The following is a 230686-nucleotide window of genomic DNA, read 5'->3' as shown; positions in this document are numbered from 1 at the left end:
TATAAGATATGGTATAATGGGGCACTAAAGGCCGTTCATTTTAAAGGGGAAAGTACAAAAAAGAGTTTGGTGGAATATACCGATACCTTCTTTTCTTCTATGAAACTTTTTATTGAAAAATACAGGGGTGAACTCTATGGGAATTTAGAATCGACTTTTTTGTTAGGTGCTGTAAATACCATACTAAGAATTAAACGGTACTGGAATAAAGTGACTGAAAAAAACACAAGCAATTATAAGGTTGTAGAAAAATCACCTCAATTTGGGAAAACCCTGTTACTATCAGATACGGAAGAGCATCTTAATCTATTAAAGAGGCAGTTCTTGTTTCAGGATCTGCAAAGAGTGGATGATTCAAATGAGAAAATCTCCGACATAATTGCCTTGAGATATATTATTCCTTTTCTTTGGAATGAAAAAGGATATACGGTGATCTTGGATACGAATAGCCTGAGTTTTTCTCAAATAATAAAAATTATGAAGAAAACGGGTGAAGACCCCATATTTTGGCTTTCAGACCTAAGAAAAGGCTATATTTTGTCTTCGGTTGAAAGGGACAGCCAGGGGCAATCATATCGGATTCAAGAAAGTATTTCCAAAAGCAAGGATCATGGTCCTTGTTAGGATGATTAAGAAATTGATCGGGAAATACAATGTAGTCACATTTATAATTAAAGTAAACAACGATTGAAAACAATTAATACAAATTAGAATTATGAGTAATATTAGTGCAAATATATCTGCTTTAAATAAAACTATTAAAAACGATTTGATAGCAACTAGAAGATATCTTCACCAACATCCGGAGTTATCTTTTCAGGAAAAAGAAACTTCCAAATTCGTTGCTGGAAAGCTGGATGATTTGGGGATTCCATATAAATCCAATATAGGAGGATACGGAATAGTTGCTCATATTGAAGGCCGCGATTCTGGGAAGACAGTTGCGTTGCGGGCAGATATGGATGCCCTTCCTATTGAAGAAAAAACCAATAAGCCATATGCTTCTAAGGTAAAAGGCGTTATGCATGCTTGTGGCCATGATGTGCATACCACTTCTCTTTTAGGAGTAGCTAAAATATTAATGGAAAACAAAGCAGAAATCAATGGCACGGTAAAATTGATTTTTCAGCCGGCGGAAGAAAGATTACCAGGGGGTGCTTCCTTAATGATTAAAGATGGAGTGCTACAAAATCCTAAGCCGGATATAGTTGTGGGACAGCATGTTCATCCTCCCCTGGAAGTAGGTAAAGTAGGTTTCAAAAGTGGTATGTATATGGCTTCTACGGATGAGTTGTTTTTACATGTAAAAGGAAAGGGTGGGCACGGAGCACTTCCACATGACTGTATTGATACGACCCTTGCAACCTCTCATATTCTTGTTGCGATGCAACAAATTATTAGTCGTAGGGCGAATCCCGCAAAACCTACTGTCCTTACATTCGGAAAAATTGCATCAGATGGGGGTTCCACGAATGTGATACCCGAAAAGGTCTATGTGGAAGGTACTTTCAGGGCCATGGATGAAAAATGGAGGGCCCAGGCCCATAAATTGATCAAGGATACGGCCATGTATACTGCAAGAGCTTTGGGGGCTGAAGTAGAAGTAGAGATTAAAAAAGGGTATCCCTACCTGTTTAATGATCCGGAAACGACGGAACGACTGAAAGCTCTTGCAATAGACTTTTTAGGCGGTGATAATGTAGTTGAACTGCCTATTCAAATGACTGCTGAAGATTTTGCGTACTATACCAGAGAGGCAAAATCCTGCTTCTATCGATTGGGCGTAGGAAATGTATCGAAAGGAATACAATCTCAGTTGCATTCCCCAACATTTGATGTGGACGAAGATTGTTTTGACATTAGTTCTGGTTTGATGGCATATATGGCTATTGAAGAACTTAAGTCCTAATACTTCAAATCTTATAGGGTATCTACTTGCATTTTTTAGCTTCTAGGTAGTGATGTATTCCATTGATTATCAGTTTGTTAATTGTGCTTGGATTAATCCAATACTTTAATTTAACACGATTTGTCCGCCAGCCAAGTCAAAATTATTATAGGATTACTTGGAAATTACAGCCAAAATCGTTTAATTTGACATATTAAATAAATTCATAATATATAGTTGGCTTAAATTTTTACACTTATGGCTAGAGTACTGATAGTTGATGATGAGTCTGCAATTCGCAGGACCCTTAAGGATATTTTGTCCTTTGAAAAGTTTGAGGTTGATGAAGCAAAGGACGGAATGGATTGTTTGGCAAAAATAAAGAAAAAGCAATACGATGTAGTCTTGATGGATATCAAAATGCCAAATGTAGATGGAATGGAAGCGTTGGAAAGACTCCAGGAAATTAAGCCAGATCTTCCGGTAATAATGATTAGCGGTCATGCCAATATAGATAATGCGGTGGAGGCCGTAAAGAAGGGGGCTTTTGATTTTATTTCAAAGCCACCTGACCTCAATCGATTGTTGATTACAGTACGAAATGCCCTCGACAAAGCTTCCCTGGTCCATGAAAAGAAGGATTTGCAACGTAAAGTAACCACCTGGTCAAATCAACCTATGATTGGGAAATCCAAATCATTGGACCATGTTAAACAGATGATTGAAATGGTAGCTCCTACTGATGCCAGAGTGTTGATTACTGGAGACAATGGCACTGGCAAGGAATTAGTTGCTTCCTGGATCCATGAAAAAAGTACTCGGAATAAAAAACCTTTGGTAGCTGTTAACTGTGCGGCAATTCCTGCAGAGTTAATCGAAAGTGAATTATTTGGTCATGAAAAAGGTTCATTTACTTCTGCTTTCAAACAGAGAATCGGTAAATTTGAACAAGCGAATGAAGGAACAATTTTTCTCGATGAAGTAGGGGATATGAGTTTGTCAGCTCAGGCAAAAGTACTTCGGGCATTAGAGGAAAAGATGATTATGCGAGTAGGTGGTGACAAAATGATTGCGGTAGATGTAAGAGTACTGGCTGCTACCAACAAGGACTTGCGAAAGGAGATAAGAAATGGTCAATTCAGAGAAGATCTTTTTCATCGGTTACAGGTAATTAATATAAAAGTTCCATCACTGAATGACAGGAGGGAAGATATTCCCGAACTCGTTCAGTATTTCGCTACAAAAATATGCTCGGATAATGGATACCCGGCTAAAAAATTTACGAAACAAGCTGTGCAACTGCTACAACAGCACAATTGGACGGGGAATATTAGGGAACTAAGGAATGTAGTTGAACGACTAATAATCTTAAGTAGGGAAGATGTAACAGCAGAATTTGTTGAGAAGTATGTCCATCCTGATGTGTATAGCAAGCCGGGAATAAAGGACTTTATTAATAAATTTTCATCTTTAGAAGAAGCCAAGGACTATCTGGATCGTTTGTACCGGAAACAAAATGAAGTGTAAATAAATTGTTTTTGAAGTCCCTGGCAACAAATGTGATCGAATTATTAGATCCTGTACTTTTTTATGCGAATCATTGGGAAATGATAATGAACGTCAATACCGGATTGAGACAAATTCTTATCAATGGTAACATTTACTATGAATTAATTGCTCCTCAATACATAGGCCAGTAAATAATGAAACGCAAAGAAGAAATCAAAAAAAAATAGCCAATTTTGCAGAGTATGATTTTTTCGAAGTTTATGAATTAGTATTCAAACAGGTCGATTTTTTCAACTATACAATTAGTCTTAAAGAAATCTATAAAGAAGTAATGCTTGTAGGTAAATTGATTGATCGAAATGATACCATTTTCGTAACCTTTAAAGAATGAATTGGAGATTGGATGTCGACAGGGGACCTGGACTTAAGGTAACCGACTTAAAGAAAGAGGATATAAGGAAGTTGGTAAAACGGATATTTAGTATCAGTATTTTATCTAAAAAGCCGGGAGATAAGAATCTCTCTATGTTGGTAAATTATGTTGTCAGATGTCTGGGAATAAAATGGATCAAAAGACGTTTAACTAATGGATTTAATTGAAGAAAGCGTAGAGTATGACGGACAGTAATGGACTACCACTGCAGAAATCCCGTAAGCAGTGGCGCACGATAAAAGGTGAGAACTCCTGGACTTTATTTAAAGTTATTGCAGAAATAGTGGATGGCTTTGAAACGCTTAATGCTATAGGGCCTTGTGTTTCCATTTTTGGATCAGCTCGAACCAAGCCTGATAATAAATATTACGAAGCAGCTACGGAAATTGCCCGCAAATTAGTACAGGAAGGATTTGGGGTGATTACGGGAGGTGGTCCCGGCATAATGGAAGCCGGCAATAAAGGTGCTTACATGGGTAAAGGTACCTCTGTGGGATTGAATATAGAACTTCCCTTCGAGGCGGGTCACAACAAGTATATAGATATTGACAAGAATTTGAGCCACCGGTATTTCTTTGTCAGAAAAGTAATGTTTGTCAAGTATGCGCAGGCTTTTGTTGTATTGCCAGGTGGATTCGGTACTATGGATGAACTCTTTGAAGTATTGACACTTACACAGACCGGAAAAATTTCGAAGATTCCTATCGTATTATTCGGTTCGGAATACTGGCAAGGACTTAAAGACTGGTTACGAACTTCCATGTTTGAAATGGAAAACAATATAAATGAAGAGGATTTGGATTTATTGCCAATTACAGATGATACTTCGGAAGTGATTAATATAATTGCGAAGTTTTACGATGAGGAAAAAGGAGGACAATACGAACCGAATTATGAACTCTAGGTAGAAACTGGATGAGCAGTTCCAGAAGTTGGGCTGGAAAGCCAAATGCTTCTATAGTGACTATACCTTGCTGATTGCAGTACTTGTGAAGGAAGTGGTTTTCTAAATTCAATAAATTATCTGTGCACCTCTACGGTTTCCACATCTCTGTGAAATCTCAGCGGTTTTTTCACAAGACCTAAAAAAAGTACTCAAATACTTGCCGAGCAAGGCGAAGGACTTCGGTGTGACCTCAGTTGAACATTTCCAAAGTTCTAATCCTAAGGATTAACGTAGGAATTAAAATAAAAAAGTATTTATTTACATACCTTAAAATAATTAGGTGAACAAATGTTTGGTTTGTTCCTAAATATTTTAAACGTACTCTAAGAGTTCAAAAAATATTAAAATTATAGGATATAATCAGATCTTGATTACTACCTGACCAGAAATGTTTTACATGTATTTTAGTGGTTTACAGCGGAAATATGTTTTGAGTTATTGCTCTTGAAAACAATGGTAAAACTATATCATGCGGGCACACAAAAGATGCTTTTTTTATTCATTCTAAGTTTTCCTCATTGAATTAAAATTAATTTTTTATTAACTTTAGATCTGTAAATCATTTCAGGATATGTCTGATTTAAGGGATTTTTCAGATCGTGAGCTAATTGAACTTCTTGCAAAGGATGACAGATCTGCCTTTGAAGAAATTTATTTTCGATATAGCCCGGTAATTTATAAAACTGCTGTTCGATTTTTTAAAAATAAACGAAGAGGTAGTGATTTAGTGCAAGAAATTTTTACTAAAATTTGGACTGATCGTACTAAATTTCAAAAAGTTGAAAATTTTAAGGCTTATATTACCATCATTAGTAAAAACCTTGCTATTCGGCAATTAAAGAAAATAGCCCAGGAGAGGTTGGCACAGGAAGAATGGTCCTATAGGATTCAAAGGAGTGAAAATAGCACCGAATTATATATTAATAAGATCGGACTCGAAAAATTACTTTCTGAAGCTATTTTATTGCTACCCCCACAACAAAAAAAGGTATATCAACTCGCAAAGATTGAAGGTCTGACGTATAAGGCGATTTCTGACGAACTTAATATTTCTACTGTGACTGTAAAAAAGCATATGATTGCTGCTAACAGATTTGTAAGGGAACGTATATCTGAAAATGTCTGAATATCATACTTCTTATTGTACGTCAAAAAAATAATTTAATATTTTTTGATTTTAGACTGACCCTATAGTTCTTGAAATACACTCTTATAAGTATAAGGCTGTTATTTTGCAGCTATTTTAATTTATGGGATAGGTTAATTGATATAAAGTGTCGTGGGAGAATTAGTTTTTAATACCGGCATTGATATAACAGGAATAAAATTTAATGGATAACCGATTTAAAGAATTATTACATCTCTTTCAAAACGATCTGGCTGATGAAGACGAGACCGGGGAATTGATGCAAATGATAGAGAGTGGCATTTACGATGATCAAATTGGTGAATCATGGGAGTATCTTCTTCGGGATTATTTTGATAATGATAAGACTTCTCATGAAGATGCTAAAGCTGAGTTGGAATTGATACAAAGTCGGATTCCCACCGAAGTTGGGACTGATAATGCAAAAGTAGATACAGAAAAGAGCCACCGCAGTATTTACTGGATAACGGCCGTAGCAGCTGTTGGATTATTGCTAGTATTCATTACATTTTGGGGAACGAAAAAAAGCGTATCGGATGTGACCGGTCGTGATGTTGCTATAGAATCTCTGCAGGAAAAGATTTTTGAAGGTAAGCAATTTGTCCAGTTACCTGATGGTAGTACGGTATTTTTAAATGAAGGAAGTCAATTAAAATACACTGGGGGTTTTGGAATTGAACTTAGGGAAGTTTATTTGTCGGGAGAAGCATATTTTGATGTTTTACATAATCCTGAGGCTCCTTTTATAGTAAAAGCCGGGAATTTAGAGACACGTGTTCTCGGAACAGCTTTTAATGTCAAGGCATGGCCAGAAGAAACTGAAATGCAAGTTACTGTAACACGTGGTAAAGTTTCAGTTGGTGATGACGAAAAAGTATATGAAGAATTAGTTCCTGATGAACAAATAGTTGTTAATACGGAGACGCATGAGTTTCGAAAGCAGAATTTGGATGCAGAAAAATCAATTGATTGGAAAGACGATTTTTTTGTTTTGGATAAAGTGACTATGAAGGAAGCGGCATTACGTATTAGTAGTCGGTTCGGTGTAGCCATTGAAATTCAAAATGACGAGTTGAGAAATTGTTTAGTAAACGGAGCATTTCTTAATAATGAAAATGTCGAACATGTCATTTCAGTTATTAGTCTTGCCATGAATGCTGAGTATGAAATTTTTAATAATAAAATAGTAATTATGGGAGGTATTGGATGTAAATAAAAAAAATGTGAAGCTTTTGATTTGCATAGTCTTCAAAAGTTCATAAACTAATGATCCGACCACATTTTTATCTCGTCGGTTCACCCGCTTAAGTAAAAGGTATAGCGGGTAAAAAAAAACCATCCATGGATTGCGGCCCTGGATGGTTTACTCCCAAATTGCGGTTTGGGAAAATTTTTAAATGCTATTTGGTAAAACAATTAAAAACATTAACAAATGTACGAAATCTTTACAAAGAATTCCGATTTCTATCGGAAAAGGAGGTTTTTGATGAGGGTGAGCTTAATCTATATGATACTCTTGGTTGGAGGGATCCAATTATTGACTGCCGACAATGTTCATAGTCAGGACCTGGAATCCATTACTATAACGGTAGAAATGAAAGATGCATCACTCGAAGACCTATTTCAAAAAATAGAACAACAAACATCTCTAAAGTTCGTCTACGGGCAATACATAGCAAAGGATCAATATCGATTTTCGATTTCCCGTTCTGTGAAAACTGTAAAAGCTGTTTTAGACCAGGCACTATTGGGGACTAATCTGATATATAAACAGATTAATGGGAATATTGTGGTATATTTAAATCCTGTTCAAAGGCAAAGGAGTAATAATGTCAAAGTCGTTTCTTTGTTACAAAGGACGAACAGGTTTGAGCCACAGGAAATCATAAAAGGAAAAATAGTAGATCAGTCGGGCGAACCTTTGATTGGTGTAAATGTATTGGTAAAGGGTACTGATAAAGGAACTGCTACGGATTTCGAAGGTAACTTTATCCTTGAGGACGTTGACGACAATGCTGTAATAGTAGTATCTTATATAGGTTATCAAACGCAAGAAGTTCCTATAACCGGAAAAAGTAATTTAACAATTACATTACTGGAGGATTCACAGACTTTGGATGAAGTGGTCGTCGTAGGATATGGTACGCAGAAGAAAGTAAATTTGACGGGAGCGGTTACTTCCGTTAGTGGTGAACAACTTAGTAAAAGAACTGTATCTCAGACATCTCAGTTGTTACAGGGAGCGGCTAGCGGGCTCACGGTAACTCAGGGATCTGGTGAACCGGGAGGGGACCAGGCATCATTAAAAATTCGTGGTTTAGGAACATTTAGCGGTGCAGGTACGGAGCCCTTGGTCCTGGTGGATGGCGTACCCAGTTCCATTAATTCAGTGAATCCAAATAATATAGAAAGTATTTCTGTTCTTAAAGATGCAGCCTCTGCCGCTATTTATGGCGCTCGTGCGGCCAACGGAGTCATCTTAATCACTACCAAGGAAGGGAAAAAGGGAGAATTACAAATAAGCTATGATTCGTATATAGGTAAACAGGAGGCTACTGAACTTCCCAATTATGTGGATTCATGGTTATATGCAGAGATGATTAATGAATCAAGGGCCAATGAAGGGCAGAGTATCGTCTATACTCAGGAAGAAATTGAAAAATTTAAAAGTGGTGATTCACCGGATGATTATCCGAATAAGAGTCACTTGGAAGATTTGTTTAATTCCGGGAATGGTTTGCAAACTAAGCATAATTTGACTTTTCGGGGTGGTACTGAGGAGGCTGTTTATTTGTTTTCTGCTGGGTATTTGAAGCAAAATGGTTTAGTGCGAAGGAACGAATATGACCGGTATGATTTGCAACTGAATGTAAATAGTCGATTAAAAGATAATTTAAATCTCAATATAAAACTTTTCGGGTACCAGTCTTTAAATGAACGTCCGGCAGGGATTGCGACAGATGGCGCCCGCACTGTGGATATGTCAGGTGTCATCCAGGCTGCTAATCATTATAATGCAAGTGTAGCAGGCAAAAAATCTGATGGTACCTATGGAATTATTCAGGGACATCCAGTAGCAGAAGCTCATTTGGATAGCAAGTCTTTCGGAGAAACCCGCAATACCAATTTTAATACAAATATTTCCCTTGAGTGGGATATTTTAAGTTCCTTGAAATTCAATAACAGGGTAAGCTATCAGTGGGCTAATAGAAAAAACCGTTTATTCGGAGCTGAATTTGTGGCGGCTCCCGGTTGGTCTTTTGGACCGACCCAATCAGAAATTGGCTACTCTAATAGTAATGAATTAATGTACGAATCGGTATTGCATTTTGACCAATCGATCGGTAGTCATTACTTTAATGTATTAGCAGGCTTTTCCGTTATTACTAATAATTATGAAAGTATCGGAGGTTATCGGGACAATTTCCCAAGTACGCAATTGTATGTTTTGGATGCAGGTTCCACTGAAAATGATAATAATTCAGAAAATGCGACTACCTGGAAACTTGTATCGTATTTTGGAAGGGCCACATATAATATACAAGATAAGTATCTATTTGAAGGAAATTTGAGATTTGACGGTTCTTCTAGATTTGAAGAAAATAACCGGTATGGATTTTTTCCTTCTTTCTCAGCCGGATGGCGTTTATCTGAGGAGTCTTTCTTTCAGGTGCCCTGGATAGATGATTTTAAAATCCGGGCTTCTTACGGTATTTTAGGAAACCAGCAAATTGGAATTTACCCATATCAGAAGACGTTGAGTCTTGGGTCTGTATATCCGTTAGGTGTTTCAGAAAGCATTTTTCCGGGGGTTCAACTTACCAACTTGCCATTTGAAGGAATTACCTGGGAAACTACTAAAATTACTAATGGAGGAATCGACATTGATTTCTTCAAAGGTAAATTCAGTTTTAATGCAGATTATTATTATAAAAGGACCGACAATATTCTCTATCAACTCTCTGTATCCCAGGTTTTGGGTATGTCGGTAGGGGAACAAAATGCAGGAGAAGTTGAAAACAAAGGTGTAGAGTTTGAATTGGGATATCGCCATTCAATAGGGGATTTTAACTTTAAGATTCAACCCAATTTTTCAATCAATCAAAATAAAGTATTATCTCTAGCCGGGGTGGAAAGGGATATCGCCAAAGGCTTGTTTGTAGGTGAATCGTTGGCCTCAATATACGGGTATGAGACAGATGGTCTTTTCCTGGATCAAGCAGATATAGAAAGTTATGCGACCCAAAATTATGTAGCTAAACCGGGCTTTCCACGATTTAAGGATATAAGCGGACCTAATGGTGTGCCCGATGGAAATATAAATTCAGAATACGATCGGAAAATTATAGGTAATCAATTCCCTAAATATAATTATGGTATGGGAATATCAGGGGACTTTAGAGGCTTTGATTTTTTTGTTCAGTTACAGGGCCTGGGAGGTTATCAGACATTAATCCAGGGAGATGAACAGGCATTTAATAATTTTGGGAATATACAGCAATGGCACGTTGATAATAGGTGGACTGCAGATAATCCGGATCGCAATGCGGAATATCCCCGGTTGGAAGCTTCGGGGCATTCGGCACCCTGGGAAGTCAATCTTGATTACTGGACACGGGATGGTAGCTTTCTAAGATTGAAAAATGTACAATTTGGATACAATCTTCTGAACCGGTTTTTGGAAAACAGTAATATTGACCACTTCCGGATCTATCTTCACGGTGAAAATCTATTCAGCCTGAATAATTATTATCCTGGTTGGGATCCTGAAATGGAAACCCGAGGTGGACAAGCCGTGAATTATTATCCGATTACAAGAGTGTGGAGTTTGGGAATTAACCTTCAATTTTAAAATAAGCTTACAATGAATAAAGTAAAATATATACGTTTTCAATTTTCTTATTTGGTATTTATTTTTGGAATTTCTCTTATGGGTTGCAGTAATGAGTTTCTCAGTGAAAATCCCAAAGATGAAATAAGCGAAGCCATATTTTGGGAGACGAAAGATGATGCCCACCGGGCATTAATGGGGGTGTATAATACCTATACAGAGCGATGGGGAGAACGAATTAATAACCTGGATAAATCCATGATTTGGATGTCCGCTTATGCTGGCTATGCAAGCTGGAGAACTTTTGCCTGGTCCCGTGATGTAGAAATTGAGCCGACACACGGTTCTTTAACCACTATGTGGCGAAAACTGTTTGTTCATGTTAGCCGGGCCAATTATTTTTTGGAGAATATAGACAATGTGGACATGGATGAATCTGAAAAAAATCAAATGATTGCTGAGGTTCGTTTTTTGCGGGCATATAGTTATTTTTGGTTAAGTCAGACATTTGGAAATGTTCCCCTAGCCGACCATTCGCTGACCTTTGAAGAGGCTAATTCCATAGCCCAGTCTTCTGCGGAGGGAATAAAAACTTTTATCCTGGAAGAATTGAATACCATAATAAATCAATTACCCTGGGAAAGAGAGGATTCGGAAGACGGAAGAATCGAAAAAGGAGCAGCTTTGACTTTAATGGGACGCGTTTTGATGGCGGAAAAACGGTGGTCGGAAGCAGCTGATGCTTTTCAGCAGATTATGGAATCGGGAAGATATGAGATTGATCCTCGGTTCAAACAACTCTTTGAAGATGAAGGGGAAGTAAATAGAGAATTCATCTTTGTCAATAAGTATATGGAGAATGAATTTGGCGAAGCAATGTCCCAACATACCATTAGAAGTTCTTTATATGGTGGATTCAATGCGTGTAATGTTTTTCAACATTTTATTGATGAATTTTTAATGACTGACGGAAAGTCCATCGAAGAGTCGAATTTATATGACCCGACTCACCCGTTTGAAAACCGAGATCCCCGGTTGTATGCCAGCGTTTTATTGACAGGGTATTCTGAAGTGTTTGGTGAAGTATTTCAGGGGGATCCCGCAACTATAGCCCGGATTGGTCAGACCGGGGCCAATATCACGGGATATATACTACAGAAGTTTTGGGACAGGGAATTCGAAGGAAACAGGCAATATTATGGTGCTGATTATCCCCACATGAGATATGCAGAAGTTTTACTTAGTCGGTTGGAGGCAGAATTGGAAGCGGGAAATATGATCGATCAGGATTTATTAGACATGACTATAAATCAGGTGAGACAACGGGATTCTGTAAACATGCCTCCGGTTACTGAGACCAATCCAGCTGAACTAAGAGAAATCGTTCGTAGGGAGCGATTTGTAGAATTGGCTTTTGAAGCTGGAATTCGATATTTTGATTTGAGAAGATGGGAATTACTTGAAGAAGAAGTAGACCGTCAGATTCTCGGGATGAAGGTAACGAACGACCCTGATAATTACGATGGAATTTATAATATCAATGAAGACGGACATATTATAATTGGAGACTTAAGGTTTTATCCCCATAATTATTATTGGCCGATTCCTATTTCTGAATTGGATGTAAATCAAAATTTGAGCCAAAATCCCGGTTACAATTAAGTCGGTAGCTGGCCAATAGTTTTTATGTTGATGTGGGATGCCGCGGTCTTACTAAACATTCATGCTTAAATTAGATGGTAGTATTCATTATTTAAAACTTAATAATTTGAAAATTTTACACGATAAAACGGCTGGGACAAGGAATTTTTTACATCAATTTCCCTTTAAACAATATATGACTGCGGTTTTTTGTTGGCTCCTGTTTTATTCGGGTTCTTTAGTGGCCAATACGATAAGTGCAGGAGTAGGAAAGGCCAATATTACAAATCTAGAGGAGGGAATGGTAGCTAATGATTCTCTTTATGTCAAGGCCTTGTTGCTAGAGGATGCAGATAAAAGAATTGTATTCATTACTATTGATGTGGTGGCTTTAGAAGAAATTGGCCATATACCAGAAGGTTATCTACCTACCGTAAGGAAAATACTGAATGATCGTTTTCAAATCGATCCCGGGAATGTTTTTGTTAATGCCAGCCATTGCCATGGGATTCCCAGTGATGATGTTATTGAAAAGACAATATCTGCCGTAGCCAGGGCCACGGAAAATATTGAGCCGGTAACGTTGGGATTCAATAAAGCCCAGGAAGACCGGATATCGGTCAATCGGAGAATTAAGCTAAAGAATGGACAGGAACGCGATATACGCCATGCATATTCCATGCCTGCTGATGACGCAGTTGAAGATGTAGGCAAGATTGATCCTGAAATCGGAATCATGTGTATACAAACCCTTGATGATGATATATTAGCTGTGGTATACAATTACTCATGTCACCCCATTCAAGGTGTTCCCAGCAGAGGACGAAGGGATAATACTACGGGGTATCCTGGTTATGCCTCTGAACTGGTTGAGCAGACGCTGGATGAGGGTGCCATGGCCTTTTTTTTTCAGGGGTGCGCAGGCGATATTAATCCCGTATTATATAAGAATGTAAGTACACCGCGTAATTCCGAGACTCTGGGAGTTCTTTTGGGATCCAGAGTGTTGGAACAAATTAATGAAGTTGAAGTCTCAGATGTGGCTCTTATTCAGGTGGTTAATGATTTTGTACGCCTACCCTTGGCTGATCTGTCCGGGACGATCGATTCATTGGAAACCAGAAAAGAAGAATTGATTCGGTCCCTGCGAGGAAATAGTTTAAATTTCAAGACTTTCTTAGACTTGTATCTGAGGTACCACTTGCACGAAGAATACCCATCGTACTATGCGCACCTGTATTTACATGAAAAGAAGTTGGGAAAGGAAGAGTTTTCAATTATGGATTCGGAGAACAAGGCTCTGGTCGAGGATTATGAAGATAATATAAGTGCCATGGAAGAGATAACGGTAGTAAATGCCAATCTTTCACTATTGAAGAAGCATCAGAAAAATTATGAATCTGCTCAAGATAAGTGGTACGAAGCCGAAATAAATGTAATAAAACTTGGAAATTTTGTACTGGTTACATTTCCGGGAGAACTTTCTGTTGAAATAGGGTTGAATATCAAAAAGCAATCTCCGTTTGAGCATACCTATGTTGCTGCATATACGAATGGGTATTTATATTATGCGCCTACAGATGAACAATTGAAGAATAGAGGGGGTGCCCAGGAGGATAGTGAATGTATTTTAGGAATGGGTTGGCAAAAAATTTTTGAACAAAGGGTCAATGAAATATTACGTAATCTATAAAAGTGAAATACTAAAAAGATGGCAATAAAAGATCGAATTGTATTGATAGTCATAATACTTTCATTTGTTATGGCTGGATGCAAGGAAGAACGAAAGGCGGATGATTCAAGTACAATCCCGGATATAGCAGAGAATGAAGAAGTGGCTGAGAAACTAGCGGCTTTTGAAGGCAGAGGTGCACTAACGGACGAATCAAAACCGGTTCCATCAGATGAGGCAATAGACGCTTTTGTGATAGCGAATGATATTGATATAAAGAGAGTATTGTCGGAGCCGGAGGTGAATCAACCACTGGAAATCAGTTTTGATTCCAGGGGGCGGATGTGGGTGGTTCAATACAACCAATATCCGTATCCGGAGGGGGTGAAGATTACAGGCCTGGACAATCATTTACGGTTACAATTTGACAAGGTACCCGATGCTCCCCCTAAGGGTGTACGCGGAGCGGATAAGATTACGATTTTTGAAGATTCTGACGGAGATGGCAGTTACGATCGGTCAACGGATGCGATAACGGGTCTGAATATAGCTACGAGTGTATTGCTGGGACGGGGTAAGATCTGGGTATTGAGCCCTCCGTATTTATTGGCGTATCCAGATGAAGACGGAGACGGTTTGCCGAACGGGGATCCGGAGGTTTGTCTTCAGGGATTTGGATTGGAAGATACACATGCGGTGGCAAACAGCCTGCGTTGGGGGCCGGATGGTTGGATATACGGAGCTCAGGGCAGCACGACAACGGCGAATATCAGCTCGGAAGTATCGAAGAATGTGGCATTTCAAGGCCAGGCGATATGGAGATACCATCCTGCGGCGAAAATATTTGAGGTTTTTGCAGAAGGAGGTGGAAATACTTTTAACCTGGAAATGGATTCGAAAGGGCGAATTTATTCGGGGTACAACGGAGTGGGAAGAGGGCCTTATTTCAAACAGGGTGCGTACTACGGTAAAAGTTGGGGCAAACATGGCCCGCTGACAAATCCGTATGCATTTGGTAAATTGGAAGATATGGCGTTTGAAGGGGAGAAGGTCCGGTTTACCCATTCTTTATTGCGATATGAATCGGGGGGATTACCTTCGCGATATCAGGGGAATTTTATTGCATTGAACCCGTTGCAGGGAAATCTAGTTCTGACGAAGGTAATTCCATCTGGTTCATCTTTTCGGACGATAGATGAAGAGATCATTGTCGACACGGAGGACCGGTGGTTTCGTCCTATAGACATACAAGCAGGACCGGAAGGGAAAGTCTATTTTACGGATTGGTATGATAGCAGGTTGTCCCATGTGGACCCGCGGGATACCTGGGACAAAACAAGTGGCCGCATTTATAGTCTGGAGAGTAGGAATATTGAATATGAAAATGAAAAATTTGATCTAAGTAAGTATACAAATGAAGAATTAGTAGAATTGTTATACCATAATAACAGGTGGTATCGACAAAAAGCCCTACAACTAATTGGAGATCGGTCGGATGAGTCCATGTATGAAGACTTAAAAAGGATATTGGAAGATGAAACCGGGCAACCAGCCCTGGAAGCATTGTGGGCAATCCATTTGATTGGGAAGTTTAGTGACGAGATGATACAAAAGGCTCTGTTGCATTCGGACCCATACGTGCGGATGTGGAGCGTTCGATTAGTTGGCGATGAAAGAAAAGCGTCAAAAGCTGTGGGAGAGGCTATTATTGATTTGAGCGAGAATGAACCTAATGTTGAAGTACGAAGCCAGTTGGCAGCATCAGCGAAGCGATTACCGGGGGAAATTGCATTACCAGTATTACGGAATTTGTTGGAAGGGTACGATGATTCTGGGGATCCGGATATTCCGATGCAAATATGGTGGGCTTTGGAATCGAAGGTAGGGGTGTCCGATGGAGAGATAGTAAAGATGTTCCGGGGAAAAGAGATTTGGAACCGCCCGGTTGTGGAGGATGTATTATTGGATCGACTGATGCAGAGGTATATCCTTGTAGGTGGCGTGGACGCGTATAATACTGCCAGAGCTTTGTTTGAACTAGTATCGGAAGAGCGATCCGGAGAATTATTATTAAAGGGATTACAGGAGGGGCTTCGTGGAAAAGACTTTTCGGAATTACCGGAAGACCTGGTTCGCGCTATTTCACCATTCCGGACTTCTGGTGAAGGAGAATGGGCGATGGCCCTGAGAAAAGGAGATAAAGAGGCGCTGGAAGAAGCCTTGAAAATTGTAGAAGATTCGGGGGGTAATCTTGAAGAGCGAATATCATACATTGATATTTTAGGGGCCGGGGAGTATGACTCGGCAGTCCCGGTATTGCTGGGAATTATTGGCAGGCCTGTATTGAAAGAATCCAAGGCCGTAAAAATCAAGGCATTGAGTGCACTGCAGCGATACGACAAGGTAGAGATTGGAGAAAAGGTACTGGGAGCCTATCCTCGGATTTTGAGAGAAGATAAAGAACTGCGTTTGGCAGCATTAAGTTTATTAGTTAGCAGAGTTGAGTGGTCAAAGGCTTTACTGGACGAGATCCAGACAACAATGGTGGTTCACAAAGAAGATGTACCTATCGAATGGGTTCACCGAATGCAGTTGTTGGAAGATAAAGAGGTCAATGCGAGGATATATTCAATCTGGCCGGAGGTGAAAGAAACTACATCAGAGGAGAAAACCAAACGAATGCACGAATTGGCGGATATTATCCGGAATGGCAAAGGAGAAGTATTATCCGGAGCAGAGGTATATCGTGGTTTGTGTGGTACATGCCATAAATTATTTGATGAAGGGGGTGATATCGGACCTGAATTGACAGGGTATGATCGCCAGAACCTTAATTATTTATTAGTACAGGTAGTGGATCCCAGTGCAGATATAAGGGAAGGTTATGTTACCTATAAAGTAAAGACTCGTGATGGAAGAGTGTTGTCGGGGTTTTTGACTTCACGAAGTGAGAATGGAATTACATTGCGTCCTTATGGTGGGGAAGAAATTCCGTTTTCCATGAATGAAATCGAAACGATGGAAGCCCAGGGCCAATCACTGATGCCTGAGGGGTTGTTAGGCAGTCTCAGTGATCAGGAAGTCAGAGATTTATTTGCGTATATTATGAAAAATTAAACTTTCTTTCGATGAGATCTTTTTGCAGCATTTTGTTGGTTCTTATTAATTTCTATTTGTGCCAGGGGCAGGAAAACGCAGAGTTCCCTTTCGAATGCGAGGTGTTGGAAGAAGAAGGGGATTGGTCTGTGAAGATGGTATCGGGAATAAATAGTTTTTTACGTGAAAAGATAAAAAATGACGTTAAAGAAAGGAAGAGAAAATGGGAAAGGGCTCGGGAGGATGTCGGTAATTGGGAGTCTTTTAAAGCGGATCAGCGCGAATTTTTGAAGGAAAGATTAGGGATTACGGTTGATCGCCAGATTCCTGCTATGGAGGGAATGGAAAACTATATGCTTTCACCCTATTCAACGACTTTCGGAGGAGTAATTATACAATCGGTTCGTTGGAATGTGTATGGTGGGATGATTTCAGAAGGTTTGTATTTACGTCCGGAGGGGAAAATTAAGGCACGTGTAGTGTTGATCCCGGATGCAGACATGATTCCGGAGTTATTGGCAGGAATGGAAGAAGGCCCCGGGAATTTCAAAGGGCTAGGCTACCGTATGGCCAAATCGGGTATTGAAGTATTGATCCCCGTGTTAATAGATCGTTCGGACCAATTTTCAGGAAGTGAAATATTAGGGAGGTATACGAATCAACCGCACAGAGAGTGGTTGTACAGGCAGAGTTATGAATTGGGGCGTCACATTATAGGAGAAGAGGTCCAAAAGATATTAAGTGCGGTGGATTGGTATCAAAAGAAGAATTCGGAGAGTGATTCTGAAATTCCGATCGGGATCGCGGGTTATGGAGAGGGAGGACTTTTGGCATTATATGCGGGTGCAATTGACGACCGTGTGAAATCGACTTTGGTAAGCGGATATTTTGAAAACAGGTCTGATACTTATCAGGAACCGATTTATCGGAATACATTCGGAATTTTCAGGGAAATGGGAGATGCTGAAGTTGCGGCCTTGCATATGCCTGATTATTTAACAATAGAACATTGTTTATTTCCGGAGGTTTCAGGTCCTCCTGCGGTCCGTGATGGCCGCAGAGGAGCAGCACCCGGAACTATTCGGACACCGGATTTAACGGAAGTTGAGTCAGAATTCCAAAGAGCTTTACGGTGGTGTGCAGGTAGTGAAGGTCAAGTTGAGTTGGTGAATGCAATGGAAGAGGGCGATGAGAAGGCTTTTTCGAAAAAGGCAATAGATCGGTTTTTATCAGGATTGGATTTAGAAGAACAATTGTGGGACGGTAAAATAGATACATATGTACCCGGGAACTGGGTTTCTGCCAAAGATCGTCAAAGACGAATGGTGCGCAATATGGAATCATATTACCAAGGGGTATTGGATACTTGTGAACGTATCCGGGAAGGGTATTTCTGGGAACGGTTGAATCAAAAGGAAGGGATGGACCTAAGGGGTGCAAAAGCAGCGTTGCGGGAAAATTTGTGGTCGACACTGGGACGCCTACCGGATCCGACAGAACCGCTGGAAATACGCGCCCGCCTGATAGAATCCAATAAAGTCTGGCGACGTTATGAAGTGATATTACCAGTATGGCCGGAGGTGTTTGCATGGGGTTTGTTGACAGTGCCAATGGATATAAAGGAAGGGGAACAGCTTCCTGTCGTAGTTTGTCAGCACGGCCTGGAAGGATTGCCTTCGGATGTGGTAAATACGGATCCAAATTTCGATAAATTTCAGACTTATAAGGGGTTTGCAACGAAATTGGCAGAACGCGGATACGTGACTTTTGCTCCACACAACCCTTATCGGGGTGAAGATGATTTCCGGATATTGCAACGTATGGCCAACCCCCTGGGATATTCTTTATTTTCGATAATTATAGGACAGCATCAATGAATTTTGGAATGGCTCCAGGGACTTGACTTTACAGACCCGGATAAAATAGGTTTTTACGGGTTATCGTATGGGGGAAAAAGTGCTATGCGTATTCCTGCGGTTTTAGAAGAGTATGCTTTGTCCATTTGCAGTGGGGACTTTAATGAATGGGTTCGTAAGAACGTGTCTACTGAATTGAAGTACAGCTATGTTTTTACCAAAGAATATGAGATCTCAGAATGGAATCTTGGACAAACATTCAACTATGCGGAAATGGCGGCATTGATTGCCCCGAGGGGTTTTATGGTGGAGTATGGGTATTTTGATGGGATCGGTAGCGTGGAGTGGATTAATTATGAATTCGGTAAAGTCCGCAAACACTATGCATTAACAGGAAATTTGCAGAAACTGCGAAAAGAATTTTTTGTTGGAAAACATGAGATTAATGAAGACGGCACGTATAAGTTTTTAGATGACTTATTAAAAAGATAGTCCTGAAATGTTTTTGCAAAATATTGGTTTCAAGAATGTTATTTTGTTGATGGGGTAGTGCCTAATCAAACATTTATTATTTTTTCATTTTGGAAAAGTAAACAAGGGAGCTTCAGTATGTTTACTTGACCTGGAATATATAACAGAATATATGATTGGTGATTATAGTTCGCAATAACACTTTAATTAAATGAATAAAATTACTTTGATAATATTGTTTGGTTTTCTAAGCAGCTTTTCTATGGCCCAAACACACTTTTGGGAAAACGGGAATTCCAGCCTGGAAGGTACTCAGCTGATGGTAGACACGGCAAATATGTCGGATAAAATGCTCCGGGGTATCAATGACTATTTTGACCGGAAAATTGAGGCTTCACTTGAGAATCGTAAGGAATTCTGGGATGTTGATTTTTCCGGCAAGCAAGCCTTTGAAAATTCCATCACTGAAAACAGGAAGTCCTTTGCCAGCATTATAGGTATTGCAGACTCGCTAGACCCGGATGTTGATATGGAATATGTGTCTACAACTACTGTATCAGCTAAGGTGGCTGAAAATCATTATTTTATTGCCTATGCTGTCCGATGGCATTTATATGGGGAAGTATATGGAGAAGGGCTTCTATTACAGCCGAAGAATGACCCGAAAGCACGAATTGTGGCCATTCCGGATGCTGATCAAACTCCAGAATCTCTGGTGGGGCTGGTACCCGGCCTTCCTGCTGAATTACAATATGCCCGGCATCTGGCCGAGACAGGATGCCAGGTGGTTATTCCTACGATCGTCGACCGGACTGACAGTCTGTCCGGTAATGAACGATTAGTTCGGCACACAAACCAACCTCACCGTGAATGGATATACCGACAGTCCTATACCTTCGGTCGCCATATTATTGGGTATGAAGTGCAAAAAATAATAGCTGCGATCCATTGGTTTGAAATACAAAACCGTGAACGTGAAATTCCAATAGGAGTAGTGGGCTGGGGCGAAGGCGGGTTGCTGGGTTTATACAGTTCTGCAATCGATACCCGCATCGATGCAGCCTTGATCAGTGGATATTTCGGGAAGCGTGAAGATTTGTGGAAGGAGCCCATTTATCGCAATGTGTTTGGATTGCTACATGAATTTGGTGATGCGGAAATTACCCGGTTAATTGCTCCCCGAAAGTTGATTGTCGAATATGCGGAATCGCCGGTAATTACAGGCCCTCCACCTCCCAGGAAAAGCAAGGGCGGAACGAGGACTACTGAATCTGCAGCCCCGGGCAAAATAATGACCCCATCATTTGAAGACCTGATTCAGGAAGTGACCAGAGCCAGAGAATTATTAGGTAAATACAGCGAATCCATTCGATTTACTCACGATAACGGAAAAACTACCGGTCCCGTGAGCCAAAAAAGTTTGCTCGCATTTCTGAATGCATTGGGAACGGATATCCGGGGTATAACTCCAAATGGCACCATTCCCAAAGTTCATTTGACCGATTTTAATTTCCGGGAAAGGCAACTTCGCCAGGTTCTCCAACTGGAACAGTATACGCAGCAACTCATCCATAAATCCCGGCATGTACGGGATACGTTTTTTTGGGATAAGACGACGGTTACCAATCCTACTCAATGGAAGGAAAATATGGATGGTTTCCGGGATAAATTATGGAACGATGTAATTGGTCGTATTCCTGCGAGTCAGCTTCCTCTCAACCCGCATTCCAGGCAAATATTCAACGAAGACGACTGGGCGGGGTACGAGGTTACATTGGATGTGCTGCCGGGCGTCATGATGTGGGGATACCTGCTCATTCCAAAGAATTTGAAAGAAGGCGAAAAGCGGCCTGTGATCGTGGCTCAACATGGTGGAAGCGGCCTTCCGGAAGTGGTGATGGACCCAAACAGCACTACTTACAAGGCCTTTGCCACCCAATTGGTGGAAGAGGGTTATATTGTATTTGCACCCCATTTCCCGTGGCGTGGCGGACATCCGTACCGGGACATACAACGAAAAGCGAATCCCCTTGGATTATCTGTATTTTCTATTATTTTAAATCAACATGAAACGCTGCTCCGATGGTTGATGATGCAACCCTGGGTGGATGCCGAAAGAATAGGATTCTATGGGCTTTCCTGGGGAGGTAAGGTCGCGGTCAGGGTTCCGGCCCTTGTAGAAGGATATAGTCTGTCCGTTTGCTCCGGGGATTTTAACGAATGGATCTGGAAAAACGCTACGACCGACTGGCCAAACAGCTATATATTTGTTCCGGAATATGAAATGTTTGATTTTAATCTTGGGAGTACCTTTAATTACGGCGAGATGGCAGCGCTTATAGCCCCGCGGCCATTTATGGTGGAACGGGGACATCGTGATGGGGTGGGCATTGATGAATGGGTAGCTTTTGAATATGCAAAAGTCAGGCGGCTTTACGATGAATTGAATATTCCTGTCAATACATCAATCGAATACTTTAATGGCGTACATGAGATAAATGCTAAAGGTACTTTCGAATTTATTAGACAACATTTTGGCCGAATAGACTAAACCTCACCCCCAGTCGGTGGGTCATATTTTTGTCAAAAATCTCGAAAGTCTGAAGCTGAAATTATATTTTTCATTTTTATGTACTGATAAAAATTAAGAAATCAAATCAATAATAAACTAGTCATTATTTTGCAGAGTAATGAAATATTAGAAAATCAAATGGAATAGGAAATTCCGTGGTCGTCAAAATGTGACATCAGTGTTTTAGTGGTAATGAATAAGGGTAATGTGTCACGGAAGAACAAGGTTGATATAATATCCCTTTCCTGAGTAATATGGATAACTAGGATAAATGCAGGATTCCCTATCTAAGGAATGTTGATGGATTTTAAAATTTTTTCTGGATCCTCACAGTGGGAAACGGTATTATTGTTTGATAAATTTTTACGTACTATGTTCAGAATATCAAATTTGTTACATATTAGAGGAATAGTTGTCATAGCTATATGTATAATTTATGGACGCATTGAAGCTACTAGCGTTAAAGATTTTGGTGCGGTAGGCGATGGTGTGACCGATGATACCGAAGCGATTGTTACTGCGATTCATGCAGCAGAAGATGGAGAATTATTCTTTAGTAAAGGAACATATAGGATTTCTAAAAGCATCGAAATTGAATTGGAAAAGTATGGTCCATTAGTGATTAAGGGAGCTGCGGGTGCTTCAACCATTGCAATGGAAGGTTCAGGGGCTGCCTTTATCATCCGTGGTACACACGAAGGTTCGGCATTGCCTGCTTCCGTAGGAGACCGGGTGTGGGCAATGGAAAAGTTTTGCACTATTGAATCACTCGAGATTGTCGGTAAACACGAAGAATCGGACGGAATTCAATTAATTGGCCTTATGCAACCTGTTGTTAGAAATTGTCTTTTGCGGAATGTTCGTTATGGAATTCATTTATCAAATCGAAACCGAAATGTTTTATTATTAGGTAATCATATATATAACTGTCGGAAAATCGGAGTGTTTCTGGATGAAGTTAATATCCATCAAATTAATATTAATGACAATCATATTAGTTACTGTAAATTCGGTGGAATTGTAATACGTAATTCAGAAATACGAAACATTCAGATCGTAGGGAATGATATCGAGTACAATTTTGACGCAGATTCCGAAACTCCTTCAGCTGATCTATATTTTGATATATCAGAGAAAGGAAGTATTCGGGAAGGCACTATATCGGGGAATAATATTCAGGCTATGGAAAGCCCAGGAGGGTCCAATATCAATTTTAAGGGAAATCCGGATAACAGCGTCAAGATCGGTTTATTGAGCATTACAGGGAACCATATTAGTAATCAAGAGACACTGGTTAAACTAAAAAACGTGAAGGGGGTCAGCATTACTGGTAATACCTTTATACGTGGGTATAATCGACATATGTCAATTGAGTCTTCGAAAAATATAGTCATTCAGGGCAATGTGTTTGACCACAACACTGACTATTTTAAGAACAATATTACATGTAAAGGAGGAATCCGTTTGCTGTTGTGCCGGGACATCATATTTAGTGACAATATATTAGAAGGGGTTAACAGAGGGGGGCTTGATAGGGGAGGGGCTTTGGAAATTGAGCAAAGCAATAGGGTCTCTATCAATACATCTCATATTCTTAACTCCAATTTTCGTGGGATAGAAGTAGTTCGATCCGAAAAAGTTTCTATTACTCATTGCCTGTTATCAAATGATTCGGATGAAGTAATGATCGATGGAATATTAGTAAGAGGATTATGCAATAATCTGAATATCGATCAAAATCGAATAGATAAGACTAAAAGAGGACAGGTTTTTCGTATAGATGATTAGGGATATTCTCTGGTTAACATTGTTCTGTAAGAGTCCTTTGCAGTCGTTGGATAATTATAAAGGGAAAATATGTTAAGATTAGTTGATAATACTTTTAAAATATAATTAATCCCTAAATACCCATTCAATACCCAGTCTTACAGTAGGGTCCATTAAGGGATAATTATGGACATCGTAAAGGGGACCGTCATTCCAAATTAGATTCATGTTTTCCCCCCGTACATAAAATTTAAAAGATTTAACCCGGAAGACAAAAAATGGATCAATCCTGTATTCTTTTCCCAGTTCAATATTCGAACCAGCAGGTATAAATGCTTGAGTGTACGGAAGGTAATATGATGCTCTATGGCTGGTTTTCCAAAGAACTTTTACGCCCAAATTCAAATGCATCCGGTTTTTGAACCATTTATCTTCAATGAAAATCGCATGATCTCCCATTAAGTTAGGGAGTCCCAGAATATTTTTTTCTTCATTTATATATTGTAATGACAACCTGTTTTGTATATGCAAAACACTTAATTTTAGATCGATACAGGGTTCTATCAGAATCGCCAATTGATCCAACCTGTTAGGAAGCCCTTCTGAATCGAAATAATGTAAATTGGTTTGGAAAATTTGTTCGACTTTGACGGATGTTTTTATTGATTGTGTAGAATAATTTATTTCCCCGCCTAACACTTGTGAAAATGTTGATTGTGGGTTATTATTCCATAGTGTTTCCCCGGATATGTTCAATCTTCTATAAACCCATGGAGCGGCGGTTCGACTAAAATTAGCAAATCCTTTAACTTCCAGTCCCTTCCATCTTCCCGAAATTTCACCGTCAAGAGTAAAATAGATATTATCGTCGAAAACCCGTAAGTCTAAATGGGAGCCTAGCGAAAAAAACGCCGTATTAAATGCTAAAGACGCTTGCTGTACAATCTCTTGCCATTTCCTATCAAATAGGTTATATTCAATTTTATTAAAATTTATCCCTGTTTTTGATTCAAGTGAAAAGATAGATTTTGTTGAATCAGCTATTTCAATTATGGCATGCGGGAATGTTGAGTTTTTATTGATAAAGGAATTGATTCCTGATTCTGCCACCTGATAAGCCTGGTAATAGTTGGAGTCTATAGGAGATGGGGCATTCATAGTTATCTTCCGTTGTTCAAGATCAAATCCTCCTCCGAGTGATATTCTGTATTTATCAAAAGAAATGGCTTTGAGCTTCAGTCCGGCCCTTCCTTTTTTGATATCATCCCGGGTTTGTCCAGTTGAAAACTGTGTTGGAATTGATATGCGATTGTTGTACCTGGGTTCACCAAAAAGGCTATCTGTTGTAATGCCTCCATTTATAGACTGTTGAAAAACCTCAGAGGCGAATAATATATAGCCATTCCAATTTTTGTGGTCATAGATTAAACCCGTATGGAAAATGGTATTATAACTTTGCTGATTTACATAATTGCTAGTGAAATTATGCCGACTGTGGTCGATAGTAAAGCTCAAATCCTGAAACTTCCGGGCAAAGTATCCGTCAAACATACTTTGATTTACTTGCGGGGTCTGCCGGTAGGTCACTTTGGTGATTGGAAGTCCATTCTTAATAAAAAGCAGATTATCGAAATTCTTTCTGTAAAAGTCAAATGCCCTGAATCCCAGATTCCATCCTGCATTTTGGGGGAGGAAGAAATGTGCCTCAGCGCCTGGAGAGCCACTATAACCTAGTTGGGAGATATACGGCCAGGAATATTCCTTAGGGTCAATTTGATAAAAGTTGCCATTCAAAAGAGTATCAGTAATTTGATCCTCTAATTCTTGATTGAGGTAATTGATATATGTAATGGTATCGTGAATTTCCTGATGTTGGTGACCCGATTGTGCTGATATATTGCCTTGCGAAATACCTTTAAAAGTCAGGATGTTCCCGATGCAAAGTAAAAAAAGAATTCTGATATTTTCGGGACGAATTACCAAATGATATAATTCCTTGGTTTTATAAATCTAATATCGCTGGGTTCATTCCCATTGAGGAAAATCCTCCATCGTGAAATAGGTTTTGCATAGTAACCAACCGGGTATAATCCGAAAATAAAGTTATACAATACTCAGCGCATGCATCTGCAGAAGCATTTCCCAATGGCGACATTTTATCTGCGTATTCAAAGAAATCATTAAATCCTTTAATTCCCTGGCCAGCAGTGGTCATAGTGGGAGATTGGGAAATAGTATTTACACGGACGTTGTTCTTTTGGGCCCAGTGGTAGCCAAAACTTCTGGCAAAAGATTCCAAAAGAGCTTTGGATTCAGCCATCTCGCTATAGTCAGGGAATGTTCTTTGCGCAGCTATATAGGTCAAAGCTAGAATAGATCCCCATTCGTTTACGGCATCTTTTTCCATAGCTACTTGCATTACTTTGTGAAAAGAAATTGCAGATACATCAAAGGTCTTTTGCATCCAGTCATAATTGAGGTTTGTGTACTCTCTTTTTTTTCTGACATTGACGGACATCCCAATTGCATGAAGGATAAAGTCAATTTTCCCCCCCAAGGCTTTCATTGAATCATCGATTAAAGATTCTATGTCTTCAATTTTTGTTGCGTCTGCAGGAATGATTTTGGCATCTAACTTCTCTCCCAATTCCTGTAATTTTCCAAATCTCATAGCTACAGGTGCATTTGTTAATGTGATCTTGGCACCTTCAGCCACGGCTTTTTCAGCAATTTTCCAAGCTATGGATTGTTCATCTAATGCTCCAAAAATTATTCCTTTTTTCCCGGACAATAAGTTATTAGACATAGAATTCAATTTTTTTTAATCAGCTTATCATTGTGGTAATTGCCAGATCTTCATTTCCTCTGAACTGATTACCGATTAAAGATGAATGTTAATAATTAAAGTTTGGCATTGTATGACAATTCCAAAAACGAATTTATAAAATAATTAATTACTTTGCGCTTGTTCCAAAAGATACTTTGCATTTTCAATGGCTGAGGCTCCGGGGGGATTGCTGCTCATCATTATGGCAAGTTCGTTAATCCTTTCATCTAATGTTAGATTTTTTATGAAAGTCCTGGTTTGTTTTTTACTTACTTCCTTGTAAACAAAAAGGTGTTCGTCGGCTTTGGAAGCAACTTGTGGAGAATGTGTAATACAAATAACCTGATGACTACGGGATAAGTTGTGTAATAATTGCCCCATTTTATTGGCTGCTGCTCCCGATACACCCGAATCAATTTCATCAAAGACAATGGTAGGAAGTGGTATAGATTGGGCTACTAACGCTTTTATAGAGAGTGCCAATCGAGAGATTTCCCCGCCCGATGCAACCTTTTCAATAGACTCCATAGGGATCCCGGGATTAGCAGAAAATAAGTAATTTATCTTGTTTTGACCATATTCGTCAAGCTCTTCATTTTGTAACAATTCTATCGTGAATTGGGATTTGTCCAATTGCAACATGGCCAATCTTTTCAGAACTTCCTTTTCGATTTTGGCCTTTACTTTATTTCGGGTAGCGGATATCCCTTTAGCCAATTCCCGTAATTGTTTTTCTTCTCTCGTAATTTCCCTGGACAGCTCTTCTGTTAGGTTATCTGCATCATTTATGTTAGATAATTCTACTTCAAATTTTTCTTGTAAAACTGGAATTTCATCCGCATCCTCCAACTGATGCTTTTTCATTATCCTGAAAATATCAGACATCCGGGACTCAATTTGTTCTGACCTTCCGGGCTCAACCTCAATGTCCTCTGAAATTAATGAGAATTCATTTTTAATATCCTCTAATTCAATCCATGAACTTTCCAATCTTTCGGACAAAGCCTGAAGAGGGGCGAAATCAATTTTTAAGCTATTAATGCTTTGGGATAAACTGCGCATTTGATCCAGGATATTGGTTTCTGAATCTTCGAAAATAAATCGAGCGTTTGATACTATTTCTTCTAAAAATTCAGCATTTTTGACCAAAGCTAACTCTTGTTCCAGCTCTTGAAATTCCTCTATGCGATATTGTAAATTGATAATTTCATTTAGTTGGAATTCCAGAAAATCTTGCTTTTGTCTAAGCTTTGAGGATTCTTCCTTTAGTGTCTTTAGTTCGCGTTCTTTTTCTTTAAGTTCCCGGTATTTTGTTTGATAATCTTTTACTATTGCTTGTTGCCCGGATAAGCTATCTATGATTTGAAATTTAAAGTCTTTTTGCGACAAAAATCGATTATCGAATTGTTCGTGAATGTCTATTATTTTATCTGCAATATTGCGAAGAGTTGAAAGGGTGACAAGATTATCATTAATAAAGGCTCTTGATTTTCCATTTGCTCGTATTTCTCTACGAATTAAACTTTTGGCTTCATAATCAATGCCTTCTTCTCCAAATAAGTTGGTAAGTTGATAGGATGAAATATCAAAACTACCTTCAATAACACAGGCTTTATCTTCATTTTTTACGACAGAAGTATCAGCTCGCTGGCCTAGCAGGAGGTTTAGGGCCCCCAGTAGAATTGATTTACCCGCTCCGGTTTCTCCGGTGATTATCGTCAATTGATTAGAAAAATCAATTTTAATGTCGTCAATTAGAACAAAGTTTTTGATATGTAAATTTAATAGCATTATCCAGTTAAATTTCCTGCGTCAAATATCAATAAAAGTTTAGACTATTCTATGATTAATACATCAATAATATATATATCATCTAAACTCAACGAATAGTTACAGTTTTCGATTGATTAGGGAGCAAGGCCATTTCCTATGATACTTTAAGGAAAAGTAGGTAGAAATTTACCTGAAAGACTCCTTCTCATACAATATAGGATTGGCCTCCTCAGGCATCAAAGACCTTCTTTCTAAGAAATGATTATAATATAATCTACTTTTACAACAATCCTATAATCCGGATTTTTTAATGTAGTATAGTCTAAATTGGGCTTAAAATTCATCGATACTGGGATTCGTATACATTCATTTTTTGTAATTGAAGAAAAGAATCCTTCCGAAATAAGCACTTTGCACTTCTCCACTTGTTAAAATTATTTGATTCAATGATTTTTGAAAATCAAATTACACTGAATGATTTTCTGTCTTCATTTATAATTGTTTTGGTGTGTATCTGAATCATTTAACGTAATTTTTGGATATTTGGCGTTAGTATTATAAAGTGTTATTATTATCATTGTTGAGCAGCTAGGAATTTTATCTTATAATATGCCAGGAGTGGGATGTTCTTGGACTGATATTGTGAAAATTTTGATCAATTCCACCAAATTAACAAAATTTAAATAGCAAGCTTTCGTTTCAAGATAGGATTCGTGTATTGAATTTTTATTATCTTTATTTATCGATTTTAGATGATTTATATGAAATTAAGATATATAGTATTAGGATTTGTTTTTACATTTCTATTGGGAATAGGGAATATTCGTTCTCAGGATATTCATTATTCGCAGTTTTATATGGCCCCTCTGCATTTGAATCCTGCAATGGCAGGTGTTATGAATTGTAACTATCGCGTCATAGCTAATTATCGGAACCAATGGGCTACAGTACTTACGAATCCTTTTAATACATTCTCAGCATCATACGATCAAAAAATACCTGTGGGACGTAGTGATTACTTCGGATGGGGTGCTTCTGCCTGGGGAGATGTAGCCGGTGAGGCTAAATACAAGCAGGTAATGGGGCGATTAACGGGTTCGTTTAGTAAAAAGCTTTTTGGTGACCGAAACACTTCACACTACCTGGTAGCAGGTGCTGATGTAGGCATTAATCAAAGGGGAATTGATGTGAATGCTTTGCGATTTGGTAGTCAGTATGATCCGATTACTGGGGTTTTTGATCCGGGAGCACCTCCGGATCCAAGCATTGACCTCTATTCTCCCGTTACGTTTTTTGATGTTTCCGGAGGTCTGTTATGGTTTTCGGTTTTTGACGAGCGGACAAATTTCTATGCAGGTGTATCAATGGCTCATATGAATAAACCGAATATTTCTTTATTAGGTAATGATGAATACAGGCTTTACCAACGATGGACTTTTCACGGAGGGGGTGAAGTACCAATAAGCAATACGGTGAGTTTAGTACCTGGATTTGTTGTATTTGATCAGGGTCCGTCTTTTGAAGGGAATATTGGAAACTCTTTCCGTTTTGACATGGGATCTACTGAATTTTTCTCGCAGTCTTTTGAGGTTGGAGCATGGTTGAGAATGGTCAAGAATTATGTAAGTGACGAACATACAAAATTAGGACCTGAATCGGTCATATTATCTGCCAGGTTCAATTACAATGAATTTGGAATTGGTTTTTCCTATGATTGGAATATTTCTGAATTAAGGGAAGCATCAAGGGGAAATGGAGCTTTTGAATTTTCATTAAATTATTTAATTTGTGGTGCTGAAAATAGAGGGGTGTATTGTCCCACTTTCTAATAATCTATAACTCTAAGAAACATGTTCGGGAAGAAAAATGACCAGAATAACAAAGAATTTTCGGGTAATAGCAGATCCTACACCGGCGGTGATGGACACAATATTATAGTGGGTAGTACCCAGCTGGAAGGGAAGGTCATATCAGAAAGTGACTTTAGGATTGATGGTACTTTCAAAGGGGATTTAAAATGTGATGCCAAAGTAATAATTGGTACTGAAGGAAGCTTTGCAGGAGATATTACCTGTCAGAATGCTGTGATAGAAGGGGCTTTTGAAGGGAATTTAAACGTGAAAGAAGTTTTATATGTTAGGGAATCTGCCAATATCAAGGGAGATGTGGTAACCGGTAAATTAGTAGTACAATCCGGGTCAATCTTTGAAGTTAATTGTCGAATGACTGAATCTCAGGGGATCTCAGAGTTTGAGATAGAAGAAGAGTCGATTGTAGAAAATGAATAAAGGAATTTCTGACCTTTATTGAAAAAAGCAAATAATTTCAATAATTCCCCTATATTAAGGTTCAGATTTATATGAGCTTTTAAATGATCTTATGGCTGGAACCTTTCAAAAGGTAATTGCGCGTTTTACGGTATTGTTATTTGCCTTATTATTTGGAGTATCTTACTTTTATTGTAATTGTTATCACTGGCCTTTATTTATTTTTTTATTTCTCTTCTTTCTTTTTTATCTGATGCTTAGTTTTTGGGGGAAGACGTTACTTGTCCAATCGAAATTAAACCCCATGTCCTACTTGTTTTTGTCATTCGCTGTAAAAGCGGCTTTGATAATTGGTTTTGCTTTTGTCCTAATGAAATTATTTGAAGCTGATCAGAAGTTAATTCTCTTGCTATATGTATTGAGTTATATATTGGCGAGTGTCTTTGATTTTATTTTACTTAGTTTTAGGAAAACTAAAAATGAGAGTGAATGAAAGCCCATGTCAACCAGCATTTTAAATTTGACCAGATTGATTTTGAGGAAGCCTCATTTGAAAAAGTTTCCGAATACGAATTTATCTGTTATTACAAAGGAGAAAAATATAGAATAGAATTGACGGGATTCGATATAAGAGAAAAGAGTTTTGACGTATTTGTAAACGGTTATTCTTTTGCGGTTAAATTAGAAGATCAATTGGATGAAATAGTATCCCGGATCCGACAGATCGCTAATAAGGAATCAGGGGGAAATGAAATTACTGCCCCTATTCCGGGATTGATCAAGGAAGTCTTTGTAAGCGAAGGTGAGTATTTGGAGAAAGATAAACCCGTATTATTATTGGAAGCAATGAAGATGGAAAATGTTATTAGTGCCCCTGAAAACGGTACAATCCGGGAAATTGGTGTAGAGAAAGGGGAAAATGTAAAAAAAGGAAGTCTTCTTTTCGTAATGGAAGCGACCTAAATGGTAATGATTAAAAGGACCAATAATATAAGCCTAACTACGATTAATTAGAATTTGATATTATAATTTTTTTCAAGAAAACGCTTATATTCATCCAATCGATCACCAGTTATTATATGACGGTAGTTGGTAATAGATAAGGGGTAGGTAAAAATTTCCAATCCTTTTTTAAAGTCTGCTGATTGTTTTTGAACGACGTCATAATATTTGAGGACTTCATCCTGGTTGTTAAACCTTCTGATCAACAAAGCTGCTTCTTTCTTACCGCTATTTGATATTTGGACTCGGGTCGTGGTCAGGTCTTCGTTGCTATAATAAGTAGAATTGAAATTTGATATATTATTCTTGACATCATTTATGACGCTGGCAGATGGAACTGTGACTAGGAGATAATGCGGAATGTTTTTTACTTTTTCACTAAATACTCCTTCTCCTGTAGAATTTTGAGCTGAAGTTATATTCGTATTGACGCCGGCATCCAGAATTTGGAGATAATTTCTTGCTTGTTGTCCTTCTTCTGAATTTGGGTAATTTGCTACCACGTATTTTAACTTCTCTATATAAGAATCGCGCCCCTGAGTTTTTCCAGTAGCCAATGCTCCTAACATTGAAAATTTGGGAAGGTAGAGTTTATCATCTTTGAACATATTCATGGCCTGATCCGTCATTTCAATTACGGATTCATAATCCTCATTATTATAGGATCTCATCATCCTTTGATACGCACTTTCTGCTACAGTTTCTTTTCCGAGATCAGGTCTTGAAGAATTTAAGATGTTTTTGGCAATATCCGTATCTGAAAAGGACTTATCAAACCTTTTCTTATACATTTCAGCTTTCGCACTGTTGCCCATTTCTTTTTCATTCATATATAGAATGTACAAGGCTTCAGCCTCCATTTCTCTCGGAGGTTGGTTTTCAATTAACTTTAGTAGGGTCTCGTTACTTTTATCCAGTTTGTCTAGATCAGACCTAAAACTAAATCCCATTTCAAGCAGAGAGCCATTTATAATATTTTTGGATTTTGATTTTTCTTCTTCTGTCTCAGGGACATCCTTTAGTATTTCATCAATTTCTGTTTCGGAAATCCCAAAGGAAATAGTTCTTCCTTCTCCTGCTTCCCCTTCTATATCTACGGAAAAAGAACCTTGACCACTGGTTCTCCAATTATCTTCAAGAGAGCGGTTACCCCAGGTTTTTTCGAACGATTTTTGTCCTTTTTTAATTTTATTTTCGTCGTACGCAAAGAAAGTGGATGTCGCTTGACCAGAATTACCAAATCGCGATTGTGAAATAGGTTGCGGTGCAGATTTTGATTGCGAGGCGTTTTGTTCGTTTTGATTTTTCAGAGACTCTTTTTTAATTTTCAGTGCTAACGCTTTCTTTTCGGCATCCGAGTAGGCCGAAATTCTCAATAAACTATCTTGTAATTCTATAGCTTGTTGTGCTTTAGCTACAGTAGTTAATTTACTGGCAAGACCCTTTACTCTTTTGAATCTAGAATCTCCTTCGGCTAAAACGGTCAATGTTGAATCAAAATAATTTTTTGATGGTAGATACTGATCGTTTTTATAGTAATAATCAGCTATTGTATAATAAGCGTTTGCCTGTGTTTTTGGTTTTGATTTTATTTCTAAAGATGATATTTTTTTTAGTGTATTGATTCCTTCCTTAAACTGTCCATTGTCCATTTGGAGGGTTCCCATGGTATAGTAAATCTCACCTGCATATTCAGCATTATTTTCATTTTTTAGCATTTTTTCCAGGCCTTTTACCAAATCACCTCCTCCCAATTTCAAAATGCTTAGTTGTGCATAGAAGTCAGTTTCATAGCGGGGCTTAAGGTCTCTTACAATTTCAAAATATTCAATGGCTTCACTATTGTTATTTTGGCTGGATTTAATTTGACCGGCTAAAAAGGCCAGTCGAATTTTTTGACTTTTATCAATATTACGTTTTAATGCCTGGTCAATGGCTGTTACTGCTTCTGAGAATTGTTTTGATTTGATATAGTTATCAATAAGAGCAATAATAGCCTCATTTCTTATGGTCGGGAAAGTTTTTGGATTTTTAATTAAATCCGTTAGGCGTGCTTGGGCAGAAAAATAATTTTCTTGAGCCGTCCAGGTCCTTGCTTGCCAAAGCTGACCTTCCTGATAGGCAGGTTTGTGTTTAAATGCATAACTTTCAGGATCCGGTTCAGCAGGTAATATCCACTCTCCGGTTGGGAAGGGAGGGGTATTGGAGTTCGAGGCTAATAGTTCTTCATTATTGCTTTTTTCCTCCTCATCTTCGGGTGCCATTTGAGGTATTTCTTCTTGTTTTTCCTCTTCTGTAGGTCTTTCTTTGTTGCCTCTTCTGGTATTATTTCTGCGGCTTTTCTTTTTTCGTTTTTTTCTTCGCTCCTTTATTTCTTTTTCCCTTTCCTTTCGGAGATCTTCTCTCTTTTTATACGTCTCCCTTGAAATTTTTTCCCTTCTTTCTTTTTCATTACGGCCTGACCTTTCAATGGTTTCTTCTTCGAGGTCTATGGGGTCAAAATTATTCGTAAGGTATTGGAATGCTGCTGCGGAAGCTTTGTAATCTTTCTTGACAAAATTAGCTTTTCCCATCATGAGATAATTGTCATCCAACCAATGACTTTGTGGGTGAAGAGCAGATACAGTGGTTACTTTCTCAACAACGAGGTCTAAATTTGCGTATTGGTTTTCGACATTGCGATTAGCCATGTATGGGTATACAGGAATAAGGGTATCATAGTCTTCTATATAATCCTGATTTAAAGCAGCAATACTTTCTTGTAATAAAATATCAGCGTTAAAATACCCATTGTATCGAGAGGTTGTATTGTGATATAATTTGCCAAGAAATGATAGGTCTTCTTTCTCTTTTTGAACTGTACAAGCAGTTAAAAGAAATACTAAAGATAATAAAAGAAAGCCTTGCCTAATCATTATATGGTTTTAATCTACAAATATATTAAATAAAGTATTAATGTGATCCATTATGTTTCAAAAACATTAAAATTCACGCTATCTGGTTCGATAAAACAAATTATTGAAATACTCACATAATATCTTGCGTTATCGTATTAATTCAACCAATGATTAAACGGATTTTATTTGTGGATATTCTTCAACTGCTTGAAATACTGAATGTGAAATTTTGAATCAAACAGATTTCAAATTAGCTTTAAAAAAGTTTTGATCTGTTACCATTTTGTAATTTTGAATTGATAGTAATATTTTGGATAGGTACTTTGCCAGGTGAAATATACTATTTATAGAATTAGGCGTTAATTTTTGTAGATAAATAAATGGACTTTTTAGTAAAATAAATGGATGATATAAAAAACAAGGACGAATCCTGGTGGAGGAAAGGATATAGAATGGTATTGATCAACACGGATACGTTAAAAACTGAATCGGTTCATAGTTTTAGTAGAATAAAGCTGTTTTTGCTGACTATCGCTGCTATTATTGTATCTTTTTTATTTTTTTATTTAATAGTTAGTCTTACTCCCATAAAGAAAATTATTCCCGGGTTCTATGCTCAGATGGATGCACCTGAGCTTATAAAATTGCGAAAACATATTAATGAAATGGAAGAGCAATTGGTGGAACAGGATCAATATATTACCTCTCTACGGGGGCTAATTAGCGGAAGACCATTGGACAGTTTGCAGAAAAGAGATCTCTCAAGGGAAATTGCAGAAGAACCACAAGTAGCTTCAGTGGTTAACAGGATCGATGAGGATAAACAATTGCGTGATCAGGTAGAAAGAAAGGACCGTTTGAGTGCCTTGCGCGAAAATATAACGCAGGACCGTCCTTCTGCCTTGAATACCGTAGATGAAAAGAATTTAATTGCCCCGGTTCTGGGCCCTATTGGTAAAGGGTATGACCCTACGGATGATCATTTTGGTATTGATATTCTTGCTTCAAAAAACACTGCTATAAAAGCAATCGCTTCAGGCGTAGTTGTCCAGGCTGATTGGAGTGTGGAAACAGGTAATTCCATTATGATACTTCACGATAATGGTTTGATTTCTGTTTATAAACACAATTCTTCACTGTTGAAGAAAAATTATGCCCGGGTAGAAGCCGGAGAGGCCATTGCCATTATTGGGAACACGGGAACGTTAAGTTCTGGACCGCATTTACATTTTGAATTGTGGAACAATGGAATGCCGGAAGATCCCCAGGAGTATATTAACTTTAATTGATCATTACTTATTTTTTAGTATCTATTTTTGGCATAGCTTAATTAATTTCCACTTTTGATAATCAGATATATTTGTCGCGAAAGTCCTTGCATTAGGGAGACAGACGGTGTCCGGTTTGATTAATTTGAGTGGTGAAATATGTTTCCTTTTTTCATCGCATTTGGTATGGTTTGGGAACTTCCTCACCGTATTACATTTCTATTTTTGATGAGGCAGTGAATACTATCCTGGCTGCTTTGATTCGGTCAAATGTTTTGCATTTTGAGAATAAAGCGATATAGTATGAGTACTAAGACGGAATTTGAAAAGTAATTCTTACAGAATATATCTTAGGAAACCTATTCATTTGGTATTTATTTATGAGTTTGAATAGTCCTCTGTAAAATTTTATGTGTTTTCGTGTTAAATATTTAAATAAAGTAATATTTTTGCGGTTATGGAAAAAGGTAATAATTTAAAATTCAATGAAGTTGTAAACGAAAAGGGTGAACATTTAAGTCCTGTTTTACCTGAAGAAGTAAAGAATTTTTTAATTGATATTGACGGTACTATTTGTGATGATATTCCAAATGAAGAACCTGAAAGGATGGTGACAGCCAGGAAATATCCAGATGCACTGGAGATAATAAATAAATGGTATGAAGAAGGTCATATTATTACATTCTTTACGAGCCGGACAGAAGAGCACAGGGAAGTTACGGAAGAATGGTTGCGAAAACACAATTTTAAATACCATGGATTGTTGATGAATAAGCCCAGGGGAGGTAATTATCATTGGATAGACAACCATATTGTACGGGCCACGCGATTTAAGGGCAAGTTTACCGACCTGGTAATTCGTCAGAAAGAGGTGGAGGTCTTTAATCACGAATAAAATTTTATGATTCTTTGACTCTCTGAAGAGCTTCGGAGATGTTTTCGTATTTAAACTTAAAACCCTCTTCTTCCAAATTTAATGGTAGGACTTGCGAATTTGTAAGGATAGCCTCGTGCATTTTTCCGTAAAGAATTTTGATTACAAATTTAGGGACAGGAAAAAGTAAGGCATTTTTATTAAAAGTCTTTTTTAATTCCTTGCCAAAGTTTTTACTGGTTACCGGAAGTGGTGAAGTTAAATTATAAACATGTTGAAGTTGCTCAGTTTCCATTATATGGTGAACACTTGTAGCTAAATCTTCTTCGTGAATCCAACTTATATACCCGTTGCCTTTCCCAAAATAAGGAGCAACATACATGTTTGCCATAGAGGTGAACCGATCAAGAAAACCACCTTTTTTACTAATTACCACTCCTGATCTGACAACACTATGTCGAATTGATTTCTTGGAATTCTTAAAAAAAGCATTTTCCCACTTTTTTACAAGATCTACCAGAAAAGAGGATTTACCGGGAAGATCGAGTTCATTAACTGGGTCAGGATTGTTCCCGTATATACCTATGGCGGAAAAATTGATAAAACAATCTGTATTTATTTTACCCTGGTGGATGCAATCCCACAGAAAATCGGTAGGGATTATGCGTGATTCCAATAATAATTTCCTTCTTTGTTTTGTCCAGCGTTTTTCAGCCAGATCCGCTCCGCAAGTATTGATTAGAGCGTCAAACTGATAATTTTTACATCTCGGTGAAAGGACTTTTTGGGAAGGATCCCATGACAAATATTTCTCAGAATCATATTTATCTCGGGAAAGAATGAATATTTCATTACCTTTTGATGCCAAATAATTTGACAAAATTGAACCTATAAGTCCAGTGCCTCCGGCAATAAGAATCTTTCCCATTAGTTTTTCGATATAGTAATGTAAAAATAATAACTTCGTAGCATATCCAAAGAATTATGGTCCCAAATCGTTTTTCATTGTTTTGTGTTGTAGTGTTTGTACTTGTTCTTATTAGCGGATGTACTGATTCATATGATTATCAAAGATCAAAGATTATTAGGGTCCAATCTTCCTCAGAACCAGATATAATTAATCCGGCTATTTCGAGAAAAAGTATTGCATCTGCAATTGAATCCCATATGTATTTGCCCCTCATGGAGCCCCAAAGTCCCGATGGAAACTGGTCCCCGGTCTTGCTTAAACAATGGCAATTCAGGAAGAATGAAGGGACGTTTCAATATATCCTTGATTTTAGAGACAATGCTTTTTGGAGCGATGGAGAACTTATCGGGCCGCAAGATTTGGTTTTTACTATTAAAATGGCATTGAATCCCTATCTTAGTAACAGATCCTGGGTTCCCTATATGTCATTAATTAATAAGATAGAAAAAGAGAGTCCGGGTCGGGTGATTATTTCACTAGATGAACCGTATATACTTGCAGATGAGTTTATCGCTAGTATGACGCTTTATCCCCACCATATATTTGACCCGGATGGTATAATTCGTTCCATTCCCCTTGAAACTTTTACAAGTGGTAATTATACCGGTGCTCAGGATACTCTTCTGCGAGAAGTGGCGGAAGAATTTAATGCGTATGGTAATAGCCAGACACAAAACTGTGTGGTTTCCGGTCCATATAATTTGGTGGATTGGACCGTGGGGCAAAGGTTAACTCTTGAAAAAGTAAATGATTGGTGGGGTGAAAGAATGGTCGGTGACTCTTCTTTTAATTATTCCCAGTGGGATACGATTCAATACATTTTTATTGAAGATTTGCAAAATGCGATTAATTCCTTTGTCAATGATCAGGTTGATTTGTTGACGTCTGTACGTCGTGAGGATTCTTCTATAATTGCTGATTCTGATGGTGAAATAATATCCTTTCCTACTTTGCAGTTGTTATACATTGCGGCAAATAATCAGAATGAGTTATTATCTCAGGTAGCAATTAGGAATGCATTGAATCTGGGGATTAACAGGTCTGATTTGATTAGAAGATTATTTGATAAGGATACAGAACCAGCTTTTGGTCCTATCCACCCGGACAAGTCTTATTATAAAGGTTTTCAAGTTGAATATGATCCAAAGATGGCTTCCGGGATTTTGGAAGAAATAGGTTGTAAGGATATTGATGGAGATGGTATTTTGGAATGTGCTACTAATGAGGGAATGCGGGCATTAAAGTTTGAAATTTGGACAACACGCTCAGAAATTTCCAGAAACGTGGCAACCCTTTTAAAATCATATTGGAAACGTATTGGAGTGGAACTTACTATTCAATCCGGAGACTTTAGTTCTTTTTTACCTGAATTACAAAATAAGACTTTTGATTTAGCTACATTAGCTTTACGTCAAAATAATATAAAAGATGATCCTTACCCTTTGTGGCACAGTTCGCAAGCACAAGTGACTGGGAAAAATTATCAGGGACTAAGTGATGCGAAATTGGATTCACTTCTTTTAGCCTTGCGGGAGTGTCTGGATACCAGAGAACAAAACAAAATGTACGCTGAATTTCAAGAACGATTTTCAGAGTTACAGCCTGTTTTTTTCTTTGCTGCACCGGTAAAAGTTTTGGCTATTAAAGATGACATTGAATTATTTCGGATAAAAGAACGGCCGGGGTATGATATCGCTAGAAGTAGGTTGAAAAAATAGGGCGTTACGTGCTGGTTCGAATTTGAATAGAAAGGAATGAAGAGACTTATATTGAGAATATTATATATTATTCCAATTACCTTGTCAATTATCTGGCTTTCTCTTTTTTTATTTTACAAGCTTCCATCGAAACGAACTTTGGATACGGATCAAATTCAATTAGGTTCTTCAGCTGATTATATCAATTTATTGTCTGCAACTATTCAAACACCCGTGGGTAGAGTGGATGAAAGAAAACCTTTATTTTATCTCTCTATATTACCTGTTTCAGTTCCTCCTGTATATTACCGTTTTCCTATCCCCTTTAGAGAAAATTTTAAAGATTTGTGCCTCGATATTAATAATAAACAGGGAATGGAAAATTATGGCGAATGGTTGATTCGTCAATTAGAAAATTTATCCTTATCCGGTAGGGAGCAAATTAGTTCACAGAATGTATTGGAACTCCTAAATTGCAACAATAAAAGTAATTTTTACGATTTCTTATCGGAAAATCCAGTTCCTGTAAATATAAAAAAAAGCGTTGTAGTTGGAGAAGGCAAAAGGGATCCTATGATTCCTTACTATCTGGAGTGGAATGGGATGAAGAATATTTTTCATCAGCAATTAAAACTTTTATTTTCTGATGAAAATTATACAACAAATAGTGGTGCGGGAGTTTATAGGATTATTTTGTCTGCATTAAGCTGGACAATATGTTATTCCTTCCCGGGATTACTTATGGCTTTAGCGGTTCCTTTTTTTTTAGTGCTATTTTTTTATCCGGTTTCCGGGAAGAAAAAGATTTTGCCTTTTCTTAGAAAGTTTGTTTTGGTCTTTTATTCTCTTCCCACTTTTGTATTAGCTACAATGGCTTTGATTTTTTTAACTTCAGGCAGATACGGTACCATATCTGAAATTTTTCCCTTCCCTGATTTTTATCGAACAGGAGCCAATTCGTTTTTTTCAGTTTTGAGATATCATGCATTTGGCCTGATCCTCCCTGCACTGATCTTTGCTCTTAATCCAGGTGTTGCTTTATTTAGAATATTTGACGAAAAAGTCAGCTCCTTGAATAGAAATGGAGGAGATGGAAGATATTTTTTGCACCTGGGTATTTCCAACAATAAAGTTAGGTTTAAATATTTAGCTTCACATTTAGTGGTTACGTTATTGGGTACTTTGTCAAATTTGTTTGTAGGTATGATTGCCGGATCACTTATAATTGAACTCGTGTTTAATATCCCCGGATTGGGGAGACTTTTTTACCATTCGGTGATAGGATTTGATATAAACTTGTCGGTGACATTGATTGTGTTTTTTACAATTCTTCATCAATTGGGACATATATTTTCTGATTGGATGGTTGACAGATTTATGGTCGGAAGTGAGAAAGAAAGCCTATTGATATGAAGAATTGGATTGTGAAAGGTCATCTTTTTAATTCCCCTTCGAAGAAAGTGATTTTTACACTTATTATTATTTGTTATTTACTTAGCCACTTTTTGGCATCGGAGCGGGTGATATTGGGGTATTGTCCATCCGGATGGTCTTTTTTTTCGAATGATCAATTATGCGAAGCATATATTTCGCCGCTGGTGAGCATGGGACCGGAAACTATTCTGGATGAAGTTGATTCTTACCAGGCACCATTGTCCCTTACGCCAGGCATTGGAATACATTTAATGGGTACAGATGGGTTGGGAAGGGATGTTTTTTCCGGTGTTATTCACGGCGGCAGAAAATCAATTAATATTGCTGTCATAGCTGCTTTTTGCTCAATTTTTGTTGGTTGGTTTTTTGGAATGTTCTCTACTTTTTATTCCAAGATTCAAATTGGCTTACCAATAGGAATTGTTGTTTCGGGAATTTTTACTGCGTTTTTACTGGTTTTTCTATTGGTATCAGCAAGTTTTGGGACCGGGTTTTTTATTATTCTTCTCGTAGTTTTTCTGATGAAATGGTTGATAAGGAAAAATGTGAAGTTGAGGCCGGGTAGATTTATTTCCAGGGGAATTGAATGGTATCAGGCATTGCCGGACTTATTAATTTTAATAGTATTGAGTACCGTAGTAAAAGTAGATTCTCAACTTTTGGTAGCACTGATTATAGCATTGGTTTCCTGGCCAAATTTTGCACTGTTAGCTCGCAGGGAGGCATCTGAAATAATGCAGCAACCTTATTTTATACAGGGGGTGAGAAATAGGATTCCCCACTATAGATTGTTGATAAATTATCTATTCAAAAACTCTGCTGGATTATTATTAGCCATAATTCCACTTACCATTGGAAGGTTTGTTTTACTTGAATCTACTCTTTCATTTCTCGGATTGGGGCTCCCTCCTGATATTGTCACAATTGGTTCTATGGTCAATCAGGGAAAAGACCAATTAAATGCATGGTGGCTGATCGTATTTTCGGGAATTTTTATATTTATTTTGATACTCAGTTTGCAAAATTTGGGCTACCAACTCATATTGTCAAATAAAGTAAGGAATAGAAACAACTAAATAGATGAAATATCGTTTTACCTAGAATTTAATGTGATTATAATCAAAATGTATAGTTAATCCATGCAAATATTCGATATTTGCTCACTAAAATTAATAGTAACAAAATGTCCGATTATTCATACATATTCAATGCCCACCCAAATGTGATTGAAAGTTTATATAAAAAATATAAAGACTCACCGGGGGAGGTAGAACAGGGTTGGAGAGTATTTTTTAAAGGTTTTGATTTTCAGGCAAACGGTGAACCAGCATTTCCTGAAAATGGGGAAGCTCCTGTAGGAAAAATGCAAAAGGAGTTTGATGTATTGTCCATTATTCATGGTTACAGGGATCGAGGTCATCTTTTGTCTACCACTAATCCTATTAAACCAAGGAAGGATAGAAAACCGCACCTTGCATTAAAAGACTATAATCTCGATGAGTCTGATTTGGATGAGGTATTTATTTCCGGAGAGGAAATAGGCATGAAGAATGCCACATTGCGCCAGATTCTGGATCGTTTAAACAAACTTTATATTGGGAATATAGGTTTTGAATATGCCCATATTGAAGATAAGGAAAAGAGAATGTGGTTGCGCAATAAAATTGAATCCCGATCCCTGGAAGCAGATCATGGATTACCCTTTGAGAAAAAGAAAAGGATTCTTACAAAACTCAACGGTGCTACAATATTTGAAAAATTTCTTCACACCAAGTATATTGCCCAGAAGCGTTTTTCTCTGGAAGGGGGCGAAAGCCTTATTCCTGCACTGGATGCAATGATTAATAAAGGTGCTGAAAGTATCGTTGAAGAGGTAGTCATTGGTATGGCGCATCGTGGACGACTAAATGTGCTGGCCAATATAATGGGCAAAACCTATGAACATATCTTTAATGAATTTGAAGGAACAGCAGTTCCCGATATGGCTTTTGGCGACGGAGATGTAAAATACCATTTGGGGTATTCCAGTCAGGTAAAAGCATTGAATGGAAAAGATATCCAACTTAAACTTGCTCCAAATCCTTCCCACCTGGAGGCAGTTGATGCTGTTGTTCAAGGATATTCTCGTGCAAAGGCAGATGAACTCTATGGATCGGAATACGATAAGATTTTACCCATCCTCCTGCATGGCGATGCTGCAATTGCTGGGCAGGGAATAGTATATGAGACAGTTCAGATGAGTAAATTGGACGGGTATTATACAGGTGGTACTATCCATTTCGTGATTAATAATCAGATTGGATTTACTACGGACTTTGATGATGCTCGTTCATCTACCTATAGTACCGGGGTGGCAAATATGGTTCAGGCACCTGTTTTTCATGTGAATGGAGATGATGCGGAGGCAGTGATTTTTGCAGCGGAATTGGCTATTGAATACAGACAGAAATTCAATAATGATGTATTTATTGATATGGTTTGTTACCGTAAGCATGGTCACAATGAAGGAGATGATCCCAAGTTTACACAACCTAAGATGTATCAAATTATCAAAAACCACAAAAATCCAAGGGAGATTTATATTGATAAATTGATAAAGAGAGATAAAGTTGAAAAAGACCTGGCTGAAGATTTGGAGAAAAACTTCTGGGCGGATTTACAAAAGAGATTGGATTTGGTTAAGCAAAAGCCTTTGCCATATACCTATCAAAAGCCGGAAGAACAATGGCGAAAACTGAGAATAACAAAAGCCCCGGAAGATTTTGAAAAATCACCGGACACAGGAATTGCTAAAAAGCAACTCGACATTATTCTTGATCACCTGATTACATACCCTGAAGATTTCAATCCTGTCCCCAAAGTTAATCGACTGATAAAGGGAATGAAATCATTTCTGGCTGAAGATTCTCTGGATTGGGGGCTGGGAGAGTTGGCGGCCTATGGTTCTATCTTGATGGAGGGAAGAAATGTAAGGATGAGCGGTCAGGATGTAAAACGCGGAACATTTTCTCACCGCCATGCAGTCATATATGATTCCAAAACATATGATTCAAAAAATAGATTGGATGGTTTGTCAGATGATCAGGGTAAATTTATGATCTATAATTCCCTATTGTCTGAATTTGCAGTTTTGGGATTTGAATATGGGTACTCCCTTGCTTCTCCTGACCATTTAGTGCTTTGGGAAGCTCAGTTTGGGGACTTTTATAATGGAGCGCAAACGATTATTGACCAATTTATCTCTGCTGCAGAAAGTAAATGGAGGAGAATGAGTGGATTGGTTCTATTATTACCACATGGATATGAGGGTCAGGGTCCTGAGCATTCGAGTGCACGGTTGGAACGATTTTTACAATTATGTGCAGAATATAATCTTACTGTAACAAACATTACAACACCCGCCAATTTATTCCACGCCTTGCGTAGACAATTAGCCAGGCCTTTTAGAAAACCTCTTATTAATATGTCTCCCAAGCTATTGTTGAGACATCCCAAGTGTATTAGTAAGCGCGGAGAATTTTTAAAGGGAACTTCTTTTAAGGAAGTTATCGATGATGAAATAAAATCCGGGTCAAAAGTAAAGCGAGTGTTACTGTGTTCTGGTAAGGTTTATTACGATTTGTTAGCCAAAAGAGAAGAAGAGAAAATTAAGGACGTAGCAATTGTGAGAATTGAGCAATTATATCCATTGCCTATTAAACAACTGGAAGAGATTCGCACTAAATATTCCAAGGCTGAATTTTACTGGATTCAGGAGGAGCCGGAAAATATGGGAGCGTGGATGTTTGTTAATTATCATTTGGCTAAGTGGAATCTAAAAAGGATTTCCCGCGAAGCTGGTGCTTCTCCAGCTACCGGATTCAAAAAGATTCACGACGAACAACAGGAAAGACTGGTACAGGATGCTTTTGCAAAATAAATGATTTTTGAATATAATTTATTAACCCGGATTGACAGATGCCAATCCGGGTTTTTTTTTAAGAGGAAAAAAATAGTGAAGAATTCACTAAAAATTAATAGAACAGAAATAGAGTTGATATGTGAAGATTAATATATTTTTATAATATTTATATTCAATATTTTACACCACATTAATTCTCATTTTACTTGTAAAATTCATTGCTTATTTCTTGAGATACTTCTGAATACGTTTGCAATTGATCTACTGAATTAATGAATTTTTTAGAAAATATTAATAACTTTCCACTCGGAACGCACAATTGTTAGATTGGAAATGATGATATTTATTGGGGGAGAATATAAATGGAGGAGCTAAAGATGGTTGATACGCATGCGCATTTATATGTCAATCAATTTGGCAAAGACATTGACGAGGTATTGGACAGGGCTAAGGCTAGTGGAGTAAAGAGAGTGTACTTGCCCAATATAGATAGTAAAACCATTGACGATATGTTTGAGTTGTGTGATCGGTATCCTGATTACCTGTTCCCAATGCTGGGATTGCATCCATGTGATGTCAAAGCGGATTTCCGCGATGAGTTGGAAAAAATTGAACAGAGGTTGGATGATCGGAAGATTTATGCTATTGGTGAAATCGGCACAGATGCATATTGGGATCAGACATATATCGAGCAACAGAAAGAAGCGTTTCATATACAATGCGAATGGGCTTTGAAAATGGAATTACCTATAGTCATCCATGCAAGGGATAGTTTGGATATGCAGATTGAGATGGTTGAGAAATACAATGGAACCCTGAAAGGAGTCTTTCATTGTTTTACTGGAAATATTGATCAGGCAAAGCGTATTTTGGACTGCGGGTTTTATCTTGGAATAGGTGGAGTGGTGACATTCAAGAATAGTGGATTGGATAAAGTTTTGGAACGGATTCCGCTTAGTAAATTAGTACTGGAAACGGATTCGCCCTATTTGGCGCCTGTCCCTTATCGAGGAAAAAGGAACGAGAGTTCGTATTTGGTACACGTACTCGATAAGTTAACCGAAATTTATGATGTGGATAAAAAAAAGATTGAAGATGTTACTTCCGGGAATGCTGATCAATTGTTTAATAAGTGGTCTAATAATTGATGGGGCAATAATGAAATGAAATGTAATTTGAACAATTATTGAATGGGGTGCAAAGAAAAATTTTGATAATAGTTCAAGTTTTATAATTTTTGCGAAGCAAGTCAATGGACTTTTGCTTTTTGAAAGAGGGAGAGTTGGCCGAGTGGTCGAAGGCGCACGCCTGGAAAGTGTGTATACTCCAAAAGGGTATCGAGGGTTCGAATCCCTCACTCTCCGCTGTATTTTGTAATTTAATTTTGAAAAATATTCGTTAAAAAAATGTTTATACCATGCGTAAATTAGTTGCTTTGTTGCTTGTTTTGGGAGTAGCTACCTCGTTCGGAGCTACTGAAATTTTAGCACAAGAGGAAACCGCTACAGGTTTTCAGGTGCTTAAAGAAAAATTCATTCAAGGGGATTGGAAGTTTATGACCCCCGTTTTGATTTGTTTGATTTTGGGATTATCATTCTGTATCGAACGTATCATAACACTTAATTTGGCTACTGCTAACACTGACAAACTTTTATCTAAAATCGACAATCGTTTGGCTGAAGGTGATTTGGACGGTGCTATGGAGGTTTGCAAATCCACTTCAGGTCCTGCAGCCAGTGTTTTATATGAAGGATTAAGAAATGCGAATAAAGGTCCGGAAGCAGTGGAAAGGGCTATTTCTTCCTACGGTTCGGTGCAGATGGGACTTCTCGAAAAAGGATTAGTTTGGATTGCATTGTTTATCGCAATTGCACCGATGCTTGGTTTCATGGGTACGGTAATTGGTATGATTCAGGCATTTGATAATATCCAGGCAGTGGGTGATATTTCTCCTACTATTGTGGCTGGTGGTATTAAAGTAGCACTTTTGACTACAGTATTTGGTCTGATCGTCGCTATTATCCTTCAGATATTTTATAACTATATAGTTTCCAAAATTGACGGAATCGTTAATAAAATGGAAGATGCTTCTGTAGGATTATTAGACGTTTTGGCCAGAAATAATTACTTCAAGTAAAAAAAAAGATTTATGTATAAATTATTATCTAAATATGGATTGGCCCTGGCGTTTGTCATTGGTCTGGTCTTTACACTAATCTTCCTGATCCCGGCAATGAATGGTTTGCCCGCTGGATTTGGAGAGATGGTGATGGAAGAGCAAACCAAAACAAATGCCTTTAATACAGGGTTGAAAGCCACAATAGTGTTATTTATAGCTACTGTAATCATTACGATTCTTGCATCACTATTAAGTGTAATAAAAGATCCGCGAGCTGCAATTAAAGGAATTATTGGTATTGCAATTTTGTTAATATTAGTATTTATATTATATTCTACTTCACTTGCAGAACAGGGAGGTCGAGTAGCAGCGGCTGCTACGGAATTTGGAGTTAATGACAATATGAGTAAGTGGATTAGTGCCTTTATCAAAGGGGCATTTGTACTTTCCGGGGCTGCAATAGTAATAGTAATATTAGGAGAATTGCGAAATTTATTTAAATAAAAGATTATGGCAAGGAAAAGAGAATCACCGGAAGTCAATGCGGGATCCATGGCAGATATAGCATTCTTGCTACTTATCTTCTTTTTGGTGACCACTACCATTGACGCAGATAAAGGGATTATGGTTCAGCTTCCACCCTGGTCAGATGAGCCACCCGATCCGACACAGCTCAATGAGCGAAATGTATTTAGTGTCCTCATTAATGCCAATGATGATTTATTGGTGAGGGGAGAGCCGGCAGATATTGATTTGTTACGAGACAGGGCAAAAGAATTTATCCTTAACCCTCAGGGTAGACCGGATTTATCTGAAAAACCAACAAAGGCAATTATCTCACTGAAGAATGACCGTGGAACACAATATGATTTATATATTGAGGTATATAATGAATTGAAAGCAGCCTACGATGAATTGTGGGAGGAACAGTCCCAGAAAATGTATGGTACTTCCTATGAAGATTTGCCTACTGATAATAAGAAAGCAGTCAGGGCGGTAATTCCATTAGTATTGTCAGAGGCAGAGCCTACAGATTTTGGAGATGAGTAGGTATTCATTTTATTAGTCTAAATTAAAAGTTGAGTTATGTCACATTTTAAAAAGAAGCGGGGGAATTCGACGCCTAAAATTTCTACTTCCTCTCTACCAGATATCATCTTTATGCTTTTGTTCTTTTTTATGGTGGTAACCGTTATGAGAGAGGGGGAAAGAAAGGTACAGGTTACAGTTCCTCAAGCTACCCAATTAATAAAATTGGAGAAAAAATCTTTGGTGAATACTGTTTATATTGGTAAGCCAATTAAAAAATATCAGGAAATTTATGGTACCCAGCCGCGTGTTCAATTGGACGATAAGTTTGCGAAGAACCTCGATGGGGATATTGCTCTTTTTTTAGAGAAGCATAAGTTAAAGGTTAATGAACAACTTCATGGAGCAATAATTACCTCTATTAAGGCCGACGCAGGAGTCACAATGGGAATTGTCACTGATGTTAAAACGGCGTTGAGAAAAGCCAATCAATTAAAAGTAAATTATTCAGCCTCTCCTAATACAGATAGAATGAATACTGGATTATAAGATGTTTTCTGGTTTGTTAAGTTAATAATAAAGAAATTAACGACCACTTGGCCCCATAGGACAAGTGGTTTTTTTTTGTGTCGTTATCAGGTGCAATAAGGCTTATTTAGGCATCTTGTGGACATTCCTTTGGTTTATCCATTTCATTATACATATATAGTTATTCTTTGCCTAATACTAGCTTGGGGTATGAAGGTTGACTATTTCCAATCTAAGACAAATGCTGGCATAATTTTACTCTTTATCCTGGTAGTGCATCCTTATAATAGTGGATAAAGAGGGTGACGGATTTCACTTCTATATACGGACCTGGTGGATGTATAGTGGAATGTTTACCGTTTGACCATAATAAAAATCCATATTTGTAAAGTCCCTTCTATTGTTTTCAAGATGTTGTTAAGCATCCAATCCGATGGTGATGGTGTATTCATCGGGGATCAATGTTAGTTCAATTACCGCAGGTTCTATATAAATCTTCCCGGAGAATATTGGAGACTTTCCATCTTACCCTGGGAATGTTGTCTATACTGGGATTTTATAGGTTCTACTGCTGGAATTTCTATATTCAGGGCCATTAGATTTCTAGTGATTCATTGAATGGAAAATACAATTACCATACTTCAAAATATGCAAGTTAAAGGATTGTATTCAAGCAAGAGACAGGAAAATTACCGTAATCTGTCCATGGATTTTACCAATTTATCATCTTTTCTAATGCCCCTAATCGCAAAAAACAATAGTAAAATTGATGCAAAAGGAAGAAAAGCACCGATTCTGGGGTTAATTGTGTAATTGGACTCAATGGAGCTTAAATCATTAAACGTAAAATAGATGGCAATAGCTATAAAGGCAATAATCAACGCAATTGAAATTTTGCTCAGATTTATTTGCAATTTTCGGTTATTATATAAAAAAATGGTTATTAAAATAATGGCGGCAATGGTGCCAGCAAGGACTATAAAAGTCGTATTGTCATAAATATCGAAAACAGTGTCTCCAAATAATAGGAGTGGGCTTTTGTTTATACCTTCTCCATTGATTGTTAACAGATCGACAGGTTGAAAAAACAAGCATGCAAATAGTATAGAAGCTAATAATAAATATATTGACTGCTTTCGTTGAATCATAATTCGTTATTTTTGACGCAAAAATACACAAATGCATAAAATCAAAGGGGGTATTTTTCCTAAAGTAATTTTATCGTTTGATTAACATGCAGACTTACTGTTGACTTCGTTATATGACAAAAAAATTGTTTAATCAAAACTAATTGCTTTCAAGAATATGATATTGAAAATATGAAAGTATATCTGGTCGGATTTTATTGTGCGGTTACCATATTTTGTTTTGGCACGCAGCTATCGGGGCAGAATACGGTATCTGACAGTACCGCAAATGATAGTGCAACGACTATTATTTTGGATGAACCTGCTGACAGGGCCCGATTATTCACGGAAGATGGCATGCAATATCAACAATTGGTGGGTAATGTCCGATTGCGTCATGACAGCACTTTTATGCGATGTGATTCTGCTATTATTGATGAGAACAACCAGGTAGAAGCATATGGTAATGTGGTTATCCAGGAGTTGGATAGCACCTTTATTTTTTCAGACACATTGCTCTATGATGGGAATTTGCGCATGGCAGAACTTCTGGGGGAAGTTATTTTGGAAAAGAAAGAACAAAGGCTTTTTACTGATCGGTTAATGTATGACCTGGTCAAACGCGAGGCAACTTATTCCAGAAAATCATATATGACTGATAAGGAAACGCAGTTAAGTTCTTTAAATGGGACCTTTTATGTGGCTGAGAACAAAGCTGTTTTTAGAGATAGTGTACTAGTGCTGAATGATTCATTTAATTTAAAATCGGATTCCCTGGCATTTTTTACACAAGAATATAGAGTAAATTTTTTGAGTCCTACTATTCTTTACAACGATACAAGTAGACTATATGCTGAAAGAGGGTTTTATTTAATAAATGAAGAGGAAGCGCTTTTTCATCAGAATGCTGAATTTGAATCTGGTGAAAGTTCGGGAAGTGGCGATAGTATATGGTACTATGGCAAGGAACTCAGGTACGAATTATTGGGAAATGCACAAATTGAAAAGGAAGATAAAATAGCAACGGCAAGGAAAATTGTATACAACGAAAAATTTGGAACCCTGAATTTATTTAGGGATGCCAGGGTAGTGGGAGATGATATTAACGCAGTAGGTGATTCATTGGTTTACTATACAGAGACCAATTCTGTCAAATCGAATACCCGGACAAAAGTCCGACGCCCGGACTTTTCGTTAGAAGCTAATAATCTTGATTACGATAATGAGAGAAAATTTGGGTACGCCAGAGGCAATGTGATATGGGAAGATAGTTCGGGTATGAAAAGGATATTTACAGATAGCCTGGAGTACAAGGATGGAGAGCAATATGCCAAGGCAACCAGTATCAATTTACGCCCCTTATTTGAATGGATCGGGGAAGAAGGGGATACCATGAGACTGGTCTCTGATACATTAATTACCAATCAGGTAGTGGATTCAATAGATATGGAAAGTGATTCTATTGGCAATTTTAAAAAAGATACGTTCCAAAACTTTTTTGCGTACCATAATGTATCCATTTTACGAAATGATGTAGAAGGTAAAGCGGATAGTGTAGTCTATGACGAAGTAGATTCATTGATTTATTTATTTGGTGATCCTGTTCTATGGATGGATACCACACAATTAACGGGCGATACGATTTCAATTGTTATCAAAAATGGAGATATTCAAAGAGTCCTTATAAATGGTAATGCATTTGTCATTACTTCCCCGGATAGTATTTTTTTTAATCAAATAAAAGGTCGGCAGATTATTGCTTTTTTTGAAGATGGGAAGTTGAGTACGACCCATGTGGATGGAAATGCTGAATCTATATATTTTCCTGTCGACAGTGAAAACGCCTATCTGGGGATGAATAAAATTATTTGTAGCCGTATTGAGATGTTTTTTGAGGAGAACAACGTTACAGGGATTTCATTTTTGGAGAAGCCTACCGGCGAAATAATTGAAATGACCCGGGTAGAACCTGATAATTCTGTATTAAAAGGTTTTGTGAATCGGGACTATCTAAGGCCGAGGGGACTGTTCATCGAAAGACAACTGCCGGGAAGCAAAGAAAAAAGCCTACATTACCAAAAGTAATGGAGGCTTAATGTTAATTTTAATTGTCATGGGATCCCTTGTGCTTCAGGATCATTTGGATTGTTTAAATAAGAGCGATATTCTTTTCTTCTACAATTTTTCGCATATTGATTAAAGCATACCGCATTCGGCCCAAAGCTGTGTTGATACTCACTCTGGTTAATTGAGCGATTTCTTTAAAACTCAATTCAGCATAGTGACGAAGAATTACTACTTCTTTTTGCTCGGGCGGGAGCATATCCACCAGGTGTCTAACTTTACTGAAAGTCTCGCCTTTGATTAGCTCCGTCTCGACGTTATCTTCATCGATTTGAAGTACTTCAAAAATATCAAATTCCTCTGTAGGATTGACTTGTGGGCGTCTTTTAGACTTTCTGAAATTGTCGACACACATGTTATATGCTATCCGCATAGCCCATTGTCCGAATTTTCCTTCATGATTATATTTTCCGGCTCTAAGTGTTTTAATAATCTTAATAAACACTTCCTGGAAAATATCTTCCGCCAATTCGGTGTTCTTAACGAACATGTAAATGGATGTGTAAATTTTTTCTTCGTAACGATTCAAAAGCTCTTGAAAAGCTTTTTCATTACCACTGAGATAAGAATTTATCAACTCTTTGTCTGAAAGCATAGTTATTTGCATACCAAATCGTTTTCGGGTAATTAAATTAGATAATAAGTTTCGATTCAGTGTAAATATCTAAGCGTATAAGAGATAAATTTTTGTTCGGTAATAATTGATTAACGTTTTCAAAGGTAAATAAAAATATTTTATCTAAAAAGAATTCTTGAATAAATTAACAAATTGATTTTTTTATATACGTTATTTGTATTCATAAGTTTTCATAAAAAATAAGCCATATTTACTTTTATGTCAAATGATATCATAGAAATAAAAGGAGCAAAGGTACATAACCTGAAATCAGTAGATGTCAATATTCCTAAAAATAATCTTGTGGTTGTTTCGGGTGTATCCGGATCGGGTAAATCATCTTTGGTGATGGATACTTTATATGCAGAAGGACAGAGGAGATACGTGGAAAGTTTGTCATCCTATGCGCGTCAATTTCTGAACAGAATGACAAAGCCGGAAGTGGATTATATCAAGGGGATCTGCCCGGCGATAGCTCTCGAGCAAAAAACAGGTTCCAGTAATGCCAGGAGTACTGTAGGGTCTATGACTGAGGTCTATGATTATTTACGAGTCTTGTTTGCCCGAATTGGCAGGACTTATTCCCCGGTATCGGGCGAATTGGTTAAAAGGCATTCTGTTAGCGACGTTGTTGACTATATTATGTCTTTTGATGAAGGTGATCGAATAATCCTTTTGGTTCCCCTCAACCAAAGCTATGCAAAGAGAAATATTAAAACCCACCTTGAATTGCTGTTGCAGAGAGGGTATAATCGGGTAGATATTGAGGGAAGGGATGAAAAGATAGAAGATTTTCTTGCCTCTGGATCTGATCTGTTGCCAAAAAAACTGGAGCAAATAGATCCCGAATTAATCAAGGTGGTTATTGATCGATTTGTTGTGAAGAAAGATGATGAAGAAAATATAAAAAGAATCGGAGATTCTGTTCAGACTTCTCTGAGTGAGGGCGGGGGAAGCTGCTATGTTAAAAAATATGATGAACGGTCATCTCATTATTTTAACAATCGTTTTGAATTGGACGGTATTGTATTTCCGGATCCCAACCCGCATTTATTTAATTTCAACAATCCCTATGGTGCATGTCCCAAATGTGAAGGGTATGGTAGAATAATGGGAATAGACGAGAATAAGGTGATTCCCAATCATAATCTTTCAGTATATGAAGGGGCAATAGCCTGTTGGAAAGGGGACACCGCAGCCCGCTATTTGGATCCACTCCTGGATCGTGCCCATGAATTTGATTTTCCGGTACACAAAGCTTACAAACAATTGAGTCAGGAACAGAAGGATTTGCTTTGGAATGGAAATAAGTATTTCAAGGGGATAGAATCTTACTTTGAAGAATTAAGGTCGAAAACGTATAAAATTCAAAATCGTATTACCCTTTCCCGATTTCGTGGTAGGACCAGATGTCCGGAGTGTAAGGGTAGCAGACTGCGTAAGGAAGCACTGTATATTACCATTGACGGTAAAAATATAGCTGAATTAGCGAATTTGCCCATTGACGAATTATTTGAGTGGGTAGAAAAATTACAACTAGAAGAACATGATTACCAAATTTCTCGACAACTTTTATACGAAATAAAAATTCGACTCAAAGCGATGAATCAACTGGGGCTTTCTTACCTCCATTTGGATCGATTATCCGGCACTTTGAGTGGAGGTGAAACCCAAAGAATTTATCTTACTAAATGTCTGGGAAGCAACCTTACATCTTCTCTTTATATTTTAGATGAGCCAAGTATAGGCCTTCATCCCAGAGATAGTTCCAAACTAATTAGGGTATTGCGGGATCTCAAGGAATTAGGAAATACTGTAGTTGTAGTAGAACATGAAGAAGATATTTTACGGCAAGCGGATTATTTGATTGATTTGGGCCCTTTGGCTGGAGAGAATGGGGGAGAAGTAGTATTCAGTGGGCAACTCAATGGGAATGCTGACAATGAAAATAGTTTGACTATACGGTATTTGAATGGGGATGAGGTGATTGAGGTGCCTGAAAAAAGAAGAAGTTCTAATAGTGAAATTCGGATTGAAGAGGCTTTTTTACATAATTTGAAAGATATAAATGTAACTTTTAAGTTGAATATTATCAATGCATTATCCGGTGTTTCGGGGTCGGGTAAGTCAACATTGGTCCATCATATATTGTACCCAGCTCTCAATAATTACCTTGAGGATATAGAATCCGGTAAGCGTCAGGGCTTTAAGGATATAACGGGAGACTTGAATATGATTACTGCTGTGGAATTTATCGGACAGAAGTCTATTGGTAGGTCAAGTCGATCTAATCCGGCGACATATGTCAAGGCTTTTGATGATATCCGGAATTTATTTGCCAAACAGAATCTTTCCAAGATCAGGGGGTTTTCGGCCAAACATTTTTCATTTAATGTCGAAGGAGGACGATGCGAAGAATGCAAGGGAGACGGTGAGATTCATATTGAAATGCAGTTTTTGTCAGATATTAGTCTCGAATGTGAGGTATGTAAAGGGAAGCGGTTTAAAAGGGAGGTATTGGATGTCAAGTACAGGGAAAAAAGTATATACGATGTTCTTCATTTGACGATCGAACAAGCCCTTGATTTTTTTGAGGACAGACCTGAAATTGCATTGAAATTACAGCCATTGGAGAAGGTCGGTTTGGGGTATTTGAGATTGGGACAATCATCCAGTACACTCTCTGGTGGAGAGGCACAGCGGTTGAAGCTTGCATACTACCTGGGGCAGGAAAATTCCAGCGATCGAATATTTTTTATTTTTGACGAACCGACGACGGGGTTGCACTTTCACGATATAAAAAAATTGTTAATTGCTTTCAATGATCTGGTTGAAATGGGACATACCGTATTGGTAGTTGAGCACAATATGGATATTATCAAATCGGCCGATTGGGTGGTAGACCTGGGACCTGAGGGAGGTAAAAATGGTGGAAGTGTTGTAGGTATGGGCACTCCTGAAGAATTGTCTGCTGTCGAAAATTCATATACAGGGCAATTCCTGAAAGAAAAACTTGCCGGTAAATGATAGACCAGGAGAATGTTTACGAAGTTACGGATTTGGTAGAACAACCCCAAGCAACTATATTATTGACACACGGTTTGGGTGAGCATTTACATCGATATGACCATTTTGTGAAATTTTTAAATGAAAATAGAATATCAGTATTTAGGTATGACTTGCCCGGTCACGGTAGAACAAGAACTGGCGATTGGCTATTTGATGATGCCAATGTCCTGATTGATACCATTCGTCATAAATATAGGCGGGCACAAGGGTATTCGTCCTCGCAGAATATCCCACTTTTTCTAATGGGGCAAAGTCTCGGAGCATTAATTACTGCGAATTTTGTATCAGTATTCCAACCGTATTGCGAAGGAGTATTACTTTCGGCTCCGGCTTTAAGTGCGGGGCAGTTAGCCTCAAATTTTGTCATTAAAATATTGAAGCAGGTAAAATATTTTTTTCCCAGGTTCCCTTATTTGAAAATTCCTCCGGAACATCTATCTCATGTAGTTGAAGTAGGGGAAAACTACAAAAATGACCCGTTGGTATTTCATGGCAAAATCAATCTACAGACAGGGTATGAAATCCTGACCTTAATGAAAGAAACCAATGCCAATGTCGAGAATTTTCAGCAACCGGTACTTATTTTACATGGCAGTAAAGACAAAATCATTCCGGAATCTTCTTCTCTTTCTTTTTTTAACCGTCTCGTAATAGAAGACAAAACATTACAATTGTACCCAGGGATGTACCATGAAATATTAAATGAAATAAACAGGGAGAAAGTGTACGAAGATATTTTTTCCTGGATAGAAAGTAGAATATAAAAGGACCTGGAAAATACTCCTTCTTGCATTATTCAATCCCACTTTTTGGCGAATGATTCACATAATAAATTTTCTTTTATCATGTCGAAATATTCAGCCTGGGAAATGGAATATCCTCCGAGTCGTTCCATATGGGAGGAATATTGCTGGCAATCAATGGTAGTATATCCCTTTTCCCGAAGGATATTTCCAAGAAATAGAGCAGCATATTTTGAAGCATTGGAAATTTCAGAAAACATGGATTCTCCACTAAAAATCTTTCCAATTCCTACTCCGTAAAGTCCCCCAACCATTTTATTTTCTTGCCAGACTTCAACCGAGTGGGCATATCCCTTTGAATGCAATTTTGTATATGCTTTCTTTATATCTGAGGTGATCCAGGTACCGTCTTGATTACTTCTGGTAATATTTTGACATCGATCTATGACGCTTTCAAAGTGTTGGTCGACGGTAACGGTAAAAATATTATTATTGAAATAAGTTCTCATACTTTTGGGCATATGCATATTTTCGACATCAATAATAAATCTCTTTTTTGGTGACCACCACAAAATAGGTTGATCCTCACTATACCACGGGAATATACCAAATCGATAGGCTAATAATAATCTTTCAATACCTAAATCACCACCTACCGCCAGAAGACCATCTTCATTCGATAGAAAAGGATGCGGGAAATACATTGGGAAATCCGGGTAGTGCAAGCCCATATATGATTATCTTTCGATAACAGCGGACAATCCTTTCTCTAACAGTGCTTCCTTGAACGGTTTCAGAACTTTGTACGGTGCTGTTTTTACAATAGCTTTACCATTAAAGTGAATCATTAATGAAAGCTGTTCAGATTGAACATAACTGTGCTTGAGAATTTGAACAAAACATTTGATAACGTGGTCAAAGGTATTGTAATCATCATTATAAACAACCAATTCAGCATCCGAATTCTGATCAATTTCTTCTTCTACCAGAATTTCCTCTTCGTACTCGGTTTGATTTAGTTGTATAAAATATTTATCGAGTTTCATATGAAATGAATCTGATTAAATTAAAAGGGAGGTACAAAATTACAAAAAAAATATTCATTAAAGGACTTATTTTTATATTACAATTATGGATTTTCCATGAAAAAATGGCCATGGTAAAAGCTGGGCTTATCCATGGATTTAATTTTAAAGTGTGCCGTAACTGATTAATATTCTATAATTTATCATTGTGAAAGCAAAGAGCAAAGCCTATATTTCACTGCACATTGCTATTCTTTTTTTTGGCGCAACCGCTGTGTTGGGGGACTTAATTGTATTGGATGCAATGATTCTAGTTTGGTGGAGGCTGATTTTGTCGTTGGTTGCTTTTATTCCCATTTTTGTTATTTACAATTTATTCCAATTCTGGAAAGAACTTTTATATGTTAAGAAGGAGTTGATATTGGTAGGCATCTTTCTGGCTCTGCATTGGGTTACGTTTTTTGCTTCGGTCAAATTGGCCAATGCTTCTGTTGCTGTTTTGTGCCTTTCTGCTACTTCCCTTATGACATCTTTCATGGAACCTATAATCATAGGTAGGAGATTTAGAAAAATGGAATTCGCTTTCGGTGCTTTGATTATTCCGGGAATGATTTTAGTAGTAGAATCACTTAAGACTGATATGATGCAAGGCGTTATTTGGGGATTAGGATCTGCATTCCTGGCATCACTGTTTACAACGTACAATAAGAAAATTGTTGATCGGGGAAATACAGTACTTTTTACTTTTGCGGAGCTGCTTATCGCATTGGTCGTGGTGACGGTCCTTGTACCCATTTACGCAATAGGAAATGACCAATTGACTTTGGTACCTGTCTCAGGAGCCAACTGGCTTTATCTGCTAATCTTGTCAATAGTATGCACTACAATTTGTTATACTGTAGCATTCAGGGCATTGCGGTATATGAGCGCTTTCACCGCTAATCTTTCCATTAACCTCGAGCCTGTTTACGGAATTATTTTAGCGTGGATCATACTTGGGGATAATGAGGAAGTTACATCGCAGTTTTATTGGGGGGCGGCTTTTATTATAGGGATTGTATTGGGATATCCTTTTATCGCCCGTAAATTTTATCCCGAAATGTCAGAAATGCACTAGGAATAATTATTCATTTTCCTGAATTTTTCTAGTATTTATTTAAATTGACAATATACAATAATGAAAATATATAGACATGTTGGAAGAATTTAATAAAGAAGTATTGGCGTACTGCGAACATCATACGGTTAGGAAAAATTTGATATTGGAACGAATTGAACAGTCTACCATTGAAAATTCGAACGCCAGCGGGATGATGTCAGGAGGGTATCAGGGAAGATTATTGAGCCTGATAAGTAAAATGATAGCTCCGGAGTATGTCCTGGAAATAGGAACCTTTACAGGATATGCAGCACTATGTATGGCGGAGGGTTTGAAACCCGGAGGAAAGGTAATTACCCTGGAACGGGATCGAAAGTTGGAACCACTTATTGAAAAGCATTTGTCGTGGTCGCCTCATGGTAATTCCATCGAAGTCGTATACGGGGATGCATCCGAATTAATCCCCACACTCGATCATACTTTTGATATGGTTTTTATAGATGCAGCGAAAAAACAATATGCCAATTATTACGACCTTGTTTTTGATAAGATCAATCCGGGCGGTATTATTTTATCTGATAATGTATTGTGGAGAGGCAAGGTAGTCGATAAAAATCAGGACGATAAAACAGCGATAATTGACCAGTACAACAAAAAGATCTATAATGATACAAGAGTTGAACCATTTCTATTACCGATCAGGGATGGAATAATGCTGGCGAGAAAACTTTGAGATTGTTTTAATAGTTCACGATCAAACCAAAATTCACCCTACCTTCTGACAGGGAAATCCGCTGTTCTTTATGCCCTCCAAGTGCATAAGAAATTCCAAAAATCCCTGCTTTGGTATCGAGATTTAACCCGATTCCGAAACTATATGGGTAATTTATCTTTGTTCTTGAGTTTTTGTCACCAAAAATGCCAAAATCCGAAAAGAAATAAGCGTTGCTTGAACCACTGAATAAAAAACGGTATTCTGCAGAGGCCATTCCATACCAATCTGCAAAAAATATTTTTTCTGCAAAACCACGGTAATTTTGAAACCCCCCCAACCGGAATTTTTCATTATTAAGTAATCCTCCTGTACTGTAGTTCAAACCGCCAAGCATGCGGAGGCGAATCGTAGAAAAATTCCCAACTGGGATGAAGTTTTCTGCTTTACCGATAAGCTCAAACTTCAATGTGTTTTGGCGAATACTGTCGTACGCTTCGGTAAATGAAAAGTCATTATTCGGATCGGATATTTGAAGGATTGAGCTATTGCGGATTATTTTTTTCAAACCTCCTGTTAATTCCAATAGGAGAATCGACCCTTTTGTAGGATTTTGGATATGATTTAAGGAATTGAACAGAATTGATGTTCCGACGGCAGACCAATTGTAATCTAATTGATCCGGAAGTTTTTGGGATTGTAATAGAAAACCTTGATCAAGAGATACAAGTCTAGATTGTTCTTGTTGTATGAATAAGGCATATCTCAATTCCGGATTCCATTGGTATTGAAGGCCAATTTTTCCACCGACATCCAGAATGGTAGTATCCCTACGATCGAGCATACCTTCGGCTACAATTCCAGATTTAATAAGCGGGATATACGGGAAATTGAGTTGGAGGGCAAAAGATTGACTTTGATTGGCGTATTTATCATATTGGATAAATATCCTTTCCGCTAATTTCAATTGGTTGCTCAGGTCAAGGTAAGCGTTTCCTGTTAGCTCATATTGCTGGCTTGGACGATTGGAGGGCACCAGGGCCAAAAGAATGTCAAATTTTGAAGGGTCTTGTTTGTCAATTACGTATTCCAGGTTTACGCCAAAAGGATTGAAATCATAGTTTAATTCCTGGAAGTCGGCAAAGCTCCAGCTATTTATAATAGTTTCGGACTTTTTAATTTTGCTCCAGCTAAAAGGATCTTGTTCTTGGATACCGATCATTTTTTGAAAAAGTTCGGATTGAATATTGAAATTGCCGCGAACCGAAATTTCTTGTATCAAAATTTCTTGAAGGGAATCTATTTGATAGTCGAGAAATAGGGTGTCGCCCGAAATTTCCTGAAAATTGGTTTTTAAACGGGCGTATGGGAACCCCCGGTCTGCCAAACTCATCAAGATCTCCCCCCTTGTTTGTAGGGCTTTATTCCAACTTTGAAAATCCCATTTTTTCAGTTGAGAAAGGGTATCTGGAGAATAAAATTTGATCCCGATAGTGTTGATTTTTGGTCCACAATGTATATTAAGTTGCTTGTTGTTTGAATCAAGAACAGAAAAGGGAAAACCAAAATCAAAAATAACTTTAGTTAATTTTTTACTAGAAAAATTGGAATCAATCTCTATTTTTTCTTCGATAAGATCCTGAGGACATGTAGAGTCTGGAATAATCTCAATAGGCGATTGGCTGAATAGTAAAAGATCGCTGAGTAGAAATAGTATAAGTATGAGTATTTTTGTCCTGTTGAACATATTGGTTAAGAACGTAATTTAATACATTAAAATACTAATCTTGGGAGGAATTTATATCCATATACCGTATTGCCGTCAAAAATGTAGCTATTGCAATTTTCATTTTTCCACGAATGTAACTGATACGGGAAGAATGTCGGATTCATTAATTAAAGAGGTTTCTTTGAGGTCTGATGAATTACGTTTATTGGATATTGAAACGATTTACTTCGGTGGTGGTACACCATCAATTTTTGCTCCGGAAGAAATGCAGCGCTTAATCAAGGAAATCGGACGGATCATTGCCCTCAATAAAGTAAAAGAGGTAACCATTGAATGCAATCCAGATGATTTGACCCTGGATTATTTACATTCTTTATATAATGATTCATGCATTAATAGGTTGAGTGTAGGCATTCAGTCATTTTTTGATGATGATTTGGAAATGATGAACAGGACACACTCAGGAAGAGATTCAATTGATTGCCTGGAGAATATATTTAAAACGGGATTTGATAATGTTACAGCGGATTTAATTTTTGGATTACCGGATAATGATTCGCAAAAATGGGAAAGGAATCTTAAGAAGTTGATTGAATTTCCAGTAGAACATATCTCCTGTTATGGTCTTACCGTGGAACCCAAAACACAACTTGAATATGACATAAGTCGCGGTAAAGTACCCGTTCCGGATGATGGAATAGCCTTGGACCAGTTTTACTTTACCGAAGAATATTTGACACCCAGGGGATTTGTCCATTACGAAATATCAAATTATGCCAAACCCGGGAAAATAGCTATTCACAATACTAATTATTGGCGCCAGGAAAAGTATGTAGGGATTGGGCCTTCAGCCCATTCTTTTGACGGATTTCGCAGACGATGGAATATCGCGAATAATGCTTCTTATATGAAAAAAATAAATAATGAAGAAAAGTTCTGGGAAGAAGAATATTTATCAGAAGCTGATATGTATAATGAATGGATAATGACTGGGCTTCGTACGATTTGGGGTATAGATCCAAAACAAATTAAAAAATTCACCTCTTCAATACAGGATGAGTTTTTTATAGCAAAAGAAAATGCAGTCAAAAAAGGTAGAATTGCAGAAACAGAAGATAGAATGTTTCTGACCCGGAGGGGTAAAGGAATAGCGGACAGCGTCATTTCTGACTTTTTTTTTGTTAGATAGTATCCTTTGAAGTGTGAAAATGATAAAAAGGGTAATTCTAAAAAAGAATTACCCAATAATTATTGAAAAGAAATTATTAAAAAGCTTATCCTTTCGATTCAACTTTTGTCAATCTCAAGTAAGGTTTTACTTTTTTGTATCCGGGAAACTTTTCATTCGCTTCCTCATCTGATACCGAAGGACTGATAACGACTTCTTCTCCGTGTACCCAGTTCGCGGGTGTTGCTACACTTTGATAAGCAGTTAATTGCAGGCTGTCAATTACTCGTAGTATTTCGTCAAAATTTCGGCCGGTAGATGGAGGGTAAGTGAGGGTCAATTTTATCTTTTTGTCCGGGCCAATTACAAATACGGACCGTACGGTAAAATTACTATCAGCATTAGGGTGCAGCATACCGTATTCGGTAGCTACTTTTTTGTCGGGATCTGCAATGATTGGATAATTTACCGTTGTGTTTTGGGTTTCATTAATGTCTTTTATCCATTCGTTGTGGGAATCAACCGGATCGACGCTAATTGCAATTACTTTTGTATTTCGCTTGTCGAATTCAGGCTTGTATTTTGCAACTGTTCCCAGTTCTGTAGTACATACGGGTGTGAAGTCTGATGGATGGGAGAATAATACTGCCCAGGAATCACCCAGCCATTCGTGAAAATTTATTTTTCCTTCAGTAGTATCTACTGAAAAATCGGGTGCTTCATCGCCTAATTTTAGATTTGCCATAAATTGTAAGGTTGTTTAGTGAAAAAATTGTGCTTTAATATATTCTGAAAACATGTATAATTATCTTTTGTTGATTGAAAAATGTAAAAGATTTTATAAAATATATGGGAAGGTATTTACGGTTAATTTAAATAGGGAGATAGGATTTTTTTTGCTGCATCGACTAAATTCGTACCGGGGCCGAAAATCATAAATACTCCCTTGTCATACAATAGTTTATGGTCTTGTTCCGGTATTACTCCTCCCAGTATGACTTTTATATCAGGTGTCCCCTGTTCTTGTAATGCTTTAATGGTTTCGGGGACCAAAGAATTATGGCCTCCTGCCAGGGAAGATATTCCCAGGAAGTGTACGTCATTTTCTGCAGCTTGCCTGGCTGCCTGGCGCGGTGTTTGAAATAAAGGGCCGAGATCTACGTCGAAACCAATATCAGCAAAACTGGAAGCAATAATTTTTGAACCGCGATCGTGTCCATCCTGACCTAGTTTGGCAATGAGAATTCTGGGTCTTCTTCCATATTTTTTTTCAAATTCATTACACAATTTCTGAGCCTTTTGATAATTGATCTGCTTTTTCATAGCGTTTCCATAAATATTACTGACCATTTGGTTGGTTGCCTTAAATCTTCCGTAAACTTGTTCGAGCACTTGAGATATTTCACCCAATGTAGCCCTGCAACGCGCTGCAATCACAGCTTTTTCTAAAATATTATCATTGTTGGAAATAGCAGCATTTCTCAATTGATCAAGAGCATCTTGCAGTTTGTGTCTATTTCTGTTTTGTTTTAAGGCTTTGAGTTTTACCTTTTGTGATTCCAGCACTACATTATTATCTATGGAACGAACTTCAGTTGAATAACTCTCTCTTTCATTTAATATATTTACTCCAACAATTTTGTATTTATTCTGGTCAATTTCAGCTTGTCGAAGAGCGGCGGCTTCTTCTATTTTCATTTTAGGGAAACCCTGTTCTATTGCTTTTGCCATTCCTCCCAATTCCTCAATTTCCTGAATGTGTTTCCTGGCTTTTTGGTATATTTCCTTGGTTTTTGTTTCTATTATTCGAGATCCGGACCATGGGTCAATGGCCTCAGTAATGTGAGTTTGGTTTTGCAGTATTAATTGGGTATCCCTTGCTAATTTAGCTGCAAAATCTGAAGGAAGCGCTAACGCCTCATCATACGAATTGGTATGCAGGGATTGTGTGCCGCCAAATACAGCCGCAGTGGCCTCAAGAAAAGTACGGGTTAAATTGTTCAATGGGTCCTGAGCTGTTAGACTCCAACCACTGGTTTGAGAATGTGTACGGAGTCTCAGGCTGTGAGGATTTTGTGGATTAAAGCTTTTTACCGTTTCCGACCATAAATATCGAGCGGCCCTCATTTTGGCTATTTCAGTAAAAAAATCCATACCTATTCCCCAGAAGAAGGAAATACGGGGGGCAAACTCATCCACTTTTAGCCCTGCATTGATACCTGTCTGCAAATATTCCAGTCCATCAGCGATGGTATAGGCGATTTCCAGGTCTGCTGGAGCTCCGGCTTCATGCATGTGGTATCCACTTACCGAAATGGTATTAAATTTGGGCATGTTTACTTTGCAATAAGAGAAAATATCAGAAATCAAACGCAATGAAGGTCCCGGTGGATAAATATAAGTGTTACGGACTAAAAATTCTTTTAAAATGTCGTTTTGAATAGTCCCTTTTAATTGATGTTGCCCGACTCCTTGTTCTTCCGCAGCAATAATATAAAAAGCCATTATGGGTATTACAGCCCCATTCATAGTCATAGATACTGACATTTGATCAAGGGGGATTTCATGAAAAAGAATCTTCATGTCTTCCACCGAGTCAATGGCTACACCAGCTTTACCTATATCACCACTTACCAGCGGATTGTCAGAATCATATCCTCTGTGAGTAGGTAGATCAAAAGCCACTGAAAGTCCTTTTTGTCCCTGTTGCAAATTATTTTTATAAAATTGATTGCTTTCTTCAGCTGTCGAAAAACCCGAATATTGTCTAATGGTCCATGGTCTTCCTACATACATACTGGAATATGGTCCCCTTAGGTAAAGGGGGAGCCCTGCCTGTCCACTGTCCTGCGAATAATTTGAATCCTTGTGTAAACTCTTTTTCATATATTCTATCTGCAAATAAGGTATGTATTTTTTACCATATTGAAAAGATCCTAACCCGCTTTATTCATTAGAATACTATTAATAAAGTGGTGTATACCTGACAAAATAATGGAGATTGTTAATTGTAATGTATTGATTTACAATTAATAAATTTTAGGTCTGTTCAGGTAATTTCAAAATATTCTTACGACAATTTTGAATAACGAAAGAATATACTTTACGCATCAGTATATATTGTAAATCATTGGTGTTCAGAATTTTGAATTTTGCATTTCTTTTAGGTGGAAAATTTTGTGGATGTACTGGGCTAAAGATATTTAAATTTCAAAGTTGGAATTTGACTTCTTATAGTATATTCGCTGTTTGAGTATGGTAAAGTATAAAAGATTTGAATTACAGAATGGATTGAAAGTGATTCTTCATCGTGATGAGGATAGTACACTTGCAGCCGTCAATGTATTGTATAATATCGGTTCAAAGAATGAGCATCCGGATAAGACAGGTATCACTCATTTATTCGAACATATGATGTTTACCGGGACTGACATGGTTCCTGATATTGATGTGTTATTGCAGAATGCAGGAGGTGAAAATAATGCTTTTACCAATGCGGACTATACAAATTATTATAGTTATGCCCCTGCCAATAACCTTGAACTGCTATTGGCGATTGAAGCCGACAGAATGTTTCAGTTGCGACTAACAGATGAGAAATTTACGATACAGCGGAATGTAGTAATTGAAGAGTTTTATGAAACTTGTCTCAATCAACCCTATGGGGATGTATGGCATTTAATGTCGGAAATGGTTTACAAAGAACACCATTATCAATGGCCTACGATAGGGAAGACCCCCCAGCATATTGTGGATATTCAATTCGAAGAGATCCGTAAATTCTATGACTATTATTGTCCTAATAATGCAATTCTTGCCATAGGAGGGAATATTGATCCCGAAAAGGTTGAAAAGAAAGTAGTAGAATTGTTTGGTAATATTCCATCCAAAGGGTTTAAAAAAATGGATTCGAGACCTGAGCCGGATCAATTGGTCAGCCGGGAAGAAAAGGTCGTTCGAAATGTCCCTACTTCTGCATTGTATCTGGGTTTCCCTATGCCTGAAAGAATCCATAAGGATTATTACATTTTGGACATGGTGACTGATTATTTTGCTGAGGGAGAAGGGGCGTATTTATGGAAGAATTTGGTGAAAAGGGCGCAGCTTTTTTCCTATATCGATGCCTGGGTTGTGGGTTCGAAGGATCCTGGATTGATGGTAATTGAAGGAAAATTGTCTGATGGTGTTTTATTTGATAGTGCGGTTCAGGAGGTAAAGGATACACTTCAGAGATCTTTAGAAGCTATTTCTGATCGTGAAGTATTTAAACTCAAAAATAAAATCCGTACCAATCTGATTCAATCCAGAACTAACGTTCTCAGTAAAGTAATTAGTCTTGCTTATTTTGAAATGTTAGGGGATATCGACTTAATCAATAGAGAAGGGGAAATTTATGATGGGATAGAAAAATCCGACATGTTCATTTGTGCCGAACATTACATTGATTTTAACAAGTGTAATTCACTCTATTATGAGGCAGATGGTGGAATAAGTGGAGCGAGTAATGTCTGAAATTAAAAAATAGTAAGTCCGTAATCTTCGTTGGCTTTATTTGAATTGTAAGCTTGACTTCTAATTCTCCGATATATTCCATTTTGCGTTTTCCAGAAGTAGTCAATGGGGCGATATTCTAATCTCTATCTATGTTTACAAGCTATCCTTCTGTCCTGAACACCCACCTTTGGTTCGGACGAATATTCGGTATCCTCCATTCCGTCATCAAATTTCTATTGTTGGTTTCCTACTTATTCATCCCCGGGATACCAATCCCTTAGCCGTACCTCCACGTTTTTGTTCCTAGCGTTTACAAGGCTTTTAAATTTATCAACATCACTGAATTTTCCACCTCCGCCACGAAAATGATAAGGATATACAATTCCGGGCCCAAATTCTATAACGGCCGATGCGGCGCTTTCCACATCCATAGTATATGGAAGGTTCATACACACGAAGGCCATATCAATATCTTTAAGGGCTCTCATTTCAGGGATATCTTCTGTATCCCCTGAGATATATACTTTTTTGTCTCCGAAAGTGAGTATATATCCATTGCCCCAGCCTTTTTCATGTCGAATGGTTCCCGATCCGGGGAGATTGTACATAGGGAAGGCCTGTATATTGATGCCGTAAAAATGGGTAGTTTCGTCATTTTTGAGAACCTGAATCGTACTGAATTCTACGTCTCCCAGATTGTCGACGACTGATTGAGGGGCGATCAACTTTGTATTGTCAAGTGTGATGCCCTTCAGGGTCTCGGGATTCAGGTGGTCTCCATGGGGGTGTGTAATGAGGACCAGGTCCGGATCCGGGAAATTCTTGAATAATTCAGCACCTCCATAGGGATCTATATATATGGTCTTTTGGTCTTGTTGCAATACCAGGGTGCCGTGAAGCACAGGGGTGATTGTTACTTCACCCGTAGGAGTAGATAGTTTATCGGATTGGGAAAAGCAGAAAGTATAACTCGTAAAAAATATGAACAGAGCAAACAAAATTCTCATGACTTTTTGCCTTAAAATACGAATATTTACTAGAGTCTAATAAAAATTCTCTTCCCGGGTCGCTTGCACCAAAAGCTTGCGGTTTGAAGTTTTTTCGGCTCTCCGACTAGTATCTCCAGATGACCGGCTTACGAATCTTTTCTGCGTCATACATAGTAATCAGTTCATGTCGCTTACAGCATTAAGTTTAGAGCTTTCCAAAAAACGTTATCAGACCTAGGAGATACTTTTTTTGTTGCGGACCCCTACCTTTTCGCTTCTTTACTGTAAAGCACTTTAAATATACCGGTTAATTAGATTTTCCAGATATTCCTGTCTTCCGCTTATCTGTTGCAAGTGACTTCCGTCACCGGTAATTTCGGCCAGATCTTCCAGGCTGAGTTTACCGTTTTCGAAATCTGCTCCTTTACCCTCATCGAAGGTTGAATAGCGAGATTTCAATAGTGGATAATAGTCTGAGTCGGTAGCAATTTTGTCGGCGATAAGTAAAGCGCGAGCAAAAGCGTCTATCCCTCCAATATGGGCATGGAATAGATCTTCCAGGTCTGTACTGTTTCTGCGTAATTTGGCATCAAAATTAATTCCTCCTCCCTGGAATCCACCAGCGTTGAGGATGATTAACATGGCCTGGGTCAATTCATATAGATCTACGGGGAATTGATCCGTATCCCATCCGTTTTGGTAGTCTCCACGGTTCGCATCTATACTTCCCAGAGCATTGGCATCGGCTGATACCTGGAGTTCGTGTTCAAAGGTGTGCAGTGCCAGTGTCGCATGGTTAACCTCGATATTCAGTTTGAAGTCATCCAAAAGATTAAATTCCCTCAAAAAGCCCAATACCGTTGAAGCGTCATAGTCGTATTGGTGCTTTGTGGGTTCTGCCGGTTTGGGCTCGATAAAGAAAGTACCTTCGAATCCATTGTTACGGGCATAGTCTTTTGCCATGTGAAGAAATCTGGCAAGGTGTTCTTTTTCCCTTTTCATATCGGTATTGAGAAGAGACATATATCCTTCACGTCCTCCCCAGAATACGTAATTTTCACCGGATAATTTTATAGTGGTGTCAAGTGCATTCCGAACCTGTGCACCGGCATGAGCTACTACATTAAAATCTGGATTGGTCGCTGCACCATTCATGTACCGGGGATGGGAAAATAAATTAGCCGTTCCCCATAATACTTTGACTTTATGCTCTGCTTGCTTCTCTAGTGCATAATCGGAGATGAATTCCAATCTTTTCCCAAATTCCAGGATGTTTTCCCCTTCGTCTATAATGTCTACATCGTGAAAGCAGTAATATGTAAGTCCGAGCTTAGAAATAAATTCAAATGCAGCATCCATTTTATTTTTGGCGCGTTCTTCTGCAGTATTTCCTTCATTCCAGGGCATTGGACGCGGCCCCCAACCGAATGGGTCACTGCCGTCGCCACAGAAACTATGCCAGTATGAAACTGCAAATCGCAAGTGGTCCTCCATCGTTTTTCCTCTTACCAACTGCTGACCATTGTAATACCGGTATGCAAACGGATTGTCGGAATCAGGCCCTTCGAATTTAATTTTTCCTACATTTTTGAAATAGGGTTGTGTCTTCTCTAAAGTATTCATATTTGATAATTATAAAAATTTTTTTAATTCTTCTTTCCAGAAATTGTATGACTTTAAAAGTTCGGGGTTTTGATCTTGAGGTTGAAATTTAAATACAATATTTTGATTATCAAAAGCGTCATCGATTGTATCAAAATATGAAACTCCAATGGCTGCACCAATGGCTGCACCCACAGCGCCAGTGGCTTTGACCATTTCAATATTTACTTTTGCAAGATCTGCAATCGTTTGGCTGAAAACTTTTGATTGGAACAGGTTGTCATTACCCACTCTCATCGTCTCAGTAGAAATGCCCAGGGATTGGAGTATCTCAATGCTGTAGACGAAGGCAAAAGCAATTCCTTCCAGTGCAGAGCGTATTATGTGCTTTTTACCGTGGCGGTTAAGATCTATACCTATGAGGTGACCTCCGATTGTTTTATTTTGAAAAATCCGTTCGGCTCCATTGCCAAATGGAAGTGTAATTAATCCCTCGGATCCCTGTTTTATTTCAGCAGCCTCCTTTTCTAGTTGGGGGTATGATTTTCCGGAGTCACTAATGTTTTTTCGAATCCAGCTATACATGATTCCCGTTCCATTAATGCATAGTAGTGTGCCTATTTTGGGCGTTTTTTTAGTATAATTAACATGGGCAAAACTATTGGTCCGTTGCCTATGATCAATTACAGGTTGATCCGAGACACCGTATATAACGCCGGAAGTTCCTCCGGTAGCGGCTAGTATCCCGGGCCTGGATACATTGAGTGAAAACGCATTATTGGGTTGATCCCCGGAGCGATATGAGATAGGTATCCCTGAAGGTAAACCTAATTTTTTGGCTGCGGATTCTGTTAACTTTCCTAAAGGTTCAAAAGATGTACCAATGTCTGGAATAAAAGAACGGGGAACATCTTGCTGGTCAAATAATTCAAAAGCGGGTTCATTTTTTTCAAAATTCCACATTATTCCTTCACTTAATCCTGTAATTGTGGATGTAGGTCGATCCGTCATTTTCAAAGCTATAAAATCCCCGGGAAGTAAAAACTTCCAGATTCTTGAGAAATTTTCGGGTTCATTCTTTTTCACCCATACGAGTTTTGAAAATGTAAAATTTCCAGGCATATTGTAATATGATGCTAAAAACTCTTTTTCCTCAGAGGTTTTAGCTATGGAATCCCCAGTTTCTATTGCTCTGCTATCACACCATATTATCGAAGGTCGTATAATTTTTTTGTTTGAATCAATAATAACCAGGCCATGCATTTGATAAGCAATTCCGATTCCGGAGATCTTAGCCTTGTCAATGGTATGGGTATCGAATAATTGCTGTGTAGACAATAAAACATGTTGCCACCATGTTTCCGGATCCTGTTCAGCATAATTTTCCACGGGTGATAGAATAGGAAGTTCTGATTCAGGGGATTGTACAGTCGCAATTATTTCATTGGTGTTAGCATTATATAATGCGCATTTAATTGATGAACTGCCAATGTCATAACCCAGGAAATACATATTGCTTGATGTTTAATGATTATATAATACGGGCTAAGGATCTCATTTTCAAGTAAATTGATAAAATAATCGTCCTCATTTTGTGGTGAAAAAAGCGGCTTGAATATAATAAAAAAAAGCATTTTTACATCGAACTAAAGCTTAAGCTAGCTTAATTCATCTCAAAATATGAAGGATTTACATATTGTAAAAAAAATCTATCGGGAATTATTTTACAATAAAAGTTTTTACGTTTGAATTTCTATTGAGTGGTAATCTTATAATTTCTCCTGTAATTAAAAGAGAGAAATAACAGTAGTGCCCGGAACAGGAGTCGAACCTGCACGTCCAAAAAAGACACAAGGCCCTCAACCTTGCGCGTCTACCAATTCCGCCACCCGGGCAAAAGTACTAAAACAAAGGAATGCAAAAATAACACTTTTTTTGATTGTGCGTAATCAGAAAATTATTATTATTGCCCGATTCTAATAAAATTAAATTCATCCTTGTTGTACAATATTTTATACATGTTAAATAAATTTAATATATTAGCTGTCGAAAACTCATTTTTGTTTTAATTAGAATATGGCAAAGAAGCGGAAAAAATCAAAGAAATCTAAGCAAAGCTTTAAGCTTGATAGCCGGTGGAGAGCCATTTTCGGCTTGTTTGTTGCTATGCTTTCTCTATTTTTGTTGGTAGCGCTGACAAGCTATATATATACCTGGAAAGAAGATCAGGATAAGGTGTTACGATTTTCCTGGGATCTTCTCCTTACTCGTGATGTAAAGGTAGAAAACTGGTTGGGAAGATTGGGTGCAGTTATGTCCAATTTTGTCTTATATTGGGGTGTAGGCATAACCTCATTTCTTATTCCATTATATGGATTTGGCGTAGCTATAATTATTGCTTTTCAGAAGCATTGGATGCATTTAATAAGAATTTCAACGTACCTCAGTATTTGTTTTTTTATTTTTCCCCTTCTATTCGAATTCTTATTTCCCCAATCCCAATTTGCATGGGGAGGGGCTGTCGGTTTTTCATTAAATAATTACTTAAGCGCTTTTATTGGTACTATAGGGACAGGGATATTTTTATCATTTATGCTGATTAGTTTGATTTATTGGAATAATGAGTATTTACCCCAGATTAAGAGCACTTTTACCTTCAATTGGATGTCATTGAGAAGAAGGCAAAAGAAATTTGTCGACACGTTTCTTTCAGGTGAAATATTTGAGGAAAAGAGAAAGGGGGCCTTTTCAGATAATGAAGACCAGAATGTAGAAACACAGGAAAATGTTTCAGTTGTAAAAACAAATAACCGACCTGATAATTTGGATTTTGATGATTCGGTCGTTGAAAAAGAAGGGGCCAAAACCCTTAATGCTGGAATTGAGATCAACATGGACAGCAGGGAAAAGGAAACTATACCTTCAGACACAAAAAAGGAAGAAGAGGATTCTTCGCTTCAGCTAGAAGTCAATGAATCTATATTCGAAACTAATGAAAATCCTCCAACTCCCGAAACGAGGGAGAGTATTATGGAAGATGACGATAAGTTGGATATAGAGCGTGAGGATAAGACAAATTTGATGGAACCTTATGATCCGACTAAGGAACTAGCAGGATATGAGAATCCTGTCCTGGACCTGTTGGATAATTACATGGTGGATGATATTCACATAAATCGCAAGGAGCTGGAGATGAACAAGGACCAAATTGTTACTACCCTTCAGCACTACAAGATTGAAATTACAAAAATTAGGGCGACAATAGGACCGACGGTTACTTTATACGAGATCGTTCCCGCACCCGGGGTAAGGATATCAAAAATTAAGAACCTGGAGGATGATATAGCACTTTCACTGGCAGCTTTGGGAATACGGATTATTGCACCCATTCCAGGGAAAGGGACCATTGGAATAGAAGTTCCAAATAAGAAAAAACAGATCGTAAGTTTAAAAGATACGATGGCATCCGAAAAGTTTAGTGATGCCAGGATGGAATTACCTATTGCTTTGGGAAAGACCATCAGTAATGAGGTGTTTATTGCTGATTTGGCTAAAATGCCCCATTTGTTAATTGCTGGTGCGACTGGACAGGGAAAATCAGTAGGAATCAATACTATAATAATGTCTCTCCTTTACCGCAAGCATCCGAGCCAGGTGAAATTGGTGCTGATTGATCCTAAAAAAGTGGAGCTATTTCCATATTCCAAACTCGACAGGCACTTTTTAGCATTTTTGCCTGATCAGGAAGAACCTATTATCACCGATACAAAAAAGGTGGTCCAGACATTAAATAGCCTTTGTATCGAAATGGATGAGCGGTATAATTTATTGAAAAAGGCGCACGCCCGAAATATAAAAGAGTACAATAAAAAGTTTACATCCAGGAAACTCAATCCTCTGAACGGGCACAAATACCTCCCCTTTATAGTTCTGGTGATTGATGAATTTGCAGACTTGATAATGACTGCGGGGAAAGAGGTGGAGATGCCGATTGCCCGCCTGGCTCAGTTAGCACGGGCAGTTGGGATTCATTTGATAATTGCTACCCAACGGCCATCTGTCAATATTATTACAGGTGTTATAAAAGCGAATTTCCCTGCCCGAATCGCATTTAAGGTAACTTCAAAAGTAGATTCACGAACGATTCTGGATGCGGGAGGTGCCGATCAATTAATCGGTCGTGGTGATATGTTATTGAATGTAGGCAGTGATCTTATTCGACTCCAATGCGCATTTATTGATACACCTGAAGTGGAAAGGGTGATTGATTATATATCAGACCAATCCGGATTTGGTGAACCCTTCCTGCTACCCGAATATGTAGATCCCAATGACGATAGTGCGGGTGGAATTGGTGAAATTAAAAAATCAGATCTCGATGAATTGTTTTCGGATGCCGCTCACCTGGTCGTAGCGAATCAGCAGGGAAGTACTTCTATGCTTCAGCGTAAGTTGAAACTGGGGTATAATCGTGCAGGTAGAATTATGGATCAATTAGAGGCTTTTGGGGTTGTAGGACCCAATGAAGGAAGCAAGGCACGGGAAGTATACATAATGACGGATAGTGAATTAATGGACCATCTCGATATGGTTTTTAAAACAAATTAGGATTTAGGTTTTCCTATTATTTATCCATTTTCATATTTATATATATAACCTTCCATTCAATAACCATTTAAGTATTTCAAATTTATGAAATTTACTGATAGAATTTCTTTGCCTAATTAAAGTAATAATTATACCTTTGCAGGAACTTTTGAGAGCGGCAATTTTGAAATGCTTATGAACCATACATTCAGGCTTATACAAAGCTATTTAATCGCAGGTTTTTTACTCTTTACGGGAGTGAATTTTGTGACTGCACAAGACCACGATGATCATCATGAAGGAAATCACCATTCGGAACCGGATGAGGGCCATGGCGGAGAATATGATCCTGCTAATACTGCATTCCATCATATCTCAGACCAAAATGTTTATTCATTGGGATTCGCTGATTTACCTCTCCCTTGTTTTTTATATGCGAAAGACGGTGGTTGGGATGTGTTTATGAGTTCGAAATTTGGTATTGGCCACCACGGGAATGGCCATTATGCTTATAATCGGTATGTATTGGTAGAAAGTATCGTACGACGAATCACAGATGAAAGCTTTCCTATGGGGAAAGTTGAATTAAGTGATCACCCCTATCACCACGAGATGGTAATGGTAGATGGTAAGGAAAAAGAGCAAGTTACCGTGAATTATGACGGTAATCATTATAATCTGGAAAACAAGTCTACTTTGGACGGTGGATTAATGGGAGGAGGTCTGACCTCATTCTACGATTTTTCTTTGACAAAGAATGTGGTCTCGTTGCTATTGATTGCCATCTTTCTTTTTATTGTATTTTCAGCCGTTGCTAAAAGATATAAGCAGGACGCATTAAGAGCCCCTAAAGGGGTTCAATCATTTCTGGAACCAATTTTTTTATTTATTCAGGATGAAGTTGCTAAGCCATTTTTGGGCCATAAATGGCAAAAGTATTTACCATTTTTAATGTGTTTGTTTTTCCTGATATTTGCATTGAATTTATTCGGCCAGATTCCATTTTTGGGAAATGCTAATGTGACCGGGAATCTTACTTTTACCATGGTATTGGCTGTGATCGCTTTCTTTGTAGTGAATTTTAGTGGTAAAAAAGCGTATTGGGAACATGTGTTTTGGATGCCGGGTGTTCCGGTTTTTGTCAAACCGATTTTAACGGTCGTGGAGGTAATGGGTGTGTTCATAAAGCCGTTGACTTTGATGTTGCGTTTAGCTGCAAACATTACTGCCGGGCATATGATAATTGTGATTTTTGTAAGTCTTATTTTTATTTTCAATGAGGCTGGGCAAAATATGGTAGGGTCCGTACCCGGTTTAGCACTTTCTGTACCGTTGACCATGTTTATGATGGCGATAGAGTTGTTAGTGGCATTGGTGCAGGCATTTGTGTTTACTATTTTGACAGCTTCTTATATAGGTGCTGCCATAGAAGAACACCATTAAAAAGTATTTAATAATTTTTTAATTATATAAATTTTTTAGACATGACAGGATCAATCGCAGCAATAGGAGCTGGAATCGCCGTTATCGGAGCCGGATTAGGTATCGGATGGATCGGTGGAAAAGCAATGGAGTCAATCGCTCGACAGCCGGAAGCTGTAAATGACATACGATCAAATATGATCTTGATGGCAGCACTTGTAGAAGGTGCGGCTTTGATCGCGATCTTATTGTCGTTCTTTGTGTAAGAGATTCGAAATGAAAAGGTAGCTTATTATTGCGATTGGCAAAATAAGCTACCTTATTTTTAAAAAATTTATACAACGTAGGTAATAATGTTAGTTTTAGCAGAATTTAATGTACTTCGTCCAGATCCGGGTTTGTTGTTTTGGTCAGTTTTAATATTCCTGATATTTTGGTTTTTGATGGCAAAATTTGCTTTCAAGCCCATTACTAATGCATTAATCAAAAGGGAAAATCATATCCAGGATGCCCTCAACGATGCACGTAAAGCAAAAGAGGAACTGAGAAGAATACAAACAGAGAATGAAAAATTATTAGACGAAGCGCGTCAAGAAAGAGCACAGCTGCTGAAAGATGCAAAGGACCAGGGTAGTAAAATCGTGGAAGAAGCAAAGTCTAAAGCAAAGGAAGAAGCTGGTAAAATATTGACGCAGGCAAAAGAAGAGATTGAAAACCAGAAAAAAGCAGCATTGCACGATGTAAAGAATCAGGTTACTACGTTGGCCCTGAATGTTGCTGAACAAGTAGTGCGTAAAAATTTAAGTGACCAGGAAGGACAGGTTCAGCTTGTCAAAGGGCTGGTGGATGATATTAACTTATCCTAGTAAAGTAAGAATACTATGTCTTCAGTTAGAGTAGCGGAACGATATGCTAAATCTTTGTTGGATTTGGCGGTTTCATCAGGGAAAATTGATGAAGTCAATAGCGATATCAAACTTTTTAATAAAAGTCTTGAGTCAAAAGACTTAATGAACCTTTTGAAAAGCCCTATAATAAAGGAATCTGTCAAGGTAGGAGTCCTAAACAAGATCTTTTCTGAAAAAATGCAGCCCCTTACGATGAAGTTCATCCAGGTGGTTACACGTAAAGGAAGGGAGGATGTATTACCTGAAATTGCGTCTGCTTTTTTTAGCCTTTACAATGACTTTAAAGGAATTACAAAAGTAATTCTTACCAGTGCTATCCCGTTGGATAAAACTACAGTTCAGGGAATTGAGGAAAAGTTGATCAATTCCGGTAAGACAAAGAAAAACATTGTGATGGATACTCGTGAAGATCCGTCTTTAATTGGTGGATTTATCCTGGAATTTGACAATATGCAATACGATGCTTCAGTAAAAGGGAAATTCCAACGATTGCGACAAAAACTAACATATTAAATTAATAGAATAATTAAAATCATATAAAGATGGTTGATGTAAAACCCGATGAAATATCCGCAATAATTAAACAAGAATTGTCTGGTTTCAAAACGGAATCTGAACTAGAGGAAGTGGGTACTGTCCTTCAGGTAGGGGATGGTATTGCCCGTATTTATGGGTTGAATAGTGTGCAAGGTGGTGAATTAGTTGAATTTGAAACCGGAACCCAGGCAATTGCCCTTAACCTTGAAGAGGATAACGTAGGGGTTGTATTGTTAGGAGAAAGTGATAATATCAGAGAAGGTTCTAGTGTGAAAAGAACCGGAAAGATTGCATCTATTAATGTAGGCGAATCTTTGTTAGGCAGGGTTGTTAACCCTCTTGGGCAACCTATAGATGGGAAAGGACCTGTAGAAGGTGAAACGTATTTGATGCCATTGGAGCGCAAAGCTCCGGGTGTTATTTATCGACAACCCGTTAAAGAGCCCTTGCAAACGGGTATTAAGTCAATTGATTCCATGATTCCTATCGGACGTGGACAACGAGAATTGATAATCGGTGATAGGCAGACGGGGAAAACAGCCATTGCCATTGATACTATAATCAACCAAAAAGAATTTTATGACAGGGGGGAACCTGTATTTTGTATTTATGTTGCCTCCGGTCAGAAAGCTTCCACTGTTGCACAAGTTGTAAAAACACTAACGGATTATGGAGCAATGGATTATACCGTAGTTGTTAGTGCATCTGCCGCAGATCCTGCACCAATGCAGTTTTACGCTCCTTTTGCAGGGGCTGCTATTGGTGAATATTTCAGAGACACTGGTAGAGCTGCACTTATTATATATGATGATCTTTCCAAACAAGCTGTAGCATACCGTGAGGTATCGCTGTTGCTTCGAAGACCTCCGGGACGTGAGGCTTACCCGGGTGATGTATTCTATTTGCACTCACGCTTGTTGGAACGGGCAGCAAAAGTAATTGATGACGATGCTATAGCGCAAAATATGAACGATTTGCCTGAAGACCTTGTAAAAGCAGGTAAAGTGAAAGGAGGGGGATCTTTGACGGCGTTACCGATCATTGAGACACAAGCAGGTGACGTTTCTGCATATATCCCTACCAATGTGATTTCAATTACGGACGGACAGATATTCCTTGAAACTAATTTGTTTAATTCTGGTATTCGGCCGGCTATCAATGTTGGTATTTCTGTATCCAGAGTGGGAGGTTCTGCTCAGATTAAATCTATGAAGAAGGTTTCCGGTACTTTGAAACTGGATCAGGCCCAATACAGAGAATTAGAAGCATTTTCCAAGTTTGGATCTGATTTGGATGCCGCTACACAATCAGTGTTGGATAAAGGTATGAGAAACGTGGAGATTTTGAAGCAAGATGAATTTTCTCCTGTCCCGGTTGGTGAGCAAGTTGCTATCATATATCTGGGAACTAACAACCTTTTGAGAAGAGTTCCTGTGGATAAAGTGAAAGAATTTGAAGCTGAGTTTTTGGGGCAATTGAGAGCTAAAAATCCTGAAGTTATTGGAAACTTTGCTTCCGGAAAGCTTAACGATGAAGATTTGAAGACAGTCAAAGAATTGGCTGAAGATGTCGAAAAGTTATTTGTATAATATAGAACTAAGAATAAGTAAAAATGGGCGCTAATTTAAAGGAAGTTCGCGAACGGATAAGTTCCGTAGTAAATATCCAGAAGAGTACAAAAGCCATGAAAATGGTTTCGGCTGCCAAATTACGAAAAGCACAGGATGCTATCGTCAAATTGCGCCCTTATTCTGATAAATTGGATCATATCCTCAAAAATATTTTGTCCAATATTGATGGTGATATTAATCTGGATTTTAGTAAAGAGACTGCCGGAGAGAAGGTAGTTATTGTATTAATTACATCCAATAAAGGATTAGCAGGTGCTTTTAATTCTAATTTGATTAAAAGGACAGCTGCCTTAATTAATGATAAATACGCTGAACAAAGAGCAAATAATTCTCTTGAAATTTTGTGTATTGGTAAGAAAGGCCGAGATTTTTTTAAGAGAAATTATAAGGACGTTAAACTTAATTCCGAATATGTAGATTTATTTGATGATTTGACATATCAGAATCTTATGAGTGTGTCCGGCCTTTTAATGGATGACTTTTTGTCTGGTAAGATCGATAAGGTAGATGTTGTGTATAGCCGGTTCAAAAATGCGGGAATGCAATTTTCCACTTCTGTACAATATCTTCCGGTTGAGAAGATGAAGACATATGATGAATCCGGACAGGACAGCTACAAAGCCGATTACTTATTTGAGCCCAATAAAGAAGAATTGCTTCAGGAATTAATTCCAAGTATTCTGCACACAAAATTCCAAAAGTTTATACTTGATACACATGCTTCGGAACATGGTGCAAGGATGACAGCAATGGACAAAGCCACTGAAAATGCCAATGATCTACTGAAAGATTTGAAAATTACTTATAACAAAGCTCGTCAGGAAGCTATTACTAGTGAAATATCAGAGATAGTAGGGGGTGCTGCAGCGCTCAATGGTTAATTCATTCTATTAATTAATTTTGATTTTCCTCTTTAATGTGAGATGTTTTGAAATGTTCACAAGAAACTTGGTGCCATTGACATGATATAGAAAGATTTTTGCCTTGAATAATGACATTTTCTTTGTTATGATTTTTAGGTAGAGATTTGAATTATGGTTATCATTGGAGATAGTTCTTTATGGATAATAATGCAATGTTTAGGGCTTATCCTCCTGTTTGATCATTGTCTAATCGCGACCATGTCTGTGTTTTCCCAAATAGAGAAGAGATACCCAGACTACCTCTTACACTAAGCGTATTCTTATTTTCCAGCCAGATCGAGCAATTGTATGTTTTACCAGAACGGGGATCTAGAATTTCACCATTGTTCCAGGAATCATCGGATGGTTCTAAATCCCATATAATGTCCATATTAATCAGAGATTTTCCTTTTCTATCACCGGTGCAATTCTTGCAATGAGTAGTCTTGGCATTAGGCAATAACTTGATTACTTTGCCATGAAGTTTTCCATCCCGTTCATAGATTTCGACGTGAGCTACTTTTTTCCCGCTTTTATCGTCCGTAGTAACCCAAATTCCTTTCACGTTTTGAGCGTAAGTGAAAGGTACATATGCCATGATCAAAGCAAAAATAATAATTGGTATTTTATATTTCATAGTATGCATTTTAAGCAATAACATTATTCTATCTAAATATGGTATACAATTTAAAACTTTTAATGAATTGTTAACCCATGTTTGGGAAGGTTATTTATGGAATACCGCTACAACAATTTTTGTAATGTATTCGGGAATGTTAAACTAACGTCAGTTCGACGAATATTTGATTCTGTCATTATTTTTACTGAAAATGCAATGCCCAAGGAATCGCTATGCGGAAATCAATGCCAGAATAGACGATTCAACTTGTTTTCCACCCTGGGTTGGCACCCAGTGTTAGTAAATTTTCGTCCCTTCAGGGCTCTTTTTTCTCTGTCGAACTCACGTTAAACTACGAAAGGTATTAATATCAATTTTTGACAAGTGTGGTTTATAAACTATCATAGGACTGATCATAAGGTTAATAATAATGGCGCCCCTGGAAACAATAAATTTATTTCAAAATTTATCATTACTGTTTGCATTGAAGTCTTATTAATGAAGTATTTATTTCTGCTATTTTTTTTATTAAAAAATAATTGGACCCGAATCAATATCGTATTAACTAATTAATACGCTTTGGCAAAAACGACCCTCTGTGTGGATGGTTTCCCAGAGAATATACATTTGCCTTCTTCCAAAGGATTGTCCAGCGGAATACAACGGATGGTTGCTTTCGTTCTTTTTTTAATTTCTTCTTCGGTCTCAGGTGTCCCGTCCCAATGGGCATAGACAAATCCTCCTTTTGTTTTCAATATATTTTTAAATTCTTCAAAAGTGTCTGCATATCTTGTATTCTCAGCCTGGAAAGCTTTTGCTTTTGCGAGTAAATTAGCTTGGATATCTTCAAGTAGTTGAGGAATGAATTCATGGAGATTATCTATAGGAACATAAGTTTTTTCTTTAGTATCACGTCGAGCCACTTCTACTTGATTTTTCTCAAGGTCGCGTGGTCCGATCCCTATTCTAATAGGTATTCCCCGCAATTCGTGTTCGGCAAATTTGAAGCCGGGTCTTTTTTTGTCGTCATCGTCATATTCTACGGAAATACCTCCCTTTAAAAGAGTATTTCTGATATTTTCAACTGCTTTATTTAATGCTTCACTGGGCCGGGGGATGGGAACGATGACTACTTTTACAGGAGCCAGTTTGGGAGGAATTACAAGTCCATCATCATCTGAATGGGTCATAATTAATCCACCGACCAATCGGGTTGAAACGCCCCAGGAGGTAGCCCAAACAAGTTCTTCTTCATTATTTTCGTTGAGATATTTGACATCAAATGCTTTGGCGAAGTTTTGTCCCAGGAAATGGGAGGTTCCGGCTTGCAGGGCTTTCCCATCCTGCATCAGTCCTTCTATCGTGAAGGTTTCCAGTGCTCCTGCAAATTTTTCACTTTCTGTTTTAGTACCCTGGATCACTGGCATAGCCATATATTCTTCAGCAAATTTTGCATAGATTTTTTGCATTCTCTTAGCTTCATTGAGTGCTTCTGCTTCGGTGGCATGGGCAGTATGTCCTTCCTGCCATAAAAACTCAGCGGTACGGAGAAATAACCTTGTACGCATTTCCCATCGGACCACATTCGCCCACTGATTGATGAGCAGGGGAAGGTCTCTGTATGATTTTATCCAATCCCTGTATGTATTCCATATAATTGTTTCAGAAGTAGGTCGCACAATCAATTCTTCCTCCAATCGTGCTTCAGGATCCACTATTATTCCCCTACCATTTTCATCATTTTTTAAGCGGTAGTGAGTAACTACTGCACATTCTTTGGCAAACCCATCTACATGATCGGCTTCTTTACTGAAAAATGATTTGGGAATAAATAAAGGGAAATAGGCATTAACATGACCTGTTTCTTTGAACATCCGGTCCAATTCTTCTTTCATTCTTTCCCAAATGCCAAAACCATACGGTTTGATTACCATGCATCCCCGTACGGCAGAATGTTCTGCCAGACCTGCTTTTTTGACTATGTCTACATACCATTGGGAATAATTTTCACTTCTGGCTGTTACTCCTTTTGCCATAATTACTGGATATTTTGTAAATAATGTATATTTTCTATTAAATTTTTGTTAACCGTGAAACTTATATACCTTCAAATCCGTCTTATAAATGTAAGTGATTGAGTATCTGGAAAACATTTAGAAAATATTGACCATCATTTATGTTATTATTAACTATATTTATGGGTCAAATGTAATAAATTAGGCTTTAGATAATTCCGGATCGCTTAAATAAATTTACAGAATTGAGATCGACATTGTTTTATAATATCGGAATTAGAAGTAAGACAGTTATTGAATAATGTTTGTTCGAAAACTTTACCCTTCGGGGCTGGATCTAATATAGTTAGTTTCAGAAATTTTTTAAAAATCAAAAGATGAAAGCATTAAAATACACATCCGGCTTAATTGGCGTTCTTGTCAGTGTATTTTCCGTAACTGGATTTGCACAGTTTGATGACGTCTATTTCGATCCGTCTGATGACATGTATCAAAGGACATCTTCTGAGCAAGTAGCTTCAGCAGATAGTGATTCGTATAATTATACCCGGGATAGAGGATACGCAGACGAGGATAGCTATGCATATGACGATGAAGAATATGATTATTATCACGAATCTAATAATAACTATTATTTTGACGATTATGCATATGCACGCAGAATAAACAGGTTCCACAGGAATAATTTTTTCTATGGAGGTTTTGTAGATCCGTTCTTGTATGATATGTATGCATATAACAGTTTTTACAGTCCTTTTAATTCCCCATTTAGGAGTAGGGCATTTTTTGGAAGCCGTTATTATGACAGACATTTCTTTAATCCTTATTTTAGACCTGGATTTAGCTTTTCACTAGGTTTTGGAAGTCCATGGGCATACAGGAGTCCCTGGGGAATGGGAGGATTATATGGATATGGTGCGTATGGTTCACCATTCTCCTATTACAATGATCCAATAATGGCATATAATTATTACAATTCAGGATATCCATATGTCTATCGTAATAATGTGAACCACCTGGATCGACCTGTTTACTATAAAGGTGCAAGAAACACAGCAGGAGTAGTGCCAAGTGCAAGGGATGGAAGGGTTCAGATAAGATCATCTCGAAGTGGTGACCATTATGAAGCACCTACAAGAAGGGTTTCTCCACGAGGAGAAGATAGGTCAAATCGTTCAACTGGTATCCGTTCTTCAAGTGGGGCGGATGATACAAGAATGACTACGGATAGAAGAAGTCCGAGGTCCAATGTTTACAAACGTGTGGAACGAGATCAAAATACCAATGTTCGAAGAAGTCCAGCTGCATCGTCTGGCCAGAATAACTCGGTAAGGTCTAATGGAAATAGTGAGAGAAGCACCCGAACGTATACGCCAAGGACTAAAACGAGAAGGTCGTATACTCCAAGTAGCTCGAATCAAAATAATAGGAATTATTCTCCGAGAACAAATAATTCGAATAATCAGAGAAGGTCTTATACTCCTTCCCGTTCGAATAGAAATTCAGGAACCTATAATAATGGTAATACAAGCAGGAGATCATATTCCCCTTCTTCAAGATCCAGTGGTTCTTCTTCGAGGTCTTCGGGAAGTTCTTCTGGCTCCAGTAGCAGAAGATCTTCACCAAGAGGGTAAAATTAATACCTGAGGTTAGTAAGTAACAGGTCTTTTAAAATATTAAGAAATAAAGTGGCTGCCTTCTGTACAAATATTGGGTAGCCATTTTTGTTGGTTGTTTTTTGTGAAATCCAATGGAGAATACTGATTTTTATGATATTTGATTGGAGGAACTTAATATTTGAAAAGAGAGTCTTAATACCTGAATATTTATTAATGCAATAACTATTGAATTATGAACACAATAATAAATAGAATATTTTTTGGGATAGTAATAGTATTTGCTGTTCAGAACGCAAACACCCAAAATCTTTTGGATGCGTACAGATACTCTTTCCAGAACCCATCAGGGACAGCGAGGTACAATGGAGTAAGTGGAGCGATGAACGCTATCGGTGCAGATATTAGTTTGGGGAGTCATAACCCAGCTGGTATAGCAGCATTTTGGAAAAGTGAACTGGCCGTTTCCGGGGATATTTCTTTATTGAATAGCGAATCGTCGTTATTGGAAGCAGGGAATACTAATTCAACTTCTGGCTATGGAAATTCATTGAATAACGCCGGTATTGTATTTACAAGTTATACCCCGAATAAAAACTGGATGTCAAAGAGTTTTGCTATTAGCTTTAATAAAATGGCAGACTACACGGATGAGATTTATTATCAGGGAAAGTCACTGGGAAGTATTAGTGAACGTTGGGCGGCTTTGGGAACTGGACTTTATCCGGATGAATTGGATGATTTTGAAGCAGGGCCTGCCTATGATGCAGGTGTAATATTTGACAACGAAGGTGATGCCATTTACGAGTATGACTATTTTCGAAATGAAGATAAAAGATTAAGTCGCAACCAGGTGATTGATCAAACAGGAAAATGGAATGAACTTGCAATAACTTTTGGTGGAAATTACAATAATAAATTATTGTTGGGAGCGACGATTGGTATAGATTTTATTTCGTTTGAAATTGACAAGGCCTACACCGAATCAGATCTTGAAGATCAGAATGTTCCTCAATTCAATGAATTGAAGTACCGGGAATTATTAACTTCTTCTGGAATAGGGGTGAATGCAAAACTAGGAGCTTTGTTGAAGATTACAGAATCTATTCGATGGAGTGCCTCTCTTAGTAGCCCTACTTCGCTGAGTATGAGGGAGAATTTTAGAAGCCTGATTAATTATGAATGGGTAAATAATGATGGCAGTATTGGCAATGGTGCATGGGATACTGAGGAGAATCAATTTGAATATAGTTTTGTCAACCCCTGGAAAGTATCGACGGGGTTTGGATATATTCTGGGAAAGAATGGATTTATCGATGCTGAAATTGATTATGTGGGTTACAATTTTTCAAAATTCAAATTTTCAGACGGTGTTGCAAGCGATATTGAATATGAAAACTTTCTCAACCAGGAGATAGATTCCAGGTTTGAAAATGCCATCAACTTCAGGATTGGAGGGGAATATGTATTATCTTCTTTTCGTTTAAGGGCTGGTTATCAGATATTGGGATCGCCAATAGCGTCGTACGATGATATGAGCGGATTTAGTCTGGGGCTTGGATATCGGGGAGAGAACTGGTTCCTGGATCTGGCTTACGTCAATCGAGGTCAAATGGTTACCTATCAACCATACGAGTTGTTAGATGCTGTGGTCCCCACTGTTGATATCGATAAACGGATTAGTAATATCGGATTGACAATTGGGTTTAAAATTTAACAAAATAAACAGGTTAGTAGAAAGTAGGGAAATCATTAGTAGTAAACCAGGCACTATGGTTGTTGAAGAGTTAATTATCCTGCAAGCCGAAAATCAAGGAATTGCACAGGGAATCGAGTATTGAATGTAAGCGGGTGCTCTAAAAAATAAAATCCAGATCGTGAAGAGAATGTTGGAGAAAGGAGTGGAAATTCCCTTTATTTGTAAGGTTCTTGAAGCCTCCCACTGAATTCACTCAAAAGGTAAAAGACGAAATGTAAATTGCAACTACTAGATTTTTCAGGTGGTTAGAGATCTTTCGCAAATTCTATATAGAAATCTATACTTTCGGGGTTTTTCATAGTATCTTTTTGAATGGTATTTTCTCCAAATGTGCCGGGCAAGAGTATCTTTTTAATAGGTGCTTCCATTTTTTTGCCGCTTAATGTGTACGGAATATCTGGTACTTCTATTATTTGATCAGGAACATGCCGGGGGGAACATTCAGACCTCAGTTTGGTCTTTATATTCTTCTTAAGTTCCGGAGTCAGATCCTGATCCGGACTTAACTTCACAAAAAGTGGCATAAAATGTTTCCCTTCCGATAACTCCAGGTTGACAATGAGGGAATCTTCTATTTCTCCAATTTCATCTATTACACTGTATATTTCTGCTGTTCCGATTCTTACACCCTGACGATTGAGGGTGGCGTCGGACCTTCCCAATATCCTGAGCATCCCATCTGAGTCAATTTCAATCCAGTCACCATGTCGCCAAACTCCGGGATACATGTCGAAATAACTTTCCTTATACCGAACATTTTCAGGGTCATTCCAAAAATAGAGGGGCATACATGGTAAGGGACGGGTAATTACCATTTCACCCATTTGATTCTTCACCTGGTTACCTTTTTCATCGTATGCAAATAAGGAAACTCCCAGCGCCCGGCATTGGATCCAGCCCTCCTTTACAGGTTTCCAGGGGCTACCACCTACTAATGCCGTGCAAATGTCAGTTCCACCACTCATGGATGACAACCAAACATCAGATTTAATATTATTATATATCCAGTCAAAACCTTCCGATGGAAGGGGGGCTCCGGTGGATCCAATGGTCCTGAGAGAACTCAGGTCAAAGGATTGACCTTGAGTGGCCTCTTTACTTTTGCTTGCCATGATAAAAGGGGCACTGGTTCCGAAATGATTTATTTTTGCTTCGGAGGCATATTGCCACAAAGCATGTATATTGGGATATGCCGCACTTCCGTCATATAAGACGGCTGTGGCCCCAGTCAATAAAGATGCCTGAACAAAATTCCACATCATCCAGCCTGTTGTTGAATACCAAAAAAATCGCTCTCCCTTGTGAACATCATTGTGAAAAGCCAGATATTTTAAATGCTCAAGAAGCATTCCACCGTGACTATGGGTTATTGCTTTAGGAATTCCAGTAGTTCCGGATGAATATAATACCCACATCGGGTGGTCAAAGGGAACGGGTTCAAAATGAATTTGGTTGTGTTTGTCGTTATATATCGTAGACCAATGAACGAAACCATTTTTGTCCGGCATTTCCTGTTCCGGATTTAAATAAGGAATAAATATCACTGTTTCAATGGAGGGTATAGCTTCTTTAATTTCCAATATAACTTCTGAACGGTTATATTTTTTCCTGAAATATTGATACCCGTCTGCAGCAATTAGAACTTTAGGTTGTAGTTGTTTGAATCTTTCCAGTACTCCTTTCTTCCCAAAATCCGGAGAACATGAAGTCCAGATTGCCCCCAGAGCATTGGTAGCTAGAAAACCATATGTAGCTTCAGGAATATTGGGAAGATATGCAGCCACACAATCTCCTTTGGTCACTCCCGATTGCGTAAGAAAGTGCTGCAAATGCTGTACTTCCGATTCCATAGTCTTCCATGAAATTTCTACCATTTCCGAAGATTCGGATTTGAAGATCAAGGCGGGATATTGATCATTTTTATTTCTGAAAATATGTTCAGCGTAATTTATAAGGGAACCTGAAAACCATTTGTAATCAGGCATAGAGTCACCTTCCAGGACGTGGTTATATGATCGGTGACTAATTATATTGAAGTATTTCCAGATTGATTCCCAAAAGACTTCGATATTTTCAATAGACCATTGCCATAGGTCTTCATAGTTGTCAAAACTTTTTCCATAATGATTCCCCAGCCATCGATTGTAAGCGGTTAAGTGGCTTTTTTCTTTTAATTCGAGTAATGGTTCCCACAAAATCCTGGACATACATTAAAGTGTTATTTTAAAAATAGAAGCTTGCCAAAGGTAATTGTTTCGGCTTGAATAATTTGTACGAAACCGAATTTTTTGTGTTGCGGTTTGAGTAGAATTTTAACCCGGAAAGTGCACGTGATTTCCCTCCCAAACATTTCAGATGGTATGATGGATACTAAGCAAAAATTAATTTCAAATCACTGATTTTGAAACGTTTTAATCTATTTTTGGTGGCGATAAGAAATTCAATTATTCACATTACTGAAAGGCGACCTTTGTTTAATACAGCCGATGCACTTGTTTCATGAATGTCTGTACAACGTCTTTTTTTTCAGGAGCACTCCAGTTATATTCTTCTACCAACTCTGTTGAAGCATAAGATTTCGCTTCTTCAAAAGTATAAAAGGATTGAAATTTTTTGAGGGATTCCTGAAATGGTATGGCTTCGCCTTTAAACAATTGATTGATATATAGGATTTTATCATTAATACTCAAAACGGAATTGATGTTTTCAATCTTTGCATTTCCCAATTTCCCTGATAAATCAGTGTCAATTTTTATATCGAAGAGGTAGTCATATTCTTTTGGTTGTGCTTCTGGTTCCTGGACTACGGCTTCTGCCAGTGGTTCTTCGCGCTGTAATGGATGGTTATTTTCCTGGCCGTTTTGATGTTCGGGAGTGGTTCTTATATCGCTTTGTGGGACAGGAGGGCGGACTTCTTCTTTTTGAATCATTTGCTGAGGGGAAGAATAAATTGGATTGGGAGCCTTTTTTTCTTGTTTGATCTCTTCCTGCGGAAATTCTTCTTGGGTTTTATTAGATTCAAAATTAGCACTAACCCCGTGATCTGGCGTTTCTGATGCAGGATTAAAAGTTTTTATTTCCGGTTGAACCTCTTCTTTTTGGGAAGAATGTTCCCGGGATACGACAGAGGGCTTCTCAATGGGGATTAAATTTGAATCTATATCCAACACGGTATTGTATAATCGCCTGATGTCCTCTAGTACCAGGTCTTTATCCATTGAAGTTAATCCGTCAGGGTGTAATTCGAGAATGGTATTAATACGTTGTAAAAAATATTTTGCCCTTTGGTGATCCATATTCCTATCTTATTTTAATTGATTAACGAAGAAATTATTTTAACATTGTTGAAGTAAAGTAAAGATAAGATAATTATCATATAAGTTAAAATATTTATATGTTTTTAGAACCTCATTATAGGCAGCAGCGGAGTGGGTGGATTGAAGTAGTCTGTGGTTGTATGTTTTCTGGGAAAACGGAGGAATTGCTGCGAAGATTGAAAAGAGCCGAAATTGCCCAACAAAATGTGGTGGTGTTCAAACCGTCGTTTGATAAGAGATATAGTATGAGCGAAGTGAAATCGCACGATGATTCCTCCAGGAGAAGTATTATGGTTGAATCATCAGAGGAACTTGTAAATGAATGTAATAAATATGAAGTTTTTGGTGTTGATGAAGCTCAATTTTTTGATGATGGCATTGTCGATGTAGTTCAGGAACTCGCCCTCAGAGGAAAGAGAGTAATTATTGCTGGCTTGGATATGGATTACAGGGGGGAACCATTTGGACCCATGCCACATTTATTGGCCATTGCAGAATATGTAACCAAATTGCATGCAATATGTCAGCGGTGTGGAAGTTTGGCTACCCATTCTTATCGAATTGATCCTTCAGATTCCAAAATTTTATTAGGTGCAAAAGGAGAATACGAACCCAGATGTAGACATTGTTTTGACATGGGGAATATTCTTGATTTTAACCCGGAGAATGCAAAACATTCTCCGCCCGATGGTCTAAGATAGCGGCTGCAACCCCGCTATTAGGTTGCAATCGATAGTTGCGATGACTTCCTGGTTGGTCCCTGAACAAACGTCAGTGGCTGCATGGTTGCAGATTTATAAAATATTAATTATAAGATAGTTATAAGTTAAAACTGATTTGTTAGCTTCGAAGTACATCCCCAATTTGGGGTATAAATATTTGGTGTTTGCCTGGAGTGACCCGGATATATTACATTGAAAATCAACTTGTTTAAAAATGAGATCGGCATGGTTTACCCCGAAAGCATTCTGAGTTGATATGAATAAATCGGGTTAAAACAGCACGTTAAAAAAAAATCTGTAATTGATTGAACATAAAGTAGTAATATCATTTTTTGTTCAATTGAAATATTTACTACTTTTGCGTTTTTATTTCGAGTTAATAGACAATTATTTTAAATACTTCAATTATTATTTTTGCTTTTCGAATAAGGTTATATGGAAAAAAATATTAAAATTAAATCCGCACTAATATCGGTGTTTTCAAAAGATGGTTTGGAACCTATTGTGAGGTTGCTTCAGAAAAATAATGTCAAAATATTCTCAACGGGGGGTACTTATACATTTATTGATAATTTGGGAGTTGATGTAGAAAAGGTAGAAGACCTTACTTCATATCCAAGTATATTGGGTGGAAGGGTGAAAACTCTTCATCCTAAGGTATTTGGTGGTATTTTGGCAAAAAGAGAACAGGATCACATAGATCAATTGAATACGTATGATATACCCGAAATTGACTTGGTTATAGTGGATTTATACCCATTTGAAAAGACAGTGGCAGAAACGGATGATGAAACTGCAATAATAGAGAAAATTGACATTGGAGGTATTTCGTTAATTCGAGCTGCAGCAAAAAATTATAAAGATGTGGCTGTAGTTCCTTCAATTGGGCAGTATCAATATTTAGAGGATTTACTGGCTGTTCAATCAGGAAAAATATCTTTAAAGCAAAGAAAGTATCTGGCAACCAAAGCATTTCAAATTAGTTCAAAATACGATAGTGCTATTGCGGCCTATTTCCAATCAGATAGTGATGAGAGTGAATTTGAGGTAAAATATTCTGACAAAACAAGTTTGCGATATGGAGAAAATCCTCATCAGAATGGTGCTTTTTATGGTCCGTTTCAGGATGTTTTCAATCAATTGGGCGGAAAAGAGCTTTCCTATAATAACTTGGTCGACATAGATGCAGCAGTTCAGATAATGGCTGAATTTAAGGATTACCCTGTAACTTTTGCTGTATTAAAGCATACAAATGCATGTGGCTTGGCCACGGAATCGACGACGTTGAAGGCTTGGGAAAAAGCCCTTGCCGGCGATCCTATATCTGCATTTGGAGGTATATTAATTACCAATGGTACCATTGATATTGACACAGCGAAAGAAATTAATAAACTATTTTATGAAGTACTAATTGCGCCGGATTTTGAGGATGAAGCAAGAAAGTTGCTTCTTTCAAAGAAGAAAAGAATTGTTTTGGAGATTAAAGACTTTTACAGAAGTCCGAAAAGCTTTAAATCTTTGTTAAATGGTGTATTAGTCCAGGATACTGACATGAAGATCGAAAGTAAGGATGATTTTAATGTAGTTACAAAGGTATCTCCTTCGGATAGCGAAAAGAATGATTTGGTATTTGCTAATAAGTGTGTCAAGCACCTTAAATCCAATACTATTGCTCTTGTGAAAAACGGTCAGCTCATCGGCATGGGATGTGGACAAACGAGTCGGGTAGATGCATTGAAGCAGGCAATTACCAAAGCCAAAGCGTTTGATTTTGACCTCAATGGTGCTGTTATGGCATCTGATGCATTTTTCCCATTCAGTGATTGTGTTGAGATTGCCTCAGAAGCGGGGATTACATCCGTAGTGCAGCCTGGCGGTTCGATTCGGGACAAAGATAGCATCAGTTTTTGTGATGAAAAAGGCATGTCAATGGTAATTACGGGTACGAGACATTTTAAACATTAAGAGTTGTAATTAGTGGCGAGAGAAAAACGGGTCCTGGCTATCGATATTGGAAATACGGTTCGTAAACTGGGGTTGTTTCATTCAGACAATTTAGAAACGACTATCATCGTTAATGAGAACGAATGGAGCAAAGAGGTGGTGGATAATATCGTTAACAAATTCAATCCCGATACTATTATTTTTTCTTCGACTTCTGATCTCGAGGAGTCAGATTTTACCTGGATAAGAAGGTATGGAGCATGGGAGGTCAAAAGTACTTTGAACTTTCCCTTCTCTATTCATTATACGACTCCGCAAACTTTGGGTCAAGACCGGTTGGCAGCTGTAAGTGCAGTTTTTGCGTTGTATAATGGAAAGTCGGTTTTGGTCATTGATGCAGGAACTTGTATTACGTATGATTTCATTACTGCAGGTGGTGACTATATCGGTGGAAATATTACACCGGGCCTGTATATGAGATTGAAAGCAATGCATCAATTCACAGATCGATTACCGCTGGTTGAATACACCGATGAACTCAGTCTTTTAGGTAATAGTACTAAAAGTGCCCTACAAAACGGAGGTATCAGAATGGCTATTATGGAAGCGGAGGCATTTATTCGGGAACTGGAAGTAAAATACGGGGAACTTAAGGTAATATTAACCGGCGGAGATCATAAAATATTTGCTAAGTATCTTAAAACTAAGATATTTGCGCATCCGGATCTGATTTTATTCGGATTAAATGAAATATCAAAATATAATGAATATTAAACAAACAGGTTTTATTGCTTTGTTCGTTACGCTTTTAAGTAGTGGGGCATTTGCTCAGTTAAGCGAAAATTCTCCACTATCATCTTTGGGGATCGGAGACCTTGCAGAACCTTCCGTTGTTTCATCAAATACCCTGGGAGGGCTTTTCTCCACCTATTCCAACCCCTATAATGTAAATTTGGTCAATCCGGCTTCCTATGCAGGCTTGATGGCTACTGCCTTTGATATGGGAGTAGATGCTTCGTACACCACCATTAAAGATTCTCAAAAAGAACAAAGTGCATGGGGCGGCAATTTCAAATACCTTTCACTTTCATTCCCCTTAATGAGCCCTGTAAATGTGGTTCTAGATCGCAAAGAGCAATTGTTTAAAATGGGTATGAATATTTCTTTGCTGCCAATAAGCAGGATGGATTACCGAATTAATCAGGAAATTACTACCGATTTTGAGGATGCAGTGTCTCGCCAATATGGAGGTAATGGGGGATTGAATAAACTTCAGATTGGGACGGGGGCAAAATATAAGAACCTATCTATGGGATTTAACATAGGTTTTTTGTTTGGAAGCATTCAGAATGAAAGAGCTTTACTCTTCGATGCGGCAAACAATAATTATCATACTTATACTGAGAATGAACGTTTATACAGTGGCTTTTTGTGGAATGCAGGGTTGCAATATAAGTGGTTTTTGAATAAAGATTCAGGTGATCCTACAAATAATCGTTGGATTGCTTTTGGTTTATACGGGAATTCAAAGCAGGCAGTAAGTGTGGACCAAACTGAAATTGTACTCCGCAAGAGCACTTCCTATTTTGGACTGGATGATGAGAATGCTAACGATGAATTAATCGATACTATATCTATCAACCAAACGGATAATATCCGAAATTATCTGCCTTCCGAAATTGGGTTTGGGATATCTTATGGCCTGGCAAACCGACTTCAGGCGGGAATAAATATTGAATATAACGGGTGGAAAAATTTTAATAATTTCTTAAATATTGGTACTTTGCGTAACTCTTGGAGTTCTGCTGCGTCTATAGAATATACGCCTAATCCAAGTGCATTGTTAAATTATTGGCAAAGAGTGTCTTATAGAGGGTCTTTGTATTTTAATAATGATCCAAGAGTCTTTAATGAAATGGGATTGACAAAAAAAGGTATGCAAGTCGGATTGGGATTTCCTATATTCCAAAAAAGACAGCTTGCGTATTTTAACGTTTCATTTGACGCGGGACAGCTTGGAAATGAAATTTTTAAAGAAAATTATATTCGCTTCAATATCGGAGTGACATTGAATAATAATTTGTGGTTTTATAAAAGAAGATTTGAATAATATAACTTAAAGCAAAAATGAAGAGATTACTAATTGTTTTCCTGGTAGCTGTCTCGTTTCAAGTAGATGGATTTAGCCAGTGTAAAACCTGGAATGATTCACCTCAAAAAGAAGCAGGTGAAAATGCACATAGTATTTACAGACCGTTAGTACGAAATGAAAAGTACGAACAGGCCCTCCCTCACTGGCAAAAGGCCTATAATATTGCGCCAGCAGCCGACGGAAGAAGGGATTATCATTATATGGATGGAATTGCTATATACAAGCACTTTTTCCAAAATGAAACAGACGAAGCAAAGAAAGAAGAGTACAAACAAAAGGTGTTGGAATTGTACCAGGGTGCAATCGATTGTTATGAAGCCCGGGTAATCAAAGTACGCGATTGTGATGACTTGTGTTATGAAGCTCTTATCGGTAGATTATATGGTCGAATGGGGTACGATATGTTCTATACATTGAAGAGTCCCTATTCCGAGACTAAAAAGGTGTTGGAAAAGGCTATTGAACTGGGAGGAACAGGTGTAGAGTACATTGTATTGGAACCATTAGCTTATATAGCCGTGTATGAATTTCAGCAAGGAAATATGACAGCTGATGAAACGAGAGCTGTTCATGATGAACTTATTGAGATTGCTGATTACAATATAGAGCGCGATCCTGAATTCGGAGAGTACTATGATATTACCAAGCAGCGCTTTTTAGCTTCTTTCAAACCGGTGGAAGACGATATCTTCGACTGTGAATATTTTAAGGAAAAGTTGCGTCCTGTATATGATGAAGCTCCGGATGATTTTGACAACCTAAAGTATATTTTCAATACATTGAAACAAAAGGGATGTGACGAATCTGATGCTTTCCTTGCACAGGTGAAAGGGGAGTATGAAACATTGGCAGCCGAATATAATGCTGAGAGAATGGCTGAAAGAGAAGCCAATAATCCCGGATATGCAGCTAAGAAAAGATATGACGAGGGTAAATTTGAAGAAGCTGCCGAAAAATATTTGGAGGCTGCGGAAAAAGCGGAAGATGACGAGAAAAAAGCCGGGTATTATTTCTCTTTAGCGTCTATTCAATACAGGAAACTGAATAAATATGCTGAAGCAAGAGAAAGTGCCTTAAAAGCAGCTGAATTGCGTGGAAATTGGGGACGTCCATATATGTTGATAGGCGATATGTATGCACAAGCAAGTAGAAGCTGTGGAGATGCCTGGAACCAACGATTGGCTGTGGTAGCTGCTATTGATAAATATGCCAGAGCCAAGGCTGTGGATGATAAAGTTGCCCAAGAGGCCAGTTCCAGGATTGCCCGGTACAGTGCAAGCCGACCGGATAAGGAGGATGCCTTTATGCGTGGATTCAAGGATGGTTCTACAGCCAAAGTAGGATGTTGGATCGGAGAAACGGTGACGCTCAACTTCTAGAAAGTATATTCAAATCATAAGTTATAAGAATGCCTGTTTGATAGAAATCAAGCAGGCATTTCTTTTTTAAGGCATTCCGTTTTATAAGAAGTAATTCATAGCTTTGTAGAGAAATTATTACGATTGATATGGAAAAAACCAGGGTGTTAATCACCGGAGCTTCGGGTCAGATCGGGCAAGCTCTTGTCCAGGCTTTGGTGGATGAATTTGGGGAGAGGAATGTGCTTGCAACAGACTTAAAGCCGTCGGAAGCTTTTTCCCACTTCGAAGAACTTGATATTTTAGAGACCAATCACTATCAAAAATTAGTTGGAGGTTTCAAACCGACAATTATTTACCATTTGGCAGGAATCCTTTCAGCAGTAGGGGAGAAGAACCCATCGGTTTTGTGGAAGGTGAATGTACAGGGGTGGATAAATACGCTAAATATTGCGCTGGAAAATAAGGTTTCTAAAGTTTTTTTTCCAAGTTCAATTGCCGTTTTTGGACCTGGGTCATCCCTGGATTATACCAGGCAAAATGTAGCACTCCATCCAACCACCGTTTACGGGATTTCCAAAGTTGCAGGGGAAAACCTTGCACAATACTTTTTTCGAAAGTTTGGATTGGATGTACGTGGCATTAGGTATCCTGGAATTATAAGCTACCAGTCTCCTCCGGGTGGAGGAACAACTGATTATGCAGTTGACATTTTTTACCAGGCATTGGATTCTGGCAGGTACGAATGTTTTTTGTCCGGTGACGTGAGACTCCCAATGATGTATATTGATGATGCGGTGCGGGGTACGCTGGAATTAATGCAGGCGAATGCAGAAAGTCTTTCGGTTAGGACCTCGTATAATTTTGGCGCTGTTAGTTTTACGCCAACGGAATTGGCTACTTCTATCCGAAAGATTATACCGGATTTTGAGATTTCGTATGCTCCGGATTTTCGGGAAGAGATTGCTAATACCTGGCCGAGGAATATTGACGATACCCCGGCGCGGAGGGATTGGAATTGGCAACACCAATTTGAAATTGACGATATTGTGCGGGATATGTTGATGAAGTTAAAGGAAAAGAATACTTTAAGAAGTAAAAAAAATTAAATATATGTTTAGTTTCAAAGATCAGCTTCAAAAGGAAATAGAAGAATTAAAAGAAAACGGGTTGTATAAATCCGAACGAATAATTACTTCACCACAGGGTGCTGAAATTTTAGCAAATGGAGGGCAAGTTCTTAACTTTTGTGCTAATAATTATCTTGGACTTTCCGCTGACCCACAATTACTGGAAGCAGCCAAGGAGACGATTGATTCCCACGGATTCGGTCTTTCTTCCGTTCGCTTTATTTGTGGGACGCAAGATATACATAAAGAATTGGAATCTAGGATTGCCGATTTTGTTGGTGCGGAAGACGCCATATTGTATGCGGCTGCATTCGATGCCAACGGCGGATTGTTCGAACCTATTCTTACGAAAGAAGACGCTATTATATCCGATGAATTAAACCATGCATCTATCATAGACGGGATTCGTTTGTGCAAAGCAGCCCGGTTCCGGTATAAGCACAATAATATGGAGGACCTGGAAAAGCAATTAATTGCTGCGGAGGACTCCCGGAGAAAATTAATTGTCACGGACGGCGTCTTTTCTATGGACGGAACAATTGCACAATTGGATAAGATTTGTGATTTGGCAGAGAAATATGATGCTTTGGTAATGATCGACGAGTGTCATGCAACGGGATTCGTGGGTGAGATCGGTCGGGGGACCCACGAGTACAGGAACGTGATGGATCGGATTGATATAATCACGGGAACGTTTGGAAAAGCCCTGGGAGGTGCTTCCGGTGGATTTACAGCTGCCCGCAAAGAGATTGTAGAGATGCTGAGACAAAAATCGCGACCGTATTTGTTCTCCAATACAGTAGCCCCTGCCATTGTAGGAGCGACAATAGAAGTTTTGGACCGGCTTTCGGGAAGTACAGAACTCCGGGATAAACTGGAGCAAAACACTACAAGTTTTAGAAAGAAAATGACGGATGCCGGTTTTGATATTGTCCCCGGAATTCACCCAATTGTTCCTATTATGCTCTATGAGGCAAACATAGCACAAGAATTTGCCACCCGATTGTTGAATGAAGGTATATATGTGATTGGATTCTTCTATCCGGTAGTTCCCAAAGGAAAAGCTCGCATCAGGGTGCAACTTTCAGCTGCACATGAAGAAGAACACATAGAAAAAGCAGTAGCAGCATTTTACAAGGTAGGGAAAGAATTAGGAGTAATTTAAAATTTCTTTTGGCAAACACCAATTTGGGCTTTGATAAAATAGCAATATCTGGTATTTTAGGGATTTTGTTTGCATTTTTAAATCAGTATAGATGAGCAGGTTCATTAATTTATTATTTCTTTTAACATCTTTAGCAATCTTTTTTTCCTGTACGCCTAAAGTATCAGATTCCCTATCGGATGATGAAAGTGTTTCAAACGATACTATTGAGTATAATACAGGCCCCTGTGCTACATTTGCCAATGCGAGAATGGGGGATGATGCTGTGACCGCTCATGTCCTGTATAGAGATTTGTTCAAAATGGAACGGTATGAAAGGGCTTTCCCATATTGGAAAAAAGCCTATTCGATCGCCCCGGCAGCAGATGGGAAGAGAAATACCCATTTTGCGGATGGTATTACATTTTATCAATATTTTTATAATCAGACAGAAGACGAAGCATTAAAAGAAAAATATGTTGATACTATCTTCCTGCTTTACGACCAGATGGAAGAATGTTATGGAAAAGACGGCTATGTGTCTGGCCGAAAAGGATTTGATTTATATTATACATTTCAGGACCTGGTGAGTCGCGATTCAATCTATTCATTGTTTACAGAGTCTATAAACATGGATGGAGACAGTGCTTATTTTTTTATTTTGAATCCTTTTACAGACGTCCTGGTAAAGGAATATTTTGATGGGAATATAGAAATGGAGGAGGCTCAGGATTATGCGGGGAAAATTATGAGTAGGTTGGAAAAAGGATTATCTAGTGGTAAAAATCAAGCACAATGGGCAATAATAAATAATTATGTTCCTGCGCGTTTGTCTAGGTTTGAAGGAGAAAAGGGATTCTATGATTGTAATTATTACATTGATAAATATATTCCAGAGTTTGAAGAAAATCCTACGGACTGTGATGTGATTAATAAAGTTTATAGAAATCTTATTTGGGGTGGATGTGCTCAGGATGATCCTAATGTAATAAGATTGCGGCAAGTTCGGGATGAAAATTGTGCACAACCCGAGGCAGTAGCCAAATCATCTAAAGCAAGGGAAGGATTTGATGCTTTGGAAAGCGGTGATTTTGAATTAGCCATTCAAAAATTTGAAGAAGCGGCGGAAGAAACCGATGATACAGACCGTAAAGGACAATTGTATTTGGTAATAGCTAAAATATATTATGGGAGTTTAAAAAGATTTCCGGAAGCTCGCACTTTTGCGTTAAAAGCTGCTGAGGTGAAAGATAATTGGGGCCAACCCTATCTATTAATTGGTAAATTATATGCGAGTTCAGGACCTTTGTGTGGTCCAGGGACGGGATGGGATAGTCAAGTTGTAGTTTGGCCGGCAATGGACCAATGGCAGAAAGCAAGAAGCATTGATCCTGAAGCTGCAGAGGAAGCTACTCGGTTAATCAACCAATATCATCAATATTTACCTACGTATGAAGATGTTTTTCAACGCAGATTGGATCGGGGAGACCGATTCAGGGTAGAATGCTGGATTCAAGAGACTACAACTATTCGTACGGTAGATTGATTAAGAATGATTGGAACCGGGAGTCCGAAGTTGGAAGTACCTCTGTCTTCGACTTTCTGACTCCGGACTTCCAACTTTCGTCTTTTATACCGCCAATGCCTTAACCTGTCTCCTTAATTCAGACAGTTGTTGTACACCACTTGCATTCCATTTTAATTCACCCTTTTGATATAGTTGAATCGTAGGGACAGACCGGATTCCCAACTGATTGGCCAGTGCTTCGTTTCTATCAATATCAATTTTTATTATTCGTACAGAACCTTTCATTTCATCTTTAAATTCCTGTAATATAGGAGCAAATGCTTTGCATGGACCACACCATGTAGCATGGAAATCAACAAGTACAGGTGTTTCGCTTTTTATTAAATCGTTGAAACTAATCTTTGACATTTTTGTAATTTGCGTTATGAATAAAATTATAACACTCTTTTTTGTGATTGGTTTAAGCATACTTATTTCTTGTGGTGGTAATGAAGCTGATAGCGGTGGAGTAGTTTCGAAAGATGCGCAAGAAAACAGTCTGAGTGAAGAGGAACTTATGCGGCTGGCTATGTTGATCGAACCCAGTCCAAAGTCTTATCAGGCTGACCAGATGAATAAGTTAGTACAATATGCCATCGATCACAACTGGCCGGTACAGCAATCAGAATCGGGCCTTTTGTATTATATTCAATCAAAAGGAGATGGAGATAAAATTGGTGAAAAAGGGAAAGTAATGGTACAATATAAAGGTTATTTGGTAGATGACAGGGTCTTTGATAGTAGTTTTGACCGTGGGCAACCTTCAATCTTTACCATAAATGAAGTAATTCCTGCGTGGCAGGAAGGACTTCAATATATCCGGGAAGGTGGAACCATTTATGTATTAGCGAACTCAGATTTGGGGTATGGTGCCAGAGGAGCTGGTAAACTAATTAAACCCTATACGCCTTTAATTTTTGAAATAGAACTGGTTTCTATTGTCGGGAACAGTGAATAATATTAGAAAAATTCCTGGTTTGGCTGGTACTTCAATATTAAACAAACGACCAAACTATTTAACCCCACCTCACTTTTTATGATTGATATTATCGAATAATTGATTCAATCTATACATTTCATCTAATGTTTCATCCAGGTAAAAGTCTATTTCCGGAACTCGTTTTATATGTTTTCGAATACTATTCCCAAATAAGGATTTGAGCCGGGATTTTTCTTCCTCCATTTCCAGAATTACATTGGACTTATCCTCTCGATTATAGACGCTTAAATAAATTTTTGCATGTCTTAAGTCGGAACTTACCACTACATTAGTGACAGTCACCAATGCCTGATCGTAAATATAACTTCCTTCCTGGAGTAATACAGTACTAAAGTGTCGTTTAACCAATTCGCTTACTTGTTGTTGTCTTTTGCTGGCCATAATCTCAATTATTAATGAGTTTACAAATGCGTTCAAATCCTGAATTTCCCAATAAACAGATTTATAACTGCAAACCGGTCGTGAATGTTTTCAGAAATATTTCCATCTCCCTAAATTCAATAAAGGTGAAATTAATAAACGTTATTGGCGTTTCGAAATTATTTTGAATCCCAAGAATTAGTATTTTTATCTTTTGAATTAATCAGGAGCGGTTTGTTACTACCCAATGCATATTTATCAAAGAAAATTGAATTCATAAAAGGAATAGGTCCTGCAAGATCTGAGTTGCTGGAAAAGGAGTTGGGTATGAAAAAATTGGAAGATTTGCTTATGGATTTTCCAATACGATACCAGGATCGTACTTCCATTTCTTCCATTGCCCAGGCAAAAAGTGGAAATTTTGATTGGGTCCAATTAAAGGCAGTAATAAGGGATTACAGGATCATTGGAAGAAAGCACCCAAAAAGGCTGGTTGCCCTGGCAACCGACGAATCTGGTTCATTGGAATTGGTCTGGTTTAAGAGCCATGATTGGATAATCAAACAATTGGTTAAAGGAGAAGAATACATTATCAATGGGAAATTGACCAAATTCAGGAATTCTTTTAATATAGCGCACCCCGAACTTGAATTGGCACGAGAAAAAAAGACAAAAGTATCGGGTAATTTAATTCCAATTTACAGAAGTACAGAGAAATTAACTAAAAGGGGATTGGATACCAAAGGGAGGGGTAAAATAATGAAAGGGGTCGTTGCCGGAATGTCGAGGGACGACTTTTGGGAGTATTTACCTGATTACCTTATTGATAAATTCAAGTTTTCGTCGATTTATGATACTATTCGGAATGTTCATTTTCCGGAGAGTCAACGGGATTTAAAGATTGCAGAAAACCGGATTATTTTTGAAGAATTCTTTTTTTTACAATTGCGCTTGATCAAACAATATCTCAATAAGAAAAAGCAAATTAAGGGAATTGTTTTTCCGGAGGTGGGTGATTTATTCCTTGAGTTTTTCAATGACCATCTTCCTTTTTCACTTACCGGAGCCCAGGAACGTGTATTAAAAGAAATTCGGAGAGATCTTGGTTCGGGTGTTCAAATGAACCGTCTTTTACAAGGGGATGTAGGCAGTGGCAAAACAATAGTTGCTTTTATGACCGTTTTGTTGGCCCGGGACAATGGGTATCAATCGTGCCTTATGGCACCTACAGAGATTTTGGCACAACAACATTTTGAGTCCATTTCTGAATTGGCGAAAGATATGCGTTTTCGTGTGGCATTGCTTACGGGTAGTGTGAAAGGAAGTCAGAGAAAGGAATTGCTTCGAATGCTAAGGCTGGGGGCCATCGATCTTGTAATCGGGACGCACGCATTGATCGAGGATAAAGTGATATTTGACAATTTGGGATTGTCCATTATAGATGAGCAACACCGTTTTGGGGTGGCTCAAAGAGCCAAATTATGGCAAAAGGGAAAAGAACTCCCTCCTCATGTCCTGATAATGTCTGCAACTCCGATACCACGTACACTGCACATGACTACCTACGGAGATCTTGATGTAAGTGTAATCGATGAACTTCCGCCAGGCAGGAAACCGGTAAAAACTCTTCATAAGACTGAATATTTTCGTCCGGATGTAATAAAGTTTATGAAAAAGCAAATTGCGGAAGGGAGGCAAATTTATATAGTTTATCCGCTCATTGAAGAGTCTGAAAACATGGATCTTGAGGATCTAAATAATGGGTATGAAAAGTTAATGACTTTTTTGCCAAGACCCGATTACCAGATTGGAGTTGTCCATGGAAGAATGAAACCTGAAGAAAAGGAAAAGGAAATGCAGCGTTTCTCAGCAGGTACGACACATATCCTGGTTTCCACTACAGTCATTGAAGTAGGGGTAAATGTTCCCAATGCTTCCGTTATGATTATTGAAAATGCCAATCGATTTGGCCTCTCTCAGTTGCATCAACTGAGAGGAAGAGTGGGGCGTGGTGCTAATCAGAGTTACTGTATCCTTATGACCGGGAATAAACTGAGTGAAGAGGCAAAAGTACGATTAAATACAATGGTACGTACAACTGATGGTTTTGAAGTAGCAGAAGTTGATTTAGCTTTGAGAGGCCCGGGCAATATTCAGGGATTGGAACAAAGTGGAAAATTGGTCTTTAAGAAAGCGGACTTAATTGAACATAAAAACATTTTAAAGATTTCCAGGGAAGTTGCCAGAGAAATTCTGGATGAGGACCCGGAATTATTAGCCCCGGAGCACAGGGGCATTAGAAAGTATTTGGAAACCCGCCATAAAAAAGCTGCATTGTGGTCAAGGATTAGTTGATACGATAACCCCATTATTATTAGGTCTATCTAGGGTGCTCACACAACTCCATTTCCTGCCAAACATCAATGGTACGTTAAAGTTGTCGCTAAATTGGAAGTAAAATAACCTTTTGCTTATTTTAATGATTGAAACACTTAAAGTATTATGAAATGCATAAAACATATTTTTTTAATTCCAGTATTTCTTTTTACCGGGCTTATATGTGTGTATGGCCAGGACTTGGGAAAGTTGATCCCATTTGACTTTCAAGATACATCTATAGCTTTTGGGGATTCTCTTTTATTTGGTGTTGACACCAGTGAAATGCCTCTTGTAAGTGGTGAATTCCTGGAGCCGGAGAAATTTATATCATTTATGCCTGTCATAAAGCCTGACGAGAAAAATGTTATAGCTATTCCAAATGCTACTGCGGATAAGGAGAAATATTATTTTATGGAAATGAATCCCTTGTTTAAACCTGGGAAAAAGATCAAATAACGATCGGTAAAATGGCTTTAGTACACCTTCTTTTTTCAGATGTAATTTATCATGAAAAGAGCTATCAACATCATTTGTAAAGTACTTCTAATATTTATATTCTCTCCTTGCTTGGTAGCTCAAAAAGAAGGAATAAAAGACCTGAACTTTTTTCTTAATAAATCATACGAGTTGAAATTGGACATCCGATCGTCCAATTTTTCTAATACTATGTATTATAAAGAAATTAAGGGTCAACCCTCTCTCCTTTTATATAATGAGAAGACCAGAACTATTGATTTTATTGATATCAAAGATGGAGGCAAGAGATATACTTCCGTGAAAATCCCGGGATCCGGTGAAGAAGGAGTTATCCATCCAAATGGTTTTTTTCCTGTTTCAGATACATCGTTTATTATACCTGATGTAGACTTTCGTCTAAAAGTATTGGATTATCAGGGCAAACTCGTTGAAGAAATTCCTTACGATACCATTCAGGACTTTACGCCCTACATTCATATTGTGTCCAGTACAGCGATGGGTAACTCAATATTTCAGACAAGTATTGGGATGTATATGTCTCATATAAGCAATATTAATGATTACAATCAGGGTAAAAGTGCCTCAGATTATATTGTTGCTTATTTTATGGATTGGGAAAACCGAAAAATCAGGCTGACGAATTTTCGATTTCCTGATGAATATTGGGATACTATAAGACGGTCCATGGAATTTGCATGGACATATAATAATAAAGAAAGGCGATTTATCATCATGCCTTTTGATGCTCCGCATATATTGGAATTTGAGGAAGAAACAGATTCTTTATCCAGGATGATTCATTTGGATTGTACTACTTGTTTGCCTTTTGGGAATGATGGACCGTTAGAATGGAAGCTTTACAGTACTTCGCAGTTTACTCAACGAAGAAGGGACCATGCCGAAAATTTGAATATTATTTATGATCCATATCGCCAATTGTATTATCGCTTGATTTGGCCGGGAGGAGTATTCCATACTGATAATCCTGTTCAATTTATGAGTGGTAGAATGTATCCCAGATTTGTTTTACAAGTATACGATGAAGACTGGCAACTTAAATCTTCGTTTTTACCTGAATGGAATAAATACGGTATCGGTCAATGTTTTGTAGCTCCGGACGGATTCCATATGTTAGTCAATCACCCCGATAATCCATATAAGAGAGAGGGGCAATTGGAGGTAGATGTGTTTGATTTTTCAATCTTCAAAAAATAGGAGTGTTGTTTTGATTTAGGGCGTAGGATAAATTTTAAAAACAATTGTCTTTCAATTATAAAATATTGTTTGTGAATTGCTCGGTTGACTGCATAAATCCTTCAAAACATTGTTGTTCCACCCTTGAAAATTTTATTTCGTCGAATACCTAAATTCAAATTACAATACGCCGATTAAAGTTTGTATATTTTCCCTCGAAATTACCAAATTTTTATTTTAATGGCTAAGCGATATAAAATGACAGGTTGTGCAAAGCTTTTTATAGTTTTGCTGGTTGTTGCTCCCATAGCTTACTTTGTGGCTTCTTATGTCAATGGAAAAGATCCGATTGGCGAGATATCCGGTTGGTTTGGATCGGAGCGTACAGAGGATGCAGGGGCAAATGGAGTATCGAGTGGAGATACAGCTTCTGAGGCTGATCTATTAGAGCAAATTAGAAAATTGGAAAAAGACGTGGAGTACTACAAAGTTGAGGCAGAGAGTTACAAATCCCAGTTAGAAGAATGCGAGGCCACTAAAAATTAAATTTTGACAGTAGAATCAATAAAACTCTTTTTTGTATAAATTTAAATGGAATCTAAAATGATTAAAATTTTAGCCAATGACGGTATTCATGCCGATGGTAAATTATTGCTCGAGGATGCAGGATATGAATTGCATACCGAGAAGATACCTCAAGATGAACTCCCATCCAAACTCAATGAATACGATGTAATAATCGTAAGAAGTGCCACAAAGGTTCGCAAAGACTTGATTGACCAGGCTCCCAATCTCAAAATTATTGCAAGAGCAGGGGTAGGGCTGGATAATATTGATGTCGAATATGCGCAGGAAAAAGGGATTAAAGTAATAAATACACCTGCTGCCAGTTCTTTGTCTGTGGCAGAATTGGTGTTTGCTCACATTTTTTCTATTGCCCGATTTCTTAACAACTCTCATCGAGAAATGCCCGTGAAAGGGAATACGGATTTTAAAAAATTGAAAAAAGCGTATTCCGGAGGATTTGAATTAAAAGGAAAGACATTGGGAATTGTAGGTCTGGGAAGGATAGGAAGAGAAGCAGCCCGTATTGGATTAGCTATGGGGATGAAAGTGTTAGCGGCTGACCCAATGGTTGATGAAGTAGATATCGAAGTGAAGCTTTTTGATACCTATGGAGTGACAGCTTCTGCAAAAATTGATACTGTCTCAATGAAAGACCTTCTAAAAGGTTCAGATATTATTACTTTGCATGTTCCGGGCGGACAAGGAGCTTTGATTGGAAAGGAAGAATTGGATCAAATGAAGGATGGTATCGTTTTGGTCAATGCAGCCAGGGGAGGTGTGATTGACGAAACAGTCCTTTTGGAAGGATTGGAATCTGGTAAAATTTTAGCTGCCGGCCTTGATGTATTCGAGGGAGAACCTACACCTAAACAAGAATTATTGGAACACCCAAGAATTTCTGTTTCCCCGCACATCGGAGCCTCTACCAATGAAGCCCAGGCAAATATAGGTAGAGAGTTAGCAGATAAAATAATCGAATTCTTTCAATAGGATTTGAGAAATGTAAATAATATGTCAAAAGCTTTTTCAGAGTAAAATCCTGAAAAAGCTTTTTTTATTTCTGCTTGGTCCTTTTCCAATTTTCAAAACATTCCTGTAACAGCCCTTCTTTTAAAGCAAATTTGGAAAATACGATTTTTTCAAACTCTATTTGCTCCAATATCCATTCGATCATAATAAATGCATAAACGGCTAAGTTTACTCTTTTTTGGGGAATACTGCTATTTTGTATCCGTTCAGCCTCTGTAGAACTTATGATAGGACTTATATAATTATTTACTTGTTCCAGGGTGGCTGTTCCACAATCCTGATTCTGAAAGTCCGGCCCAATAGTTGCTTCAGCAATTACGTCAAATGTTCCCGATCCACCAATTAAATTCTTAGGTCTTACTCCATTGAGGTTTTCGATTAATTTACCTGATTTCAATTCAATAAAATTCTTTACAATTTGTATTTCCTCAGAAGTTGCAGGATCTGACAATGGAAGGGAATTGCGAATTACTCCCAAACCAATAGGTAAGCTTTCCTGAAATACAACAGAGTTATTTTTGGTAATGGTGAATTCAGTACTGCCACCTCCAATATCCATCATAAGGGCATCTGAAGAATAATCCGGACAGGCTGCTACGATTCCCTTGTATATAAGCTGGGCTTCCCTGTTTCCATCGATCAATTCTATTTCAATGCCAAAACGGTTTTTTGCCATTTCCAAAAATAGTAATCCGTTACTGGCGCTTCTCAAGGCAGCTGTTCCTACCGCAATGATGTCCAGGGTATTGTGATCCCGACAAGATTGATAGAAAGATTCCAACGTCTGCTGACCCCGGTCAAAAGCTTCCTGGGCAATGGTGTTTATGCCATTTTGAGCCAGGAAAACGTATGAACGCTCTTTGTAAATAATCTCAAATCCTTCAGATGTAATACGCGCAATTAGTAGATGGAAGGTATTAGATCCAAGGTCTATGATTCCAATTGTATTTTTCAAAATCTATAGTGATATTGTAAGCTTAAATAAAATAATTTTAAAGGAATTGCTTCATTAGGTATTTCAAGAAAAGGGGTAAAGGACCGGACATATCTTCCAAAAATTCCGTGATGCTGGTTTAACCACAATCCAAATCCAAGCAATAAACTTAAGTCATTTTTTTGAACTTCGGACAAATGCGGCTCAATTTTATTGTAATCCACGTTTATATCCAAAATTCTACTAATGTTAATTCCGCCATCGAATTGAAACTTGGCCAACCCGTTGTCCCACCAAGTCAAATAAGAAAAATACAATGGGATCTGGGCCAGGTTGAGATCGATAAAACGGTCTTTGGGAAAAAAAATCGAACTTCTGGAGCCAGCGTGACTGTATAATAATTCTAGATGCGTTTCCCATCTATTGACCAAACGGTAGGAAATGCCTATTCCGCCGGAATACCCGATTTTGTGATACCCGGCAAGATCATCACCCCGGACCTGAGAAAAAATAGGACCGGCAATAATAGAAGCAGAAAATACGTTTTCCTGTGCATTTGACGTTATTGCTGATGATAATAAGAATATTGAAAGGAAAAAAATAAAGGGATTGATAAATTTTAATCTGTTTTTTTCGTTAATATAGTAAGTTAAGGAGATCGATTCCATTGAATTGGTTAGCATGAGTTATAAACGAAATTTAAATATCGCATATTTTCTCGTACTTTTTTTTGCGGGCCAGCATATACTTTTTTCGCAAGATACGATTGAATTAGAAAATCCCTCATTTGAGGACTTCCCACAACCGAATCAACCCCCCAAGGGCTGGACGGATTGTGGTTTTCCAGGGGAATCCCCACCTGATGTCCAACCATCGGGTGCCTGGGGCGTTTATTGGCCGGCAATGGATGGTGAGACGTATCTTGGAATGGTTACTAGAGAACACGAAACCTATGAGACAGTAGGCCAGAAAATGTCGGATTTTTTGTGGTCTGGCACCTGTTATCAACTTTCTTTTTTCTTGTGCCAAAGCCCTGTGTATGTAAGTGCGATAGTCAGAGGGGGCGTGGAGAAGAATTTTTCAACCCCTATTAAATTGAGGATTTGGGGTGGAAATGATAGTTGTCGAAAAGAAGAATTGCTCGGGGAGACACCATTGGTCAAAAATCACGACTGGGAGCGTTATTATGTTAAATTAAGTCCAAAACGTGGAAACTACAAGTATATATTTCTCGAAGCGTATTATCAAACCCCGGTTTTGTTTCCTTATAATGGAAATGTGCTGGTGGACGATATGTCGCCAATTGTGGCGATGGAGTCTTGCACTGATGAATTCAAGAAAGAAACTAAAATCGAGCCCCCAGTAGTTGAAATTTTATCTCCGGCAGAAAAAATAGATGAGGATCGTCGAATATACAGGATCCATGGAAAAATCACAAATGTCAATGATCCACAGAAGGTCTACCTGGCCATTAATGATTTTCATATAAAGAATTTTGTTTATGACCGGAAAAAAGGGGATTTTTCGGCGTATGTTAAGTTGGTGGCCGGTAAAAATGCCATAAAACTGATTGGTTCCAATGAGGCTGGAACTGATACCGATTCAACGATTATACGGACTGAGGACCTGGCAGTAAAAGTACCTTCTAATGATAGGAGGAATCTATCCGATCCCCCATCTACTATTGAATCTGAAGTGGAAATTAATAAATACAATTTTGCAAAGGAAGATGGTAAAAAGTCGCTGAAAAAGGGAGATGTCATTAATCTCGAACATCTGCAATTTCAGCCCAATAAGGCGACGCTAAGTGACCAGGATACAGATATTTTGGAAGATCTTTTTGAGTTTTTAGTTGACTATCCGGGAGTAAAGATTGAAATCGGTGGTCATACCAATGGTATACCTGATTGGAATTATTGTATAAAATTGAGTACTGATAGAGCCAAAGCTGTGGCTGATTACCTGATGGAACGCGGAATTTCTTTTAAAAGGTTGAGAGTTGTGGGCTATGGTAAAAAGTATCCGATTGCTACCAATGCTACGGAAGAGGGAAGAAAGAAAAATCAACGGGTAGAGATAAAAATAATAACAATCGGTGGGTAATATAGCTTTATAAGCTTTCTTTTGGGTATTTATTGCAGGGACCTAGCCCGGAAGCGTTTTACCGGATAGCCAAGCGTTAAAAATCGTGTATGTAATAATGTTTTGTCAGAACATTCCCATGTTAGATGGATTTTTCAAACTTTACAGATGCTGAAGAAATTAAGCGGCATAAAAGTTTTTTGCGCCGAGGTAGTTTTTTTTAACCCCCGATAATTCCTTTTTCCCATTTATAATACCTTAGAAATAGAATATATACCTACCCCCAGGATCGCCAGCGAACTGACCCAGAAAAATATATCATACAGTCTACTGGGCTTAAGCGAATAGGGCAACCTGAAATACCGAAATCGATAAGCTGCAAAGACAACAATCAATAATAAGATTGATGTTGAAAACCCTCCAATGAGAACCATTAGAACCGGTAGTTTGATAAAAATGTAAAGGAAACACCATATTAAGGGAAATATCCATGCAAGGTACTGAATGCTTTTTTCCCTTTTAGCAGGATCGTAAAACTGTACCCATCCGATTTTGCTGAAAGCGTCTGAAAATATTCTGGTCCAGCTAGCCAAAGCTGCAAATACTGTAGAGAATAGGGCAATAATTGCCCCCAGAAGATAAATTGATTTAGCCCATGGGCCTAAAGATTCTGTATAAATATAGGACAATGTCTCGATGGTTTCATATCCTTCAGGTACATTTCCCAATTGGTGCAATATTGATGCACCTAATAAGTAAAATGCAGCCGTTACCAAGGTATATACCACCATTGATAAGATAGCGTCAAGGTACATGACTTTTATCCAGCCCCTGGCGCGGTCATTCCATTCAGTGGTGTCCTCATAAGGCCCGGTAAACTGAGCATATCCTTTTTCCAGACACCAATAATTATAGTACATGATTTCATCGCCACCTATTCCCGTAATGCCAAAAGCTGATATAGCAACCCCTACTGCAGCAGGTGGTAGTGTAAAAGATAGTCCGGTTGATATTTGTTGCCAGGAAATTGCGTATTCGGTAAATTGGACGGCAAATAATGAAGAAAAAGTAAGTAGTGTAAAGACACCCAACATCAAGGCTGAAATTTTTTCAATTGATTGGTATTTACCCCTGTATACCAATAGTGAAGATCCGATAGCGGCTATAAAAGCCCATACGAAGACGGGAATGGCAGGAAAGGCTATGTTCAATGCAATTCCTACCCCTCCAATGATACCGCCTACTTGCAGGAGCTTAAACAACTGTATAAACAACCAGGTCCAAATCGACCAATTTGTTTTACGAATTTTAGGACCGGGTAATTTGTTAAATGCCGTCATGACGGTTTCGCCAGAGTATATGGCATGCTTACCAAATTCCATTTGCAAAGTAACTTTTACAAGGCAACTGACGAGAATAACCCAGAAAGTAATAAATCCAGCTCTGGCTCCCAAAGTTGTCGTGGCTATAAGTTCTCCAGAACCTACTACCGCTGCCGATAAAATAAATCCAGGACCTAACTTTTTCAGTTTCCCATTAAAAGTTTGCGGCGGGTTTTGAATTTTTGAAGCTGCCTGTTGATAGCTGGTTGATGGGTTCAATGTTTTTTATTTTGAACCAATATAAGAATTTGATCTAAAATTCTGGAGTAGTTGAAAAATTTAGTTGGTAATAGTTAAATTACTCTTTTGAGAGCTAGAATATACCCCAAATGAAGTCCTTCATGGACATTGTTGAAGTTAATAGCATCTTCTATTGTATTGATAGTGAGTTCGAGGCTGGTCGTATAACTTTTATAATTTTCAAATTTGCCCTTTTGATAGTCTTCTTTGGTCGTTTGTACATTGGACAAAAACAAATTTTTGAAATATTCCCATTCTTCCCTACTCATTGGTTGGGATTCAGACGGCGTGCTTCCCTTTCTGTATTTGTTGACTAAGTCCTTATTGATTTCAAGAGGCAGTCCTGAAAAGTAATAACAAATTAATTGTTGAGTAACTACCAAATGAGCAAAATTCCAGGCAATATTGTTATTAAAACCTTCTGGTATTATATTTAATTGATCCATTGTGAGACCATCCAGAATTCTTAAGATTGTTTTTCTAGTCTTCTCTAGTGCTTCGAATTGATATTCCATATTTGATTTATTTAAATCAAGATTGATTGGCAAATGTATGAATGATTTATGAATTGCATAAGATTTTCATGTTGATAATGGCCTGAACTATACGAATTATTATAGTTTCGGATGGAAAGGGAAGTGAATGTGCACGTCTTGCCCCTTTAGTATAAAATTCCTTTTTGTTCCTGTGGAGGCTTCTAGGATTTAATTTCTGTCTACACTAATGGGCATTCAGCGGCAGCTTTTTGCTACTGGTCGGAGACGCTGAAAATTCGTAGTCCTTTTCCATGCTTGTTAGCTATTTCTCGTTTCAGAAATTCAATGCCTCCTTAAAATTAGCATTCTTATTTCCATCTGAAGCTCTGGATAGTCTCCAATGTTTTTGTCCTTCGCAGTCGAATCTACTTTTTTCGTGAGGTCTGTATACCAAATAATCATGGAATTCCATTAATTAGAAAAGGAGGTGGCTAATATTGACTATATTAGACGTTTCTGTACAACAATCACCTGTTTATGATTATTAGGACGTTACTCCTATCTGGTATTCTATTTCTTTGTTTTAAAAGTAATGCCCAGGATTTGATAGATTCAGTCCAGTGGAAGGTTGGGAAGAAGATTCAATTTACCTTTGAGGGAAGAGGGGCATTTATTATAATTCCGGACCACCCTACATCAGGTAATCCCTGGGTGTGGAGAGCTCGTTTCCCCAATTGGCATACTGAAATGGATAGCATTCTGGTATCTAAAGGATTTCATATAGCTTATGTGGATACGGATGGTTTGTTGGGACACCCGCAAGCGATGCAGGTTTGGGATCGGTTTTATACTTTTTTAACCAAAAAATACGAGTTGGCGGAAAAAGTAGCACTAGAGGGGGTTAGCCGTGGAGGTTTGTTTGTATATGGATGGGCCAAGAGAAATCCATGGAAAGTCAGCTGCATTTACCTTGAAGCACCAGTATGTGATCCCCGAAGTTGGCCAGGCGGGAAAGGAGATGGCATTGGTTCGCAAAAGGACTGGGACCATTGGTTAGACCTTTATAATTACGCCCCTAATGAAGTTCCTGATATTGAAGATATTCCTTTAAATAATCTGGAATCACTGGCATCTTTCAAAGTTCCCATACTTCATGTTATCGGACTCAAGGACAAAGTTGTCCCCCCTTCTGAAAATACATTTCCACTTGTGCAATCGTATATAGAACATGGAGGTCCCGCTTCCATTTATCCTATGACCAGGGGGGAGCAAAATCTTATGGGACATCATTTTGAAATTGAAAAACCTGAATTGTTTGCCAAATTCATTATTGAGCATTCAATGCCTGTCCAGAAACAACTAAATGCAAATAGATATATAGAAGTTAATAAAGGAATTGATAGAGCTTATAGAAAATTTGAAGAGGAGAAGACAGGAACGGTAGCCTTTCTTGGTGGATCCATCACGCACAATCCTGGATGGAGAAATAAAATTTCGCAGTATTTGAAAGAAAAATTTCCAGAAACAACCTTTCAATTTATAGCTGCAGGGATCCCGTCTTTAGGTAGTACCCCGCATGCATTTAGATTTGAAAAAGATGTATTATCCCATGGAATTCCTGACCTTCTGTTTGTAGAAAGCGCAGTGAATGACCGGACTAATGGCTTTAGTAAAGAAGCTCAAATCAGGGCTTTGGAAGGTATTGTGAGACATGCCAAACAGAGAAACAGGAATATGGACATTGTGTTAATGGCTTTTGCAGATCCGGATAAGATGAGCGATTATGACTTAGGAGAGATTCCGGAAGAGGTAGAGGTTCATAGACTAGTTTCCAAACATTATAATCTACCCTTTATCAACCTGGCCAGGGAGGTATATGATCGGGTAAGGTCCAATGAATTTTCATGGAAGTATGACTTCAAGAATCTTCATCCATCACCTTTTGGACAGGAAATTTATTTCAGGACCATGAAAGAATTATTGGAGATGGATAATTTAACTTCTTCTAATTATGATTTTGTGATGCCCGATCCATTGGACCGATATTCTTATGACCACGGGAAATACCTGCCTGTGACTTCTGCAGATAAATTATCAGGATTTCAGGTGAATTCTTCCTGGAAACCGGATTCAAATATTTCTACAAGAGAGGGGTTTGTAAAAGTTCCGATGTTAGTGGGAGAAGATCCGGGAAGTTCCTTTCAGTTTGAATTTTATGGTGAAGCCATAGGGATTGCTATAATATCTGGCCCGGATGCCGGTCGAATATTGTATACTATAGATGGGAAAAAATACCCACCTTTGGAGTTGTACACCCGTTGGAGTAGCCAGTTGCATTTGCCATGGTATTTAATGTTGGATGACGAATTGGAGCAGGGGAAGCACACCTTGGTAGTAGAGATTTCTGATACCAGCCACGATGATAGTTTGGGTACAGCTTGTAGGATAGTCTACTTTTTGCAGGGACTTTAATTGGGGGGTGTTAATTCAATTTTTCATACATATTTCTTTTAAATTTGTATACATGTTATGGTTTAAAACCTTATGTTTATCATGCATTACTCATAAATTTATAGTGAATATTGGCGACAATTGATTGTACATAATTGAATTACATTCAATATTGTCAGGATTAACCCTGGTAATGACAAAATATTAGGTCTCAAAAATTTGGATCATAAACTAATATTTTAAATATTATCTTGTGATTTGATTTATTTGTTGCATATATTTTTCAATTCGCCTGTCCTTTGGGGCACTGACGCAGGTTGAAACACCTGTATGAAATAATGGATAAATTTTTCGGGTGGTACAATTCAATGGTACTCTATTATTAGGAGAATGTAAAAATACATTATACTCAGGCAGGTATGTTTTCATTCCATGAATAATCTTGTTGTGTAATAAGCTGATTCTATTTAAAAATTAATAGTATTAAAATATTGTATGAATTCGGATAAGAAGACACGTAGTAAAAAAGAATCCTTTTTCCAGTCCCATGAATTGTTTTTGAACAGAAGCGATTTGATATCCCGGGAAAATGAAAAAAAAGGATCACTGGATTGGCAGTTGACCAGAGTCCGTGCAGATTCTGACCAGTTTCGTTCTCCATGGATCGAAGGGTATTGTTCGAGACAGAGTATTTCTTCCGGAGATAATTTGGAAATAATGGTATCGACTGATCCGGAGAGACAATTCAATCTTGAAATATTTCGAATGGGGTATTATGATGGTTGCGGTGCCCGGTTAATGGAGAAAATTGGTCCATTAGATGGTCGAAAGCAAACAACCCCTGAGCCAGGAGAAAAAAATATTCACGAGTGTACCTGGGAATCTTCTTACACACTAAACATTAAAGAGGAATGGATCAGTGGTGTTTACTTAGGGAGGCTGACCACTATTCCTAAAGGAAATGAGCCTTATTGGCAAAGCTATATTATTTTTATAGTGAAAGACGATCGTCCGGCTGATGTATTGTACCAATGCTCTGATAATACATGGCAGGCTTATAATCGTTGGCCAAATAATTATTCCATTTATACCCATCCCAGGGGCGTACAGGGACCATGGGCTCAAGTAAGTTTTGACCGGCCTTATGGAAGGCAATCTCAATTCGATGCTATAGTAAATGATCCTTTGTCGATGGGATCGGGGGAATTCCTTTCTTTTGAATTTCCGATGGTTTACTTTCTGGAGAAACATGGTTATGATGTAACTTATTGTTCCAATAGTGATTTAATATCCCCTGAAAGAGGATTAAAGTGTAAGGCTTTTTTGAGTGTGGGACATGATGAATATTGGGATATCAGGCAATTTAGGAGCGTTGAAAAAATGAGGGATCACGGTGTGAGCTTATTGTTTTTTTCCGGAAACTCTATTTGTTGGGTAGCACCTTTTAGTCCCAGTAGTGCAGGGCAGGCGAAAAGAAGAATTTTCCGGGGCGGCCCTTATGGAGCTAACAATGATTACGCTGAAACAAGGGAGCGTGAATACGGCCCCTTTCCGTATCGCGGACCTGATGAAGGGCTATTGATGGGTTGTAGAAATGTAAAACCTGTTAACGGGGGAGGTGATTGGGTTATTTCAAATGCTGATCATTGGATGTTTAAGGGATGTGATGTCCAAAATGGTGATATTATTCCTGGTTTGATAGGGTGGGAGTATCATGGAGATCCTGCTTCCATAAAAGGTCTTGAGGTTGTAGCGAAAGGAACAGCCTGGGTTGGAGGTGATAGAGCACAACAATGGGCATCGGCCATATATCCCGGTCCCAGAAATAATATAGTGTTTAATGCATCGACTATTTTTTGGTCCCAGGGATTGAGCCGTCCTCCGGGGCATACATTACCCTGGTCTCACTGGAGTAGGCCGCATGGGCCAGATGCCCGGGTCCAGAAGATCACGCATAATTTATTGCGGGAAGCACTGGATATTTCTTAGAATTGAATTAACCCTGATAATCTTTTAATGGTAGGATGAAAAATATACTATTCATTGTAATAACTACTCTTTGTTTCCTGAGCTGTAAAAAGAACCATTCTACAAAAGAATTGGAAGGACTTGAAGTTCCCGATGGATTTACGATTGAAAGAATAGTGACGGATGATCTAATCGAATACCCCATGTTTGGAAGTTTTGATGACCGGGGAGACTTGTTTGTATTTGAGTCAACAGGTACAAATGATATGGGCACTGAAAAAATGCTTGAAGAACCTTCTTACCAAATTCGAAAACTTAGTGATGCCGATGGTGACGGAATATTTGATAGTAGCATTGTTTTTGCAGAACAATTACCTTTTCCAATGGGTGGTGAGTTCATAAATGGAAGTTTATATGTAGCTGCCGCTCCGGATTTATTGAAATTGACTGATACTGATGGTGATGGGAAAGCAGATACTAGGGAAGTTATCCTGACCGGGTGGAAACTTCACCATAACGGGGCGATATTAAGCGGTCCATTTATGGGCAAAGACGGTTGGTTGTACCTGGCAGATGCCCGAAGAGGATTTGATATAACAAACAAGGAGGGTAAGCAAATGAAGGGTAAAGGCACGAGGATTTGGCGATGCAAGCCTGATGGTTCTGAATTAGAATGGCTGAGTGGCGGTGGTTTTGACAATTCGATTGAAATTGTCTTTATGCCTACCGGGGAAAGTATAGGAACAATGACTTACTTTACAGATCCAAGGGATGGCCAGAGAGATGCGTTGATGCATTGGATCGAAGGAGGTGTTTATCCCAAAGACCATCCGAGTATCAGGGAAGACAACCTTCCGCGAACAGGACCCCTTATGCCAACAATGACCAAGATGGCCAGGGTTGCTCCTTCGGGTCTTATGCGATATGAAAGTGGGGTATGGGGTAAGGAATTTCAGGGAAATATTTTTTCTGCAGAGTTTAATACCGGCAGAATTATGCGGTATAAGGTTGTTACTGATAGTGCTACATATTCTACCGAAGAATCGGTTTTTATCAGTGCTAATGGAAATGATGTTCACCCAACAGATGTTATGGAAGATGCAGATGGAAGTCTTTTGGTCATGGTGACCGGGGGATGGTTCATTGAAGGTTGCCCGCTCTCCAGAGTTGCTAAGCCTGAAGTACGTGGAGGGATATATCGCATTAAAAAAAATGATTCTGGGAGTTCCAGGAGAAATAAATCCTGGGGAAATGATTTGGATATTGCATCAATGAATCCAAGTGAAATTTTTGATGTATTAAGTAGATCTAAGTTTAAAATTTCGGGAAGGGCATTTGAAGAATTAATTAAAAGAGGTACCGCATCCTTGACTGTGTTGGAAAAGACCCTACAAGATGAAAGAGAAAAGAATCGAATCGATGCCGTTTTTGCATTATATCGGATTGGAGGAGAAGAGGCCATTGGTTTGATTCGTACTGCGCTGGAAGATCCTTCCGATGCGGTGCGAACTGCAGCTGTGCGTTGTCTGGGTTTGCAAAAAGACACAACTAGTGTCAATTTAATCGAAGGGTGTCTTAAGGTGAACTCTATGGCTCTTATGAGACAAGCTGCTACGGCCCTGGGACAAATTGGATCCCCCGGGAGCATTGATATTTTGCTTTCATCTCTCGACCAACCCATAGATCGATTTACAGAACATTCTATCAGATATGCATTGTATAAAATTGGAGAGGTAGAAAGGTTGAAACATGCACTTAAAGAAAATACAGGGGCATCCGGGCGGGGTGCTTTATTGGTATTGGATCAAATTGAAGAGTATACATTAACAAGTAATGATGTACTTCCTTTCCTAAAAAGTAATAATCCCAAGGATCGTAATTTGGCAATTTGGTTAGCAGCCAATCATCCTGAGTGGGAGAATATGATAGGGCGTTTTATTACCGGATTAATGAAGAGCGGAGATTGGAATGATTCGATCCGTGAACATACAAAACCTTTGTTTCTCACTTTTTCAGAAAGTACACTTTTGCAAAAGTTGATTGGACAAATGTTGAGTGGAACAACATCAGGAGATCAGGAATTTGCTTTGCAGGTAATTTATGAATCGAATTTAAATAAATTGCCTAAGGGTTGGAGTGACCAATTACATTTGATTCTTAATTCTCAAAATAGAGAATCCCGGTACATAGTTTTGGATTTAATTGAATCAAGGGGGTGGGGTCAATTTGTTGATGAATTAACATTAATTGTCAATAATGAAAAACTTGGTAATGAGTTGAGGCTGAAAGCAATGCGAGCCCGACTTAGAACGGATGATGTCCTTTCTGAAGGGGAAGGGGAATATCTAATCGGACTACTTGATGCTACTAATGAATCTGTAGATCGCCAGGAAGCTGCTCAATTGTTATCGCAGTCCTTATTATCCAGGAGGCAATTAATTGAAATCGCTGAAAATGAAATTACCAATGCAGATTTATTCTTACTTCCAAAATTAATCCAGGTATTTAAAGGCTATTCAGATAAAAATGTCGGCCGAGCAATGGTAAAGGGACTGGGAGAAGTAAAAGATGGATTGGATAATGTTTCCCTTCATGATATAGAGAGTGTTTTATCTGAGTATCCTGAGGTTGTAAAGGAAATGGCCAAACCATTGATGTCTAAAATCAGGACTTTGCATGCCGAAAGATTATTGAGGCTAGATGAGCTGGACTCCTCATTGAAAAAGGGGGATGTAGGCAGGGGAAGGAAATTGTTTTATGGTAAAGCCATTTGTTCTTCCTGTCATGCCATAGGAGGAGATGGTTCGGATTTTGGTCCTGATCTGTCCAATATAGGAGAAATTCGTTCCCGGCATGATATTCTTGAAGCACTTGTGTATCCAAGTGCAAGTTTTGCGAGGGAATACGATACGTATGAAGTGAAAACATCTGATAATACCTATCAGGGAATTATTAAAGATCAAACAGAGCAATTCTTACTATTGAAAATCGGTCCAAACTCAGAAGTGCGAATTCCCCAAAACGAAATTATTTCTATTGAGACCAAGTCTGTATCTTTAATGCCGCCGGGGTTGGAAAAACAGCTTACTATAGGGGAATTGTCTGACTTAATGGCTTTTTTAGAATCATTGCCTTATAATATTGATCGTTTAATAGAGTTAAATAAAAACAATAACTGATTTTTGGATCGAATAAAAGTACCTTCATTTTAGTCATGCATACTACAAACTATTTCAATACTTTTATATTGGTTGCTGAAGATTGTCCTGTAAAACAGGCTATAGTACCTGAAATGAGAAAGGGAGTTAAAACGATACCTTTACTGCAATTCGAATTGATAATTGGTAATCCGTACGGATTTACTTCTGATGATATAATATTTAGGGTTCATGCCATTCGCAAAGGAATGGATCCTTTGGATCCTGTTACCCGGGACGATTTTTTTTCTAAAGGTCAGCCGTGTCTTCGGTGCTCATCATTGGGTAAGAGATATGGCTGGGGGATACACTGTAATGGAGAAGGTAAAGTGGCTTTAGTTCCCTTGAATACAGATGAATACAATGCCAAAGCTAAGGATGGAGATATAATTCAGGTAAGGGCTATGCGTAATTCTCGTAAAAATTGAATTAAAATATGGAACAATTCGCCGTTTTTTTGAGAGGAATCAATGTAGGTGGAAACAAGAAAGTACCGATGGAAGACCTTAAAAAGATGATGACAGAAAGTGGATTTGAAGATGTGGAAACCCTTTTAAATTCAGGGAATATTCTCTTTTTTTCAGGAGGATTAAATACTGAAGAACTGGAAGGGGTAATAGAAAAGGCCATTGAACAGAAATTTGGTTTTTTTGTGCCTGTAATCGCGAGGAAGATGGAAGACATTTTGGGTATGATTTCCCAGGATCCTTTTTCAGGGATCGAAATTCATAAGAAAATTAGGTTGTATGTATCTTTTGTGAAGGAAGATAGTAATATCGAAAGCCTCGAGCTCCCATGGATTAGTGAAGATAACTCTTATAGAATACTGGAATACAAGGATCGGGTGGTTTACAGTGTACTGGATTTGACAGGCACGAAAACTACAAAAGCCATGGAATACCTTGACAAGCTTTTTGGGAAATTCAATGTGACAACACGAAATTGGAATACAATTTTAAAGATGAAAAAGAAATCAATTCATTAAAATAGCTTCCTTATTATATTTATTCCGATATTGATAAGGAGTCATCCCTGTGATTTTTTTGAACATATCCCTAAAAGCATTTGCATCGTTATAGCCAACAGAAAACATGATTTCGGAAACTGTTTTTTGACTTATTTCCAGTTTTTTTTTGGCGGCTTCTACTTTTACCCTTTGTGTATATTCAAGTACTGTATTTTGCGTCGCTTTTTTAAATCTTCTCTCAAAAGACCTCTTCCCTATATTAAACTTTTTGCTTAATTCCGGGACCGTATATTTTTGATCTATATTTTCTTCTATAAAATTTTGTGCTTCGAGGATGTCGTCATCTTCATGCATTTTTTGCCCTTGAAATATGGAAAAGTGTGATTGGCTTCGGGTATTTATATTAAGAACAAAAAATTTGGAAACAAGTATTGCCATTTTACGGTCTACATATTTTTCTACAAGGTGCAGTAATAGGTTCCAATATGAATTTGCCCCACCACTGGAGTACAGACCGTTGACTTCTGTGACTATTTTGTCATCCACTAAATTTACATGCGGGAACATATCCCGAAATTTATTGGCAAAGAGCCAATGAGTAGAGCAAGGTTTATTGCGCAAAAGTCCTGTAGAAGCGAGTAAGAATGCACCCAAACAAAGACTCGCAATTTCAGCCCCATCTTTATACTGCTCAGTAATCCATGGGATAAAAGCTTCATTAATCTTGACCGCATCTTCAATGTCTCTGCTCAATGCAGGGATAATTACCAAATCCGGTTTTTGCGCGTTTTCTATCGTAGCATCACTTTCCATAGTAAATGCGCCATCAGAAAAAGTTACTTTATTTTTTAAACCGACCATTTGAATGTTGAAATGTTTTTCCGAGCCCTGTTCTTTCAAAAACTGGTTGACTACATTGAACATATACCGTGGATCGGCTACAGCTTCAACAACCGCTAATTCAGGCAATAAAATAGCAACATTCATTTGTTTTAATTATTTTTAACCAAATCCAAAATAATAGTATTTCGTCATTTACTAAAATTATTTCTCATTGATTCTGTTGGATTGGCATCTAATTATAGTTAATTATTGACAACAAATATCAAATATTTATAAAAATATGGATCCTCAACAACTTAAAGCGATTGCAGCGCAACTGCGAAAACCAGAAGGTACTGAAGCGGCAGAAGTGGTTGAAAGAATGAATAAAAATAACCGGAATATTTCTTTAAAAACCATTGAATTGCTTGAATTGGATTCCGGAGACCGAATATTGGAAATCGGACCCGCCAATGGGGCTTATGTAGCGGAAATATTGAATGGTAATGAAGTAAAATATACTGGCATTGATTATTCGGCGGATATGGTAAGAGAGGCCGAAATACTAAATGAAAAATTTGTTTCCAATGAACGGGCCCAATTTGTATGTGGCAGTTCGGAAGATTTGCCTTTTGAAGATGGATACTTTGATAAAGTATTTAGCGTAAATACATTTTATTTTTGGGAGAATCCTTCCCAACATTTACATGAAATAAGGAGGGTACTGAAAATTGGAGGCCAGTTTAATTTAGGGTTTGGAAGCAGGGACTTTATGGAAATGCTTCCATTTACTAAATTTGGTTTTAATCTCTATTTCCCGGAGGAAGTAAAGGAATATTTAGTGGACGCTTCGTTTAGGGTTGATGAGATAAAGGCCCTTGAGCCGGAAATCATTGAGATAGTTGGTCAAAGCATTAAAAAAGAATTTTATATTGCTATTTGTAAAAAAGAATATTAATTCAGTTGATATATTACGAGAGTCGTATTTTTTTTTGATTGCAAAAAGGGGTATTTCTTTTACGTCGTAATCCTATTTGTATTCATACCAGGAGATAGACTGTTAACGTACGTATGTTATTATTAAGGCATTGGGTCCTTAGCTGAGAGTTCAAAGCTTCCCAGACCATATTGTTTTTATTCGGGGCTAGAATTATGGTATCGGATCGCCTAATGGATAAAAAAAATGGCTGCTTCAATGAATGAAACAGCCATATAATAATCGGTTAGGATTTTATATTGTAATTCCGGTCAGATTACATCATTCCTCCCATTCCACCTGGCATTCCACCTGGCATTCCACCACCGGCACCGCCACCGTCTTCTTTCTCAGGTTTGTCATTTACTACACACTCGGTAGTAAGGATCATTCCAGAAATAGAAGAGGCATTTTCCAATGCGATACGAGTCACTTTGGTAGGATCAATGACACCTGCTTTTTTCAGATCAACGTATTCATCTGTACGTGCATTGTAGCCGTTCGAACCATCAGATTCTAATACTTTTTGCAATACAACAGAACCTTCAACGCCAGCATTATTAGCAATTGCTCTTAAGGGCTCTTCCAATGCTCTTTTGACAATGGCAATACCAATAGTCTGGTCCGCATTATCTCCTTTGAGATTTTCCAATGAACGGATCGCTCTTACCAGGGCTACTCCTCCACCAGCTACGATTCCTTCCTCAACGGCAGCTCTGGTAGCGTGCAATGCATCATCTACACGGTCTTTTTTCTCTTTCATTTCTACTTCAGTAGCAGCACCTACGTACAAAACAGCTACACCACCAGCTAATTTAGCCAATCTTTCCTGCAATTTTTCGCGGTCGTAGTCAGATGTAGTTGTTTCTATTTGCTGCTTGATTTGGTTGATGCGTGAATTGATTTGTTCTTCATCACCTTTACCATTGACGATAGTAGTATTGTCTTTATCTACTTCGATTTTTTCAGCTGTTCCAAGGTGTTCCAACTCAGTGTTCTCAAGTTTGTACCCTTTTTCTTCACTGATTACGGTTCCTCCTGTAAGTACAGCAATATCTTCCAACATTGCTTTTCTTCGGTCTCCGAATCCTGGGGCTTTAACAGCTACTACTTTCAATTGAGCGCGTAATCGGTTCACGACCAAGACACCCAAAGCCTGGCTATCAATATCTTCTGCAATAATCAAAAGCGGTTTTCCACTTCCTGCTGCTTTTTCCAATACAGGAAGTATCTCCTGCATATTGGAAATCTTTTTATCGTGAATAAGGATCAATGGGTTGTCATATTCAGCAACCATATCCTCAGTATCTGTCACAAAGTAAGGAGATAAATATCCACGGTCAAACTGCATACCAATCACTTCATCTACATAAGTGTCAGTTCCTTTCGACTCTTCAACAGTGATCACACCGTCTTTAGTCACTCTTTTCATAGCATCTGCAATCAATTCTCCTACTTGATCATCGTTGTTAGCAGAAATAGCAGCTACTTGTTTTACTTTTTCAAAATCGTCATCGATTTTTTCAGATTGGCTCTGCAAGTCTGCGATTACAGCTTGTACTGCTTTGTCAATTCCTCTTTTCAAGTCCATAGGATTAGCTCCGGCAGTGACGTTTTTCATACCTGCCTGGATCATTGATTGAGCAAGGACAGTAGCAGTTGTTGTTCCATCTCCGGCGATGTCAGCCGTTTTAGAAGCTACTTCTTTTACCATTTGGGCGCCCATATTTTCGACGGCATCCTCCAATTCTATTTCCTTAGCTACAGTAACACCATCTTTAGTGATTACAGGAGCTCCAAAAGATTTTTGTAATACTACATTTCTACCTTTGGGTCCTAAAGTGACTTTTACTGCATTTGCTAAAGCATCTACTCCAGCTTTTAATTTATTTCTGGCATTGATATTAAAGCTAATTTCTTTAGCCATTTTATTACAATTTTAAAATTTACAAAATGAATTAAATTCGAATGAAAACTAAGAATAGAATTTAGTCTTCCAAGATTACAAGAACGTCATCTTCTCTCATGATAAGGTAATCTTCCCCTTGCCAGGATATTTCCTGACCGGAATATTTACCGTATAGAACGACATCGCCTGCTTTGACCGTCATTAGATTTCCATCTTTACCAGGTCCAACAGCAACGATTTCGCCTCGTTGCGGTTTTTCTTTAGCAGTATCGGGAATTATTATTCCCCCTTTGGTTTTTTCATCAGCGGGAGCAGGCTTTACAACTACTCTGTCGTTGATTGGCTTCATCATTTGACCTATATTTTTTTAGTTAAAAAAATGATTTTGTTTTCGAATTTTATAGTGCATTTTTGATGCCAATAGATATTTTTATGTCAATCTGACAATCGAACTGAAAATAATGCAGACTCTATGACAAAAAAAAATGTCTTTGCAGATACAAAGACATTTTGACATATAATTTTTGGATGTTCTTTTACTCTGAAAGTAATTGTATTCCTGTTTCACCTGCTGAATTACTAACTATGATCGTCGTAATAATGCAAAGGACAACAAGAGCTATCGCCAAACCCCAGGTTGCCTTCTCTACCAAATTCGTACTTTTTGCCGCACCAAACAACTGGTTTGCCCCCTGGCCACCAAATGTAGAATCAACACCTCCTCCTTTAGGATTTTGAATCAGCACAACCAGCATCAACAATACGCTGATGATTGCAATTAAAACTGTAAGCGCTGTTACCATTTTTTAACTATTTAAATTCTTTAATTCTTTTATTTTCGCTGCAAAGTAAATACTTTTTTCGGGAAATTTCAAACTTAACTTTGTGTACATGTCTTTTGCTTTTTCTGTGAGCCCTTGTTGTACATAAAGATCTGCCAGGGTTTCACTTACTACTTCTTCATTTTCTTGTACGCTTTCTTCTGCCAGCTTTTCGGTCTGGCTCGGTTTTTTCTTCCAGAGTTTTTCTTTTTTAATTTTCTTTTTCTTTCTTTTGAACTCACGGGCTGACCTTGGGTTTTCAGGCAATTGGTATAACCAGGATCGAAAACTAGCATCTTCCGGATCAGAATCATTCCTTATGTCTCCAGTATTGTCTTCACTGTCTTCGTGCGTTCCAAATTTTCTTGCTACTTTTTCAAATCGAGTTTCTTTCTTTTTCTTCTTCCCGGATTTTTTTTCTTTTTCTTCAGACTTGTTGTCAGTTGATTTCGACTGCTCTTCACCTTCCCATGTATTAGTCCCCTCATTGGGCATTATTTGTGGGGTATTTGTTTCGTGATCAGGTTCTGCCGGCATTTCTTCTACCACCGTCATATGATAGTCTTCTTCCGAGGTCGGTGATGCGGGTATTTCTGTTTCTGAGTTTTCTTCTACGACATCATCTGCTTCAGGTATATTATCGGATGGTGGTTCTTGCTTTAAGTATTCAGACTTTGAAGGAAATTGTTCGATAACATCGAGATATTCATTGAGGATTGCTTTGTCACTGGTAGTAGCTATAAGGTTGTGTATCAGTTCTTCATCTATTTGACCAAAAGTAAATTTTTGTTTCATTAGAGCTAATACCTTTACTTCTGCGTGAAAGGGTTTTTCTTCCAAATAGAGTAATAGATCTTCATAATCGATTTCCCTGATCCTTTTGGGTTGTTCCTGGTAATATTTATAAGATTGAACCATAGTGTCTACCAATTCGAAAATGTTTGATTAAAAATATCTTCTCCGATCTGCGTAAATATTTGATTGATCAGTCCGTCCTGGACATCCAGAAAGTTTTGATTGCTTTCGAAATTCCTGAAATCAGAAAAAGATTTTTCCCAGTTTTTTTCTTCGTCAAAATGATCAATGTAGTTTACTTTCACGGAAATGTCCAACCTACTAAATGCAGTTGTTTCATCAGGTTGGGGAGCTACGGAGGATACAGTAAACCGGGTAATTTCTCCTGAAAATTCGATATTGGGATCTATTTCCGTGAATGAAAGACGAGACTCTCTTAATATCTGTTGTTTCAATTGATCGGAAAAGACGACACCTAATTGCCGGGGGGCTTTCAATGCCCTGTTACTAATATCAAATTCCGGTATATAAAAAGTTTTTACTTCCTGGGGAATGCTAACTCCCTGGAAACTATAGCATCCAGTTAAAAATTGACTTGTAAGAAAACAGATCAATAGGAATCCGGCAAAAGAAACGTATTGACTCTTTTGTAGGCATCGGAATTTTTCTCCATATCCAATTACGTATTTCATAAAGGAATGCATCATTCCAATTCGTATTGTTTGATTTTTCGATATAAGGTTCTTTCCGAAATACCGAGTTCTTCCGCTGCATCTTTTCTTTTGCCCTGATGTTTTTTCAAAGCTTTTCGTATTAGTTCTTTTTCCATATTCTCAAGCGAAAGGTTTTCTTCTACTGTTTCGGATGGATCATAGTAGTCGTCGTTTTCTTCTCTATGAATAATAATAGGTCTGTGCGAAGATTCCCCGGTACTAAATGCATTGTCAGACTTAAGTTCTTCTTTTGCGTGTTCCGGACTCACCCAATTTGTTGAATTACCAGCTTTTAGGCCGGGAAGTTGTAATACTTCCTTGTCATCTGGTATATCCAACTTATTTTCTTTTATTAAACCAAAAACAAGGGATTTAAGTTCATTGAGGTCGGACTTCATGTCAAATAGCAATTTGTAGAGTATTTCCCTTTCCTGAAATTGATCCCTCGAGTCTGTATATTGTTCTGATTTGGCGGGGAGGTATCGTTCGTTTAATTGTGGGAGTACTGAGAGTAAATCATCAGCATCTATTGTTCTTCTTTCCGACATAATAGATAACTGTTCAGCGATGTTTTTAAGTTCCCGGATATTCCCAGGCCATTGATATCGCATCAACAATTCCCTGGCATCCGGGGTAAGGGATATCGGGTCGATTCTGTACCTTTCAGCGATATCAAGGCTGAACTTCCGGAACAACATCCAGATATCGTCCTTGCGTTCCCGTAAAGGCGGCAGGTTAATCGGAACCGTATTGAGTCGGTAATATAAATCCCTTCGGAATTTTCCGGATTCAATTTTTTCAAGGAGGTTGACATTCGTAGCAGTTATAATTCGAACATCAGTATTTAATACTTTTGACGAACCTACGCGAATGAATTCACCGGATTCAAGAACTCTAAGTAGAAAAGCCTGGGTATCTAATGGCATTTCACCGATTTCATCGAGAAAAATAGTTCCTCCGTTTACGGTTTCAAAATAGCCTTTGCGGTCAGATGTTGCTCCTGTAAAAGCACCTTTATCATGCCCAAATAACTCAGAATTAATGGTCCCTTCGGGTATCGCTCCGCAATTAATAGCTATAAATGAGTTGTGTTTTCGCGCACTTTGTTGGTGGATTATTTTGGAAATGACCTCTTTGCCGACACCACTTTCACCATTAATTAATACCGTAAGATCGGTATTGGCTACGCGTAAGGCCTTTTCCAGGGCGTCATTCAATCCCTGTGAATTTCCAATGATTCCATACCTGCTTTTGATGCCCTGTAAGGTACTCATGCTTCCACTATATTTCCTATGAGTGTCGCACTGGTTGCTTCAGTAACAGTGACATTTACATAATCCCCTGTTTTGTAATGGCCTTTTTTGGGGAAAACAATCATTTTATTTTGTGTATTGCGCCCTTTGAAGTCAAGGTCGGATTTCTTGGAATCTCCTTCAATCAATACGCTAAAAGTTTTTCCAATATCCTTTTGATTGTGATTTAATGATAATTCGTTTTGCTTGACAATAATTTCACTTAATCTTTTCTTCTTGACCTTCAATGGTATATCATCTTCGTACTTTTTGGCAGCGAGTGTGCCGGGCCGTTCGGAATAATAAAACATATAAGACATACTGTACTGAGCAATATCCATTATAGTAAGCGTATCTTCATGCTCCGCGTCTGTTTCCGAACAAAATCCAGCGATCATATCAGAACTTATGGCACAGTCAGGAACAATTTCATATATTCTATTCACTTTATTGATATACCATTCCCGGTCATATGTTCTATTCATCAATTCAAGAACCCTGCTATTTCCTGACTGGACGGGTAGGTGAATATATTTACAAATATTTTCGTAATCACGAATGGCATATAATACATCGTCCGTGATGTCCTTGGGATGTGAAGTAGAGAACCGTACCCTCAGGTCCGGATGAACTTCAGCTACCATGGTCAGTAGTTTTGCAAAAGATATTTCGTGGTCACCGTCAGGACTGGCCCATTTGTAACTATCGACGTTTTGTCCCAATAGGGTAACCTCTTTATAGCCCCGCTGATACAAGTCAGTAGCTTCCGCTACTATACTAAAAGGATCCCGGCTTCTTTCTCTACCTCGAGTAAATGGTACTACGCAAAACGAACACATGTTATCACATCCTCTCATTATAGAAATAAATGCCGTAACACCATTGGAGTCCAATCGTACCGGAGCAATATCCGCATAGGTTTCTTCCCTCGACAAAAAGACATTAATGCCCTTGTCTCCATCTTCCGCAGAAGATATTAGAGTTGGCAAATCCCTGTAGGCGTCCGGTCCTACTACCAGATCTACCAAACGCTCCTCTTCAAGAAATTTTTCTTTCAGTCGTTCGGCCATACAACCTAAAACACCTACAAGTGTGCCTGGATTCTTTTGCTTCACTTTATCGAAAACACGAAGCCTTTTACGAACTGTGTCTTCTGCTTTTTCACGTATTGAACACGTGTTAATTAAAATGAGGTCAGCATGGTCTATTTCATGCGTTGGGCCGTATCCTTCTTTTTGGAGTATAGAAGCGACAATTTCACTATCACTAAAATTCATCTGACAGCCATAACTCTCAATATAAAATGCTTTATGGAAATCAGTGGTTTGCGTATTGGCATAAACTTCGCCCTGTCTATCTTCTCCGAGCATTGCGGTATCTCTTATAACATTCACTTGTTCAGTCATTCGGAATTTTACTTTAAACACTCAAACGATTCTCGTAATTCGGTCGACAAAGATAATTGTTATTTATGACAATTTGTCATCTTGCATTGGACAATCTTTAATTTTCAATGTTCAATTGGACAATGTACAATCTTTACATGACCCATATATGAGGTACAATTCTACAATTCGTAAATCCTAATCCATAATTTCAAATGGTAGGATTCGTAATACCATTATAATTGGAGTCTTCCGGATTGAATCGAGCAATCCTCTGATTCATAATAGGAAATTTGAGAATTGTTGGTGCGTGAAATCAGTGTTTTGACTTTTGATATAATTTTTTTAAAGTCATAAATTATATCAAATTAAACTGTGATTGATCAAGGAAATGATTATCACCTATTAGTTCTTGCTGATTTAAAAGTTAGAAAGGTTGCGAAATAATTAAAATATATGCACAGGGAGTTTAGGGTGACCAGGAAAACTAAGACTTTTGGATCGATAGATAAAATAAAACCTCTATTGGATAAGTTTCGAGAAACAGATTTTAGAATCACCAACAATGGTATAAAAACATGGTTCATCAAATTGGTGAATAAGTATTATCTTATTTATGTGGCAAGAATTTGTTGTTTAAGAAAAATTAGAGTAATTACATACTGGAAACTTCTTTTAAAGGAAATTCAAAACTGTTTAAATGAAAAAATTAGCCTTGCTCGGCAAGCATCTGGGACATACCTTTTCGCCCCGGTATTTTGCAGCAAAATTCGAAAAGGAAAATATTTCAGGATACATCTACGTAACAATGGAGCTCGATGAAATCACAAAATTCCCTGATGCGGTAAAAAAAGACCCTGAGTTATTCGGTTTGAATGTTACTATCCCTTACAAGGAAGCTGTGATCCCTTATCTGGATATTGTAGATAAAACTGCCAAAGCCATTGGTGCAGTGAATACTATTCGCGTGGAAAAAGACAGGTTAACCGGATATAATACGGATGTTATTGGCTTCAGACGGTCTTTGAAGAATTTTATACCGGAGGGTTTTAGTTCCAGGGCTTTGATTTTGGGGACAGGTGGAGCAGGTAAGGCAGTGAAATATGTCTTGTTGGAAATGGATATTCCTTATAAGATAGTCAGTAGGAGGGAGGTCCCGAACGGATATACTTATGGTGATTTAACCGCAGAAATGATGGAGGATTACCGATTAATTATTAATACTACTCCACTAGGTATGTTCCCGGAAGTAGATCAATGCCCGGACCTGCCATATGATGCGCTGGGGGAAGCACACTATCTATATGATTTGATTTACAATCCCGAGGAAACCCTGTTTATGAAAAAAGGTGTAGAGAAAGGTGCTAAGGTGAAAAATGGGTATGAAATGTTGGAGCAACAGGCAGAAGGTTCATGGGAAATATGGAATAGAAGGAGCTAGCATCAATTGATATATTGCGTATTTGATCTTCATCGTATAAAGAAAAGTAAATTTGGATAGAAAATTTCAGTATCGATTTTCTACCAACATGTTGGAATCGGGAACAATGCAAATTCAGGAGGAAGTACTATTGGGTAATAAGGAAGTTGGTGCTACGATAATTGTGCAGCAAGCATATACATTAATGATGGAGGGGAAAATCATTGAATTTTGTGAATAAGTGGGTTGGGTTTTTGTCAGGACCGGATCAAATGAATCAAAATTTGTATATCTTTTAAAAAAATACAAATGAATAAGGTCTTGTTGGATAGGAATATTATGATTACAAATAACAAATCTGATTTTAAAAATGTTATACAGGGTGTTTGCATACCTGAAGAATTTTTAAATTTAGAAATTTTGAATTAGGTACTATGGATTTACAACATCTCAACTTCCCGGTTCGGGACCATTATTATTTTTTCAATCATTGTGGTATTTCACCATTGTATGATGCTTGTAAAGAGCGCATGATGGAATTAATGGAAGCTCAGACAAAGTCGGGATCCATTATGTTTATGGATCACTATATGCAGGAACTTGACCGGTTTAAGAAGAATTTGTCTCAAATAATCAATACAACACCGGATCGCGTGGCTGCAATCCGAAATACAACTGAAGGGATCTCATTTATAGCGAATGGTTTTAATTTTGAACCGGGTGATGAAATTATCCTTTTTGACCATGAATACCCTGCCAATTATTATCCCTGGGTTAGATTAGAAGAAAAAGGAGTAGTGGTCAGGCGATTGGGGAATTTAAATGATTTTGAAGGAGTACCTGATCTTATGCCAGGACGTTGGTCATTTGAAGAACTTGAGAATCTTACTTCAGGCAAGACACGGTTTATTTCATTGAGCCATGTGCAGTTTGTCAGCGGTTATGCTGCGGATTTGGAAAGACTGGGTGAATTTTGCAGGAAGAAAGGAATATACCTTATTGTTGATGTGGCCCAAAGTTTTGGAGCCTTGCCCATTGATGTGAAAAAATATAATATTTCTGCATTGGCGGGATCAGGGTGGAAGTGGACAATGGGACCAGTCGGAGTAAGTGTGTTTTATATTTCGGAAGAATTGGACCGACAAATTAATAGTACTGTTGTAGGGGCAGAAACAATGGTGCAGGGACCTGATTTTCTCAATCACGAGTGGAATCCGCATTCTTCTGCGAAACGGTTTGAATATTCAACATCATCTGTGTATTTAATTGCAGGGATAAACAAATGTTTTGAGGATATACAGTTGGGACTTGGAATAGATAATATTTATAAACAAATTTTGATGATCCAGGATTTGTTTTTGGAGAAATTGGATAATTTTAGGTTTGTTCCAATCTTGCATGAGAGTATAAACCGATCGGGAATCTTGCCTTTGTATCATCCTGAGCCTGAAACGGTAGTAAAGTATTTAGAGGCAAAGAATATAATATGTACTACTCGAGGAGGATATGTTAGGATAGCACCGCATTTTTACACTAGAAACGAGGATATTGATGTGTTGACAGAAGCTTTAAATTCATACAACCATGAGTAGTAGCACAGATTTTCCCAGATTATTAAATTTTTGGGTGTTGATCATAGTCTTTTTAGTGATATTTTCTGGTTGTACTCCTAAATTATTTACCCCCGAAGAGCACGATATGGATTATTTAGCCTTTGGAAATGGAGGCGGTTTTAGTGGGAAAGTAACTACTTATTATTTGTCACCACGCGGCAAAGTTTATCAAAGGAACTCAATAGCTGGTGAGGCAAAGTTTATTGGAAATTTATCAACGGAAATTTATCAACAGATTATTTCGAATATTGAAATTACAGACCTTGTGGATAAGGAACTGGATCAACCTGGCAATATATACAGGTTTTTGGAATGGAGGAATGAGGGTATCCAATATAGATGGGTATGGAGCGCTGCAGATCAATTACCCGCGGCGGAATTGATTTATAAAAATTTGAACCAATTGCTTAAAAATGATGTGAAATGAGAAAAATTTTACCTGTATTCGCTTTCTTGGTTATTCTCATATCTTCTAATAAGGTGTTGGCCCAATGGAAAGTACCATTGCAAATGGACACATTGGGTTTACAAACAATAGCCAGGCCCTTAGATGTCAATATTGACGAGGTCAATGAATTGATCAATGGTCGGCAACGTAAGTCAGTAAAGAGACGTTCTGAAATTCGGTCAGTACAAATTCAAAAACTTCATTTGAGCCCTGATTATCATGTGCTTGAGTATGGGGCAGATGGAACACCGGAGTGGGTAGAAATTCAGGTAGATCTGGATTTGCGGTCCAAAAATAGGGTTGATGCACTTTGGGATTCATATAAAAAGGCATTTTCCATATCTGGAGAAATTGAATTGGAAACAATCAATGTCCCCAGCCTAGATACCAGGAGTAAACCGGTACATCAACGGTATAATCAGAAGATTGGAGGGCTGAAGATCTATGATTCGGAGGTGGTTTTGCATCATTTTGACAAAAAGACCGTCGTTCAAAGTAAAGTACATACGGTAAGTGATGATCTGGTAGCGGAAGATTATATGCAAACCTTAATCTCAAGGGGTAAATTAGAGTCAATCCTTTATCGGGAATTTGGTGATATAAGGGATTTGAAGGCTGATATTCCCATTCGTACAGGGATTCTACAGGAAGAATTGCAATGGTACTTTGATGCAAAGGATAACGCAAGCTTGGTTTATGTAATAGAATATATGCCGGATCTTACGAATCATTATCACGTGGTAATTGATGCAATAACCGGTGAAGTACATGAGCATTTTAATAAGGTCTGTAATTTTACAGGGGATATTTCTAGTTTTTGCTCTTTACCCCACAAAGCCAGTGCAGAACAAATTTCAGAATTTGATAAAAGAGTAGAGGGTTTCTTATCTCCGGTAGAAGGTATTGGTGAAGATTTGAACGGTACGGAATACCGGTTTCCAATATGGTCAGAAGGAAATGATTTTTACCTGATAGATGCTACTCAACCTATGTTTGACGTGGCGAGCTCTGATATGCCGTCAGATCCCGATGGGGCTATCATTACCTTAGACGGACAAAATAAAAGTGTGGAAGACGAAGATTTTAGCTTGTTTTTAGTGGGTTCTGCGTCGAATCGTTTTAGCGATAAAAGGGCGGTTTCTGCACATGTCAATGCTATTTTGAGTTACCAGTATTTTTTGAACACTTTTAATAGAAACTCCATCGACGGAATTGGAGGAAATATCTTATCAATAGTCGATGTACTGGATGAAAATTCCGAGGAAATGGACAATGCATTTTGGAATGGTGCGGCCATATTTTATGGGAATGGGAATAGTGATTTTCATTCACCGTTGTCCCGCTCACTTGATGTGGGTGCGCATGAATTAACCCATGGGGTGATTCAATCTTCGGGAAATTTGCGTTATCAGGGTGAATCCGGTGCTCTCAATGAGTCCTTTGCTGATATTTTTGCGGTACTAATTGACAGGGATAATTGGACGTTGGGGGAGGATGTAGTCAAAGGATCCGTATTTGCCACCGGCAACCTTCGAGATATGAGTGATCCCAATAATGGTGGCCGACGATTAGGAGATATAGGTTGGCAACCTAAGCATGTAGATGAGCAGTATTTTGGAGAACTGGATGAAGGCGGGGTGCATATAAACAGTGGCATTCCGAACCATGTTTTTTATCTGATTGCCAGCCAGATTGGGAAGGAGAATGCCGAACAATTGTACTACGATGTTTTGACGAACTATATGACCTTTTCTTCAGATTTTAAAGATTTGAGATACAGTGTGCTAACGGCAGCTGAAGGTCGTTTTGGTTCTTCCTCGGAAGAATATGAAATTTGTAAACAGGCTTTTGATAATGTCGGGATTCTGGAAGAATCAGAACCTTTCCAACCCGAGGAAGGAATCCTGGAAGAAAACCCGGGTGATCATTTTATGTTGGCCATAAGTGATGAAAAAAATTCCATGCAATTAATCAACTTAACAACCGGTAATACTCAAGAGATTATCAGCGGTGAAGATATTTATTCCAAGCCATCAATTACAGATGATGGCAGTTTTGGTGTGTTTGTGGACGGGGATTTTCGTATTCAGTATGTAGCGATTAATTGGAATACAATGGAATTGACCAGAGAATATCTGGAAGACAATCCTCAATCAATTTGGCGTAAAATTGTAGTCTCCAGGGATGGGCGCTTAATTGCAGCGGTCACAGAGGATCCTATCGATGAAAATATGTATTTATTCAATTTGGAAACAGGAGAGAACAGAACCATAAAGCTATATAATCCGACAACATCATCAGATTTTTTTACTACCAATGACGTACAATATATTGATGCCATGGAGTTTGATCATGCCGGAGAATATATTTTGTATGATGCATATAATGAGATAGGGGATGTGCTTGGATTTGAAAGTGCTAATTATTGGGATATTGGCTTGGTGCGGGTCTTCGACCTGGAGAATAGCAGCTTTACTGAACCGAGGGTGGATAAGATTTTTTCTAATCTGGACGATGAAATTAGTGTAGGCAACCCTTCTTTTTCGAAGAATGATATTAATGTTTTTGCATTTGATTATTACGATGAGGGGGAGGATCGGAATTATATTGGTACGGTAAATTTACTAACCGGGGATGCACAATTGATTTATGAAGGTAATACCATCCACTATCCTTCTTATACCAAGGATGATGGTTACATTCTTTTTGATTCGGAGGCAGGTATATTGGATGAAGCCTTTCAAATTCGTGCAATGGAGATGTCAGCTGACAGACTTGAAAGAGTAAGCGAAGATTTTTCTTTATTAGAAGATCATCGTTGGGCTACCCCGTTTGCCAATGGGAATAGAGAATTGATCATTACTTCTGCTGAACCCGGTATTGAATCGGCAAACTCTACGTTTGAAATAGGACCCAATCCGGCATCGGATTATGTCAAGATACGGTCACTGGATAATGCTATTACCATCTCAGAGATTACATTATTTGATGTCAAAGGGAAGCGATTGAAATGGGTAGATTTTGTAAATATATCCGGTTCTTTCCAGTTGAGTGTGCAGGGTTTGCAACCGGGGTTGTACCTACTACATATCTCCGATAAGAATGGTAAAAAGTATATTCAAAAATTGGTTATTATTTAAACACCCTTATTTTGTAAATTTGACCAATACGAATACCATGAAAATAGCTTCCAGGGTATTCCTATCCCCTTAATAAGCTTATTTTTTGGAATTTTGTTTATATCAAAAGATGTATTTGCCTCTGTGTAGTCAAATTGATATTTATATTCATTGAGTGTTACCAAGGACCGGGAAGTAATTACATTAATTCTAGTGAAAAAGCTAAAATTTTTCCTGCTTCGGTGACCTTGCCAGGACTCCCATTTTAGATTTACCTGATTTATTTGATCTTTAAAAACTTTTTCAATCTTTGTAATAGGCCAACCGAGATGCATCAACGTTTTAGTTCCTGACAGGTAATCCTTATAAGCATCGTTGATATCGTTAGTCATCTGCAGTAAACCACCTAGCGTATAATAGAAATTATATTCGTCGGTACTACATGGATGTGAAATTGATGATCGGTAAAATAACATAGCGTAACCTCCTTTTTCCTTGGTAATCTTTATCACGTCATCTTCGCATATATTTGGATTAAACTGTTCTTTACTTTTTTCTTGTGCCATTATCAATGCCGGAACTACTTCATAGAAAAGCTTTTGATTGACCCCGTATTTGATAATGTCAAAATATTGTCGACATAATAACTCCAATACATTGTTTGATTCGAATTTATCAGAAAAAAGTATGGTCTTAATCCTTTCAGGAGAACTATCCCATTCGTCGATAAGGTCGTCATAAATGCCAGTAATAATTGCTTGAGCCGTAGATGTTCTGCGGAGTTCTTGAGAGTATGCCACATTATGTAGTGAGGCCATCTTAGTATGTAAATTAATAGGGACCAATGTCCCGTAAAAGATTTCGTATTTAATTGTAGGATAATTTTCCCATTCACTGGATGTTTGTTTCCTGATGTTATTTAGTGATTCTTTGCTTAACTTTTGGGCGTAAAGGTATTGGCGAATAATTTCCCTCCCTAAGCGGGCAAAGGGAAAAACTAGATTTTTTAGTGAACTCAAAACGTCTTTCCTTCGGATTTTTTGTCAAATGGTCGATCAATAGGTTCCCACAGTTCTAATTTATTATTTTCTTGATCCAGGATGTGTATAAATTTTCCATAGCTATATTCTTCAATTTCATCGAGGATCGTAACCCCGTCCTTCTTGTGTTGAGGGACAAGTGCATCCAGGTTTTCTACTCTGTATTTAATCATAAAGTCTTTATCAGAATGGGTAAAGTACGTTGTTTTTTCATCAAACGGACTCTATTGTAAATATTGTTTTCTTCCCGTATCGATACTTTTGGAGACATACACAGTGCCATATTGATCTGAATTGAGACCCAGGTGCTTTTCTACCATGATTTTGTTTTCAGGGGGGGAATTCCACCGATACCCGTTACTTTATCCATATTGGAAAAAATATTATTGAAGATAAGTTACCAAATTTGATTTACATTTAGTCACAGCCTGACTACATCCGCAAATTTAACTATTTTTCCTCATGGGATTTTTATCCTTCCTCATCGTTACAAACGTCTCAGTCTGTATTTTGAAGATTATCGAAGCCAGTAGTTTAATCTTAAGAGCTGATTACCGGGGATCCACGAAAGTATTAATCTCAAGTATCATCTTTGTAAAGTCATAGGAGTTTTAATGTAACTCCCTTAACGGTCGAGAAAATAATTCGGGTTGGATAATGTTGGAAGTTATTTACGTTTTGTCAGGTACCAAAAGCCAAATATGCACCCTTCCCTTCCTGGCTGATTACATCTTATTAAGAATCATTTTATATTAATTGGAGATGTTCCAATATTTATTAGTACATATTGGAAAATACATATTTTTATGTAATATTGGCAAGCGCTTGCATAAAATGAAATATGTAGTTTGCGGATATATGTTTTTATAAAATTGGATTGAAGATTAAAAAATATTTTTTATGAGTTTGAACAGAAGATCTTTTTTAGAAGCGGTAAGTATGCTTGCTGCGGGAACTATGATTACCGTTCCTGCGAGTGCTTTTGGCCTGGGTAGCAGGAAATTAAAAGTTGTTTTGGTTGGAACGGGGGTTCGAGGGACAAGTTTTTGGGGTAAACGACTTGTAGAGCAGTATCCGGATATCCTTGAATTTGTAGGATTGTCTGATATTAATCCGGGGCGTCTAGAGTATGCCAAGGAATATATGGGGGTAAACTGTGATGTATACACAGATTTTGATAAGATGCTTCAGGAGAAAAATCCCGATTTGATAATCGTTACTACAAAGGATTCTACACATCATGAATTTATTATAAAGGGATTGGATTATGGTTGTGATGTTCTAACGGAAAAACCATTGACGACTGATGAAGTTAAATGCCAGGATATTTTGGATGCTGAGCGCAGATCAAATAAAAAATTGATCGTTGGGTTTAATTATCGTTGGAGCCCATATACTACAAAGATTAAAGAACTATTAAATGATGGGGTAATTGGAGATATTACCTCTGTAGACTTTCACTGGTATTTAAATAATTATCACGGTGCGAGTTATTTCAGACGGTGGCATGGATTGCGTCAGTCTGGAGGTACTTTGTGGGTTCACAAAGCGACACATCATTTTGATTTGTTGAATTGGTGGTTAGATTCTGACCCGGAAGAAGTATTTGCATTTGGTGATCTGGAACACTATGGGACGAATGGACCGTTTCGAGGCGATAAATGCCGTACCTGTAATCATAAAAATGAATGCGATTACTTTTATGATATTACAGAGAGCGAAAGATATATGAAATTGTATGTAGAAAATGAAAAATACGACGGATATATCAGGGATAATTGTTTGTTCAGACCGGAGATTAATATTTATGATAAAATGTCCGCTCAGATTAAATACGCAAATAATGCGGTTGTCAATTATTCTTTGACGACTTATTCTCCTTATGAAGGCTGGAGAATAGCCTTTAATGGAAGGAAGGGAAGGATTGAGGCATGGCAAGACATTCCATATTTTGACAACGATTCATTGGATCAATCAGCTCTCCATGCTGCCGAAATGAATCAGGGAAATTCTGATGTTGATTTTGCACCTGTAATTGTTCATAAAAACTTTGAGGATCATTCTGTAGAACAGGTGAAATTTGAAAGAGGTGGTCACGGGGGTGGAGATAAAAGGTTGCACGATAAAATTTTTGTAAACCCCGAAAGTCCGGACCCATTAAAACATACTGCCGGCGTAAGAGACGGGGCCATGTCCATTTTGATTGGTATAGCTGCCAGAAATAGTATTGAATCGGGAAAACCCGTACGGATCGGGGAGTTGACAGACCTTGTACCAAGGGCGAAAAGAATTTAGATATACCATTAATTTCCTACATATATTCAAAGTTATAGTCACTTGCTTTGGCATTTGGCTATAACTTTTTTTTAAACTTGCAGTATGAAAGAATCGAATGGCAAAGACAATAGAGTAATTCAATTTGGTGGAGGGAATTTTTTAAGAGCTTTTTGCGACTGGATGTTTCAAAGGGTGAATCTTCATGCTGAAAAGAAAATCAGTGTTACTTTGATCAAGCCTACCCCAGGCGGTGATTATTCCAATCTGAAAGATCAAAAGGGAAAATTCCATGTGGTTGTTGAGGGATTGGTCAACGGCCACGCAAAATCGATAATTGAAAGAATAGATGTAATTGATGAGATCATTCATCCGTACGTTGATTTTAATGCTTTTTTGAATTCAGCAGAAGATGAAAATGTAACGATGATTGTATCGAATACAACAGAGAGTGGAATTGTGTATTCCGATGAACCGTATTCTCCTGATCATCCTTCTCAAGAATTCCCTGGAAAGTTATGTCAATGGTTGTACCATCGCTTTCAGAAATTGGGGAATACCACAGAAAGTATAGTCATTATGCCTACTGAACTAATTGAGCAGAATGGAGACACTTTGAAAAAATGTGTGGTCTCTTATATGAGGCACTGGAATCTTGAAGAGTCTTTTCATCAATGGCTGGATAAAAAATGCCTTTTTGTAAATACCCTGGTAGATCGTATTGTTCCGGGATATTCGGACCAGGCATTTCACAAAGTAAAAACAAAGAAAGGGATATCTGATAAAGCTGTGGTTGTGTGCGAACCATATCACAGTTTGGTCATTGCTTCAGAAAAAAATGTTTCAAAATTTTTGCCATTTGGGGAAGCCGATTTGAATGTTGAACTTGTATCCGACCTATCTGAATATAGACAAAAGAAAGTTAGGATTTTAAATGGTGCCCATACATCGATGGTCCCTGTCGGTTTATTAAATGGGATTTCTACGGTCATTGAGATAATGAATACAGATTGGTCTTTTAATTTTGTAAAAGAATGCCTGTTGGAAGAAGTAGTTCCCACGTTGGATGGTGATGAAGAAGAGGCCAGGAAATATGTAGAAATTACTTTAGAGCGGTTTGGCAACCCATATCTTCAGCACAAGTTATCTGATATAGCATTGAACTCTATTGCGAAAATAAGGTTTAGGTTATTACCTTCCTTGTTATCTTTTTATAATAGAAATGGACAGTTGCCTTCTCGCATTGTATTTTCGATAGCTAATTGGCTATGTATTTATTTATTTGACGGATTTGGGACATTTAATCCCAAAGATACATCTGAGGTTTTGACTTTTTTCGAAAGACAAAAAGAAATTCTGGACTCAAATACTGATACCTTAGAAACAGTGGTCGAAAATGTTTTACGTGAATCCGAATTTTGGGGAACAGATTTATCAAAAATGGAAGGTTTGAAAGGGCGGTTGCTGGAACACATTGAGGAAATTCAATCACCGGAGTTTCACATTGAGAAGTATGTCAGTGAATTGGTCTAAATAGGGTTTCGACTTGTAGATTCCCGGATATTCATTTCGGTATCCAACTCTATGTTTTTATATGTATATAATCCTTTTTCCGGACTAAAATTGATTTCTGATAACAATAATTCAACAGCTTGTTTACCCATTTGAATCCCGGGCTGTTTTAGTGAGGTTACAGACGGACGCATTAAATAGGAGGTAGGTTCTTCGCTGAACCCGATTACGCCCAATTGTTCAGGCACATTTATTCCCATATCAAGCGCAACGGATATAGCACTAATGGCCATTAAATTATTGGCACAGAATATAGCATCCGGTGGATCTTTGAGGTTCAATAAGTATTTTGCAGATTTTGTCCCTTCTTTATGGGTCATAAAATGATTGGTTTGGGAATAAGCCTCGATAACTGGTAAATTATAGTCGTTCAAAGCTTTTAAATATCCTTCCAGTCTTTTTTTGAAAATTGATAATTGAACGGGGCCAGCTACGTGGGCGATTTTCCTGTACCCTTGATTGATTAAGTGCTCTGTAGCCCTGTAAGCACTTTTTTCATCATTTATAAAAATATTGGATGTATTCAATTTTTGGTCGGGGACCCGATCAAAAAAGACCACGGGAATTCCCCTGTTTTTGGCTTTGAGGAAATGACTGTATTCATCGGTTTCTACGGCCAATGAAGCAATGATCCCATCTACATTCATAGACAATAGTGATTCAACATTACTAAATTCTCTCTCTTTGGAATCCTGGGATTGACAAATTATAATTGAATAACCGTATTTGTATGCGGTTTCTTCCATGCTATAGATTGTGGATGAAAAAAATGCACGGTTGATTTGTGGAATTATTACACCGATGGTATTAGTTTTATTGGTCATTAAGCCAGAGGCTAGCTGGTTTTTGGTAAACCCCATTTCCTTGGCTATATTTCGTATTTTTTCTTTCGTTTTAGAACTTATGCGACGGTCATTATTAAGTGCCCTGCTTACTGTGGATAGAGCCACTCCTGCCCGGATGGCAATGTCTTCCATTTTTACCGATGGTTTCTTTTTCATAAAACGATTGGATAATTATCGTGTTGTATAAATGTTAAATATAAGGAGTTTTTATGGAAGTTTTGAAAGGCCCTGTAGCAAGAAATCGGAAGCTTATGGTTAATGACAAGTTGTTTATCTTTACCTGGAATCGGTAAATTTCTAAACTTTCGTATATTTTCCTTAAACAATTTTAGGTTTGGGTAGTATTATCAATGAATTCGCATAATTTTGGGGTTTATATTTTAAATCATCTATACAATTGAGTTATAAGGTAAAAGAAATATACTATACATTGCAAGGCGAAGGCAATCATTCGGGGCGGCCCGCTGTCTTTCTCCGGTTTTCAGGCTGCAATCTTTGGTCAGGCAGAGAAGAAGACCGGCACAAAGCTATTTGTCAATTTTGTGATACTGATTTTTGGGGTGTTGATGGCGAAAACGGAGGTAAATATACTTCAGCTAAAAGCCTAGTGGAGACGGTGAATGCATTAATGCCTGAGGGTGCGTATCCAAAATATGTAGTCTGTACTGGTGGCGAACCAATGCTGCAATTGGACCATGCATTGGTAAATGCTTTTCACGATGCCGGAATTGAAGTAGGGATGGAGACCAATGGTACTATAGAGGTCAATTTGCCGGTCGATTGGATTTGTATGAGTCCAAAGGAGAATACAGAAATTTTACAGCGTAGTGGTCATGAGCTCAAAATTGTATATCCACAAGGGGGAATGGATCCCAGAGAGTGGGAAGAGTTGGATTATCAATATCTTTATATTTCACCAATGGATAATGATAAACAGGATGAAAATATTCAAAAATGCATAGATTTTTGTAAGGAAAATCCCAAATGGAGGTTGAGTCTACAATCCCATAAATTCCTTGATATAAAATAGAATTACACATTATAATAAATCTATTGGATATTGAATGCTAGGTACGTTGGTGTCAATACTTTTAGCACTGGTATCTCTGAATACTATATGTACCTTACGTTCCACTTTATATGGTCCGGAAGGCTTTACCTTATAATTTTCGAATAATCGGATTAAAGGCTTTCGACGCAACCAATACCTTATCTCCCGGTTGCCATTGATCTACTTCGCATTGGTCAGCAACAATTTTGACTACATCATTACCGATTAGAATCGTAACGATATATAGGACATCTTCCTGTGAAATATGTAATATTTCTCCAGTAAAGCTGAATTTGGCACTGGTTTGTCCCATTCCGAATATCTCAGAAGGCTTTCCCTGTCTGATGATTTTCCCTTCTTTCAATTCGTATATATGGTCAGAAAGTTTGATTATTTCCCCGGGGTCATGACTGACAAGTACTGTGGTAAGTTGGTAATTTTTATGAACTTTCAATAAATATTCCTGGAGTTTGAGCCGCATGGAGTAATCCAGGGCGGAAAGGGGTTCGTCAAGGAGCAAGATGTCCGGACTTTCGACAAGGGCTCTGGCTAGAGCCACTCTTTGCTTTTGTCCGCCAGAAAGAATTCCTGGCTTTTTGTCTTTTAGTCCGCCCAATTCCATTAGGTCTATTAATTCGTCAATTTTGGATTTGCTCCTTTTTTTATTAAAGCTTGCGTATTCCAAATTTTGAAATACGGTCATATTAGGAAATAGCGCGTAATCCTGAAAGACAAAACCTACTTTGCGTTTTTGCGGGGGAAGCGAAAATTTTCTCTGTGAATCGTACCACTTTGAATCATTAACAGATATTTGACCTTTATCCGGTTGAACAATTCCAGCAAGGATCTTAAGAAGTGTTGTTTTACCTGCACCGGAAGCACCAAACAAGGTTACGAACGAATGTCTGTCTATCACAAGTTTTACATCTAATTCCATTGTGCCGTCAGGTGCGAATAATTTTTTAAATACATGTACATCAATCATACCCGAAATATTTGAAATTTGAGCCATTGACTATGTATACCAATAGTAGAATTGCAAAAGTGAGGACGAAAAGGATTAAAGAATATTGATTAGCCGTATCGTAATTCAGAGCCTCTACTTCATCGTAGATTGCAATTGAAGCTACTTTAGTCTTATTTGGAATATTCCCCCCGATCATCAATACGACACCAAATTCCCCGATAGTATGGGCAAAGGTAAGGACCATACCCGTAAGAAGTGATGTTTTGATATTAGGTAATTCGATTTTGAGCAATGTTGTCCATTTTGATTTTCCCATTATATAAGATGCTTCTATCATAGAAGGGGACAGACCTGATAACCCGGAGCGAATAGGCTGGACCATAAATGGAAGGCTATAGATTACAGAGGCTATTACCAGACCAGGAAAGGTAAATACTAATCGAATTCCCAACCACTCATCTAGCCATTGTCCAAAAGCATTACCGGGACTAAAAGCCAATAAAAAATAAAACCCAAGAACCGTAGGGGGTAGTACAAGGGGCATGGATATTGAGGCTTCAATAGCCGGTTTTATCCTGAAGCGGGAATGTGTGAGCCAATAGGCCAGAGGAATTGAAATGAAGAATAAGATCACGGTTGTTATAAAGGCAAGTTGAAAGGTTAATATTAAAGGAGACCAATCCATCATTTGGAAAGAATAATTTCGTTCAATTTGATCATAGCCATTATATCACAACCTACCGTAAGGTCGAGTTCGTAAACGGCCAGTGTGCTTATCACTGAGATGACAGGACCTATATCCGTGCAAAGAACCACTCTGCTAAGTAATTCACCTGCCTCTATTTCACTGATCGTACCTGGAATTCTATTTAACAAACTGATGGCCGGAAGTTTATCCGTTGAAAGGATTACTTCGGTTTCTTTAAAAACTACATTGACAATCCTATCACTAGAAATATAGGTAGCTGACTCCGGGGTGTCAATTACAATGGATTTGAGCTTGATTTTGTTGTTAACAGTTACTGTGATTACAGAAAAATTGCCACGTGTATTTATTTCACTAATATGTCCCTGAAATTTATTCATCTACATTGTATCCAAATCCTTTGAGTATTTCTTTTGCACTATCGGAAAATATGAAATTATAAAACTTTTTGGCATTTTCACCATTTGTGGAATTGCGTTTTATCAAGATAACCCCCTGGTTAATGGGTGAGTAAGTCTTAGAGGGAATTTCTATCCACTTTCCTTTGTTTTTCATCTGGGGAGAAAGTACTACAGACATCGCGGTAAATCCCAATTCAGCAGAACCGGAAGTGATAAATTGATTGGTTTGCGAAATGCTTTCTCCATACACCAGCTTTGTAGATATCTCATCCAGTAAATCGTAATACTGCAAAGCTTCAGATGCGGCTTGTCCATAGGGTGCGGTCATGGGGTTAGCCAGGGCTATATGTTTTATATCCCTCGAGGAGAGGGAAGGTATCTTTGGTGAAATTTTGTCGGACATGGTCCAAAGAACCAGACGGCCCCGGGCATAGATTTCTGGAAAATTATTGGCCAGTCCTGCTTCATAAATAGCTTGCGGGTATTTCATGTTTGCGGATACAAATAGATCGAAGGGTGCACCTTCTTTTATTTGAGCTGTTAATTTACCTGACGAACCGATAATCAAGTCGCATTCTATACCGGTTTTATTGGTGAAATCTTCCGTTAGAGCCTTCATGGCAAATTGCATATTGGCAGCTGTGGCGATGGTGAGAGGAGCAGAACCCGTTTCCCGGCAGGAGGAAAAAATTAAAATGAAAAGGGAGAACATAGATATGGGATACAATCTTGCATTCATATGATAAATTTAGCGCGATTTATTCGGAGTACTCAAAAATATTAAGGTGGTTTTGAATTACACATATTTGATTTCATAGAAAAAATAGTGAAGGGTCTGTTATTACTCATCCGAATGACTTGTTACCTCCAAATGGATTTAGCATCAGGATTTATTATTGAATATATGAGATTATGAGGTCGAATGCTAGTAATTATATATATATTATCATGAAGGTTTTATTGCTAAAACTTTATTTTTTAGAAATAATATTTGTATGTTTATTACTATCCCTGAAATTTTATTGAAAACGATTAAATATTTATAACATGAGAAGCCCATTTCCCATTTAGCTTTTCTTTTGACCAAAATTATGATTGTAATTCTGTTTTGTAGTACACATTCCCCAGGGCAATTGGTGTGTGGGACAGTGGACTCTTCACCTGGTATTCAGTTACAGTCTTCTCCTTGAGTGGATATAGACGAAGTTCCCATAAAAACCGTAAGAATATCTTTTCATATATTTCAAAAGGATGATGGGAGCGAAAATATACCAGATAATCCTGCAGGTCATGATTATTTAGATATGGTATTAGACAATATGAATGACGATATGGCTTCACTTGATAATTTTGATTATACGACGACCTCACCCTATTTTCAGGATTCTAAAATTAGGTATGAGGTGGTGGCGATTCACTTCTGGGAGAATACAGAAATGTGGAGTAAAGGGGATGCCGCAAGTCCAAGTGTGTGGTTGAGTAATGGAAATGATTTGTACGATTTTGTAATGAATAAGCCTATTTCCTATAAAAATTATTCGATCCATTTGTTAATGCCAGGAAATTATTCGGGAGACGGATCTACTGTGGGTGGGGTAGCTTGTGATGCAGGATGTAACGATTGGTCTATGGCTGTGGGAAGTTATTTATGGTATCAAAATACTGGAGGATTACCGAATAACCCCAATCATTGGGATCCAGCTATAAATTGGAGACATGAATTGGGGCATAATCTTGGCTTACGCCATATCTTTTCTGCTTCAGAATCTTGTAGTGATACACCTAATTGTCAAGATTGTAACAATAATTTAATGGATTGGATAAAGCCCCAGTCCTCTCTTACACAGTGCCAACTATCTATAATGCACCATTGGCTCGAAAATAATTCTGCCGTAGGAAAGTCCGGATTGCCGAATTACAATATCGAAGGCCAGGTATATTGGCCTGGGTATAGTTCTACTTTGAATCCTGTCAATTATGTAAGCAACTCTCTTGTTCATGTCACTCTCAATGAACCGGATGCTGATCTTTTTAACTGGACATTGTCATATGGAAGTGCCTATTGGCAATCGGATAATGACGGAAAAGATCTTGAAATCGATTATTCGGGTAGCAGCGGTACTTCCATGAATTTTGAAGTTGAAACGGAGTACAATTGTAATACGATTTCCCGAAAGGTGGGATTTGAATACTCTGGAAATCTATACAGCATTCATCCCAATCCAATGGTTAATGAACTTACTATCTCAATGAATGATGAAACATATAATAAAATAGTGGATAATAGTAATTTTACGAATAAGAATGGCCATTATTTGAAAGTATACGACCAATACAAATCGTTGGTAATTGAAAAAGTACTGGTAGCGAATTTTGGTTCCCGGACTATAGAGGTGCCAGGTCTCAAACCGGGATTATACACTGTCGAACTTCAAAATCCATATTTCAAAAAGACTTTTAAAGTTCAAAAATTATAGTCTCATGATACTTTTGTTTATCATAATTTTGAGTTCATTATTTATTTTCCGTCCTGCAATTTATTCGCAAGATACCAGTAGCCTGGAATGGGCACCAGAAGGAGCTACCTGGCATTATAATTTTTTTAGCGTATTGAGTCAGACTGTTAGTAGTCTAAAGATGACAGCGACAAAAGACACTGTGGTGAACGGGAAGGATGCGCGTATCATTGAAGGGGAGATTTATTTGTATAATGGGGATACTGCTGTAGCTACTGATTATTACGAACAGGGAAGGATCGTGATCCATCAGCAGGGGGATTCTATTTTTTATTTGAGGGAGAATAAATTTGAAATTCTATATGATTTCAGTATGGAAGAAGGGGATACTATGAGGATTGTCACACCTGCGCCTTATGACCCGGATGCCAGTAGTGTTCAGGATACTTTTATTTATGTCACACTGGAATCTACCGGCACTATTGAGATAAATGGTGAAATTTTGCGCACACAGAAACTGAAAAACTTTTTCCCGGTGATCACTCAACAAGATATGAAATTGGTGAGGTAGTCATAGAGAAAATAGGTAGTTCTAGATTCTTCCTTCCTTATGATGATTTACTGTGCGATGGCGCATGCCCCATTCCCCTGCGCTGCTACCAGGACGATAAATTATTCTACAAGCAGGTGGATATCGCTTGTGATTCTACCTATGTGATTAGTGCGACAGATCCGGGGTCGGGGAATAAAGAAATTAAATTATATCCTAATCCTGTTCTCAAGGGAGAAACCTTGCAGATAGAAGGAATGGATGTGAAAGAATGGATACTCAGGAATATACAAGGAAAATTGATATCAAAGGGGACTAGCTTCATTGGGAGTGCGACTATAAACTTATCCGATAATGCAGTTGCCGGTATGTATTTTATGGAATTGCGGTCAGGAAAATACAGCTATGTAAAGAACCTAATTATCCAATAATATTAATCTTTCTCTTCAATCATGCCTGGCTCCCCTAAAAATTTTAAATACATGGAGTAGGTGAGGGAAAATCGCATCCATGGATTCAGAAGCGCCTTTGGTAGACCCGGGAAGGGCCAAAACCAAACAATTACCCAGGGTGCCTGCCACGCTGCGCGATAACATGGAATAAGGCATTCGGTCCTGGCCATAACTACGGATTGCTTCTTCAATTCCCGGAATTCTCCGGTCTAGAAGTGGCGTCAAAGCTTCCGGGGTTGAATCCCTTACGGATAAACCAGTTCCACCTGTATAAATTATTAATTGTGAATCTCTTGAAAAGGCCTTTGCCTTCTCTCTGATATCTTCCATTTCGTCAGCAATTACTTCATAGTGTTCTATTCCTACACCGCATTCCTCCAATTTAGCTATAATTGCTTTCCCTGCTTTATCTTTTTTGGTTCCTGCATGAATAGAATCAGAACATACAATTACAGATGCTTTAATGGGATGAAGAAATTTCTCTCCGTACGAAGCCTGATCACCATGTTGGTGGGTGACTTTTATTTTCTGTATTTCAATTTCTTCAAAGGAGTCTTTATAGGTATCGTAAATGACTAGTCCGGCAATTGATAAACCATGCATTGCCTGCGTGGTGATGGGTGCTTTCGAGACTGTTTTGGCAATAACTGTTATTTCGATAGAATTATCCATAATGGAAAAATTAACTTCAATAGCATCAATTGCCGTATTATGACATCCGGGTATTGTTTGGTGAGTGTTTTTTAGAGCCAGAAGTGTGGCAGACTTTACGGTTCCTTCTATTTTTTCATTCCACAGGGATTGTATATTTTTGTGGCCGTTAAAAGTGACATTTGATTGGGCTACAACTTTTTTCAGCGTGGATATATGACCAGTTATGTCTTCCATTTATTGAAACTTAAAGTTTGAATTCCTTATATGAGTACGGTATGAAATCTAATTATTTTCTTTCCAGATATAGGATTTATTTTTTAAAAGTTCTTTCCCGAAAATAGGCACTCTGTTTTTAATTTCATTGACCAGAAATTCTGTAGCTTCATATACTTCCGGTCTATGGGGAGCAGAAACCATTACAAAAAAACAGATTTCCCCAACATTGATTTTACCCAGGCTGTGATAAATATGCAAACAGGACAAATGGTATTTTTCAAAAGCTTCTTCCCGAATTGTTTTGATAGTGGCAACAGCCATTTCTTCATATGCAGAAAACTCTATACTAGATACCTCTGAACCTTCTTTTTTGTCAGCTCGGACCTGACCGAGGAAAAAATTATGGGCTCCTATATGATGCTTTAATTGATGATTGGTTAATACCTCGGCTACAAATCCTGGGGGAATAGCGCCTTCGATAAAATTTCCCTTCTTTTTCATATTCTCATTTCCTTTTGACTTTAATATTACAAATTTTCATTTAGAATTTTCATAAAGAGGGGGTAGGAAGTTACGTCGATCAAAGTTTTGTATTAAAAGTGTGCTCAGGTAAATGATTCGATAGAAATTAATTGAATTGTAGGTTTAATTCCGGTAACGGTATTTCATCGGCAAAGTGACGACCTTTTCTTACTACTTCACCAATCACTATTACTGCTGGGTTGGTAATGCTTTGTTTTTCTACTTTTGAAAGGATATTAGCAATAGTTCCATAACATTGTTTTTGATCATTTCGCGTTCCATTTTGTATAATAGCTATCGGTAAATTTTCCCTCCCACAACTTTTATAGATATTGGTTATTTCCAATAATTTTTTCATACCCATTAGAATGATAATAGTGGCTGAACTTCTTGCAGCATATTGGATATCGTGAGAAAGTTTATTTTGTGATGTAACTCCAGTAATGACCCAAAAACTCCGTGATATGTTTCGGACAGTAGCGGGAATTTGCATAGTCCCCGGAACCCCGGTTGCTGAACTAATCCCAGGTATTACTTCTGTCTCTATGTTGAAATTCCTTACAAATTCTATTTCTTCAAAACCCCTGCCAAACACAAACGGATCTCCCCCTTTGAGTCGGACTACATGTCCTTGGGATAAGGCATATTTGACGATCATTTGGTTGATTTCTATCTGGGTAAAAGAATGTTTACCCCTGCGTTTTCCGACGTATATTTTTATAGCTCCCGAGGCGTATCCCATAAGAGCCGGATTAGCCAATGCATCGTAAAGAATGACCGCGGCTGATTCCAATGCTTTGACTCCTTTGACAGTAATTAAATCGGGATCACCTGGCCCGGCACCAACAAGTGTTAATTTGGGCGTATTATTTATGTGAAAGGGAGGTAAAGTGGTGTGTACAGATATCATAGGCAATATAAAGTAATTAATAAATTTATTACGTAATAATAACTAAAATATAATCTATTTAATAAGTATATGTACTTAATTTTTATGAATTGTGATTTTAAAAGTAGAAATCCCTATTGGAGTAATAATTCTTTGAGGCCTGAAATTCCTTCTAAGACGATGTCGGGATTCGGAAAGTAGGAATTATTCTCTGTCAAAGTATATTAATAGTAACCAAGTATTGATTTTGTAGATAATATGATGCTATTGTATTTTGTTATTTTCAAGGAGTTTTTTGATTAAAATAATCTAGAGTAAGAGAGCAGTGAAAGAATTTCTGGGTTTCAAATCACCTATTTTTTTACTTTAAAATTTCTACCACGGAAAAAATTTATCCCTTTTATGGGAGATTTGAAAATGTATAAGATAAAACCTTGACAGGATGTGAATCCTTTTGTTACGGATGAAAAGAACGGATGTTAACCAGAGGGCAGAGAGTAGTAATCACAAGAGGATTCCGGAAAAACAGGTTTGTGAGAAATAAATGAGGCTACGTTATCAGAAGTATAATTAAGGAATAAGCAAGAAAAGTGAAAAACGAGCTTATTATTCCTGCTCCAATAAATAGGAGAAATTTGATGCCTGTTTTAATATAGCCTTGTTTGTAAAATTGTTTCATTGAGAGGTAAAAGTACAGGGCAGGAAATAAGAAAAATGCGAAAATCTGTACGGTATCAGAAACAATAAATAAACTGAGGGCATAGATAAATAATACTATGAATAAAATAGTTGATACCGAATAGAGGATAAAAACCAGGTGCTCGACAAAAAATCTTTTTTTCCTCCAATATAGTGCGGTCATAAAAAGAGCAAACAAAGGTATATTGGCTATTAGGAACCAGGTAAAGTATTGCATGAAAACCTGGGGGATAGAAGAATATTCCCACAAAAGTTTTGACATACGGGCAATGATAATTTTACCAACAAATGATTCGATACGATACTTTTTAAGTATGGATTGCGGGCTTCGATAAAATAAATCCCTATATGCAATAGCAGTGGCAGTGGAATCTTTATGGAGGGAGATTGAAGGGGCTTCTACCTTATCGAGATTAAAGAACATGGAATTATTGTCCCAGGATATTGAATCCATTTCTACGTTCAATGGGGTATCTACCTCTAATAAGTCAGGATGGTTTTCCAGTGAATCATTTATCACTCTTATTTTATGGTTATTAAAATATTCATATAAAAAGACTGATATGGGTTTTTGATATTCCGGATGAGTATGTAAAAAACGTATTCTCAAGCTGTCCAATAATTGTACATCTTCAGATTGTTGAAAATTGAGAACCGGTTTATATTTTTGAAAATGTCCTGATCTTCCTGCTTTGGCCTGCGTGTATTCTTTTTCTACATAGTGAGAAATAATTCCTTGAACTGAAAAAAAAAGTATTGTCGTTATAAAAAAGAATTTAAAAGGGCTAGAATATTTTATGTTGCTTCGGAAAAAGGTTCCGGATATTTTTCCAGGAACCCACTGGTCTACAAATGTGGGAATAAATCCATTATCCAAACTGAAAGTGGTGCTCAGGAAATCGCTGAAAATACTTTTGAAATCCAATTTGGGAGATTTCATTCGTGCACCACAATTCTGACAAAATCTACTCTTACTACTAAGAATGGGAGCATTGCAATTCTTGCAAAATTGTTGATTGGAAGAATCCGTCATTTGTCTATCCCTAACATTGAACCAAATAATAAATATACATACAATTCTTTATGATAATTACATCATTGCATAGGCAGCCAGAAGAAGAAAGTATTCGGGTTTTATCCGGGTTTTTATTTTTTGAGTAGCCTGGGCCAGGTGATTTTTTACCGTATAAGGGGAAATATCTAATTTTTTACTTATTTCATCAAGTGACAGCCCATCAATTCGATTCATCCGATATACTTTTTGCTGCCGGGGAGGTAAGTCTTTTAAGACGGACTCAAGTTCGGAAATTAAATCATTTTGCAGTACTTCTTTGAGGACCGTGTTCTCTGACTTCTGGGTGGCCTCCCATACTTTCTCTTTATACTCTTTTTGCCGGTGCATTCTCTTGAAATGATCCATTACTACATGATGAGCAATTGTCAAAATATAAGAATCTAAGTCTTTTACTTCCTCAAACTTATCCCTGTTACTCCACACTTTGACCATTACATCTTGCGTGAGATCTTCAGCTTCAGATTTTAGCTTTATATAATTGATTAAAAATCCGAATACCCGTTTTCTATATTCCTTTATAATTTCATCCATATAATATATTATAAAAAGGGATGATTGAGAAAAAAATAATCTAAAAAAATTATTTATTAGTAGTAAGAGTTTTGTAAAGGTAGTAAAAGAAAAATAATTTTAAAAAAAATAAATATAGACTAGTCTTTTTTTTGATGAATACGGTCTTACTGATCAAATAGGAACAATGAAATAATTAAATTAAGCTAAAAAAGAGTGAAGGAGAATCAACAACGAATCAAGAAACTAATGAGCAAGTACAGGAACAATACTTGTACAAAGGAAGAGTTTGAAGAGTTAATTGTTATTTCCCAGGAGGAGGGCAATCAAGATTTATTTCGTGATTTTATGAAAGAGGAGTGGGTGGAATTTATGGATTTGAAGGAACAAGAATCAGTAAAAAGGGGTAGTCTATTTAAGTTACCCATTCTGGTTAAAGTGGCTGCTTCGTTATTAATTTTGATATCACTTGGTTTCGTGGGGTATCAGTTCTTTTTCAATCAGGAAGAAATATATATTACTGGAAACGGCGAAGTCAAGAATATTCAATTACCGGATGGATCAGAGGTTAAACTCAATGCCAATTCAGAGCTAATATGGAAGGGGAATGTTAACAGACCTGGAGGACGAATTGTAGAGCTTGAGGGAGAAGCTTTTTTTGAAGTAGCCAAAATATTGGTTGGAGGAGAGGAAACAAAGGAAGAAAGATATGCACCATTTCGGGTCATAACCAAGGATTTGAGTATTGATGTTTTGGGGACTTCTTTCAATGTATCCTCACGGAATAAGAATAGCGAAGTTTTTTTGAATGAAGGCTCCGTGGAATTGCTGATACGTGATCGCGAGAAACAGTTGATGAAGCCGGGTGAAAAAATTACTTACGATGTCGAGTCCAAAGTGGTCACTGAAGAAATCTCGGAAACGATGTCGACTTCAGCATCCTGGGTCAATGGGGTACTCAATTTTCACGATGAGACATTGGGTCAGGTATTAGAAAATCTGACAGATATATACGGACATCGGTTGACTTGTAAGGATACTACATTGGTTCAGAAGAGAATAAATCTGGGAGTACCATATATGGACTGGGATAATACGAGAAAAGCGTTAGAAATGGCCATGGAAATCGAAATCGAGGCCCGAGGAGTCATTTATGAAGTGACCCGGAAACTCGATAAAGAGTAGTTTTTCGGGTAAGATCGATCGAAGACAGAAGTAATATTAGGTTTAATTTGGTTTGTATTAGCTAAGATACAAAGAAGGCTGTTTATGGTCCCAAATTAATTTTCAAACAATGGATTAAAAAAATAAATTATTAGGATATGAATCGACTACTAACAATTGTTCTGATTTTATGCGCTTTTTTGTCGTCGTTTGCAAAAGGTGGCGGGGAAAGTTATCAGAATGAAAAAATAAAATTGACAGAGGCACTTGATATGATCAGTGTAAGATATGGTGTTTATTTTACTTTTGACCGGGATATGGCATCGGAATATTTGGTCGAGTACAAGGAACAGGAAAATAAGACGGCGGAGGAGGCGATCAACAGTGTATTAACAGGAACAAATCTGGCATATCAAATATTTGATAATCAATTCGTAATTATATACCGCGATGATCCGGGTGGAGTGGAATCGATGAAAAAGATGATATTGCATTTGCAAGGTTTGGTAGATCAAAAAGAAAAGGCGTTTCCTGATAAAAGGAGAAAAGGCAATGCGGTACAACGGTTGGATTTAAAAGCGTTGGATGTCTTAAAATTAAAGCCGTTGGTATTGAATATTGCCGGAAAGGTAGTTAGCGCAGTAGGTGAACCGCTGATCGGTGTGAACATCCTTGTTAAGGGAACGGATCAAGGGACTGCAACAGATTTCGAGGGACGGTTTTCATTCGATGATATTGACGAACAAGCAGTATTAGTCATTTCGTATATCGGGTACCAGACACAGGAAATTTCGGTGGCGGGAAAGACTAATATAACAATTACATTACTAGAGGATTCGCAGACATTGGATGAAGTAGTGGTAGTGGGGTATGGGACGCAAAAGAAGACTTCATTAACTTCTGCTGTTTCTTCAATGGAAGGAGATGAGATTAATTCAATACCCGTTACAGACCTTAGTAATTCTATAGGAGGAAGATTATCAGGAGTTATTGTTAAACAAGCATCTGGTGAACCAGGAGTTGATGGCTCAGATATTTTTGTTCGCGGTGTTTCTACTATTGGTTCCACGCAGCCTTTATTAATTGTTGATGGTATTCCTAGAAGTTTTCAAAATCTGGATCCAAACTCTATTGAAACATTCACTGTCTTAAAAGATGCCGCCGCAGTGGCTCCCTATGGAGTGGCGGGTGCAAATGGAGTTATTTTGGTGACAACTAAAGAAGGTGAAGCCGGTGATGCTGTAATTAATTATAACGGATATGTTGGTTTTCAAAACCCTACCAAGGTTCCTGATTTAGTCAATGGGTATGAATATGCTAGGTTGAAAAATCTTGCTGCTGAGAATGTTGGCCTCCCAAAACCATGGTCTGACGAAGCACTGCAAAAATTCAAGGATGGTAGTGATCCAGATCGATATCCACCATATTACGATGTCTGGGGTGACTTGATAAATAAAAATGCACTATTAACTTCTCACAGTATAGATGTTTCTGGTGGTTCTGAGAATTTTAAGTATTATGCAAATTTTGGGTATCAAAACCAGAAAGGTATGTGGGAATCAACATCGGCCAATAGGTATAATTTATCTTTGAATGTCGATGGCGATATTACTCCGACTACAAAATTATCTGTAAAAATAAATGGATTCAATAAGTTTGCAACTCAACCACCAACAGACAATGATAACTCTATTGGTTCTTCTACTGTCAGAATATTTGAATTAATTAAATATGCTCATCCTGATTTTGGCCCTTTGTTTTATAGTAATGGTATGTTTGGTGCACATGCATCTTCGGCGATATACAATTCTGGTTATCGGGATAGAAATTCTTACAGTGTGTATTCACAAGTGGGCATAACTCAAGATGTCCCATTTTTAGAAGGCCTCAATTTAGTAGGAAAAGTAGCTTTTGATCCCAGTTTTAGTACGCACAAAAAGTGGTCAACACCATTACATGTAGCGAACATTGATGTTTCACAGACTCCATACGTGATAACAGATGCTATCTTTGGAAAAACTAATCCTACACTCTTTCATGACGAAGACAAATCTTTCCAGTTAACGTATCAGGCTGGATTTAATTACAATAATAGATTTGAACAGCATGGTATTGCTTTAACAGGAATATTTGAAGCCATAAATGGAAAAGGGTATTCCTTGGGAGCTTCCAGAAGAAATTATAGCCTTTACATCGATGAGATTAGTATGGGAAGTTCCAGTAATGACGATATGACCACAAGTGGCGGTTCATATGAAACAGGGCAAGTTGGATTGGTTTATCGATTGTCTTATGATTATGACAATAAATATTTATTAGAAGCTAGTGGTCGTTACGATGGACACTATTATTTCGCACCTGAGAAACGATTTGGATTTTTTCCAGCTTTTTCGGTAGGGTGGAGATTGTCGGAAGAAAAGTTTATCAAGGATAATTTTAATTGGCTTGATAATCTTAAAGTAAGAGCTTCTTATGGGGAAGTAGGTGCTTTAGCCGGGGGACCTTTTCAGTATTTGAGTACTTTTGGAGTCCGAGGTCCCGGTTATGTAATTGGTGGGAGTGGGGTTCAAGAAGTTTTTGAAAGATCGGAACCTAACCCTAATATAACCTGGGAACGCGCTAACAAAACGGATATTGGTCTGGAAATCTCTTTGTGGAATGGTTCAGTTAATTTTGAAGCGGATTATTTTTATGAAAAAAGATCTAATATGCTCATTACACCAAATGTAATTACACCTCTAGAATATGGTGTAGGGTTGAGTCAAGTAAATGAGGCCGTTATGGAAAATAAAGGAGTTGAATTTTTAGGTGGTTTAAATCATGATTTTGATAATAATTTCTCCGTTGGAATCAATGGAACATTAACCTTTGCAAAAAATAAGGTTTTAGAAATCTATGAAACTTCAACGACTTATGACAATCCAAATCGGCGTAGAACTGGTAAACCACTCGGGACACAGTTTGGATACCAGGCAATTGGATATTTTCAAGAAACAGATTTTGACCAGGAGGGAAATTTAAATCCAGGAATTGCCAGTCAACCATGGGGCCAAGTTGTGCCAGGCGATATTCGATATAAAGATGCGAATGGAGATGGGCAGATAAATCCTGATGACCGGTTTGCTATTGGAGATCCGAGTACACCAGGTATAATATATGGATTTGCGCCGAATGTCAAATTTAAAGGGGTTACTCTAGAAGTTTTATTTCAGGGTGTAAGTAATACTAGTCATTATTTCGATGGATCGGCCATGTGGCCTTTTTTCAATGGAAGGTCAGCATATACTCAAAATTTTGATTATTGGAGGCCTGATAACAAAGATGCAAGTTTCCCAAGACTTACTCCCGTACCGAATAATAACAATACACAAACGTCTTCAAAGTGGATGTATGATGTATCTTATTTGAGATTAAAGAATGCAAAACTGTCTTATAATTTACCAATGAGTATGACCCAAAGAATTGGTATGGACAGAATGCAAGTTTATGTGAGTGGCCAAAATATACTTACTTGGTCAGGATCGTTCGTAGGTGAATTTTATGATCCGGAAAGTGTAAGTACAGGAGGTTATAATTACCCACATCAGAAAGTTGTTTCAATAGGATTGCAGGTTACTTTATAATCAAAAAAATATTAAACTATGATTCATCAAGATATAATTAAAATTGGAATTGGTTTTTCAATATTTGTGTTGTTTTTTTCTTGTAATGACTTATTAACCATCGAACCTACGACTCAGGTTGGGAATGAAACTTTATGGAGTAATGAGGCCAATGCCGATTTATTTCTTAATAATATCTATTCGGGATTACCCGGAAGTTTTACTACTCATGATCCACCTGAAAACTGGTCTGATAATTCTATGAGTGCACATTCATGGGGATATTCTACTACAACCATAAAAAGTGGAATTTATACTCCTGAAGATGCTCCAAGCCAATGGGGGCAATACAGTAATATTCGAAAAGCTAATTTGTTTATTGAAAATGTAAGTTCAGGGGAGCTTAGTGAAGAATATAAAATTAAGCGATTAGGAGAGGCGAGATTTTTACGTGCTTATTATTATATGTTGTTGTGGACGCATCACGGTGGTGTTCCTATAATCACTGATGTTTTAAATCTATCTGAACAAGGAGATGAAGTGTTTCGAGCTCGAAATACGGCACAAGAAACTTATGAATTTATAGTATCTGAATTAACAGCCATTGAAGCTGATTTGCCATTAGATGTAGAATCTGGTAGAGCAAGTCAAGGAGCGGCAATTGCCTTAAGGGCATGGTGTGAGCTTTATTGGGCTAGCCCATATTATAATTTAGAAAATGATATTTCTAGATGGCAAAATGCTGCTAGTAGCTATAAATCCGTAATAGATTTAGGGGTTTATGATTTATTTTCTGAATACGGAGGACAATTTATGGAAGGAAATAATTGGAATGAAGAAACTATTTTTGCAAAGGCTTATTTAGGAGGTACTGCTTTAGGATCAAGTAGGGAAGGTCTTCAGGGAACATGGATTGTAGGTGGTCAACAAAAATCATGGAGTGGGGTAGATCCTTCACAAGAATTGGTTGACGAATATTTCATGGCTAACGGATTACCGATAGATCATCCTGAATCTGGATATGATCCTCAAAATCCTTATGCAGCTAGAGAAAAAAGGTTCTACGAATCGATTGTGTATGATGGTTCAGAATGGGCTGGTGCAGAAATTGTCATGAAACAGGGAGTTGGTAGCAGGAATGAAACAGATTTGGCTTCAAAAAATGAATCAACTAATACTGGATACTATATTCGGAAGGGGTTAAATCCGCAGTATGCCATTAATGGGAATAACCAACAGAATAGTGGTAATTATATTATTTTTCGATATGCAGAGGTGCTTTTAGGGTATGCGGAAGCACAGAATGAAGCAGTAGGCCCTGATCAGTCAGTTTATGATGCAATTAACAAAGTCCGTTCAAGAGTTGATTTGCCACCATTGGAAGAAGGTTTGACTCAAAATGAAATGCGAGAAGCAATTTATCAGGAACGTCGGGTAGAATTAGCTTTTGAAGATAAACGATATTTTGATTTACTGAGATTGAGATTGGCAGAGGAAAAACTAAATGGAAGTATGCATGCTATGCTGATTGAGGATATTGGAGGAACGTGGACCTATAAAGTAATACCAGCTACTCAAGGCGAAATGGTTTTTAATCCAGAAAAAAATTACTTATTCCCTATTCCACAAAGTGCAATTGACCGAAATAATAATTTAGAACAGAATCCCGGGTATTAAAAACCATGAAAAGTAATTTTTTTGATGCAATAGTGGTAGGTACTGGTATAAGTGGAGGATGGGCTGCAAAGGAGCTATGTGAAAAAGGGTTAAATACGTTGGTTTTAGAAAGGGGGCGTGACGTAGAGCATATTGTCGATTATGATGATATGATTCCACCATGGGATACAAAATATAGAGGGAGAGTCACTAATGAAGATCGTAGAAAAAGTCCCATACAAAGTGGGGTTTATAATTATAATGAAAGATCAAAAAAATATTTTGTAAATGATCTGGATAATCCTTACGTTCAGGACAAACCTTTTGAATGGGCAAGAGGATATCAGGTTGGTGGGCGAAGTTTAATCTGGGGACGGCAATGCTACAGAAGAAGCGAATTGGATTTTGAGGCTAATGCAAAGGATGGTTTTGGTGTTGACTGGCCAATTCGATATAAAGATATTGCACCATGGTATGATTATGTAGAACCTGTTGTTGGCGTATCTGGTTCGATTGAGGGTCTGGCCCATTTACCAGATGGTTTATTTCAGCCTCCAATGCCAATGAATTGTGTGGAGTCCGAAGTGGCTCGAAGAATAAAAGGAAAGTTTGAAGATGGTCGGATGATTATTCATGGGAGAACAGCTAATCATACACGTAAAATTGGAAATAGAGGACCGTGTCAATATAAAGGAAGCTGTGGGGCAGGACATGCCTGTTCCTTTGGAGGCTATTTTTCTAGCAATTCAGCAACATTACCCCTGGCCGCAAAAACTGGTAAAATGACTCTCCGCCCTTTCTCGATGGTACAGGAAATTATCTATGATAAAGAAACGCGTAAAGCCACAGGAGTTAGGGTCGTTGATACCGAAACTTTAGAATCTAGGATATTTCATTCAAAAATTATTTTTCTTAATGCATCGACCCTAAATACTACAGCTATATTATTGAATTCTATATCCGAAGTCTTCCCTACTGGATTAGGCAATAGTAGTGGTCAACTTGGCCATAATTTAATGGATATGCCTTATGGAATGGGAGCTAGAGGGACATTTAAGGGATTTGAAGATAAGTTTACATTCGGAAGAAGACCAACGGGGATTTTTGTTCCGCGTTTTAGGAATATTAATAAGGCTACGGAGCAACAAGATTATGTAAGAGGGTTTACGTATCAAGGTGGAGCAGGAAGAGGAAGGAAAGCCGGTGAAGGATTTGGAAGGGGGTATAAAGAAGAATTGACTAAACCCTCTGAACATTGGAGTATGGCTATCACGGCCTGGGGGGAGCACTTGCCATATTATGAGAATAAAATGTATTTGCATAAGGATAAAAAGGACAAATTCGGCATGCCCGTAATATGTGTGGATTGCGAATTCAAGGAGAATGAAGCAGCCATGGTAAATGATATGATGAACAGTGCAGCTGAAATTTTGGAAATGGGAGGATTGAAAGATATAGAAACTTATAATTGGAATAAGATACCAGGCTCTTGTATACATGAAACCGGTACTGCCCGTATGGGAAATGATCCTGGAACATCTGTATTGAATAGATGGAATCAAATGCATGATGTAAAAAATATTTTTATTACAGATGGATCCGCTATGTGTTCATCAGGTACAACACCTGGTCCATCTATTACTTATATGGCCTTGACTGCAAGGGCCGTGGATTACGCAGTTAAAGAACTTAACAGGAGAAATATATAAATACCTCAATTCTATGGAGCGTAGAAGATTTGTAACGATTAATAGCCTTTTATTGGGTGGTGTAGTCATCGTATCGAATGGTTTGATAACAATTAGCTGTGAAACTAATGTAGAGTCAGAGAAATCATCCATTGACATAAAGTTACTTAATGAATTAGGTGAGATCATAATCCCGAGTTCTAGTACCCCAGGTGCCAAAGAAGCCAATGTGGGTGAATACATTTCTCAAATTGTTCAAGATTGTTTTTCTGAAAAGGAGCAGGAAGGTTTTAATTTGAATATTTCAACTATCAATAATACGAGCCATCGTTTGTTCGGACAATCTTTTTTGGAATGTACCTATAAACAGCGTCATCAATTGGTTCAAAAATTAGATGATTCCGATCCGGGTTTCAAATCATTAAAAGAATTGATTACATCTGCTTTTCTAAGTTCAGAAGTTGGAATGAATCAATTTCTTACATATCATCAAGTGCCCGGGAAATATGTTGGATGCACAGAAACAAGACCTTGGTAAGAAAATTTAAAAGAAAATAAATTTGGAAAAATGACTGAAATGACGAAGCGGAGAGATTTTATTCGGCAATCAGGATGGGTGGGACTTGGGGTATCTACATTAGGTATGGCTGCTACATCACCAAATGGTATTGGAGGGCAAAATAATGATATATTATCTCCAAAATATTCTTCTCAAAATGCTTCCGGCCATTGGAATGTATTTGATGCCAATTGTGTATTAGGTCGACACTTAAAGTTGGGGGAGGAAGGTCTTCATACTTCAGAAGACTTACTTTCTGAAATGGATCATTATGGAATAGCGGAATCACTGGTTTTGGATAGTTTGAGTAAAGAGAATTTCCCTTTGGATGGTAATCAAAGAATAATAGTCGAAACTAGAAATCACAAGAGACTTCATCGCGCCTGGTCTATTGTCCCAACCTGGAAAGAAGAAACCAATCAATCTTCGACACAGTTTGTCAATTCCATGGTGGATAATAATATCAAAGCCGTATTTTTATTTCCGAATCAGTACTTTTTTAAATTATCAGACTGGTGCATTGATGAAATAATTGAACCCTTAGCCCAATACAAAGTTCCGGTGTTTATTAATCCTACGGAAGCTAATGGAAAAGGGGCCGCAGATGCCACAAATTGGGACGAAGTAATTGCTCTTTGTAAGCGTTGGCCACAATTGCCCGTCATTGTAAGTGAAAATAGAATTAGGCGATCTCAACGACTACTATACAAAGCTTTTGATTCTTGCCCTAATCTTCATATAGAACTTAGTGCACTTTGGTTGCATAGGGGAATAGAGTATATATCTGAAAAATGGGGTGCTCATAGGATTCTTTTTGGATCAGGATGGCCGGGTTTTGGACATCATATGACACTTACTAATTTGACTACAGCTCAAATTAGCAATGACAATAAAAAATTAATTGCCGGTGATAATTTACGCAAATTATTAAGCTGGAATCATCCTATTGAAACTGTCAAAGTAGAATTTCCTCCACCGGCGGATGAATATGTTGCTTATGGGCGTTCTGGTATCCGACCCAAGAAGATGACTTTTTTTGATATTCATGGTCATTTAGGAGAATACAATGCTCATTATCATGTACCGAATTCCCAGATCGAAAGGGTGGTTGAAGATATCCAATATTATGGTTTAGAAAAGGTGTGTGTGTTTAGTTTTGCTGGTGTATACAGTGACGAAAAATTTGGTAACGATATAGTGATTGAGGCTTCGAATGAGTATTCTAGTCACCTAATTGGATTTACATTATTGAATCCATTAAGAGGTGAAAAGGAAATGATTAAAGAATTGGAACGAGGGCACAAAAATGGAATGAAAGGTATTAAATTAATTCCATCCTATCAGGGATATCCTGTTGAAGGTAGATTAATTGAAGTCGCTTGTAAATGGGCCCATGCTCACAGACAGATTATTATTAATCATTATTGGGGCTCATCTCAACAGATGGAAAAATTAGTATCTAAATATACTAATGCTTGTTTTGTGACAGCACATACTACGATAGCATATGCGGAGGTAATGAGAAAGTATTCCAATTTATTTGTATGCTCAGTTCCATTACTAACACCTCGAGCTTGTGAAGAGGTAGTAGAAGCTATAGGAGCTGATCGGTTTTTATTTGGAACTGATTTGTTGGATTTGCCAATTGGCTGGGGTCTTGGCCCTATACTCTTTGCCAGACTAAATACTGCCCAGAAGAAAATGATCCTTGGCGAAAATTTGAAGAAAATTTTGAAAAATTATAGCGTATAATTATAAATTAAATGAAAATAGAAAAATCATATATTGTATTTGCTTTTATTGTTCTAAGTGTTTTTCTTTCTTGCGAGAATAAATCTAGGATTGTACCAAATTCCGAATCATTATTATCCTCCTTTGGGCTTGCAGATGGATTTCAAATCGAATTAATTGCTTCAGAGCCACTGATTTCTGATCCTGTTGATATGGAGATCGATGAAAATGGGAAAATGTATGTAGTGGAGATGCACGGGTATCCGTTGGACAAGAGCGGATCCGGGAATGTGAAAGTTTTAAGTGATAGTGACGGGGATGGCAAAATGGATCATTCGGAAGTGTTTGCAGATAATTTAAAGTTTCCAACAGGTGTATTACGATGGAAACAGGGAATTTTAGTTACCGATCCTCCAAATGTCTTGTATTTTGAGGATACTGATGAGGATGGCAAAGCAGACATCCGCGATACCCTAATATCAGGTTTTGCCTTATCGAACCCCCAACATAATTTCAATAACCCGATATTGGGGATAGATAATTGGATTTATATCTCCAATGAACCGGCCATAAAAGCAAAAGTTTATACAGAAGAATTTAGTGATCCGGGTTCAGAAATACGGTTTCACGACGCAAAAAATAATACCGTATTGCCAGTTAATGCAAGTGGGAGGAGAATGAGAATGCGTCCTGATCAACAACAATTAGAAGTGACATCCAGTCGAAGCCAATTTGGTCATACTACGGATCAATGGGGGCATCATTTCTTGACAAGTAATGCAAATCACATATTCCAGGAGGTTATACAGTCTGCCTACCTGGACCGCAATCCCCAATTATTATTATCAAATGCCACGGAGGTGATTTCGAATCACGGTGCAGCAGCTGAAGTTTTCCCAATAACAGAAGATCCGGAGTTTCAATTGCTTACTGATTTAGGAGTTTTTACCTCTGCGTGTGGAATTACTGCCTATTCAGGAGGTGTTTTCCCGAAAGAATTTGAGAATGCAGTTTTTGTAGCAGAACCGGTGGGAAATATTGTACATGTGGATATTGTTGATGAATCGGGTATTTCATTTAATGCATCCAGGAAATATGAGAATAAAGAGTTTTTAGCCTCTAAAGATGCCTGGTTTCGTCCCGTTAATCACTATGTTGGACCTGACGGTGCAGTGTATGTAGTAGATTATTATCGAAGGATTATTGAACACCCTGAATGGATGGCAGAAGAAGTTATCAATTCAGGAAAACTTTATGATGGAATTGATAAAGGTAGAATTTACCGGATTACACCCAAAGGCACTAAATCAGCTAAATGGCCTTCAGAAATGAAACTTGGAAGCTTAAGTAATGATGAGCTTATCACTTTTTTAAACCATGACAATAGTTGGTACAGACAAAACGCCCAACGATTATTGATAGATAGAGGTAGCCCTTCTATTGTGCCGGATTTGGAGCAAATAATTGAATCAGGAAAGTCTTCATTTGGCCGTTTACATGCAGCCTGGACATTAGAGGGGTTGGGGACGTTAAGGCCTGAAAGTATAATTGAATTAATGAAAGATCCTGAAGCCGGAGTTCGTGAAAATGCAATAATCCTTTCTGAAGATTATCTATCTAATAAAGAGATATTGGATGCTCTTACAGCCCTAGAAAATGATCCTAATATACGAGTACGTTTTCAATTATTGTGTTCATTGGGAGAAGTTGATTTGCCAGAAGTAAATGCTGTCCGTCAAAGAATGGTAATTGAAAATATTTCGGAAAAATGGATGCAGATTGCTGCTTTGACGGCTGAAAACCCTCAGCTAAGTGCCTTATTGGATGTTTCAATTGCTAATTTCGTGGAGGATGAAAATGCTTATAACCAATTTATAAAAAACATAGTTTCTGTAATTAGTGCTAACAAAGAGATCAAGGAAATCCAGAAATTGATCAGCCAAAGCCTTACTCCATCTGGAAAAGAAGATGATAATTGGAGAGCTGCCATTCTTCAAGGAATAAACTCGGGTAGTAAGAATATCGATTTTAGTTCTAAAGGGTTGGACAAAGAAAGAAATTTATTAATTAATGGAGTATTTACAGATCCATCCGAAGAAGTTAGGTCTGCGAGTTTGCTATTACTTGAAAACATTGGATTACCAAAGAATAAAATATCCGCAGATGCAGTTTTGAGGTCTTTTGAAGCAATTCGAAAGAAGAACTCACCTCAGAATGATAGAGAAAGAGCAATCGGCTATCTGGCTCTTGCTAACCATAAGAGCTCTTATCAATTATTGGAAGGTTTGTTAGTTCCTGAAGAAAATACGCGAATTCAACAGGCAGCATTAAAATCGATGTATAAGTTAAAGGGAACAGAATTTATTAGATATTTGATTAAAAAATGGCCATCAATGACTCCGGGACTAAGAGATGAGGCTGTGAAAATTATGTTATCTGCAGAAGAAGGTCGGCGAATATTGATAAATGCCCTGGAAAACCAGCTTGTGGATCCCTCTGCTATTAAATGGCCACAAAGAGTGGGGATGATGGCTCAAGCAAATGATGAATTGAGAAAAAGGGCAAGAATGATTTTTTCTGATGGAACTACAGACGATGAAAAACAGGCACTTTTGGATGAGTATCAGGAGGTAAAAGATATGGAAGGTAATGCAAAAAGGGGCCTAAAAGTATTTGAGCTTAATTGCGCCCTATGCCACCAGATTGGTGGGGAATTTGGAACCGCATTTGGTCCTGATCTTGCTAGTATCCGGAATAGGAAATCAGAAGCCATTGTCAAAGATATATTGGATCCAGGTCTTTCTATAGCAGATGGATATGAATTGTGGGAAGTTACCTTGAAGAATGGGGAGGTGAAGCAGGGAATAATTTCTTCTGAAACTGGAAATTCTATTACTTTGAGAGTGCTCGGGAATGAAGATGAAGTCATTGGCAGAGAAAATATTGAGCGTCTTGAGTCCAGGAACATATCAGTTATGCCCACTGGATTAGAAAATCAAATCGATGTTCAAGCAATGTCGGACCTCTTAACATTTATTAAACAATTAAACTGAAAGTATCATGAGATGGAATTTAGGAATATTGAGTTTGTTAATTATTTTTAGTTTAGGAATAAATCCAACTCCAGGTAGTAGCCAAATTTTTCAATCGGCTGTAGTTAAAAGAAATATTACACCTGATAATTCACAGAATTTATTGGGCTACGGGGCTCGAACGTCTACAGGTGTTAATGATTCGATTTACCATAGAATTTTGGTTATGGATGATGGAAAAAGTGAATTTTTTCTGGTGTCGAGTGATATTTGTCTGGTTTCACCATCCGAATATGAACGAGTAAAGGCCATGGTGATGAAAGAATTTGGGATTAATGGAAACCAATTTTGGTGGAGTGTGACCCATACGCATTCTGCCCCTGAGGTTGGACCTCCCGGGTTGCCCGAAGTATTCCTTGGAAATAGATATGAGCATAACTTTGATACAGCTTATACTAATTTTACGGTAAGGGAATTGTTGTCGGGATTAAGAGAGGCCAGGAGGTTGGTGCAACCCTCGGAATTTGGAGTAGGTTGGGGATTTTCCCAAGCCAATATTAATAGAAGAGCTCGAGACATAAATGGTCATACCAGGTTGGGAATGAATCCCGATGGTCCGGTAGATAGGAAGATCGGTATTTTGAAAATTGTGGAGAAGGGAAGTGGTGATCCTATTGCTCTTCTTTCCAATTATGCGATTCACGGAACGGTAATGAGCGGTCAAAATCTGTTAATCAGTGGGGATGCCCCAGGCGTCGTTTCTCAATATGTGGAAGAAAAAACAGGTGCTCCTTTACTGTTTATTAATGGGGCAGCAGGAAATATAGCTCCTATTTATAGTGTATATCCAAGTCCTGGTGCTGGTCATTTGGAGGAATTCAAAGTTTTATTGGGAGACAAAATTTTGCAAGCCCAGGAAGCGATTGTTGCTAACCGAAATGATGTTCATTTTGAGTTTGGAGAGTTAATTATGAAGACACCACGGAAAGAAGGGTTGGGCTGGCCTTCAGATTTAGATAAGTTTAATGAACAAACAGCAAATGGACAAAATACAATATTACTCCCGATACAATTTTTGAAGATCAATAAGGATATTGGGATATGGGCAGCGCCCCTGGAATTATTTTGTGAATTATCAAATGAAATTCGTGACCGTTCACCCTTTCCTTATACCTTTTATTTTGGATATACAAATGGTTGGCTCGGATATATGTTAACCGAAGAAGAAGTGGGTTATGGAGGATATGAGCCAACGGTTTCACCCTACAGACCTGAAGCAGGGAGACAATTAGTCGAAACAGTCTCTGCTTACCTGGAAGGTGAATTGTTAAGTAAATAATACATTTTAAAACTCTATAATTATGCGGACTCTAATCAATATTCATCTTCGAAGAATTTCACTGGTATTAGTATTAATTGTTTACCAGCAATCAGGGTTTGCTCAAAAACCTGATTTTCCATGGCCTGACGGGAAGCGGATGGCTTTGAGCATAAGTTTTGATGATGCACGTGCCAGTAATCCAACAGGAGCTGCTTTGCTTAATGAATACGACGTTCAAGCTACATTCTATGTCCTCCCCGATCGTGTCAAGGCCAATGTGCCCGGATGGGAAGCCACTGTAAAGTGGGGACATGAAATTGCTAACCATTCTGTTCATCATCCTTGTAGTGGCAATTTTGGTTGGACCCAGCCTTTGGAAGATTATACTATGGACAGAATGAAAAAGGAATTGGAACAAGCAAATCATGAAATTCAAGAGATACTGGGAGTAGAGATGGTTTCCTATGCATACCCCTGTGGACAAACAACAATTGGAAAGGGGGCTAAGTCACAAAGTTTTATTCCACTCATATCAGAACTGTTTTTGACAGGAAGAGAATGGCTGAGTGAAGCACCGGTTGATCCGTGGTATTGCGATATGGCAGCATTGACAGGAATGAAAATGGATAATAAGGATTTCAAAGAAATTCTCGATTTAATTGAAACGGCTTCTAAAAAAGGGCAATGGCTGATTCTTGCAGGACATGAAACCTCGGATCAGGGCAATCAGACTACTTATTTATCGATGTTACGCCAATTATGCGAATACGCCAAGGATTCAGCCAATGGTATTTGGATTGCACCCGTAGGGACAGTCGGACAATATGTCAAAGAAAAGAGAGATGAAATGTTGGGAAGCATTAATATTCCACAAATAACATATTCTTCCAGTAATGAACCTATTGAGTTGCGGGCAATAAATGGAAGAGGGATTGGACCTGAAATAGAATATATGCCTGAGTGGGAGGCTTTTGGGTGGTTTACAGGAAAGGACTATGTTGAATGGGAAATGGATGTGTCCATGCCAGGAAAATACGCAGTAGAGATGGAATGGTCAGTGTCGGATGAAGAGTCAGGAAAAAATTTTATATTGGAGACTGAAACTGACGAAGTAGAAGGAGCTGTCAAAAAGACTGGATCCTGGGAAACATTCCGCAAGATGGAGATTGGAGAGTTAGAATTGGAAAAAGGCTATCAAAAAGTGGTATTCAGGCCAGCTAAGGAATTTAAAGGAGGTGCATTACTGGATCTTCGAAAAATAACATTTAGGCCAAAAAAATAACTCATACGACTTAAATAGACTTTATTGCATTTTAATCCTTTGTAAATTATTAGTAATAATAGATGGATGTAGTTTTAATACTGGTACCTCTTATTTTTCTTATGATCATAGCGTATCGCGGGGCCAGTGTTATCGTATTTGCTCCTATTGCTGCCATGTTAGGGGTATTGTTTTATAATCCAGAGTGGATACCGGCCTTTTTCTCAGGAATCTTTATGGAGCGACTTGCCGGGTTTGTCCGACTTTATTTACCGGTTTTTTTGTTGGGAGCTATTTTTGGCAAACTCATTGAATTGTCGGGGTATGCTCAGTCAATTACTCAGACGATTATTCGCTGGTTGGGACCAGATCACTCGATATTGTCAATTGTCTTGGTGGGAGCTATTTTGACATATGGAGGTGTATCGTTATTTGTTGTTGTATTTGCGCTATACCCGTTTGCCTCGGATCTTTTTAAAAGTGCTAATATCCCTAAGCGGTTGATTCCAGGAGCGATTGCTTTAGGTGCCTTTACATTTACAATGGACTCTTTCCCGGGTACGCCCCAGATTCAAAATATCATTCCTACTGCGTTTTTTAATACAGATGCATGGGCTGCTCCTGTGTTGGGGTTGATGGGCGGGATATTGACATTCCTGATTGGTATGTATTATTTAAATCGTCAAAAAACCAAGGCATTTCAGAGAAGTGAAGGGTATGGGACCAATCATAAAAATGAGCCTGAGCAAAGGTCAATACATTCCATTCCGCCTTTGTATATAGCAGTGTTACCTTTGATTTGTGTTGGCTCATTTAATAAATTACTGGGCTTATTATTCGACAGCTATTATCCTGATACCATCGATTTTTCACGTATTGGAATTGACAATGTCCACTCCATTGAGGTCTCATCAATATCGGCTATATGGGCTGTTTCCGGAGGGTTAATTATTGGGATATTGGTAGTGATAATATTTTCATTCAATAAAGTGAAAACCCACTTCAATTCGGGCTTGAGTGCCTCAGTCGGAGGTGCTTTATTAGCTACCCTCAATACGGCTTCGGAATATGGTTTTGGCGCAGTGATTGCTTCCCTTCCTGCATTTAAATCGGTTAGTTCTGGTTTGGGACAACTTTTTAAGGATCCATTAATAAATGAAGCGGTGACTACTACGACTTTGGCTGGTATTACTGGGTCTGCATCTGGTGGGCTGAGCATAGCGTTGGCTTCAATGAGTGACCATTATATTAGACTGGCGGATCAGGCTAATATTCCACTTGAAGTATTTCACAGGGTGGCTTCAATGGCCAGTGGAGGGATGGATACCTTGCCACATAACGGAGCTGTAATTACTCTATTAGCAGTTACGGGTTTAACTCACAGAGAGTCCTATAAGGATATTTTCTTTCTCACTATTCTAAAGGTTTTGATCGTGTTTGTAGTGATTGGATTATATTATAGTACCGGGTTGGTATAAAAAAATGGATTGAACGAATTAAATTTGATTAATATGATTAAGTATTTAGGAATATATAGTGTTATCACCATAGGATTTATATTTTTATCGTGCAGCAATTCCACCAAATCTAATTCTACCCAAATTGAATCCGGGATGCAAAAAGAATTCGACATTTCTGTGGGGGTAGCCTTATACTCCTTCAACCGTTTTGCGTTTCCAGAGGCCTTAGAAAAGTCAAAGCAATCTGGTTCTAGTATAGTGGAGGGGTTCTTTTTTCACAGGTTAGGGGGAGAATTTGGAGATAAAAGGATACCGGATTTGACGGAACCTGAAATATTGGAATTAAAGAAGAAGGTGCAAGATGCAGGTATGGAAATGAAGTCTATGTATGCCGGAGGAGAGACCCTGGAAGATTGGGAGCAACAATTTAAAAAGGGCCAACAATTAGGACTACATTTTCTGGTTGGGGAACCAAGGCCTGAATTATGGGACGGTATTGATGAGTTGGCCGGGCAATATGGGATGAAATTGGCTATTCACGAACATGCCCGGGGGAAGAGCATTTTTTGGCATCCTGATTCTGTATTGGCAGCCATTGATGGACATCCCAACTTTGGTGCATGTGGAGATTTGGGACATTGGGTGCGGAGTGGATTGGATCTTGTACACTGTCTGAATAAGTTGGAAGGATATCTAATTAGTATTCATGCAAAGGATCTTGATGAATTTGGAAACATTGATGCCAATGATGTGAAATTGAGCACTGGAGTGATTGACTACGAAGCAGTGATGGAAGAATTGCATCGGCAGGGATTTTCTGGTCCGATATATATAGAATGTGAACACGATTGGGAGAATAACTTAGAGGATGTGAAGTATGCCGTGGATTATATCCGTCGACGGATTAAAGAACGGTAAGGGTGTGGAAGTTTAAACAGAGAACCCAGATATGACGCCAGGATAATAAGGCAGGGAGATTTATTCTACGGTGATACATTGGAATATTTTCATTGTAAATATTCCAATGTATCATGAACTGGAAAGGGCCAGTAGTTCAGGCTATTGGTTCAAAAGGTTTGTTGATGAAGCAGATTCCTTCAAAAGTGTTGGAAATACGGAGTATGGTTTGCTCCGCTATGCAGACGTATTGCTTACGTATGCAGAAGCCAAAATAATGATGGACCATGTCGATGATTTGACGTTGAACTATATTAATCAAATCCGGGGAAAAGCGGGATTGGATATGGCACAGGCTGATGTGATATTAACCAAATACCGTGCTTATACGCAGCAAGATTGTATTGAACTTTTCCGGAACGAAAGAAGAATTGAATTGGCAGGAGAAGGACTTCGCTATGATGATATTATCCGCTGAGGAACTGCAGATGAAGTTTTAAATCAGCCTGCTCTTGGTCATACTCGAGAGGTTAATGGTGAATTGGTTCCTATGAGGATTAAAGATCGATCTTTTGAGGGGGAAAATTACAGGTGCCCTTTTCATGAAAATAGTTTAAGAGTAAAGTCTGATTTAAGGCAGAATCCGGGATACTGATAAATTGGAAATAATACAGGGTTAGATAAATAAGGGGAGTTGATTATTATCAGCTCCCTTTTTTTGCTTAATATTAAAAAATTATTGAGTAATTAAGGTATAATTTAATGGACCGAAGAAGTTTTGTTTCAGCACTAGCGACTTCCGGAGCGCTTTTGAATATCCCGATTCCAAACTCTAAACGATGGGATGTAGCAGTCATTGGGCATACTGGAAGAGGAGATTTTGGACACGGTATAGATGAAATTTGGAAATATCTGGATAATACCCAAATTGTGGGAGTATCAGATAGTAACCCTAAAGGTTTACCAAAATCACTAAAAAGATTGGGTCTTCCGGATTCTATGGGGTATACAGACTACCAAAAAATGCTTACTGAACTTCGTCCGGGTATAGTGGCGGTTTGTCCCCGTCATGTGGACCAACACAAGGACATGATCCTATCGGCTATTAATTCAGGGGTCAGGGGAATTTACGTGGAGAAACCATTTCTTCGAACACCTGCCGAATGTGATGAAGTTTTAGCAGCTTCTCAAAAATCACAGGTCAAAATAGCAATTGCACATAGAAATCGTTACCATCCGACTTTACCCACTATACGCAGACTTATTAACGAAGGCGCAGTGGGTCAAATACTGGAAATTCGCGGTAAGGGTAAAGGGGACCACCGAGGGGGATTGGAAGACCTGTGGGTTCTGGGCTCTCATGTATTAAACTTAATAACATATTTGAGCGGACCTCCTATTTCTTGTTCAGCACAACTTCTTAAAAGTGGAAGACCTGTTGCGGAAAAAGATGTTTTATTAGGAGCGGAAGGACTCGGTTTAATGGCAGGTAATGAATTACACGCACGCTTTTTATTCGAGTCAGGAATTATAGGGTACTTTGATTCGATAGCCAATGATGGAACAGCCAATAAGGGCTTTGGTTTGCAAATTTTAGGTAGTAAAGGGGTGATCGATTTGTGTTGTGACAAGACACCACTGGCTTATTATAAAGAGGGGAATCCTTTTGATACCATAGTTAATAGTAAATGGGTTCCCATTTCTTCGGCAGGAATTAGCCTTCCCGAACCAATTGAAAACCTGCATAAAAAAGTATATGAACACTTTTTACCTGCCAGGGATTTAGTTCGTGCAATGGAAAAAGATCAACCTCCGGTTTGTGATTTTAGGGAAGGTGCTCTTACTGTAGAAATGATTACTGCTGTGATGCTTTCCCATGTCCAGCAAAAAGAAGTAACATTCCCCCTGGATTTTAGGGGAGCTCCCCTGGAAAATTGGGATTAATCATATTGTTTATGAAGGAGATAAGGTTTTGTTGGGTATAAATCAGATTAATCAAGAGAAAGATTCGATATTAATAATTTTGTAAATTGGTCATTCAATTGTTATTTGAACGGAATGTAAATTAATTCGCCGAATAAATCTTAAAATTTTCACAACTAAAATTTTCACATGATTTTGCAAATAAGTCGTTTTTATTCATGTATGCTACCTATTCTTTTTATTGGGGTACTGATAGCTTGTCAGAATACTTCATCCCCTGAGGGTGGTAGTGAAAATGACCAAGCTGGTCCTAATATTGTTATAATCTATGCTGATGATCTGGGGTATGGAGATGTTGGTGCTTATAATGCCGGGAGTCTGGAAACACCTAATATAGATAAATTGGCCAATGGAGGTGTAAAACTTACAGCCGGTTATGCTTCCTCTGCAACCTGTACACCAAGTCGTTATGCATTATTAACCGGGATGTATCCATGGAGAAATGAAAATGCCCGAATTTTACCTGGAACTGCTCCACTCCTAATTGATACAGCACAATCTACTATTCCAAAAATGTTAAGGAATCAGGGCTATCACACAGGTATAGTAGGCAAATGGCACCTGGGATTGGGCATGGGAAATGTAAACTGGAATCAACATATTTCGCCCGGGCCTAATGAAGTTGGGTTTGAATATTCCTATATAATGGCAGCTACCCAAGATCGTGTCCCTACTGTGTATATTGAAAATGGAAACGTTGATGACCTGGATCCGAATGACCCTATCGAAATAAGTTATCGGGAAAATTTTGAGGGAGAGCCAACAGGGAAAGATAACCCCGAAATGCTTAAGATGAAATGGCATCATGGACACAATAACAGTATCGTAAATGGAATTCCACGGATTGGATTTATGAAAGGAGGGGAATCAGCAAAATGGAAAGACGAAGATATGGCCGATCATTTTCTTAAGAAGGCCCAGGAATATGTTCGTTCTCACCGAAATCATCCGTTTTTCCTCTACTATGCTTTGCAACAACCCCATGTTCCCCGAACACCACACCCAAGATTCGTAGGAGCCAGTGGAATGGGACCTCGTGGAGATGTTATTGTAGAAGCTGATTGGTGTATTGGAGAGTTTATGAAAACCTTGGAGGAAGAAGGGATTTTAGAGAATACTATGGTAATCGTATCGAGTGATAATGGACCGGTTTTAAATGACGGATACTATGACGAAGCGGTAGAAAAATTGGGAGACCATACACCATGGGGACCATTTCGGGGTGGAAAATATAGCTTATTTGAAGCAGGTACCAGAGTTCCGTTTATTGTATACTGGAAAGGTGAAATTCAACCCCTGGTTTCTGATGCAATGGTTAGCCAGATTGATATTTTTGCATCATTGGCTTCACTTGTAGGTAGTAAAGATAATCTGGGGAAACTTGATAGCAAAAATATGTTGGATGTCCTGATGGGAAAATCTGAACAAGGGCGTGAAGAATTGGTTCTTGAAGCGACATCCCGAACAGCTTTTAGGAAAGGGGAGTGGGCTATGATCCCCCCATATGGCGGAAGGCCCATAAATACAAGTGTAAATATCGAGTTGGGGAATGCAGAAGAATACCAGTTATATAATTTGAGTGAAGACTTAAATCAGCAAAATAATCAGGCAAAAGAAAATCCGCAAAAGCTGAAAGAAATGGTTGAAGCTTTTGAAGAAATACGGGGTATGGATTATGGGAATGCACAGCCGTTGGAACTAAAATGAGGTAACAGGAATTGGAATTATGAAAACAGATCTGGATGTGGGAAATACCAAACGGGCTTTAGAGAAATCTTGAAAATTTTGAAGATCAAAGAAGTCGGGGAAATGTCGAAAGTCATTCTGGTATACTGTGAACGCATCCATCCAGATAATTGGAAATAACGTATTTAGAGATACCATAATCATTATTGAGTAATTCATTAGAAATGAACTTATCGCTGATACATTGAGGTGATGTAAAAAATGATTATTTCAATTACAATATTAGTGACACTTTAATTTGGAGGGAATTACTTAATAACTAAAGCAATACAGTTAGTTATTGCAAATAAATTCCGAGATAAATCTATGTTATTTTTGCCTGATGAAGAAACGGGCAATAATTATGGGCCAATAAAATCTTAATTATTTCGAAGAAGTAAACCTAATTCCGAAAACGATATTTGGATTGCTGCTATGGTTCAAAATAAATTAGTTTTAGCTGGTAGGAACACTCATAGTTATGAAATAGATGGATAATTTATTGAGTTTTGGTAAAAATTAATTAAATGAATAAACGAACCACCCTATCCTTATTTAGAAAGTACTTTTACACACCTGTTATTTTTCTCCTTTCGCTACTGATATTCTTCAATATTGGATGCAAAGAAGCTACTGATACATATGTTCGACCCAATATCGTCTGGATTACCTCGGAGGATAATTCTAAGCATTATATGTCATTGTTTGACGAAAATGGGGTGGAAACACCGAATATTGAGGCACTGGCAAAACAAGGAATAAAATTTAACCATGCTTTTTCCAATGCCCCGGTATGCAGTGTAGCCCGTTCCACCATTATCACGGGATGTTATGCACCGCGAATTGGTGCTCAATTCCATCGTAAAATGAAAAAAGTTCCTATGCCCGGTAGTGTCAAAATGTTTCCGGAATATTTGCGGGAAGCAGGCTATTATACGACCAACAATAGCAAAGAAGACTACAACCTTGAAAAATCGGAAAGTGTGTGGGATGAGTCTTCGAAGAAAGCGACGTGGAGAAACAGGGGCAATGACCAACCTTTTTTCCATGTATTTAATATCACTACTACTCATGAAAGTAGTCTGCACTTTTCCAGGGAGGAAATGAGTAATTACAATCCCCGGACGGAAATGCATTCATTTGATATCGAACCTGGGCATCCGGAGACTGATTTGTTTCGATACACAAATGCGTATTACCGGGACAAAATTATTGAGATGGACCACCAGGTAGGAGAAGTAGTGGATGAATTGCAAAAAGATGGGTTAATGGAAAATACAATCATTTTTTACTACGGGGATCACGGAGGTGTATTACCCGGAAGTAAAGGGTATTTGCGTGAAACGGGATTGCATGTGCCGATGGTCGTTTTTGTGCCTGAAAAATACAGGGAAGTATTGGGGGTAGAAGCCGGAGGCTCTATCGATGGATTTGTGAGTTTTATAGACCTTGGGCCTACCGTCTTGAATTTGGCCGGTATAGAAGTGCCTGAAGGGATGGATGGGAAACCTTTCCTCGGGGCGAATATCCGGAAGCAGGATGTGGACCAAAGGAATACGGTATTCGGATATGCGGATCGAATGGATGAGAAGTACGATATGGTACGCACCGTGCGAAAAGGGAAGTATAAATATATGCGTAGTTTTCAGCCTTTTAATTTCGATGCCTTGATGAATAATTACCGGTATAAGCAATTAGGTTACCAGGAATGGGACGAATTGCATAGGGAAGGTAAATTAAATCCCGTACAAGAAGTATTTTTTAAAAGTCGTGCCCCGGAATTGTTATTCGATGTCGAAGAAGATCCCTATGAGACGGTTAATTTGGCGGGAAGACCCGAATTCGAAGAGACGCTGGAGGAACTTAGGGAAGAATTGAACCGATGGATGGGGAGCATGCCGGATTTATCACTATATCCCGAGCATTTACTGATTAGAGATGCGTTTGATAACCCCGTTGAATTTGGACAGGATAATAATTCCGTGATTAATTCTTATTTGGAAATAGCGAATTACGCTTGCCTGGATTTTGATACAGTTCGAGATGGAATAGATGAGGCGTTACATTCAAAAGATCCCTGGAAACGTTATTGGGCGCTGACGGTGTGTTCTTCATTTGGGGAACGGGCTTTTGAATTTGAGAACGAGGTGCGAAAGATTTCAAATGAAGATCCCGAAGCTTTGAACCGGGTAAGGGCAGCGGAATATTTGGGGTTAAATGGCCTGCGGAATCCGGTACCGGTGATGACCAGGGCTTTGTATGCTGCAGAATATCCTGCAGAGGGATTATTAATTTTGAATTCAATTGTTTTGATGCAAGACGGACCCGATAGGTATTCTTTTTCGATTGAGCAGAGCCGGATCGGGGAAAAAGTGAGAGAAAATTCTGAGGTGAAGCGGAGGCTGGAGTATTTGGGGATAGAATAATGTAAGTAGCGATATATGTGACGACTGTTATGGGTCGATATGTTTATCCCATATGTAAAGGGTATATGGGAAGCTCTACTTGTAATTTCACTTTTGCCTTCAAGGCAGTAAATACTCTTAACAATGTGTTCATAGTGACATTAATAGCATTATTTTCAAGATTCGAAATCTGTACTTTTTGAACACCAATGAGTTTTCCTAACTCTTCTTGTGTCATATTTCGATCTTTTCGAATCTGTTTAATGGCTTTACCAATTAAATCCAGTTGGAGTTCATACTCAAAAAGCTCTCTTAACTTTACCTATTAATTGGTCTTGTACTTCTTCTAATGGGTATACTTTCATTTATGATTGCTTCTTAACTTGTTTTAAAATTTTTTTCCGTATTTGAACCGCCTTTTGAATTTCATAATTTGGAACTTTACTTCTATTTTTGATGAATCCGTGAGTGGAAATAACCAGTGTTTCAGTTTCAGATGATTTATCCCCAAAAGCAAGAAATCGATACTGCAAGCCCTAATATTATATGCTAAACTCCCAAATATCGTCTTTTAATTTTTTAGAAAGTTTCGGATCGTGAACATTTTGTGCTCTACGAATATTGAAAGGGATTTTCTTGTAATGTTTTCGTTCAAGACCTTTCAGAAATTCAAAAGCTTCGTCCAGGAATACAATCTCAAAAATTTTGTCCATTCTAAATCATTACACAGTAAAGAGGATAAAAGTTTCGTTAAATAGAAACTGTGATAGGTTGATATTTACGTTTGTGGTCTATAATTTCTATAGATGAAGATGATTATAAATTTGTTGATTATCCTCTAAGTGGCCGGGTAGAATATCTGTTCACGGATGACCGACATTTCAATATTTTAAAGAAGCGAGACTTCCCTGCAATATAAATCATACGAACGGGGGATTTTTTATAAGTTTTACAGATTGATGAATAGCTTATTTAAAATAAGAGTTATACTTTAGGGTGAAAAAGAGATGATTTTAAAATCCCTGCTCCCTATTGTTTGTATAGTATTCTGTGTCCAATGTTCCACAGAAGAAAAACCATCACCTGACCGTCCTAATATTCTTTTTTGTATTTCAGACGATCAATCTTTCCCGCATGCCGGAGCGTATGGTACCAAATGGGTGAATACGCCTGCATTTGACCGGGTGGCCCGCGAAGGGATTCTTTTTACCAATGCTTATACTCCCAATGCCAAGTGTGCCCCTTCGAGGTCGTGTATCCTGACAGGCAGGAATTCCTGGCAATTGGAGGAAGCAGCTAACCATGTACCATATTTTCCCGCCAAATTCAAAACGTACGCTGAAGTGCTTAAAGAAGCCGGTTATTTGACCGGATATACGGGGAAAGGTTGGGCACCTGGTGATCCTGGGCAGGTTGATGGTGGAAAACGGCTCTTATTAGGAGAGGCATACAGCGAAGTAAAATTGACGCCTCCCACTAAAGCTATTTCCAGCGTTGATTATGCAGCAAATTTCAAGTCTTTTTTTGAGTCCAAAGGTGCGGATCAACCCTTTTGTTTTTGGTATGGTGCGACAGAACCACATCGAAGGTATGAATATGGTACGGGTATATCCAGGGGCAATAAATCAAAGGACCAGATCGAAAGCGTTTTTGATTTTTGGCCGGATAATGATACCGTACGCACGGATCTGTTGGACTACGCTTATGAAATTGAGCATTTTGACGACCATTTAGGTCAGATCCTGGCTTACCTGGAAGAAGTGGGGGAGCTGGATAATACCCTTGTAATCGTTACTTCTGATAATGGTATGCCATTTCCCCGGTTAAAGGGCCAATCGTATGAATATTCCAATCACCTTCCACTGGCTATGATGTGGCCTAAAGGCATAAAGAATAGTGGAAGGAAGTTCGAGAAGTTTGTAAGTTTTACAGATTATGCCCCTACAATTTTGGATGCAGCAGGCATAAATTTTGGATCCAGTGGCATGGCAGACTTTGAAGGGACCAGTCTTCTACCGGTATTTGGAGAGGAAACATACGATGATGAGCGGGAATTTATGGTTATCGGAAAGGAACGACATGATCTTGGAAGACCAGATGACTGGGGATACCCAATGCGGGGAATTATCGACGATGGATTTTTGTACTTAAAAAATTATAAGTCCGATCGTTGGCCGGCCGGACACCCTGAAACCGGTTATATGAACTGTGACGGTTCTCCGACAAAGACTTATATTATTAATCAGAATCGCAGGAAGGAAGGTAGTGAATATTGGGATCTAAACTTTGGGAAACGTCCAGGGGAAGAGTTGTATATGATCTCAGAGGATCCGGATTGCATGGACAATTTGATCGAGGACCCGGCGTACGGGGAGGTATTGTCGGGCCTGAAATCCATGATGGAAAGTGAATTAAAAAAGGAAGGCGATCCCCGCATCAATGGTAACGGGGATATATTCGATAATTATGAATATTCCCAGGACGCAACCCGAAACTTTTATAACCGCTTTATGGCCGGTGAAGACATCAAAGCCGGATGGATCAACCAATCAGATATTGAACCTAAGGGTTTTGTGGAAGAATTCAGGCGGTCTCATGGTGAATGATTGGAGCTTGAGAGACCGCTATATTAACACATGGAAAGGGTTGTATTAGAGAAAAATATATTGCCTTTTAGGGGTTATTACTACTTATACTCGCAAAGAAATGTATTTTTATTCGACTAAAAACCTATTGAGAAATAATTCATATCAACCCTTATCGAATAAAGATCATTTTCTTAGTTATTTGTTTTTCCCGGGTCCGTAAAGTATAATAATAGATCCCGTTTGCCCCAAATTCACTTTTATCAAGGGTGAATTCATGGTAGCCCCGGCGATATTGTGCCTTGTGATTTTTGATTGCTTTCCCATTAATATCGAATACCGTCAACTGGATTTCATAGGCATCAGGTAAATAGAATTCTATGGTCGTATGATCCTTAAAGGGATTGGGACGGTTTTGCGAAAGGCTAATCTCCTTTTCCTGGTAATCAAATCGAATTGGGTGAGATCCTCTGATCTCCGTAGTCTTACAATCCGGATTTATCCATACTACATATACTTTTTCGAACCGGACCATTTGATCCGTGCATATATCCTTTATTTCCCAGGTCCTTAAGATTTTGTATTTATCCGGTTCTGTAATCACTTTACTAATGGCGTCTTCGTAAGTTTGATAGAATCGGTGGGTTAAAGCTTCTTTCAAATGTGGTTTGAGCTGAATCCGTGTAGGAATTTTATTGGAAATATTTGCAATATTATCCGGCTTGTCAGTGCATAACTCAAGGTCTTTTTTAGGTGGATCAAACATGGATTCTCGCAGACTACAACCTGGGTTTACGGTAATTACCTGGTGAATTTCCTTATTTGTAATTTTTGTACTGCACCCACTACCAAGGAAAAATCTTCGCGTAATTATTCCTTTACCACAATCGTCGGTATCAATCCATACATCCTGTTCGATTTTTGCCGAACAGTTGGTGATAAAGAGACCATCCGGTTGGTCATTTATCAAAGTGTCGAATACTAATTCCTTTGATACATTTTCATTCCAAACAATTTCACCTGAATGTAAAGTATCTGCAGTTTTTTCAATGATCGATTTTTCCCGGCAGATTATATTTTTGTACTCGTTAATGAAATTTTCTTGCGGTAGTGGTTGACCGTACTCGTCTAACGGGTTTCCGGTGTTGTTAATTTGTACCCATTGATAGGAGCCAAATATTTCATTTATATCCTGGAAAGCACTGTCACTTGACCGTCCGTTGTCGACGGCTTCTTCGATTATTTTCTTATAGAAGTCGTGATATGCATCGGTAGAAATTTCAATGTCCGGTAACTTCCGCACTACTTCTGGTAATGTTTTATCAACTATTTTGACATCAATCCACGAAGTATTCCAGTTTCCGCAGTAGTCCATTATCAATAAATCACTCCAGGTATTTTCGCATACATCTTTGCATGAAAACGGAATATCATGTGACCATCCTCCTCCCAGAGAAGACATTTCATTACCGTAACCATCGATACGGGCTAAATTGTCGAAAATCCTCTGTAATTCTTCCGGATATAAGTTATGGTGTGGGTCTGTTCGGTCCGAACAATTAGTTGCTAAATATTCGGCCATATCGTACAAATATCCCATTACAACTTTTTTATTGTTATCGGTTTCCTCTTCCAGGAGTGTCACCAAAGTTTCGTAGTAGTGAATTTCTACTTCGTTTTCATTAAGGAACTTGAATAGGCTGTCAGGATATATGGTAATATAATCAATGCCTACCTTGACATTGCTGATGGCATTTATTACATGGGCCGGCTTGAGTCCTAAATCGATTAAGATCTCTTCAAAATCTTTATATTCTCTACCTGTGCATAAATTTACCCCGGCTTTTGCAGTGTGCCAATCGTTTCTTCGGCCGTATTTATCCTTTATACCGCAATTATCCCAGGAACCTTCATCCAAAGATTCCGTTTTTACCCAGGTATAGCCCTGTCCGTTGAGATTCACGTTTAAAGTATCATCCGATACCACAGTCGGTGAAATTCTATCCTGAACGGTTACGAACTTTGTCCAGTTGCTTTCATTCCAGCATTTGTCAATAGCAATATAGGTTACTTCTGATAGTTGTCCTTCACAACTGTTGAAAGGTAGGGTGAATGGGGTTTGAGTATGTTCGAAAGTCTTAATAATTATAGAATCTCCATTTTGGATGGTAAGTATACTATCGGTTTGTTCCAATGATACAAATCTTCCGTTCAGATATGCTTTCACTTCTTTAATATCAGAACAGTTATCAATCAATTGAACCTGCGGGACAAAAATCGTACCTTCACAACTATTGGGATCCGAATTATAAATCGTCGGATGACATTGTTCCCATAGCAGGGCACTGTAGTTTTGCTCTCCATTTTTTATATTATCCATTATTTCTTGCTGGTCCCAGCATAGATCCTGACAAGGTTCTTCAAAGTGGTGGTTACTTCTAACGGGAATAGGGTCGGGATCATCTTCATCACAATCCGGTGAAAGGGGATAACAAAAATCAAATATTGGAGGTTGTCTGTCAATTCTTGTTCGCCACTGGTCCAGAGTTATTTTCACCTGCTTGCTTTTTTCTTCATAATTGGTTACTAACGGATTGGGTATGTCGGTAGTGCACTGGTTAGAAAAATTACTCCAGCACGTTTGGGTGATTTCCCAGACTGAATTTTGCGTTTGTGGGCAATTTCCGGTCCATGAACTGTTTTCAGTATTTTTATATGTTATACCACAGTGCGGATCATTGGGCAAACATATCGTCATGCAATTCTCTGTATCATACCCGTTAACGTTTAATGCAGGCACCTGAACCTGTATACATTGGTGTTCGGTATCTCCGAATTGATCGTAATACCGGAGACATTTATTGTCATTTTCAAGAATCGGCCATCCGCCTGTAAACCAATAGGGTGAATTATTGTCTCGTCCGTATGAAGAAGCGGTATAATTGTAGTAAAACCATTCTTCCGATACGATTTCATAATCCCCTTTTTCATTGAGAATTTGATCCCCTGGTGAAAGCAATAAGAAATTGTAGAATGTATATTCTTTATCCAGGTTGATTGATAATTCATTTATTTCTTTCCTGGCAATTCTTGATAGATTCCCGTATATCAATTGTTCCGACGTAAAAGATTTAATAAGGTCTTCGTGATACGTTCCGTCTATTAAATCTTTAATGGTTACATTTTTCCCATTGCCCCTTTTAAGAATAATACATTGTAAATATTCTTTGAGTTCTTTTTTTTCAGAAGCGGATATTAGTCCCTCTTTAATAAAGGCTTCAGGTATATAGTATTCAACTCCTTTCAATTTGGTATAAGGGCGTTCGTAATCGTGTAGCCCAAGGGGCTGTTTCCATTTTTTGTAGCTTTTTGAATAAATTGAATCCTGGAGGTACGAATTTATCTCACAATGAATAGTATCTTCCGCTTGATTCAAAAATGCACCGGGTGTTAATTTTGGAAGCTTCATAACTACAATTGTGTCCGTTAATGTAAATCTGTTACCACCCTTATCAAATACCTCCCAGGTTCGCAAAATAATTTTACTTGTATCTCCATTATGATCACATGAAAAAGGCATGATCCAATCAGGTTCATTTGTTATTTGGTAAGAATTATTGTCACAAGGTGATATAACGCTTGGAATATGGTTATCCGGTGATGGAATTTGACCACAGTAAACCACTATTTTCCCAGTTGAAATATTTTGACCTGATTTCCCCGAATTATTTAATGATTGAAAAAAGGAGTTTTGCCAGGCAGATTCAATAAAAATTGGTGGATTATCAGGAAATAACAATCGGCCGTCTGTGCAAATGCCTGCATCATTCGCAATGGAATATGTAAGTTCCCGGCCCAGGTATTCACAAGCATTGAAAACATGGATTTCGCAAGGAGAGTTGAATGTTTTTTCCAGCTCGACACCTCCAATTTCATTCTGAATTGTCAGTTTCAATGGATAATCTGCGCTCAAATGATTAGTGAGATAGTCCTCCGTGGTAATTACTGTCAATCCCTCCTTATCAATAGATGGATGAATGGATTGACAGTTTGGAGGCAAAGAATTGTTTGATTCAAAACTAATAGTAAAGGTAGCGGAACACACGATATTTTCAGAGCACTCACTTTCAATTATCCAGGTGACTGTCTTGGTAGATTCCATGCAGGACTCTTTTGTTGGAGTCTCCGTATTATTTGTTACTACGGTGGTGTTACAGCCTCCGGAAACTGAAAAAGTATTCAGCCATGCAGTGAATTGCATTTCTATTTCCTCTTGTGATAAATTAAAACTTACCGTGTTATTGGAGGGACATGAGACCTGAATCTCCGGACTTTTTGCAACTGTAAATGTAGCACTACATGTCAGGGTATCTCCACAAGTTTTTATTACATCCCAAAGTACCGTGCTGGAACCACCGCATTTGTTTGGAGGTCCCGGATTTGTAATTTCAACAGTAGGGGTACAGCCACCCATATAAGAAAACTGATCTAACCATTCTTCGAATTCCAGGTCAACAGCTTCTTGTGTAATGCAATTATTGGGATCAATAGAATAATTTTCCGGACAATTAATTTGGATTTCTGACCTGTTAGCAACATTTATTCTTTGTACGCAGGAATCAATATTGCCGCAGGGATCTGTTGCGATCCAGGTCCTTTCAATTATATATGTATATTGGCATGTAACATCGATTATTGTATCATTTCGATAGTTTACATCAATTTCAGCGTTGCAGTTGTCACTTACACTAGGATACCCAGTTTGATCGGGATGTGTACTTTCACCACAGAATACTGTTGTTGACGCGGGACAAGTAATGTTAGGTGGTGTTGTATCCACTACATCCAGGATCTGTCTGCAGCTATCTATATTTCCACAAGAATCTACAGCTTCCCATGTCCTGATTACTGTATATGTTTCTGAACAACTTCCTTCTTGTATCTCGTCTGAGTAGCTAAGGTTTGTTATTTCATTATCACAATTATCTGATACCTGAGGATATCCGGTTTGATCCGGATGGGTGCTTTGCCCGCATGAGAGTGAAATAGTGGATGTACAAGTAATTACCGGAGGAATAAGGTCGGCTTTTCTTCTAATTGTTTGATGAATAGTATCACTATTTTCGCATTGATCGGTAGCTTTGTATATACGGATTATTTGTTCAATACAATCTGAATTATTTTGGTCCAAACTATCTTTAATAAATTCAATCTGGACATTTGAACAGTTGTCTTCTGCCTGAATTAATGAAATATCAGGATTAGGGATTGGGGTATTACAACCCTGCAATTCTATGGTATTCAAAGCTTCTATGGTAGGTGGTTCAACATCAGGAAAATACGTGTAGTCTTTTTCACATGTGATAGATTTCTCATTGTTGTCGAGTTCATTATTAGAGTTTAAATCATCGTATATAGTGTAAGTTCTTGATAGGGTTGTTGAACTGCACGGATTAAACGGGCCATCAGAATAAAATATTTTTGCTGATCCACAAGGTGGATTAATAATCGAAGCATTAAACCTGTCGATATACTCTTGAACTGTGGTGACGGCAGGAGGGATTGGGTTGTTACAGTTGTATAGACCAATAGGCTGATCGCCACAATCCAAAACCAGACCACAGTTTTCAGTTACGCTAATTCTTACCGGAATAAAACAATTTAAATCGGCTATCGGGTAACCGTAGTACGTATTTTGTGTATTGGCTTCAGCGGGAAAGGGATTGTTTAAATCATATTCAATAGAACTATCAGTTCTGGGCTGTTCATTATAAAACCGGGTTCCTTCCAAGAAATATTCTTCTATATTAGTAACGGCAAATCCATTTTCGTCTGGTGACACAGTAATCTGAAAAGCGTCATCGCCATAACCTTCACAGTTTTGTTGTACATATTCTATAGCATCTATGATGATTTTGATAGGACTTCTGTCTGTTGAAAAATCACAATCGGATTCCTGGATTGTAAGGCCGTTTACCATGGGTTTTTCATTAATTGGAATGGTAGTTATTGCCCCAATCCCAGATAGATTTCCCTCTATTGTTATTTCTTCCAGGCATTCTTTTATAGCTAGTATAGAGCATTCCCGGGTGGCTGTAACTTTGAAACAAAAACTGGCTAGTGTATCATATCTATTTACAGACAATGGCAGGTTCCCAAAATCCCAGGTTATCGAGCGTGTATCTTCGTTATAAAGTGGTGTGTTTTCATTGGGGGTGATACCATCTTGCCATTGAGATTCGATGGAGACTTGTAAAATGTCAGATGTGATGGGTAGACTGAGATTAAGAAAAAGGTCTTGTATCGGTTCTGTTCCAGGGTTTATTATATCCACGCAATATTCTATACTTTGGCCTGGCCTGACTGATTGCAGCGGTGATTCAGGGTCTATTTCATTGATTTTATTTACCGTAAGAATGGCTTCTACTTCCGGTACATATGCATCGATACCTACAGCTATCATGGATACGGTATATAAGTCCTGGACAGTACCAAGATGAAAGGTAGTTGAAGTTTGGCCATTTTCTATAAATTGATAATTTGAGTTATCTATTTCAAAGAGTCCAATGTCAATTCCTGTATTATTTTCCAGTTGAGGGTTTCTTGGGTTTCCACCTGTGAATATTGATGAATTGAAGAAATTATCTTCCGAATTTTTTTCGTGAGAGAGAGGGATGAAATTGGAGGTGTTTTTTTCCTGTAATTTAAAAAAATCATTCGGTAAGTGTTTGTCTCCTTCACCTGCCATATAACCTATTTTTACATTAACAGGTCCATGTTGTATGGCTTCAAAGCCTTCTACGTCAAGATCAAATGTGGCAGGAACCATTTCTCTTGGATTGGGGGATTCGTTAAAAGCGTGTCCCTTGAATACAGCTATGTTTTTCCAGGTTAAACTAGGATTTTCATATACTACTATTAACGACCAACATCCAAAATACCCAATACTGTCCCCATTCCCTTCTGTAAGTGCCATGTCTGCTACAAAATATTCTCCTGTTCCGTGTTCATTTACATATTCTGTAACATCAGCTGAGCAGGAATAAATTTGGCCATATTGATCGGAGGGTATAAATTGGTTCTCAGGATCAGCGGAAACAGATATATAAGGTTGTCCTTCTTTCTTTAGTTTGAGTTCATTTTTAAATAGAGTTCTTTCAACCCCTTCAGATTCTAATCCATATTTGCTTATACCTGCAGTGGATGATTGTCTATATTCTGACTGATTCAACGTGAAACTACGGGGACGTGATAGACTAAAAACCTCAAGAGCCACAGGATTTTCCTTGCCAATCCAGAAGGTTAATCCTGGAAAATCAATGTCAATTCTATCATTTGTAATATCAATTATTTTGTCACCAGGTACTTCATGGAAATCATTATTATTGCTGTAGCGATAGTAAATATATGGTGCAGAATTCCTAAATTCTATTTCAAGGTTTCTTTCCCCATCCGCTCGGAATATGTACTTAAGGTAGTAATTGTTAAAAGTCCCCATTCTTCTGACTTCCAATTCATAGGGTGTACCTTCTATTGATGTATCATGGTATATGTCTAGGCTGTCCCTAAAGGGGGTTGTTTTCCGGGTAGAAATGGAGTTGGTAGCACCCGGACCAAGGTCCGCTTTACCTGTCCAGTACAAACCTGCATAGATGATTTCTGTACAGTGTTCTAAGTCAGAAATCTCAGGGCCGAATTCGATATGGGCAGATGATGAATTTAACGTGTTGGGGTCATTGTCAATATCGATATACTGCATCAGGTTATTGCTATTTGAACCGATATGTTCCCTGTAATTTAGTTGTGTAAGATTTGTGTTTCCGGCCATTGTAAAATCCCCTTTTATTTTGAAAATTCCATTCTGGGATTTTTGATTTTCAACATTGCGAAAAGGTTGCACAACGCCATCTGACTGACTATTTGCGGTAAATCCAATTGATAAACTAATACTAATAAGTATCACTTTCATTAGTGCGATAAAAGCACTATGATCTACATAGCGAATGTAATTCATTTGCTAAAAATTTTAGGACCTATCTATACTACTGTAGGTACAGATAAGGCATAGAAACTCTATTAAGAGAGCATCTCTTTTTTTCAAAATTATTTAGGGGCATTCAAATGTTTTGGATCACCTTACAAAGGTTCTCTGACAGAAAGTAATCTCAATTAGGATTACTGACTGACATAAATAATGGTATTAAATAGTTTATGAACTTTAAATAGAGGATAGATAAAAACCATCTAACCGGATGTAAAGTCCGTTGCTATTTAACCTTTTACTTACCTATGGATTGAATGCTATGTTCTATTGATTTCTAAAATATAGGGCATCTTTCGGGGTTGAACATTGATTTAATAAGGATTTGTTTCTTTTCATAAAGCTTTTGTTTTCATTAATTCGCAATTTTTGGGGAAATTATTGAACGATATGAAATATCATGGTTTTGTTTCTCCAGGACCATATTTTCAATAATATTCAATTTATTTAAGGTTGGATCAAATATAAAGAACATATTGTAAAAAATCATAATATATTTATACTAAATTTTAGAAATAATAGTAAAATTTAATGGGCGGTGAATCCGACGAACATTGACTATTGGTTATGAATAAATTGTATATAGTAAATATTAGTATCAAAAGAATCACTTACTGCACATCCCACATACGACTCCCGTTTTTGATCTCGTAGCCATGGATTAATGTAGTATTTAACTCAGTTCTATCTATACCGTTGACCTCAAATAATAGTTCAAAATAATCAGGTACATAATTTAGTTTTTGTTGAAGTTGAGATTCAAATCTTTTCATTAGTTGACTGTCAGTCAGGTTTTTTACGCTTTGAGAAGCGCCGGTATCCCATATTCCTGTAAGGAGGATAACTTCATTATTATTAGGTCCTGGAAACTTAGCTATTAGACCATAATCAGTATGATAATTGTCGGGATCCCCTGAGGGTCCGTAAGATGTTATATTTCCCAAACTATCTTCATAAATGAGTACTTCTTTGTCCGAATCATACTGAAATCGACTATTATTGAAGTAATTCTTGAAAAATCCTGAATTCTTGATCATTCCGGCGTAAACGATATTGTGATCCTGAAGATCTTTTGGGTCCAGTTGAGACATTAAACGGATATTGAAATCACTATTATAAGATAGGAATAATTCAGTCATATTTTTTATCCAGGTAGCACTGCTTCTGATTAAAAACGAATATGTTAATTCATCAAGTGACCGATGTGGTTCATTGAGAGAATCCTTGAATGCATAGAATTCTTGAAGAGAGTTGAGATTTGGATCCCTGATGGTCCGTGTAAATCCCAATGCGGAATCGGATTCTTCATAAATAAAAAGATCTCCCAGGACAAACGTTGTCTGGTGGTCGGATTGAAATATGGATTTCCAAAAAGAAGGTACACTTTTTTGGAAGATTAGGAAATTAAAAACTAGAACAACTATAGTAATCGCAATTATTATCGAACTTATAATAATAGCAGTTTTTTTGTTAATAGTTGTAATCTTTTCATTAGGCCTTTTACTGAATTTAACACGATACCCCCCTTTAGGTATCGTCAAAATCAGATCTTCATGTTTTCCTTCTTCACCGTAATACTTTTGAAGCTTTTTTCTCAAATGATAGATATAAACCCGAACCTTACCTGTATCCTCTTTAGAGTCACCTTTGCCAAAGATTTCATGGGCAATAGTGGTTTCCTTGGGAATATTTTTATCTACTGTAGAATTCACCAAATATTTCAATAGATTTTCGTAAGTCCCGGATTTTCCAAATGCTTTACTTTCGACAATTCTCTGAATTAATTTGTTATGTTTTTGATTATCAGTCATTTATTGATTTGTGTCCCTTCTCATAAACGGTAAATTAACGGTTAATATAGCGGTGAATTCTGTTTTTATAACAATATTAAATGTATATTTTTATATTAGGAATGATTAATATGGCAGCACTTAATATTTTATCAGGTGAATAAAGTGCTATTTTAGTATATTTCTTTTTGTAGAATCGAAATCTAGTAAATTGTAGCAACTAAAATGAAATTTAGATTTTTAATTTTCCCTGTAGTTCTTATTCTTTTAATCGGTTGTGGTGAAAAGAAACCGGAAAGTATCAGGGAGGAGCTGGCAGTACTTCCGGATAAAATTGATTTTAATTTTCATGTAAAACCTATTTTATCAGATAAGTGTTTTGCCTGCCATGGTCCGGATGGGGGTACGGTAAAAGGAGGATTGCGTCTTGATAATGCAGAAGATGCCTTTCGGCATTTGGGAGATGATCACAGCCGCTTTGCTTTGGTGCCGGGTAAGCTTTCGCGAAGTGAAGTTTACAATAGGATTTTTTCTGATGATGATGAATTAATAATGCCCCCAATAGAGTCGAACCTTTCTTTGTCCGATAGGGAAAAAGCCATTTTAGTTAAATGGATTGAGCAAGGAGCTGAGTATAAACCTCATTGGTCATTTATTAAACCGGAACCCCCTAAGTTACCAGTTATTGAAGGAGAAAGATGGAATAAATCTCCCATTGACCAATTAGTAGCTGAAAAATGGACAGAAATGAATCTGGAGCCTCAGCCTAGAGCAGACAGGGAAACCCTCATAAGGCGTTTGTCTTTTGATTTAACAGGATTGCCACCTTCCCTGGATGAGATTGATCAATTCGTAAACAGTAATTCACCTAATGCTTATGAGAATTTAGTTGATCGATTACTCGCATCACCCACATATGGGGAGCGGATGGCTGCAATTTGGATGGATGTGGCCCGGTATGCAGATAGTGATGGGTATTTGGACGATAAACATAGAAACTTTTCTCCGTGGCGCGATTGGGTGATTGATGCTTATAATAAAAATATGCCTTATGACGAATTTGTTACCTGGCAATTGGCAGGGGACCTTCTGCCTGAAAAAAGTAAGGAAAGCATTTTAGCCACAGCTTTCAATCGGTTGCATAAAAAGAATTCGGAAGCGGGAATTATATTTGAAGAATTTCGTGTGGAATATGTCGCAGATCGAGTCCAGACGTTAAGTCAGGGTATAATGGGGTTGTCAGTTCAATGTGCTCGTTGTCACGATCACAAGTACGATGAGATCAGTGAGGAAGACTATTACAAAATGTTTGGATTTTTTAATAGTACCAATGAAATTGGTTCACCCGTTTACGGACCGGATCAAACACCGGGGCCGGCCTTATTACTAACAACCGAAGAACAAGAGGATATAATTGAATTTATTACTAAAGAATCAGGAAAGTTAGAGCAGAAATTGTCCCAAAGGAGAAAAGAATTGTCAGAAGAATCCGGAAACTGGATTAGCAAATTGAACAATAGAGCCTTGCAAAATGAGGTAAGTACATCCGTTAATAAGTCTTTAACTAATTATTACCCTTTGGATAAAGTAATTTCTTCCCAGAAAGGAGAGTCAATAATAATAGATGCACTTAATACCAACAAACCCGGGAGTGTAAAAGATCCATTATTTAGGCCTGGAGTAAAAGGCAATGCATTTTTTGTGACAGAATATAATACGTTGAGTTTTGGTAAGCAGGTTGGCTGGAATGAACGCACCGAACCGTTTTCAGTGGAATTTTGGGTCTATCCTGATACCGTCTATGAAGATGTAGGTGTGTTTTATCACTGTGAAGATTTACGTCTTGGTTTAAAAGGATATTCATTGTTTTTGCAAAATAATCATTTGCAATTTCGAATGGCCCATTCATATCCCCAAAACGCCATCCAGGTTACTTCCACAGAACCCATTCCTGCAAAAGAATGGACGCAAATAACAATAACTTACGATGGTTCCAGCAAAGCAGCGGGAGCTAATATATTTGTCAATGGGCAAATGACTGAGGTGACCAGGGATATTGATAATCTGTATAAAGGAATTTTGTATGAACCCGATATCCACACTTATGGTTTTAATGGCTTTACTTTGGGGAATCGAACACATATTTTACCTATTCACAAAGGGGGTATTGATGAAGTAAAGTTTTATAACCGTGATTTATCAGGGCTTGAAATTCTATATAATTATGAAAAAGATTCATTCCAACAGTCTTTTGATCAATTAGCTTCCGGTGAGAAAATAGCACTGCAGAAAAATTACTATTTAAAAACTCAATCTAAAGAACTAGACCAATTAAAAGAAGAATTACATGAAAAGCGTAACAAGAAAAATAAAATCCTAAATAAAATACCTGAAATTATGGTAATGGGAGATCTTGAAACCCCAAGGCCAACGTATATTCTGGAGCGCGGCAATTATGACCAGCATGGTAAAAAAGTAGAGCCCGGGGTACCGAATGCTATTTTCCCATACGATGAAGATTTACCTAAAAATCGTCTGGGGCTTACAAAGTGGTTGTTTGATCCTGATAACCCCATTACGGCCAGGGTTTATGTAAATCGCTTGTGGCAAATGTTATTTGGGAAAGGTATAGTAGAGACTTCTGAAGACTTTGGCAATCAGGGAGATTTGCCCTCTCATCCAAAATTATTGGATTTTCTTGCTATTGAATTTATAGGTTCTAACTGGGATGTGAAGGCAATGCTAAAAATGTTAGTAATGTCGGAAGTATATCAACAAACATCCCGTATTTCCGCCAAATCCCTGGAAATTGACCCTGAAAATAAATTCCTGGCGCGTGGTCCTCGGTTTCGGATGACTGCTGAAATGTTGCGCGATAATGCTTTGGCTATTAGTGACCTTCTCGTAGAAAGTCTGGGAGGTGAGAGTGTGTACCCGTACCAACCAGCGGGCTTGTGGGATGAACTCAGCAACAAATCGTGGCGATATAAATACTTACAAGAACCTGGCCCTGGATTGTATAGGAGGAGTATTTACACTGTTTGGAAGCGGACTTCTCCACCTCCATCCATGTTGATATTTGATGCCCCCGAAAGAGGAGAGTGTACGGTGAGACGACAAGAAACTAGTACACCGCTGCAAGCCCTTGTTTTGCTCAATGATCCTCAGTATCTGGAAGCAGCCAGGGCATTAGCTGAGAAAATTATCCACGAGGTGCCGAATGATACAAATGAACAATTGAACCAGGCTTATAAATTGATTACAGGAAGGGCACCTAATCCGGAAGAGAAAGATTTACTTGAAAACTTTCTAAAAGAAGAAATCAGAAGATTCAAGGAAGAACCTCAAAAAGCTATAGAATATTTAAGCATTGGTGAGAAAGAATGGAGTCGTGAACTGGATCCTGAACCACTAGCAGCATTGGCCACGGTTTCTAATGCGATTATGAATACCAATGAAGGATATACCCGAAAATAATATAATTAAGAAATGGAAGAGTTAAGAAAAAAGTTGATTCAAGATAATAGAAGGGATTTCCTGAAAAAAGCGGGCCTTGGATTCGGAAGTATTGCACTGTCTACTTTGTTGAATCCATTAAAATTAAAGGGAAATCCAATGCAGGGTGGAGGAATATTAAACCAAACCCATTTTCCTGCAAAGGCCAAAAGGGTGATTTATTTATTTCAAAGTGGAGGTCCTTCGCAGATTGAAACTTTTGATTATAAACCAGCACTTCAAAAGTGGCACGGTGAAGAAATCCCGGATTCCATTAAGAAAACGCAGCGGAATTCCGGTATGGTATCAGGACAATCGACTTTTCCACTGGTCCAATCAATTTACGATTTTAAGCAATATGGAGAATCGGGGGCGTGGGTGAGTGAACTTTTTCCATATACTTCAGAGATAGTTGATGATATATGTATTATAAAATCCATGTATACAGAGGCAATAAACCACGAACCGGCTGTAATGTTTATGCAGACGGGATCCCAACAAAGTGGTCGTCCTTCTATAGGATCGTGGATGAGCTATGGGCTTGGTTCGGACAATGAAAACCTTCCTCATTTTGTCGTATTAATTTCAAAGGGAGGAGGCGCACAACCGCTAAGTGCTTCGGCATGGGGGAACGGGTTTTTGCCTTCGCATCATCAGGGTGTACAATTCCGATCGGGAAAAGACCCTGTATTGTACCTGAGTAACCCTTATGGAGTGCATGAAAATGATCGCCGAAGGGCTCTCGACTATATCAATGAAATGAATGAACATCAATATTCTATCTGGAATGATCCCGAAATTCATTCAAAAATGAATCAATATGAAATGGCATACCGGATGCAATCTTCAGTACCTGATGCGGTAGATTTGAGTGGAGAGCCCGACTATATTTATGAAATGTACGGAGAAGATGCGAAAGTCCCGGGAACATATGCTGCAAATTGTCTTTTGGCTCGAAGAATGGCAGAACGGGATGTCAAATTTATTCAGTTGTACCATATGGGGTGGGATCAACATGGAAATCTTCCATCCGGTATCCAACGACAGGCCATGGGAACTGACCAGGCTACTGCAGCTTTGATCAAAGACCTGAAGCAGCGTGGATTACTGGAAGATACACTCGTAGTATGGGGTGGTGAATTTGGTAGGACCAGTTTTTCACAAGGGAGATTAACCGCAGATAATTATGGGCGGGATCATCACCCGGGTTGTTTTACCATGTGGATGGCTGGTGCTGGTGTGAAAAAAGGTATGGTATATGGAGAAACGGATGAATTTAGCTATAATGTGGCTGCTAACGGTGTTCATGTTCATGACTTTCAGGCTACGCTATTGCACTTGTTTGGGATAGATCATGAAAGGTTAACTTACAAATATCAGGGAAGGAGGTTCCGGTTGACAGATGTGCACGGTAAGGTAGTAAATGATATTTTAGCGTAAAAAAAGAGAATGGAATCGAATTTTGATTTATTTGTTGGAAGGTTTCACCCCTTGGTTGTTCATTTGCCAATAGGGTTTTTATTCTTGGCCTTGATATTGGATGTAATTTCTTCAATTGTTTTTAAGGATTCTTCCAAAATGGGGAAAGCAGTGTCTTTTGCTTATATGTTTGGCGGTATATCCGGCTTGATGGCAGTAGCAACCGGGTGGTTGTTGGCTGGTGGAGGTGGATATTCAGATGGTTCAGTAGATTGGCACCGGTGGATGGGGGTATTTGTAACTTTATTGGCGTTTTTGGCCTGGTTATTAAAGTCCGAAAGATTAAATTTCCCGATTCGGGTGTATCATGCCAATACAATAATGCTTGTGACAGCTTTATTTTTTACCGGTCACCTGGGAGGAAATTTAACTCATGGTTCCAACTACCTCATCGAACATGCACCAAAACCATTGAAAGTTGTATTTGGCAACCTGAATGGAAGTAAAAGTATCCAAATACCTGAAAATCCTGATTCGGTAAATGTCTATAATCATTTAGTGCATCCGGTTTTAGATGCTAAATGTCTATCCTGTCACAACCCTTCAAAAGCAAAGGGTGGACTTGATATGTCTGATCCGGATAGTTTAATGACAGGAGGTGATGAATTGATTGCAGTGGTACCCGGGAAACCCTTGGAAAGTGGAATTTTTCAGCGTACAACTTTGCCTTTTGATCATTCTAAATTCATGCCGCCGAAAGGAAATCCGTTGGAGTACAATGAAATTAGAATTCTGGAGTGGTGGATAGAGGGAGGTGCCTCTTTTGAAATTAGTGTTTCTGATTTGGACCGGCCCGAAGAAATTACTGCGATTTTGCAAGAGAAGTATGGATTGGATGCACGTCCGCGACCTTTTTATGAAACTGTTAGTATTGATTCTTTGCCGGAGTCTGAATTTATACAAATAATTGAGAGCGGTTTTAAAGGAGGGACTCTGTCAGAGGATAATAACTATTTATCATTATCTGTAGGCTCATCAAATCTGAAAGAAGGGGGGATTAAGAACTTATTGAACGCTAAAGATCATATTATCGACCTTGATTTGAGCCGTTCGGACCTGGAAGATGAGGATTTGGCCATTATAGGGCAATTGGAAAATCTCTACAGTCTCAATCTCAATAATACTTCCATTACCGACGTGGGACTTGAAAGCATTGTCGGTTTACAAAAATTGGAAATATTGAATTTGTATGGCACATCTGTGACTGATGTTGGTCTGTCTAAATTGAAAGAATTAACTTCTCTGAAAAAGGTGTACCTATGGCAAACAGGTGCTTCCAAAAAGTTTGTTGATGATTGGACTTCGGGGAGTGAAGGCCTTCAGGTTGTGATGGGGGAGTAGAAATGTTACGTTTTATAAGTTGTTATGGAAATTGTGTCCTTCAATTGTCACAAAGTGATCTCATTTGGGGAGGGTGTCGAATTATTCCATGAAAATACCTTTAATCTTTATTGAGTATAAAGATTGTAGATATAGTGGCTGCCGCTTTGTTTGTCAATGTATTACGTGGAATGCGTTTATTATTTTAATAATTGGATCATTGATGTGCAATTTTTGTGATTTGCGTACAATTGCCGGATTTTATACCAGCGTGATTGCAACCGGATTTGGTGTGAAAACTATTTGTAATTATAATTCACTTTTATTTCATATAATAATTACAATTCACCTTTTATCATGGTTTTTCACTATCTTTGTTTAAATTAGTTTTCACTAAAGGCTATGGAAAATAATGGTTTTTCACTTAATGTAACGGTTTTTCACGGTAGAAGAGCCCCCGAAGATGGTGTGTTGGTCGGATATGGAGCACTTATTGATGCATTTGACCTCGATGTTCCTATGCCGGATCAACTTGCTTGGATAAGTACAAGAAAAAGACAATATCAAACACAGCAGTGGCAGGTGTTGACATCGCGTCATGCTCCCGGGGACACACTGTACAAGCAACTGATTTTTGCATTTAAATACGAAGGCGTTAATTTATTATTCTTTAAAAAACTTTTTGAAGTTTTAAATGAAAAGGATGTAATAAAGCTCATAACCGAAGAACCGACCGGACAATACAGTCGAAAAATTTGGTTTTTGTATGAGTGGTTAATGCAAAAGGAATTGTCAGTTCCTAATTTGGGAATGGGTAATTTTGTCTTTTTACTGGATGAAAAACTACAATATGCCTTATCGAAAGGAATACGCTCCTCCCGTCACCGCATTATCAATAACCTCCCGGGAACGGTTGATTTTTGTCCCCTCATCCGACGAACGCCGGAATTAGAGAAATACATAGACGATGACTTGTCGGTAAAGAACGAAGAGTATGTGAACGGGGTTCGCAAAAGTATTCTTCAACGCGCTGCGGCATTTTTGCTTTTGCAAGATTCGAAGGCATCATTTACTATAGAAGGAGAAAGTCCCAAGAGTAAGCGTGCTGCCCGCTGGGGAAAAGCTATAGGTCAGGCGGGTATGAGAGACTTGGATCACCGGGAATTTGAACGGCTGCAACAAATCGTGATTGAGAATACCCGGTTTATAGATATGGGGTACCGGCAAAAAGGCGGGTTTATCGGTGAACGTGACAGGGATACTTTTTCTCCCATTCCCGATCACATCTCAGCAAAGCACGAAGATATAACCCGATTGATGCGGGGGTTGATAGAGGCATACGGCTTGTTATTATCTGACAAGAAAATGGACTCAGTTCTTGCAGCTGCCTCTATTGCCTTCGGTTTTGTATTTATTCATCCTTTTGTGGATGGCAATGGGCGTATTCATCGTTACCTGATACATCACGTTTTGGCCGGAAAAAAGTTCACTCCACAGGGGTTGATTTTTCCGGTGTCCGCATCAATCCTGAACCAGATTATCGATTATAAAAAAGTACTGGAACGGTATTCTGTGCCTTTACTGGATTTTATTGAATGGAAAGAAGCACCGGATCACAATGTCGTAGTGACCAATAAAACCATAGATTATTATCGCTATTTCGATGCTACCCCTCAAGCGGAATTTTTGTACCGTTGTGTAAAAGATACCGTAGAAAATATCATTCCGGAAGAAGTGAATTATTTAATGCGTTATGAAGAGTTTAAATCGTATATCGATAATGCCTTTGAAATGTCCGATGACCAGGTAGCACTTTTGGTGCGTTTCCTTGAACAAAACGACGGCAAACTGTCCAAGCGGGCACGAAAGAGCGAATTTTCGGTTTTGAAAGTAAATGAGATAAATGAAATAGAGAAGAATTTTTTGCATATTATGTCGTAAATGTAATTTTTGAATAAAAAACTGTTCGATGTTAGAATTCAAATATCTTTTATTTCAGTCCTTTATTGCCGTATTGATTGTATCAGGTTGTGCAGCTGGAGATAACGGCACAAGTACAGATGCAAAAACCTATCCCAATATTATATACGTTCTGGCTGATGACTTGGGAATTGGCGATGTAGGTGCTTTCAATCCTGAATGTATGATTAAAACTCCTTACCTTGATCAGATGGCAAACGAAGGGATGATGTTTACGGATGCACATACTTCATCATCTGTTTGCACACCTACTCGCTACGGTATTTTGACAGGAAGGTATAATTGGAGATCGGGAATAAAAAGTGGTGTTTTGTACGGTGAAGATGATGCACTTATAAAGCAGGACAGGACAACCATTCCCAAGCTATTAAAAAATGCTGATTACTATTCTGCATTTATTGGAAAATGGCATCTTGGCTGGAATTGGGGCAGGGATGAAGATGGGGAGATTGATTTTTCAAAGCCTGTCGAACACAACCCCAACGATATTGGATTTGACTATACTTTTGGTCATGTAGCATCTTTGGATATGGAACCTTATGTTTATCTTGAAAATGATAAGGTGACTGCGATCCCCACCGACAGTATTGAAGGTGAATCGTCGTATCGTTTTTATCGCAAAGGTCGAATTGCTCCGGATTTTGATATGGAACAGGTTACGCCAACCTTTTTTGAAAAATCTATTGATTTTGTCAAGGAGCAATCAAAAACTGAAAATCCGTTTTTTCTGTATTTGGCTTTACCTTCACCGCATACACCTATATTGCCTTTGGAAGAATGGAAGGGCAAAAGCGGACTTAATCCCTATGGTGATTTTGTAATGATGATTGATTATTATATGGGGCAGTTACTTTCTTCCCTGGAAGAATTAGGGATTGAAGATAATACGATGGTTGTTTTTACATCAGATAATGGATGTTCTCCTATGGCAAAATTCGAGGTGTTGGAGGAGAAAGGCCACGATCCAAGCTATATTTACCGGGGACATAAAGCCGATATTTTTGAAGGGGGGCACAGGGTTCCTTTTATTGTTAAGTGGCCTAAAAAAGTAAAAGAAAATTCTTATTCTGATAAAACTATTTGTACAACAGATTTTTTTGCTACCTGTGCAGATATAATTGGTCAAAAACTGAATGAAAATGAAGGTGTCGATAGTTATAGTATGTTGCCTTTGTTGAAAGAGGATGGTGAATTTGAAAGAATCAGCACAATTCATTCTTCTATCAATGGAAGTTTTGCCATTCGGGAAGGAGTTTGGAAATTGAATCTTTGTCCCGGATCGGGAGGTTGGTCTGATCCCCGACCAGAAGAAGCCAGGGAAAAAGATTTACCCATCGTTCAACTTTATAACCTGGAATCAGATCCCAGTGAGACAAATAATGTGTATGCTGATCATCCTGCTATGGTATTGGGCTTATATAATAAATTAATGAAAATTATTCGAGATGGTCGGAGTACGGAAGGGGCAGTGCAGCAAAACGATAACAATAAATACGGAGAAGAATGGGGACAGATAGTGCGATTGGAAGATTTGAGATCTTTTGTGCAAGTGCTTTAGGGCAAAATCAGTATAAAATATTGTGATAATACGAACTTATTATGTGTGAATAAAGGTAAACAATTAGTACAGGATTTTTTTGAAAACGAATACCCCATAATTAATTAGGTTGCTAAATTGGGGTTCCCATGACACAAATAAAATTATATATCGATAGTAAGGAAAAGTGGGAGGCCATAAAAGCCATACTGGAAGATATGAATATGGTTTATGATGCTCAGGAGTTCAGTAAGGGAATCAGTGACCAGGAATTTTCATTACTTCGGCAGGCAGAATCCGATATCCTTGAAAAGCGATTGTACGACTTTAAATCTCATCGTAAAATCTTAGCTGGTTAATTCGGTTTTGTGGTTAGCAGAACAATAGAGTATACCGAGATATACGGGCAAACCCTTTTCGCAATATGGACTATTATTAAAAAGTCGTGGGGTGAATAATATGCCAATCAATTTCTTGACGATTTGGACAATGTAGTCGAAAAGATAAAGACGAACCCACTTTTGTTTCAAGAACTCCCTATTCGGGATAGATAAAGAAGATGTGTGCTTTCTATGCAAACTACATTGGTTTATGAAGTTACTGATTCAAAAATAATATTACTCTACGTATTCGACAATCGCCAAAAACCATTTTTGGATTTTTAAGTATTCCCCAAACCTGGGCTATTGCTATAGCATTCAAGGGGAGAATATTTTGTCCCGACAATAACTGTCGGGATCGGGATTAACCCTGGTAACATGTATGCTTACAGGGGCGTCATGTCGTTATTTATGATTTTTCAATTCCATTATCTCCCCACTTTTTATGATCTTCGCGTAATTCAAATATGGGAAAAGATAGAAGTAAGGATATTATCTCATCAATTGCTTATTGGCCGGTTAAAGTAGTTATTAGATTATTGGGCGTCCTTCCAATGACTGTGTTGTACTTTATTTCAAGAATTGTACAGATTCTTGTTTTTGAACTTGCAGGGTATCGAAGAAAAGTAATAGATAGAAATTTGGAAATTGTTTTTCCCGATAAAAATTTGTCTCAAAGGAATTCGATCAAAAAGGAATTTAAGAATCATTTTTTTGAAATGGTGGCTGAATCATTAAAGACACAATCTATATCAGCAGAAGAATTGAAAGATAAATTTGAAATTCGGTTGAATGATGAAATGATGGAATCAATACAAAATGGTTCTGATATAATAATTGCTGGAGCACACATTAATAACTGGGAATGGGCTGTTTCTGCTGCAGGGGATCAATTGCCTATGCGTTCAGTGGGTATATATAAACCTTTGTCCAATATTATCATGGATCGGTTATTTAAAAAAATGAGAGAAAAATTTGGAACGATTATGGTCCCGATGGGTGATGTCATCAGAGATATGTATAAAAAGGATCGTCCACCAACAGCTTATCTTTTCCTCAGTGATCAATCTACCCCATATAGGCAAAAATCCCATATGATATCTTTCTTTGATGTAGAAACGCCATTTGTTCCGGGTATGGGAGCATTGGCCCATCGTCTGAATCTCCCTGTATTTTATTTTTATATTCAAAAAATTCACCGTGGCCATTATATAGCTACATTTGAAACGTTAATAAAAGAACCTACTAGTATTTCTCCATCAAATATCACCAAATTATATGTAGAAAAACTGGAGAAAAATATATTAAATGAGGCACCGAATTGGTTATGGACTCATAAGAGATGGAAACGCGTTTTAAAGTATTAAAATTTGTAGTATTTATAGGTGTTTTTCCTTTGTTTTTTCTGTGTGAATTGCAAAGCCAGAATCCCTATTCAGGACTGATTCAAATGGATACTTTAACTTCTGCAGATTCTGTTTTTATATTAAGATCAAATTTTTCATCCCAGTTTAATATTTCATTGTACTCTCTACCTGATGGAAAAATAATCGATAGGAGCAAATATATTTATAGAGATAGTACGACTGTTGTACTTCAGGATTCGATATATTTTGGTGCCAAAATAGAAGTGAGAAAATATATTTTACCAGATACGCTAAATAATACATTGACCTGGTTGGATACCACCCAGATCAAAAGTGATTATTTAATCCGGAGTATTCCTACGGATTTGCGTTCATCCTCAGCTTTCCCTGAGTGGTCTGATATTACCTATACCGGGCAGTTTGGACGTGGAATCAGTATCGGGAATACCCAAAATGCAACTTTAAATAGTAATTTTGATCTGCAACTAAAAGGAACATTACCTAATGATGTAGAAGTTCTGGGAAGCTTGTCAGATAACAGCATCCCCCTTCAGCCCGACGGCAACTCCCTCCAAATTCAGGAATTTGATCGTGTGTTTATTCAATTACGGAAGAAAGGAATGAGAATGGTGGCTGGAGATCATGAAATCCGAAACCCCAACCATTATTTCATGAAGTATTATAAGAAAACCAAAGGAGTTTTTGCGAGTTATAATGGCAAATTGGATAATGGTTGGGAGCAGTATTCCGAGGCTAATTTTTCAACATCTAAAGGGAAGTTCCAGCGGATTACTCTGGAAGTAGAGGAAGGTATCCAGGGACCGTACAGACTTACTTCAAGAAATAATTCTTTATTTGCAGTTGTGCTGGCAGGAACGGAGAGAGTGTATGTAGATGGAAAGCTTTTGACACGGGGACAATTAAATGACTATACTATTGATTATAATCTCGGAGAAGTGACATTTAGTCCGAAGATATATATTAGTGCCAGAAGTCGCGTGATTGTTGAATACGAATACGCTGAGCAAAACTATCTCAGGAGTGTCTTGACAGGGCATACTGAATGGAAAAAGAATGGATGGGAATTAGGGGTTGATTTTTACAGCGAACAGGATGGGAAAAACTCCTTTCAAAACGATATCCTGACGCCCGAGAATGAAGCAATACTTGCTGAGGCAGGAGATCATGTAGAGATGTTAAAAGGCTCTTCAATTGTTCCCTGGGAAGAACCTTTTGAAGAAGGAGTAGTATTATATCATATTATCGATTCATTGGGGTATAATGATGTTTTAGTGACGGCCAAATCAGGTAATGCGCCGCTGTATACTGCCAGCTTTTCATTTGTAGGCACAGGAGTCGGAAACTATGTCAAATCGAACGAATTAACAAATGGAGAACGTTTTGTTTGGGTTGAACCTAATCCAGATGGAACACCCAATGGTGATTATGCCCCTACAACAAATCTACAAGCACCCCAATTAACACAAATGTATGCTTTAAGGACCAAGAAAAATTGGGGTACAGGTAATTACATCTTTTCTGAATGGTCACTTACCAGGGAAGATTTAAATCGATTTTCAGACATTGGCAGTGGTGATGATTTTGGTTTGGCGCAGGCTAGTGGCTTTTCGATTGGAAAACAGGTGGATTCTGCCGGAAATAAGGAAGTAAGGATCGAAGGAATATATGAATGGAAGAGTTTGTACTTTAACCCTGTATCTCCATATCGACCGGTGGAATTCCAACGGAACTGGAATTTTTCAATAGAAGAAGGGACAGCCAATGAAACATTAATACATTTATCAGCTAAATATTCAGCACCTATATTAAATAGTAATTACGAGTTAGATTATTTCTCTACAGGTGGGGGACAATATAATGGTTGGAAACATCTTGGGGAGTTGACCTGGACACCGGGGAGTTTTACTTTCTTTTTTTCAGAGAGCTTGCTTTTAAGTGAAAGTACATTGAATAAATCGGTATTCTCAAGACCTTATTTCCGAATGGGATGGAAACCTGGGATGGGAAACTGGGGGGTTGAGGGGGGATATGAGGGTGAATACAATGCAGTTAATAACCAGATAGCAGACACGTTGACTGCCTCTTCGATACGATTCGATCGGTTTTATCTCAAATCTAAATGGGATAATAATAATGAAATAACGTATTCTCATAGAATTGATTATTTAAATGGAAACGATGGTTTTCGTGAATCTTTTAATACTGATGATATATCTCTTTCCACTACTTTACAAAATGGTGAACGCAATTATTTTAAATTATTGGGGACTTTACGTCATTTAAAAATTATTGATTCGGGAGAGAGAAGTCTTGAAGAGAAAAGAGGGTGGAATATCCTTGGACAATTGCAGTTTTCGCAAAATCCTGAAAACACAGGACTGCAATCTACTGGGGAATTGAGCCTGGGAAATGGAAAGGAACCGCGTAGAAGTTTTCAATACCTAAAGGTCGAGACCGGTAATGGGCAATATAAATTTGTGGATTTGAATAATGATTCGATTCAGCAACTAAATGAATTTTTTCCGGCTCTTTACCCGGATGAGCGTAATTATATTAGAGTGAATGTTGTGCAGAATGAACTGATATCGACATTTAATTACAATTTTCGTTGGTCTCTTAATTTTCGTACGGAAGATATTTCGGATCATCAATTTTGGTCAAAATGGGCAACAGAAAATAGTTTTAGAATTGAAAATAAGCAACAAAAAGGTAATCGAATTCGAGTTTTTGATATACCGGATTCCTCATTGATTACCTCACAAGTCAATGTGTTGAGTAATGTATATTTTAATCGAACCGGTAGAAAATTTCAACAACATTTTGGATACTGGATCCGCAATCAAAAAAGTTTTTTGAATTCGGGATTTGAGAAATATTCCAGTAAGGACATATTTTCAAAAACCACTATTGGGTTTTCTACAGCTGTGAATACTTTAATAGAAGTAAACAGGCGATTAGTTGCCCAGCGAGCAGAAAACTTTACAGAACGCAATTTTGAAATTGGTTTTTGGGACCTGGGGAACACCTTTCGATGGTTGGTAGGTAGTAAGATGCAACTGGAATTAGAAAACGGAATTATAATCGCTAATGCGGAATCCGGCGAAGAAAAATCAAATACCTGGAAAAATAAACTTTCCTGGCAATTTCGTCCTGATCTGAAATGGTCTTTTCAATCATCCTTTGATTATTCAAGAGTAAAATATGATTATGAGGAGGTTAATCTGTCATTGGAGCAGGTCATGTTAGATGGATTGCGGGATGGTCAAAACCTGATATGGGAAGCGAACATTCAGCGGCGTTTACCTAATAATCTGGTCATTACGCTTCGGTATAACGGAAGAAAGATTGGCGATGGGACGGTTGTGCACAGTGGAACGGTGCAAGCGAATTTGTTGTTTTGAAAAATATTTAAAATTATTATGTATTGGATTTATATTCTGTAGTGTAGAAATTTTAATTTTGTGTTCATAATGAAAATTAATTCCCTTTGTAGTTTAGTGTTATATCTATTGATCAAAATTCCTTTATCCTCACAGTCTCCGCCTAATTTTTTAATAATAATGGTAGATGATTTAGGAAAAACAGATTTGGGCACGTATGGAAATACGTTTATCGAGACCCCTCATATTGATCAATTGGCGAACCAGGGTATGAAATGGTTAAATGCTTACTCTGCAGCTCCTGTATGTTCACCCTCCAGGGCTGCTTTTCTGACAGGAAAGAATCCGGCGAGGGTACATTTTACGGGACATATTACTGCTATTGGTAGACATCGGCATCCTGAGAACAGTTTAATTGTTCCTCCCAGGGATCTTATGTTTATACCATTGGAAGAAGTTATTATACCTGAATTGGTAACAAAGTTGGGGTATCGTACTATTAGTATTGGAAAGTGGCATGTTGGACCCAAGGGTTTTTGGCCCAGGGATATGGGCTTTGATGAAAATATAGCGGGTTGGACTCATGGAAGTCCCCCTTCACATTTTTTCCCTTATGAAGATGCCAATAAAAAGTGGAATCCCAATATACCCACTTTATCAGGTGGGGAAGTGGGTGAATATTTATCTGACAGGCTAACAGATGAAGCGATTGATTTTATTGATCGAAACAAAGACAACCCTTTTTTGATTTACCTGCCGTTTTATGCAGTTCACACCCCTCTACAAGCTCCGAAAGAGCTTATAAATAAATATAGGGATAAACCATTAACCAGTGACAAAAATCCTGCTATTGATCCGGTGTATGCTGCTATGGTAGATCAATTGGATCAAAACATAGGGCGATTAATCGATAAATTGGATAATGTGGGTATAACCGAGAATACTATTGTGATTTTTGCTTCTGATAATGGTGCCGTTAAAGCTACTTCAGATATGAGCCCCTATAGGGAAGGCAAAGGGCATTTGTATGAGGGTGGACTGCGAGTTCCCTTTATCATGAAATGGCCAAATCAAATTCCTCCCAATAGTATAAATGAAATTAGAACCCGGACTGAAGATATATTTCCTACTATTGCAGATATTGTTGGGGCTGAATTAGCGGACAATATAAATATAGATGGGGAGTCCCTGGTAAGTCAGTTTAATGGACCATCAATGCGAAAAGGGATGGGGGATCGAGAAATGTTTTGGTATTATCCTCATTATGCTCCCCAGGGCAATTCGCCTGGTGGGGCAATAATCTCAGGTGATTACAAGTATATTGAATTTTTTGATCCAAGGAAATATGAATTATACAATATTAAAACAGATCCTGGTGAGCAATTGGATTTGTCCACCAAAATGCCAGAAAAAATAATAGAATTGAGTGGTAAATTCAATAAATGGATCCACGAAATAAATCCTATCCTCCACACTGTTAATAATTAGTAAGAAATACAAAAATAAGATATGCATAGTAAGTGGTTACTTTATTTTTTTAGTCTGATCGTTTGCAATTTTGTAAATGGGCAAAAATTGGATATATCAATGGTTCCCGGAACGGTAGTGGCTCACAGTCCCCAATTTTCCGGGAAGTACATCGGTTCACCCAGTATAGCTATTTTACCAAATGGAAATTATGTGGCCTCTCATGATTTTTTTGGACCGGAATCTAATGAGCATGAAAGTGCAACTTCAAGAATTTATGTATCAGGGAACAAAGGTCGATCCTGGATCCAAATAGCAGAAATAAAGGATGCATTTTGGTCCAAACTTTTTGTTCATCACGGAGATTTATTTTTTTTAGGCACCAATAAACATCATGGAAATACTTTATTGCGTAAATCAACAGATGGAGGAAGAACCTGGACGCATCCGACAGATAAAAAGAACGGATTGCTATTGACTGGAGAATTTCATTGTGCTCCGGGCCCCATATTGATACATAATGGACGATTGTGGAGAGCTATGGAAAGTGCCATGGGGACCCCAAAACAATGGGGGAAGAGATATGGGAACTTTATGATGTCTATTCCTGTCGAGGCTGATTTATTAGATGCCGACAATTGGATATTTAGTAATATTTTATACCGGGATTCAACATATTTAAATGGGAATTTCAATGCTTGGATAGAAGGAAATGCGGTGGTTGACCGTAAGGGACAAATGTGGAATATTTTACGAGTAGATGATAAAACAACAATGGAAGAAAAAGCGGCTTTCGTCAAAATATCCTCAGATGGCAGAACGGCAAGTTTTGATCCTGGTACTGGCTTTAGATCATTTCCGGGTGGGGCAAAGAAATTTACTGTTCGATACGATAATAAATCAGAGAAATATTGGATGATTGGTAATTACATTCCTGATGATATAAAGAAAGACAATCTGAAAATGAACCCTGCTAAGGTAAGAAATACATAAGCTTTGATGTCTTCAAAAGATCTTGTTGAATGGGAAGTAAATCTTATTTTGCTACATCATGAAGAAATGAAATATCATGGATTTCAATATATTGATTGGCAGTTTGAAGGGAATGATATTGTTTATGTGTCTAGAACTGCCTATGACGATGGATTGGGAGGGGCTCATAATAACCACGATGCCAATTTTCTTACTTTCCACAGAATTAAAAAATTTAGGAAAAAGTGACGAGGAGGACGATGTAGCTTCTTTGGTCAGTAGGGGGAATTACTTCCTCTTTTTATGCTATATTATATTACACATTACTAATGGAGCTCGACGCACAATTACGGTTCAATGGTAGTGGAAGGAGAATAAGCAAGACTGCCCCCTTTGTTCGGTTGCAGTTTTCTGAAGCTTTATCCCGGTAAATCAAAGAGAGGGAACGCAGTAGATTAACCTTTTCGATCAAGGTTTGAGAATTGGGATTACAGAATTATTACTTGGAAACAGGGACTTCTTGCAAAAGGTACTCTAAAATATTCTATACCACTATGTATTTGCTCCTGATGTCAGGAACTCCCTATTCTCAAGAGCCTTACACTCTGAAAATTTATCGAATCCATGATAATTATAAATTGTAGTATATAGATCCTTAAAAGGAAGGAGATTTGACAATTAAATCAATTGTCTCAGACAGATCCGTAGGTTTATCAGTGACGTATTAATTCTTAATCCGTTTATACAGAATGGTATGAAGATTTTCAAAATTGTGTTTGTTAAGATCCCAAATATTCTAAAACCTCAAAAGTATGGTGTCCTAAATCTCCCAATATCCAAATCATATACATTGGTCTTAAGCCACTTCTCAGGACTTTTAAGGCCTGCACGAGATGATTTTTAGCAGTATTAGGGGAAATATTGAGTTTGTCTGCAATTTCATCGAGGGATAACCCTCCTTTTCTACTTAAAATATAGATTTCTTTTTGTCGGGGAGGTAAGGTGTCCACAAGGGCAGCAATTTCTTCCTCCAATTCCTTTTTATAAATTTCTTTGATGACGGAATTAGAGTGTCTCTCCATTTCATTCCAAACTGCTTCCTGGTATTTTTTTTCGGTAGCTAATCGACGGTAATGGTCGTTTAAGTGATTCTTGGCAAGGGTGTATAGCCAGGCATCCATATTTTTTACAGAATCAATTTGATCCTTTTTATTCCAAAACTTGATAAAAACATCCTGTGCAAAATCTTCTGCGAGAGATTTGATTTTGACGTGTTTTACAAAAAATGTATAGAGAAAGTCTCTATACTCTTTATACATATGATCCATCTTCACACTGTTGTATTAGTAAATATATTCTGTGGAAGAAGGTTTTATAATTAGATAATATGTGCCCCCTAAAGGTATTTTAAATACTTAATATTTCAAAATAAAAAAATAATTCAAAATTAACTAGTCCTAATTCTTAAGGTATCCGTCAATAATTATGAAGGATGAAAGGAAAAGTAAATTAGATAATAGTGCAAAATGAATACACTTTTACCTTAAAACGAAAAATAGAACGTGGATAATAGAAATCAAATAAAAAACCGATTCAACAATTTATTGAATAAATATAGATCTGATGATCTAAGTAAATCGGAATACCAGGAATTTCTCAAGTCATTACAAGAAAATGAAGTAGAAAGTCAGATAGAACATTTGACATTGGAGGATTGGCAACCCTCCAATCAAATTTTATCTAAGATTATGGATGAGAAGCGAGCAAAGAAGAAGCGGAGAAGTTTATATAAAATAGTAAGTGCTGCAGCGGCAATAGCCATTATGCTGGTAATGTTTAACATTTTTCAATCAAATCTGAAGTATCAAAACCCTAAGTACATAGAGTATCAAACCGCATTTGGAGAGACGAAAAGTATTGGATTGCCAGATGGTAGTGAGGTGCTTTTAAATGCCAACTCCCGACTATTGTGGGATGAGAATTGGAAGTACAATAAGGTGAGAGAAGTAAAAATTTCAGGAGAAGCTTTTTTTGATGTTAAGCATTTTCAAGATAACATGAAATTTGTGGTCGATGCGAACCAAGTAAAGGTAAATGTGACGGGAACTACTTTCAACGTTCGTGACAGAGGCGGAGAAGTAGATGTGTTTTTGAATTCCGGAAAGGTAGATCTAGAGATTAGTGACCAGGAAGGCATGAATGTTACAATGGAACCTGGAAATCATATAGTATATAAGACTGATACCCGGAAGATTCATAAAGAGGAGTCTAAATCTTTGTCGAATACTGCTTCCTGGGTGGAGGGAATGTTGGAATTTGAAAATAAATATGTTCCGCAAATTCTGGATAGGTTTGAGGAGTTGTATGGCGTTGATTTTTCTATTGAAAACTCTGAACTATTGGAAAAGAGGATGGATTTATCATTGCCCTATTCCAATTGGGATTTGATCAAGAAGGCATTGGAAATATCATTGAATGCAGAATTTACCGAAGTAGAGAATACGATTGTTGTGAAATAAAAATAAAAACTGGAAATAATGAAAAATAAATTACAACGAATTCTATTGGGGTTAATAACTCTCGTGGTTTTTATCCCTTTGGGAGCAACAGATATGGCTCTAAATATTCAAGATCAAGGTTTATTGCAAGTCATTCGGGATATTAGTAATCGATATAACGTTCATTTTACGTACGATCGAGAGATAGTAGAAAATGTCAAAGTAGGTGAATACGATCCAGAAGAATATGCAAATGTTGATGAAGCCCTTAAAAATGTATTAAAAGAGACGAAACTGAAGTATGTAACCCTTGAAATGAAATATGTAATTATATATCAGGACGATGAACAAGGTATGGAATCCCTTCAAAATATGATTGGAGTTTTAGAAAAAATAATAGTGCAAAAGAAGGAATCTAGAGTGCTCCCAGTAGCAGCAAGGATAAATAGTAGTCAGGAGCTAAGCGAGGTTTATCTCAAAAAGCATCGAATGGTGATTAATGTTTCTGGAACCGTTAAAGATCAAAAAGGAGAACCCTTAATCGGGGTTAATGTAATAGTAAAAGGTAAAAATCAGGGAGCATCTACAGACTTTGAAGGAAATTTTTCATTAGAGGATATAAATGAAAATGCTACTTTAGTTTTTTCCTACATAGGTTATCAAACTCAAGAAGTAGCAATTAATGGGAGATCCAACATAGATGTTACGTTAATTGAGGATTCCCAGACCTTGGATGAAGTTGTGGTAGTTGGGTATGGTACACAGAAAAAAAGAGATCTTACTGGATCGGTGGCTCAAATCAGTGAGGAGTCTTTTAATCAATCTAGTAACTCGTCTGTAGAACAACTAATTGAAGGGAAAGCGGCTGGTGTTCAAGTTGTGCAAAATAGTGGAGAACCAGGAGGCGGGATGTCAATTGATATTAGAGGGGTTGGTTCAATTAATGCAGGAAGCGCACCGTTATATGTTGTAGATGGTTTGCCAATCGAAAATTCTGTACTAATAGGAGGAACAGGTAATCAAGTTGCTAGCACGCGATCTCCAAGAAATCCTATTGGGTTTTTAAATCCATCAGATATTCAGTCAATTGAAATTTTAAAAGATGCATCGGCTGCTGCCATTTATGGAGCCAGGGGTGCTAATGGAGTAATTTTAATAACAACAAAAAATGGAGGAAATTCTGATTTGAATATAAATTATAGCGGACATTTAGGTACGAGTCAACCCCATAATACTTTAGATTTGTTGAATGCAGATCAATATAGGTCAGGAATAAATAGCTTGATTGACGCTGGAGTTGGGAGTGAAGCTGAAAAAGTAACTGGTAATACAGGAAATAATACAAATTGGCAGGACGAGGTATTTAGGAGTAGTGCGATGTTACAAAAGCATAATTTAAGCTTTGGATGGGGAAATACTAATACTAGTTATTTGGTATCTGTAAATAATACACAAGAAGAAGGCTTAGTAGAAAGGACTTCGTTTAATCGTTATGGTGCTCGATTTAATTTAAATCATAATACTGAAAAAATTAAATTTGGGATCAGTGCTACAACAAGTTATATTAATGATGTTTTTGTTCCGCAAGGATTTGATGTCAATCTTAGAGGCGGAGCGATTAATGCTGCAAAACTATATGATCCAACTCTTCCTATTTATGATGCAGAAGGAAATTATGTATTAACTGAGTTTATGGATATTGACAATCCACGAGCCATCATACAAGGAAATCATATGAACGGTAATAGATATAGGTATTTAGGAACCGTTTTTTTTGAATATATGATCCTATCGAATTTGGGTGTAAAAGTAAGAGCCGGAGGAGACGTAAATAATGAAGATAAAACTATTTACAAAGATCGAACGACAATAATAGGAAAATCATTGGGAGGTGTAGCTACAAACTATTCTGGCACTCAATCAAATTACTTAGTAGAAGGAACATTGAATTACAATCAAGTTTTTGACGACCATAGTTTTAATGCAGTAGCTGGAGTAACGACACAAAAATTTGCTGAAAATACATCTTCGCAACAAGCAAATAATTTTATTACTGATGCGACTGGTGCTACTAATTTTGGCCTTGCCGATCGAAATACTTTAGTAAATAATAGTTTTAAGGCTAATAATAAGTTATTGTCATATTTAGGTCGAGTGAATTACAAGTATTTGGATAAATATTTGGTGACTGCCTCTTATCGAGCAGATGGGTCAAGTAAGTTTGGATCAGGTAATCGTTTTGGATACTTCCCCTCTTTTTCATTGGGTTGGTTGATTGATCGAGAAAATTTTATTGATTGGAAAGCATTAAGTCAATTAAAATTGCGAGCAAGTTGGGGTAAAACTGGAAATCAAGAAATTGGGAATAATAGGTCATTAACGACCTTTAATAAAGGAGCGACATATGTATTAAATAATCAATTTATAACAACATTGCGACCTTCGAGGCTAGCGAATCCAGATTTGAAATGGGAAACTACCGAGCAAATTGATATTGGACTGGATTTTAGCTTTTTAGAAGGTAAGTTGTCTGGTACGATTGAATGGTACCAAAAAAATACTACCGATATGTTGTTGAGTTTGCCGATTCCTACTTCTAGTGGTTATTCTAGCAGGTTAGTAAATATTGGGAGTATGGAGAACAGTGGTTTTGAATTTAGTTTGAATTCGTATAACATCAGCAAGAATGATTTTAGTTGGAATACCAATTTAAATTTATCTACTTTAAATAATAAGGTAGAAGATTTGGGAGGGATTACACAGATCTTGTCTGGAAGTTTCAGTGCTGCTGCTGGTAATATTAGTATAATACAACCTGGTTTGCCGCTTAAATCATTTTACGGTTATGAGGTAGAAGGAATTTGGCAAACCGAAGATGACTTTTCATCTGTTACCAATGCAGTTAAACCCGGAGACTTTAAATTTAAAGATGTTAATAGTGATGGTACAATCGATGGTGATGACCGGGTAGTATTAGGCAACTCATTTCCTGACTTTATGTGGGGATTGGGAAATACTTTCCGATTTAAAGATTTGAGTCTTAATGTTTTTATAAAAGGAGTAGAAGGGGTAAGTATGATTAACGGAAATTTATTAGAGCAATATTGGCCTAGATCAGGAGTGCGAGTGAACAGATTGGCAGAACCTTTCCTAAATCGATGGACTCCTGAAAACCCCACTAACGATCAACCATCTTATTTAAATACTGAACAACATGCTCAAGGAGTCAACTCCCGCACCGTAGTAGATGCGTCCTATGTGAAAATCCAATCAGTTAAGCTAAGTTATAATTTGCCTATGGATAAAATCAATATAGGAATTAACGGCGTTGAAATTTATTTGTCAGGAATAAATCTTTACACTTTTTCGAATTACAATGGATTTGATCCGGCGTTGAATCCAAATGGAAGTGCCAATTTTAGGATAGATTGGAATGGTTATCCTTCGGCTCGAACTTTTTTGTTTGGACTAAATGTAAATTTTTAATCTATGCAATTTCCAACTTTAAAATCAATGACAATGAAATATCAGACAATTATATTAAAAAATATAGTGATTTTATCGGTGCTTATTTTTTCGAGCTGTGAATCGTATTTAGAGCCCGAAGTGTATTCTGAAACAGCACCCGATAATTTATTTAATTCCCTTCAAGGTGTAGAATCGGTATTGTTTAGTGCCTATGCCGATTATGCAGAAATGAATGGGAACAATTCTGCTCAGGGCATTACAGCTACCGAAAGTATGACTGACGTAGGATATCCCGAATTGGGTGCTGTTGCCAATTGGGCTACGAATTTTAGAGATTTTGTACTCGATGGTGTTGGTAGCAGTATGTATGGTACATTTTGGAATAGACCATATCAAGCGATTCGGAATGTGCACATTTTATTGGAAAATATTGATGAAGCCAATATAACAGAAGAATCAAAACAGTTAATTTCTGCAGAAGCTCGTTTTATTCGAGCCATTAGTTATTATAAATTAATGATGCGATTTGGAACCGTACCGTTGCGAATTTCAAATGCCCAAGAATTGGAATTGCCAAAAGCTTCCAGGGAAGAGTTAATGTCTTTTATCGAATCAGAATTGTTAGCAGTTCTACCAAACCTGCCGGAACCTGGGCAGGAATCAAGTTGGGGAAGAGCCCATAAGGGTGCAGCTTTAGGTCATTTGGTTAAGTTTTATTTGAATACTAAGCAATGGCAAAAATGTGCAGATAAAGCCCAGGAGGTCATGGATATGAATTATTATTCTTTATATCCTGATTATTTTGGTTTGTTCCAAGTAAAAAACGAGCAAAACAATGAAATTTTGTGGGCAAGAACTTCCAAAGCAGATCTGGGGCGAACAGCAAATATAAGTATTATGAATTTTGCTTGGCCACAAAGTTTTGCTAGTCATCCAGAAACAGGGTTGACTTTTTGTGATGGTTGTCGAAATTTTGCGACTATGTTGTATATCCGAGATGATTTCTGGTATTCTTTTGCTGAAAACGATCAGCGAACTTCACTCATTATTACAGAGTATGTTAATTCCGATGGGGAGTTAATTAATCTTTTGCCACCTAATGACCATCCTCGACCATTTAAGTATTGGCCTGCGGATGACTTTGAGGGGCCGGCTTATGGAAACGATATTCCAGTAATTCGATATGCCGATATTTTATTAGCGCGGGCAGAGGCATTGAATGAAATAAATGGACCGAATCAAGAATCAATCAACCTTATAAATAATGTCAGAAATAGAGCCGGAGTAGCTGAAATTCAATTGTCTGACTTTGGAAGTAAGGAGGTCTTAAATGATCATATTTTAGCCGAGCGTGGCTGGGAGTTTTGGTGGGAAGACAAACGTAGAGATGATTTGATTCGCCATGGAAAATTTATCCAACAAGCAATTGATAGAGGACTTCCTGCTAAGCCTCATCATGTTGTATTTCCTATTCCTCAATTTGCCTTGGATGCGAACCAGGCATTAGAGCAAAATGACGGTTATTAATGAATATTACAAAAGTCATAACCTTATGCCTGTTTTTATGTTCTACTCAACTCAAAGGAAAGGACACGGTCAAGTATAATGTTTTGATGATTATTGTGGACGATCTTTCATCCTTAGTGCAACAAATGGATAATAAGGATCTTCATATACCTCATTTGAGAAAATTAATGGAATCTGGCAGAAGCTTTGAAAGAGCCTACTGTCAGGCTCCATTATGTAATCCTTCCCGAACTTCTTTTATGACGGGAAGAAGACCCAATGAAACCCATATTTACACTAATGATCCTCATTTTCGCGGTGTCAATAAAAGACTGAAAACCATTCCTCAGCATTTTAAGGAACAGGGATACTTTACAGCGGGAATTGGTAAGATATTCCACAATTGGGGGCAAGCCATTCAAGGAGATCCTATTTCATGGACGGAAGAAGAAATGTATCATTGGGGAACCCATTCTTCAGATTGGTATATTCCTAATCGACCTTATCAAATGCATATCGATATTCCCAAAGGCCCTGCAGTGCAATGCGTTGATGTGGTCGACGAAGCATACGTTGATGGCCGAATCGCTCAAGCAGCAGTGCAAAAATTGACAGCGTGGTCTGAAGTTCCTTTTTTTATGGCCATTGGGTTCTGGAAGCCGCATTTGCCCTTTAATGCCCCTAAAAAATACTGGGATCTCTACGATCGAAATCAACTTCCTAAATTGAAGTATACAGAACCTGTTGTTGACGTTCCTGAAATTGCGTATGTCGATTCCGATGAGGCAAGGAGTTACAGTGATGTAAATCGTCATCAATTAGTTCCTATAAAACAAAAAGCCGAGCTTCGCCATGGATATTGCGCTGCCATTAGTTATTTAGATGCTCAAATAGGGAAAGTGTTAGATCAATTAGAAAAGTTGCAACTTTCAGAAAAGACCCATGTTGTTTTTGTTTCGGATCATGGATATCATGCCGGGGAACACGGACAATTTGGAAAATGGACGAATTTTGAAATTGGAACGAGAGTGCCTTTAATTATAGCCTCACCAGAAGTGAAAAATCCTGGAGAACCGTCCTTTCAAGTGGTTGAACTCATCGATCTATTTCCAACATTGACCGATTTATGTAATTTACCGGCTCCTAAATTGCGAGTAAATTTACAAGGAAAGTCCTTAGTCCCATATTTACAAGATTCAGAAGTTAAAGGAAATACCTATGCAGTTACTGAAATTGCTCGACCTATAGGCGGAGAGGCTACATTTAAATCGATTGGATCTTCAATTCGATCGAATACTCACCGATATACTTTTTGGCGAGATAGATTTTCAGGAGAAATTTTGGAAGAAGAATTTTATGACTTACAATCAGATCCATTTGAAGTGGTGAATATTGCCCAGTCCGAGAAGGATCAGGCCATTAAAATGAAATTGCAAAATAAACTTCTTCAAATTATAGAATGTAAATAATGAAATATATCCAAATTGGAAATCAATTGTTGTTCTTGGCTCTGATAACTATTTTATCAGCATGTCAGTCCAATTCTGAAGAACCGAATTCCAAAAAGCCACCAAATATATTATTGATTTATATTGACGATTTGGGTTACAGTGACTTAGGTTGTTATGGTAAGGAATATGGAAATGACTTTTTTCAGACACCCAATATTGATCGATTGGCCAGTCGGGGAATAAAATTCACCCAAGCATATGCATCTGCTCCTTTATGCTCCCCATCTAGAGCCGCTTTACTTACTGGAAAATCACCAGCTAGATTAGGTTTTGAATTTGTAACCAAATTTCAAAAAGACGAGGATGAAATGACTAATCTGAAATGGAAGGAACGATTTAAAGATTTTTCTTTAGTTCCACCTCGATATACTTTAAACCTTCCCTTGGAGGAAGTAACCTTAGCTGAAAAAATGAATCAATATGGTTATGAAACCGGTATAATTGGCAAATGGCACGTAGCATCCCATCACCTTCGATACAAAGGTTGGAGTTTAACACACGGCCCACAACAACAAGGTTTTTCTACTGCCATAGAAACTTTTGGATCTCATCCCTACGGATTTGATGCCGGAGAAAAAAAGGATACTATACAATCCGGATACCCCATTGATGAATTAACTACATCAGCGATTCAATTCATAAAAAAAGATAGAAGTAAACCTTTTTTCCTTTATCTCAGTCATTATTATGTTCATACTCCCTTGGATGGTCGAATGCAACAATTATTTGATAAGTATCGAAGAATAATGGGTGCGGAAGTTAAAGAGGAAAAAATAAAGTATGCTGCTTTCGTTGAAATGATGGATCACTATGTAGGTCAAGTACTATCGGCAATAGAATTGGCGGGTATTGAAGAAGAGACTATAATCTTGTTTACTTCTGATAATGGAGGTCACCCTCATTTTGCTTATAATCGCCCCTATAGAGGGAGTAAATGGAATTTATACGAAGGGGGCATTCGAGTGCCCTTTATTGTTTCTTGGCCAGGAAAAGTCCAATCGGGATTAGAGAATAATACTCCAATAATTCAAACCGATATAATGTCTACATTGACTGCGGTAGCGACTAATCAACAACAAAGGGAGTCCGTAAATGACGGTGAAAGCATTCTTCCTTTTATTTTAAATCCGGAGAAAATTAATGAAAATGTATGGAAACGATCCATTCCTATGGTATGGCATTTTCCATATTATCATCCCGAAGGTCGAAAATACAAACAAGCAATACCTACAATTGGAATTGAAGATGGGGTTACAAGTCAAACTCGTCCTCAATCAGCTATTCGAATCGGAGATGATAAGTTACTGTACTTTTATGAGTCAGAAAAAGCAGAATTGTACGATTTAAATTTAGATCCATCGGAGCAAAATAATCTGATAGAAGAGAAACCTGAAAAGGCTAGAGAATTAAAATCTGCGTTGTTCGATTATCTCAATGATGTCGGGGCTAGAATGGCCTTGCCCCATAGTGAATTTTTAACCCAATAAATACGCATACTATGAAAAAACACTTCGGACTTCTCTTCTTTTTGTTAGGATTAAATGTACTGTGGAGTCAAAATCGCCCTAATGTGATCTTTATTTTAGCCGATGATTTGTGTTTAGGGGATTTATCTCATTTTAACCCAGAATATACCAATACTCCTCACATAGATCAATTAATTGAAAGAGGGGTGTGGTTTGACCAAGCATATTCGGCATCTGCTGTATGCGCCCCTGCAAGAGCTGCATTGCTCACCGGTAAATACCCGCATTCAACTGGGGTTGTTAGTTTGAACATGGAAGATTATCCCCAATACACTCACTTAGACCCACGATTTCATACATTGGGGGATGTGTTTCAGGAAAACGGTTACTATACTGGACTTATTGGAAAATGGCATTTAGGATTTGGTAATGGTTATCATCCAATGGATCGCGGGTTTCATGAATTTAAAGGCTTTTTAGGATTTGATATTGATACGTATTTTAAATACCAACTGGATATCAATAGAAAATATCAAAGTTTTGACGGTCCTTATTTGACGGAAGTGTTAACAAAATATGCTGTACAATTTATAGAAGAAAACCAAAATCAGCCCTTTTTACTGAAATTAGCACACTATACACCTCACCGACCGCTTAGTGCGCCACAAGATTTAATAGATGCCTATGTAGCTAAAGGATTAGATCAAAATACTGCCACTATTTATGCAATGGTAGAAATTATGGATCGAGGAATTGGTCAACTAATGGATAAACTGGAAGAATTAAATTTATTAGAAAATACTATTGTGATTTTCGCAAGTGATAATGGACCAGATCCGATACCCGGCCAGCGATTTAATCTCAATCTTACAGGCGAAAAATACGCAGTGAATGAAGGTGGTATCCGGATACCGTTTATTTTTAATTGGAAAGACCAATGGCAGCAAAAAAAGGTGAGTGAGGTCGTACATTTTGTAGATGTAGTTCCTACTTTGATGGAGCTATGCCAATTGAAATCAGAGCGTATAGGTACTTTGGATGGTGTCAGCTTTGCCCCATTATTACAAGAAAATGGCGTATATTCTGCACCTAATTATCGATGCTGGCAATGGAACCGCGGTGTGCCAATGTATAGTCATAATGCAGCTTTAAGAATAGATAATTGGAAGTTAGTTCGCCCCTTTGTTACTAGAGGTTTACCCCGAGGAGAATCTGAATTAGAACCTAAATTGTACGATATTTCTCAAGATCCCAGTGAAGAGCACGACGTTTCAAGTGAACACCCAAGGGTTTATAATAGATTAAAAGTAATGCTGGAAGATTGGTGTAGGAAAATGGAACACAAACGATTAAAATTATATTAAAAATTATAAATACAATATGACATGCTTCAAAAACTAGCCCTATTCCTATTGAGTTTTTGCTTGATTCAATATTCTTTTACTCAAGAATATGATCCAACTCTAGTGCCCGGAATTGTGGTCACCCACAGCCCACAATCTTCCGGTAAATATATCGGGTCCCCAAGTATTGCCGTCCTCCCTAATGGACATTATGTGGCATCTCATGACTTTTTTGGTCCTGAATCCAATGAACATGAAAGTGCGACATCGAGAATTTTTGTTTCTAAAAATAAAGGAAAAACTTGGAAACGGGTTGCAGAATTTCAAGATGCATTCTGGTCAAAACTCTTTGTTCATCGAGGGGATTTATATTTTTTGGGAACTCATAAACACCATGGGAATACCCTGCTGCGTAAATCAACAAACGGGGGTAAAACATGGACAAAGCCTACAGATAAAAAAAATGGATTGCTTTTGGTTGGTGAATATCACTGTGCACCTGGCCCTATTTTGATTCATAATGGGCGTTTGTGGAGGGCCATGGAAAGCGCTATGGGGACTCCCAAGCAGTGGGGTAAACGGTATGGTACTTTTATGATGTCAATTCCAGAAGACGAAGATTTACTTGATGCTGATAATTGGACTTTTAGTAATATTTTATACAGAGATTCTTCCTATCTAGACGGGAATTTTAATGCCTGGATAGAAGGAAATGCCGTTGTAGATGCAAAGGGACAATTATGGAATATTTTAAGAGTAGATGATAAATCGACAATTGAAGAAAAAGCAGCGTTCGTCAAGATTTCAGCAGATGGTAAAAACGCTAGTTTTGACCCGGAATCCGGATTTAAGCCTTTTCCAGGGGGAGCGAAAAAATTTACAATTCGCTATGATAAAGAATCTGAGAAATACTGGATGATTACAAACTATATATCCGATGAAATAAAAGAGCACAATCCCACCATGAATCCTGCAAAGATTCGAAACACTCAAGCTTTGATGTCTTCTAAAGATTTAATTAATTGGGAGTTGAATGATATTTTGTTGCAACATGACGAGATGAAATATCATGGGTTTCAGTATATAGACTGGCAATTTGAAGGGAGGGATATTATCTATTTATCGCGAACAGCTTATGACGACGGGTTAGGAGGAGCTCATAATAACCACGATGCTAATTTTTTGACATTTCACCGAATTAAAAATTTTAGAGAATAAATTTGCTTTCAATGATCCGATATTTATTGTTAGGTATCCTAGTTGCTGCTTTTGGTTGTGTTGATAATAGAATCGATAAACCGAAACCTAATATTGTATTTATTTATACCGACGATCAGGCGTCTTGGACCATTAATGCTTTGGGTAATCCGCAAGCATATACACCGAATATTGATCAGTTAATAACCGAGGGAGCCCATATGGTCAATTCTTTTGTTACCACGCCAGTATGTAGTCCTTCGCGGGCCAGTATAATGACTAGTCAATATGCGTCAGAATTTAATATTTTAGATTTTATTCCCCATCCTAGACATCGATTATATAATCCCGAAAAAGAAGTAGGATTAGATTCAACTAATACAACTTTTGTTGAATTAATTCAGCGCAATGGTTATACTACCGGTTTGGTAGGAAAGTACCATCTAGGAGACTGGACGCAATCCTCGGACAAACAATATCACCCTACCAATCAGGGATTTGATTATTTTATGGGTTTGACGGGAGGAGGGGAGAGTCCAATTAATCCCGTCTTAGAAAAGGATGGAGTCATCGATACAATAAAAGGCTTAACCACAGATATCTTGACGGACCATGGCCTTGCTTTTATTGAAAATAATAAAGAACAACCATTTTTACTTTGTTTAAATTATCGAGCTCCTCATAGTAAATTTTTGCCAGTTGCCGATGAAGATTGGGCACCATATGAAACCTTAGACCCAAAAATTCCAAATCCAGATTTTCCAGATTTAAATATTGAGAAAACAAAGCGGAAAATGAAGGAGTATTTAGCCAGTGTTTCGGGTATTGATCGAAATGTTGGGCGAATATTAGGGCGATTAAAAAGTCTAGGTCTCGAAGAGAATACCTTAGTTATTTTTACTTCGGATCACGGATATATGATGGGGCATAATGGAATTGAACACAAGGGGAATGGCTATTGGATTACAAATACACCGAGAGCGGCAACAGAAAATCTTGCTAAAAATTCTCGTCCTAACCTTTACGACCATGCTTTGCGAGTGCCAGCTATTGTAAAATGGCCCAATGTTATTTCCGCAGGACTAAAAATTGAAGAAACTACTTCTAATTTAGATTGGTATCCAACTTTATTAGCTATTACTGATACGCCTCTTCCAAAGGAAAAAGTAGTTCGTGGGAAAAATATCTTACCGCTCTTGAAAGGAGAAAAGATAAGCGATTGGGACAATAGCTTTTATGCTGAATATAGTATGATTAATTATAGTACGGCCTATATGCGAGCTTATCGTACTCCCGAGTGGAAATTAGTAATTGATTTTAAAGATAGTTTGCGCAACGAACTTTATCATTTAGAAGAAGATCCCGAAGAAAGGCATAATCTTTATAAAGTGCAAGAAGCTGTAATTGAAAATCAAAAAAGAGTATTGAGAGAAAAAATTATAAGGCAAATGAGAAAACTGAATGATCCATTGCTAAAAGGTATAGACATTGAATAATAAAATTCACTTATTAGGTTACAGTCATATCTTAAATGACAAAAATGAAAAATTTTGGAAGAGTCAGATAATGGTTGAAAAAAAATGGCGAAATTTATTACTGAAGTGTGAAGTGGATATAATCTCTCATTCCTGTAAAAGGAAAGATAATAAACATGGACTTATAAATTCTGTCAAGGAGAATGTAGAAACAATTAATCAAATATCAGAAAAAGATCCCATCGTTGCCATTTGCTGGGAGTGGAAATTTAATCAATTCATTTTAACAAAATTAAGATTGCATAAAGGCCCTGTATTGTTATTGATCCGATCCAATTATAATGAAGAAATTGAACTTATGGGGATTGGTAATTCTTTAATAAGTTACTCATTATGGAAGGATTTAAATGATTTAACGCATCATCAATTAATTTACAAATGGGTGTCTAAGTTGAAAATACATAGAAGTGCAAATTTATTGAGATTTAAGGTTTAAAAAGTCTTAATAATTAAGTTTGAAATCTTTTCTGATTTATTCAAAAATAATATTGATCACAAAGAGGGAAAGAGGAAAGGCAATCGCCATTTAGTAATGATAAATTACCTGTATTATCAATAAAATCATCTTTTATTGGTTGAAAGGTATTGGATCGTTTTTCAATAACTATTTGTTGAAAATTTGTTTTTATATTGTGGCTATGAGGTATTTGTTTGCTTGTTTATTTGGTGTGTTGCTATTTCATGTTTCTCTTATTTCTCAGGAACCTTCCTCTCCCAATATCATTTTTATCCTGACCGATGACCTGGGGTGGGGAGATCTCGGTACTTTTTTTCAGAATATAAGAGCTGAAAATGCCAATGACAGTGAGCCCTGGCAGTTAACACCCCATTTGGATGCTATGGCAAGAGACGGAGCTATGCTGACTGACCACTATTGCAATGCACCGGTGTGTGCCCCTTCACGATCTTCATTCCTACTCGGTGTACATCAGGGACATTCCAATGTGCGTGATAATCAATTTGACAAAGCATTGGAAGATAATTATACGGTAGCGAATGTTCTTAAATCCGCGGGATATGAAACGGTTGCGATTGGTAAATGGGGGCTACAGGGAGATAACCGGTGGAATGAAAATGGTGATGAATGGCCTGCACATCCCCTTAATCGTGGTTTTGACGAATTTTTTGGGTATATGCGTCACGGGGATGGGCACGAACATTATCCGTTAGAAGGAATTTACAGGGGACAAAAAGAAGTATATCATAATCGCGAAAATATTACAGAAGACCTGGCTAAGTGCTATACTGGTGACCTGTGGACAGCTTTTGCTAAAAAATGGATCACAGACCAAAAGTCAAGTAGTCCTGACCATCCTTTTTTTATGTTTCTCGCTTATGATACCCCGCATGCTGTACTTGAACTACCTACACAAGCATATCCCGATGGGATGGGGGAAAATGGCGGATTGCAATGGACCGGTGAGCCCGGTAGAATGATTAATACAGCCTCAGGAAAAGTAGATTCCTGGGTGCATCCGGATTATAAAGAAGCTATGTATGACCATGATAAGGATACTACTACTCCCATGGTTCCATGGCCAGATACCTACAAGCGTTTTGCCACGGTCAACCGTCGTATAGATAATTCTATCGGAGACCTTTTACAGATGCTTAAAGATCTCAATATAGACGAAAATACAATGGTCGTATTCACCTCTGACAATGGTCCTTCCAGAGAGTCGTACCTTCCGAAAGAAGAATATGTGGATTACACTCCGGAATTTTTTCAAAGCTTCGGTCCTTTTGACGGAATTAAAAGGGATTGTTGGGAAGGTGGAGTTAGGGTGCCTGCAATAGCCAGAATGCCCGGAACAGTGACTGGAGGCCAGCAGATCTCTGCCCCGGTCATGATGTCAGATTGGTTGGCTACATTTAGTGATTTAGCGGGGATGGAAGTACCCGCGCGATCAGATGGAATTTCGCTGCTTCCATTATTGAGTGGAGGAAGTATATCAGATGACCATACTGTATATGTAGAATATTTTAATGGAGGGAAAACTCCGGAATACGATATTTTCGAAGATAGTCATGAAGGAAGAAAGAGAGGACAAATGCAGTTGATACGATTAGGAGATTACAGTGGCGTGAGGTATAATATCGGATCGCACGATGACGATTTCGAAATTTATAATGTAGTTACAGATCCAAAAGAGGTGGATAATTTAGCAGACCAGCAGGAATTTGATGATTTGCAAGGTAAGATGAAAGACGCTATTTTGAGAATGAGAATAAAGAATGAGTCTGCAAAACGGCCATACGATGATATTCCTGTTCCTTCTATTCAAGTGAATGAGGAGAAATTAAAAGACGGAGTCCGGATTAATTATTACAACGCAAGTAGTTCCTGGATTCCAAAAATTGAAAATAAAGACTTGATCAAAGGTAGCGCATTAGGGACTTTTGAAGCTTTTTCGAGAGCTAAAGGTAATACGGTCTTTATTTCCGGATATGTCAAGATTGAGGAACCGACATTGTATCATTTCAAAATAACTACGGAAAATCAAGTGTTATTCAGAATTCATCAGGCGCTTGTCATAGATGGAGACTATAAATCAAATATGACCACTGAGAAGAAAGGAAAAATTATGTTGGATAGGGGGTTTCATCCTTTTACCCTGTATCTAAAATCGGAAAAAAGGGAGGATATTGATTTTACAATTGAATGGAAATACGGTGATATGACAGACTATGGAATCATTCCTGAAGATGCGTTAAAGCACTAGCACATCAATCGCTAAATTTATCCCGCGAGTATGAGATAAAAATCGAGACGGGCTATCTTTTTTTATCGTCGTCTTAATTTTTACAAAAATATCTGCAACTTATACCTTAGCAACTTAGTGTTTGCACACCATTATAATACCTGATGGATTTAAGTATAAATTAGTATTTTATTGACTTATTTTGATAGTATACTTTCTTTTAATGAATATGTTTGTGTTTTGTTTATTCTTTGAATTATTATATTGTAGATTAGGTGACATTTGAATTTTACGTATTATGTCTACAAATTTTTACCGATGAAAAATACTATCGACCGAAGGAAGTTTATTAAGAATTCAGTAGTTGCGGGTGCTGCCATAACTATACCTAATATTGTTCCGGCCCGTGCATTTGGTGCCAATGACAGAGTTAATGTAGCCGTTTTAGGGGTTAATGGAAGAGGGAAGAGTCATATAAAAGGATTTATGAATTTGGATAACGTCCAGGTAACCACTCTTTGTGATCCGGATATGGTAATATGTAGAGAAAGGGCGCAGGATTTTGAAAAAACGTACGATCAAAAGGTAGCTACAGTGCAGGATTTACGAGAGGTAAATGATGATCCTGATATCGATGTGGTGTCCATTGCTACCTGTAATCACTGGCACGCACTAGCTACTATTTGGGCTTGTCAGGCCGGTAAGGATGTATATGTAGAGAAGCCGGGTTCTCATAATATCTGGGAAGGACGGAAAATGGTAGAAGCAGCTGCCAAATATGATAGAATTGTTCAGCATGGAGTACAGCTCAGAAGTTCAAAAGCCATTCGTGAAGCTGTTCAGTTATTGAGAGATGGTTATATTGGAGATGTATATATGGCAAGGGGGTTAGTATTTAGATGGAGACCTAGTATTGGCGATAAAGGATTTGAACCTGTTCCTGAGGGACTGGATTATGACCTTTGGACGGGACCGGCTCCCATGCAGCCTTTTACAAGAAACCTGGTTCACTATAATTGGCATTGGCACTGGGATTATGGCAATGGTGATGTCGGGAATCAAGGGATCCATGAAACGGATTTATGCATGTGGGGATTGGACGTGGGGCTTCCTACTAAAATAACTTCGATGGGTGGAAAGTTTTTGTGGGATGATGCCAAAGAAGTTCCGGAGGTGCAAACTTCGATTTACCACTACCCTGAAGAGAAAAAAATGATTCAGTTTGAAGTTCGGAATTGGTGTACCAATCTCGAAGATGGAGCAGGTGTTGGGAATATCTTTTATGGTGATAAGGGATACATGGTGATTAAAGGATATGAAACCTATGAAACCTACCTGGGAAGAGAAAGGGAACCCGGTAAATCCGGAAAAGAAGGTGGTGATCATTATCTGAACTTTATTGAAGCGGTTCGGGCCCATGACAAGACCCTACTACACGGCCCTGTTGAGACAGCACATTTGTCTTCCGGGCTCGCACATTTGGGAAATATTGCTTATAAATTAGGTCGTGTTCTTACATTTGATCCTTCTTCCGAGCGATTCGTAAATGATCCTGATGCCGATAAAATGCTCACCAGAAATTACAGGGAACCTTATGTTGTCCCGGATGAGGTGTAGGTTTAATACCTAGCAGCGTTTAGGGATTTAACAAACTAGGATAGGGGCTGGTAAGATTCGATAAATTACCTAAATAATTAAGTACTGAGTCGATTAGTGGCAAATTAAATTTAATAGACATTACCAAAGTCTCTACATAGCGTATTTCACGGGTGACAATTTTTTTATTGACTCATGGTTGTGGGTACGCACTATTTTTTACATGCAGAATATATTACATGTTGATGTGATTTATTATGTTGTAAATTCTGGTATGAGTTTTATATGAGAATAATTATTTTAATTGAATAATATCTCAATCATTTCGGGTGGGTCTTTTATTTGATATATTACTTGGTGTTTTTACGAGAGGGTGATTTTTTATAAGGATAAATTAGGATCTAGAGAATGTAAAATATTATCTTCGATTAATATGAGATACGGAATAAAATGGATTTTAGTCTGTTTTTCGATCGTATTATTGGTTGTAGTAGTGATTATAAGTCAAATGCCTGTTGGTGAACCAATAAGTTATAATCGGGATATAAGGCCAATTATAAATGATAAATGTATTTCTTGTCACGGTGGGGTAAAACAAGCAGGTGGATTTAGTCTTCTTTTTGAAGAAGAAGCAAAAGCGGCGACAAGATCAGGAAAGCCTGCAATTATTCCCGGGAAAAGCAGGAAGAGTGAGATGGTTCGCCGGTTGACTCACCCTGATCCGGAAAAGAGAATGCCACTCGAACAAGAGCCGCTCAATACGGAAGAAATTGAATTAATATCAGATTGGATTGACCAGGGAGCGAACTGGGAGAAGCACTGGTCATTTATACCACCGGACACTTCTATACAAATACCAGATACTAAATTTAAAGATTCATGTATTAATGAGATCGATTATTTTGTATTTCAAAAATTGGATGAGTTAAACTTAAAGCCGTCATCTACGGCTAGTAAGGAGGCCTTACTCAGAAGGTTATTTCTGGATATTACGGGTTTACCGCCCAACCTGGATGATTATAATAATTTTGTGACCAATACAGATTCAACTGCATATGAAGATATTGTCGATAAGCTTCTTCAATCCTCCCATTTTGGAGAACATTGGGCTCCCATGTGGCTTGATTTAGCCAGGTATGCTGATTCCAAGGGATATGAAAAAGATCTGCACAGGGAAATATGGAAATACAGGGATTGGGTAATTAAAGCATTTAATGATGATATGCCTTTTGATCAATTCACTGTTGAACAACTCGCGGGTGACCTTTTACCGAATCCATCAGAGTCACAGTATATAGCGACTGCATTTCACAGAAATTCCATGGCCAATGATGAGGGAGGGACTAACGATGAGGAATTCCGTGTAGCTGCAGTTTTGGAAAGAGTAGGCACTACATATGAGGTTTGGCAGGGAGTGACAATGGAATGTGTCCAATGTCACAGCCATCCTTATGACCCTATCAAACACGAAGAATTTTTTACTTCAATGGCTATTTTCAATAATACTGAAGATAAAGACCTTTATAATGAACAGCCGAAGATTTTTACATACGATAAAATGGATTCGACCCAGGTAGGCGAAATTTTGACATGGCTTGAAGTTAATTTTGACGATATTGAAAGAAGTAATTCCGGAAAGTCTGTTTATGATAAAAAGCAAGATTATTTGTCTCAAATTGGATACCGGAAAGTAGAAGCTGAAGAATTTCAGGATAAAAGTACATTTATTGAATTGGTGGGTCACGATCAAAAATCTATTTGGCAGGTACAGGATAGTTCATGGATAATGTTTGAAGATGTAGACCTGACCGATGTAGAATCAATTTCTTTTGGTTATGCATCTCTGTATGGTGGTATTATAGAAGTTCGGTTGGATGAGCCACTAGGAAGAAAAATAGGGGAAGTCGTGTTAAATGTAACTGATGAAGGTTTTCCCGGTAATCGTCCTCTGAAATGGGAGGATAAAAGAGCAGAAATTGAGTCGGTAAGTGGCATTTATGATGTATATTATTACTTCAGGAAGGACAAGCATTTTGCCCAGGATTTATTGCGATTGGATTGGGTATTTTATAATGAGCAAAATCCTCTTTATAATCAGAAGAAAAGTGATGTTATTGAAAAAATTAATGTTCTGCAGGAAATTGAGCCGCAGCAAACGCCTATTTTGCGTGAATTACCACCTCAAGCCCGAAGGGCTTCCCATGTTTTTCAAAGAGGAGACTGGAGAAAACCAGGAGATAAAGTACAACCTGGAATTCCCCATTCTTTGGGTGAAATTGATTCAGATACCATCAACAGGCTAAGTTTTGCTCGATGGATGGTGAGTGATCAAAATCCCCTGACAGCGCGGGTGTTTGTGAACCGCATATGGGAGCAAATTTTTGGATTTGGTATAATTGAATCATTGGGTGATTTTGGATCTCAGGGAATAGAACCCACTCATCGGGAATTATTGGATTGGTTGGCAATTCAGTTTAGGGACGAATATGATTGGAGTATAAAGGCTTTGGTCAAAAAAATTGTAATGTCTTCAGCCTATCGGCAGAGTACCAGTGTGACGGAGGAAAGATTGGAAAAGGATCCGTATAATAAGTATTTGTCCAGAGGTGCCAGAACCCGATTGCCAGCGGAAGTGATTCGGGATCAGGCATTGGCTATAAGTGGACTTCTCAATACGGAAATGTATGGACCCAGTGTAATGCCATACCAACCAGAAAGTATTCGAAGTTTTGGAGGAGATTTCTGGACGGAAAGTGAGGGGGATAACAGATATAGAAGAGGGGTCTATACCTATTGGAAAAGGACGAATTCCTATCCGTCAATGGTTGCTTTTGACAGTCCTTCCAGGGAAGTTTGTACATCCAGAAGAATAAGAACCAATACTCCCTTGCAGGCGTTGGTGCTGTTAAATGATTCAGTATTTGTAGAAGCTGCAGGTGCCCTGGCTTCAAGAATACAAAATGAGTATCCTGATGATATAGAGCTGGGAATAAGAAAAGTCTTGCAATTAGTTACGGCCATTCCACCCGAAAAAGAAAAGATAGATGCTTTAATTGTATTATACCGTGAAGCGCTTGAGTATTACCAAAGAAATAAAATGGAAAGAGTGAAGGTTTTTCATTTGAAAGAGAATGAGTATATGGCACTGAAGTTAGTATGTAATGCCATGTTTAATTTGGATGAATTTGTTACGCGTAGTTAAAAAATGTCAATAATGAATATCGTTAATGAAGCTTTATATCGCAAGGCGCAGTATAATAGTAGGCGGCAATTTCTCAAAAAATGTACCTCGGGTCTTGGTGCTATAGCCTTGGGTTCATTATTAGGGTGTCAATACAAATCCCCAACAGGTGAGGTGACTGGAGATCCAATTGAAAGGGCGATTAGGGGATTACCACATTTTGTTCCTAAAGCCAAGAATGTAATTTTTATGCATATGGCGGGTGGTCCTTCCCATTTGGAGTTATTTGATTTCAAACCTGAATTACAGAAGCTAGATGGTCATGATACACCGGAATCACTAATGAAGGGTAAAAATTTTGCCTTTTTGACAGGAACTCCAAAATTATTGGGTCCCAGGTCTGCATTTGGTCGCTACGGTGAGTCCGGGACTTATGTCTCGGATTATTTACCTGAGTTTTCCAAAGTAGTTGATGAAGTAGCTTTTTTGAAGGCCATGCATACAGATGAATTTAATCATGCACCGGCGCAATTGTTTATGCAGACAGGGAGTCCACGTTTGGGAAGACCTAGCTTAGGATCTTGGGTTGTATATGGCTTGGGGTCGGAAAATGATAATTTACCGGGATTTGTTGTTCTTACCTCAGGCGGAGGGGCCATAAGTGCCGGGAAAAGTGCCTGGGGAAGTGGTTTTTTACCCACAGTTTACCAGGGAGTCCAGTGTCGCTCTAAAGGTGAACCCGTATTATTTTTATCCAATCCCGACGACGTGGATAGCCATCTGCGGAAGAGGTCTATTGATATTATAAATGAGATCAATCAAAAAGAATATGAGCAAGTTGGTGATCCGGAAATATTGTCTCGGATTTCCCAGTATGAACTTGCTTTTCGAATGCAATCTGAAGTTCCCGAAGTTATGAGCATTGAAGATGAACCCGAATATATTCACGAAATGTACGGAACAGAACCTGGTGAGACTTCGTTTGCCAATAATTGTCTATTAGCTCGTAGGTTAATTGAAAAAGGAACCCGATTTATACAATTATATGATAACCGGTGGGATACCCATGGAGTGGGGGAAGGCAATGGTGTAGGGGAAGGTATGAGAAATTCTTGTAAAGCAATTGACAAACCTATGGCGGCATTGATAAAGGATTTAAAACAGAGAGGTTTGTTGGATGAGACATTGTTGGTGTGGGGTGGAGAATTTGGCCGAACACCTATGATGGAAGCCAGGACAGGTGTGGGGTTCGATGGTAGGGACCACCATTTGGAGGCTTTTACTATGTGGATGGCCGGAGCCGGAGTGAAGAATGGAGTGAGTTATGGTGAAACGGATGAGATCGGGTATTACGGCGTGAAGGATCGTGTTCATGTACACGATTTACATGCTACTATTCTATATCAGTTGGGATTTGACCATGAGAGGTTAACGTATGAATTCCAGGGACGTGAGTTCAGATTGACAGATGTTGCCGGGAAAGTAGTTCATGATATTTTGGCTTGAATTACAATACAATTAATTATGACTCACATGTTCCGGACAATCAATTCTAAGTTCTTGGGATTGAAGAGGTTGTTGTAGAAAATTACAGAAATGTCCGGTGTCTGTTTTTTTATAAAACCTACAGGAATTGCACATTCTTTGTACTGTAATGATTCCTTGTTGATCGAGTTTGGTTATTAATTCTATTAAGGAAAGTAAGAGTACTTCTTTCTGTTGCTGAGATAATTTAGAAATTGGTTGTTCCATTACGTTTGAAAAACCTGCTACCTGGTTGACAATTTTTTGTCCTTTCGTTGTGACAAATAGATTAAAACTTCTAGAATCATTCTCATCTTTTACTTTTTCAATCAATTCTTTCTCCACTAAAACCCTAACTGAATCACTGATAGTTGCTTTTGTCATATTAAACTCTGTAGCGAGGTAGCTAATTTTACTTAATTCCCGGGGATGAAACTGAAGGAATAGTAAAATCTGGATTTGAATGGGACTCAATGCGTTTTGTTTGCTTTCATTCCAAAGTAGGACCCGGAAAGCTTCGGATATTCGTTCGAGTGCAACAACTATTTTACTTTCAGGGCTTATGATTTGTTTTTCGGGGTCAAAAGATGTAACTGTCATATTTAGATAAAAATTTGCGCTACAAAATTAGTAATCCTAACTATATAGCGCAAAGTTTTAGGGGTTTATCCTCTAATATCTTTCAAAAAGGCCCCAAAATTAATATGAAGAACATTTCCATTGGGTGTTAGTAATGCAGGTACCGATTGTACACCAGCATTTTGTGCTTCATCTATCCTGTTTTTGGATTCTCCCAAATGTACGACTTCTACGTTTTTAGGATCCAGTAGGGAGAGGATTTCTTGTTCAGCATCTACGCAAACAGGACATCCGGCGTGATAGAAAGTTGTTTTAGGCATAGTAAAAAAGTTTTGGTTAATTAATATCAGTAAATATAGTAAGGAATCCTAATTAAATAAAATATTTTTTTACTATGCAAACGTTAATTGAAGAACAAACATAGAATTCCTTCCGGATGATCCAATTACAGCTTTTCTCAAAAAATATTTATAATCATACGTGTTACTACGTATGGGAAATATAAAATTTGGTATTAATTTCAGTGTGTAGAAATAAATATTAATGAAAGAACGGGATTGCCAGCAAAAATGTAAATAGAGTTCGCTATTTTATTATATAAATTAATAATATGTATAATCTTAGAATTAAAAATAATTATTTGTACGAAAGCACTTTTAGAGCGACAGCGTCTAATAAAGTTAACCTCATTAAACCTGGGACCTCCATAAGCATCAAAAATTTAGGAAATGGGATATTAAGTGTTTTTGGTATGGGCGTTGTTAATTTTATTGATCTGGCAGCAAAGAAAATTCCAGGGTATGACTACCCAAAAGAACATTGGGGGGTATTGATACGAACCCATACACTCGAGGGGTACTATAGATATGAGGGAGGCGGAGAATTACTACTTGAAATTAATGAGTATGGTAGTTATTCTTTGTCTACAGAAAATGGTACTTTAATTACAATTAGTTTACCTGAATAGACCATCGAATAATAGAGATGGGAATTAGAGTCTTGAACTTGCAGTTTGACAGGTTATCTTATGGCTTGTTTAATGACCTACGGATTAATCCCGCATGTTTACGCATTAGGAAGAATTAAGATTTAACAAATATATTTTTTCACAATGTGAAGTTCGATTTTTGTCTTTAGAGTAGTAG

170 protein-coding genes and 2 tRNA genes (1 of these 172 cut by a window edge) are annotated in these 230686 nt (G+C 38.0%); 119 read left to right on the top strand and 53 right to left on the bottom strand.

Annotated features, from left to right (window positions below):
* The 15 genes from LVD47_RS04855 to LVD47_RS04785 form a co-directional block, all read left to right on the top strand.
* Positions 1–624, top strand: partial view of a glycosyltransferase family 2 protein gene (locus LVD47_RS04855; RefSeq protein WP_236974423.1) — the 3' end only. 639 nt of this gene lie to the left of the window's left edge; 624 of the gene's 1263 nt are visible here — the last part of the coding sequence; its start codon lies off the left edge, out of view; its stop codon occupies positions 622–624.
* Positions 625–715: 91 nt separating this feature from the next.
* Entirely contained in the window at positions 716–1909 is a 1194-nt protein-coding gene (locus LVD47_RS04850) for a M20 metallopeptidase family protein (protein WP_236974422.1), read from the top strand.
* Positions 1910–2146: 237 nt separating this feature from the next.
* Positions 2147–3415: a sigma-54-dependent transcriptional regulator gene (locus tag LVD47_RS04845; RefSeq protein WP_236974421.1), complete on the top strand. Its 1269-nt coding sequence runs from the start codon at positions 2147–2149 to the stop codon at positions 3413–3415.
* 369 nt (positions 3416–3784) lie between these two features.
* Positions 3785–3997 carry a hypothetical protein gene (locus LVD47_RS04840; protein WP_236974420.1) on the top strand — a complete coding sequence of 71 codons (213 nt, stop codon included), beginning with the start codon at positions 3785–3787 and terminating at the stop codon, positions 3995–3997.
* Between the two features lie 14 nt (positions 3998–4011).
* Positions 4012–4734 (top strand): LOG family protein, encoded by a 723-nt coding sequence (locus tag LVD47_RS04835; protein ID WP_236974419.1) that lies wholly within the window; start codon positions 4012–4014, stop codon positions 4732–4734.
* Positions 4735–5347: 613 nt separating this feature from the next.
* Complete coding sequence (locus LVD47_RS04830) at positions 5348–5902, top strand: RNA polymerase sigma factor (RefSeq protein WP_236974418.1); 555 nt, start codon at positions 5348–5350, stop codon at positions 5900–5902.
* A gap of 205 nt (positions 5903–6107) precedes the next feature.
* On the top strand, positions 6108–7139 hold the full coding sequence (locus LVD47_RS04825; protein WP_236974417.1) for a FecR family protein: 1032 nt from the start codon (positions 6108–6110) through the stop codon (positions 7137–7139).
* 291 nt (positions 7140–7430) lie between these two features.
* Positions 7431–10775 (top strand): SusC/RagA family TonB-linked outer membrane protein, encoded by a 3345-nt coding sequence (locus LVD47_RS04820; RefSeq protein ID WP_236974416.1) that lies wholly within the window; start codon positions 7431–7433, stop codon positions 10773–10775.
* 12 nt (positions 10776–10787) lie between these two features.
* Positions 10788–12416 carry a RagB/SusD family nutrient uptake outer membrane protein gene (locus tag LVD47_RS04815; RefSeq protein ID WP_236974415.1) on the top strand — a complete coding sequence of 543 codons (1629 nt, stop codon included), beginning with the start codon at positions 10788–10790 and terminating at the stop codon, positions 12414–12416.
* Between the two features lie 106 nt (positions 12417–12522).
* Positions 12523–14088, top strand: a complete 1566-nt coding sequence (locus LVD47_RS04810; RefSeq protein WP_236974414.1) for a hypothetical protein — start codon at positions 12523–12525, stop codon at positions 14086–14088.
* An 18-nt stretch (positions 14089–14106) separates the two neighbouring features.
* Positions 14107–17184, top strand: a complete 3078-nt coding sequence (locus LVD47_RS04805) for a DUF7133 domain-containing protein (protein ID WP_236974413.1) — start codon at positions 14107–14109, stop codon at positions 17182–17184.
* An 11-nt stretch (positions 17185–17195) separates the two neighbouring features.
* On the top strand, positions 17196–19040 hold the full coding sequence (locus tag LVD47_RS04800; protein ID WP_236974412.1) for a hypothetical protein: 1845 nt from the start codon (positions 17196–17198) through the stop codon (positions 19038–19040).
* Between the two features lie 3 nt (positions 19041–19043).
* Positions 19044–19511, top strand: coding sequence for a hypothetical protein (locus LVD47_RS04795; RefSeq protein ID WP_236974411.1), 468 nt, complete (start codon positions 19044–19046; stop codon positions 19509–19511).
* Between the two features lie 190 nt (positions 19512–19701).
* A complete protein-coding gene (locus LVD47_RS04790; RefSeq protein ID WP_236974410.1) occupies positions 19702–22041 on the top strand; it encodes a dienelactone hydrolase family protein in 2340 nt (779 codons plus the stop codon).
* Positions 22042–22434: 393 nt separating this feature from the next.
* A complete protein-coding gene (locus LVD47_RS04785) occupies positions 22435–23850 on the top strand; it encodes a right-handed parallel beta-helix repeat-containing protein (protein ID WP_236974409.1) in 1416 nt (471 codons plus the stop codon).
* A 105-nt stretch (positions 23851–23955) separates the two neighbouring features.
* Here LVD47_RS04785 and LVD47_RS04780 read toward each other — a convergent pair whose 3' ends face one another.
* From LVD47_RS04780 to recN, 3 genes are all read right to left on the bottom strand, one after another.
* The gene (locus LVD47_RS04780) at positions 23956–25812 is read right to left on the bottom strand and encodes a putative porin (protein ID WP_236974408.1); all 1857 of its coding nucleotides are present in this window, start codon (positions 25810–25812) and stop codon (positions 23956–23958) included.
* A gap of 19 nt (positions 25813–25831) precedes the next feature.
* Positions 25832–26635, bottom strand: a complete 804-nt coding sequence (locus LVD47_RS04775; protein WP_236974407.1) for an enoyl-ACP reductase FabI — start codon at positions 26633–26635, stop codon at positions 25832–25834.
* 144 nt (positions 26636–26779) lie between these two features.
* A complete protein-coding gene (gene recN / locus LVD47_RS04770) occupies positions 26780–28447 on the bottom strand; it encodes a DNA repair protein RecN (protein WP_236974406.1) in 1668 nt (555 codons plus the stop codon).
* Positions 28448–29190: 743 nt separating this feature from the next.
* Between recN and LVD47_RS04765 the strand changes: the two genes are divergently transcribed.
* The 3 genes from LVD47_RS04765 (at position 29191) to LVD47_RS04755 (ending at position 31659) form a co-directional block, all read left to right on the top strand.
* On the top strand, positions 29191–30258 hold the full coding sequence (locus tag LVD47_RS04765) for a PorP/SprF family type IX secretion system membrane protein (protein ID WP_236974405.1): 1068 nt from the start codon (positions 29191–29193) through the stop codon (positions 30256–30258).
* Positions 30259–30279: 21 nt separating this feature from the next.
* Complete coding sequence (locus LVD47_RS04760; protein ID WP_236974404.1) at positions 30280–30717, top strand: bactofilin family protein; 438 nt, start codon at positions 30280–30282, stop codon at positions 30715–30717.
* Between the two features lie 468 nt (positions 30718–31185).
* Positions 31186–31659, top strand: coding sequence for an acyl-CoA carboxylase biotin carboxyl carrier protein subunit (locus LVD47_RS04755; RefSeq protein WP_236974403.1), 474 nt, complete (start codon positions 31186–31188; stop codon positions 31657–31659).
* A 47-nt stretch (positions 31660–31706) separates the two neighbouring features.
* Here the strand turns inward: LVD47_RS04755 and porW are convergent, their stop codons facing one another.
* Complete coding sequence (gene porW, locus LVD47_RS04750; RefSeq protein ID WP_236974402.1) at positions 31707–34613, bottom strand: type IX secretion system periplasmic lipoprotein PorW/SprE; 2907 nt, start codon at positions 34611–34613, stop codon at positions 31707–31709.
* Between the two features lie 383 nt (positions 34614–34996).
* Here porW and LVD47_RS04745 point away from each other — a divergent pair, with 383 nt between their 5' ends.
* A complete protein-coding gene (locus LVD47_RS04745) occupies positions 34997–35884 on the top strand; it encodes a M23 family metallopeptidase (RefSeq protein ID WP_236974401.1) in 888 nt (295 codons plus the stop codon).
* A gap of 436 nt (positions 35885–36320) precedes the next feature.
* Positions 36321–36758: an LNS2 domain-containing protein gene (locus LVD47_RS04740; protein WP_236974400.1), complete on the top strand. Its 438-nt coding sequence runs from the start codon at positions 36321–36323 to the stop codon at positions 36756–36758.
* A gap of 4 nt (positions 36759–36762) precedes the next feature.
* On the opposite strand, the gene LVD47_RS04735 is transcribed toward LVD47_RS04740, so the two are convergent.
* The gene (locus LVD47_RS04735) at positions 36763–37665 is read right to left on the bottom strand and encodes a TIGR01777 family oxidoreductase (RefSeq protein WP_236974399.1); all 903 of its coding nucleotides are present in this window, start codon (positions 37663–37665) and stop codon (positions 36763–36765) included.
* 56 nt (positions 37666–37721) lie between these two features.
* Here LVD47_RS04735 and LVD47_RS04730 point away from each other — a divergent pair, with 56 nt between their 5' ends.
* From LVD47_RS04730 to LVD47_RS04685, 10 genes are all read left to right on the top strand, one after another.
* The gene (locus tag LVD47_RS04730) at positions 37722–39425 is read left to right on the top strand and encodes an ABC transporter substrate-binding protein (protein ID WP_236974398.1); all 1704 of its coding nucleotides are present in this window, start codon (positions 37722–37724) and stop codon (positions 39423–39425) included.
* 36 nt (positions 39426–39461) lie between these two features.
* The gene (locus tag LVD47_RS04725; RefSeq protein ID WP_236974397.1) at positions 39462–40817 is read left to right on the top strand and encodes an ABC transporter permease family protein; all 1356 of its coding nucleotides are present in this window, start codon (positions 39462–39464) and stop codon (positions 40815–40817) included.
* Positions 40814–41914: an ABC transporter permease gene (locus LVD47_RS04720; protein WP_236974396.1), complete on the top strand. Its 1101-nt coding sequence runs from the start codon at positions 40814–40816 to the stop codon at positions 41912–41914. The genes LVD47_RS04725 and LVD47_RS04720 overlap by 4 nt, the downstream gene beginning before the upstream one ends.
* A gap of 107 nt (positions 41915–42021) precedes the next feature.
* Positions 42022–44757 (top strand): 2-oxoglutarate dehydrogenase E1 component, encoded by a 2736-nt coding sequence (locus LVD47_RS04715; RefSeq protein WP_236974395.1) that lies wholly within the window; start codon positions 42022–42024, stop codon positions 44755–44757.
* A gap of 344 nt (positions 44758–45101) precedes the next feature.
* Positions 45102–45887: a TatD family hydrolase gene (locus tag LVD47_RS04710; RefSeq protein ID WP_236974394.1), complete on the top strand. Its 786-nt coding sequence runs from the start codon at positions 45102–45104 to the stop codon at positions 45885–45887.
* A 128-nt stretch (positions 45888–46015) separates the two neighbouring features.
* A tRNA-Ser gene (locus tag LVD47_RS04705) sits at positions 46016–46103 on the top strand.
* Between the two features lie 53 nt (positions 46104–46156).
* Positions 46157–46876 carry a MotA/TolQ/ExbB proton channel family protein gene (locus LVD47_RS04700; RefSeq protein WP_236974393.1) on the top strand — a complete coding sequence of 240 codons (720 nt, stop codon included), beginning with the start codon at positions 46157–46159 and terminating at the stop codon, positions 46874–46876.
* Positions 46877–46888: 12 nt separating this feature from the next.
* Positions 46889–47362 carry a hypothetical protein gene (locus LVD47_RS04695; protein ID WP_236974392.1) on the top strand — a complete coding sequence of 158 codons (474 nt, stop codon included), beginning with the start codon at positions 46889–46891 and terminating at the stop codon, positions 47360–47362.
* A gap of 6 nt (positions 47363–47368) precedes the next feature.
* Positions 47369–47908, top strand: coding sequence for an ExbD/TolR family protein (locus tag LVD47_RS04690; protein WP_236974391.1), 540 nt, complete (start codon positions 47369–47371; stop codon positions 47906–47908).
* A 36-nt stretch (positions 47909–47944) separates the two neighbouring features.
* Entirely contained in the window at positions 47945–48436 is a 492-nt protein-coding gene (locus tag LVD47_RS04685; RefSeq protein WP_236974390.1) for an ExbD/TolR family protein, read from the top strand.
* Between the two features lie 668 nt (positions 48437–49104).
* Here LVD47_RS04685 and LVD47_RS04680 read toward each other — a convergent pair.
* The gene (locus LVD47_RS04680) at positions 49105–49563 is read right to left on the bottom strand and encodes a DUF4293 domain-containing protein (protein ID WP_236974389.1); all 459 of its coding nucleotides are present in this window, start codon (positions 49561–49563) and stop codon (positions 49105–49107) included.
* 171 nt (positions 49564–49734) lie between these two features.
* Here LVD47_RS04680 and LVD47_RS04675 point away from each other — a divergent pair, with 171 nt between their 5' ends.
* Positions 49735–51627 carry an OstA-like protein gene (locus LVD47_RS04675; RefSeq protein ID WP_236974388.1) on the top strand — a complete coding sequence of 631 codons (1893 nt, stop codon included), beginning with the start codon at positions 49735–49737 and terminating at the stop codon, positions 51625–51627.
* Between the two features lie 64 nt (positions 51628–51691).
* Here the strand turns inward: LVD47_RS04675 and LVD47_RS04670 are convergent, their stop codons facing one another.
* Positions 51692–52273, bottom strand: coding sequence for an RNA polymerase sigma factor (locus tag LVD47_RS04670; RefSeq protein ID WP_236974387.1), 582 nt, complete (start codon positions 52271–52273; stop codon positions 51692–51694).
* 228 nt (positions 52274–52501) lie between these two features.
* On the opposite strand from LVD47_RS04670, the gene uvrA reads away from it, so the two are divergent.
* Together uvrA and LVD47_RS04660 are read left to right on the top strand one after the other, a co-directional pair.
* Complete coding sequence (gene uvrA / locus LVD47_RS04665; protein ID WP_236974386.1) at positions 52502–55309, top strand: excinuclease ABC subunit UvrA; 2808 nt, start codon at positions 52502–52504, stop codon at positions 55307–55309.
* Positions 55306–56115 (top strand): alpha/beta hydrolase, encoded by an 810-nt coding sequence (locus tag LVD47_RS04660; protein WP_236974385.1) that lies wholly within the window; start codon positions 55306–55308, stop codon positions 56113–56115. Before uvrA ends, LVD47_RS04660 begins: the two co-directional genes overlap by 4 nt.
* Positions 56116–56147: 32 nt before the next feature.
* On the opposite strand, the gene aat is transcribed toward LVD47_RS04660, so the two are convergent.
* Entirely contained in the window at positions 56148–56825 is a 678-nt protein-coding gene (aat, locus tag LVD47_RS04655) for a leucyl/phenylalanyl-tRNA--protein transferase (RefSeq protein WP_236974384.1), read from the bottom strand.
* Positions 56826–56831: 6 nt separating this feature from the next.
* Positions 56832–57140 (bottom strand): ATP-dependent Clp protease adaptor ClpS, encoded by a 309-nt coding sequence (locus tag LVD47_RS04650; protein ID WP_236974383.1) that lies wholly within the window; start codon positions 57138–57140, stop codon positions 56832–56834.
* A gap of 187 nt (positions 57141–57327) precedes the next feature.
* Between LVD47_RS04650 and LVD47_RS24005 the strand changes: the two genes are divergently transcribed.
* Together LVD47_RS24005 and LVD47_RS04640 are read left to right on the top strand one after the other, a co-directional pair.
* On the top strand, positions 57328–58236 hold the full coding sequence (locus tag LVD47_RS24005; protein ID WP_236974382.1) for a DMT family transporter: 909 nt from the start codon (positions 57328–57330) through the stop codon (positions 58234–58236).
* A 76-nt stretch (positions 58237–58312) separates the two neighbouring features.
* Positions 58313–58951 carry an O-methyltransferase gene (locus tag LVD47_RS04640; RefSeq protein WP_236974381.1) on the top strand — a complete coding sequence of 213 codons (639 nt, stop codon included), beginning with the start codon at positions 58313–58315 and terminating at the stop codon, positions 58949–58951.
* A gap of 7 nt (positions 58952–58958) precedes the next feature.
* On the opposite strand, the gene LVD47_RS04635 is transcribed toward LVD47_RS04640, so the two are convergent.
* A complete protein-coding gene (locus tag LVD47_RS04635; protein ID WP_236974380.1) occupies positions 58959–60677 on the bottom strand; it encodes a BamA/TamA family outer membrane protein in 1719 nt (572 codons plus the stop codon).
* Positions 60678–60717: 40 nt separating this feature from the next.
* Between LVD47_RS04635 and hemW the strand changes: the two genes are divergently transcribed.
* Positions 60718–61848 (top strand): radical SAM family heme chaperone HemW, encoded by a 1131-nt coding sequence (gene hemW / locus LVD47_RS04630; RefSeq protein WP_236974379.1) that lies wholly within the window; start codon positions 60718–60720, stop codon positions 61846–61848.
* Positions 61849–61933: 85 nt separating this feature from the next.
* Here the strand turns inward: hemW and LVD47_RS04625 are convergent, their stop codons facing one another.
* Together LVD47_RS04625 and scpA are read right to left on the bottom strand one after the other, a co-directional pair.
* Positions 61934–62572 (bottom strand): peroxiredoxin, encoded by a 639-nt coding sequence (locus tag LVD47_RS04625; protein ID WP_236974378.1) that lies wholly within the window; start codon positions 62570–62572, stop codon positions 61934–61936.
* A 122-nt stretch (positions 62573–62694) separates the two neighbouring features.
* Positions 62695–64713: a methylmalonyl-CoA mutase gene (gene scpA / locus LVD47_RS04620; RefSeq protein ID WP_236974377.1), complete on the bottom strand. Its 2019-nt coding sequence runs from the start codon at positions 64711–64713 to the stop codon at positions 62695–62697.
* A 369-nt stretch (positions 64714–65082) separates the two neighbouring features.
* On the opposite strand from scpA, the gene LVD47_RS04615 reads away from it, so the two are divergent.
* Entirely contained in the window at positions 65083–66339 is a 1257-nt protein-coding gene (locus LVD47_RS04615) for a M16 family metallopeptidase (protein ID WP_236974376.1), read from the top strand.
* A gap of 233 nt (positions 66340–66572) precedes the next feature.
* Here LVD47_RS04615 and LVD47_RS04610 read toward each other — a convergent pair whose 3' ends face one another.
* The 4 genes from LVD47_RS04610 to LVD47_RS04595 form a co-directional block, all read right to left on the bottom strand.
* Positions 66573–67328: an MBL fold metallo-hydrolase gene (locus tag LVD47_RS04610; protein ID WP_236974375.1), complete on the bottom strand. Its 756-nt coding sequence runs from the start codon at positions 67326–67328 to the stop codon at positions 66573–66575.
* Positions 67329–67604: 276 nt separating this feature from the next.
* A complete protein-coding gene (xylA, locus tag LVD47_RS04605; RefSeq protein WP_236974374.1) occupies positions 67605–68933 on the bottom strand; it encodes a xylose isomerase in 1329 nt (442 codons plus the stop codon).
* 9 nt (positions 68934–68942) lie between these two features.
* Positions 68943–70424, bottom strand: coding sequence for a xylulokinase (locus LVD47_RS04600; protein WP_236974373.1), 1482 nt, complete (start codon positions 70422–70424; stop codon positions 68943–68945).
* Positions 70425–70722: 298 nt separating this feature from the next.
* Positions 70723–70807: transfer RNA gene (locus LVD47_RS04595), tRNA-Leu, on the bottom strand.
* Positions 70808–70988: 181 nt separating this feature from the next.
* Between LVD47_RS04595 and LVD47_RS04590 the strand changes: the two genes are divergently transcribed.
* The 7 genes from LVD47_RS04590 to atpG all read left to right on the top strand — a co-directional run bounded on the left by LVD47_RS04590 (position 70989) and on the right by atpG (position 78878).
* Positions 70989–73520 (top strand): DNA translocase FtsK, encoded by a 2532-nt coding sequence (locus LVD47_RS04590; protein ID WP_236974372.1) that lies wholly within the window; start codon positions 70989–70991, stop codon positions 73518–73520.
* 174 nt (positions 73521–73694) lie between these two features.
* Positions 73695–74942: a F0F1 ATP synthase subunit A gene (atpB, locus tag LVD47_RS04585; protein ID WP_236974371.1), complete on the top strand. Its 1248-nt coding sequence runs from the start codon at positions 73695–73697 to the stop codon at positions 74940–74942.
* A 41-nt stretch (positions 74943–74983) separates the two neighbouring features.
* Positions 74984–75187 (top strand): ATP synthase F0 subunit C, encoded by a 204-nt coding sequence (gene atpE / locus LVD47_RS04580; RefSeq protein ID WP_236974370.1) that lies wholly within the window; start codon positions 74984–74986, stop codon positions 75185–75187.
* Positions 75188–75274: 87 nt separating this feature from the next.
* A complete protein-coding gene (gene atpF / locus LVD47_RS04575; protein ID WP_236974369.1) occupies positions 75275–75787 on the top strand; it encodes a F0F1 ATP synthase subunit B in 513 nt (170 codons plus the stop codon).
* Positions 75788–75802: 15 nt separating this feature from the next.
* On the top strand, positions 75803–76342 hold the full coding sequence (atpH, locus tag LVD47_RS04570; protein WP_236974368.1) for an ATP synthase F1 subunit delta: 540 nt from the start codon (positions 75803–75805) through the stop codon (positions 76340–76342).
* A gap of 29 nt (positions 76343–76371) precedes the next feature.
* On the top strand, positions 76372–77955 hold the full coding sequence (atpA, locus tag LVD47_RS04565) for a F0F1 ATP synthase subunit alpha (RefSeq protein WP_236974367.1): 1584 nt from the start codon (positions 76372–76374) through the stop codon (positions 77953–77955).
* A 23-nt stretch (positions 77956–77978) separates the two neighbouring features.
* A complete protein-coding gene (atpG, locus tag LVD47_RS04560; RefSeq protein WP_236974366.1) occupies positions 77979–78878 on the top strand; it encodes an ATP synthase F1 subunit gamma in 900 nt (299 codons plus the stop codon).
* A 205-nt stretch (positions 78879–79083) separates the two neighbouring features.
* Here the strand turns inward: atpG and LVD47_RS04555 are convergent, their stop codons facing one another.
* Both LVD47_RS04555 and proS read right to left on the bottom strand, forming a co-directional pair.
* Complete coding sequence (locus LVD47_RS04555) at positions 79084–79536, bottom strand: DUF2147 domain-containing protein (RefSeq protein WP_236974365.1); 453 nt, start codon at positions 79534–79536, stop codon at positions 79084–79086.
* 551 nt (positions 79537–80087) lie between these two features.
* The gene (gene proS, locus LVD47_RS04550) at positions 80088–81554 is read right to left on the bottom strand and encodes a proline--tRNA ligase (RefSeq protein WP_236974364.1); all 1467 of its coding nucleotides are present in this window, start codon (positions 81552–81554) and stop codon (positions 80088–80090) included.
* Between the two features lie 356 nt (positions 81555–81910).
* Here proS and LVD47_RS04545 point away from each other — a divergent pair, with 356 nt between their 5' ends.
* Positions 81911–83167, top strand: a complete 1257-nt coding sequence (locus LVD47_RS04545) for a hypothetical protein (RefSeq protein WP_236974363.1) — start codon at positions 81911–81913, stop codon at positions 83165–83167.
* Between the two features lie 217 nt (positions 83168–83384).
* Positions 83385–84866 (top strand): UPF0164 family protein, encoded by a 1482-nt coding sequence (locus tag LVD47_RS04540; protein WP_236974362.1) that lies wholly within the window; start codon positions 83385–83387, stop codon positions 84864–84866.
* A gap of 287 nt (positions 84867–85153) precedes the next feature.
* Here the strand turns inward: LVD47_RS04540 and LVD47_RS04535 are convergent, their stop codons facing one another.
* On the bottom strand, positions 85154–87115 hold the full coding sequence (locus LVD47_RS04535; protein WP_236974361.1) for an acetoacetate--CoA ligase: 1962 nt from the start codon (positions 87113–87115) through the stop codon (positions 85154–85156).
* A gap of 267 nt (positions 87116–87382) precedes the next feature.
* Positions 87383–88204, bottom strand: a complete 822-nt coding sequence (locus LVD47_RS04530; protein ID WP_236974360.1) for a DUF8457 domain-containing protein — start codon at positions 88202–88204, stop codon at positions 87383–87385.
* A 98-nt stretch (positions 88205–88302) separates the two neighbouring features.
* Between LVD47_RS04530 and LVD47_RS04525 the strand changes: the two genes are divergently transcribed.
* From LVD47_RS04525 to LVD47_RS04490, 8 genes are all read left to right on the top strand, one after another.
* Entirely contained in the window at positions 88303–88926 is a 624-nt protein-coding gene (locus tag LVD47_RS04525; RefSeq protein WP_236974359.1) for a thymidine kinase, read from the top strand.
* Between the two features lie 456 nt (positions 88927–89382).
* On the top strand, positions 89383–90912 hold the full coding sequence (gene purH, locus LVD47_RS04520) for a bifunctional phosphoribosylaminoimidazolecarboxamide formyltransferase/IMP cyclohydrolase (RefSeq protein ID WP_236974358.1): 1530 nt from the start codon (positions 89383–89385) through the stop codon (positions 90910–90912).
* Between the two features lie 12 nt (positions 90913–90924).
* On the top strand, positions 90925–91665 hold the full coding sequence (locus tag LVD47_RS04515) for a type III pantothenate kinase (RefSeq protein ID WP_236974357.1): 741 nt from the start codon (positions 90925–90927) through the stop codon (positions 91663–91665).
* Entirely contained in the window at positions 91655–93001 is a 1347-nt protein-coding gene (gene bamG, locus LVD47_RS04510; RefSeq protein WP_236974356.1) for a BamG family beta-barrel-assembly machinery protein, read from the top strand. Before LVD47_RS04515 ends, bamG begins: the two co-directional genes overlap by 11 nt.
* A gap of 17 nt (positions 93002–93018) precedes the next feature.
* Positions 93019–94422, top strand: a complete 1404-nt coding sequence (locus tag LVD47_RS04505) for a tetratricopeptide repeat protein (protein WP_236974355.1) — start codon at positions 93019–93021, stop codon at positions 94420–94422.
* A 128-nt stretch (positions 94423–94550) separates the two neighbouring features.
* A complete protein-coding gene (locus LVD47_RS04500) occupies positions 94551–95510 on the top strand; it encodes an NAD-dependent epimerase/dehydratase family protein (RefSeq protein ID WP_236974354.1) in 960 nt (319 codons plus the stop codon).
* Positions 95511–95514: 4 nt separating this feature from the next.
* Positions 95515–96696 carry a glycine C-acetyltransferase gene (gene kbl, locus LVD47_RS04495; protein WP_236974353.1) on the top strand — a complete coding sequence of 394 codons (1182 nt, stop codon included), beginning with the start codon at positions 95515–95517 and terminating at the stop codon, positions 96694–96696.
* A gap of 91 nt (positions 96697–96787) precedes the next feature.
* Positions 96788–98221, top strand: coding sequence for a tetratricopeptide repeat protein (locus LVD47_RS04490; protein ID WP_236974352.1), 1434 nt, complete (start codon positions 96788–96790; stop codon positions 98219–98221).
* A gap of 84 nt (positions 98222–98305) precedes the next feature.
* On the opposite strand, the gene trxA is transcribed toward LVD47_RS04490, so the two are convergent.
* The gene (trxA, locus tag LVD47_RS04485) at positions 98306–98611 is read right to left on the bottom strand and encodes a thioredoxin (RefSeq protein ID WP_236974351.1); all 306 of its coding nucleotides are present in this window, start codon (positions 98609–98611) and stop codon (positions 98306–98308) included.
* 16 nt (positions 98612–98627) lie between these two features.
* Between trxA and LVD47_RS04480 the strand changes: the two genes are divergently transcribed.
* Positions 98628–99200, top strand: a complete 573-nt coding sequence (locus tag LVD47_RS04480; protein ID WP_236974350.1) for an FKBP-type peptidyl-prolyl cis-trans isomerase — start codon at positions 98628–98630, stop codon at positions 99198–99200.
* A gap of 69 nt (positions 99201–99269) precedes the next feature.
* On the opposite strand, the gene rbfA is transcribed toward LVD47_RS04480, so the two are convergent.
* Positions 99270–99623, bottom strand: coding sequence for a 30S ribosome-binding factor RbfA (gene rbfA / locus LVD47_RS04475; RefSeq protein WP_236974349.1), 354 nt, complete (start codon positions 99621–99623; stop codon positions 99270–99272).
* Between the two features lie 144 nt (positions 99624–99767).
* Here rbfA and recG point away from each other — a divergent pair, with 144 nt between their 5' ends.
* The 5 genes from recG (at position 99768) to LVD47_RS04450 (ending at position 105209) form a co-directional block, all read left to right on the top strand.
* Positions 99768–101957, top strand: coding sequence for an ATP-dependent DNA helicase RecG (recG, locus tag LVD47_RS04470; protein WP_236974348.1), 2190 nt, complete (start codon positions 99768–99770; stop codon positions 101955–101957).
* Between the two features lie 147 nt (positions 101958–102104).
* Entirely contained in the window at positions 102105–102437 is a 333-nt protein-coding gene (locus LVD47_RS04465; protein ID WP_236974347.1) for a hypothetical protein, read from the top strand.
* A 51-nt stretch (positions 102438–102488) separates the two neighbouring features.
* Complete coding sequence (locus tag LVD47_RS04460) at positions 102489–103673, top strand: DUF4221 family protein (RefSeq protein ID WP_236974346.1); 1185 nt, start codon at positions 102489–102491, stop codon at positions 103671–103673.
* Positions 103674–103892: 219 nt separating this feature from the next.
* Entirely contained in the window at positions 103893–104198 is a 306-nt protein-coding gene (locus LVD47_RS04455) for a hypothetical protein (RefSeq protein WP_236974345.1), read from the top strand.
* A gap of 57 nt (positions 104199–104255) precedes the next feature.
* On the top strand, positions 104256–105209 hold the full coding sequence (locus LVD47_RS04450; protein ID WP_236974344.1) for a D-2-hydroxyacid dehydrogenase: 954 nt from the start codon (positions 104256–104258) through the stop codon (positions 105207–105209).
* Positions 105210–105273: 64 nt separating this feature from the next.
* Here the strand turns inward: LVD47_RS04450 and LVD47_RS04445 are convergent, their stop codons facing one another.
* Together LVD47_RS04445 and LVD47_RS04440 are read right to left on the bottom strand one after the other, a co-directional pair.
* Entirely contained in the window at positions 105274–106203 is a 930-nt protein-coding gene (locus LVD47_RS04445) for a Ppx/GppA phosphatase family protein (RefSeq protein WP_236974343.1), read from the bottom strand.
* Positions 106200–106865, bottom strand: a complete 666-nt coding sequence (locus LVD47_RS04440; protein ID WP_236974342.1) for a hypothetical protein — start codon at positions 106863–106865, stop codon at positions 106200–106202. The genes LVD47_RS04445 and LVD47_RS04440 overlap by 4 nt, the downstream gene beginning before the upstream one ends.
* Here LVD47_RS04440 and LVD47_RS04435 point away from each other — a divergent pair.
* Positions 106864–108285 (top strand): OmpA family protein, encoded by a 1422-nt coding sequence (locus tag LVD47_RS04435; protein WP_236974341.1) that lies wholly within the window; start codon positions 106864–106866, stop codon positions 108283–108285. The genes LVD47_RS04440 and LVD47_RS04435 overlap by 2 nt on opposite strands.
* A 227-nt stretch (positions 108286–108512) precedes the next feature.
* On the opposite strand, the gene LVD47_RS04430 is transcribed toward LVD47_RS04435, so the two are convergent.
* Positions 108513–109865 carry an Nramp family divalent metal transporter gene (locus tag LVD47_RS04430; RefSeq protein ID WP_236974340.1) on the bottom strand — a complete coding sequence of 451 codons (1353 nt, stop codon included), beginning with the start codon at positions 109863–109865 and terminating at the stop codon, positions 108513–108515.
* A gap of 74 nt (positions 109866–109939) precedes the next feature.
* Positions 109940–110401 carry a DinB family protein gene (locus LVD47_RS04425; protein ID WP_236974339.1) on the bottom strand — a complete coding sequence of 154 codons (462 nt, stop codon included), beginning with the start codon at positions 110399–110401 and terminating at the stop codon, positions 109940–109942.
* Positions 110402–110899: 498 nt separating this feature from the next.
* Between LVD47_RS04425 and LVD47_RS04420 the strand changes: the two genes are divergently transcribed.
* The 5 genes from LVD47_RS04420 to LVD47_RS04400 all read left to right on the top strand — a co-directional run bounded on the left by LVD47_RS04420 (position 110900) and on the right by LVD47_RS04400 (position 118963).
* On the top strand, positions 110900–112834 hold the full coding sequence (locus LVD47_RS04420; protein ID WP_236974338.1) for an SGNH/GDSL hydrolase family protein: 1935 nt from the start codon (positions 110900–110902) through the stop codon (positions 112832–112834).
* Between the two features lie 474 nt (positions 112835–113308).
* Positions 113309–114802, top strand: a complete 1494-nt coding sequence (locus LVD47_RS04415; RefSeq protein ID WP_236974337.1) for a N,N-dimethylformamidase beta subunit family domain-containing protein — start codon at positions 113309–113311, stop codon at positions 114800–114802.
* Between the two features lie 35 nt (positions 114803–114837).
* Positions 114838–117960, top strand: coding sequence for a PVC-type heme-binding CxxCH protein (locus LVD47_RS04410; RefSeq protein WP_236974336.1), 3123 nt, complete (start codon positions 114838–114840; stop codon positions 117958–117960).
* Positions 117961–117995: 35 nt separating this feature from the next.
* On the top strand, positions 117996–118406 hold the full coding sequence (locus LVD47_RS04405) for a DUF6157 family protein (RefSeq protein ID WP_236974335.1): 411 nt from the start codon (positions 117996–117998) through the stop codon (positions 118404–118406).
* An 8-nt stretch (positions 118407–118414) separates the two neighbouring features.
* Positions 118415–118963, top strand: coding sequence for a DUF1697 domain-containing protein (locus tag LVD47_RS04400; protein WP_236974334.1), 549 nt, complete (start codon positions 118415–118417; stop codon positions 118961–118963).
* Here LVD47_RS04400 and LVD47_RS04395 read toward each other — a convergent pair.
* Entirely contained in the window at positions 118952–119932 is a 981-nt protein-coding gene (locus LVD47_RS04395; RefSeq protein WP_236974333.1) for a GlxA family transcriptional regulator, read from the bottom strand. The two genes, LVD47_RS04400 and LVD47_RS04395, sit on opposite strands and share 12 nt — an antisense overlap.
* A gap of 136 nt (positions 119933–120068) precedes the next feature.
* Between LVD47_RS04395 and LVD47_RS04390 the strand changes: the two genes are divergently transcribed.
* The gene (locus tag LVD47_RS04390) at positions 120069–120725 is read left to right on the top strand and encodes a class I SAM-dependent methyltransferase (protein WP_236974332.1); all 657 of its coding nucleotides are present in this window, start codon (positions 120069–120071) and stop codon (positions 120723–120725) included.
* A gap of 295 nt (positions 120726–121020) precedes the next feature.
* Here the strand turns inward: LVD47_RS04390 and groL are convergent, their stop codons facing one another.
* The 7 genes from groL to miaB all read right to left on the bottom strand — a co-directional run bounded on the left by groL (position 121021) and on the right by miaB (position 127679).
* The gene (gene groL / locus LVD47_RS04385) at positions 121021–122670 is read right to left on the bottom strand and encodes a chaperonin GroEL (RefSeq protein WP_236974331.1); all 1650 of its coding nucleotides are present in this window, start codon (positions 122668–122670) and stop codon (positions 121021–121023) included.
* Positions 122671–122731: 61 nt separating this feature from the next.
* The gene (locus tag LVD47_RS04380) at positions 122732–123001 is read right to left on the bottom strand and encodes a co-chaperone GroES (RefSeq protein WP_236974538.1); all 270 of its coding nucleotides are present in this window, start codon (positions 122999–123001) and stop codon (positions 122732–122734) included.
* Between the two features lie 187 nt (positions 123002–123188).
* Positions 123189–123455 carry a preprotein translocase subunit SecG gene (gene secG / locus LVD47_RS04375; RefSeq protein WP_236974330.1) on the bottom strand — a complete coding sequence of 89 codons (267 nt, stop codon included), beginning with the start codon at positions 123453–123455 and terminating at the stop codon, positions 123189–123191.
* A 3-nt stretch (positions 123456–123458) separates the two neighbouring features.
* Positions 123459–124391: a hypothetical protein gene (locus tag LVD47_RS04370; protein ID WP_236974329.1), complete on the bottom strand. Its 933-nt coding sequence runs from the start codon at positions 124389–124391 to the stop codon at positions 123459–123461.
* A 5-nt stretch (positions 124392–124396) separates the two neighbouring features.
* Positions 124397–124960, bottom strand: coding sequence for an LPS assembly lipoprotein LptE (lptE, locus tag LVD47_RS04365; RefSeq protein ID WP_236974328.1), 564 nt, complete (start codon positions 124958–124960; stop codon positions 124397–124399).
* 11 nt (positions 124961–124971) lie between these two features.
* Entirely contained in the window at positions 124972–126255 is a 1284-nt protein-coding gene (locus LVD47_RS04360; RefSeq protein ID WP_236974327.1) for a sigma-54 interaction domain-containing protein, read from the bottom strand.
* Positions 126252–127679: a tRNA (N6-isopentenyl adenosine(37)-C2)-methylthiotransferase MiaB gene (gene miaB / locus LVD47_RS04355; RefSeq protein WP_255785020.1), complete on the bottom strand. Its 1428-nt coding sequence runs from the start codon at positions 127677–127679 to the stop codon at positions 126252–126254. The genes LVD47_RS04360 and miaB overlap by 4 nt, the downstream gene beginning before the upstream one ends.
* Positions 127680–128358: 679 nt before the next feature.
* Between miaB and LVD47_RS04350 the strand changes: the two genes are divergently transcribed.
* The 5 genes from LVD47_RS04350 (at position 128359) to LVD47_RS04330 (ending at position 134279) form a co-directional block, all read left to right on the top strand.
* A complete protein-coding gene (locus LVD47_RS04350; protein ID WP_236974326.1) occupies positions 128359–129099 on the top strand; it encodes a shikimate dehydrogenase family protein in 741 nt (246 codons plus the stop codon).
* A 52-nt stretch (positions 129100–129151) separates the two neighbouring features.
* Positions 129152–129319, top strand: coding sequence for a hypothetical protein (locus LVD47_RS04345; protein WP_236974325.1), 168 nt, complete (start codon positions 129152–129154; stop codon positions 129317–129319).
* Positions 129320–129512: 193 nt separating this feature from the next.
* Positions 129513–130670 carry an aminotransferase class V-fold PLP-dependent enzyme gene (locus tag LVD47_RS04340; RefSeq protein ID WP_236974324.1) on the top strand — a complete coding sequence of 386 codons (1158 nt, stop codon included), beginning with the start codon at positions 129513–129515 and terminating at the stop codon, positions 130668–130670.
* Positions 130663–131118 (top strand): hypothetical protein, encoded by a 456-nt coding sequence (locus LVD47_RS04335; protein WP_236974323.1) that lies wholly within the window; start codon positions 130663–130665, stop codon positions 131116–131118. The genes LVD47_RS04340 and LVD47_RS04335 overlap by 8 nt, the downstream gene beginning before the upstream one ends.
* The gene (locus LVD47_RS04330; protein WP_236974322.1) at positions 131115–134279 is read left to right on the top strand and encodes a M4 family metallopeptidase; all 3165 of its coding nucleotides are present in this window, start codon (positions 131115–131117) and stop codon (positions 134277–134279) included. Before LVD47_RS04335 ends, LVD47_RS04330 begins: the two co-directional genes overlap by 4 nt.
* On the opposite strand, the gene LVD47_RS04325 is transcribed toward LVD47_RS04330, so the two are convergent.
* Entirely contained in the window at positions 134276–135076 is an 801-nt protein-coding gene (locus LVD47_RS04325) for a hypothetical protein (protein ID WP_236974321.1), read from the bottom strand. The genes LVD47_RS04330 and LVD47_RS04325 overlap by 4 nt on opposite strands.
* 197 nt (positions 135077–135273) lie before the next feature.
* Positions 135274–135471: a VOC family protein gene (locus LVD47_RS04320; RefSeq protein WP_236974320.1), complete on the bottom strand. Its 198-nt coding sequence runs from the start codon at positions 135469–135471 to the stop codon at positions 135274–135276.
* A gap of 727 nt (positions 135472–136198) precedes the next feature.
* Here LVD47_RS04320 and LVD47_RS04315 point away from each other — a divergent pair.
* Together LVD47_RS04315 and LVD47_RS04310 are read left to right on the top strand one after the other, a co-directional pair.
* Entirely contained in the window at positions 136199–137593 is a 1395-nt protein-coding gene (locus tag LVD47_RS04315) for a Gfo/Idh/MocA family oxidoreductase (RefSeq protein WP_236974319.1), read from the top strand.
* 84 nt (positions 137594–137677) lie between these two features.
* On the top strand, positions 137678–139105 hold the full coding sequence (locus tag LVD47_RS04310) for a tagaturonate reductase (protein WP_236974318.1): 1428 nt from the start codon (positions 137678–137680) through the stop codon (positions 139103–139105).
* Here the strand turns inward: LVD47_RS04310 and LVD47_RS04305 are convergent.
* Positions 139102–140145 (bottom strand): LacI family DNA-binding transcriptional regulator, encoded by a 1044-nt coding sequence (locus LVD47_RS04305; RefSeq protein WP_236974317.1) that lies wholly within the window; start codon positions 140143–140145, stop codon positions 139102–139104. The genes LVD47_RS04310 and LVD47_RS04305 overlap by 4 nt on opposite strands.
* A 241-nt stretch (positions 140146–140386) precedes the next feature.
* Here LVD47_RS04305 and queE point away from each other — a divergent pair, with 241 nt between their 5' ends.
* Positions 140387–141019, top strand: a complete 633-nt coding sequence (queE, locus tag LVD47_RS04300; protein WP_236974316.1) for a 7-carboxy-7-deazaguanine synthase — start codon at positions 140387–140389, stop codon at positions 141017–141019.
* A 130-nt stretch (positions 141020–141149) separates the two neighbouring features.
* Here queE and LVD47_RS04295 read toward each other — a convergent pair whose 3' ends face one another.
* From LVD47_RS04295 to modA, 4 genes are read right to left on the bottom strand one after another with little or no spacing between them, the layout of a single operon-like run.
* Entirely contained in the window at positions 141150–142025 is an 876-nt protein-coding gene (locus LVD47_RS04295; protein WP_236974315.1) for an ABC transporter ATP-binding protein, read from the bottom strand.
* The gene (modB, locus tag LVD47_RS04290) at positions 142018–142692 is read right to left on the bottom strand and encodes a molybdate ABC transporter permease subunit (RefSeq protein ID WP_369427744.1); all 675 of its coding nucleotides are present in this window, start codon (positions 142690–142692) and stop codon (positions 142018–142020) included. The genes LVD47_RS04295 and modB overlap by 8 nt, the downstream gene beginning before the upstream one ends.
* Complete coding sequence (locus LVD47_RS04285) at positions 142692–143093, bottom strand: TOBE domain-containing protein (protein WP_236974313.1); 402 nt, start codon at positions 143091–143093, stop codon at positions 142692–142694. Before LVD47_RS04285 ends, modB begins: the two co-directional genes overlap by 1 nt.
* On the bottom strand, positions 143086–143853 hold the full coding sequence (gene modA, locus LVD47_RS04280) for a molybdate ABC transporter substrate-binding protein (protein WP_236974312.1): 768 nt from the start codon (positions 143851–143853) through the stop codon (positions 143086–143088). The genes LVD47_RS04285 and modA overlap by 8 nt, the downstream gene beginning before the upstream one ends.
* 451 nt (positions 143854–144304) lie before the next feature.
* Between modA and LVD47_RS04275 the strand changes: the two genes are divergently transcribed.
* From LVD47_RS04275 to LVD47_RS04265, 3 genes are all read left to right on the top strand, one after another.
* Positions 144305–145591, top strand: coding sequence for a zinc-dependent metalloprotease family protein (locus LVD47_RS04275; RefSeq protein ID WP_236974311.1), 1287 nt, complete (start codon positions 144305–144307; stop codon positions 145589–145591).
* Positions 145592–145595: 4 nt separating this feature from the next.
* On the top strand, positions 145596–146141 hold the full coding sequence (locus LVD47_RS04270; RefSeq protein WP_236974310.1) for a hypothetical protein: 546 nt from the start codon (positions 145596–145598) through the stop codon (positions 146139–146141).
* A 116-nt stretch (positions 146142–146257) separates the two neighbouring features.
* Positions 146258–146551: a T9SS type A sorting domain-containing protein gene (locus LVD47_RS04265; protein WP_236974309.1), complete on the top strand. Its 294-nt coding sequence runs from the start codon at positions 146258–146260 to the stop codon at positions 146549–146551.
* A gap of 15 nt (positions 146552–146566) precedes the next feature.
* Here LVD47_RS04265 and moaCB read toward each other — a convergent pair whose 3' ends face one another.
* From moaCB to LVD47_RS04240, 5 genes are all read right to left on the bottom strand, one after another.
* Positions 146567–147460 carry a bifunctional molybdenum cofactor biosynthesis protein MoaC/MoaB gene (gene moaCB / locus LVD47_RS04260; RefSeq protein ID WP_236974308.1) on the bottom strand — a complete coding sequence of 298 codons (894 nt, stop codon included), beginning with the start codon at positions 147458–147460 and terminating at the stop codon, positions 146567–146569.
* Positions 147461–147508: 48 nt separating this feature from the next.
* Positions 147509–147943, bottom strand: coding sequence for a molybdenum cofactor biosynthesis protein MoaE (locus tag LVD47_RS04255; protein ID WP_236974307.1), 435 nt, complete (start codon positions 147941–147943; stop codon positions 147509–147511).
* Between the two features lie 127 nt (positions 147944–148070).
* Positions 148071–148874, bottom strand: a complete 804-nt coding sequence (gene cobA, locus LVD47_RS04250; RefSeq protein WP_236974306.1) for a uroporphyrinogen-III C-methyltransferase — start codon at positions 148872–148874, stop codon at positions 148071–148073.
* 529 nt (positions 148875–149403) lie between these two features.
* Positions 149404–150492, bottom strand: coding sequence for a hypothetical protein (locus LVD47_RS04245; RefSeq protein ID WP_236974305.1), 1089 nt, complete (start codon positions 150490–150492; stop codon positions 149404–149406).
* A 150-nt stretch (positions 150493–150642) separates the two neighbouring features.
* On the bottom strand, positions 150643–151158 hold the full coding sequence (locus LVD47_RS04240) for an RNA polymerase sigma factor (RefSeq protein WP_236974304.1): 516 nt from the start codon (positions 151156–151158) through the stop codon (positions 150643–150645).
* Positions 151159–151386: 228 nt separating this feature from the next.
* Here LVD47_RS04240 and LVD47_RS04235 point away from each other — a divergent pair, with 228 nt between their 5' ends.
* From LVD47_RS04235 to LVD47_RS04165, 15 genes are all read left to right on the top strand, one after another.
* Positions 151387–152322, top strand: a complete 936-nt coding sequence (locus LVD47_RS04235) for a FecR family protein (protein WP_236974303.1) — start codon at positions 151387–151389, stop codon at positions 152320–152322.
* Positions 152323–152459: 137 nt separating this feature from the next.
* Positions 152460–155924, top strand: coding sequence for a SusC/RagA family TonB-linked outer membrane protein (locus LVD47_RS04230; protein ID WP_236974302.1), 3465 nt, complete (start codon positions 152460–152462; stop codon positions 155922–155924).
* 18 nt (positions 155925–155942) lie between these two features.
* Positions 155943–157580 carry a RagB/SusD family nutrient uptake outer membrane protein gene (locus LVD47_RS04225; RefSeq protein WP_236974301.1) on the top strand — a complete coding sequence of 546 codons (1638 nt, stop codon included), beginning with the start codon at positions 155943–155945 and terminating at the stop codon, positions 157578–157580.
* Positions 157581–157585: 5 nt separating this feature from the next.
* Positions 157586–159268, top strand: coding sequence for a GMC oxidoreductase (locus tag LVD47_RS04220; protein ID WP_236974300.1), 1683 nt, complete (start codon positions 157586–157588; stop codon positions 159266–159268).
* 13 nt (positions 159269–159281) lie between these two features.
* Positions 159282–159785 carry a gluconate 2-dehydrogenase subunit 3 family protein gene (locus LVD47_RS04215; protein ID WP_236974299.1) on the top strand — a complete coding sequence of 168 codons (504 nt, stop codon included), beginning with the start codon at positions 159282–159284 and terminating at the stop codon, positions 159783–159785.
* Positions 159786–159824: 39 nt separating this feature from the next.
* Positions 159825–161558 (top strand): amidohydrolase family protein, encoded by a 1734-nt coding sequence (locus tag LVD47_RS04210; protein ID WP_236974298.1) that lies wholly within the window; start codon positions 159825–159827, stop codon positions 161556–161558.
* A gap of 11 nt (positions 161559–161569) precedes the next feature.
* Positions 161570–164590, top strand: a complete 3021-nt coding sequence (locus tag LVD47_RS04205) for a PVC-type heme-binding CxxCH protein (RefSeq protein WP_236974297.1) — start codon at positions 161570–161572, stop codon at positions 164588–164590.
* Between the two features lie 7 nt (positions 164591–164597).
* Positions 164598–165908, top strand: coding sequence for a neutral/alkaline non-lysosomal ceramidase N-terminal domain-containing protein (locus LVD47_RS04200; RefSeq protein ID WP_236974296.1), 1311 nt, complete (start codon positions 164598–164600; stop codon positions 165906–165908).
* A gap of 22 nt (positions 165909–165930) precedes the next feature.
* Positions 165931–167172 (top strand): polysaccharide deacetylase family protein, encoded by a 1242-nt coding sequence (locus tag LVD47_RS04195; protein WP_236974295.1) that lies wholly within the window; start codon positions 165931–165933, stop codon positions 167170–167172.
* Positions 167173–167234: 62 nt separating this feature from the next.
* Complete coding sequence (locus LVD47_RS04190) at positions 167235–168629, top strand: GntP family permease (protein WP_236974294.1); 1395 nt, start codon at positions 167235–167237, stop codon at positions 168627–168629.
* Positions 168630–168662: 33 nt separating this feature from the next.
* Complete coding sequence (locus tag LVD47_RS04185) at positions 168663–169529, top strand: sugar phosphate isomerase/epimerase family protein (RefSeq protein ID WP_236974293.1); 867 nt, start codon at positions 168663–168665, stop codon at positions 169527–169529.
* A gap of 106 nt (positions 169530–169635) precedes the next feature.
* On the top strand, positions 169636–169986 hold the full coding sequence (locus LVD47_RS04180; protein WP_236974292.1) for a RagB/SusD family nutrient uptake outer membrane protein: 351 nt from the start codon (positions 169636–169638) through the stop codon (positions 169984–169986).
* Between the two features lie 284 nt (positions 169987–170270).
* A complete protein-coding gene (locus LVD47_RS04175; protein WP_236974291.1) occupies positions 170271–171452 on the top strand; it encodes a Gfo/Idh/MocA family protein in 1182 nt (393 codons plus the stop codon).
* 168 nt (positions 171453–171620) lie between these two features.
* On the top strand, positions 171621–173198 hold the full coding sequence (locus tag LVD47_RS04170) for a sulfatase family protein (RefSeq protein WP_236974290.1): 1578 nt from the start codon (positions 171621–171623) through the stop codon (positions 173196–173198).
* 545 nt (positions 173199–173743) lie between these two features.
* Positions 173744–175642 (top strand): sulfatase family protein, encoded by a 1899-nt coding sequence (locus LVD47_RS04165; protein WP_236974289.1) that lies wholly within the window; start codon positions 173744–173746, stop codon positions 175640–175642.
* A gap of 43 nt (positions 175643–175685) precedes the next feature.
* On the opposite strand, the gene LVD47_RS04160 is transcribed toward LVD47_RS04165, so the two are convergent.
* Positions 175686–175859, bottom strand: a complete 174-nt coding sequence (locus LVD47_RS04160) for a helix-turn-helix domain-containing protein (protein ID WP_236974288.1) — start codon at positions 175857–175859, stop codon at positions 175686–175688.
* 304 nt (positions 175860–176163) lie between these two features.
* Positions 176164–176334: a hypothetical protein gene (locus LVD47_RS04150; protein WP_236974286.1), complete on the bottom strand. Its 171-nt coding sequence runs from the start codon at positions 176332–176334 to the stop codon at positions 176164–176166.
* A 294-nt stretch (positions 176335–176628) separates the two neighbouring features.
* On the opposite strand from LVD47_RS04150, the gene LVD47_RS04145 reads away from it, so the two are divergent.
* The gene (locus tag LVD47_RS04145; protein ID WP_236974285.1) at positions 176629–178227 is read left to right on the top strand and encodes a sulfatase family protein; all 1599 of its coding nucleotides are present in this window, start codon (positions 176629–176631) and stop codon (positions 178225–178227) included.
* A 151-nt stretch (positions 178228–178378) separates the two neighbouring features.
* Here LVD47_RS04145 and LVD47_RS04140 read toward each other — a convergent pair whose 3' ends face one another.
* Both LVD47_RS04140 and LVD47_RS04135 read right to left on the bottom strand, forming a co-directional pair.
* On the bottom strand, positions 178379–186220 hold the full coding sequence (locus LVD47_RS04140; RefSeq protein WP_236974284.1) for a T9SS type A sorting domain-containing protein: 7842 nt from the start codon (positions 186218–186220) through the stop codon (positions 178379–178381).
* A gap of 638 nt (positions 186221–186858) precedes the next feature.
* Positions 186859–188058 (bottom strand): helix-turn-helix domain-containing protein, encoded by a 1200-nt coding sequence (locus LVD47_RS04135; protein ID WP_236974283.1) that lies wholly within the window; start codon positions 188056–188058, stop codon positions 186859–186861.
* A gap of 204 nt (positions 188059–188262) precedes the next feature.
* On the opposite strand from LVD47_RS04135, the gene LVD47_RS04130 reads away from it, so the two are divergent.
* The 11 genes from LVD47_RS04130 to LVD47_RS04080 all read left to right on the top strand — a co-directional run bounded on the left by LVD47_RS04130 (position 188263) and on the right by LVD47_RS04080 (position 205684).
* On the top strand, positions 188263–191514 hold the full coding sequence (locus tag LVD47_RS04130; RefSeq protein WP_236974282.1) for a DUF1553 domain-containing protein: 3252 nt from the start codon (positions 188263–188265) through the stop codon (positions 191512–191514).
* 12 nt (positions 191515–191526) lie between these two features.
* The gene (locus tag LVD47_RS04125; protein WP_236974281.1) at positions 191527–192972 is read left to right on the top strand and encodes a DUF1501 domain-containing protein; all 1446 of its coding nucleotides are present in this window, start codon (positions 191527–191529) and stop codon (positions 192970–192972) included.
* Positions 192973–192981: 9 nt separating this feature from the next.
* The gene (locus LVD47_RS04120; RefSeq protein WP_236974280.1) at positions 192982–194352 is read left to right on the top strand and encodes a c-type cytochrome domain-containing protein; all 1371 of its coding nucleotides are present in this window, start codon (positions 192982–192984) and stop codon (positions 194350–194352) included.
* Positions 194353–194733: 381 nt separating this feature from the next.
* On the top strand, positions 194734–196272 hold the full coding sequence (locus tag LVD47_RS04115) for a Fic family protein (RefSeq protein WP_236974279.1): 1539 nt from the start codon (positions 194734–194736) through the stop codon (positions 196270–196272).
* Between the two features lie 28 nt (positions 196273–196300).
* Positions 196301–197869 (top strand): sulfatase family protein, encoded by a 1569-nt coding sequence (locus LVD47_RS04110; protein WP_236974278.1) that lies wholly within the window; start codon positions 196301–196303, stop codon positions 197867–197869.
* A gap of 128 nt (positions 197870–197997) precedes the next feature.
* A complete protein-coding gene (locus LVD47_RS04105; protein ID WP_236974277.1) occupies positions 197998–198207 on the top strand; it encodes a hypothetical protein in 210 nt (69 codons plus the stop codon).
* Between the two features lie 488 nt (positions 198208–198695).
* Positions 198696–199595, top strand: a complete 900-nt coding sequence (locus LVD47_RS04100) for a lysophospholipid acyltransferase family protein (protein ID WP_236974276.1) — start codon at positions 198696–198698, stop codon at positions 199593–199595.
* Entirely contained in the window at positions 199571–203017 is a 3447-nt protein-coding gene (locus tag LVD47_RS04095; protein WP_236974275.1) for a DUF8818 domain-containing protein, read from the top strand. The genes LVD47_RS04100 and LVD47_RS04095 overlap by 25 nt, the downstream gene beginning before the upstream one ends.
* A 69-nt stretch (positions 203018–203086) precedes the next feature.
* Positions 203087–204484, top strand: coding sequence for a sulfatase (locus LVD47_RS04090; RefSeq protein WP_255785019.1), 1398 nt, complete (start codon positions 203087–203089; stop codon positions 204482–204484).
* A gap of 21 nt (positions 204485–204505) precedes the next feature.
* Positions 204506–205456: a sialidase family protein gene (locus LVD47_RS04085; RefSeq protein WP_236974273.1), complete on the top strand. Its 951-nt coding sequence runs from the start codon at positions 204506–204508 to the stop codon at positions 205454–205456.
* Between the two features lie 6 nt (positions 205457–205462).
* The gene (locus LVD47_RS04080; protein WP_236974272.1) at positions 205463–205684 is read left to right on the top strand and encodes a hypothetical protein; all 222 of its coding nucleotides are present in this window, start codon (positions 205463–205465) and stop codon (positions 205682–205684) included.
* Positions 205685–206214: 530 nt separating this feature from the next.
* Here LVD47_RS04080 and LVD47_RS04075 read toward each other — a convergent pair.
* Positions 206215–206763 carry an RNA polymerase sigma factor gene (locus LVD47_RS04075; protein WP_236974271.1) on the bottom strand — a complete coding sequence of 183 codons (549 nt, stop codon included), beginning with the start codon at positions 206761–206763 and terminating at the stop codon, positions 206215–206217.
* Positions 206764–206997: 234 nt separating this feature from the next.
* Here LVD47_RS04075 and LVD47_RS04070 point away from each other — a divergent pair, with 234 nt between their 5' ends.
* The 13 genes from LVD47_RS04070 to LVD47_RS04010 all read left to right on the top strand — a co-directional run bounded on the left by LVD47_RS04070 (position 206998) and on the right by LVD47_RS04010 (position 228944).
* A complete protein-coding gene (locus LVD47_RS04070; protein WP_236974270.1) occupies positions 206998–207954 on the top strand; it encodes a FecR family protein in 957 nt (318 codons plus the stop codon).
* Between the two features lie 18 nt (positions 207955–207972).
* Positions 207973–211419 (top strand): SusC/RagA family TonB-linked outer membrane protein, encoded by a 3447-nt coding sequence (locus LVD47_RS04065; RefSeq protein ID WP_236974269.1) that lies wholly within the window; start codon positions 207973–207975, stop codon positions 211417–211419.
* A gap of 33 nt (positions 211420–211452) precedes the next feature.
* On the top strand, positions 211453–212928 hold the full coding sequence (locus tag LVD47_RS04060; protein WP_236974268.1) for a RagB/SusD family nutrient uptake outer membrane protein: 1476 nt from the start codon (positions 211453–211455) through the stop codon (positions 212926–212928).
* Positions 212928–214376, top strand: a complete 1449-nt coding sequence (locus LVD47_RS04055; RefSeq protein WP_236974267.1) for a sulfatase — start codon at positions 212928–212930, stop codon at positions 214374–214376. Before LVD47_RS04060 ends, LVD47_RS04055 begins: the two co-directional genes overlap by 1 nt.
* A complete protein-coding gene (locus tag LVD47_RS04050; protein WP_236974266.1) occupies positions 214376–215905 on the top strand; it encodes a sulfatase in 1530 nt (509 codons plus the stop codon). Before LVD47_RS04055 ends, LVD47_RS04050 begins: the two co-directional genes overlap by 1 nt.
* Before the next feature lie 11 nt (positions 215906–215916).
* Complete coding sequence (locus LVD47_RS04045; RefSeq protein ID WP_236974265.1) at positions 215917–217248, top strand: sulfatase-like hydrolase/transferase; 1332 nt, start codon at positions 215917–215919, stop codon at positions 217246–217248.
* Between the two features lie 21 nt (positions 217249–217269).
* Positions 217270–218445 (top strand): sialidase family protein, encoded by a 1176-nt coding sequence (locus tag LVD47_RS04040; RefSeq protein ID WP_236974264.1) that lies wholly within the window; start codon positions 217270–217272, stop codon positions 218443–218445.
* A gap of 11 nt (positions 218446–218456) precedes the next feature.
* Positions 218457–219920, top strand: a complete 1464-nt coding sequence (locus LVD47_RS04035) for a sulfatase family protein (protein ID WP_236974263.1) — start codon at positions 218457–218459, stop codon at positions 219918–219920.
* On the top strand, positions 219913–220395 hold the full coding sequence (locus LVD47_RS04030) for a hypothetical protein (RefSeq protein ID WP_236974262.1): 483 nt from the start codon (positions 219913–219915) through the stop codon (positions 220393–220395). The genes LVD47_RS04035 and LVD47_RS04030 overlap by 8 nt, the downstream gene beginning before the upstream one ends.
* 202 nt (positions 220396–220597) lie before the next feature.
* Positions 220598–222682, top strand: coding sequence for a sulfatase-like hydrolase/transferase (locus LVD47_RS04025; protein WP_236974261.1), 2085 nt, complete (start codon positions 220598–220600; stop codon positions 222680–222682).
* A 297-nt stretch (positions 222683–222979) separates the two neighbouring features.
* The gene (locus tag LVD47_RS04020) at positions 222980–224278 is read left to right on the top strand and encodes a Gfo/Idh/MocA family protein (protein WP_236974260.1); all 1299 of its coding nucleotides are present in this window, start codon (positions 222980–222982) and stop codon (positions 224276–224278) included.
* 412 nt (positions 224279–224690) lie between these two features.
* Complete coding sequence (locus tag LVD47_RS04015) at positions 224691–227459, top strand: DUF1553 domain-containing protein (RefSeq protein ID WP_236974259.1); 2769 nt, start codon at positions 224691–224693, stop codon at positions 227457–227459.
* A 12-nt stretch (positions 227460–227471) separates the two neighbouring features.
* A complete protein-coding gene (locus tag LVD47_RS04010) occupies positions 227472–228944 on the top strand; it encodes a DUF1501 domain-containing protein (protein WP_236974258.1) in 1473 nt (490 codons plus the stop codon).
* Between the two features lie 12 nt (positions 228945–228956).
* Here LVD47_RS04010 and LVD47_RS04005 read toward each other — a convergent pair whose 3' ends face one another.
* Positions 228957–229562, bottom strand: coding sequence for a MarR family winged helix-turn-helix transcriptional regulator (locus tag LVD47_RS04005; RefSeq protein WP_236974257.1), 606 nt, complete (start codon positions 229560–229562; stop codon positions 228957–228959).
* Positions 229563–229627: 65 nt separating this feature from the next.
* Positions 229628–229861 carry a thioredoxin family protein gene (locus tag LVD47_RS04000; RefSeq protein WP_236974256.1) on the bottom strand — a complete coding sequence of 78 codons (234 nt, stop codon included), beginning with the start codon at positions 229859–229861 and terminating at the stop codon, positions 229628–229630.
* A 290-nt stretch (positions 229862–230151) separates the two neighbouring features.
* Here LVD47_RS04000 and LVD47_RS03995 point away from each other — a divergent pair, with 290 nt between their 5' ends.
* Entirely contained in the window at positions 230152–230508 is a 357-nt protein-coding gene (locus tag LVD47_RS03995; RefSeq protein ID WP_236974255.1) for a hypothetical protein, read from the top strand.
* The last annotated feature ends 178 nt before the right edge of the window (positions 230509–230686 follow it).

The sequence above is a fragment of the Membranihabitans maritimus genome, assembly GCF_021729145.1.
GTDB lineage: Bacteria > Bacteroidota > Bacteroidia > Chitinophagales > Saprospiraceae > Membranihabitans > Membranihabitans maritimus.
Note: the sequence above shows the minus strand (reverse complement) of the source record. Positions and strands in the feature narration are given on the sequence as shown.

Excerpts from the sequence above, each read along its gene's own strand:
- LVD47_RS04850 (WP_236974422.1), top strand. The coding sequence starts at position 716 with ATGAGTAATATTAGTGCAAATATATCTGCTTTAAATAAAACTATTAAA.
- LVD47_RS04845 (WP_236974421.1), top strand. The coding sequence starts at position 2,147 with ATGGCTAGAGTACTGATAGTTGATGATGAGTCTGCAATTCGCAGGACC.
- LVD47_RS04840 (WP_236974420.1), top strand. The coding sequence starts at position 3,785 with ATGAATTGGAGATTGGATGTCGACAGGGGACCTGGACTTAAGGTAACC.
- LVD47_RS04835 (WP_236974419.1), top strand. The coding sequence starts at position 4,012 with ATGACGGACAGTAATGGACTACCACTGCAGAAATCCCGTAAGCAGTGG.
- LVD47_RS04830 (WP_236974418.1), top strand. The coding sequence starts at position 5,348 with ATGTCTGATTTAAGGGATTTTTCAGATCGTGAGCTAATTGAACTTCTT.
- LVD47_RS04825 (WP_236974417.1), top strand. The coding sequence starts at position 6,108 with ATGGATAACCGATTTAAAGAATTATTACATCTCTTTCAAAACGATCTG.
- LVD47_RS04820 (WP_236974416.1), top strand. The coding sequence starts at position 7,431 with ATGATACTCTTGGTTGGAGGGATCCAATTATTGACTGCCGACAATGTT.
- LVD47_RS04815 (WP_236974415.1), top strand. The coding sequence starts at position 10,788 with ATGAATAAAGTAAAATATATACGTTTTCAATTTTCTTATTTGGTATTT.
- LVD47_RS04805 (WP_236974413.1), top strand. The coding sequence starts at position 14,107 with ATGGCAATAAAAGATCGAATTGTATTGATAGTCATAATACTTTCATTT.
- LVD47_RS04800 (WP_236974412.1), top strand. The coding sequence starts at position 17,196 with ATGAGATCTTTTTGCAGCATTTTGTTGGTTCTTATTAATTTCTATTTG.
- LVD47_RS04790 (WP_236974410.1), top strand. The coding sequence starts at position 19,702 with ATGAATAAAATTACTTTGATAATATTGTTTGGTTTTCTAAGCAGCTTT.
- LVD47_RS04785 (WP_236974409.1), top strand. The coding sequence starts at position 22,435 with ATGTTCAGAATATCAAATTTGTTACATATTAGAGGAATAGTTGTCATA.
- LVD47_RS04775 (WP_236974407.1), bottom strand. The coding sequence starts at position 26,635 with ATGTCTAATAACTTATTGTCCGGGAAAAAAGGAATAATTTTTGGAGCA.
- recN (WP_236974406.1), bottom strand. The coding sequence starts at position 28,447 with ATGCTATTAAATTTACATATCAAAAACTTTGTTCTAATTGACGACATT.
- LVD47_RS04765 (WP_236974405.1), top strand. The coding sequence starts at position 29,191 with ATGAAATTAAGATATATAGTATTAGGATTTGTTTTTACATTTCTATTG.
- LVD47_RS04760 (WP_236974404.1), top strand. The coding sequence starts at position 30,280 with ATGTTCGGGAAGAAAAATGACCAGAATAACAAAGAATTTTCGGGTAAT.
- LVD47_RS04755 (WP_236974403.1), top strand. The coding sequence starts at position 31,186 with ATGAAAGCCCATGTCAACCAGCATTTTAAATTTGACCAGATTGATTTT.
- porW (WP_236974402.1), bottom strand. The coding sequence starts at position 34,613 with ATGATTAGGCAAGGCTTTCTTTTATTATCTTTAGTATTTCTTTTAACT.
- LVD47_RS04745 (WP_236974401.1), top strand. The coding sequence starts at position 34,997 with ATGGATGATATAAAAAACAAGGACGAATCCTGGTGGAGGAAAGGATAT.
- LVD47_RS04740 (WP_236974400.1), top strand. The coding sequence starts at position 36,321 with ATGGAAAAAGGTAATAATTTAAAATTCAATGAAGTTGTAAACGAAAAG.
- LVD47_RS04735 (WP_236974399.1), bottom strand. The coding sequence starts at position 37,665 with ATGGGAAAGATTCTTATTGCCGGAGGCACTGGACTTATAGGTTCAATT.
- LVD47_RS04730 (WP_236974398.1), top strand. The coding sequence starts at position 37,722 with ATGGTCCCAAATCGTTTTTCATTGTTTTGTGTTGTAGTGTTTGTACTT.
- LVD47_RS04725 (WP_236974397.1), top strand. The coding sequence starts at position 39,462 with ATGAAGAGACTTATATTGAGAATATTATATATTATTCCAATTACCTTG.
- LVD47_RS04720 (WP_236974396.1), top strand. The coding sequence starts at position 40,814 with ATGAAGAATTGGATTGTGAAAGGTCATCTTTTTAATTCCCCTTCGAAG.
- LVD47_RS04715 (WP_236974395.1), top strand. The coding sequence starts at position 42,022 with ATGTCCGATTATTCATACATATTCAATGCCCACCCAAATGTGATTGAA.
- LVD47_RS04710 (WP_236974394.1), top strand. The coding sequence starts at position 45,102 with ATGGAGGAGCTAAAGATGGTTGATACGCATGCGCATTTATATGTCAAT.
- LVD47_RS04700 (WP_236974393.1), top strand. The coding sequence starts at position 46,157 with ATGCGTAAATTAGTTGCTTTGTTGCTTGTTTTGGGAGTAGCTACCTCG.
- LVD47_RS04695 (WP_236974392.1), top strand. The coding sequence starts at position 46,889 with ATGTATAAATTATTATCTAAATATGGATTGGCCCTGGCGTTTGTCATT.
- LVD47_RS04690 (WP_236974391.1), top strand. The coding sequence starts at position 47,369 with ATGGCAAGGAAAAGAGAATCACCGGAAGTCAATGCGGGATCCATGGCA.
- LVD47_RS04685 (WP_236974390.1), top strand. The coding sequence starts at position 47,945 with ATGTCACATTTTAAAAAGAAGCGGGGGAATTCGACGCCTAAAATTTCT.
- LVD47_RS04680 (WP_236974389.1), bottom strand. The coding sequence starts at position 49,563 with ATGATTCAACGAAAGCAGTCAATATATTTATTATTAGCTTCTATACTA.
- LVD47_RS04675 (WP_236974388.1), top strand. The coding sequence starts at position 49,735 with ATGAAAGTATATCTGGTCGGATTTTATTGTGCGGTTACCATATTTTGT.
- LVD47_RS04670 (WP_236974387.1), bottom strand. The coding sequence starts at position 52,273 with ATGCAAATAACTATGCTTTCAGACAAAGAGTTGATAAATTCTTATCTC.
- uvrA (WP_236974386.1), top strand. The coding sequence starts at position 52,502 with ATGTCAAATGATATCATAGAAATAAAAGGAGCAAAGGTACATAACCTG.
- LVD47_RS04660 (WP_236974385.1), top strand. The coding sequence starts at position 55,306 with ATGATAGACCAGGAGAATGTTTACGAAGTTACGGATTTGGTAGAACAA.
- aat (WP_236974384.1), bottom strand. The coding sequence starts at position 56,825 with ATGGGCTTGCACTACCCGGATTTCCCAATGTATTTCCCGCATCCTTTT.
- LVD47_RS04650 (WP_236974383.1), bottom strand. The coding sequence starts at position 57,140 with ATGAAACTCGATAAATATTTTATACAACTAAATCAAACCGAGTACGAA.
- LVD47_RS04640 (WP_236974381.1), top strand. The coding sequence starts at position 58,313 with ATGTTGGAAGAATTTAATAAAGAAGTATTGGCGTACTGCGAACATCAT.
- LVD47_RS04635 (WP_236974380.1), bottom strand. The coding sequence starts at position 60,677 with ATGTTCAACAGGACAAAAATACTCATACTTATACTATTTCTACTCAGC.
- LVD47_RS04625 (WP_236974378.1), bottom strand. The coding sequence starts at position 62,572 with ATGGCAAATCTAAAATTAGGCGATGAAGCACCCGATTTTTCAGTAGAT.
- scpA (WP_236974377.1), bottom strand. The coding sequence starts at position 64,713 with ATGAAAAAGAGTTTACACAAGGATTCAAATTATTCGCAGGACAGTGGA.
- LVD47_RS04615 (WP_236974376.1), top strand. The coding sequence starts at position 65,083 with ATGGTAAAGTATAAAAGATTTGAATTACAGAATGGATTGAAAGTGATT.
- LVD47_RS04610 (WP_236974375.1), bottom strand. The coding sequence starts at position 67,328 with ATGAGAATTTTGTTTGCTCTGTTCATATTTTTTACGAGTTATACTTTC.
- xylA (WP_236974374.1), bottom strand. The coding sequence starts at position 68,933 with ATGAATACTTTAGAGAAGACACAACCCTATTTCAAAAATGTAGGAAAA.
- LVD47_RS04600 (WP_236974373.1), bottom strand. The coding sequence starts at position 70,424 with ATGTATTTCCTGGGTTATGACATTGGCAGTTCATCAATTAAATGCGCA.
- LVD47_RS04590 (WP_236974372.1), top strand. The coding sequence starts at position 70,989 with ATGGCAAAGAAGCGGAAAAAATCAAAGAAATCTAAGCAAAGCTTTAAG.
- atpB (WP_236974371.1), top strand. The coding sequence starts at position 73,695 with ATGAACCATACATTCAGGCTTATACAAAGCTATTTAATCGCAGGTTTT.
- atpE (WP_236974370.1), top strand. The coding sequence starts at position 74,984 with ATGACAGGATCAATCGCAGCAATAGGAGCTGGAATCGCCGTTATCGGA.
- atpF (WP_236974369.1), top strand. The coding sequence starts at position 75,275 with ATGTTAGTTTTAGCAGAATTTAATGTACTTCGTCCAGATCCGGGTTTG.
- atpH (WP_236974368.1), top strand. The coding sequence starts at position 75,803 with ATGTCTTCAGTTAGAGTAGCGGAACGATATGCTAAATCTTTGTTGGAT.
- atpA (WP_236974367.1), top strand. The coding sequence starts at position 76,372 with ATGGTTGATGTAAAACCCGATGAAATATCCGCAATAATTAAACAAGAA.
- atpG (WP_236974366.1), top strand. The coding sequence starts at position 77,979 with ATGGGCGCTAATTTAAAGGAAGTTCGCGAACGGATAAGTTCCGTAGTA.
- LVD47_RS04555 (WP_236974365.1), bottom strand. The coding sequence starts at position 79,536 with ATGAAATATAAAATACCAATTATTATTTTTGCTTTGATCATGGCATAT.
- proS (WP_236974364.1), bottom strand. The coding sequence starts at position 81,554 with ATGGCAAAAGGAGTAACAGCCAGAAGTGAAAATTATTCCCAATGGTAT.
- LVD47_RS04545 (WP_236974363.1), top strand. The coding sequence starts at position 81,911 with ATGAAAGCATTAAAATACACATCCGGCTTAATTGGCGTTCTTGTCAGT.
- LVD47_RS04540 (WP_236974362.1), top strand. The coding sequence starts at position 83,385 with ATGAACACAATAATAAATAGAATATTTTTTGGGATAGTAATAGTATTT.
- LVD47_RS04535 (WP_236974361.1), bottom strand. The coding sequence starts at position 87,115 with ATGTCCAGGATTTTGTGGGAACCATTACTCGAATTAAAAGAAAAAAGC.
- LVD47_RS04530 (WP_236974360.1), bottom strand. The coding sequence starts at position 88,204 with ATGGATCACCAAAGGGCAAAATATTTTTTACAACGTATTAATACCATT.
- LVD47_RS04525 (WP_236974359.1), top strand. The coding sequence starts at position 88,303 with ATGTTTTTAGAACCTCATTATAGGCAGCAGCGGAGTGGGTGGATTGAA.
- purH (WP_236974358.1), top strand. The coding sequence starts at position 89,383 with ATGGAAAAAAATATTAAAATTAAATCCGCACTAATATCGGTGTTTTCA.
- bamG (WP_236974356.1), top strand. The coding sequence starts at position 91,655 with ATGAATATTAAACAAACAGGTTTTATTGCTTTGTTCGTTACGCTTTTA.
- LVD47_RS04505 (WP_236974355.1), top strand. The coding sequence starts at position 93,019 with ATGAAGAGATTACTAATTGTTTTCCTGGTAGCTGTCTCGTTTCAAGTA.
- LVD47_RS04500 (WP_236974354.1), top strand. The coding sequence starts at position 94,551 with ATGGAAAAAACCAGGGTGTTAATCACCGGAGCTTCGGGTCAGATCGGG.
- kbl (WP_236974353.1), top strand. The coding sequence starts at position 95,515 with ATGTTTAGTTTCAAAGATCAGCTTCAAAAGGAAATAGAAGAATTAAAA.
- LVD47_RS04490 (WP_236974352.1), top strand. The coding sequence starts at position 96,788 with ATGAGCAGGTTCATTAATTTATTATTTCTTTTAACATCTTTAGCAATC.
- trxA (WP_236974351.1), bottom strand. The coding sequence starts at position 98,611 with ATGTCAAAGATTAGTTTCAACGATTTAATAAAAAGCGAAACACCTGTA.
- LVD47_RS04480 (WP_236974350.1), top strand. The coding sequence starts at position 98,628 with ATGAATAAAATTATAACACTCTTTTTTGTGATTGGTTTAAGCATACTT.
- rbfA (WP_236974349.1), bottom strand. The coding sequence starts at position 99,623 with ATGGCCAGCAAAAGACAACAACAAGTAAGCGAATTGGTTAAACGACAC.
- LVD47_RS04465 (WP_236974347.1), top strand. The coding sequence starts at position 102,105 with ATGAAATGCATAAAACATATTTTTTTAATTCCAGTATTTCTTTTTACC.
- LVD47_RS04460 (WP_236974346.1), top strand. The coding sequence starts at position 102,489 with ATGAAAAGAGCTATCAACATCATTTGTAAAGTACTTCTAATATTTATA.
- LVD47_RS04455 (WP_236974345.1), top strand. The coding sequence starts at position 103,893 with ATGGCTAAGCGATATAAAATGACAGGTTGTGCAAAGCTTTTTATAGTT.
- LVD47_RS04450 (WP_236974344.1), top strand. The coding sequence starts at position 104,256 with ATGATTAAAATTTTAGCCAATGACGGTATTCATGCCGATGGTAAATTA.
- LVD47_RS04435 (WP_236974341.1), top strand. The coding sequence starts at position 106,864 with ATGAGTTATAAACGAAATTTAAATATCGCATATTTTCTCGTACTTTTT.
- LVD47_RS04440 (WP_236974342.1), bottom strand. The coding sequence starts at position 106,865 with ATGCTAACCAATTCAATGGAATCGATCTCCTTAACTTACTATATTAAC.
- LVD47_RS04425 (WP_236974339.1), bottom strand. The coding sequence starts at position 110,401 with ATGGAATATCAATTCGAAGCACTAGAGAAGACTAGAAAAACAATCTTA.
- LVD47_RS04420 (WP_236974338.1), top strand. The coding sequence starts at position 110,900 with ATGATTATTAGGACGTTACTCCTATCTGGTATTCTATTTCTTTGTTTT.
- LVD47_RS04415 (WP_236974337.1), top strand. The coding sequence starts at position 113,309 with ATGAATTCGGATAAGAAGACACGTAGTAAAAAAGAATCCTTTTTCCAG.
- LVD47_RS04410 (WP_236974336.1), top strand. The coding sequence starts at position 114,838 with ATGAAAAATATACTATTCATTGTAATAACTACTCTTTGTTTCCTGAGC.
- LVD47_RS04405 (WP_236974335.1), top strand. The coding sequence starts at position 117,996 with ATGCATACTACAAACTATTTCAATACTTTTATATTGGTTGCTGAAGAT.
- LVD47_RS04400 (WP_236974334.1), top strand. The coding sequence starts at position 118,415 with ATGGAACAATTCGCCGTTTTTTTGAGAGGAATCAATGTAGGTGGAAAC.
- LVD47_RS04395 (WP_236974333.1), bottom strand. The coding sequence starts at position 119,932 with ATGAATGTTGCTATTTTATTGCCTGAATTAGCGGTTGTTGAAGCTGTA.
- LVD47_RS04390 (WP_236974332.1), top strand. The coding sequence starts at position 120,069 with ATGGATCCTCAACAACTTAAAGCGATTGCAGCGCAACTGCGAAAACCA.
- groL (WP_236974331.1), bottom strand. The coding sequence starts at position 122,670 with ATGGCTAAAGAAATTAGCTTTAATATCAATGCCAGAAATAAATTAAAA.
- LVD47_RS04380 (WP_236974538.1), bottom strand. The coding sequence starts at position 123,001 with ATGAAGCCAATCAACGACAGAGTAGTTGTAAAGCCTGCTCCCGCTGAT.
- secG (WP_236974330.1), bottom strand. The coding sequence starts at position 123,455 with ATGGTAACAGCGCTTACAGTTTTAATTGCAATCATCAGCGTATTGTTG.
- LVD47_RS04370 (WP_236974329.1), bottom strand. The coding sequence starts at position 124,391 with ATGGTTCAATCTTATAAATATTACCAGGAACAACCCAAAAGGATCAGG.
- lptE (WP_236974328.1), bottom strand. The coding sequence starts at position 124,960 with ATGAAATACGTAATTGGATATGGAGAAAAATTCCGATGCCTACAAAAG.
- LVD47_RS04360 (WP_236974327.1), bottom strand. The coding sequence starts at position 126,255 with ATGAGTACCTTACAGGGCATCAAAAGCAGGTATGGAATCATTGGAAAT.
- miaB (WP_255785020.1), bottom strand. The coding sequence starts at position 127,679 with ATGACTGAACAAGTGAATGTTATAAGAGATACCGCAATGCTCGGAGAA.
- LVD47_RS04350 (WP_236974326.1), top strand. The coding sequence starts at position 128,359 with ATGAAAAAATTAGCCTTGCTCGGCAAGCATCTGGGACATACCTTTTCG.
- LVD47_RS04340 (WP_236974324.1), top strand. The coding sequence starts at position 129,513 with ATGGATTTACAACATCTCAACTTCCCGGTTCGGGACCATTATTATTTT.
- LVD47_RS04335 (WP_236974323.1), top strand. The coding sequence starts at position 130,663 with ATGAGTAGTAGCACAGATTTTCCCAGATTATTAAATTTTTGGGTGTTG.
- LVD47_RS04330 (WP_236974322.1), top strand. The coding sequence starts at position 131,115 with ATGAGAAAAATTTTACCTGTATTCGCTTTCTTGGTTATTCTCATATCT.
- LVD47_RS04325 (WP_236974321.1), bottom strand. The coding sequence starts at position 135,076 with ATGGCCTCACTACATAATGTGGCATACTCTCAAGAACTCCGCAGAACA.
- LVD47_RS04320 (WP_236974320.1), bottom strand. The coding sequence starts at position 135,471 with ATGATTAAATACAGAGTAGAAAACCTGGATGCACTTGTCCCTCAACAC.
- LVD47_RS04315 (WP_236974319.1), top strand. The coding sequence starts at position 136,199 with ATGAGTTTGAACAGAAGATCTTTTTTAGAAGCGGTAAGTATGCTTGCT.
- LVD47_RS04310 (WP_236974318.1), top strand. The coding sequence starts at position 137,678 with ATGAAAGAATCGAATGGCAAAGACAATAGAGTAATTCAATTTGGTGGA.
- LVD47_RS04305 (WP_236974317.1), bottom strand. The coding sequence starts at position 140,145 with ATGAAAAAGAAACCATCGGTAAAAATGGAAGACATTGCCATCCGGGCA.
- LVD47_RS04295 (WP_236974315.1), bottom strand. The coding sequence starts at position 142,025 with ATGATTGATGTACATGTATTTAAAAAATTATTCGCACCTGACGGCACA.
- modB (WP_369427744.1), bottom strand. The coding sequence starts at position 142,692 with ATGGATTGGTCTCCTTTAATATTAACCTTTCAACTTGCCTTTATAACA.
- LVD47_RS04285 (WP_236974313.1), bottom strand. The coding sequence starts at position 143,093 with ATGAATAAATTTCAGGGACATATTAGTGAAATAAATACACGTGGCAAT.
- modA (WP_236974312.1), bottom strand. The coding sequence starts at position 143,853 with ATGAATGCAAGATTGTATCCCATATCTATGTTCTCCCTTTTCATTTTA.
- LVD47_RS04270 (WP_236974310.1), top strand. The coding sequence starts at position 145,596 with ATGATACTTTTGTTTATCATAATTTTGAGTTCATTATTTATTTTCCGT.
- moaCB (WP_236974308.1), bottom strand. The coding sequence starts at position 147,460 with ATGGAAGACATAACTGGTCATATATCCACGCTGAAAAAAGTTGTAGCC.
- LVD47_RS04255 (WP_236974307.1), bottom strand. The coding sequence starts at position 147,943 with ATGAAAAAGAAGGGAAATTTTATCGAAGGCGCTATTCCCCCAGGATTT.
- cobA (WP_236974306.1), bottom strand. The coding sequence starts at position 148,874 with ATGATATCTGTACACACCACTTTACCTCCCTTTCACATAAATAATACG.
- LVD47_RS04245 (WP_236974305.1), bottom strand. The coding sequence starts at position 150,492 with ATGAAATCTCCCAAATTGGATTTCAAAAGTATTTTCAGCGATTTCCTG.
- LVD47_RS04240 (WP_236974304.1), bottom strand. The coding sequence starts at position 151,158 with ATGGATGAAATTATAAAGGAATATAGAAAACGGGTATTCGGATTTTTA.
- LVD47_RS04235 (WP_236974303.1), top strand. The coding sequence starts at position 151,387 with ATGAGCAAGTACAGGAACAATACTTGTACAAAGGAAGAGTTTGAAGAG.
- LVD47_RS04230 (WP_236974302.1), top strand. The coding sequence starts at position 152,460 with ATGAATCGACTACTAACAATTGTTCTGATTTTATGCGCTTTTTTGTCG.
- LVD47_RS04225 (WP_236974301.1), top strand. The coding sequence starts at position 155,943 with ATGATTCATCAAGATATAATTAAAATTGGAATTGGTTTTTCAATATTT.
- LVD47_RS04220 (WP_236974300.1), top strand. The coding sequence starts at position 157,586 with ATGAAAAGTAATTTTTTTGATGCAATAGTGGTAGGTACTGGTATAAGT.
- LVD47_RS04215 (WP_236974299.1), top strand. The coding sequence starts at position 159,282 with ATGGAGCGTAGAAGATTTGTAACGATTAATAGCCTTTTATTGGGTGGT.
- LVD47_RS04210 (WP_236974298.1), top strand. The coding sequence starts at position 159,825 with ATGACGAAGCGGAGAGATTTTATTCGGCAATCAGGATGGGTGGGACTT.
- LVD47_RS04205 (WP_236974297.1), top strand. The coding sequence starts at position 161,570 with ATGAAAATAGAAAAATCATATATTGTATTTGCTTTTATTGTTCTAAGT.
- LVD47_RS04200 (WP_236974296.1), top strand. The coding sequence starts at position 164,598 with ATGAGATGGAATTTAGGAATATTGAGTTTGTTAATTATTTTTAGTTTA.
- LVD47_RS04195 (WP_236974295.1), top strand. The coding sequence starts at position 165,931 with ATGCGGACTCTAATCAATATTCATCTTCGAAGAATTTCACTGGTATTA.
- LVD47_RS04190 (WP_236974294.1), top strand. The coding sequence starts at position 167,235 with ATGGATGTAGTTTTAATACTGGTACCTCTTATTTTTCTTATGATCATA.
- LVD47_RS04185 (WP_236974293.1), top strand. The coding sequence starts at position 168,663 with ATGATTAAGTATTTAGGAATATATAGTGTTATCACCATAGGATTTATA.
- LVD47_RS04180 (WP_236974292.1), top strand. The coding sequence starts at position 169,636 with ATGTATCATGAACTGGAAAGGGCCAGTAGTTCAGGCTATTGGTTCAAA.
- LVD47_RS04175 (WP_236974291.1), top strand. The coding sequence starts at position 170,271 with ATGGACCGAAGAAGTTTTGTTTCAGCACTAGCGACTTCCGGAGCGCTT.
- LVD47_RS04170 (WP_236974290.1), top strand. The coding sequence starts at position 171,621 with ATGATTTTGCAAATAAGTCGTTTTTATTCATGTATGCTACCTATTCTT.
- LVD47_RS04165 (WP_236974289.1), top strand. The coding sequence starts at position 173,744 with ATGAATAAACGAACCACCCTATCCTTATTTAGAAAGTACTTTTACACA.
- LVD47_RS04160 (WP_236974288.1), bottom strand. The coding sequence starts at position 175,859 with ATGACACAAGAAGAGTTAGGAAAACTCATTGGTGTTCAAAAAGTACAG.
- LVD47_RS04150 (WP_236974286.1), bottom strand. The coding sequence starts at position 176,334 with ATGGACAAAATTTTTGAGATTGTATTCCTGGACGAAGCTTTTGAATTT.
- LVD47_RS04145 (WP_236974285.1), top strand. The coding sequence starts at position 176,629 with ATGATTTTAAAATCCCTGCTCCCTATTGTTTGTATAGTATTCTGTGTC.
- LVD47_RS04140 (WP_236974284.1), bottom strand. The coding sequence starts at position 186,220 with ATGAATTACATTCGCTATGTAGATCATAGTGCTTTTATCGCACTAATG.
- LVD47_RS04135 (WP_236974283.1), bottom strand. The coding sequence starts at position 188,058 with ATGACTGATAATCAAAAACATAACAAATTAATTCAGAGAATTGTCGAA.
- LVD47_RS04130 (WP_236974282.1), top strand. The coding sequence starts at position 188,263 with ATGAAATTTAGATTTTTAATTTTCCCTGTAGTTCTTATTCTTTTAATC.
- LVD47_RS04125 (WP_236974281.1), top strand. The coding sequence starts at position 191,527 with ATGGAAGAGTTAAGAAAAAAGTTGATTCAAGATAATAGAAGGGATTTC.
- LVD47_RS04120 (WP_236974280.1), top strand. The coding sequence starts at position 192,982 with ATGGAATCGAATTTTGATTTATTTGTTGGAAGGTTTCACCCCTTGGTT.
- LVD47_RS04115 (WP_236974279.1), top strand. The coding sequence starts at position 194,734 with ATGGAAAATAATGGTTTTTCACTTAATGTAACGGTTTTTCACGGTAGA.
- LVD47_RS04110 (WP_236974278.1), top strand. The coding sequence starts at position 196,301 with ATGTTAGAATTCAAATATCTTTTATTTCAGTCCTTTATTGCCGTATTG.
- LVD47_RS04105 (WP_236974277.1), top strand. The coding sequence starts at position 197,998 with ATGACACAAATAAAATTATATATCGATAGTAAGGAAAAGTGGGAGGCC.
- LVD47_RS04100 (WP_236974276.1), top strand. The coding sequence starts at position 198,696 with ATGGGAAAAGATAGAAGTAAGGATATTATCTCATCAATTGCTTATTGG.
- LVD47_RS04095 (WP_236974275.1), top strand. The coding sequence starts at position 199,571 with ATGGAAACGCGTTTTAAAGTATTAAAATTTGTAGTATTTATAGGTGTT.
- LVD47_RS04090 (WP_255785019.1), top strand. The coding sequence starts at position 203,087 with ATGAAAATTAATTCCCTTTGTAGTTTAGTGTTATATCTATTGATCAAA.
- LVD47_RS04085 (WP_236974273.1), top strand. The coding sequence starts at position 204,506 with ATGCATAGTAAGTGGTTACTTTATTTTTTTAGTCTGATCGTTTGCAAT.
- LVD47_RS04080 (WP_236974272.1), top strand. The coding sequence starts at position 205,463 with ATGTCTTCAAAAGATCTTGTTGAATGGGAAGTAAATCTTATTTTGCTA.
- LVD47_RS04075 (WP_236974271.1), bottom strand. The coding sequence starts at position 206,763 with ATGGATCATATGTATAAAGAGTATAGAGACTTTCTCTATACATTTTTT.
- LVD47_RS04065 (WP_236974269.1), top strand. The coding sequence starts at position 207,973 with ATGAAAAATAAATTACAACGAATTCTATTGGGGTTAATAACTCTCGTG.
- LVD47_RS04060 (WP_236974268.1), top strand. The coding sequence starts at position 211,453 with ATGAAATATCAGACAATTATATTAAAAAATATAGTGATTTTATCGGTG.
- LVD47_RS04055 (WP_236974267.1), top strand. The coding sequence starts at position 212,928 with ATGAATATTACAAAAGTCATAACCTTATGCCTGTTTTTATGTTCTACT.
- LVD47_RS04050 (WP_236974266.1), top strand. The coding sequence starts at position 214,376 with ATGAAATATATCCAAATTGGAAATCAATTGTTGTTCTTGGCTCTGATA.
- LVD47_RS04045 (WP_236974265.1), top strand. The coding sequence starts at position 215,917 with ATGAAAAAACACTTCGGACTTCTCTTCTTTTTGTTAGGATTAAATGTA.
- LVD47_RS04040 (WP_236974264.1), top strand. The coding sequence starts at position 217,270 with ATGCTTCAAAAACTAGCCCTATTCCTATTGAGTTTTTGCTTGATTCAA.
- LVD47_RS04035 (WP_236974263.1), top strand. The coding sequence starts at position 218,457 with ATGATCCGATATTTATTGTTAGGTATCCTAGTTGCTGCTTTTGGTTGT.
- LVD47_RS04025 (WP_236974261.1), top strand. The coding sequence starts at position 220,598 with ATGAGGTATTTGTTTGCTTGTTTATTTGGTGTGTTGCTATTTCATGTT.
- LVD47_RS04020 (WP_236974260.1), top strand. The coding sequence starts at position 222,980 with ATGAAAAATACTATCGACCGAAGGAAGTTTATTAAGAATTCAGTAGTT.
- LVD47_RS04015 (WP_236974259.1), top strand. The coding sequence starts at position 224,691 with ATGAGATACGGAATAAAATGGATTTTAGTCTGTTTTTCGATCGTATTA.
- LVD47_RS04010 (WP_236974258.1), top strand. The coding sequence starts at position 227,472 with ATGAATATCGTTAATGAAGCTTTATATCGCAAGGCGCAGTATAATAGT.
- LVD47_RS04005 (WP_236974257.1), bottom strand. The coding sequence starts at position 229,562 with ATGACAGTTACATCTTTTGACCCCGAAAAACAAATCATAAGCCCTGAA.
- LVD47_RS04000 (WP_236974256.1), bottom strand. The coding sequence starts at position 229,861 with ATGCCTAAAACAACTTTCTATCACGCCGGATGTCCTGTTTGCGTAGAT.
- LVD47_RS03995 (WP_236974255.1), top strand. The coding sequence starts at position 230,152 with ATGTATAATCTTAGAATTAAAAATAATTATTTGTACGAAAGCACTTTT.